Here is a 222463-nt window from a genome sequence, read left to right as displayed (position 1 = left end):
TGCCACATTTCACCGACCCACCGCAGGAGGGGTGTCGAATTTCTGTTTTCACATAACTCCCTGCATTCACACCGCTTCTTTTGGTGGTTGCGGGTGTCGCGTCAAGGGCCGAGCGTCGCCACCGGCCTTCGGGTGTCTTCATGTGTGACCACGGGGCAGTCGACGATCAAGGGCTTGCTTTCGGAGATGGGGTTTCGACGATGCCGTATATGCGTCCCGGACGAGACTCGTGATCACCTGTCTGTGAAATTCGCGGTGTTGCTCCGCGTCCGGACGAACGGCAGCGGCGGTTGCCGGCGGCCGGGCGGTGGACGTAAACGCGTTGCGGACCTCGGTCCCGGACCGCGGTCTGCGCTGTTGGGCCTGGACGAGCCGAACGAGCGCGGGGATGTGAGGTCGCCGTTGCGGTGGACGACCAAGCCGCCCCGCACGCCCGGCGGCCGAGCCGACCCGTCAGGGGTACCGGATCGGTGCCGACACCGTCGCGGCCCGCTGCGGCAGGAGGGCTTCCGGCTGCAGGCCAACACCAAGAGGCACGAGGGCGGTCAGCATGCCGGCCGACCCGGGACATTGAAAGGAGTTTTACCTCGAGGAAAGGGAGCCGGCAGGAGGGGGCATGCACGCTGAAATCCGGCGTCACGGCTCGTCCTCGATGCGGCTGAACTCCGGCCCGTGGATGTGTCCGCTCCCGTCGGGCAGTGGTGTGCGCATCAGGGCGCGGGCGGGTTCCTCCAGAGCGAATATCTGGCGCGACGCGGTGCCGTCCTCCACGTCCTGAGCCAGACACCGCGCATGCGCAGAGGGCGGAGATATCCTGAGAACGTGAGGGGTACGGGCTCCGGAACCGGTGCAGGAGCGATGTCATGGGCTTGTTTCCGGCTGAGATCAAGGTCAACGTCGAGGGCGATGTGCCCGGTGCGCTGTCGGCTCTCGGGAGTTCACAGGGTGCGCTGACCTCACGCCGGATCTGGTTCGCCGAAGACCGGCAAGGGGCCGCCGAGGGGCGGGTCCCGCTATTGGACAACGGCGTGATCGTGCGCTTCAGACTGGGCGGCGCATCCGAGGATCTGACGGTGAAGCTGCGTCCGTGCGACCAGGAGCAGCTGGTCGGCCGGTTCTCCGACGCCTTCGAAGCGGGACCCTTCACCTATCGGATCGAGGAGGACTGGTCGAGGGACGGCCGCGTGCTGGCAGCCTCTCTGGTACGCGACTGCCCTCCTGGGACACTGGGCGAGGCGGTGAAGGAGGGAGCCGATGCCGCCGCGGCGATGGACGCGGTGCAGGACCAGTTTCTGCATGCCTGTGCGCCCTCCGTTCCGCCCGACGGGTTGGTCGCGCTGGGGCCGGTCCTGTCGACGAAGTTCGAGGACGTCCCGCTCGACGACCTGAAGACCGACCTGGAGGTGTGGTCGGTGACCGGCCTGGAGTTCCTGGAGGTCTCGATCCGGGTGAAACCCAAGGACGAGGACGACTGGGAGACGTTCACGGCACGGGCCGAGCGCAAGCAGCGGAAGCTACAAGAGGCGGTACGGGAACGTGGGGTGCCCCTCTCCGAGCACTCCGGGAACAAGACCCGCCGCGTACTCACCGCCTTGGTGACGGCCGCCGGCCGGCTCGGCTGACCGGCCCCCTCCCACGCGACGTCCGTCACGCGGCCGGCACCTGGGGGTCCCGGACTGGTTTGTCGACTGTGTTGTTCGGCCCGCCCACCGAGCTCAGGACGCTTTGCGCCTGGTTGTCGACGAACTTGGTGAACAACTGCTGGGCGTAGCCGAAGATGATGGCCCAGGCGATGATCTGCGCCGACGAGTTGAGTGCCTGCAGGCCCGGCACGAACTCCCCGCGGATGAGGAGCAACCCCAGCACCGCGGTCAGCGCGCCCGTCGGTAGCTTGAGCAGGGCCAGTGCGACCGGCACGTTGTACGGAGTGGACGTGCCCTTGATCCGCCTCAGGGACGCGGCGGCCGCCACGGCGGCGGCGATGACGCCGACGAATTCCACGACCGCATAGTCCCAGGGCGAGGCGACCTGGGACTGCAGGGCGTCGACGTTGCCTTGCTGACTCTGTTCGGAGGTGTCGCTCCCGGTGGGGCAGACCACCCCTACTCCCTCCGGGCTGAAACACAGCGGCACCGTGCCCGGGGCGAGCGCACCGAAGACGCCCACGAGGCCGGCGATTACGGTCAGAGCGATCGCGACCCCGTAGACGACATAGGTGAAGCTGCGCACCCGCAGTCTCTCCCGCAGATGCGCCTGACGGGCGACGGCCACGCTGTCGACCACGACCTCGCGCTGTGCCGCCTGCAGAGGCGTCCCGCTGCGGACCGACAGGGCGATCTCCTCGACCTGTACCCTCCGTGCGTCGTTGACCGGGAGGTGTTCCCGGACGAAGGCCACCAGGCCCGGCATCATGGAGGTGATCTCGTCTGTCGACGAGACTCGCAACAGGAGGTTGTGGGCCACATCGAAGTGGGTCTGCGCGACGGCCAAATGAGCCGCGGGCAGCCGTCGGCGATGGTTGTGGCTGAGCGTGTTCCGTGCCGCCCTCAGCTCTTCGTGGGCCTGGTCGGCCAGAGCCTGCTCCTCCCGGCCGATCTGCCCCCGCTCGGTCTTGACCCGAAACTGCGCCTCGAGCTCGCCGATGCGCGAGTTCAGGTTCTCGCGCAGTTCCCACAACCCCTTCTCGGGCGTGCTCGTCCACCGGGCGCCGCGGAACCTCATCGGTCCCGCGCCCGTCGCTGGTCCTGCGCCGTCGTCGCCGTTCTTCATTCGAAGTCCCACCGGTCCGGGGCGTTCAGCAGACGACGTCAAGGCCGTCGGCCCGGAGCGTCGGCTGCGACGAACCGTGCCGGAGTGTCGGGCGTTGGAGAAGGGCGCCTTCGGCCGACGGTGCTCGTCCAGCTGTTCGCTCGATGAAAAGGAGTTTTCCACCGTTGTTCACGCTAGACGACGGTGACCGCCCTTGTTGACTGCCATGTCGGCATTTTATGGAAAGACGCCATTGGGCCGGTCCTTCGTGCGGTGACGCGATCGTCGATCGAGCCGCCTCGGGGTGGGCGGGATACTTGACGACGTCGTGCGCCTGGTCGTGGACGTTGACGACGGAGAGATCCGTCGGCCCGTCCGGCCAGTAGGCGACGAGGGGTACCCGATGGCCACTGGGTCGGGCCGGGCGCCAGGCGTTGAGCCGATCCGCCCCTGTCCGGATGACCAGGCCTGCCGGACAGCAGCCGCCTGTACACGCTGGGAGCGCGAGGTGCCGCGGGACGACGCTGGTGCGCATCTTCTCGTTGGACACCCAGTCGGCGTCCTCCCCATGGCCGGGCTGCCAGACCTGCTCGCCGGTCCGGGGCACGCCGCTGTGGTGGAGGGCGACGACCTCCCATTGGTCGTTGTAACCGGGGTTCGATTTCCCAGGCTCGGTGTCGGTGCGGCAGCGTGAGGAGCGAGGCGGCCCGTCTGGGCACCCGGGCACCCGGGCACGCGGTGCGGGGCGTGCGGCCCGGTTGCGGAGCACTCGGGGTCCGGTAGCCTGGAGTTGGGAGATTATTTCCTATTTCGGAGGTAGATCATGTTTCTCCGATTGCTACGCATTCGTACGCCTCGTCGGCTCGTTCTTCTCGGTACCGGCCGTCTGATCCGGGGCTACAGCGGCGGCTTCTACGACGGCCACGGCTACCAGTCCTGACACCGTTCCCCACCGGACCCGGGAGGAGGCGCGGTGGCGGACGAGGCCGAAGCCCTGACAGCCCTGGCGAAGATCCTGGCACCGCATTGCCGCGTGACCCGGTTGTCCGGTGGAGCGCTGATCGCGGACTGGAAGCGGACACGTTTCCTCGGCATGACACCGGCGGACGTGCGGGTGCTGACCGAGGGGAACGCCCAGGAACGCGCTGAAGTCGTCACCGGTCTCGTCCGGGCCGGCTGCGCGACGGGACGGCGGCGGGAGCACATGGACGCCGATGTCCGGCTCTGGTTGCTCGGTACCCACCTGCTGATCCGGACCATGGGATTCGGACGGGTGCTCCGACTGCTGTCGGTGGCCGCCCCGGAATACGCCCGAACGGACAGTCCTCCGGCGGAGCAGGTGGGACGGCTGAAACAAGCGGTGCAGTCACGGAGCCGCAGAAGTTGCCTGGTCAATGGGGACTGCAAGTCCGAGGCCCTGACGGCCTTCGCGCTGCTGCGGCGGCGCGGCTGGGAGGCGGTCCTGCACGTCGGTGTACGCGAACACCCCTTCGCCATGCACACCTGGGTCTCCTCGGCCGGTCTGTGCATCCCGGACGCCGACCCGCGCGGGCATGCGTTCACCCCCGTGCTGTCGATCGGGCGCGGAGGGCCGTGACATGGATGCGCTCCGTCTCGAGTGGGCCGACGGCGCGCCGAAGCTCTGGACCGCCGCGTCGATGGAGCGCGAGGGACTCGTGACGACGGTCTGCTCTGAGGAGGGCACCGCGGCCGTCGTCGGCTTCGTCGGCCCGGCCCGGGACCGGGCGGCGGGCGCCCGCCATCTCCTGGACGCCCTCGGCCGTGGGGGAGTCGCCGCGCCGCTGCCGGCCGGCGACTACGCGGCCGTTCTGGTGTACCGCGACCGCGTTCTCGTGACCCGGGACGAGCAGGCACGCGTCCCGCTGTTCTTCCGGGAGTCGGGTGGCCGCGTGAGCGCCGTGAGCACCTCGGTCCGCCAGCTGGGGAGCGGCTCGGCGCTGGAACCCCGCTACTTCTGCCGATATCTCACCGGCAACATGGCGCAACCGCACGCGGACCTCACTCCCTTCGCGGGAGTCCACCGTGTCCTCGGCGGTGAGGTGCTGGAACTTTCGGTCACCGGGCGGATACGCGGCCGGGGGCCAATTCGCGTCCGCCGGGCCCACGACCCGCCCGTGCCCGCAGCCGACGGGTCGCACTGCCATGGGGCAGCCGAGGAGCTGCGCCGGGTGCTGAAGGAGGCCGTCCGGCGCCGCCTGGGCACCATGACGGCATGCCATGTCTCCGGCGGCCTCGATTCCACCAGCGTGGCGCTGCTCGCGGCACAGCTGCTGGCCGGGGAAGGGGACGGCAGCGGGAACCTCTTGCTGCTCGCCGGGCGTTTCACAGCGGGGGAGCTGGCCGGGGAGCAGCCGTACCTCGACGCGGCGGTGGAGGGGATCCGCCGTCTCGCCCCCGCGGCACGCCCGGTGATCGTCGACGCCGACGACGTTGCCGATTTCGACGACTTCGAGCACTACGCGGGAGACGCGGACGAACCCCATGCACACGCCTTCCGCGCCCCGTTCTGGGCCAGGCTCCACGCCGCTGCCGCCGAACTGGGCTGTGACACCGTCCTGACCGGTTGCGGCGCCGATCCGATCGTGGACGCCAACCCGTTCCACCTGCACCGGCTCGCCCGCACGGGGAAATTGCGGGAGCTGGCCAGGCAGTCACGCGCCTGGGCCGAGGGAGGCGAGCGAGGGCTGCGGGAGACCGTCCACGCCTACGTCGTACGGCCGGCCCTTCCACTGACGGCCGAACGGATGGGGGCCCTCGCCCGCAGCGCAACCGTGCTCGGCGGACTCGGCTCTTTCAACCGTCCCCCCTGGCTACGAGCCGCGTTCGCGCGGGCGCACGGCTATCGGGAGGCCAGCATCGCGGAGAGCCGCTTCGTCTACGGGCGCAGGCCGGAGCGGTCGCTCTACGAAGCGGCCAACTACCTCGCCGCTCCCGACCTGCTGTCCTGGCAGCGCGCGGGAGAGGACGGGTTCTTCCTCTCGCACCCTTTCCTCGACCCGGAGGTAATCGCCACGATGCGATGCCTCCCCATCGCAGACCTGTTTGACCCCGGCCGTCCGAAGGCGGTTCTGCGCGAGGCCATGGCGGACCTGCTGCCGGCCCGGATCAGCCGCAGGACGGTCAAGGTCCCCTTCGACGGTCTCTACACCCGCGGTATGCGGACCCACGGCGGTGCACTCATCGACCTGTGCCGCTCCGCCCGGCATCCGCTGGTCGCGGAGATGTTCGACGTCCCGATGCTGTGCCGGGCGGTGCGGGAGGCCCGCTTCGGGCTCGGGGACGCGTACGCCTGGGACCGGGTGAACAGTTCGCTGGCGCTGGTGGCCTGGCTCGAGCGTCTGGAAGGGCGCTCCAGCGGTGTCGGAGCGGCCCGGCCCGTCAGCGCCGGCTCTTGATGTCCCACAGTGACCGTTCGATCGGGCCCGTGATGACGTCGACGAGACCGTAGCGGTTCACCAGCTCGCGCTGCTCCGCTCCGGTGGGGGTGTGTTCCTCCTCGCCCTTGCGTGCGATGATCGTCGCCACGTTCGCGCCGTGCGTGCCGAACCTCCAGTAGACGGTCACGTACCGGGGGTCCCGGGTGCGCTCGTCGATCGCGTTGTTCTCGTGCACCCTGGCGCGGTAGATGATGGAGTCCAGGCCCTGCTTCTGCTCCTCCTTCACCCAGGCGGGGACCCCCTTCCCGCTCCAGGAGTATGCCTTGAACTCGAGCGGTGGCTCCAAGCCGAGCCGGTCCTTGCGGGCGAGGCTCGCCGTGGCGTAGAACGCCAGCTGGTCGTACGGGGTGTCGACGGGCAGTTGCACCATCACTCGGGTGGCGAACGTGTCGCTCGACTCGATCCACTGCCCGGGGGGCATCCACGGCCGTGCCTCGACCAATTCGCCGGGCTGATGGATCTTCCTGCGGGAGAGCGGATTCATTTCCTGGGATTTGCTCCACTGCTCCGCATCGGCTCGCCATTGCCGGCGGAGCCGGTCTTTCGAACTCAACGGCACCCGTTCCCCCATGGCGTGGAATACCGTGCCGATCACGTAGAAACCGACGTTACCTTGGTTCTTCAGAGTGATGTCGACCGGTATGGAGAATTCCTTCCGGTCCTGACTCAGCACAGGATCTCCCAGGGACAGTCCGATGAGAGGCCTGGTCTCACGCTGGTAGGGCTGGTAAAGGTTCTGGTAGCCGAAATTGGCGACCGCGATGGCCGAGGAGACGACGAGCGCCGCGGCCACCCGCTTGGGAGCGGGGATCTTGACCGCCGTCCGCCACACCGCGAAGACGGCCCACGCCGAACCCACCGTGAGCGCGCCGAACACCACGAGGTAGAACGCGGATTCGGCCCTCGCCGTCGCGGCCACGAGCAGGGCGTTCGTCAGCAGGGCCGCGAACGCGCCGATCAGCGCGACCACGCCGGAGTAGGGGAAACTGCGCCACCACCAGTGGTCCACGACGGCGGCGGAGCCCAGGAACGTGGTGAAGGCGACCGCGAGAAGCACGGCACCCGTGAGACGTCCCGGGAAGGTCAGGGCGTGGACGAAGTCCTCGAGGCCGAACCACCCCATGACCAGCGTCGTCGTGAGGAGGACCAGCAGGATCACCGCCATTGCCACGCGGGACCACGGGGTTCTCGGTGGGGGTCGCCGCACTTTCGGGTGCGAGCTGGACTGATGCCTGGGTGGAGTCCTCATCTGATCACCTCCTGGGGCCACCGGCCGGCTCTCGCCGGTTTTCACCACCGAGTGCGCGCCCGGCCAGACGATCTTGCGCGGTGAGCGGCCCCTCGTTCCGCCGCGGCCGTCGACAGCCGCGGCGAGTCGCCGGGAATTCCCACGTCCGGAGGCACACGTGTGGTGCCTCCGTGTCCATGAGCCTCACCCGGGACTCCGACCGACCGGTGGACGGGCGCACGCGGGTCATCTCAGTCCCAGCCAGTCACGATGAGCCGGATCCGCGCGTCCTCCCCGAGGGTGGGGCGGCGGTGGCGGGCAGCGCGATGTGGTTCACCCGAACGCCGGCTCCCGCGGCCGTCGTCGACCGAATGGAGCCCTGCTCATGCGGGCGAGGTGTACTTCGACATCCTGTGACCCTGGTGCTACGTCGGGAAGGTGAGGCTGACGACCGCGCTCGCCGGACGCGACGATGTGGGCGTCGTCTGGCGCAGCCTGGAGCTCGACCCGGAGGGCAGCCCGACGGCCGCGGAAGTGATCGCCCAGTACCAGAGCCGCCCGGAAGCGGCAGATACAGTCGCTCGGCAGTTGCCGCTCGATCTTGGACATCTTGGGTCTCGTCTCCGCAGGCACCCTTGGACCGCACCACCAGGAGGAACCAGTGTCATACCCGCAACCGCTCACCCCCGAGGAGAAGCTCGCCGACGCGAAGAAGCTGTTGAGCCTGCCGCGTATCGTCGTGATCTGCGGCTCCACCCGCTTCATGACCGAGATGACCGAGGCCGATCTGCGGGAGACCAAAGCCGGAAGGATTGTCGTCAAACCGGGCTGTGACATGAAGTCGCCGCACGCACTTTGGTCCGATCCTGTCGAGGCCGAGGCGCTGAAGGTTCGACTCGACGATCTGCACCGGGCGAAGATCCGGCTCGCTGATGAGGTGCTCGTGGTCGGCGACTACATCGGAGACAGCACCCGAGCCGAAATCGCCTACGCCCGGTCGCTGGGCAAGCCCGTGCGGTTCACGCACCCCGAAGTCGACCCTGACGCCTGACCGACCGCTGCCACCTCGACAACCACGGCCTGCAGCCCGCCGCCTGACCGCCTTGCGGTGGCTTCGGCCGCCGCCCGCCCCACACCCTCCGCAGGCATCCCTTGCAATTGATCATCTAGGCGCCAGGGGGGGGCGCGGGCACTGAGCCCCAGGTCAATGCCGTGCCGCTGAACGTTGCGTTACCGAAGTCGACGGTGCCGCTGTCGGAGCTCGCGCTCTGAAAGGTAACCGTGCCGCCGCTGAACACCGCACCCTTGAAGGCATGTCGAGTCCGGCAGGATAGATGACCAAAGAGACCCTCGAGCAGCGCGGTGGAGACGTCGGGCATCTTGGTCAACTGCTTGTGCGGACCGGCTCGTGCGGCTCGCGGGCCGTCACCTGATCGGTGGCCACCTCGAAGCAGCTCCTTGAGCTTCCAGCTGTCCGTGGTTCCCGCCTGACAACCCCTCCCCGGAAGGCTCTCCGAAGCCGGGTCGGCGGGAAGCGCCCATGTGCTTCCTTCTCGACCGCCGCCTCGGCTGGCCCCCGTCAACCAGCCCGACGCCGAGCTGCTCCCGGGCCTGCCTTCGCCGAGACTCCCTTGGTACGGCCTCTGGGACGTGGGCAGGCGGTTGCGGTGCCTGGTTCTCGGGCGGGGGAGGGGCATTGGGCCGCTGTTGTGGCCGGCAAAGCGGCCAGGGGAGCGGTGTCGGTGCTTCGGTCAGCCCCGGTCGCAGCCGGTGCCGTCGTTGTCGCGGTCGAGGTGGCTGCCGTAGCCGGGATCGCCGCGGTGGACGGGGGCGGCGCCGGCGGCTCGGGCGGCGGCGCAGTTCTCGTAGTAGACGCTGCCGCCGCCGCTGCCGCCGCTGCTGTCGTTGCTGTCGTTGCTGCCGGTGCCGGTGCCGGTGCCGGTGCCGGTGTCGTCGGCGGGCTCGGCGGTGACCGTCTTCGTGACCTCGACTTCCACGGTCTCTGTCACCGTCGGTGCCGGCTCGGGCGCTGCGGCGGGGCTCACGGTCGCTGTGACGGTGACGGTGACGGTCGGCTGGGGCGTGGCCGCGGCCGGCTTCGTGTCGTTCTTGGGCTGGCTGTCGCTGGCGCCGGCTCCGATGCCGAGGAAGAAGGCGAGACCGAGCGCGGGCAGGACGTAGCGTTTGCGTGCCCACTTCGGCACGGGCCGTCCCGCAGGTGGCGGTGTGTACGGGTTGGTCATGTCGCCCCCTGGTTGGTCGTTGAAGCGTTGACGATAGCGGCTACGTGAAGAAAACGTGAAGTTTTGGGGGAATCGCCGGTTCGTGGCAGCGGGATGTCCGGCTCGACGCACCGCGGGCACCGTGGCCGGACCCCCGGCCAGTGCCCTAATCGTGTTGACCGCTCCCGGCAGGCAGTGCTGAAGTCGGCACGTGGACAGCATCACCGCCAACCGGCGGCTCTGGAACCGGATCAGCGACGCCTACCAGCACGAGCACGACCCGCAAATCGGAGCCACTCCCCGGCTGTGGGGCATGTACTCCATCCCCGACGCGCACCTGCGCGCCCTGGGTGACGTCACCGGCAAGCGCGTCCTCGAACTCGGCTGTGGCGCCGGCCAGTGGTCCAGGGCGCTCGCCGCCGAGGGTGCCACCGTGGTCGGGCTCGACCTGTCCGAAGCCCAACTCGCCGCAGCGACTCGCGCGATGGGAGCGGCCCGCTACTCGCTGGTGCAGGGCGTCGCCGAACAACTCCCCTTCGCTGCCGACAGCTTCGACGTGGTGTTCTGCGACTTCGGTGGGCTCAGCTGGGCGCCCCCGCACTTGGCCGTCCCGCAGGCCGCACGCGTCCTGGGCCGAGGCGGGCGCCTGGTGTTCAACGTCGCCAGCCCATGGTTCGAAGCTTGCTACGACGAAGCCGCCGGCCGCGTGACCACGACACTGCAGCAGGACTACTTCGGGCTGAACACCATCGCCGAAGACGATGGCGCGACCAGCTATCAGCTCACCTACGGCGACTGGGTCAAGGTCCTGCGCGGCGCGGGTCTCATCATCGACGACCTCATCGAGGCGCGGCCCGAACCCGGAACACCCAACGGCTACAACGAAACCGACCCGCCGGACTGGGCACACCGTTGGCCGGCGGAACTGCTCTGGGTAACCCACAAACCGTAAGTTCCGCTGCGCCGAGACGTGAAGGCATCCCTCGCCGGACAGGCCCTGGGGCCTGTCTCTTCGACCGGCGAGCATCGGTCGTTGACCTGCGCGGTCGGCTGATCGAGCTTCGAAGAGGTCGCCGTCCACCTCAGCGCCTGCCAACGGGCGGGCGTGGTGGAGGGATCCGGCATGGCCTGCCGGGCGGCGCTCAGGACGTCACCAAGGTCGCGAGGACGCCGACCAACTGATCGACTGCCCGTCACCGCCTCTGTGTGTGTGTGGGGGGGGGAGGGCTTCCAGCGCCGTCGGACAGGCCTACGACGCCCTGGGCATGTGGGACGGGCCTGGCGAGCAATGTCTGCGGGGTGTCGCTCCCTCAGTGCAGTCACCTGTGCCAGGAGGAACGCCCCCGACATCGTCGACGCCGCACTCCTCGGCTTCCTCTCGGACCGGATCGGCAGACCCGAGCCCGTCCGCCGCAAGGGGTGACGGCATCCACGGCGACCAGGCGGGCGTGGGCCCCTGCCGGCGCCTCACGGTCGGTGGATCGTCGCGGAGCCGGCGGCGGAGTCACCGTGTCCGCTCAGCTGTCCTGTGCTGCCAGTACCGCGACCGCGGGGATCGCCGCGAAGGCTTTGTGCATGTGCCGGGTGAGCGCCGCACGGTCCTGCCGCACGGCGTTCGAGGAGGTCCACGTCTCCAGCGCGCGATGCCAGGCGGCCAGCATGAGGTCGAGGAGCAGACGCAGTTCGGTGCGGCCGGGGGACTGCCCGGCCAGGCCGTCCGCCACGATCCGAACGACCTCCGCGGAGACCTCCGAGCAGTGGCGCAGGCTGTGTGCGGTCAGCGCGGGGGTGCGGTCGGCCAGGCTTCGGCTGGCGAGGAAGCGCTGCTCCCAACCGTCCGCCATCTGCTCCAGCGCCGCGAACAGCGCGTCCTTGTAGGAGCCGAAGAGGTGCTCGCCGGTCAGAGGACGCTTCTCGATGTGCTCGAGGTAGGCGGCCCACAGTTCTTTCTCCGGGGCCAGGGCCACGTCTTCCTTCGAGGTGAACATGCGGAAGAACGTGCGCTTGGAGACTTCCACCGCCTCGACGATCTCGTCCAGGGTGACCGCGGCGAAGTCCCGGGCGGTGAACAGCTCAAGGGCCGTATCGACCAGGGCTTGACGGGTCCGCAGCTTCTTGCGCTCTCGCAGCGGCAGTTCTTTCGTGTCTCTCTGCACAGGTCGAAGCCTACCAACCGCCTTTGCCACTTGTGGGCTTAGGCCACTCAGTGGCACTATCGCTCGCCATGAAGGCACTGACAATTGATCACTCAGCCCCCGGACACCTCGCGCTCACCACGGTCGCGGACCCGGAACCCGCTGCCCACCAGGCCCTGGTACAGGTCCATTCCTTCTCCCTCAATGCCGGCGAGGTCCACCATGTGGTCCCCGAGGGCGAAGGCGGCACAGTGCCTGGCTGGGACGCCGCGGGCGTGGTGGTCCAGGCAGCCGCCGACGGCTCCGGTCCCGCAGCCGGCACCCCCGTCGTCACCGTGGGACCGGACGGCGCCTGGGCCGAACTGCGTGCTGTGGACACCGATCTGATCGGCACCGTGCCCGAAGGCGCCGACCTCGGCCCGATCAGCACGCTGCCGGTCGCGGCGGGCACGGCACTGCGCGCCCTGCACCGCATCGGCCCGATCCTGGGACGGCGCATCCTGGTGACCGGCGCGGGCGGCGGCGTGGGCCGCTTCACCCTGCAGCTCGCGGCCCGGGGCGGAGCACACGTCACGGCGGTGACCAGCGACCCGGCGAAGACGGACGCACTGCGCGCACTCGGCGCCCACGAGATCGTCACCGACCTGGCCGCGCTCCAGCACATCGAACCGCTGCACGGCGTGGTCGAGCTGGTCGGTGGCGCACACATGGTCGCCGCGCACGGCGCCCTGGCTGAACACGGCGTGCTGGTGGCCGCAGGTCACATATCCGGCGACGGCGAGCAGTTCCCCTACGGAGCCCTCTTCGGCGACGCCCACCGCCACAACCGTCAGATCGCCACCTACTTCCTGCTGGACGACTCCGCAGGACTGGGCGCGGACCTCACCTGGCTCGCCGCGCTCACCGCCCGCGGTGAGCTGGACCCGCAAGTCGCCCTGCGTACCGACTGGACGCAGGTGGCGCGGGCAGCCGCCGAACTGGCCGCCCGCCGCGTGCCGGGCAAAGCCGTCATCGACGTCCGCTGAAGGCGCTGGCGGCCTGGACCGCTACGGGCATGTTCCCACGTCGCCGCGCAGTCCCTTGCCCGCTCCCGTTGCATTCGCGTTTCCCTTGCCTGTCCTCTGGTGCCCTCCCGCCGTCCCGTCGTCCGCATCCGGTCGGCGGCCGCCGGTCCCCGGTCGTCCCCTCACGGCCGGGTGTCGGCTCCGGCCGCGGAGGGAGCCGGACCACGGGCTTGCCTGCCCGGGACAGCGACGCCGGTGCTTCGTCCGTCTCCTGGAGGGAGGCTGACAGGACACAGGCCCTGTGCTCGGTCATCCGCAGGGTGTCGTACGGCACGGCGTTGACCCCATGCTGAGGCAGACGGGGGATCCGCTCACCGTAGCGCTGCACGGTGACGCGGTCGCCGCGCGATCCGGCGTGCTACGTGTGCCGACGCAGTGGTCGGCGTTCGCCGTCCAGGGGGCAGCGCCCGCTCGGCGGCTACGTCACCGCGATCAGCGTCGCGTAGACCACGACGTTGCTCAGGTAGCCGGTGCGCTTGGTGTAGCCGCCGCCGCAGGTGATCAACCGGAGCTCGGGCCGGCCGGAACTGCCGTAGACCTTCTTGCTGGGGAACTTCTTCTTGTCGTGAAGCTCGACGGCGCGGACGGCGAACACCGCTGTCCGCCGGTCCGCTCGGCTGATCTCGATGGTGGCGCCCTTGGGCAGGGCGCCGAGGTTGTAGAAGACACCGGGGTCGCCGGTGGGTGTGTCCACATGCCCGGTGGCGATGGCGGTTCCTGCCGAGCCGGGGGGCGTGCCGTCGCCGTACCAGCCGGCGAGGCCGGGTTGGCCGGGTGGTGGAGTCTGTAGCGCCCCTGCGGAATCGAGGCCCACTCGTGTCATCGGGGCGTTCACCCCGATGGCGGCGATCCGCAGCCGGACCGGATCCGCGGGGCGCAGCGGAGGGACCGTGGAGCGTGTGGGGTCTGCAGAGGTCGAGAAGGCCTGGGCCGCCGATGGCTGCGGTGGCTTCTCGTCGTACACCCCGCTGATCAGGGGCACCGCAACCGCTGCCATTGCGCAGGCCAGAAGGCGCACTGCCGGGACGAACGGATCTCGGGAAGCGCTGGTGGGGTGTTCGGGTGCCATCGCGGTTGTGCCTTTGCTTCACGGCGGGTGCGTTCTGGCGGGTGGTGTGGGCCTTGCGGTGGGCGGGGCTCGCGGCCACCGGATCCGTTGGACGCCGGCCGGCAGAGTCGCACCGTCAGGTTCGGTTCTCCTTCGGGCGGCGGTACAACCAGACCACACCCCCGGCGGCGGCCGTGGCGAGCAGCCCACCGCCCAGGGCGAGCCCCGTACCCGTGTCCGAGGCCGGTCCGAAACCGGCGTCGACCGAGCCCCTCGGAGGGCGGCCGGTGACCTGGTAGGTCTCCGTGACCTTGGTCCGTGGCGGACACTTCAGGGTGACGGTGTCGCTGCCCGGCCTGGTTCCTTCCGGGATTCGGAACTGGCCAGTGAGTACCCCCCTCTGTTCGCCTTCGAAGAGGTGGAACTCTCCTCCCACCTCCGACCAGCCCTTGCCGTAGTCCACGTCCGGGTCGCAGGCCCGCGTACTGACCGTGACCGTGGAACCCGGGTAGGCATTCCACGGGTCGATACGGGCATCTGAGTCATCAGCGGCGGCAGCGGCCGGGATCTGCAGGCTGAGGGCACCGAGAACCAGGCCGATACCTGCTCCCACGCTTGTGTAACGCATGCGAATCCTCCAATGGAACAGTGTCCGGCTTGTCTGCGCGGCACTTCTTCTGTGTTCCGCTCACGAGACAACCGACAGGCCGTCACTTCCGCAACCTGACGAAACGCCGGACGTGTCACCCGGTCAGGTGCCATGGCCTTCCCTGTCGATCGCTTACGCAGGTCACCGACGCGAAGATCATCAATACTCGTCACCCAGCACCCCGTCCCCATACCGGTGAAAGGCGACCGGGCGGACCTGCACGGCACGCGTGCTGACGTCACCGCCTGCGGACGCGCATGCAGACGAGGGACCGGACCGTGCCCGGCATCGCTCGCCCCCTCGTTGCCCCATCCGAGCTCGTCGCCCCCGGCGCACCTGCCCAGCCGACCCGCCCGTATCCCGGCGGGGCGCCTCGGGCGTGACGTTCGCGCCCAGGAGCTCGAAGGCTGTTCTCGGGGCCCTTGCCGGCGGGCCGACGCCTGGAGATCTGTACGTCAGGCGACAGGGTCGTGCGCTGGTCGCATGCCGGCATCGCCGGGGTGGAGCCGGTGGCGAGGGAGTCGAAGCCACCCTGCACGTCGTCGGCCTCAAGTGACAGGTGTAACGCGGGGGATACCCGGACCTCTTGACTCCGCAACGCGGGGAGTGGATCGTACCCGGACACCGTCCTTACGTGTACACACCAACCGGACCGGAGGCGCCCGTGTGCGACTTGCACGATCCCAATGAGCACAGCCCTGAAGCCGCCGTCGCGTCCGGTCTCAGCCGGCGTCAGATCGTGCAGTTGCTGGGCGCCGCGGGGATCGCCACCACGGCGGTGACCGCGACGGCCGACCCGGCGGTGGCGGCCACCGCCGACAGCACCGTCGGCGTCACCGAGGCCGAGGCCGCGGCGTACACACCCCCCGCGGGCCTCGCCGAGGACTCCGCGGCCAAGCGGACCGCGCTCGCCTGGATCGAGCAGAACGCCTCGCGGATCACGGACCTCAACGACGAAATCTGGGAACACGCCGAACTGAGCCTGCGGGAGTGGAACTCCTCCCTCGCCCAGGCCGACTTCCTGCGCAAGGCCGGTTTCGACATCGAGTTCGGAACGGCGGGCTTCCCGACCGCCTTCACCGCGACCTTCCGGCGGGGCAAGGGCGGCCCGGTCATCGGGTTCAGCGGCGAGTACGACGCCCTGCCCGGCCTGTCGCAAAAGGCCGGCGCCGGGGAACACGACCCGAGGGAGTACGTCCACGACCCCTTCGCTCCGGGATACGGCCCTGGCCACGGCTGCGGACACTGCGCGCTCGGGACCGCTGCCGCCGCCGCTGCCGCCGCCGTCGCGGAGGCGGCCCGGCGCCACCGCCTCGACGTGACCGTCAAGTTCTTCGGCTCCACCGCCGAGGAACAGCTCATCGGCAAGACGTACGCGGTCAGTCAGGGCGTGTACGACGGCCTGGACGCGTTCCTCGACTGGCACCCCTCGACCGGCAACGCGACCGGGTGGGGCACGTCCAACGCGATGACCGCCGTCACCTTCACCTTCCTCGGTGTCGCGGGCCACGGCGGCACCCCGCTCGGCAACAAGAGCGCGCTGGACGCGGCCGTCATGATGGCGTCCATGTCGGAGTTCCTGCGCGAGGAGAGCATGGGCCCGTCCGCCCGGCTGCACTGGGTGATCAACAACGGCGGCGACATACCGAACGTCACCCCGGAGATCGCGCAGATCTCGTACTACGTCCGTGAGGGCAGCGTCGAGCGGGTCGACTCCCTGCTCGAGAAGGTGATCGCCGTCTCCGAGGCCGCCGCCCGGGCCAGCCGCACCTCCGTACAGCACAAGATCACGTCTGCTTGCTGGAACCAGCTCCCCTCCAAGGCGTTCGCCGAGCTGATGTACGACAACATGCGACAGATCGGCCCGCCGGAGTTCTCCGCCGAGGCACAGCGGCTGGCCAAGGAGCTGCAGAAGTCGCTGGGGCTGCCGGAGTCGGGCCTGCACGACAAGATCAGCGAGCTGGCCCCGCCCAACCCGGTCTTCCTCGGTGGCGGGTCCACCGATGTCGCCGACATCAGCTGGCAGGTGCCCACCGTCTCCATGGGTGCGGCGCTGGCGCCGATCGGGACCAAGATGCACACCTGGTCCACCGCCTCGTGCGCGGCTTCGGCCCCCGGACACGCCGCGGTACGTGCGGCGGCCACATACCTGGCGGCCACGGCCGTCGACCTGCTGGTGAAGCCGGAGCTGCTGCGGGGCCTCAAGGAGGAGTTCGACAAGCGACGTGGAGGAGTGGAGTGGCGAACGGCACTCCCGGAGGGCTATGAGCCGCCGATGTACGAGCCGCCCGCCTGGTTCCTGAAGCGGACCGGTCAGAGCTGGCCGCCGAAGAACATCACGTGGCCGCCTCGGCAGATCGTCAGCAAGGAGAAGCTCTCCTCACTCGGCCCTGCTCTCCAGCCCCAGACCTGACAGGGGAGAGACCGCCCCGGTCGAACGGCTCGGATCGGTGAACTGTCCGCCCGGACGGGAGCCAGCCGCCGGTCGCTGCGCTACTACGAGGAGCAGGGCCTGCTCGTCAGCTCCCGTTCGCCCAGCGGACAGCGCCACTACGAGGACGAGCACGTCCAGCGGGTGCGCCTCGTGCAGGCATTCCTGGCAGCAGGCATGTCCAGCGGCACCATCGCCGAGATGGCGCCCTGCATGTCCGAGCCGACCGAGGGCAGGGCGCGGCAGGCACTGGACATCATGGGCCGCGAGCGGGCCCGGCTGTCCGAGGCCATCGACGGCCTAGCCGCTGCCAGGGCCGCGTTGGATCGCCTCATCGAGGACAACCACGCGTACCTGGCACGGTCGGCGGACGACCATCCGTGAATCGGGGACGTTCGGATCAGCGCGCGGACCAGAGGTCGATGCCTGCGACGTGGAGTCCGGCCAGGCAGATGGTCGCGGTCTCAGCCTTTCTCAGAGTTCGTAACAGGATCATGAGTGAGCCTTCATGAGCCGCTTCGGGCGTCGACCGACGGACGGTTGACGGAGCGGGACGGTTGGCCCAATCTTGGTCGGCTCGGGACCGTTGAGAGGGCAACAGGCATGGCTGATCGCGGAAACGTCTACGTCGACATGGTCGGCGACCTGTTCCACCCGGGGCACGTCGGGCTGCTCAGGGCAGCGCGGGACTTCGGGGAGCGGCTGATCGTCGGGGTGCTCTCGGACGAGGTCGTGGCCAGGTACAAGCGCAGGCCCATCATGACGCTGGCGGAGCGGGTCGCGGTGATCGAGGCGTGCCGGTACGTCGACGTGGTACTTCCGGACGCGCCTTATCGTGTGACGAACGGGTTCCTGGACCTGCACGGCATCGACGTGGTCGTGCACGGGGACGACCTCTCGGCGGACGCGGTCGAAGAAGTCTTCGGTCCCGTGGCCGATGCGGGGAAGCTGCGGCTCGTGCGGTACACGGCCGGCGTCTCCACGACTGAACTCATCCGGCGGTGTCGCGCGGCGGACCCGTCGTGAGGGGGCACGGTGACCTCCAGCCAGCACACTGGGGACAACCCGACCACAGGAACTCTGGTTGGCCGGATGGTTCCCGGAACGTGCCGTTCTTAGCGTTGCCTCATGTCGATCATGCAGAGTCGGATCAGTCGTCGGACAGTGACCGTGCTCGCTGTCGCCCTTCTGCTGCTATGCGTTCCGGCAGGATCCGGAGCGGGGGCTACCGATCGCCTCCCCCCACTGCAGCGCGATGCTGACGCCCTGCGGGACGACGGCGTCACAGGCGTATCGGTGAGGCTGGAGACGCCCGACGGAGTGCGGACCGTTCGCAGCGGGGTCAGTGATCTCAGCACCGGGCAGCCAGTGGTCACGGACGGCTACCTGAGGATCGGCAGCGCCACAAAGACATTCGTCGCGGTCGTACTGCTCCAGCTCGTCGGTGAAGGCCGCCTGTCACTGGACGACACGGTGGACACCTGGCTGCCCGGCCTGGTCCGCGGCCATGGCAATGACGGGCACCGCGTCACGTTGCGCCAGTTGCTCCAGCACACCAGCGGGCTGCCCGACTACATCGGCGACGTCGTGCCTGATCTCAGCGCCGCCGGATACCGCGCGAACCGCTGGACCACCTACACGTCCCGGCAGCGTGTGGCCCTCGCGATGAAGCACCAGCCGTCCTTCGTGCCTGGTGCCGGCTGGGAGTACTCCAACACCAACTATGTTCTCCTCGGCATGGTCATCAAGGCGGTCACGGGCCATTCATGGGAGTACGAGGTCCGGGCCAGGATTGTCCGGCCGCTGCGGCTCACCCGCACGCTCACACCCGGCAACTGGCCGTTCCTGCCCGGCCCGCATGCCCAGGACTATCAGCAGTTCGAGCCGGGTGGAGTCATGACCGACACCACCGTTGCCTACCTGCCCTTCGACGCCGATGCCGACGGCTCGATGATCAGTACAGCCGCGGACACCAACAGGTTCCTCACGGCGCTGGTGCAAGGCAGGCTTCTGGCCCCCGCCCAGCTGGCTGAGATGCAGCGCACCGTCGAAGTCCCCGCCGACCGCGGCTTTCCACCGGGCACGCGCGACGGGCTTGGCCTGTTCTGGACGCCGCTGTCCTGCGGCGGCGGCTACTGGGGGCACAGCGGGGACGGATTCGGATACCTGGTGTGGCCTGCAACGACTCCGGACGGCCGGATTACCGTCACGGTCTCCTTGCACAGTCGACCGGGCGATGAAAGCAGCGCCACTCGGCAGATGCAAGACGTTACGGCTCTCGTCGACCGCGCACTGTGCTCCGATCGTCGACATCTCCGTGAACAGCACCCGCCAACCGTGCTGAACGAAGTCGCTGCGACCAGCCCGCACAGTCCGCCCTATCTGGCGGCCAAGCCGGACAGCCGCATTCCGAGAAAGCCCCGAACGTGACCGCCCGTAAGAGGGTTCCCAGGACGTGAACACGGCCTCCGTCTGATCCTGTGCTCCGACCAAAGAGGCACTTGATCAGCACGAAGGCCGTGGCGGGGCCCTGCTCACGGCCCCAGCCGGTTCTGCCGCACATCGAAGCAGACCAGCCCCATGAACTGTGCGGCAGTCGCCGCGCAGGCCGACGCCTCCTCGGCCATGCTCCACCGCATGCGGCGGGCGGCCCCGACCTGCACCCCGGCCTGCTCTGAATGTGATCTCCGCAGGTGAGGTGGCCCAGCAGGCACGAGGCCCGCAGCACGTCCTGGTCGTCCACACCGAGTTGTGGTCACGCGGGTAGCCAGCATTCTGCGCCGTGGGCGCTGCCCCGTACGGGGATGCCGCGGCGCTGCCCACAGCCGAGCCACGGCATCCCCGTCCCCAGCCCCGCGCAGAACCAGGCGGCAGTTGCCGCCGGTACGACGATTGCACCCACACGGGTGGCGCACTCGCCGAACGCCTGAGAGCGCCCCCGCGGGGGCCGTTATCAACGGTGCATGCTCAACGCTGTGCTGCGCGGCCTGGCCGCTGCTTCCCTCGCCGTCCTGCCCCTGACCGTCTCCGCCCCCGTCATGCGGCGGAAGCGCTGCCCCTGCCCGAGGCGATCGCTGCTCTGCCGGTGGCGGAGGCGTCCCTGGAGGGCTACGACCGGGACGCTTTCCGTCACCGGAACAGGGGCGACGACCGACGGACGGCTGCAACACGCGTGCCGAGGTCCTGACCGCCGAGGCGGTGGAGCCGCCAGGGGTGGGGCCGGGATGCCGGCTGACGGGCGGTGGCTGGTGATCCTATGACGACCAGGTATGGGTGACGTCGGCTTCCGGTCTGGACATCGACCACATGGGACCGCTCGCCGAGGCATGGGACAGCGGCGCCTCCACCTGGTCGGCGCAGCGCCGTGAGGCATACGAACGACCAGGGCGCACCGGCGAGTCTGGTCGCGGTCACCGCGTGCACCCGCGGTCGAACCGGTCGAAGGCCGGCCAGGACCCTGCCCATTGGCTGCCGTCGGCTACCGCGGTGCACTGCCGGTACGTCGCCGAGTGGGTGGGCACGGAAGCTCCGCTGGACTCTGTCGGCGGACGAGGCCGAAGTGACGGCTCTCACGGAGGTGGCGTCCGGCTGCCCGGAGCAGACCGTGACGTACGAGCCAGTCCCGTAATCGGCGGGACGACGCAGTGCACGCGAACAAGGAGAGACTCATGACCAAAACACCACGGACACGAGGGCGGATTGCCAGGGTCACGGCCGCGCTCACGGCCGCCTGCGGTTTGCTGTTGGTGACCGCGACGCCTGCGAGTGCCGAAGTGAAGTCCACGTGTGGCACCTACATCTGCGTGGCCACGGCTTACCAGGGCCGCGACTACGTCCAGGACATCACCGTCACCACGAGGGACGGTCTGCCGGGGACGCTGCGTGCGTTCGTCGGTGACTACCGGGGGAGCAAGGCGAACGTGTCGCGGTGGCGGTTCGTCGTCAACCGGGAAATCAGGGCGTACCCGAGGCTGGCCGTCTGTGGCGGCCTCGATCGCGGTGGCCGGGTCATCGAGAACCACTGCGTGATGATCCCCTGAAGCCCGTACGTGCCCCTCGTCCTCCACACCACGGGCCCCGGGGGATCTGCCCTGACGTCCCCCGGGGCCCGCTGGATGGAGTCGGTAAGGGCATTGGTGAAGCGGTTGCGAAGGGGGCGGGCCGGGCCGTGAAGGCCCGGGTCACCGTGGTGTCGGTGAACGCCGGGTCGTCCAGGGCGGCTTTGTGGGGTGCGGACGCGCCGCTTTCGTGGGTGCGCAGGAGGGCGGTGCCGACCACGACGGCGTGGGCGCGGCGCGTAGGGCGGTGGCGGTGTCGGCCGGGGTGGTGATGCCGCCTACGGCGATCACGGGCAGCGCCACTGTGTGCCGTGCGCCGCTTACCAGATCGGGCAGTTCGTTGGGGGCAAGGGGAAAGTCGGGGGTGAGGGTGGCGGAGTGGCCGCCGGCGGCGGGGGCCTGGACGATCAGCAGGTCTGCGCCGGTTTCCGCTGCATGCCGGCCCGGTCCCAGGCTCGCTCGCACTGACGGGAGGGCCCTGGCCCAGCAGGCCCGCTATGTGCGTCCACTCGCCGTCTCCCGGCCCTTGGTCGGGTCGCGCTGCTGTTTCAGCTGGAGATGCGTCTCCAGGGACTCCCGGCCGATGCCCGTACGTTGGCACGCGGCGATCAGCATGGCCACCATGTTCATCGTGTCCGCCGCGTCCGTGGCCCGGTCGCGTCATGCGCTTCCCGGTGTGCGCCTGGTCGGGATCGGTGTACCGCGGCACCTCCTGGGAGTTCGCGACCGCCTCGGAGAGCAGCTGGTGAAGCGCCCGCCGCAGCGGCTCGGGCATGAGTGTCCTTCATGGCCGCACGGTAGAGGGGTCCGCCTCATCCGCGCCCTCTACGAACGCCTGGACCGCTGGATGCCGCGCTCACGCAGACCGTGTGATGCTCCCGCTTCCGGCTCCGGGTGCCGCCACGGCGCGGCCGGACCACCGCAGACGAAGAGGATCCGGTGGGACCGGTGTGCGCGCAGCCGCATGCCGCGCGTGCACAGCCGTCCCGTCTGCACTCCTTGATGGACATCGCAGTACGGAGACCCGCTGCCCGTGCAGGCCAGGTCGGCAGTCGGCCCCGACCGGTCCATGCCTGCCCGTGCCTCTGTTCGATGTCGATTACCTCGCCGTCGAACACGCGGAAATCTATATCGGTCACAGTAGACATTGGGGTGGTGTCGTGGTTATGGTTTCTCTCGTAGCCGAGATCAACAGGGCCCGGCAGAGACGAACTGCCGGGCAGCAGTACACGCAGTTGCAGTTCGCAGGACGGTGCGGTGACGGAGTCTCGAAGCCAGGGATGTTGCAAGACGGCGACGGGACTGGTGACCGGACCGGGTGGCCCGCAGTGATCAGGGGCCACCGTGAGCAGTACCGCAGTGGCAGTACCCGTTTGGAAAGAGGTTGATCCCGAGGGAAGAACGGAGGAGCCGAGCGCCATCAGGATCGCCCGGGCGGAAGTGTTCGACCCGGGTGCCGCAGGACATCGATAGTGAGGTGGTCTCCGGTCACGCATCCGCGATCCCCGCGCCCCCGACAGCATCTCGGTCGGGCCCGCGGAAACAGAAGGCTGGCGCAGCATCATGGCCGGCAGATGGTGTAGCAGTTCCTTCGGGGCCCGGGTGCCGATACGGCGCCCGGGCCCCTCCACGCGTTCCACGCAGAGAGCGCGATGGCCGCAGACGACACTTACGGCCGTCTCGATGACGACGAATACCCCGCCTGCACCATGGGCCGGGCCACCGACATGCTCGGCACCACCCGGGGCTTCCTGCGCGCCATCGGAGAAGTTCACGAGAACGTGAGGCACCTGACCCGGAGCCTTCACCGGGCACCGGGAGCGGGTCGTCTGAGGGGGGCTGGCATGGACTGGTCGATGGGTCTGCTCGGGTTTGCCGCCGGGCTGTTGATCTCTGTGGCCACGGCGCCCGTGGGCGTTTCCGGGGCGGTCTTTCTGCTGCCTGTCCAGTTCAGCGTGCTGGGTGTGCCGAGCCCTGCGGTGACACCGACGAACCTGCTCTACAACGTCGTGGCCGGCCCCGGCGCCCTCTTGCGATACTGGCGGGCCGGTCGTCTCGGGGGGCCGCTGACCCGCCTGCTGATCACCGGGACCCTGCCCGGCGTCGTCCTCGGTGCCCTGATCCGCGTCTTCGCGGTACCCGGCCCGCGCGTCTTCCGGCTGCTCGTCGCAGTGTTCCTGCTGCCGCTCGGGGTGTGGTTGGGGCTGCGAACCGTACGTCCCGCACCGGCCCATGCCCCGCGTCCGCTCTCGCCACGTACCACGAAAGTGCTGGCTCTGGCTGTCGGTGTCGTCGGCGGCATCTACGGGATCGGCGGCGGATCCCTGCTCGGCCCGATCCTCGTTGGCCGCGGAACACCAGTCGTCGCCGTCGCACCCGCAGCTCTGGCCGCCACCTTCGTGACCTCCGTCGTCGGTGCGGCCGCCTATGCACTGCTCTCCCTGACCGCCACGGGCGATGTAGCCCCCGCCTGGTTCCTGGGCCTGTCTTGCGGGGCCGGCGGACTTCTCGGCGGATACCTTGGCGCACGCCTTCAGCCCCGCTTGCCCGAAACCGCCCTGCGCTTCCTGCTCGCCGCCCTGGCGACCGGCGTCGGTGCCCTCTACGTGGTACAGGTGCTGGGCTGACGCCGGCTCTGGCGTCCCGACGTGCTGTCGAAGCTCGTGAACATTCTTCTCCGGCGCCGGCCGCTCAGCGCCTTCCAAACCCGTGGCGAGTGTTGTCCGTTCTCACGGAGAGGGCCACTGAGTGGCACCTCGGCAACCGTTTCGGCTCGGCGGCGGTCCTCTCTGTCAGGTCCCGCTGGGGCCTTCGGACGCGAGGGTGGAGGAGTGCCTTGGGGGTACGCAGGGCAGCGAAAGGTGTCGGCGACTTCCTGATCGACACGGTGGGAGAAGTCGTCGCGGAGGTGATCCTCAGTCTGCTCGCCTGCGCCGTGCTCGGCTGCCTGGTTCTGATCGTCTACCTGAGCTGGTCCGTAAGTCCACGCTTCACCGTCGCGGGGGCCGGGCTGCTCAGCTGCTTGTTCGCCCACGGCGCCTGGCAGACCTTCCGTACGCCTGCGAAGGGCCGGCGTCGGGGCCTTGCCGCCGTGACCGCTGCCGGCTTCACCGGTGCCGCCGCGACGGCTCTGCTCCTGCTGCTCTACGCCTCAGGCTGCGACTGCCTGTGAGGCCGGTCGACGCCGCATCTGCCCGTGGCGCGGCTGGTCGGTTCCGATCGCGCATCCGAAGGCTGATCAGCGCGGTGGCGGCGAAGACGGCGGCCTCGTAGATCATGGCGTGCCGAAACGCGGCGCCCGGGCCGGCGGCGGGTGCGAGGTAGACGAGCCCCGCCGCAGCCACCCCGATCGACCCGCCCAGCTGCTGAGCCGTGGGCAACAGCCCGGACACAGAACCGGCCGCGGAGCCGTCCACCCTCGCCAGCACCAGAGCGAACACCGAGGCGGTGAACGAGCCGAACGCGGCGCCGCCGAGAGCCAGGACCGGCAACGCCGCCCATCGCCCGGCGGCCGTGCCGATGAGCGGCGCGAGAGCCAGGGCCGTCCCCGCCAAGACCAGCGCCGAGACCGTGAGCACGGCTGACCCGTGTCGGCGGGCCAGCGCGGGTGCGCCACGGCTGCCCAGCACGGCCGCGGCCGCGAAGGGAGCCGACGTCAGCGCGGCCGCGAGGGCGGGGTACCCGATGGCCGACTGCAGATGCAGGAACAGCAGATACGTGAAGGACGGCACCCCGGAGTTGAACACGAACACCAGCAGCACCCCCGCACGCGCCCTTTGGTCGCGGAACAGCGACGGATGCACCAGGGGATCCGGCCGGTGCGGGAGAGTCAGCGCGAAGCAGCCGAGAACGGCCACGGACACGGCCAGTGTGGCCCATGTCCACCAGGGCCAGCCGGCCTCCTCTCCCAGAGCGAGCGGCAGAACCAGCGCGCCGAAGCCCACGGTGGTCAGCAACACGCCCACCCCGTCCACGCGCTGCCCGGCCGCGCCTCGCGTGCGAGGCAGTACGGTCGCGCCCGCGAGCGAGACGAGTGCCACCGGCACCGTGACCAGGAACACCGAGCGCCAGCCGAGACCGAAGAGGTCGGCGCCGACGAGAAGTCCGCCCATCAGCGGCCCGGCCAGCGACGCCACTCCCATCGTGGCACCGAACAGGCCGAGAGCCCGCGGGCGCCGGGCGGCGGGGACGGCGACCTGGATGATCGACAGAACCTGCGGGGCGACCAAGCCGCTGCCCGCGCCCTGGACCAGCCGGGCGGCGATGAGGAACGTGGCATCGGGAGCACACGCGGCGGCTACTGATCCGGCCATGAAGACGACGGTGCCCAGCACGAACAGCCGGTGGTAGCCGTACCGGTCACCGAGGCGCGCGGCCGTGATGAGCAAGCAGGCGTAGGTCAGGGTGTACCCGGCCAGAATCAGCTGCACGGCACCTGAGCCGGCACCCAGGTCGGTCCTTATCGCCGGGGCGGCGATCTGGGCGACGGTGACGTTGAGCAACTGCACGAATGTCGCGCTCAGTACGACCGGCAGTACGAGCCGCCCGCCGCCACCGGCCGCGAGCCGTCTCCCGCTGAGAGACGGGGAACCCTTCATGGGCCGATGCCGGCTCACGAGGCGAGGGCCGCGGCGAGTTCGCCCGGACGGGCCGCGAACGGGCTGTGGCTGCCGGGCAGGGTATGCACGGTGAACGGGTTACCGGGGAAGGCCCGATCGGCTTCCGTGATCATGAGGTCCTGCGCGGCCGGTGCCAGCGCCCGGTCCTCGGCGCAGCGCAGGAAAGTTCGTGGAATTCGTCCCCACCGAGCTGCGGTCAGGGTGACTGGGGTCGTCGGGATCGCCAGGGGCAGGTCAGGGCTCAGCGCGGACCGCCACCGGTCAAAGCGGTCCAGGGGGGTGTCGTGGTAGTGGGTTTCCCGCAGTTCGTCGAGGTAGGCGGGATCTGATGAGAGGGGATTGATCCGTACGGCGCCCAGGGCCTCGGGGTCGCCGAGGTTCAGGTTCCGGCCCAGCGCGGTGGCGTTCTCGGGTGAGCCCAGGTAGTCGAAGAACCGCGGCCGCCCGCCCGGGACGAAAGCGGACAGGTAGACGATCCGGTCCACCAGCTCAGGCGCCCGCTCCGCGGCCAGGGACGCGGGACCGCCGCCCGCGCTGTGCGCGACGAGCACGACAGTGCGATGGTGACGCACCTGGTGCAGGACGCTCAGTACTGCCTCGGCGCAGTCGTCCATCGTCAGGGTGGCGAGCTGTGACTTCTCGGTCAGCAGGCCCGGCTGGCCGGGCAGCAGGTATCCGGTGGGCAGGGGTGCGTCGAAGCCGTGCCCCGGCATGTCGACGGCCACGCTCGCAGCGCCCAGTCCGGCCAGCGCGCGTTGCGTCGCTGCCCACTGTCCCGAGCTGTGCCAGGCGCCGTGCACGAAAACGAAGACGGTGTCGGTCAGAGATGCGTACTTCATGGCTCCATTCCAGACAGGGACCACAGCGCCATCCATTGATAGATCTAGTAAGTGGCATGGCAATATCTTTGAGGTATTGCCAGCAGCCGATGGGACCGATGGGATGGGGGCGGATCATGGAAGCGCGACACCTGCGGTACGCGGTTGCTCTCGCCGAACACGAACACTTCGGCCGGGCGGCCGGCGAGCTGGGCATCGCGCAACCGCCGCTGTCCAAGCAGATCGCCGACCTGGAGCGCGAGGTCGGGGCCCGCCTGTTCGACCGCACACGTCAGGGGGTTTTCCCCACCGCCGCCGGCGAGGCGTTCCTCGCTCGGGCGCGCCGGGCGCTCGACGAGATCGCAGCGGCTGCGGTCGACGCGGGCCGGGCCGCGCGCGGCGAGACGGGACGGTTGCGCCTCGGCTTCATCGCCTCGGCACTGCTCGACCCGCTGCCGGGCGTCCTGTGCCGGTTCCGCCGTGAACGGCCCGACGTGAGACTGGAACTGCACGAGATGGCAACCAGCCGCAGCAGCCCGGCTCTCGTCGCCGGGGAGCTGGACGTGGCCCTCACTCTCGGCCCACCACGGGGTGCCGGAGCCGAGCATCTCGTGTCCGTCCCGGTCGGACGCGACCACGTGATCGCTGTGGTGAGTACGGTGCATCCGTTCGCGGGGCAACACTCGGTAAGTGCGGATCAGTTGGGGCAGCAGCCGCTGATCGTGTCGGCAGGCGAGGACGAGCCCGCCGTGGTCGCCGGACTGCGTACCCTGCTGGGCACGGACTCACCGGCTCTCGGCGGCGCGACCGTCGCGAGGGACGTGCACACGATCATCGGCCTCGCCGCCTCGGGCGTGGGCGTCGGCTTGGGGCCCTCCCGCATGAGGGCGGTCCCGCGTCCGGGAGTGCGGTTCTGTGAAGTGACCCCGCGCACGCCCCTGCCCGATCTCGTTCTGTCCTTCATGGCCCGCGATCACTCCCCGGTGCTGCGCGCCTTCCTCGACACCATCCGGAAGAACTGCCCCGACGTCGGTGCCGCGCTCAACGACCGGCTCCGACCCCACACTTGATTCGGGCCGGTCATCCCTTCTCGTGCACGTGTCCGGCCGTCCGGCACGGGACGGCCTCGGCGTGAGGCGCACGGCGTACGGCGTACGTGAGCGAGTCTCAGAACGTCGCGTCGGCCCGCGTGCCCGGCACCGTCACCGCTCGCCGCAGTCACCGAAGAGGCTGAGCGCAGACCTGGCGGGGCATCCAGGCGTCGAGGCTTGCTCCGGGGACGTCCGCAAGGTCCCCGGATCGGCGTGACCGCGTACAGCAGTGACAGGAATGGGCTGCTGTCGTGGCGGTAGCTGCCGGTGAGCGTTGTTCCGGCGGTCGATGGCGTGGTTCGCCCAGCATGCGAACACCGGTCCGCAGCACGCGGCCCCTTACTGGTGCCGCGGCATCCGACGTTTGCCCCATGGCCCAGGCGTCGGCCCCACTGCTTGGGGCATGCTTCGCGCGATACGAGCTGCTGAGTACGATCCTGGGGTCTCAGGAGCTTTCCATGAAGCGCGCGCCCGGCCCGGGCGTGCGGCAGACGTCTTCCGGGGTGAGGTGGCTGTGCCCCGCAGCGCACTCGAGGACGACCTTGACCGGCTCGTCGCAGGAGCTCGCATTGTCGACGGGCCGGTGCCGGACGATGACCGACGGGCCCTGAGGGTCGGCGAGGTACGTGTCGCCCCATTCCAGGAGCGCCACGAGCGTGGGCCGCAACGCCAGGCCCTGCTCGGTGAGCTCGTAGGCGAAGCGCTGCCGGTCCCCGGGCTCCTGATAGGGCACTCGGCGCATCACTCCCGCGGTCACCAAGGTCTCGAGCCGAGTCGCCAGGAGATTTCTGGCGATCCCGAGGCGGGAGTGGAACTCCCCGAACCGGCGCGCGCCGTCCAGCGCTTCACGAACGATCAGTAGCGACCAGCGCTCTCCCACCACTGAGAGGGCGCGCGCCACCGAGCAGTTCACCGGGTCGATTCGCCGCGTCTCCATGGGACGAGTGTACCCATCTGGGTTTACAAGCGGTACTCAGCCCTCATAGGCTTCGGCCTGAGTTGAAGAATTAAACTCATAAAGGAGATCGGCCATGCCCATGCTCGACGTGTACATTCCCGACGGCGCGCTCCAGCCGGATGCCGAGGCGGCGCTGCTGAACCGCATCACCGAGATCCTCGTCCGCAACGAGGGCTTCGACCCCGCCGACCCCGTGAGCCGTTCCGTCTCCTGGCTCTGGCTGCACCGACCGGCCGGCGTCTACGTCGGCGGAGAACCCGCGGACGCACCTCGCTACAAGGTCGTCCCGTCCGTCCCCGAGGGCCAGCTCGACGAGCAGAAGCGCACGAGCGTCATCGCCGAGGTCACCGAGGCAATCCTCGACGCGGAGAACGGCGCCTGGCCGCGTGACGCCAGCCGGATCTGGGTATTCCCCACCGAGATCCCCGAGGGTCACTGGGGCGGCTGGGGCCAGATCAGGCCGCTCGCGACGATCCTCGCCCGACTCACTGGCGGCGACACCAAGCGGGCCCGTGCGCTCGCGCGTGAGCGGATCGCTGCCACCCGAGCCGAACACGCCCGCCTGCCCTGATGAGCGGCGAACGACATGGGGATCGATGCGGCCGGTGACACAGTCGTCAGGACCGCTCGTCCTGCACGTTGATCCGCCCACTGTGCTGGTCCAAGTGATCCAGGAACCGGCGTGCCTCGGTGAGCCGGGCCGGTGAAGCGTCCTGCCAACGGCCGTCGGCCGAATGCGCCGTCGCCGCGTCGCCGGCAGTCGCGGAGAATCTTGCTTGCGTGGGAGGAGGCCCGATCCGATCTCCATGCCGCGAGGGAGGCCGATCGGTGCCTGACCAGAGCTCTCAACCGGTCCGGCTGAGACGCTCTTCCGGCACCGCCTCCTGCATACGCCCTGCCCGACGGGTGAGGCCACGAACGCTGACAGCCAGCGCCCAGAACAGGAGAGGAAAAGCGGCGATCCGTTCCATGCCCCCCATCCCGAGACCGAGGTAGTGGTGGGAAAGAAACAGCCCGAAGGCCGTGATCGATGCGACTCCGAGCAGGCTGGTGCCCCACCGCAGGGGGGCCGGAACTCCTTCTGTCAGGCCGACCCCCGCTACGACGAGACCGGTATTGCCCGCTGCCATGATGAAGAGGGCACCCAGGAGATGCTGGTTCTCATTGACGTCCGCAGGGGCCAGCCCAGCCAACACAAAACCCATGCCAGCACTGGCGAGCAGAAGCCGGGCCACAACGGCGGCCCCGCTTCTGCGCCAAAGGACACCACCGGTCAGTGCGACGCCAACAACCAGCAGCACTCCCAGGACGACGAACGAAACATTCATCAGACCGTGTTCGGGGGAACAGACATACCGCGGCTCAGGGTCTGGCTGCAGAGCGCAGTGAGCGTTGCCTAAGTCGCTGATGTTGTACCGCGCCCAGCTGTACGGTCTCGCCCAAGCCGACTCGGCGATCCCGTGGACGGCGAAGAACTGCACCACACCCGCGATCCATGCCGAGTACCCGATCCGAACTCTCACCTGTCCACCTTCCGGCGCGCGAATCCCGTGCGGACAGACGATCATGCGGCGCTGGAGTCAGGCACTCCGACAAGCCCCCTGGAACAGGGTGGGGCAGACCCTACTGCGGCCGGGCACAGGACGTTCACCGAACGAGACTCACGACCCCACGAACCGAGTCACCTCACAGGTAGCGCCACACAGACGATACGGTCACCTACACCGGCGCTGAACTGCGGAAAGTGCGTCATGCCGTCCGCAGCCTCCGGCGCCTGGTGATGCCGAGGTTGCCGAGCTCGGCCGGCCGTGAGCCGCTGTGCGGACATCGAGAACGGGGTGCCACCCCGGCCACCTGCGGCTGCTGCCCTGACGGAGCTTGCGGCGCTGTGCCGGATCAGGCAACGTTTGAAAGTGACCTCGGCGAATCTTTGCCACCGCCATGCCCTGCGCGGACAGCAGCACCATCTGGGCCCGTCGCCAGGTCACCACCGAGCCGGTGGCGCGGCGGATGACCCGCAGTAGCCGCCGTCCTTCGTCGTCGTCGATCTCCCGCACCCGGACACGTTCCGCCATCGGAGCCCCCGGGTCCGTCAGCTGTGACTGGTGTCGATGACGCAGAAGCGGTTGCCCTCGGGATCGGCGAGCACGACGAAGTCGGCGTCGTCCGGATAAAAGTCCCAGTCGACGCGTTGAGCGCCCAGGGAAATCAGTCGCGCCACTTCGGCTTCCTGATCGGCGGCATTGCCGGCATAGAGGTCGAGGTGGATTCTCGGGTGTTCCTGCACGGGCGCCGTACTGAGGTCGAGGGCGAGTGCTGCACCGGAGCCGTTGGCCGGCACCAGTACCGCCCAGTCGTCCTTCACCTCACCATCGCGAGGGACGTAGCCCAGCGCCCGACTCCAGAACTCCGCGGCCCGCCGCACATCAGCAGTCCCCATCACGATCGTTCCGATGCTCAGCATCCGCCGATCATGGCAGACACCGACAGCCCCACGTCGCGAACCACGCCCCAACTACGAGGCGAACGTTGCCTGATACCGCGCTAGCCAGCGCCTCCGTCATGGTGTACCCATCAGGCGCGCGGTCAGGACGTGCTCTGGCTGTCTCCGGTGAGACACGGGCGTCGAGCGCGTTCACTTCTCCACAGGCCGACGCAGGAGCGCCGAGGCGCTGTCCGCGTGTGACCTCTGCGGGAGTGAGGGGCTGGCTGACCATGACCCCTATTCTAATACCGGTATAGTAAGGCGGTATAGTTATTGGCACCGTGAGGAGAGCAGCACGTGATCGAGATCCTGAACCCCACCCTGCTGGCCCGAGCAAAGGGCACAGGCGCCCTGGTCGCAGACATCTTGCAGACGCTGAAGGGCCGTAGCGTGATCGGCACGAACCTTCTGGACATCGACCGGTGGGCCAAGACCATGATCGCCGAGGCTGGAGCGCAATCCTGTTACGTCGACTACGCGCCATCCTTCGGACGCGGGCCGTTCGGCCACTACATCTGCACGGCCGTCAACGATGCCGTGCTGCACGGACGGCCCTACGACTACACGCTCGCCGACGGTGATCTGCTCACACTCGACCTTGCCGTCTCCCGAGGCGGAGTCGCTGCAGACGCCGCCATCAGCTTCATCGTGGGCGACGCGCAGCCCTCGGAGAGTGTTGCGATGATCAGTGCAACCGAACGCGCACTAGCCGCGGGGATCGCCGTCGCAGGCCCCGGAGCTCGCATCGGCGACATCTCCCATGCCATCGGCACGGTCCTCAGCCAGGCCGGATACGCGATCAACACTGAGTTCGGAGGGCATGGCATCGGATCAACCATGCACCAGGACCCGCACGTTGCGAACACCGGACGGCCCGGCCGGGGATACAAGCTGCGCCCCGGGCTGCTGCTGGCACTGGAGCCGTGGGTCATGGCGAACACCGCCGAACTCGTCACCGACGCCGACGGATGGACACTCCGAAGCGCGACGGGCTGCCGGACGGCACACAGTGAGCACACGATCGCCATCACCGAGGACGGAGCCGAAATCCTCACGTTGCCGTCACGGGCGTAAGACCGAAACCCCTGGTCCTCTGCCCGTTGCGGGCCTGGCGGGCAGACGATCTACCGCATCCAGCTGCGCTGCGGCGACACCGGCGGAGGCAAAGCCGCCCAGTAGGACTCCGTCAGGTCTGCCCGCCAGGCCTGTACGGGCCTGATGAGCGCAGTCGTTGGACCGTCGTGGCCAAGACGCTGGCCAAGCATCCCTGGCTTCTCGTGAGCTGGATACCGCTCGCCGCGCTGGCGGTCGTCGGCCAGAAGGTCGTGCCACAACCGTGGAGTGCGGGCGTTTCTCCCGCTGTCCTTGTGGTCGCGCTGCTGCTCTTCTCCCGGGTGTCGGCGTGAAGCTACGGGACGGTCCCACCCGATCACGACAAGAAGGCGCCGTCGGGGATGCAGCACAGTGACCCTCACTCCCGGTGCTGCATCCCTTCGCAGCTACCTTGGAGCCGACAGCACCAACCCGAGCCGACCTCGTCCGAACCCGGATGCTGCGCCCGCCCGGTGAACCGCCCACTGAAGGGAAACCGCCCCACCGTGTTCCAGCAGACCCCTGTCTACGACCGCCTGGTCGCCGAACGCGGCGACGTCCCCGTCCAGGTCCGTGGTGAAGCCGACCGGATACACCGCGACCTGGCACAGGTCCTGCGCCAGACCTCCACCACCTCCCAGCCGAGCGCACCACAGAGCCTCTTCGAGCCCAAGGCCCCTCCCGCCCTGTAGCCGTCGCGTAGGCCCCGGCGCCTACGGTGGCGGCAAAGACCACCACGCAGTCGCGACGGGGCCGCCGACGGGCCCAGCAGTCCAGGGAAGTTCGCGGCGGCTGGCGGCGTGTCCGCCGTGTCCGACGGCGGCCGGGACGGCCCGAGATGCTGTCCCGGCCGGGTGGAGATGCATCTTCATCTGGCCGCGAGTGTCGTCCAGACCCCCGGAGGGTGCTCGTCGGGCTTCAGCCACAACTGCGGCTGAGACTGCCGGTACTGCTCGTCGGCCTCCGGCTGCCAGGGGAAGCGGCCGTCGGCGTCTGGCCAGACTGCGTGGAGGACGGGGAAGGGCGGCCGTCGGTAGAAGGCGATCGCGCGCCCGAAGAACTCCCGATACCAGCGGAGGTCAGCGGGCTTCAGGATGACGGGCCGGTCCTCGATGATGCCGTGGTACTCCGTGTCACACCCCAGCACGGTCCCGGCCACAGCATGGTGGCCGAGGGCGTTGAGCAGCGCGTGCATCTTCCAGCCGTGCTCCTCAACCTGCTCGAGCGGGGCTGCACGACAACGACACTACTACCACCGGTGTGGTCACCCTCACACTTCTCCGCATCGTGCGGCGGAGCACCGTTGGCGATTGTCCGCCAGTACATCGAGCAGCAACAACGCCTGCTCTGACGTGCACGTCAGAGCAGCTTTCAGATGCATTCATCCCCGGCCTGAACGCCGGGGGCTTCTGCAAGAGTCCCGGTGACCCGGTGCGCTCTCGCTGCGGTAAAGGCACGATCACCACCCGGGCCGCGGCTGATGCCGATCCGCTCCTATGACCGAGGTGTGCTGTCCGAGCGCCACGTGGTGAGCCGAGGGTGCCCCGGCAGTTCGGCGCGGCCGGTGGCCCACAAGAGGGTGAGCCAGGGATCCGCGCCGCCCGGAGCCTCCGGAAACAGACGGGCGAGCACTCGCGAGCAGAGGGCGGAGGGCGGGGTCCAGGCAAGCCCGAAGCCTTCCGCCACATCGTGCATGTGCACCAGCATTTCCTGCACCCCCAGCGCCGCGAACCCTTCGGGGTCCGACACCCCGGCGGCGTGGTGGGCGCGGACCCGGGGCGGCGTCGTACGCACCATGGCGACCAGCAGCGCGCCGCACGCCTCCAGCACCTGCACCAGGCCGGCCGGACCCGCATCACGCTCCGCGTAGACGAAGACCACGGGCGCGTCCGGCCTCTTCTGGCTCAACGCGAAAGGTACATGGGTGTCCAGCGGCGGGCTCTGCGGCCCCATCTGCACGGCGTAGTACAACAGGTCGTTGGCGAGGTGCTCGACGGTCTCCCAGCAGTCCCACTCCAGCGAACCCGCCTTACCGCCCCACCCCTCCGGGGGTGCGTCCCGAAGGATGCCCACGGCCAGCCGCACCGCAAGGTCGACGTCGTCCGCGGTGACGGGAGACAAGACTGATCCGGTTTCGACTGATCCAGACATGACAGCACCGTATCGCGAGGGAAGAGGGCAATCACCTCCATGAAATGCTGCTTCACCATCCAACGCAGGGTCGGCTCCGACAGAAAGACATCCCGGTCGACCGGGCCGTAAGCGGTGTTGAACGTGTCGGGCCAGTACGACCAGCGGCGGATTCCCATGCCGCTGTTGAACCGGTAGTTCAACTGCCGGCGGACCCACTGCCAGGGAAGCAGTCGAGCTGCCGGCGGCCTGGGCGGCCGAGGCGGCAACCCGAAGAGCGGCTCCACCTGGGCGAGCACGCCTTCTGACTCCAACACGGCTCGAGAAGCCGACCGGCGTCGCGTTTCTCCGCGCAGCGGCCTCAACGCCCCGGGAGTGTTTCGCCCATGCTGCAGACGATCGGCCCCCCGCTGGCGCGAAGGGCATCGCGCATGAGCGTGAACCGCCCGACCTGCTCTTACGCGCAACGGTGGGGGAGTACCAGTCGTACTTCAGTAGTCGACGGGCCACGAGGCGAGTGCCGCGGCGTCCTGCGTCTACGTGACCCCGCACCCGAAGCTGTTCCAGCTGCTCCACCCCAGCGGAGGGCTGAGCGCGGGACTGCCGGGTGCGGGCCGAGGCGGAGCAGTCGTCCGCCTGATCATCTGGGCACCAGAGGCTCCTTCGGTAGGCAAAGAGGGAGAGGTTGAGGTTCGAAATTTCGAGCGCCAGTCGGAAACTCAGCAGGCCCAACGGATCTTAGAGGTGTGGCTGAACATGTCAACACTGACCGCAAACAGGATCTGCTGGGCGATCGTCAATGCCGCGAAGGTGAAGCGGGGTTGCCGCCCGGGCGCTGAACCGCACCGATTCGACCACCAGCCCCTCGAAAGTTTCGGTCAATCAGGCGAATTTTGCGAGAGGGGTTGACGGGGTGTGTGGGCCTCCTATCGTCCAGATTGCTCGACAAGCCGTTCTGTATTCGATATCCCGAACGAGTGGACGCCGGTCCGTACCGCACGAAGCCGAGGGGATCTCCACGTGAAGTTGTCATGGCGACATCAACCAGTCGCTCGTCGCCGGGTGTGCCCGTCTCGCGGTCGTACGGCCTGGTGAGCGGAAAGAAGGCCTAGCACCCTTCCTCTGGGAGCGCTCCCAAGGGCAATTCCACAGCACCGCCCTCCCGCAGTGCGTCACATGCTCGGAACGAGAGCGTGACGCATCCCCGATCAGGAGAACGAGGTTCAGTCATGCGCCGCAGACTCCGCGTCTTAGCCGCAGCGCTCTCCGCTCTGCCGCTGGCGTTCGCCGCCGCACCGTCCGCCCACGCGGCCGATCCGACCACCATGACCAGTGGGTTCTACGTGGACCCCGACTCCAGCGCGAAGAGGTGGGTGGCCGCCAACCCCGGCGACGGCCGGGCCGCCGCGGTCAACGCCTCGATCGCCAACACGCCGATGGCCCGCTGGTTCGGTTCCTGGAGCGGCGCCATCGGCACCGCCACGGGTGCCTACGTCGGGGCGGCGGACCACCTCGACAAGCTGCCCCTCCTCGTCGCCTACAACATGTACAACCGTGACTACTGCGGCGGCCACTCCGCCGGTGGAGCCGCTTCGCCATCCGCCTACGCCAGCTGGATCGCCCAGTTCGCCGGCGGGATCGCCGGCCGCCCGGCCGTCGTCATCCTCGAACCGGACTCCCTCGGGGACTACGGCTGCATGTCCCAGGCGCAGATCGACGAACGCGAGGCCATGCTCACCGGCGCCCTCGCCCAGTTCAACCGTCAGGCCCCCAATACCTGGGTCTACATGGACGCCGGAAACCCGCGCTGGGCCGACGCGGCGACCATGGCCCGGCGCCTCCACGAAGCCGGCCTCCGTCAGGCCCACGGCTTCTCGCTCAACGTCTCCAACTACTTCACCACCGCTGAGAACACCGCCTATGGCAACGCCGTCAACAGCGAACTCAGCGCTCGTTACGGTTACACCAAGCCGTTCGTCGTGGACACCAGCCGCAACGGCAACGGCTCCGACGGACAGTGGTGCAACCCCTCGGGCCGCCGCATCGGTACGCCCACCCGGACGGGCGGTGGCGCCGAGATGCTTTTGTGGATCAAGACCCCGGGCGAGTCGGACGGCAACTGCGGCGTCGGTGCCGGCTCCACGGCCGGACAGTTCCTTCCCGAGGTCGCCTACAAAATGGTCTACGGCTACTGATCGAGGACTCCCACCGCCCGCCGGGCAGGCCGCGCCGCCGGCCGTCGTCGGTGAACTCCTCCAACTCCGCCTCGCCATCGCGGGCACCGGACGATACACCGCCACAGCGACGTGGCCGGTGATCCCGCGCAGGTGAGATCGGGGCCGGGCAAGGAGAAGGCTGCACGTCACCCGGCGGCCGACCGGGTGCCGTCCGTGCCGGCTGAGACCGTCCCGGTCCCATGACCCGCGGTGTCCGGTGATCCTGTGCTGCCCCGGGTCCTGGCCGCCCCGTCCGTCGGCCGAGTGGGAGCGGACGACACGTTCCCTGCGTTTCCGTCAATTCCGTGATTTCTACCTAGGAGGCACAGTCATGGGCTCGTACGCCCTTCCCAGATCCGCTGTCCGCCGGAAGTTCCGCGGCCTGCTGCTGGCGCTGGTCGTCGGCGTCCTCGGTGCGGTCACCGCACTGGTTACCCCGCCGACCGCACACGCCGCCGAGAGCACGCTCGGCGCCGCAGCGGCGCAGAGCGGCCGCTACTTCGGTACCGCCATCGCCTCGGGCAGGCTGGGCGACTCGACGTACACGACGATCGCGGGCCGTGAGTTCAACATGGTGACGGCCGAGAACGAGATGAAGATCGACGCCACCGAACCGCAGCGGGGCCAGTTCAGCTTCACCGCCGCCGACCGCGTCTACAACTGGGCGGTGCAGAACGGCAAGCAGGTGCGCGGCCACACCCTCGCCTGGCACTCCCAGCAGCCCGGCTGGATGCAGAGCCTCAGCGGCAGCGCACTGCGCCAAGCGATGATCGACCACATCAACGGGGTGATGGCCCACTACAAGGGCAAGATCGCCCAGTGGGACGTCGTGAACGAAGCCTTCGCGGACGGCAGTTCGGGCGCTCGGCGCGACTCCAACCTGCAGCGCACCGGCAACGACTGGATCGAGGTCGCCTTCCGCACCGCCCGCGCCGCCGACCCTGCCGCCAAGCTCTGCTACAACGACTACAACGTCGAGAACTGGACCTGGGCCAAGACCCAGGCCATGTACGCCATGGTCCGGGACTTCAAGCAGCGTGGCGTGCCGATCGACTGCGTCGGTTTCCAGTCGCACTTCAACAGCGGCAGCCCCTACGACAGCAACTTCCGCACCACCCTGCAGAACTTCGCCGCCCTCGGCGTCGACGTGGCCATCACCGAACTCGACATCCAGGGCGCCTCGTCCACGACCTACGCCAACGTGGTCAACGACTGCCTGGCTGTCGCGCGCTGCCTCGGCGTCACCGTCTGGGGCGTGCGTGACAGCGACTCCTGGCGGTCGGGGGACACGCCGTTGCTGTTCAACAACGACGGCAGCAAGAAGCCCGCATACAGCGCCGTCCTCAACGCACTCAACGGCGGCTCCACCACACCGCCCGCGGACGGCGGACAGATCAAGGGAGTCGGTTCGGGCCGCTGCCTGGACGTGCCCAGCGCCAGCACAACCGACGGCACCCAGCTCCAGCTGTGGGACTGCAACAACGGCACCAACCAGCAGTGGACGTACACCGCCGCCGGAGAGCTCAGGGTCTACGGCAACAAGTGCCTGGACGCCGCCGGCACCGGCAACGGCACCAAGGTCCAGATCTACAGCTGCTGGGGCGGCGACAACCAGAAATGGCGCCTCAACTCCGACGGATCCATCGTCGGCGTCCAGTCCGGCCTCTGCCTCGACGCCGTCGGGGCCGGCACCGCCAACGGCACCCTGATCCAGCTCTACTCCTGCTCGAACGGCGGCAACCAGCGCTGGACCCGCACCTGATGGAACCTGCCACGAACGAAAGGGTGAGTCGATGACGGCCTACGGTGCGGCTTCCCCCGCCCCTCCACGAAAACATCGCTGGTGGTCCCGCGTTGCCGCCGTGGTGGCGGCGACCCTCGCGGCCGGCCTGCTCGCCGGGGTGAATCCGGCGCCCGCCGAGGCGGCGACGGTGGACACCAATGCCTGGTACGTCCTGGTCAATCGCAACAGCGGCAAGGCGCTGGACGTCCCTGGCACGTCCACGGCCGACGGTGCGCGGGTCAGCCAGTGGACGCGCAACGACGGAGCCAACCAGCAGTGGCAGTTCGTGGACTCCGGCGGCGGCTTCTATCGCCTCAAGGCCCGGCATTCGGGCAAGGTTCTCGATGTGTCCGGCGCCTCGACCGCGGATGGTGCCGCGATCCAGCAGTGGGCCGATCACAATGGGGCAAACCAGCAGTTCCGCCTGGCCGACTCGGACGCGGGCCACGTCCGGCTGATCAACCGCGCCAGCAGCAAGGCGGTGGAGGTGCAGGGCGCCTCCACCGCCGACGGCGGCACCGTCGTCCAGTACACCGACTGGGGCGGCGCCAACCAGCAATGGCAGATGATCAAGCTGTCGTCCGGCGGTGGCGGATGCGGCAGCACTCCGACTCTGACAAGCGGTACGTACACGATTCAGAGCGGTGGCAAGAACCGCAGCTTCATCCTGAGGGTCCCCGCCAACTACGACAACAGCCACCCCTACCGGCTGATCTTCGCGTTCCACTGGCGGGGCGGAACCGCCGGCGACGTCGCCTCTGGCGGCACCAGCGGAAGCGCCTGGTCCTACTACGGTCAGCAGGAACAGTCGAGCAACAGTGCGATCCTCGTCGCCCCTCAGGGCCTCGGCAACGGCTGGGCCAATTCGGGTGGTGAGGACATCACCTTCGTCGACGACATGATCCAGCGCATCGAGGGCGGTCTCTGTGTCAACCCGGCACAGCGCTTCGCCACAGGATTCAGCTGGGGCGGCGGCATGAGCTACGCACTCGCATGCAGCCGGGCGAACGTCTTCAGGGCCGTCGCGGTCATGTCCGGCGCTCAGATCAGCGGGTGCAGTGGCGGCACCCAGCCCATCGCCTACTTCGGACTGCACGGCATCAGCGACTCCGTCCTCGACATCACCCAAGGACGGTCTCTGCGCGACAAGTTCGTCAGTAACAACGGCTGCACTCCCCAGAGCCCGCGCGAACCCGCTCCGGGCAGCCGAACGCACATCACCACCGCCTACTCGGGCTGCCGTGCCGGATACCCGGTCCAATGGGCGGCGTTCGACGGAGATCACATACCCGGTCCGGTCGACGGCTCCTCGGGCGAAAGCGGCGTGGCCACCTGGACCAAGGCAGAGATCTGGAAGTTCTTCGCACAGTTCCAGTGACACACGCCCGCACCGCGGAGTGGAGCCAGGATGATGCCGGCTCCACTCCGTCGTTGTCTGTCGAGCTGGGCTTCGTCCAACGACGCCGTTCGCGTCCGGTAGATCACTCCGGCAGGGCTGACGACGCAGGACAGGCCGCCGCCGGTGGACGGGCCCGCCGGGGCGATGCGGCTTGCATCGCCCCGGCGTCGGCGCGTCTGCCTCCAGGTCAGAGGTCGAACTCGTGCGGTGGCAGGTCGAGGGCGAAGCAGGCGTCGCGGACGACGGCTCGCTCGTCCTTGTCGAAGTCGCCGTCCGCACCGCCGATGACGATGCCGATCTGGATGACGGCACGTGCCTCGGCGGGCTTCTTCTTCGCCTTGGCGACCTCCTGGAGAACACTCACCTTGCCGAAGGCGAAGTCGACGGTCAGCTTGTTCAGGTTGTCCTCGAAGCGGCGGCGCAGGTCGTCGGCGGGGAAGTTCTGCAGCACGTCGTTGGTGGCGATGAGCTGGGCAACGCGCTGACGCTCGGAGGGATCGACCGTCCCGTCGGCGGCGGCGACCAGGGCGCACATCGCCATGCTCGCGTCCCGGAAGGCGCCGCTCTTGAGGTCGTTCTTCTTCGCCACGAGCTGCGTCTGCATCTGCGACGCGGACTCCTTGAAGCGGTCCCACAGGGCCATGAACTCTCCAAACGGGTCAAGGGCTGCCCGGTCGAAACGGGTCGGGGCAACACGAACTTCTACATCTGTGTAGAGACTACCGGGAGGGGCAGGTGGCTCAGCCCTCCACCCCTCGCTCGGGCGTCCGTGCTCAGTCCTCGCCCTCGCCCTCGAAGAAGTCGCCGATCTCGTCGACGACCTCCGCGGCGACCATGCCACCGACAACGCCGACGGCGAGTCCGGCCGCGCCGGCCGCGATCGCCGTACCCGTACCGGGGCCGGAGCGGTGATGGTCGTCGTGGTGATCGCCGTGTCCGTGGTGTCCGTGGTCGGCGTACGGGGCGCCATGCCCGTACGCGGCCGGGGAGCCGTATGTCGTCCGGTGCTCGACGAGCTGCCGGACCCAGCCGTCGACGTCGGCCGTCCAGTCGCGGGCGTCATGGTGGCCGACGGCGAAGCGGGTCAGCGCGTCGTGGCCGGGGGAGAAGAGGCCGTCGCGCTTGTCGGCTTCCAGGATCACCTCCAGTCCGCCGGGGCCTGCCAGGAAGGTCACCTCGATCTCGTTGACCTGGTGGGCGTACTGCGGGCCCGGCGTGAGCTCGATCTCCTGGTAGAAGGGCAACTGCTGCCCCGTGCCACCGATGTGCCCGTACTCGAGGTCGGCCGACTTGAAACCGAAACCGAGCTGTCCGAACGCTTCCAGGACGGCCTCCTGGGCGGGCAGGGCCGTGACGGTGAGCTGGTCGAGGTCGCCCTTGTCCTTGGCGCCGGCGACCGCGAGTTCGGTGCGCACGCCGAGCACGATGCCCAGTGGCTGACCGTGCAGCTCGGTGACGGGCGTTTCCCAGGGCAGCGTGACGCTGAACGGCACGCTGCGCGGTTCCTCCGCGCCGAGCCGGAAGCCGCCGCCCACGGTGAACCTGTCGAAGACGACGACGCCCTCGCTCTCCCCCTGCTCGTGCTCGGCCTCCACCCGGGCCACGAGTTCGAGCGTGATGTGCTCGATGTCGAAGTCGGCCTGACCGCCCCTGAGGTGCACCTGCCCGGTGAGCGTGCCACCGGGCAGCGCGGGAGCCGGGTCGAGGACCGTGTCGACCGTGGGGGCTCCCACTCCGAGCGAGCCGAGAAGTCGCTTGAACACCATCGTGGCGTCCACTCCTTTACGTGCGTGTGGTTCGTGAGGGTGGTGCCGTCGGCTGCGAGGGGGGGCCGACGGCACCGCGGTCGTCCGCCGACCGGTCACTCGGCCGCTTCCAGAGCGGCGAGTGCCCGCGACCGGCGGACGACCTTCGATTCGGCCAGGTCCGAGATGGTCTTGACTCCCCTGCGTGCCGTCTCCCCGGGTGCGTGACCCAGACCTGCTCGGGCCTGTTTCTACAAACGGGTAGAAGAATAGAGTGGGTCCGGCAGACGGGGAGCGTGCCCCGGGCCGCTTCGCCGGGAAAGGCCGAAAGATGCTCCTGAACCGGCCAGAGGCTGCTCACGACGCGTCTCGCCTTCGGTGCTTGGCTGGTGCGACAGCGCGCCAGGCCAGTGCCGGTCGGTGCCGTGGCGGGAACCCGGTTTCGGCCAGAATCGTTTTCCGTCTGCACGTCCAGAAAAAAGGAGCCAGCGCTTGTCCGCCAGACCGACGGACCCCTCGGGGCACGGTCCCCGACCATTCCGCCCAGTCCTCCCTGAGCACGGCACACGGCGGGGTGGTGTCGGATGAGTGCCGTGGAAGCCTGGCTGGGCGTGCTGGCCGTGTTCGTGCTGACCGCGGGAACCGGCTATTTCGTCGCCCAGGAGTTCGCCTACGTCTCGGCCGACCGGCTCGCTCTCGCCCGTGAAGCCGAAGCGGGGGACAAGAAGGCCGCCCGCGCTCTGAAGGTGCTGGAGCGACTGTCGTTCATGCTCTCGGGCGCCCAGCTCGGTATCACGGTCACCGGTCTGGTCGTCGGTTTCATCGCCGAGCCGTCCGTCTCCGCGCTGCTGCGGCCGGTGCTGTCCGGCGTCGGCATCCCCGACGGCGCCATCACCGGAATCTCCGTCGTGCTCGCCTTCGTCCTCGCCACGGTCGTGCAGATGGTGCTGGGCGAGCTGGCCCCGAAGAACCTCGCCATCGCCGTTCCGGAACGGCTGGCCAAGGCTCTGGCCGGCTCCACCCTGGGCTACCTGAAGGTCGTCGGCCCCGTGGTCCGGGTCTTCGACGGTGCGGCGAACAAGCTGCTGCGCGGGGTCGGCATCGAACCGGTCGAGGAACTGCATCACGGCGCCACGCTGGAAGAGCTCGGTCACCTGATCGGCGAGTCCCACGAGCAGGGGCAGCTGCCCCGGGGGACGGCCGAGCTGCTCGACCACGCCCTGGAGTTCTCGGAGCGAACGCTGCACGAGGTGATGGTGCCGCGGGCCGACGCGGTCTTCGTCCGCAAGGACGCCACGACGGCCGAGGCCATCAGCCTCATCGGCCGGCACGGTCACTCGAACTACCCGGTGCTCGGTGACCACCCGGACGACGTCGCGGGCGTACTGGGTGTACGGGAGCTGATGAGGCTGCCCACCGAGAGGATCACTGTCACCACGGCGGGGGCAGCCGCCCGGCGTCCGTTGCTGCTGCCGGACACGTTGCCGCTGCCGGACGCCGTGGAGCGGATGCGCGACCACGACGACGAGTTCGCCGTGGTCCTTGACGAGCACGGAGGCGTGGCCGGCGTCGTCACCTACGAGGACATCGCCGAGGAACTCGTGGGCGACATCGCCGACGAGTCCGACACCGTCACCGAGGTGGCCGTCGCGGACGGCGTCGGCTGGCTGGTGGACGCAGGGCGCCGCCTGGACGAGGTGGCCGAGGTGACGGGCGTCGAGCTGCCCGAGGAGGACGACTACGACACCGTGGCCGGCCTCGTCGTCGACCGGCTCGGCCGCTTCCCGGCGATCGGGGACCGCCTCACCGTGGAGCTGCCCGCGGGCGGCAGCGCCGTGATCGACGTACGCACTCTGGACCGGCACGTGCCGGAGCGGATCCGCATCGAGCGGCTGGCCGAGAAGACGGAGGAGCAGGCATGAGTTTCCCGATGGCGCTCTTCGTCACCGTCCTGCTGCTCATCGGCAGCGGCTTCTTCGTCGCGGCCGAATTCGCGCTGGTCGCCGCCAAACGGCACCGTGTGGAGAAGGCGGTGGCCGACGGGCAGCGCGGCGCCAAGGCGGCACTGGCGGGCATGCGCGAGCTCTCGCTGATGCTGGCCGGCGCCCAGCTCGGCATCACCGTGTGCACACTGGGCCTGGGTTCGGTGTCCAAGCCCGCGATCTCCCACGAGCTGGACCCGCTGCTGCACAAGCTGGGGCTGCCCAGCGCGCTCAGCTACGGCGTGGCCTTCGCCGTGGCGATGGTCGTGGTGGTGTTCCTGCACATGATCCTCGGCGAGATGGCACCCAAGTCCTGGGCCATCGCCCACCCCGAGCGTTCTGCCATGCTGCTGTCCCCGCCCTTCCGTGCGATCGCGACCGCCGTGCGGCCGCTGATCTGGGTCCTCAACAGGATCAGCAACGCCCTGGTCCGCCTGTGCCGGGTCACCCCACGCGACGAACTGGCCTCCGTCCACAACCGCGAGCAGCTCACCCACCTGGTGGAGGAATCCGAACGACTCGGCCTGATCAGCGAAGCCGACTCCGACCTGCTGACCCGCTCACTGACCGAGCCGGAGACCCCGGTGCGCGACCTGATGATCCCGGCCGCCGACATCGTGGCGGTCGACGCCGACGCCGACACGGAACAGATCCTGCGCCTGGCCACCGCCAACGACCGCACCCGGCTGCTGGTCCGTCAGGAGGGCGCCGTTCTCGGCTCGGTGCACGTCCGCGACGTGCTGGTTGCCCGGGCGCAGGGGCGTGCCACCAGCGCCCGCGCGCTGGCACGCCCCGTGCCGGAACTGGCCGAGGACGCCACGGTCGCCGAAGCGATCGAGGTCTTGCGCCGGCGCCGGGCTTCGCTCGCCGTCGTCCGTGACGGCGCGGGCGGGCTCGCCGGCATCGTGAGCCTCGACGATCTGCTGGCCCGCTATCTCCAGCCCCAGGCCGCATAACCGGCCGATCCGCTTTGCCCGGGCGCCCCGCCTTCTGGCGGGGCGCCCGCGCTTGCACGGACGCGCCGCCCTCCCACGACGGCCGGGCCGTCCGCACGCCGTGATCTACAGTGCTGTAGAAAAGCCTCCTGGAGCGTGATCGCTCACCGCCTCGGCCCCTCGACCGCGAGCAGGCCGAGCCGACTGTCGCGCCATGTGAAGGAGACAAGGCAGCAGATGCCGCACCAGCAGACCCCCGGCCGCCGCGCGCTCCTGGCCCGGCGGTGCACCGCCATCGTCCAGGCCCGCTGGTTCGCGGTCACCGTCTTCGCCCTCATCCTCGCCAACGCCGCGCTGCTGGGCGTCGAGACCTATTCCGGGATCGTCACCGGCTGGCACCAATGGTTACGCGTGGCCGAACACGCCTGCCTTGCCGCCTTCACCGTGGAGATCCTGCTGCGTCTGGCCGCACACGCCGACCGCCCCCGGGAATTCTTCAAGGACCCGTGGAACCTCTTCGACCTGGCCGTGGTCCTGTGCGCGTTCCTGCCCGTCGTACGGGAGAACACGACCGTCCTGCGCCTGCTGCGCCTGGCCCGCGTACTGCGGACCGCCCGCTTCCTGCCCCAACTGCGCATCGTGCTCGTGGCGGTGGCCCGCAGCCTGCCCGGCACCCTGAGCTTTCTGCTCGTCGGCGCCCTGCTGCTGTACGTGTACGCGATGGTGGGCTGGGTCTTCTTCGGCAACCACGACCCCGAACACTACGGGTCGATCGGCCGTGCCGTGCTCACCCTCTTCCTGCTGATGACTCTGGACGGCATCGGCGACGCCGTCCATGCGGGCCTGGACATCTCCCGCTGGAGCCTCCTCTACTACGGCTCCTACGTGCTCCTCGCCTCCTTCGTCCTCGTCAACGTCCTCATCGGTGTCGTCATCACGTCCCTCGACGAGGCGCGGGAGATGGACAGACCGGAGTCGTCGGAGCGGCAGGACGCGGCCCGCCCGGAGGGTCCCGGCTTGGCCCGCCGCATCGCGGCCGCCCGGCGGGCCCTGGACGAGCTCGAACACGAACTGGCCCAGATGGCGCCGCAACCGGCCGACGAGCTGGAGCGGCTGGTTCCGGAGGCACGAAGACGCGAGTGAGGCGCATGCGAACTCCCCGTAGTCATTCGCGTACTGTGAGCGTGTGACGGGAGTGGAAGCAGCGACGCGTGCCTCGGCCAGGCCGGGCCGTATCGGGCTGCTTCTGGGGCTCGTCCTGCTCGTCACCGCTCATCTCGCCGGTGCCGTCCACATGTCCTCCTTCGCGGGACCGCACGTGGCCGTCGAAGTCACCACGTGTTCCCAGCCGGAGGCGGACGACGGGCACGGACTCGGACCCGCTCCCGGCCACCATCACCATGCCGATGCCCATATCGACCACACGGTCGACCGTCCCCGGACCGCTGCGGACGATGGGATCGCCGGACCCTGCATCGGCGGCCCGGGGGAGGGCCTGCCCAGTGCTGCGGACACGGCACCCGCGCCTGCTGACCAGGAACGCCCCGGCGCTGCCGCCGGCACCGCGGACGGCCACGGCACCCTCGCGCTCCACTGCGTCTGGCGCCTGTAGGCGCTGCCCGCACACCCCCGCCAGGACCGCGTACATGCGTGGTGGCCGGGGTGTGTCCGCGCGCCCGAAAACCCAAGACGACCGCACCCCGACGACATCTCGCGGGGTGCGTAGGAGCCGTACGCCCATGCACTTCCTGCTCGAACCTGTCGGGGCCCATGCGCCCGCCCCTCGCATCGCCCGTCGGCCTGCCCAACTCGTGGGCAACACACCCGTCCTGTGGATCGACGAACCCTTCGCCCCTCCGGGTCGGGGCTTCTTCGCCAAGCTGGAAGGCGCCAATCCCGGTGGCATCAAGGACCGTCCCGGCCTGCACATGGTCCGCGAGGCGCGCCGGCGCGGCGACCTCGCTCCCGGTGCGCCGATCGTGGAATCGTCCAGCGGGACCCTCGGCCTGGGGCTGGCTCTGGCCGGCCTGACCTACGGACATCCGGTGACGGTGGTCACCGATCCCGGCATGGAGGAGTCGATGGTCCGGCTCCTGACCGCGCTCGGCGCACAGGTCGAACAGGTCACCCGTCCCCACCCGGAGGGCGGCTGGCAGCTGGCCCGTCGAGCCCGGGTCGTCGAGCTGCTCGACCGTACCCCGGGGGCGTACTGCCCTGACCAGTACCGCAACCCGGACAATGCAGGGGCCTACGGTCCGCTCGCTGCCGAACTCATCATCCAACTCGGGCGCATCGACGTGCTCGTGTGCGCGGTGGGCACGGGTGGACACTCGGCGGGCATCGCCACGGGCCTGCGCGGGGCCTTCCCCGGCCTGCGGGTGATCGGGGTGGACGCGGTCGGCTCGACGATCTTCGGTCAGCCGGCCGGCCCGCGGCTGATGCGAGGGCTGGGCTCCAGCATCCACCCGGAGAACGTCGACTACGCCGCCTTCGCGGAGACCCACTGGGTGGGCCCCGCCGAGGCGGTGTGGGCCTGCCGGCACCTCGCGCAGCGGCACTGCGCATCCGGTGGCTGGAGTGTCGGGGCCGTCGCGCTGGTGGCCGGGTGGGTGGCCCGGACGTCTCCGGCCGGGACCCGGATCGCCGCGGTCTTCCCCGACGGGCCGCACCGCTATCTGGAGACCGTCTACAGCGACGATTGGTGCCGCGAGCATCAGCTTCTGGATCACCCGCCCCTGCTGGAACCGGACGAGATGGCCGAGCCGGACGAGCGCACGGTCACCCGCTGGACGCGGTGCGGCCGGGTGCGTGACCCGCTGGGACGCGACGTGGCGAAGGCAGGTGTCCGATGAAGGGGCTGCGGGCCCAGGTGGCTTCGTTCGACCGGCCGGCGCGGTTGCTGATGGTCAACCAGTTCGCCATCAATCTCGGCTTCTACATGCTGATGCCGTACTTGGCCGACCACCTGGCCCACGGTCTCGGCCTGGCGGCCTGGGCGGTGGGACTGGTACTGGGCGTGCGCAACCTGTCCCAGCAGGGCATGTTCCTGGTCGGCGGCACGCTCGCCGACCGCTACGGCTGCAAGCCGATGATCCTGGCCGGGTGCGCGCTGCGGACCGTCGCCTTCGGCCTGCTGGCGGTGGCGGGCAGCCTTCCGGTGCTCGTCGTGGCGTCGGCCCTGACGGGGCTGGCGGGGGCACTGTTCAATCCGGCCGTCCGTGCCTGTCTGGCCGCCGAGGCGGGTGAGGAGCGGCGGGTCGAAGCCTTCGCCGCCTTCAACGTCTTCTACCAGTCGGGCATCCTGGTCGGCCCGCTCGCCGGACTCGCTCTGCTGGCCTGGAACTTCAGCGTGGTGTGTGCGGCCGCAGCGTTGATCTTCGGAGTGCTGGCCGTCCTCCAGTGGCGTGCGCTGCCGGCTCGTGCGCCGGCCGACCGCGGCGGTGAACCCGCCTGGCGGGCGGTCGCGGCCGACTGGCGCACCATCGCGGCCAACCGCCCCTTCCTCCTCTTCGCCGCCGCGATGAGCGGCTCGTACGTCCTGGCCTTCCAGGTCTATCTCGCGCTGCCGCTGCGGGCCCGCGAACTCTTCGGCGACCGGACAGGGCTGGTCACCGGTGCGGTCTTCGCCGTCTCGGCGCTGGCCGCGTTGTCGGGGCAGCTGAAGCTGACCGCGTGGGCCAAGCGGAGTCTGTCCGGGCCGCAGGCGATCGTGTACGGGCTGGTGGTGATGGGCGCCGCGTTCCTGCCGCTGCTGCACACATCTCAGCACCGGCTGGTCGGGATCGGTGCACTCACGTTATGTGCGGCACTGCTGGCCTGGGGCGGGGCGCTGCTCTACCCGTTCGAGATGGACACCGTGGTCCGGCTCTCCGGGGACCGGCTCGTCGCGACGTACTACGGCGCCTACAACACGGCCTCCGGCATCGCGATCTCCGCCGGCAATCTCGCCGTCGGGGCCCTGTTCGACACCGGCGTGCGCTGGCTGCCCTGGGCGGCGCTGACTGCCACGGGGCTGGCCTGCGCGGCACTGGTGACCCGGCTGCACCGCGCCGGTCACCTCGCCGCCGGGCCGGTGGCCGTGCCGGGATGAGGCGGGGGGCGTGGCGTTGCGCGCAGGGGTTTCGGGCCGACCCGGTCGATGGCGTCGAGCTGGGCGTGCGGGAGGGCGGTCATGCTGTCGATGATGGTGGCCGGCCCGGGGCGCACGCAGGTCAGCTCGAGCTGGGTAGTCCAGCGGCGCGCTGTCGCTGACAGGTAGGGAATCAGCGCAGCGACCTGCTCGCTGTACCGCAATATCCTGAGGACATGGCCAGTGATGAGTATGGCTGTCCCGTTTGCGGCCGCTCGTCGAGCAGATCGTGCGCCGGCACAAGACCCCGGGCGTGTTCGTGCCCCCCGTGGCGTCCCGGCCCGTGCAAGAATCCCGAGTGCCAGGCGTACGAAGCGGAAGAGGCGGAGTCGCAGCTCGTCCACGGCGGAAAGCGGACCGGCGGTCGACACGGCCGAGCAGCGGGACGCCTGACGCTCTTCCCGCGAGCCCGAAAAAAACTTTCGCGAGCGTGTAGAGAAGCGCGGGCCGGCTCCGACGTCCCCTGTGGGAGCCGCCCACCACGGGCGGCCCGAGCCGAAGGAGCGGACTCATGAAGTACCTGGTGATGGTGCAGGGCACGCAGGCGGACTACGAGGCCCAGGCGGGCAAGCCCGCCGCAGGTCTCCCGGCCTGGAGCGACAAGGATATGCAGGCGATGTTCCAGCACATGGGGGCGATCAACAACGACCTCGCCGAGACAGGCGAGTTCATCGATGCCCAGGGGCTGGCCGAGCCTGCCAGGACCCGCCTCGTCAGCGCCGGAGCGGACGGCAAGCCCGTGATCACCGACGGGCCGTACGGCGAGACCAAGGAAGTGATCGCCGGATACTGGCTCCTGGAGTGCGAGAGCCTGGAGCGGGTCACGGAGATCGCCGCGCGGGTCACCCAGTGCCCCGTTCCCGAGGGCGCGAACACGTACCCCGTCGTCATCCGGCCGCTCGGCGAAGTGTGAGCAGGGGAGACGTTTGAGACGTACGAGCGAGGTCGACGACCTGCTGCGCCTGCACGCGCCGCAGGTCCTCGGCGCGCTCGTACGCCGGTACGGGCACTTCGACGCCGCTGAGGACGCCGTACAGGAGGCGCTGCTGGCAGCGGCCGGGCAGTGGCCCGAGTCGGGGGTTCCGGACAATCCGCGGGGCTGGCTGATCAGGGTCGCCTCGCGGCGGCTCACGGACGCGCTGCGCAGTGATCAGGCGCGGCGGTCGCGTGAGGAGAAGGCGGCGGCGCTCACCCCGCGCGACGCCTTCACCGCGCCGCCGCCCGGGCCCGATCGTGCGCCCGCCGAGGACGACACGCTGACCCTGCTCTTCCTCTGCTGCCACCCCGATCTGCCCCCGCCCGCCCAGATCGCGCTGACGCTGCGGGCCGTCGGCGGTCTGACGACGGCTGAGATCGCCCGCGCGTATCTGGTGCCGGAGGCGACGATGGCCCAGCGGATCAGCCGGGCCAAGCAGCGGGTGAAGGGCACGCGTTTCGGCCGCCCCGATCGCTGGGAGGAGCGGCTGCCCGCCGTCCTCCACACGCTCTACCTGATCTTCAACGAGGGGTACACGGCCACCTCCGGAGCCTCCCTCCAGCGGGCCGAACTGGCGGGCGAGGCCATCCGGCTGGCCCGTACGGTGCACCGCCTGTTGCCCGGCGACTGTGAGGTCACCGGCCTGCTCGCCCTGATGCTCCTCACCGACGCCCGCCGCGCCGCGCGGACCGGGGCGGACGGGGAACTGATCCCCCTCGACGAGCAGGACCGCGGGCTTTGGGACAAGGCGGCGATCGAGGAAGGCGTGGCCCTGGTGACCGGGGCTCTTTCCCAACGCCGTCCCGGCCCCTACCAGTTGAGGGCCGCGATCGCCGCCGTCCACGACGAGGCGGACTCGCCCGACAGCACCGACTGGCCCGAGATCCTCGGCCTCTACGACGTCCTCGTCCACCTTGTCCCCAGCCCTGTCGAACGCCTCAACCGTGCCGTGGCCATCGCCATGGTCCACGGACCGAAGGCTGGTCTGGCCGAACTGGACGCGCTCGCACCGCAGTTGACCACAGGCCACCGCCTGGACTCGGTCCGCGCCCACCTCCTGGAACGCGCCGGCGACCCCGAGGCCGCCCGAGCCGCCTACGAGTCAGCCGCCGCCAAGACCCTGAGCCTCCCCGAACAGCGCTACCTCCGGGCCCGTGCGGCCCGCCTCGGCGACATCACTTAGCGTCCCCCGGCGTTCAGGCCGGGGATGAATGCATCTGAAAGCTGCTCTGACGTGCACGTCAGAGCGGTCGTTGTTGCTGCTCGACGTACTGGCGGACAATCGCCAACGGTGCTCCGCCGCACGATGCGGGAAAGTATGAGGGCGACCACGCCGATGGTAGTAGTGTCGTTGTCGTGCAGCTCCGCTACAACTACCGGGCCTACCCGGACGCCGCACAGCGCCGTGCGCTGGCCCGTGCGTTCGGATGCGCTCGCGTGGTGTGGAACGACTGCCTGCGTGCCCGGAAACAAGCGCACGCCGCGGGGCTGCCGTACGTGACGTCGGCGGAGTTGTCCCGGCTGCGTATCACCCAGGCCAAGCGCACCGAGGAACGAGCCTGGCTGGCCGAGGTGTCGGCGGTCGTCCTGCAGCAGTCCCTGCGGGATCTGGATGCCGCCTACAAGAACTTCTTCGACAGCCTCAAGGGGAAACGGGCCGGCCGTAAGGTCGGCCCGCCCCGGTTCAAGTCGAAGAAGGACACCCGGCAGTCGATCCGTCTCAACACCAACGCATTCTCTCTGACCGACGACGGCCGGGTGTACGTGGCGAAGGTCGGCAGCCTCAGAGTGAAGTGGTCGCGTCGGCTTCCGGCAGCGCCCACGTCCCTGACCGTGGTCCAAGACAGCCGTGGCTGCTACTTCCTCAGCTTCGTCGTGGACACCGCACCGGACATCCTCGCTCCGGTGGAGGCGGAGACCGGTCTTGACCTCGGCCTGTCCACGTTCGCGGTCCTGTCCGACGGGCGGAAGATCGACAGCCCGCGCTTCCTGCGCCGGGCGGAGAAGAAACTCAGGCGCCTTCAGCGGGAGCTGTCGCGTAAGCAGAAGGGCTCGAGTAACCGGGCCAAGGCTCGCATCAAGGTCGCACGCCAGCACGCCAAGGTTGCCGACCGGCGTAGGGACTGGCACCACAAGGCATCCACACAGATCATTCGCGACAACCAAGCGGTGTTCGTGGAAGACCTCGCGGTGTCCGGTCTCGGGCGCACCCGGCTCGCCAAGTCCGTGCACGATGCGGGATGGGCCGCGTTCGTCGGCATGGTGGAGTACAAGGCGGCTCTGTACGGCCGCACCTTCGCCAAGGTGCACCGCGCGTTCCCCTCCTCCCAGATCTGTTCGGCGTGCGGATTCCGGGACGGGCCCAAGCCCCTGCACATCCGGGAATGGACGTGCGGCGCATGCGGCACCGTGCACGACCGCGACCACAACGCGGCCCGCAACGTCCTCTTCGAGGGACGCCGAATCGTCGCCGCCGGACGGGCGGAGACGCTAAACGCCTGTGGAGCGCCGGTAAGACGGGCAGCCGTGCCCGCACAGCGCGGTGAAGCAGGAAGCCCCCGGAAGGGTCAGACGACCCAGGCCGGAATCCCTGGACTTTAGGCCAGGGAGCACGTCAATTCGGTGCGGCGGTGGACCCCCGGACCACAAGACGGGGGGACAGCTTGACCTGCGTGGTGGGCCGGGTTCTGTCTCCGATGCGTTCCAGCAGCAGGCGTGCGGCATTGCTTCCCATGGCATGACCTGCTTGATCGACGCTGGTCAGGGAGATGGGACGCAGTGCGGCGAAGGTGGTGTTGTCGTAGCCGACGAGGGAGATGTCCCCGGGAACCGACAGTCCTGCCTCGCCCAGTGCCTCGAGCACACCCATGGCGACGAAGTCCGCACCGGCGAAGACCGCGGTGGGGCGGGGTCCACGGGTGAGCAGCTGCTGGGCTCCGCGATACCCGCCGTCCTGCGTGTAGCTGGTCGAGACGATATCCGTCCGGTCGGCCAGTCCGTGTCGGCGCATGGCCTGGCGGTAGCCCTCCGCACGCATCGCGTTGGGCATCTCCGCGATCCGGGGCGGGTCCCTTTCAAGGTGCTCGATGTGGGCGATCCGACGGTGCCCGAGGCCGACGAGATGATCGACGACCAGAGCCGCTCCGGCCAGATCGTCGTCGACCACCGTGTCGTAGAGGGCGGAGTGCCCATGGCGGCCGACGACCACGGTGGGTACGAGGCTCCCCAGGCGTTCGAGGTGGGAGCGCGGGGAGACGGGAGCGACGAGGATCAGGCCGTCCATGCCACGGTCGACCATGGCCTCGGTGACACGGGCTTCGGCGGCCTCGCCGTTGCAGCCGGGCCCCATGAGGACTTGGTAGTCCGTGTCCTGGAACCAGTCGGTGACGCCGTCGACGATGTCGGGGAAGAACGGATTGCGGATGTCGGGGAGCATCACGCCGATCGTGTACGTCTGTCCGCGCAGGCCGCGGGCCGCCGCGTAGGGACGGTAGCCCAGCTCCGCGATCGCGCGCTGCACCTTCTCGCGCATCGCGGGACTCGCACCGTAGGCGTTGCGCAGCACTTTCGATACAGCGGTCGTCGAGACCTGGGCATGGCGCGCGACATCGACGATCGTCACGCGCCGGGGCGGTGCGGGCTGCTCCATCCGGCGGCCTCCGGCTCTGGGAAACGTTGCCGCAGAGTGTAGGGCCGGAACCAGTGTTCAGTAATCCTGCCGGCGTCGCCGCCGCTGCTCCGGAGCTGCCGCGTGTCACAAAGGTGCAGCGTGCGGAACATCTTGACGTCACGGTGGGTGGACTCTAGGGTCAGCGCAACTTGTGGGAAACGTTGCCCATCAGCTTCGCCCCCGTCGCTTTGGCCCCTGCGTAGCCCGTCCATCGCGTTCCATCCAGTAATCCGCGACAGATCCACCTGGCACACCACCGCACTCCCCGATCCGGGCATCAAATTGAAACGATTCATTCGAATGGGTTCGTCAGTGATGATTGCTTCGTCCGATCGCTCCGAGAAGCCGACCGTGTCCGTCCGGGCGCGCCGGTCGCGGGCGGGCACGACCTGGTGGTTTCTGCTGCCGGCCATGCTGCTGTTCGCCTTCGTCGTGCTGGTGCCGAGCGTGCGCGGTGTCTACTACGCCTTCACCGACTGGGACGGTCTCGATCCCAGCTTCTCCTTCGTCGGACTGGGCAACTTCGGGGATCTGGCAGACGACCGGGACGCAGTCCAGGCGATGGGCCACACCCTGCTTGTCGCGGCCGCGATCACGGTGATCCAGAACTTCTTCGGGCTGCTGCTCGCCCTCGGGGTGAACAGCGCGATCCGTTCTCGGAATCTGCTGCGCGTCTTCCTGTTCGCCCCTGCCGTGATCACGCCGATCGTCACCGCATACCTGTGGCGCAACCTCCTCGGCCCGGACGGCGCGCTCAACAGTCTGCTCGCCGCCGCCGGACTCGGCTCCTGGCAGCAGGACTGGCTGGGGGACCCCGACCTCGCACTGTGGGCAGTGGTGGGTGTGACGGTCTGGCAGTACGCCGGCTACTCAATGGTGATTTTCCTGGCCGGCCTTCAGTCCGTGCCCGCCGAGATCCACGAGGCCGCTGCGATCGACGGAGCCGGACCGGTACGACGGTTCTGGTCGGTCACCCGTCCCCTGCTCGCGCCCGCCGTCACCATCAACCTGATGCTGTCGGTCATCGGCGGTCTGAAGCTCTTCGACCAGGTGTACGCCCTGACCGGCGGCGGCCCCGGGCACGCCACCGACACGATCTCCACGCTGATCTACAAAGACGCCTTCACTCTGGGCGAGTTCGGATACAGCATCGCTCTCGCCGTCGTCCTCACCTTCGTCGTCGCTGTCGTCTCGACCGGCCAGTACCTGGTGCTGTCCCGCAGCGAAAGGGCCGCGTCGTGAACCGCTACCGTCCCCGCACGCTCGCCCTGGAACTCGTCATGGCCGCCGCGGCGCTCGTGCCGGCGTTCCCGGTCTACGTCCTGGTCAACCTGTCCCTCCGCGCCCCCTCGGACACCTCGTCGCCGATCTCGCCCACCACGTCGCCCACCTTCGAGAACTTCGTACAGGCATGGCAGCAGGGCGCGCTCGGCGGCGCGCTGGCCAACAGCCTTCTGGTCACCGCGGTCAGCGTTGCGATCGTGCTGGGGGTCTCCTCGCTCGCCGCCTATCCACTGGCTCGGATCACCGCTCGCTGGTCCCGCGTCACCTACCTGCTGATCATGCTGGGCCTCGTTCTGCCCTTCCAGCTGGCGTCACTGCCGCTCTACCACACGATGCGCGACCTGAACCTGCTCGGCAGCCCCTGGGCCCTCGTCCTGTTCCACTCCGGCCTGCAGGTCCCCTTCACCGTCTTCCTCTACACCGGGTTCCTGCGTGCCCTGCCGCAAGACTTCGAGGACGCCGCCCTCATCGACGGCTGCACGCCCTTGCAGCGCTTCCGCCATGTCGTCCTGCCCCTGCTCAAGCCGATCACCGTGACCGCGCTCGTCCTCAACACCGTCGCCGTCTGGAACGACTTCTTCACGCCCCTGCTGTACCTCAGCGGCAGTGATCAACAGACCCTGCCGGTCGCCATCGCCGGCTTCGTCGGCCAGTACGTGACCGACTGGAACCTCATCTTCGCCGCACTGGTGACCAGCATCGTGCCGGTCCTGGCCGTCTACCTCGCCTTGCAACGTCACATCATCAACGGCTTCGCCGGCGGACTGCGCGGGTGACAGGCGCCCGCCGACCGCTGCGCGCGCCGCAGCCCCACCGCCCCTGGCCATGCCCCGCCCCAGCCCACCGGGCCTCCATCTCGCGGGAGACATCATGAAGACCCTACGAGCCGTCCTCGCCACCACCGCCTGCGCCGCGCTGCTCGCCGCCTGCGGTGGGGGCACCGAAGCCGGCGGCGGCAAGGACGGCGAGGAGACCCTCACCCTGGCCTCCGTCGACCAGGGCTCGGTCGAAGACGTCGTGGAAGCCTTCGAGAAGGCCAACCCCGGGGTTGACGTCCGTTACACGACCAGCAGCGCCGACCAGTACCAGCAGCAGATCCGCACCCAGCTCTCCTCCGGCACCGCGCCGGACGTGATGTCGGTGTGGCCGGGCGACGGCAACCCGGCCGCCACGCACGTCCTGGCCGAGCCGGGATACCTGCGCGACCTCTCCGACCGGCCCTGGGCGGTGAAGCTGCCGTCCGCCACCCGGAGCGTCGCCCAGTACGACGGCAAGACCTACACCGCGGTCTTCGGGCAGAACGGCATCGGCGCCGTCTACAACGAGCAGGCCCTGCAGAAGTCCGGCCTCACCGCGCCCACCACCTGGAGCGAACTCCTCACCTTCTGCAAGGACGCCGCGGCGCGGAAGACCCCCGCTTTCGCGCTCGGAATCCAGGACAACTGGGTCACGCAGATCGTGCAGTACGCCCTTGTCGCCACGACCGTCTACGGGCCTGAGCGGACCTTCGACACCAAGATGCGGGCCGGACAGGCCACCTTCGCCGACTCGCCCTGGCGCACCGCGATGGACAAGTACCTGACCATGGAACGCACCGGCTGCTTCCAGAAGAATCCGCTGGGCACCACCTACGAGGCCAGCCAGCAACTGGCCGCCACCGGGCGCACACTGGGCATCGTCCAGGGGAACTGGGTCATCGCCCTGCTCAAGCAGAAGAACCCCCAGGCCACCTTCACCCTCAAGCCCCTCCCCGCCGACGACCGTCCCGCCGATGCCTTGATTCCCGCCGCGGCCGGAGCCGGATACGGCGTCAACGCCAAGGCGAGGAACGAAGACCTCGCCCTGAAGTTCGTCGACTTCGTCATGTCCCCCGCAGGCATGAAGCTCTACGCGAAGAAGCAGGGCGGCCTGCCCACACTCCCCGACACCGGCTACGAGGCCGACCCGTCGCTGGCCGAACTGTCCCGCTTCATCAGCGACGACCGGACCGTGCCCTTCATGGACCAGCTCTGGCCCAACGCCAAGGTGCAGCAGACCATGCTCAGCGGCCTGCAGGAGATCCTCAGCGGCCAGTCCACACCCGAGGATGTCCTGAAGGCCATGGACGCCGACTACACCTCCGGCTCCTGACCACCCCGGCGCCCCGTCGTCGCACCCCACAGTCGCCGTCACCCCGCCCGGGGCCCGACGGTCCCCTCTCACCCATCCCGTACAGCGAGGAGCTTTCAAGATGTCCGCAGAGCCGCGCGACTTTCTCAGCCGCAGACACGTCGTGGGAGTCATGGTCGCCGGGACCGCAGGCCTGACGCTGCCCATCGTGGCCGCCGGGCCCGCCGGCGCCACCCCAGCCCGGGGAGAGAAAGTGACCGCCACGGTCGGCCACCTCGGCGTCAACGGCCGCCTCGACCAACCCCTCGGCGTCGACGACACCGCCCCCCGGCTCAGCTGGCGGGTGACCACGGCACAGCACGGATGGCAGCAGGCCGCCTACCAGATCCGGGCCGCCGGCACTGCTCGCGACCTCGCCCACGGACGCCACTTGTGGGACTCGGGACGGGTCCGTTCCGACGCCCAGACCGACATCCCCTGGCGTGGGCGCGACCTCGGCTCCCGACAGCAGGTGCACTGGCAGGTCCGCGTCTGGGACCGGCAGGGCAACGCCACGGCCTGGAGCACTCCCGCCATGTGGGAGATGGGCCTGCTCAAGCGCAGCGACTGGGGCACAGCCCAGTGGATCGAGCACCCCGCCCGCAGCATCAGCGACCCCCTACCGATCTTCGCCCGCACCTTCACCGTCACCCACCCCCGTACGAAGATCGTCAAAGCCCGGCTCTACCTGTCCGGCGTCGGGCTGCACATCGCCCGCCTCAACGGCCGGCCAGTCACCGACGAGGTCCTCGCCCCGGGCAACTCCAACTACCAACTGTCCACCGAGTACCGCGCCTACGACGTCACGCGTCTCGTCCGCGCCGGCACCAACGTCATAGGCGTCGAACTGGGGCACGGAACCGCCCTGGTCACCCGTTCCGTCACCAACCCCACCACCGGCCGGACCGCCCCGTACAGCTGGTGGCAGAGCCAGACCAAGGGCAGCGGCACCCTCGCCGCCCCGGCCGCCGTCGGCGACACAACCGTCAAGCTGAGCGCCACGACCGGCTACCACGTGGGCGGCACGCTCAACATCGACACCGGTGACGGCGGCGAGAGGCTGGAACCGCGCACCATCACCGCCATCGGCACCCCCGGGACGGAAGGCACCGGCATCAGTTTCCATCCCGCCCTGAAGAAGGCCCACGGTGCCGGCGCCCCGGTCACCGGCTCGGGCAACTCCCTGGCCGGCACCGACCCGAGCGCCGGCGCTGCCGTCACCCCCCGCATGATCGCCCGGCTGGAAGTCACCAGGGCCGACGGCAGCGTCGAGACCGTCGTCAGCGACCGCTCCTGGAAGACGGCGCTCGGCCCCACCGTGACGAACAACTGGTACTCGGGCACCGACTACGACGCCCGCCGTGAGCAGGCCGACTGGACGGCTCCCGGCGCCGACCACGGCCACAACGCCAGGCGCCGGGACGGCTCACCCGTCGGCTGGACCGCCGCCGGTATCGCCCCGCCGCCCAACCTGACCACCGAACTGGTGTGGCGCGCCGGCGAACCGGTCAAGATCGCCGACCGATTCCGGCCCGTCTCCGTCACCGAGCCGAAACCGGGCGTCTGGGTGTTCGACTTCGGGCAGAACATCGCCGGCTGGCCCCGGCTCACCCTGGACGGCAAGATCCCCGCGGGCACGACCGTCACCATGCGGCCCGCCGAGTCCCTCAACGCGGACGGCACCGTCAACCAGAACTCCATCATGGGCGGCGGCGGAAGCCGCGGCACCGACGTCTTCGCCGCCTACACCACGCACGGCGACACCCGGGGCGAGAGCTGGCACCCGGAGCTCAACTACTTCGGCATGCAGTGGGTGCAGGTCACAGGCCTGCCCGAGGGCTACCGGCCCACGGCAGAGACGATCACCGGACTGCAACTGCATGCCGCCACCCCCGCCGCCGGCCGCGTCGACACCTCCAACGACCGGATCAACCGGATCCACACGATGTCCCGGTACTCGATCATGAGCAACCTCATGTCGACGTTCACCGACTGCCCCGGCCGCGAGAAGCTCGCCTACCCAGCCGACTACCTGCAGCCCTTCCACTCCCTGCACCGCCACTTCGGCTACGCGGCCTACCTGCGCACCATGCAACGCCACCTCGCCGAAGGCCAGTCCAGATCGGGCGACAACATCGGCAACGTCGCACTCAAGGCACCCGTCTACGACTGGGGCTACACCGGCCGCTTCGGTGACGAGATCAACTGGGGCAACGGCATCGTTCTCACCCCCTGGTTCCTCTACGAGACCTACGGCGACACCCAGACCATGGCCCGCTACTACCCTCAGATGCAGGCATTCCTGAACTACATCCGGACACGGAAGGCCGGCACCGGGGCAGAAGCCCACATCGTCGACGCCGCCCTGGGCGACTGGATCGCCGCCGAGACCACCTCCGGCCGCATCACCGGCACTTGGGGCTACCACCAGGTGGCCGACCGCATGGCAAAGATGGCCACCCTCCTCGGACGCCGTGCCGACGCCGCCGAGTACCGTGCCCTCGCCGACAACATCAAGACCGCGTTCAACGACGCCTTCTACAACGAGACCCTGGGCCGCTACACCAGCCAGGGCCGACAGGGAACGGACGGAGCGACGCAGGCCGCCCAGGCACTGGCCCTGGACGAAGGACTCGTCCCGGACAGCCAACGCGCCCGTGTTCTGGACGCTCTGGTCGAACTGATCGAAGGCTTCCGGCCCTTCGGTGGTGGAGCGCACTTCAGCGGCGGCACCATCGGCCTGGCACCCATCGTGCGCGCTCTCATGGACGGCCGCCGCGATGACGTCATCTGGAAGGTACTGCAGGAGGACACCCAGCCCAGCTACGGCTACTTCATGGCGCCCACGACCGCCAATCCAAAGGGCCTGACCACCATCCCGGAAGAGTGGGACATCCGGAACTCCAAGAACCACATGATCCTCCTCCAGATCGAAGAGTGGTTCCACGGGGGCTTGGCCGGCATCCGCCAGGCCCCCGGCTCCACGGGATACCGCACGCTGGTCGTCGACCCGCGGTTCGTCGGCGACCTCACCCACATCGACGGCGCCTACCAGACCCCCTACGGCGACGCCGTATCGCAGTGGACCTTGAAGGACGGAACCCTCCGACTGACCGTCCAGATCCCGCCGAACACCACCGCCGAGGTGTACCTCCCCAAGGGCAGCCGTTCCGCCCAGGAGGTGCCCCGGGACGCTCACTACCAGCGCTCCGAGGGAGACCGCTCCGTGTACAAGATCGCCTCCGGGCTGTACCGCTTCACCGTGCATGGCGTGCGCCCAGCGGTGTAGTCACCGGTCAACGCCCTCTGTCCCGACGGCGCGTTCGCAGACCCTCTCGCCTGCGGACGCGCCACCCCGGCAGCATCAGGCGAGCAGCAGTGATTCGGGGGCAGCTTCGGACAACGTGACGTTCCCTGCGCTCACGTCCCCTCCGGTAAACCAGCCCGAGTGAGGTGTGTTGATCAGCTGTGAAGCGGCCGAGCGCTCAGCGCCGCTTCCCGGTCTCGGGGGAGGTGATGCCGTGGCTGGCGCGGCGCATGGCCTCGTACAGTGCGGCGTCCTCCGGAGGCTCGGGGAGCGGGCCGCGGGCCGGGGCCTGGAAGGACTGGATCATCCACGCGACGAGGCGACGCCAGGCATCGGGGGCGGCGTCGCCGGTGGCGCTGAGGACGCCGGAGTTGGCCATCAGCAGCAGGACGAGGTCTCGGCTGGTGAAGTCCTCGCGCAGCCGTCCGCTGTCCTTGGCGCGGGCGATGAGTTCGAGGAAGCCCTGGTACGCCTGGGCGCGTAGTTCCTCGAGGGCCTGGGCGGCGGGGAAGGTCATGGTCAGGATGTCGGCGAAGCCGCGGTCGGCGGCCTGCATCGCACAGACTTCCTGGATGTAGCCGGTGAAGCCACTCCAGGGGTCGGGGTCGGCGAGAGCCTCGGCCGTGGCCTGCGCGTATCCCTGCATGCGATCGGCGAAGACAGCGACGACCAGTTCCTCCTTGGTGGGGAAATGACGGAAAAGGGTGGCGATCCCTACCTCCGCCTCCCGGGCGACCGAGGCCATCGACGCGTTCAGCCCGTCGCGCCCGAAGACCGTGCGCGCGGCGGCGATGATGCGGCCCCGGTTGCGCTCCGCGTCGCTGCGCTTGGTCGGGGCTGCGGTGTCGGGCGTTCTGGAGGTGCCGTCGGTGTGCTGGTCTCGGGGGGTCATGCCGATCAGGCTAGCAAACCGGAAAGCCTTATCCGATTCCCGTGCTACGCTCGATCGTGAACCGGATAGGGCTTTCCGGATTCGGAAACGGATAGCCCTTTCCGCTCCGTCTCTCGAAAGGCTTCTGCCATGCCCACCATCGCCATCGTCGGTGCCGGCCCCCAACTCGGTCTCGCCATTGCCCGCACGTTCGGAACCCGCGGCTACGACGTCGCACTGATCTCCCGTGACCGGGCCAAGCTCGAGGGCCTGGCCGGGGAACTGGCCGCCGAAGGCATCACCGCGGCCGCATTCCCTGCCGACGTCCTTGACCGCGACGCGCTCGCCCAGGCACTCAAGGGCGCCGCCGCCCGCTTCGGCGGAATCGACGTCCTGGAGTACTCCCCGGTCGGCACGATCGGCTCCACCACCCTGACCACCCCGAGCGCGACCGAGCCGGCTCATGTGCAGCAGGAGATGGAGTTCCAGCTCTACGGTGCGATCGCCGCCACCCGCGCGGTGCTGCCCGCCATGCGCGAGGCCGGGGCGGGCACCCTGCTGTTCACCACGGGGGCCGGCTCCATCGACCCCGTACCGCAGGTCGGCAACGTCAACGCCGCCGCGGCGGCGTTGCGCAACTGGGCCGTCAACCTGCACAAGGAGCTGGACGGCTCCGGCGTCCAGGCCGCCCATGTCGGCATCGACGTGTCCATCGGCATGTCGGTCGTCCCCGGTTTCCCGACCGCCGAGCCGGAGGAGATCTCCCCGGTCTACTGGGAGCTGCACACCACGCGCCGCGACCGGGCCGAGGTCGTCTTCAGCCGCTGACATCGCGCCCGGCCCCCCGGCCGCCTTCCGTGCCGTTCGTGGCCACGCCGCGCGTCTTCGTCGCGGCCTGGCCATAGGGCCGGCGGAGACGTCGTTCCCCCGGTGACGGAGGTGACGTCGAGTCGAGGCCCGTGAATCCAGGGGCGCGGGACACGGGCCCTGGCTCCGCCGGCACGCCTCAGGAGGCCGCGGTGCCGTACACCTCGACTGCGCGGAAACGGCCTTGAGCCCGATGGCCGTGGGAGTCGTAGCAGGTGGCGTCCGGCAAGTGAGACAGGACTTGTCGGGTACCTGGCGGAGGTGAAAACTGACCGGCATGATCGAGCACGCGTACCTGAGCCGTCGACTCCATGTCGACCTGGCCTACGCGTGTTCCGCGTTGTGTAGCCCCGTGGCCACCTGATTCCGCGACCCACCCTTCCGACGCCTTGGGGCGTCGGTTCTCTCTCGTCGGCGGCCCGGTACGACGCTCTTCCGTTTCCGCGACCGGCCGGGGCCGTCCTCTTCCTCCGCCGGCGCCTTCTGGCGCCGCCTGTCGACAGGACTTCGACTCGATGCCTTCCGTCCGCCTCTCCCATGCCGGTGTGTTCGCCGCAGCCTTATCGCTCGCGTTCACCGCCGCGCTGTCACCTGCCCAGGCACAGACAACCGGCTTCGGACCGCTCCCGCCGCACAACCCGTACGCCGGGCCGGACGGAACCGCGACCATGCACGGCGACACCGGTTCCTCCGACGCCACGCCCTTGCCGGGACCCGGGCCGGGCCCGCTGGCCTCGAAGCGGATCGCGCTGCAGTCGGCGTGCCCGACCATCCTCGTGGGTGCCGACGGGTACCCGGTCGCTCTGTGCACGCCGATCCTGACCCGCGTCCCTACGGTGCACCTGCTGGACCCGGGGACGGGCGCGTCACTGGCCGGCTTGCCCATCGCCAAGGGATCGCTGCTGGGAGGGGTCTACGCCTACCTGGACCACGAGGACCGGCTCGTCGTGGTGGACGGCGACCGGAACCTGCTGCGTATCGCGCACCGCAAGAAGGCCGGCGGCGGCTGGGAGCTGTACGTCGAACGCACGCTGTCCTTGGCTTCGGGCGTCCCGGAGGGCGACTCGGTCACCGGCCTGGCGCCCGACTGGCAGGGCAGGGTCTGGTTCGCCACCGGGGGCGGTGTCGTCGGCACCGCGAACGAGGCGACGGGCACGGTCCGTTCCCTCACGCTGCCTGCGGGCGAACGCGTCGACAACTCCATCTCCACCTCGCCCGAGGGGACGGCTGTCGCCACGTCGCACGCGACCTACCTGTTGACCGCGGGAAGGGACGGTACCCCGACTGTTTCCTGGCGCCGGACCTACGACCGAGGCGCGGCCCGACGGCCCGGACAGCTGAGCTGGGGCACAGGATCCACCCCGACCTTCTTCGGCCCCACCACCGGCACCGACTTCGTCACCATCGTCGACAACGCCTCACCCACCGTGAACCTTCTCGTCTACCGTACGGACACCGGAGCCCAGGTTTGCTCCACGCCCGTTCTGGCGGCCGGGGGCAGCGGGAGTGAGAACTCGCCGATAGGTGCCGGCCGTTCCGTCTTCGTGGCGAGCACGTACGGCTACCCCTACCCGGCGGTGCCCGAGGGCGCAGGGGAGAGCGTGCCTGCGTCGGCCGACTTCACCGGCGGCCTGTCCCGTGTCGACGTACGCGCCGACGGCACTGGCTGCGACCTGACGTGGGACACCACGATTCGGTCAGCAGCCGTTCCCCGCCTGTCCACCGCCGACGGCCTCATCCATACCGTCGTGCGCGGCTCCGTTCTTCCGGGCAGTGACGGTACCTCCCTCCTGGACCCCTACTACTACGTCCGGATCGATCCCGACACGGGCGCCATCGTGCGCAGGCACTATCTGGGGGCCTCCTCCCTGTACGACACGCTGCAGATGGTCGGTTCCATCGCACCCGGTGGTGTCCTGTACCAGGGCACGATCACCGGTGTGGTGCGGATCGCGGAGAGGTGAGCGCCCGGCCGGGTTCGCGCCCCGAGGCCGATCGCTGCCCCGGCCTCTGACACACCCCGCGGTCGTACGTAGTCGCCGTCGGGCGCCTCCCGTGAGGAGCCCGACGGGTCAGTCCGGCCAGTCCAGTGAGAAGCCGCGTGAGGGACGGCTGACCGTTCCTCCGCCGAAGCGGCTGAGCGGTCGTGGATCGTGGACGGCACTCTTGCCGGTTCCCTTGGTGCTTTTCTGACCCCCCGTCGAACAGGCAGCCCCGTGAAGGCCCGGGGCCTAAGGCGTCACGGGTTCCAGCCGCAGCCGTCGGGTCGGCCAGGGCGGTGGCTCGGCCGGACCGAACCAGACCCGGACGTCCTCCCCGGTGCGGACGGGCAGCGGGGGGAAGTCGTTCTCAGCGTGCTCGGTGCGGTGCAGCGCATGGCCCGGCTTCAGGTACCGGGCGGCGTACGCATCGAAGGCGGCCGAGTCGGCGGGGTGACACACGGTCGCGAACACTTCACCGGCGCCGGACGGAGGCGTGAAGCCCGGACCGCGCAGCAGCAGGACGTTGTCGCTGTCGACCATGGTGGCGTTGGCCGCATCGCGGTGCTCCCGCCAGACCGGGCCGGTGTAGAACGCCTCCAGCGCGCGCCGACGGTGCGCCATGTCGGGGAACGCGCGCAACCAGACGAAGCGGTCCGGGTCGTCCAGGTCGCGGAAGCGGCCTCCGACGGTGATGCCGACTGCCTGCTGACCGGTCACGAACTCGCGCTCGAACAGCTCGATCAGCGTCTCCCGGGCTCCGGGATGGAGGGTGTACTGCCGGAGTTCGACGATGCTCATGCGTCGACCTGCGCTCTGCGGGCGAGATCCGTGACCCAGTTGAGTTCCCAGGAGCGGCCATCGTCGGGGGAGAGGCCCTGTTCCCAGCGGGCAGTGTGCGGGCCGAGGCGGTACCGGGCGAAGTGCACTCGGATCGGCCGGTCGTGGTAGGTGTCCTCTCCGTGGAAATCACCGCGGTCGCCGGGGAAGGCGCCGACCACCGGCGGATCCAGTCGGCCCTTCCGGCTGTCGGACCAGTGGAGAGACCATCGTTCCGTCTCCCGGTCGAACAGCCGCAGGGTCATGCCCTGACGGGGAAGGGTGGGAAAGGTGATCTCGTCGGTGTTGCCGGCACCCCCGAAAGGCGGCCGGACCACCGCGTGGAGGAAATCGAAGTCGTCCATGCGCCGCAGGCTAGGGTCGATCCACTGACATCTTCTGTCAGTGGATACTGAGCGGCATGCGTGCGAGTCGGCTGGTCACCCTGCTTCTGCTGCTCCAGAACCGGGGTCGGATGACGGCCCGGCAGCTGGCCGAGGAATTGGAGGTCTCCGTACGGACCGTTTACCGAGACGTAGAGGCGCTCGGCGCCGCCGGTGTCCCGCTGTACGGTGACGCCGGACACGCGGGCGGCTACCGGCTGGTCGAGGGCTACCGGACCCGGCTCACCGGACTGACCGCAGACGAGGCGCAGGCCGCGTTCCTCGCCGCACTCCCCGGCGCCGCCGCCGACCTCGGCCTCGGCGAGGCGCTCGCCACCGCCCGGCTCAAGCTGCGGGCCGCTCTTCCTGAGGAACTGCGCGAGCACGCCGAGCGGGTCCAGGAGAGCTTCCTGCTCGACGCCCCCGGCTGGTACGGCGACGTCGACCGTACGCCTCACCTGACCGGGGCCGCCGCCGCGGTGTGGGCACGGCGGGCGGTGGTACTGCGGTACCGGCGCTGGCGGGCGCCGGAGGAGATCGAGCGGCGGGTGGAGCCGTATGGGCTCGTACTCAAGGCCGGCCGCTGGTACCTGGTCGCGAACGGGCCGAGCGGGATCCGCACGTACCGGATCGACCAGATCCTCGAACTCCGGCTCCTTGAAGACGAGTTTGCCGTCCAGGACGGGTTCGACCTGGCCAAGCACTGGAACAGCTCTCTGGCCGACTTCCGAGCGCGACTGCATACCGGGGAGGCCCTGCTACGGCTCACCCCGGAGGGTGCCCGCCGCCTCGGCGTCTCGCCCACCGGTGACGGATGGACGGAGGCCCGGGTGCCCATCGAGTCGATCGATCACGCTTACGGAGAGTTCCTGCGGCTGGGTGCCGACGTCGAGGTCATGGCACCGGCTGAACTCCGTGACCGCATCGCCGAGACGGTGCGGACCCTGGCCACCCGCTACGAAGGGTGGCCACGGGGAGAGCGTTCGTCGGATCGGGGCACCGACCGACCGCACCCTGCCCCCTGTTCCCACGCACGTGTGTAGGACCTCGTAGGCATCTTCACCCGAGCAGTGCAGCCTTCTTGACGGCGATCGCCTGTGCCGGGTCGCGGCGTATCCGGTCGGCTTCACCGCGGCGTTCCGGTCAGGGCAGCGGGGACGGGTACCTCCTGGTCCAGCCGCCGTCGAAGAGCGCGGTGACGAGGCGGGCGTCGTCGTCGGGGAGCGGGCGTCGTCGGCAATGGCACGCAGCCATTCTTCTCCGCCGACCCGAAGGCGCATTTTGATCGATCATTCCTCAGCTCTTGACTCCGGCTTAATGCCCAAGCAACATCCTCACGCACCTTGTGAGAATAATTCTCACTGTATGAGAAGGGCGTGGCTATGAAGGTCGGAATTCTGGGGCTCGGTGAGGCCGGCACCCTGTACGCGGCGGGGTTCGCCGAGCATGGCTGGCAGGTGAGCGGTTTCGATCCGGCGGACATACCCGCCCCGCCGCACGTCGAGCGGGCGACCACGGTGGCCGAGGCCGTGCGCGGCTGCGACCTGGTGCTGGGGCTGACCGGGGCCAAGGCGGCCCTGGAGGTCGCCCGGCAGGCGGCTCCGCACCTCGGGGCGACCACGGTGTACGCCGACATGAACGCCGGCGCCCCCGAACTGAAGCGGCAGATCGCCGAGGCAGTTGGCGCCGCCTCGAAGGCGGTGTTCGCCGATGTGTCCGTCCTCGGCTCGGTTCCCAAGCACCGGCACCGCACCGCCCTCGTGGCCAGTGGCCAGGGCGCCGCGGTGATCGCCGACTGGTTCGGCTCGCTGGGCGCCCCCGTGGAGGACCTCGGGGCCGAACCGGGAGCGGCATCCTCACGCAAGCTGCTGCGCAGCCTCTTCATGAAGGGCCTGGGAGCCATCATCGTCGAGGCGGTGGACGCCGGGCGTGCGGCCGGGGACGAGCAGTGGGTCCGGGAACAGATCGCCGCCGAGCTCGCCGACGGTGAACAGACGGTGGAGCGCCTCTACGCGGGGACGTACAAGCACGCCGAACGGCGCGCACGCGAGGTGTCGGCGGCCGCCGAACTCGTACGGGACCTCGGCCTCGACACGGGACTGGCCCGGGCCATCGGCGACCTCCACGCCCTGGCGGGTCGTCCCGAGGGACTGAAGGACACCGCGCGTGTGACGCCTGAGCTGATCGCCGCGTACGAGGGACTGGTGACGGCGAACATCGGTGACGCCACGGAGCGGCTCGGGCTGCTGGACTCGGGCATCAGCGCGCTGTGGCCTGGTGCGCGGGCCGTGGGCCGGGCGCTGACCGTGTGGACCCGTGCCGGGGACAACAAGGCGTTGCAGCAGGCCGTCAGGTTGGCCGAGCCCGGTGACATCATGGTGGTCAACGGCGAGGGGGACACCTCCCGTGCGCTGGTCGGTGAGCTGATCGCCGAGCGTGCCCGGGCGCGGGGCGTGGTGGGTATGGTGCTGGACGGTGCCGCCCGTGACGTCGAGGTTCTCCGGGAGATGGGTTTCCCCGTGTGGGCGCGTGCGGTGACACCCGCGGGCCCGTACAAGTTCGGGCCGGGAAGGATCGGCGTGCCGATCGCGGTCGGCGGTGTCGTGTGCCGGCCCGGTGACCTGGTGGTGGCCGACGGCGACGGCGTCGCGGTCGTCCCGGCAGATCAGGCGGTCACCGTCCTGGCTGCCGCCCGCGAGGTCGAGGCCGAAGAAGAACGACGACGTGCGAGCATCCGCGCCGCGGCCGCCGCCGTGCCAGGAGGAACATCGTGATCGCCGTTTGGGCACTGGGCTGCTACATCGCGGCCATCATCGTGTGGAACGCCGCCCTGAAACGCAACATCGGCGAGGCCCTGATCGTCGGCTTCCTGGTCACCGGCCTCTTCGCCGGCAGCGACATCGGGCACGTCATGTGGGACGGATTCGCCGAGGCCATGCAGGAGGAGGTCACCTTCGCCGCGCTGGCGTTCGTCTTCATGAGCTACCTGCTCGCCCGCACGCCGGTACTCGACCACCTGCTGGGCATCCTGAACTCCCTGCTGGGACGGTTGCGCGGCGGCCCCGTCTACACCTCCACCGTCGCCGCGGGTGTCTTCGGCGCCATCGCCCACGTCGGAGCCGCGGTGACCGCGGCGGTCGGCTCGGTGACGATTCCCTGGATGAAGCGCTCCAAGGTGAGCGGCGAACTCGCCGCCACCGTCGCGGCGGGTGGCGCCGGCATGGGCGTGACGTTCCCCTTCAGCTCCACGATGTTCATCCTGATGGGCACGGCCGGGGTGGCCTCCATGGCCACCACCGACGACATCGTCCTGCCCTTGTTCCTCGGCGGCCTGTGGTGTCTGGGCTACCGCCTGGTGGCCGCCTTCATCATGGTGCGCCGCCACAAGATCGAGCCGATGGACCGGGCCGACCTGATGCCCCTGCGCACCAGTCTGAGCGTCGGCTGGACGAGTCTGTTCCTGTTCGCCGCGATCCTGGTGCCGCTTTTGCTGACCCGTGGACCCACGGGCGGTGCACTGGACGGCTGGGTGGGCGTCAACATGTCGGACGCCATCAGCCTGATCACCTGGATACCCGTCCTGCTGATCGCCACGGTGCTGATCCTCGGCCGGCGCCACCTGCCGCGCTCGGGCCGTCAGTGGTGGGACATCCTCGGCGGTGCCGCCCCGCAGTTCGGGGTCATCGGGGTGACGATCGTGGCCGCCTTCTCCGCCTCCAACGTCCTCGGAGCGCTCGGGCTGCCCCAGCAACTCACCGACCTGCTGGCCGGAGTCGACGCCCCGCTGTGGATCATGGCGCTGATCGTGGGCGTGCTGGTGGTCGGCGTGGCCATCCCGCTCACCGCCAGCGCCACCATGGCGGCCATCGGCCCCGTCGCGGTCTCCTCACTGGTCGGCGCCGGTGTGCCGCCGACCACCGCCTGCGTCGCGGTGCTCATCTTCGCCTCGACCGAGGGTGCCTCACCGCCGTCGGGCGCCCCCATCTATGTCGCCAGCGGCATCGCCGGCATCGACCCGGCCCGCACCTTCGTACCGCTGGTCGCCTACTACTGCATCCCCATCCTGCTGATCGGCGCCGCCGTGGCCACCGGCGTCCTGCCCGTCTGAACCGGAGGCCGCACCATGGTTCACCGTCTGCTGGAACTTCTCTTCCGCCTCAGCGTCGTCGTCTTCCTCGTCGGAGGCGTCGTCATCGTCGCCGGCCAGGCCGTCGCCATCGCCGCCGGGAACGCGTCCTGGGTGGAACAGGTGGCGACCGCCGCCGAGCCGCCCACCTGCATCGCCGCGAGCATCTGCGGCATCCTCTCCTTCGTCCTGTCGTACCGCTCGATCCCGCCGTCGGACGAAGGGGACGGCATACGGGCCGGCGACCGTGCCGACACGGCCGCCGTCGCGAAGTGAGTCCGCGGCTCCTGGATGGATCTTGTGCGATCCACATCCTGCTCGCATGCTGATAAGTCTTATCGAGATTCCGTGTGCCGAGCAGACCATTCAGGAGCCCGTCCATGACCAGCGCGCCCGCCTCCACCATGCGTTCCCTCGACCGGGCCTTCGACGTCCTCGGCGTGCTGGAGGACACCCGTCAGCCGCTGCGCCTGAGCGAGGTCGCCCGGCGTGCGGACCTGCACGTGGCCACGACCCAGCGCATCCTCAACGTCCTCCTCGAACGGGGCTGGGCGGCGAAGGAGGACATCGGCTACGTCGCCGGTCCCGCCGCCCTGTCCACCGCCCACGCCTTCCTCGTCAACAACCGCCTGAGCCAGGTCGCGCTCCCCGTACTCCAGGAGCTGGCCGCGAGCACCGGACTGACCGCGAGTCTGTACGTCCGCGTGGGCCTCGCCCGCGTCCTGATCGCCCGCGTCCAGGGACGGAACCCCCTGCGCTACCAGCTCCCCATCGGTGAGAAGCTCCCCCTGCACCTCGGCGCCGGCAAGGCCCTGGCCGCGTGGCTGCCCGAGACCGAAATGCACACGCTGATCGAGCAGCGCACCCCGTTCACCCGGATCTCCGGCGAGCAGGTCACCGCCGAGGACCTCGCCGCAGACCTGCACCGGATCAAGCAGGACGGCTACGCCCTCTCCCTGAGCGAGCGCGTACTGGACGTCACCGCCGTGAGCGCGCCCGTCCACCGCGCCGAGCACCTGCTCGGCGCCCTCAGTGTCACGGGCCCCAGCGGCGAGATCACCGAAACCGACCACCCCCGCCTCATCGGCGAGGTACGCCGGGCCGCCGACGCCGTCGCCGCCCGCTGCCCCTGACAGAAAGCCACCCCGTGTCACTGCCGACCTACCAGCAACTCACCGAACGCACCGACGCGCCCGCCGGATCCAGCTGGCATCTGTTCACCGGTCAGCCCGAGCGAGGCATGGCCAACTTCGCAGGACCCCGCCAACTCCTGCGCGCGGCCCAGAACATCGTCCAGGGCCGCGCGGTCAACCTGGACTACGCACTCGACGCCTTCGACCCGCCCATGTCCAAGGCCCGCGGCATTCCCCAGCACCGCATCACCGCCAAGCACGACCAGGCCCGCGACGACGTCCTGGACGACTTCCACCTGCAGGCCACCACCCAGATCGACGGTCTGCGTCACCGCCGCGCCTCCGGCCACGGCTTCTACAACGGCGTGCCCGACCACGAGATCACTCCGCGCAGCCCCCGCCTGGGAGTGCAACTGTGGGCCCAGACGCCCCTGGCCGGACGCGGCCTGCTGATCGACGTCGACGGCCTGCTGCGCGACCGCCACACACCCCTGGCACACGCCGACGGCCCCGCGCTCACCACCGATCTGCTGGACGAGGCACTCGACGCACAGGGCTGCCGCGTCGAGCCCGGCGACCTCGTCATGGTCCACACCGGCTGGGCACACTGGTACCTGACCACCAGCCCCCAGCAGCGCGCCGAGACCCGTGCCGCACGTCGTGCCACCGGCTTCGCGCAGAGCCGCGACTTCGCCGCCTGGTGCTGGGACCACCGCATCGCCCTCATGGCGACCGACACCTTCGCCGTCGAGGTGCTCCCCGTCGTGCCCGACAGCGACTTCCACGACACCGCTCCCGAGGACAACGGCATGATGCACCAGGAGCTGATCGCCATGCTGGGACTGCCGCTGGGCGAACTGTGGAATCTCACCGCCCTGACGCTGGACTGCCGCGCCGACGGCCGCTGGACCAGCCTGGTCACCGTCAAACCCCTCAACCTGACCGGAGGCGTCGGCTCCCCAGCCAACGCAGTCGCACTTCGCTGAGGCGAAGCAGCCTTCACGGCCCACCGTCAAGACTCGCTCTGCTCGCGAGCTCGTCCGGGCACGCAGGTCACCATCACCGACGTCGGCGAACCCCCTCCCCGGCGACAGCACCGGCCCGCGCCTGCGTCAGTACGTCGACGACGTCGAACGCGTACGCGGCGCAGGCAGGTCGCGGAGCAGGCGTCGAGCAGCTGGTCGGAGCCGGTCGGTGCGGTGGGCCAGGGCCTGCGCGAAGGGGCCACGTCGCCGACGGCGAGGTTGAGGCCCTTGGCGCCGGTGGGCGCGACGATGTGCGCGGCGTCACCGGCGAGGAAGAGGCGGCCGTGCCGCATGGGCTCGGGTACGTAGGAGCGGCGTCCCGTGATCACGACAGGAGTGTCATGACACCGTAACCGCGCTTCCCAGGGGGTCGCCGCACCGTTCAGGATGGTGATCGACAAGGCAGAGACCAGCCGGAATGACCAGTCCGGCCCGGCCACATCACCATCAGCAGGGGGAGTCCCACCATGCTTCGCACGCACCGCCGCAAGTCCGTCCTCGCCGCCGCGGCCCTGGTGGCCACGACGATGCTGCTGACCGCCTGTCAGGGAGAGGACACGCAGGACGGCGGCAAGTCGACCGGGGCCACGGCCTCGGACTCGGCCGCCAAGGGGAAGTCCGACGACGGCGGGAGCGGCGCCGGCACCGGCAGCGAGTCCCCGTCGGGCGGGAAGGGCTCGAAGAGCGGCATGGTGTCGGGCAAGTGGGTCGGCACGGTCTCCTACCTCGCCCCCGGCAAGTACACCGTCACGGACGCGAACGACGCGGAGCAGGCGTTCTTCACCTCCGAGGACACCGACATCGAGGGCGCGGGCAAGATCTGCGGTGACGCGGACGGCCAGGCCGCCACGCCGTGCACCGAGGAGGAGCTCGAAGCCGCGGCCAAGAAGGGGTTCGGAGCGACGGTCGACGTCAAGAACGGAGTGGCAGTCAGCATCATCGAGGACCACACCGACAGCGGCACCGGTACCGGCGGCGGCAACGGTATGGGCGAGGGCGAGAGGTCAGGGCTCTTCTCCGGCACGCTCGGGTACATGGCCCCGGGCAAGTACTCCCTCAGCCGCGACGGCGACGAGCGTGCGTTCTTCACCGCCACCGACACCGTCATCAACGGCGCCGGCTGGATCTGCGGTGACGCGGAGACCGTCACGCCTTGCACCGAGGAAGACCTCGAAGCCGCGGCCAAGAAGGGCAGCGTCGCTGTCGCCGTCCAGGTCGCGGACGGGGTCGCCGTCACTATCGACGAGGAGCACAACTGATCGCGGACCCGAGCGGGGCAACGGGTCGACGTGCTCTCCACGACGCTCCGCGACGGCACCTTCCACGAACTCCGAATTCCACGTCCCGCCCGACGGGAACGCGGCCCGTCCTTCCCGTTCACAGATCCGGTGCCGTCCCTGATCACTTTCGGTTTTTCCGGGCGGAGCACCGTCAGGCCGCAGCCCGCGCGAACCGGGCTCCCTGAACCGGTTCCAACAGAGCCCCCGGGCTGGCTCGAGGTTTCGTCCGTTCCTTGCCGAAGCGCCCCGCCTCGGCGTTACCGTGAAGACACGCCAGCAACGCCCAGGAGTCCTCGATGAGTCAGCGGCCGGCCCCCGCGCCTGACCGTCAGCCCCTCGATGAGAATGCCGTCGCGTCGGTCCAGACCGCGTCATGATTGCGATCAGCGTCTACCCCGAGCTGGGCACCCCCGTGCCTGGCACCCTGCTGTGCGACACGTCGACGACATCGACACGGTGCGCGTCATCTACTACGTGACCGCCCTTCGACAGATCACGATCGTGGAGGCGTAGAGGTCTTTCGAGCACCTGTGCAGCGCCCCGGACCACTGACTGGTCCGGGGCGCTGCCTGCATGCGCTGCATGGTGCGGCCGGGGGCGTGGCGGGCGGTGCCGCATGAGTGCCGGACGCACCGGGGAGTGTTCGCGCGCCGAGCCGGTGCCTGGGCGGCACGCGGGTGCTGCTCGGCCTGCAGGCCCGCGCTGCGCTGGGTCAGCTGCTGGTAGCCCGCCGTGCTATCGAGCTTGGGTTCGTCTTCCGCAGGGCGTCGAGGCGGGGCCTCGGGTTACAGGGCGTCGGCGTCTTGGAGGTGTGGGGTCGCGCTGTCCGGCACGCCCAGCGCGCTGAACTCTCCCCGGGACGGCGGGGCGTCGGCCACGGACGCCCGGTGGCAGGGCTGCAGATGAGGCGTCGGGTTGTCAGGTGGCCGTGCCGGTCGGGCGCGGCGCGGGTGCGTGTGGTGGGTGGGGCGGTCGGTCGGTCGGGGTGATGGTGTGCTGGTCGGGAACGACCGTGGTGGGGCCTATGGCGGTGTGGGAGTGGATGCGGTACCCGGGCCGAGGGTGATGCGGCTGCCGGTCTGGACACGGTCGCCGATGAGGGCGCCGAAGCGTGGGGTGCGGCAGCGGTAGAGGCTGTCGGGCAGCCGAAGGATCGTGTCGCGGTTGGGGCGGGTCATATCGGTGGTGAGGTGGATCGCTGCGGCCATGACGTCGGCTGAGAGGTGGGCGTGATCGCCTACGAGGGTCCGGTTGAGGCCGATGCGGTGGCCTAGAACGGTGCCGGCACCGAGGTAGGTGTTGGTGACTTCGCAGTTGAAGCCGACCCTCACGCCGGGGGAGAGGAATGTGTGGCCGCGGACGGTGGTGAACTCCCAGACGCGCACATCGGCGCTGATGATGACGTCCTCGCAGTCGAGCAGGGTGGTGGTGACCACGCCGACGGTCCACATCATGCGGGTGAGCGGCCGGTGGTCGTAGTGCTTTCTTCCGAGGCGTACTGCGTCGAGAGACCGATCCGCTCGCGACCCGGCGTTCCTAGGGTGATTCACATGAGCGACGCGGCGCAGAAGACCTCCCACGACCGGGCTCTGGACGTCGTCCGGGGTTACGTGGACCATGACCCCGTCGCGGTTCACGAGGCGCTGGAGGGTCTGTACGCGGGCGGCTCGTTGGAGGTGTACGCCATCTTGAACGGCCTGTTGCGCTCCACCATCAGCATCATGGAGCTGACCGGCAGGCCGTGGCGGCTGGACGACCTGGTGCGGCGGGCAGACGAGATCGCCGTCTCGGCCCCACCGCACTACGAGTTCGCCGTGGCGGAGGCGACACGGGCGTGGGCCCGCGGAGACGAGTCAGCGATGCGCGCGGCCTCGTGCCGGGACCTCACCGGGGCCGTGCACATCACGGCGGTCGGCGTCACCGTTCTGGGGCTGGCGGTGTGGGGCCGGACCGGTTTCCTCGATGTGCTCGCGGAGTTCCACGAGGCCGCACGCGCCATCGCCGACGAGTGGGTCTACGACGTCTCCGAGCGCTCGTAACTCCGCGCCCCCTGACTCTCGCCGGCTTCGTCGTCGATGCCACCTCTCTGCGGAGCCGGCGAGAACCCCCACCCAGGACACACATGAACTTCCAGACCCCGCTGTCGGCTCTGTTCCCCGGAACCTCGGGCCGACTCCTCACCGCCCTCGTCGGCCATCACATCGCCCAGGCGGACAGAGCGCTGCCCCTCGAGGAGTTGTCCAGGAACGCGGCGGTGACGTCGACGCAGTTGGAAGCGGCGCTCTTTCGCCTTGGTCTGCTCGGCATCATCGAGCCCAGGCGCAAGGGGGAAGCCGTACATCTCGTCACCGGCCATGTAGCCTGGGGCGCCCTGCGCCAGCTGGTAGACCTACGCGACGCCGTTGCCGACATGGTCCGTCGGGAGGCACAGGCGCGCCTCCGACCGGCACCGCACTACCTGGCCCTGACCGGCGCCGTCATCGAGGGAACGGCCACACATCCCGCAGACCTGTTGGAGCTGATCGTCGTCCCTCCGCCGACTGCCCAGGCCGACTGGCACGACGGCGTAGCCTCCCTCGTCTCCCACCTGTCCCGGGCACTCGGCAACGTCGTGGTCCACTGCACCGCTCAGGACACCGACGAGGCGGAGGCCAAGGGCGGAGCCAATGCCGTGCGCGTGTTCCTCCCGTGAGAGCGAACGCCCTGGAGACGGGCTTTCATCGTTCGCCGGCCCCGGTCACCCGCCGCACCAGATCCGCCCAAGTGGCCTGGAGGCGCACGGTGGTGATCTGGTCGTCGGTGCGCAGGTGGTCGAGGGCATCCAGGTCGACAAAGGCGAGGAGAGCGTGGGCGAGCATGGGGTGGTCGCCCACCACTCCCGCCTCCCGCAGCAGCGAGGTGACGTGCTGGCGGAAGGCCCGGCCGTAGTGCGAGGTCTGGCGGCGCTCGCTGGAGACCAGGCGCCCCAGTAACGGGCCCAGGTCCGTCTCGTCGGCGACTCGCGCGACCAGGGCGTGCCCGAACGCGATCAGCCGGTCACTCGCGGGCGCCCCGGGCCCCAGCGGCGGCGGACCGAGGGTGTACGCCTCGTAAAACTCCGCCTCGACGTCGTCCAAGAGAGCCAGCAACAGGCCATCGCGGTCACCGAACCGACGAAACAGCGTGCCCTTGCCCACCCCGGCCACCTGCGCGACCTCGTGCATCGTCACATGCTCGGCACCCCGCTCGGCCACCAGCCAGGCGGCCGCCTCCAGGAGCCGGGCACGGTTGCGCGCGGCGTCGGCCCGCTCACCCGTGAGGTTCTCCGGCGGATCGGTCACCGACCACCCCGCGGCACGACCTCGACGTACACGCTTCCGTCCTCGACCCGCACCGGATACACCGGCACAGGCTGGGTCGCCGGCGGGTCCAGGGGCTTCCCGCTGCGCAGGTCGAAGCGGGAACCGTGCAGCCAGCACTCGACCGTGCACCCCTCCGCCTCGCCCTCGGAGAGCGACACAGCGCTGTGCGAGCACACGTCGTGGATCGCGAACACCTCGTCCCCGGTCAGCACGAGCGAAACGGGTACACCCTCCACCTCGAACCGCCGGGGCACGCCCTCTTCCAGCACGTCGAACCGGCAGAGGTAGTAACGGCTGTTGGACATCGAACTCCTCGAAAGCATTCAGTACCAGGGGTGACCAGGCTGTTCCTCAAGCTAGTGACCGGGACCGCTGTCGTTACCGGCCTCCAGTCGGAATTGCGCTCAGCACATGGTCCTAGGGCACGACGAAGGTGGACGGCGCCGGCCTGCGCGCCACCGTCCGGAACGTCGTCCAGGAGGCCCTGTCCCGGCGTTCCTTCGACGCCCGCCGGGTCAGCGAACGGCTGACGCCGCTGGCTCGAGGTGGACGCGGTGCCGGACTGGGGCACCACGGTGACCATGGAAGTCCCCCTCACACCACCCGACACGCCTCGCCAGGACCCGCTGAGCGAGCTGGGAGCGCGCGAGTTGGAGGTGCTGACGCAACTGGCCCGCGGGCGCCGCAACCGGGAAGTCGCCCAGCAGCTGCACATCAGCGAGCCGACGGTGAAGTTCCACCTGGTCAAGATCTTCGACGTGCGGGTTGGGGTTCGTAAAAGGTTCCGTCGCGGAGCATCCCGAAGAGCACGTCGGTTCGTCGTCTTGCGAGGCAGAGGAGAGCTTGGGTGTGGTGCTTGCCCTGGCTGATCTTCTTGTCGTAGTAGGCCCTGGAGACCGGGTCGGCCAGGGCCGCGAACGCGGTGAGGAAGAAAGCCCGTTTGAGCTGCTTGTTTCCTTTCCGGGACGGTTGCTCGCCACTGATTGACGAGCCCGAGCTGCGGGTTGCTGGGGCAAGGCCGGCGTATGCGGCGAGGCGGGCGCCGGACGGAAACGAACGGCCGTCGCCGACATCGATGAGGATCCTGGCTCCGGTCCTGACGCCGATCCCCGGCATGGACGTCAGGACCCTGGAAAGAGGGTGGTTCTCCAGCAGTTCCTCGATCCGTGCGGCGAGGAGTTTCCGCTGGTCAAGCACTGCCTGGAGTGAGCTGGCAAGGCTGGGGACGATCAGTGCTGCCGCGTCCGTGCCCGGAACGACGACGGTCTGCTCGTCTAGCGCGGTGAAGATGTCATCGACGAGACGCTCGGCCATCCGCGGTGCCTTCGGACGGGTCAGCGGCACGAGCCGGCGCCGCCCGGCCTTGCGTATCTGGGCGGGGGACCCGAACTGGTCGAGGAGCTTGAGCACGGCCGGGTGCTGCACTCGCGGCCCCAGGACGCGTTCCAGCGACGGATGGATCTGCGTCAGCAGGCCGCGCAGGCGGTTGCTGATGCGGGTGGCTTCGCCGGCCAGATCGTCGTCGAAGCCGACGATCATCTCCAGCTCGGCGAGGGTTTCGTCCTCAAGATCGACCGATCGGCTGCCGGTGTCCGTCCGGAGGTGGATTGGCGCGAGCTGCGCACGGGGGCGCCGGGCCGCCGCTCCCCGCTCAGCGGCCTCACCCCGGCCGCCGAGGGGCGGGACACGGTACTGATGGCCGGGGTCGGGCGGGTCGCCGGCGGTGGTGAGGGAGGCCGCACGGCCGGGCACGCCCGGCGCAGGGTGCCGATCCGGTTCGCCCCGGTCTCGATGGCGGTCGCCCCCGGGCCTGTGCCGGGTGTTGTCAGGCGTTCGCGGCCGCCTCCAGGGGACTCAGGGTGGCGGCCCGGCGGGCGGGGACGGCGGCTGCGAGGACGCCGATCGCCAGGGAGAGCAGGCACACCAGGAGCAGTGTTCCCCAGGGCAGGACCAGGGTGTACTGGTCGATGGCGCCGTTGGCGAGGGAGCCGACCGCCCAGGCGCTGAACAGGCCGCCCGATAGGCCGAGGAGGGTTCCGAAGCCGGCGACGGTCAGGGCCTCCAGGCGGATCATGCGGCGGACGTCGGCGCGGTCCAGGCCGAGGGCGCGCAGTGCGCCGATCTCGCGGGTGCGTTCAGCGACCGACATGGCCAGCGTGTTCACGATGCCGAGCGCGCTGATGACGACACCGATGCCGAGCATGCCGTACATCACGTCCAGCAGATCGCCCATGGTGCCGGCGGCCTCGTGGACGAGCTGTTCGCGGTCCTGCACCGTGAGGAGGGGGTTGTTGCCCGCGGCGGTGCGCAGCCGGGTCTCCAGTGCGGCCGTTGCCGGGTCGTCGGTGCGCAGCAGAACGCGCTGGACGGAGTCGGGCAGGAAGCTGTTCGCCGCGACCTCGCTGCGGCTGCCGAGCGCGTCGCGGGCGACGGGGTTGTCCTTGTAGACGCCCACGACCTGGTACGCGGCGAAGTCCCCCGCGCGGCCCAGCCGGACGTTCAGCAGGCCGCCGGCGGTCACGCCGCTCTCGTGGGCGAGGGTGGTGGAGATGGCGATCCGGCCCGGGGCCAGGTCCTCGGCCGAGCCGGAGATGAAGTCGAGCTTCATGGTGTCGCGCACGGTGGCGGGGTCGACGCCGGAGATCTGGCGGACGCCGCTGCCGGTGAACAGGGTCGAGTCGGTGATCGGGTGAGCGGCGCGTACGCCGGGGATGTCGGACAGCCGTCTCACGGCGCCGGGGTCGATGCCCGTCATGGTAGAGCGGGTGCTGACGACGTAGTCGGCGCCGAGCCCGGCCGCGGCCTGGCGGTCGAGGGCCTGTCCGGTGGAGTGTCCGATGACTGCGAGGCCGGTGACGAGGCCGGTGCTGATCAGCAGGGTGGCGGCGGTGGCCGCGGTGCGGCGCGGGTCGCGCAGGGCGTTCTCGCGGGCGAGGCGGCCGGAGACGCCGAGGCGCCCGGTCAGCCGCCCCGTCAGCCGGATCACCGGGGCGGCGAGCAGCGGCGCCAGCATGATCAGTGCGGCGGTGAACAGGCCGCAGCCGATCATCGCGTCGCGCAGGTTCTCCTCAGAGGCGTCCTGCGCGTCGCTGAGCGAAATCAGCCACCCGGTACCGAGGGTGAGGAAAACGAGGCCCACCGCGTCGCGTAGCCGGAACCGCTGTGCCGGAGGCGGCTGTTCGGCTGTGCGCATCGCCTCCATGGGCGAGATCCTGGCGGCCAGGCGGGAGGGCAGCCACGCGGCGAGCACGGTGACGCCGACGCCCACGGCGAGCGCCGCGGCGACCGAGCGCGTGCCGATCACCAGGGGGCCGGTGGGCAGGGCGCTGTCGCCGCCGAGGACCTGGGGGAGCACCGCCGCAATGCCCAGGCCGAGCAGGAAGCCGGCCGCCGAGGCGGCCAGGCCGACCAGCAGGGCCTCCAGGAGGACGGAGCGGGACACCTGGCGGCGCGAGGCGCCGATCGCCCGGAGCAGCGCGGTCTCGCGGGTGCGCCGTTTCACGAGCATGGTGAAGGTGTTGACGATGAGGAACGAACCGATGAAGAGGGAGATCCCGGCGAAGACCATCGGCACCTTCTCGTAGCCGCGGGTCAGGGTGTCGACGAGGATGGCCTGCTGGGTGGCCTGGGCCTGGCCCGTGGTGGCCTCGGCGCGGTCGGCGGGCAGCACGGCCGTGACCCGGTCGGCTAGTTCGGACGCGGTGGTGCCGGCGGCGGCGGTCAGGTCGATGCCGGTGTAGTGGCCAGGGGCCGAGAACAGCTTCTGCGCGGTGGTCTTGTGGAAGAGGACGAGGGTGCCGCCGGCGGTGACGCGGGTGTCGTCGGTGGTGACGATGCCCACCAGCCGCTTGGTCATGACCGGGCCGTCCGTGGCCAGGGTGACCGTGTCGCCGATGCGGAAGCCGCCCGCGGCGGCGGTGCCGCGGTCCACGGCGATCTCGCCGCCGGTCGCGGGGGCGCGGCCCTCGGTCAGCGGGTAACGGCTGTCCTTGCCGTCTCTGCCGGGGACGTACGCGCCGGCCAGGTGGGACCAGGTCCGGTCGGCCCGCAGGGGGCTGCCGTCCGCCGCGTTCAGGGTGGCCGAGCCGTCGGCCGACGGGCGTACGGCGGCGACGCCGGGCACCCGGGTCAGTTCCGTGACGAGCGCGTCGTCGAGCACGCCGGCCCGCGACCCGTCGTGCGTACCGGGTTCGGGGGCCTTACCGGTCACGGTGACGTCGATCCCGGCGAAGGTCTTCGACGCGGCGGCGCGATGGGCGGCGGCGGTGGAGTCCGCGAAGACGAGGGTGCCGCTGACGAACGCGGCGCCGAGGCAGACGGCGAGGACGGTCATGGCCAGCCGGGCCCTGTGGGCCAGGAGGTTGCGCAGGGCTGTTCTCAACATGGGGTTTGAGGGCTTTCCGAGAGATTCCGAGGAAGTCGGGGACGTCCCCGGGCGGTACGGGGCGGGCGGCGGGGTGCGGCTCAGCCGCCGTGGGAGCGGGAGCCCAGGCTCTTCATCAGGTCGAGGACGCGGTCCGGGGCGGGGTGGGTCATCTCCTCGACGAGGCGCCCGTCGGAGAGGAACACGACGCGGTCGGCGTACCCGGCGGCCACGGGGTCGTGGGTGACCATGACCACGGTCTGGCCCAGCTCGCGCACCGAGTCGCGCAGGAAGCCGAGGACTTCGGCGCCGGCGCGGGAGTCGAGGTTGCCGGTGGGCTCGTCGCCGAAGACGATCGCCGGTCGGGAGGCCAGGGCGCGGGCGACGGCGACGCGCTGCTGCTGACCGCCGGACAGCTGGGCGGGCCGGTGACCCAGGCGCTCGGAGAGGCCGACCATGGAGACGACCCGGTCCAGCCACGCGGGGTCGGGTCGGCGTCCGGCGATGTCCAGAGGCAGGGTGATGTTCTCCAGCGCGTTCAGCGTCGGCAGCAGGTTGAACGCCTGGAAGACGAACCCGATCCGGTCCCGGCGCAGCTGCGTGAGCTCCCGGTCCCCGAGACGGGCGAGTTCGGTGGTGCCGACGCGTACCGACCCGGACGTGGGGGAGTCGAGTCCGGCGGCGCAGTGCATCAGCGTGGACTTGCCGCAGCCCGACGGGCCCATGATCGCGGTGAACTCGCCCTCCCGGAAGGCGATGCTGACCCGGTCCAGGGCGACCACCCGGGTGTCGCCGCTGCCGTAGATCTTCGTCAGGTCGGTGGCGGCGGCCGCAATGCCGGTCGTCGGGTGCGGCGGCAGAAGGTCGGCGGTCATGGGGCTCCTCTTCTCGTACGGAAAGACGCACGTGAAGGGTGTCCGGGGAACGTATCGGGGTCTGGGCCGCCGTGTATCGGTGGTCGCTCGGGCGTGCGGCAAAGGTGTTGCGGGCCGGGTACGGAAAAGGGCCTCCCTGCGGTGTCCGCGCGTCGAGAGCGCGGGCAGCGAGGAGGCCCGGTAGGAGCGCCGCCCCTACCGGCGTTCGCCCAGCGCGAGGACCCTACGGGCGAGCGCGGCGACGGTCAGGAGCATCCCGCCGAGGAAAAGCCCGATCGCGCCGAGCACTGCGGCGGGCTGTCCCGTCTCGCCCGCCGCGGTGTTCGCGGTGAGTGCGCCGATGACGAGCAGCAGGGACATGACGGCGGTGAGGGCACCGACGCCCAGGGCGGTGGTGCGGAAGAACGGGCTCATGGTGGCCTCCTCGGAGTGGGTCCCGCACCGGGCACGGCATGTGACGCGGTGCCTTCGAAGGGTGACGGAGCAACGTATCGGGCCCTGAGCCGCCGTGTATCAGTGCCCGCTCCACCGCGTACTGACCCCAGGCCCGTTCGTCACGCGGGCAGCCGCAGGGTGGCGACGGCCCCTCCGTTTGCGGTGTTGGCCAGCAGCAGTTCGGCACCGAGGACCCGGGCCTGGCCGAAGGCGATGGTAAGCCCCAGGCCGTGACCCGAGCCGCGTGCCCGGGCTCCTGTGTGGAAGCGGCGCGGGCCGTGGAGCAGCAGGTCGTCCGGGAAGCCGGGACCGTGGTCACGGACCACGACCGTCTGTCCATCGACGGTGACCTGGACTGGGCCGCATCCGTGGCGGTGGGCGTTGACGACGAGGTTGACGACGATCCGTTCCAGGCGGCGCGGATCGGTCTCCACCGCCCGCGCGGTGCCGTCAGCGGCCTCCTCGGCCTCGGACCGGTCGATGACCTCGGTGGCGAGGCCGGTGCGGGCGACTGCCTCGGCGACCACGGCGCCCAGCGGCACCCGGACGCGGACCGGTTCCTCCGCGCCGGCGTCCAGGCGGGAGATCTCCAGGAGATCCTCGACGAGGTCGCGCAGGTCGCGCACCCTTGTCCGCAGCAGGCCCTCTGTCTCGCCGGGCGGCAGGAGGTCGACGGCGGCGAGCAGTCCGCCGACGGGAGTGCGCAGCTCGTGGGCCACGTCCGCGGTGAACCGGCGCTCGGTGCGCAGCCGCAGCGCGAGGCTGTCGGCCATCCGGTCGACGGTCGCGGCGATGTCCGCGACCTCGTCACGGCCCTTCGTGGGTCCCGTGCGGGCGTCCAGGTCCCCGGCGGAGATCCGCGCCGCGGTCGCGGCGACCCGGCCCAGTCGCCGGGACACGAGTCCCGCGCCGTAGACGGCCAGGGGAACGGCGGCCGCGAGCGCGACGAGCGAGGCGACTGCCATGACCGCGTCGAGGCGCGACAGGTTGGCCCGGTCCGGGCCCAGATTGATCTGGACGCCGAGGACCGGACTGCCGGGGCCGCCGGTGCGCTGGGCCGCCCAGACACTCGGCCCGACGTTGCCCTCGACGTGCCCGTCATAGATGTGGTGCCGCTCGCCGTCGGCCGGGGCCCGCAGCGCGGCGGGCAGACCGTCGGGGTCGAGGTCGGCGCCGTCGGTGAGGACGCCGGTACGGCGGTAGACGTCCATGGCCGCGTACAGCGTGTTCATCGCCCGCGCCTCGCCCCGGCCGCGGATGTCCTGGGCGGTCCACAGATGCACCAGGACACCGACCGCCGTCACCACGAGCAGGGCCGTGACCGCGGCGAGCGCGGCGATCTTCCGCCGCAGCGAGGTACGGCCCGCCCACGGCCCGCGGAGGGGACGCACGGTCACCGCCGGAACTTGTATCCGAAGCCCCGGACCGTCTCGATCCGGTCGCGGCCCACCTTTCGGCGCAGCCGCTGCACGCACAGGTCGACGACGCGGCTGTCCCCGTCCCAGCCGTACTCCCACACGTTCCGCAGGAGCGTGTGCCGCTCCAGCACGATGCCGGGGTGGGCGGCGAACTCCAGCAGGAGCTTGAGTTCCGTCGGGGTGAGCGCCACCGGCTCGCCGGAGAGGAAGACCTCCATGCCAGCGGTGTCGATCCGCAGGTCCCCGAACTCCAGCACGTCCCCGGCGGTCGGCTGGCTTCCGGCCTGAGCTTCTCGCTCGGCAGTCACGGGCGCGTACGTGGCACGCCGCAGCAGCGAGCGCATGCGGGCCACCAGGACGTACGTCTCCACCGGTTTGACGACGTAGTCGTCCGCTCCGGCCTCAAGGCCCGCGACCACATCCAGCCCGTCGCCGCGGGCGGACATCATCAGGACCGGCACCAGGCTGGTCTCCCGTACCTTGCGGCACAGCCCGATCCCGTCGAGGCCGGGCAGCATCACGTCGAGGATCAGCAGGTCCAAGTCGTCCTCACGGAAGGCTTCGAGCCCGGCGAGGCCGTCGGCGACGGCCCGCACCTCGTAGCCGTAACGCTCCAGGGCGACGGCGAAGGACCGGCGCATCAGGTCGTCGTCCTCGACGAGGAGCACACGCGCGGTGGACGCGGGGGAATCGGGCGAGGGCAAGAAGACTCCTGTTCAGCCGTTGGACGGGCGGACGGACCGGCTGCACGACCCGACGTGCGGGGAACCACGCCGCAATCGGAACGATACGACAGACAGCGGACGGACTGGGCCCAGCGCACGGACACCTCAGAACCCTGGAACCGCTCTTCTCGACCGGGAAAACCCCAGGTCGCGCGCCTGCCGACTGTGAGGCGACGGCGCGTAGGTGACTCGCCGGGCACTCCGTTTCGATGTCGGCCCGAGCCCTCTCCGAAACGCCGCGGAAACAAAGGTTCCCCGGGCTGCCCGCACGGGGCCGGTGCGGCGCGAGGCTTCGGTTGACGAGTAAAACGCGTGAGGCGGCTTCGATTACCGTCTCGCGACGACGGGCCAGAGCGGCCTGGTCCGTCTCTTCCCCCAACACGATCCGGCACATCCTGGGAACCGCGAAGTTCCAGTAGATCGGTCCCATGATGGTGCACACCAGATCCCTAGCGGCTCGCCGGCGGGTGTCCTCGGGGAGGCGGGAGGCCATGCCACCGTCCACGAGACCGTGGATCTTCCCCGGAACTCGGCGCGGCGCTCCGGCTCGCTCTCGTCGAGTTCATCGGCCTTCGATCGCCGGGATGACGGCACGGGAGGTCCCGGGCATCCATACGCTGGGAGGCGGCCTCGCCCGCACCATGGGGCCGGTACGGGAGCGGGTACCGGGCGGACGTGCGGCGAGCATCACCCGCGGGGTCAAAGCGGAGGCCGGCGAGCAGCAGGCCGTCAGTCGACCTGTCCCTCGTAGTGGAGTACGGGGTGGCCATCACCGATATCGTCGGAGAGGTCCGCGCGCTTGGTGATCGGCGCGGGGAAGGGGTGGCGCTGAACTGTCTCGGCGACGCACTGCTGCAGATGCAGCGGTGTGAGGAGGCGATCGCGCTTTAACGCAGGCCGTCGGGATCTACCGCGAGCTCGATGAGCGGGTGGAGAAGGCGCGGCGCTTACCGATCTCAGCGGCGCCCTGCGGAAGGTGGGGCGGTTCGAGGAGACGATCGATGTCCTCACGCAGGCTGCTGGGATCTTCCGCGAGCTCGGTGACCGGCACGGGGAAGGGGTGGCGCTGACCAGTCTCGGCCCCGCCCTGCGAGAGGCGCGGCGGTTCTGCTGGCTACGTGCTACGTGGCGCCTTTTTCGCAGAACCCGAGGCATGTCGGCGTGGCCTCCGTCAGCGGGCAGTGAAGCTTACCGGCGGTAGCCGCTCCTTGCATCGGTCGCTCTTGCCGCCACATGGTTGACCTCGAATCCTTAGCACCGGGGGCGGAATCGGTTGCGGCCGAAGTCGCCGGGTTCCGCCCCAAGGCGTCTGACTCCTGTGCGCTCGTCACGACGAGTTCCACTCTAGCGGCCTCGACGGGAGCGCCCTGGACGAGATCCTCTCCATGCCGATGGAGACGGCGGAGCGCCTGGCGCTGCTGACGCTCGAGGAGGCCTACGACGTGCTGCGCCTGGTGGTGACGGTCGCGAAGGAGGGCGGGCCGCTGTCGCGGGAAGCGGTCCGGCTGGCGAAAGGGATCGCTGCCCGTATCCCGTCCGAGAACTGACGCCGGTGGGTCGGCCGGGCCCGGGCGTTGCGGGCCGTGGCTGAAGTCCGCAGGGGCATACCGGTGAGCCGGTCCCCGAGCCAGGCGGGTCTGCTACGTAATGGCCACCCTCGGTCTCGTGCGCGGCCAGGCGGTCCTGCGGTTACGCCCCCGTACCGGTGACGGAGCCACCAGCCTGACTGTCCCGGACAGGCCGCTGAGCAGGCCGGACAGGACGGCAACCGTCCGGGACAGATGACTGACGTTGTTCGTGCGGTGCTGCTCCATCAGGCTCTGAAGCGCCACCCGGCCAGTGTCTTCCATGTGTGGACCCCTTCGCTGCGGCAGCTGGCCGGCTCGTTCCTGAACCACTACCGGAGGGCTTCTTGTTGAACAGCAAAAGAGCAATTGCCGCGTTGGCCGGCGTGGCCATAGTCGGACTGGCGGTGCCCGCCACCGCCGCCCAGCAGGCCCGGGAGGGGGTGCCCGCCGCCGAGGAACCTCTGAAGCCGATCCCCAATCGGTTCATGACGTGGAACACGAACGGGCAGGACCTTGGTACGCCGAAGGCCATCGCAGAACAGATCAAGACCTTCCGGCCACAGGTGGTCGCGTTGCAGGAGTCGTGCTTGAACGAGGTGCGTGAGGCCGTTCGGCAACTCAACGAAGCGGGGTTCAGATACGAGTACCGAAGCGGGCTGTCCGCCCTGAACATCGGATGCCCAGGCCGACTGGGCACGGCGATCATCTACGCCAAGGGCACTACGATCAGGGCGCACAACAAGAAGGGCTACAGCGACGACGAGGGATGGTCGGAGGCGCGTGGCATGCAATCCTTCACCACGAAGCTCGACGGCCAGTGGGTCCGGGTGTTCAACACGCACCTCAGCGCACCGGGCCACGAAGACCTGAGAAAGCTGCAGGCCACAGAACTGGCTGCCGCCGCGCGGCCGCACCCTCGTGCACTAATTCTCGGTGACTTCAACACCCGACCGTACGTCACACGAGTCATGCACCCGATCTGGCAGGCCGGGTTCAAGGACGTCGACCGGTTCTGCGGTCCGGTCGAGGACCCTCGGTGCAACAAGACCCTTCCGAAGACCGGGCCTGGGTACCCCACCAAGGCTGCCAAGTTCGACTACATCCTCGGCCGAGGTGTGAACTTCCGTAGCTGCAGGCTGCATACGCCCACCGAAGATCACCGCATCGTGATCAGCGATCTCACCGTGGTCGACGTTCCTCGGCCGGTGTGCACCGTGACCTGATGGAAGCGGACGGGGCAGGGTGGACGGGTGCTCCTGACCGCCCCGGGAGTGGGGTGGAAACGGTCCCGGTGGTGGCCGGCCGCTCTACGGTGATCGAGACCCAGATGAGCACATTCGACGACGCGCGGATTGTCATCTGCGGGCACGCCCGACTGGTCAGCGCTGCGCCGCCCTGGTGTCACGTCGTATCTCCCCGCCAACGTCGTCTCGCCGGAGACGACAACGGGCCCGGCTGTATGCCGGGCCCGTCGATCAGTAGCGGGGACAGGATTTGAACCTGCGACCTCTGGGTTATGAGCCCAGCGAGCTACCGAGCTGCTCCACCCCGCGTCGGTGAAGCCACTCTACACAGTGGTTCTCGCGGGGCGGCGTGCATTTTCCGGTGTCAGCTGCGACGGACGATGTTCTCGGCCTGGGGGCCCTTCTGCCCCTGGGTCACGTCGAAGGTGACCTGCTCGCCTTCCCCGGCGCACCTGATCGGGTTCGACGTCCTCGACTCGGCCGACGGCCCGCTCCTGGACGAGCCGTACCGAGCACGGCGTGCCCGGCTGGAGGCGCTGTTCGCCGATGGGGTGCTGGCGCGCCGTTCGTCCTGTGCCCGGCGACCACCGACCGGGCGATGGCCGAGCCCGCTCGCCCGCGCTGCGACGGCCGCGCTCGCCGGACTGCTGGCGCCGGCTGAAGGCGAGCACCCGTGGACGGGACGCACGTTCACCGCCGGGGGCGCAACCAGAGCCTCCACAACGCGAACGCCTTGGCGTTGATGACCGAACCGATGGTGATCACGATCGTGGTCGTGTCCATCCCCTGCCTTCCCCTGATGCCGGGTGCGCTCCCGGACCGAGTCTTGTGCAGAGGAGAGGCCGAGAGGCCAGCGAGATCTCCGGCTCGCTCGGCACCGCCCCCTCCATCAACTCCTCCGCCACCACCGCCATGGCCCAGGCGTCCCACGGCTCCGCCCCCGATATCGCCGGACAGAACACCCTGGAGCACACCCAGGACGGCGACAGTCCGAAGGCCGCCGCACGCTCCTGGACCGCGCTCACCGACGCGGCGACCGTGCTGCCCTGACCTCCAGCCCCGGCAGAAAGGTGCCGCGGGTCTGCCCCTGCTTGGTGCTGGTGCGGAAGGCGGTGCTTTGGGCCACGTCGGCTCCTAGGAAAAGGGATGCTGGGTGCGCTGTGCCCACTGTGGCACCGGGACTGACATGGCGGGCGGGAATACGAGACCTCCACCCGAACCGGATAGGTGGTTCTGGCATCAGATGATGCAGCGGGGGGGGTGCCCCTATCTCTTTGGTCAAGGGAAACGGGGGTGCGTTGGGTCGGCGAGCCGGGCAGCATGGCGGCGTGGCTGATCTGCTGTGGGATGACGTGAGTTCCTTCTTCGATCCGGGCTTGATGGGCTCGTTGCCGGACGTGCGTGTCCCGAATGCCTCGATTGAGGACTGGCAGGCCATCCTCGACCTGGTCGCGGAGAAGGGCTGGAAGTGTCAGTACTCCGAAGGAGAGACGGTGCTTCCGGTGCCTCGGGTGGAGGCCGTGCTGTCCCGCCCGGCGGATGCCGAGTTGGCTGCACTGGCCCTCCTCCAGAACGAAGTTGCCGTCCTGGACCGCGATGGGATTTTTCTGCACGCGGATGACGGAGGCCGGCAGGTTGGGCGTACGGACGTAAGGGACGGTGCCGATGCCTGCGTGGTCGGGGTCGGCGAAGTCCCACACTGACTGAACACCGCCGCGGCGCCGGAACCCCTCCCGTGCACGCATTCCGCGGGCTGTCTGGGAGCTCAGCTGAGGTTCGTAGCCCAGGACGATGCCGTTGGCGCCGTTGATGCGTACATCGAGGCGCGTGTGCCCGTCGGCGGTCTGCGATTCGATGTCGGCATGGAAGCCGTGATCTTCGGAGTCCTTCGCGACGCGCTCCTTGCGGGCGAGGTGCTCATCAGACTCATGACTGATGGGCTTCTCCCCAGGTTTCCGGTAGTGAGAGGCAAGCCATACGCCGTCACGCTGGACGAGGTACATGGGGACGCGCCGACCGCGGAGGTCCCAGCAGTCGGGGCAGATGAGCCCGCGCCTTTCGACGGGGACACGACGCTTTCGCATACGCAGGAGCACGTTCAGAAGATCCTGGCCCTGCGGAACGCCGAGGTCGGGACGGGCCAGGTCAAGGTTGCGGTCGGCCGATTCGTAGTAGACGGGGTTACGGAAGAGGTCTTCGTCGCTGTCGCTCTGAACTCGTCGTCCATTGGTGGTCTCGCCCCCCAAGCCGCCACGAGTAGGACTTACAACGCTACGGAAGGGGTCTGACAGTCGGGGCTGAACTGCAGGAATAGCGTGCATTGAGAGAGAGGAGGCCCCGGCGGGTCGGGCCCGCAGCTCGCAGGGCTTCCACCGCCGGCCGGCACCGGTCGACCGTAGGAAGGCGGGCAGTAAAGATCACCTGATCTGCGACGGAGCAAGGACAGCTCCGGGCTTGACCCAGGTGTCACCGGGTGATCGTCGGTGTCAGAGCTCAGCCAGCTGATGCTCGTACGCCGCCCTCGCCTTGGTAGTCCGGGGCTCGCTCTTGTGGCCGTTAGGGGCTACGTCTCACGGCCACGGTGTTACGCCCACTCCATTCCCAGCTCTGGTGGGTCCCCCCGCCTCCGATTTGCGAGTTCCGGCTCTTTGCGCCGGCCGGGCCGCTGCGATCACGAGACGGGTGTCGGCATCTACGATGACCTGCACGTTCGCGGAGAAGCGGTAGTTGCGGCTGGAAGCGCCGACCTTGCGGTCGCGGACCGGGACCAGAGTGCCGTCCACGATCCACAACCGCTCCGCGGCGTCGGCCGGACGCGAGACGGGCTCGATGGCCAGCAGCGGCCCGAGACGTTGGATCACCCGGCACACGGTGGACGAGGACACTCCGAACAGCGGTCCCAGTTGCCGCATGGTCAGGTTCGTCCGGTAGTAGACGGCGACCAGCAGCACCCGCTCGGCCAGCGGCAGGCTCCACGGCCGGCCCTGCATCGTGCCGTTGCCGCCGCGCTCCCGCACTGCCTTGAGTAACCGCGAAAACTGCGTCACCCGCAGCCCCGTGAACGTCTCCACCCACACTCGCTCGGCCCTCAAGACCCCAGCCATACAAGGGAGATGCCCAGTTCGCAGCCTTGTGCAACACCCTTTAGGGTCCGCGGATTCGAGGATGATGTTGGGCAGGCACAGATCCCCGTGGCAGACGACCAGGTCGCCGCCATCATCGACGCCGACGGCATCGAGACACTCAGCCCCATCAGCAGACACCGCAAGGCCGGTGACACCCAGCACATCACCATAGCCTGACACCGGTCCCTGCCCGCAACAGCGGACACCGCAGCCTTCGCGCCCCGGCCCGATGGCTGCGGTGTCCAGGAACGGTGCCGCTCGGACGGGCGCCGGTGGCCCTTGGATGCGCCCGCGCACCAAGGCGCCGAGACCGACCGCCGTATCGGCGCCGCCGCGCAGCCCGTCGGCGCGATGAGCGCTTCCTCGCTTCCCCCGCGCCGTTGCACCGCTAGCGGCGTGCCCGCGAGTGTGATGGCCCCGGCACCACCCGCCTCGGCCCCGCCACGAAAGGGCCCGCCCCATGCCGCTGCACGCCAACGGCCACGCCATAGCCGACCGGGACTTCACCGAACTGTCCCGGGGGGCAGCCACCCTCCCCGCCCTCACCCACGAGCCCGACCACCTGGCCGGCTGTCGCGACTTCCACTGCCGCTGCGGCTGCGACCCGGACCAGACCTGCCAGGACTGTCACCGGCCCCGCGCTGCGCGTCGCGCATACAATCACCGTCATTTCACTGCAGCAGGATCACAGGTACGCGACCCATCCGACCCCACCAGGAGAGTGGGCGGACGACCAGGTCCTCTGCACAGACGCCGGGGGTAGCAGTGCCGCACAGCTTTACCGACTCCGTCATCAGCATGCTGGGGGAGGGCGGAGCACACTGTGCGCCTCCTGCGAATAGGCGTGCACTTGAAGACGAGTTGGGGGTACGGCTGCCTGACGACTACAAGGAAATCGTCGGCAAGTACGCTCCGGTGCAACTGAACGTGCATCTCTACCTCCACCACCCCTCCACGCGCCGGTGGAACCTGCGGGCTTGGATGACGGAGACGATCCAAGCGTTCTCCCGCAGTGATCTGCAGGACCTCGAGCGCCGCGGCTTCCCCGGTGCGTCCTTCGGCGCTCCCTCCGGCCTCATTCCGCTGCTCGACACCGACCGCGGTGAGAACCTCTTCGGTCTGGCCGACGCAGGCACGGGCGCGTGGGGGCTCTTCTCCTGCGACGGTAACGAGGCGCTCTACTAGGAGTACGGCATGTCGTTCTCCGAGTGGATGTACCGGTACCTGGTCGGAGAAGACATGTTCGGACCGGGCAGCGGCGTCTTCTATGCCGGGCCGATCGTTTTCGAGAGCATGCCGATGAGTGAGACGGAACCCCTGACCAGCTGGGAAGGCCCCGAACGCTGCATGTGACCAGCCCCATGCAGCGCCACCACCAAGACAGTCGCTTCAGGACTACGAACTGCAGTGCGTGCAGCGAGCGTGCCGGGCACAGCCACTCGTTCACCGGCCGGGGGATCAGCAGGGTCAGGCTGGCGGCTCGCTGGTGAAAGTGCTCATGTTGGTGCAGTCATCGGGGTCACCGACCCATGCATACAGCCGCAGATCGTCACGGCTGCCGCTGATGTCGAAACCGTCCCCATAACTGTCGGGGTCGATGTCATAGTCGCTGATCTCATCGAAAGACAGCGAAACGTCGAACTCATAGTCACCGCCGTCGCTGAGTTCCCACCGGCCGCTGCCTCTTCTCTGGTCCAAGGGCCCGGTCGCCTCATCGAGGCCGGCAGGCCACGCCACCGCCGTGAAGGAGCCATCGCCCCGCAGGGTTACCGAACTTCCCCACGGGTTCCGGTAGGTGCCGACCAGGTTCTCAGCCGTCAGGCCACCGGGCCGGCCGTCCTCCCCTGGACACGCCCCATAGCGAGCGAAGCATCCAGTCACGGTGGATGCAACAACCACCATCAGCGCACAAGCCAACGCCCAACGTCCCCGCCGCATGATGCCCCCTACACGCGTTCCTCCACGGATTGTTCCACGGCAGATCACTCCCTGATCTGGGGGTCTCCCGGACCGGCGAGAGGTACCGCGTCCGGCGCTGCCAGCGCGGCTTGACTCGTCGTCTCCGCCCCCGCCCCGTCTCACACCCAGGCCGTGGCCCCTGCCCCCGCCAGCCGGGGCGGGGGTACAGCCTGCGCACCGCGCTGAACGCAGACACCACCGGACCCGATCCGTTGCCCAGTAGGACGACCGCCCCCGCCCCCTGACCCATCTCACTCTGACGCAGCTGCACGCCCTGAACCGGCCCGCCGCCTCGCACCGCGCCGTGGCCCGCGAAGCTCTCAAGGCCGCCGATGCCGCCCTCACCCACCAGCCCGCCCCGGTCACCACCCGCGCCGGCCACACCCACCCCGCCTGGGACCAGCGGCCGATGGGCGACCTCTCCCGCGACGAGCTCGCCGCCCAACTCGCTTCTGTCCGCCTGCAGATCCGCAGCGCGCAGGAGGCCCGGGCCCCGCTGTCGGAGACCGCGCGGCGCGTCATCGCCGACCTCACCCACGAGTCCCAGCTCCGCCGCGCCCTGCCCTGGCGCGATCGCGCACATGAGGACTACCAGCGCGAGCAGGCCGGTGCGACCTCGCTGGCCGCTCGAGCCGGCACCGTCCAGGCCCGGCGCACGGCCACGCCCCGCCGGCAGCAGATGGCCCGGGCGGCGCTGGCCCGCGCCGACGCCGTCACCGACAAGATCGCCGCCGAACTCCGGCTGCGCGAGCGCCTGCCCGACCATCCTCCGTACCGGCCCAGCCACCGGGGCGAGATACCCGACTGGGTCGCTGACCGGCACGCCATGGCCCACCCCGGCACCCCGGACCACTGGGTCGCGCACCTCGCCGAACGCCACCGCATCCTGGCCCGCTCACTCGCCGATCGCGGACATGTTCTCGCCACCGCCCCGCCCGCCTGGGCCCGCCCGCTCGGCCCGCCGCCGCCCACCGGTGAAGTTCGCCGCGGCCGAGCAGGCGGCAGCTGCGGCCGGGCGGCGCTACGTGGTGGTGACGGGCTGGCGTCGTCACATGGTGACCGGGCTGGATGCCCTGTCCGCCCGGCGCCGCGCCATGAGTGACCGGCTCGGCTTGGAGGGCGAACTGCTGGAGTTGGTTGCCGAGCGTCCCCGGCGGTTCGTCGAGCTGGTGGAGGGCACTTCGCTGCCGGCGGTGGCCCGCGCACACGCTGTCCATCTGCTCTGGCACCGGCGCCTGGCGGTGGATCTGTCCCAACCCACTGTGTGACGCCGCATGGAGCGTGATGCGGACACTCAGCGAACTCCATGGAGCAGAGCATGTGCGACTCGTTACCTGGTTCCACTGACCTCGACTCCGCGGCGAAGCGAGGCGAAGCGCCGCTTGCCCGATGGGGGACCGGCGTGACCGAACGCGACGTCATACTCAACGAGCTTGCCCAGGGGCTCCGCCCGATGTCACAGGGCATCGCATGGTTCGACGCTCTCGCCCCAGAGGAGCAGTCCGAGGCCCTGCTGTTTCTGCGCCACCACTGTGTCCAGGCACGTGCCGTGGCCGAGGACGGGCCGGAGGGCATCCGCCGTGCCGGTCTGCGCCCGACGCACACGCCGGCGGTGCTGATCACGCGTGGTCGGATAGACGATCAACTGGGGAAGATCGCCTCTCTGACTCCCCGCGACGAACGCCGGAAGGCCTTCCGGCTGCTGGTCGCGGTGCTAGCAATCGCCGACGGAAGACGCCGCGAGCGCTACTGCTCGAACGGTTGCAGTCACTGGTGGCACAGGCTGTCCGCCGCTGACTGATCCCTCCGTCGGCATCAGCGCCCAGTTGGGCTCCCGTATCAGGCGCGTACGTAGCCCAACGGACCGGCAGCAGCGTTGGAGTCACTACCGCGGCAGCTCGGCCAGTTCACGTGAGGGTCACGTGCATCCCGCCCGCGGTCAGAACTTCGATCACCAGGGCGACCAGGTCATATTGCTCACCCTCTGGCGCCAGGACGCGGGGCAGGTGCTCGCGTGCAGTCGCAGCGTCTCGCCAGACCAAGGTCGCGGCAGCGGTATAGCCGAAGTTGCCGCGCAGACAGTCCGCGAGGGCGTCCAAACAGCCGCCGAAGTAGCCGCCCGGCCCGTTGACGGCCTCGCCGAGTGCCAGGTAGAGGCCCGGCTCGTCCGTGATGTGCCGGCCATCCAGCTCGTACGCGTGTCCGGCACGGTTTTGGTGCTTGAGCCGACAGCCCCGCTCCCGGACGAGATCGAGCCAGGCCCCACGCTGGCGGGTCTCGAGCCCGGCCCAAGCACCAGGGGCGTCCGGCGGGCCGGCAAGCCAGCGCTCCCATACTGGCCGGGCGTATCCCGGTACGGGTGCGAGGTATCCGTCGAGTTCCAGATCAATCAGCTCCGTCCCGCGGGAGGACGGCTGCCACGTACGGACTTTGGGTCGCAGCAGTCGATCGGTGAGCGGTTCGCCCCGGTCGTCCCGTATCTCAAGCCAGACCTCCTCCAGGTCCAGTGTGTGCCGGGTGCCCGTAGCCAGTGCCCGCCGTAGCCGATCACTCGGGACAAGCCCCCGCAGGACGAGAGGAGGTTCCTCTTGCTCGGGCGGCAGGACGCGGGCGAACTCCCGGCAGGAACCCAGCCACCGGTACCCGTCGTGCAGCCGGACAGGCCCTCGGTGCCCCTCGGGCGGGCCCACGTAGTCGTCCAGACCGGTGAGCACAAGACCGTCCGTTCCCGGGTACTGCCCGAGACTCTCCGCGTCCTCCAGCAGCCAGGCATCGAGCGTTCTGTCCTCCGGCACCAGCCACACCCTGCTACCGACCCAGCCGCGCGGGACCTCAGCTCCATCCGGAGCCCAGCCGAACAGCTCGTACGTCCCGCGCAGGGGTTCCCGGAAAAATCCCTCCACCTCGGCGCAGACGCCCCAGACGTGGCCGCTTCCTGTGTCCGTCAGCGCGTACCGTCCCTGCCCGCGATGGCCCCTGTCCATATGCACGGTGGGAATCATGCCCAGACCAGGGGTAGTCCGTGAAGCTCGTTTCGAGATCGGTCACGGTGAACCGTTCCGGGTCGGATGGAGGCTGAGCGCTCGATCTGGCGGATGGCGCCATCTGAAGCGCTCAGTCACAGTACAACAGGCCTTCACCCGCCCCATCCCCAAGTCCGCCGGCGCCCAGATGCGCTACCTCGTCAAACAGCTCAAAGGCACCCGCGCCGTGGCCGACCTGCTCGCCGTCTCGCAGCGCACCGTCGAGCGCTACGTGAAGGACCAGATCCGCCGTCCCCGCGCCGACCTCGCGCAGCGTCTTGAGGACGCCGTACGCCAGCGCTGGCAGCCCCGCATCCGCGCCCAAGCCGGCAAGCAGGCCGCCATCAGCACCGGTCTGGTCCTCAAGGCCCGGGCCCGCTTCGGCTTCACCGCAGCCTCCGGCACCACCGACGACGCCCGCATCCGCCACCTCACCCTCGCCCTGCCCCCGCAGCACGCCGCCTGCCTCTTCGACGCCCAGGATCAAGGCGCCGGCGTTCAGCAGCTGCGCGCCCTCGCGGGCCGAAGCGCTCGGCGAGGTCTACTTCCGCGACGGCGGCCGCCGCGCCGCGGGCTTGGAGGTCGAGTTCACGGATGTCGAGGCACGTGGAGTTCGACCTGTAGCCGAGACATGCCCGGCCCGGACCCGCGACGGCCGATGGTGAGCGACGATGGGAGGGTCCGGTCAGTTGCACGATGAATTTTCCTCTGCAGGCGAGGAAGGGCGCCGCGCTGCGGCGAACCGCACCAGCGCGGCGAGGGAGACGAGGGAGACGACCAGAGCGAGCGGCGAGCTTGGCGCTGCCACCGGGCAGCAGAGCGTAATCGTTGGGCATGGCGGCGCCCGCGAGGGTGATCAGCCGTAGCTGGGCCGCCGACAGGGTCTTCTCCAGGTCGGTCAGCGCGTGGTGGGCGGAGGTCTTGCAGTTGGCCGCGGTGCCCCAGCGCCCATCGAAGTAGGAGCTGAACCGCTTGAGACCGCCGGAACCGTTGTAGTGGTCCTTCAGGGCGTCGACGATGTTCTTGCCGCCGCGCACGGCTTGAGCCAGCAGGTAACCGTCCGCGTCCTCGATGAGGTCGTTGAAGCCAAACGTGGAGGCGACACCGGGCACGGCGAGCCGGTCGTGGGCGAACTGCTTCGGGTCGGCGTACCGCTGTTCCGAGTTACGCCAGTCGACCCAGAACGTCATGAGGTCTCCGGCCCATCCGCCCACGTCGCCCCCGTTGGCGTCGGACTCGGTGACAGGCTGGTCCTTCAGCAGGTGCGCGTTGGCGGTGGCCATCATGTGGGGCGCACCGAGCTGGTAGCCCGTGATGGGGTCGGTGAAGAATTTCTCGACGATCATGGCGCCAGCCGGATCCTTGCCATCGCCGCCGTCCGGGCTGGGGATGTGGCCACTTACGGTACCGGCGGCACCGTACCGCCCGACTACAAACTCCCGGGAATCAGGCCTGTTGTTCTTGGCCCACCGATGCGGACCTTGACCTTGACGCAACGGCAGGGTTTCTACTGAAGGCATGCGAATCGGAGAGATCGCCGCGCTCGTCGGGCTCACCACCCGGGCAATCCGGCACTACCACCACGTCGCACTGCTTCCGGAACCGGAGCGGCGTCCCAACGGTTACCGGGCCTACAGCATCCGCGACGCCGTCTTGCTCGCCAGGGTGCGCCGGCTCACCGAACTCGGTCTCAGCCTCGATGAAGTGCGCGACGCTCTCGCCGACGATGACGGACGCGAACTGGCCGAGGTATTGAAGGACCTCGACGCCGACCTGGCCCGCCAGGAAGCCGACATCCAAGAGCGCCGCCGTCGCCTCGGTGCACTGCTCGCCGAGCCGCCCGGCGCGACAGGACCCGTCTCTCCCGGCCTTGCCGCCCTGCTGGTTCAGGCGCCCCGGACGGACTCGCCGAGCGCGGCGAAGGATCGCGAGTACCTCACGCTGGTGGACGGCATGGTGGACGGCTCCGGTAACCAAGAGATGTTGGCGCTGCTCGGCACGCTGGTCACCGATCCTGCGGTCGTCGAACTGTATGAGCGTCTCGACGCGCTCGCCGAAGCGCCTGCCGACGATCCGCGGGTCGCACCCCTGGCAGCTGACCTGATGGCAGCCGTCCCCGACGAGCTGTTCGGCGCAATCCCCGCGGACGGGGTGGTCCTGACCGGGTTCAAGGAGGCGCTGCTCGGGGAGTACGCCCCCGCGCAGGCGGAAGTAGTGAGCCGACTCATGGACGCGTTCATGGAGAGGGGCCGGGGATGAGCGGCGGGATCCGGGGCGTACAGGCGGCCCGGGCCGCGGTGGCGGGCGTGCTGCCGGGGGAACTGGCCCTGGTGGTCTGCCTGGTGGCCGGGGTCCGGCTGCCGGGGTGGGTGCTGGCGGGCGCCGAGGCGCTGGTGCTCGCGGTGCTGCTGCTGGAGGCTTGCGTGCTGCGCTCGCTGTACAACGCCGCCCGCGCCCGCGGTGCGGACCGCCGGGCGGCGCGGCGGGCCGCAGTACAGGAGACGGTGCCGGTGACGATCCGCCGCCTGGTCCTCCACGAACTGCGCGCCCTCGCCTCCCTGGGCCGTTGGGCCCGGCGCGGCACCCATGGGGTGCGCCCCGGGGATCTCGCCGCCGCGTACACCGGACCCCAGACCGCGATGATGTACGGGCTGCTCTTCGTGGGGGTCATCGAAACGGTGGGGCTGGCCTTCCTCATCCCTTGGCCCGTCGTCCACCGGGTGATCCTCGTACTCGACCTGTACAGCGTCGCCCTCGTACTGGGCCTGCACGCCGCCTGCGTCACTCGGCCGCACGTCGTGCACGCCGACGGCTCTGTGCGGATCCGCTACGGGGCCCTCTTCGACCTCGCCGTACCGGCGGACGCGGTCGCCTCGGTCCAAGTCGACCGGCGCTACCCCGAAGGCCGCCTGATCACCCTCTCCGAACACGGGGTCCTCGACCTGATCGTGGGCAGCCAGACCTCCGTGACCCTGAGACTGAACCGGCCACTGCCCTTCACCCGCCCGCTCGGCGCGACGGAGAAGGCCCACACCATCCGCTTCCACGCCGACGACCCGCGCGCACTGGTCAGCGCACTCCGCCAGACCACCTGACCCCACAGGCTCAGTTCGACCCTGGCGAGCACCGCAGACGAGCCCGAGCAGACCCCGGACATGGCTCCGGAAAGCCGCTCCACGAGGTGGTACTGGTCGTCCTCGCACGTCCTCGCCAGCGCTCTGATCTGGTACCGGCGACTCCTGTGATCAACCATGCTGCACAGCCACGGCGGCGAACAAAACAGCCGCCGCACCGAGAACGAGCAGGTGAACGGACCCGGCAGTCCACAATCGCAGGCCCATCAACCCGCCACCCGCCACAACCGCTGCACAACCGCTGATCCATGCCCCGCGCCGCCCAGCACGGGCAGTGCGAATGCCGGGAGATCCGAAGTCATCACCCGAGAACATCACATGCATTCCGAGCCAGACGATAAGCATGGTCGACACCGGCAGAAGCGCGATCGCGAGCCCAAGATCCAACCACACCGAAGGACGCTGCATGCGTGTCAGCGTGCCGCCCCACCCGGAAGCGCACCTGAGTATGGGTACTCATCTTGCACGCCGCGACCGCGACCGGGCCGCGGTCGCCGCGCTGGCGCTCACCGCCTACGACTGCCGTGCCGCTCGAAACAATGTGGCGAGCACGTCCCGCCCGCCAGCGCTGAGCGGGCGAATGCGCCAGACATCCACCATCTCCCAGCCGGGCGTGCCACGGAACGCCTTCGAGCCCAAGACCCCTCCCGGCGCCCTGTAGCCGTCGCGTAGGCGCCCGCGGCTTCGGTGTCGGCAAGGCCACCAAGCAGGCGGTACCGGCTCGCTGAGCGCACGTCGGCAACCGTTTTGGGTCGGTCGGGGTCCTCTCTGTCAGGTCCCGCCCGGGGCCGTCGGAGGCGAGGGTCAAGGGAGCGCTGTGGGGGTTCGCAGGGCAGCGAGAGGCGTGGGTGACTTCCTGATCGACATGGTGGGAGAAGCCGTCGCCGAGGTGATCCTCACCCTGGTCGCGTGCGTCCTGCTGGGCCGTCTGGTTGTGATCGCCTACCTGAGCTGGTCTGCGAGTCCACCCTTGACCATCGCGGGTGCCGGGCTGCTCTGCTGCTTGTTGGCCCACGGCGCCTGGCAGACCTTCCGTAGACCTGAGAAGGGCCGCCGTCGGGGCTTTGCCGCCGTGACAGCCGCCGGCTTCACCACAGTCGCTGCGACGGCGCTGTTCCTGCTGCTCTATGCCACGGGCTGCGACTGCCTGTGAGGCCGTTCGGTTCCACCGGCAGTGATCACCTGGCGGGATCACTGCTGCTGGCGTGTGGCGAACAGGCCTCGACCCCCGGGCCGGTGACGGGTCCGGGGGTCGCTCGCGTATCCGCGGGGGTCGGATGTGCATGCATGCGCGCGATGCCAGGTGCAACGACGCCGCGCCGTGCCGGTCACTGTGCGCCCACCGCTGCGCCGGGGGGCCTTCCGGCGCGGCGAGGGCGGTGTCGGCGAAGGCCCGCACGCGTTCAACGCTTGCCTGGTGGTTGTCAGTAGGCCCCGATAGACCAGAAGACGCCTACCTCTTCGTCGTTCACCGCGATCACGCCCAGGTCCTCGAAGATGTCGAGGCCGGCGATGTAGGCGGTGGTGTGGAAACGGTGGGTTTCGGTGCCCTGGAGTCCTGAAGCGAGGAAGTCGGGGGCCGGGGTGGAGGCGGCGGCTGTCGCGTTGGTCCAGTAGTGCGCGCTGGGCCCGTACCGGTCGAGCAGCAACCGGGCGTCCGCCAGCAGGGCGTCCCGGTCCGGGCGGGAGCGGACAGGGGCCTGCTCCGACTGCCATTCCTCCGCCATGACGGCCAGCGCGGCCACTGCCGCCTGGGCGTCCAGGGGGTGCAGGTGGGCGGGCATGTCGGCCGGGGCCGGCGGGTCGAAGGGGTAGGCGGGCACGGTCTGGCGGGCGGGGTCGGGGCAGTCCATGTCCAGCCGGAGCCAGCCGCGGGGATCGGTGACCGTCCGGTGCAACACGGCATGGACATCGTGCGTCCAGTCCTCGTGCCGCCGCGGGCCGGTGGCGACGAAGATGCACTGGTCGTCCAGCAGCCGCAGCGCCGCCGCGTTCCAGGGGCTGCGGCGGGAGCGGAATTCCATGAGCAGGCCGCCGATCTCACGGGCGAAGGCGTCCTTTGGCTCGCGCGGGATGCTCCGGAGCCGGCCGAGGGCCCAGTGGACGAGCTCGCCTGCTCCTTCCGCCGCGAGCCCGGGCGGCTCGCCCGGAAGCACGTCCGACGGCTCCCACGTCCCCCCCAGCGCCTCGAGGTGGGCGTCCAGCAGGTCCAGGGCCGTCCGTTCGGCAGGCAGAAGCATTCCGCCACCCTAGGCCGCAGCCGTCACAGGTGCCGGTCCGACGTGAACGGCGGGGAGGACCAGCCGTGTCAGCAGCTCCACGACCCCCCGGCGCAGCGTCACTCGACCGGATCCAGAGGGTCGTAGGGTGGCTCGCCGAGCGCGTGAGCGAGACGGTTGACTACTTCGACGACAGTGAGGTCCCATCCGGTCAGGCGCTGTCCGCTCCAGTTGATCCCTACCCGGATGTCTTCCCCGGCCAGATCCGGCAAGGCCGCGCTCCGCCAGTGATCCAGCGGCATCGCAACCGCACGAAATTGAGGACCCCAGAGCTGAGTTGCGCGCTGCGCACGGGTCTGCGACGACCAGTAGGGAAAGGCTGGCTGCCCGGAACTCGAGACCGGCATGGGACTGCCCTCGCCGTCCCGGACCCACCAGACGGTACGAACCAGAGCGATCTCCCGGAAGAAGGCCGCTGCCTGAGCCCCGCTCGTGCTCACCTGAATCCTCCAAGATCATCCAGACCTTCCACACCCAGTAACCTCGCCCACCACGCGGCCACGGCTGACGCCGAACGTGCCTCGCCGCACAAGGAAGGGTGCCGTGCCCGGTGTGCATACTGCTGACCATGATGTTCTCGCCCACGGCCCGCCTCTACGCACGGACCGCGGTGCTCGGAGCGGGCATGGCGACCGCGGCAGCCTGTCTCGGTTTCTCGCTGTGGGGCGAGTGGGCAGCCGCGCTGGGGACGGTCCTGGCCGTCCTGTACGTGGGTGGTGTGGTGGTGGTCGAACGCCGGCGTGCGGCGGCGTCCCTGTCGGCCGCCGCTGCCCGGGGCACGGAGCAGGGGCTGTCCGACGCGGTCGTCGCGGGCATCGCCGTGTACGAGGCTGCGGTCTTCCCGCTCACGCCCGGCGGTGTCAGCGAGGCCGAACACCAGGCCCGCCGGACCGTCGCCTACCGGCTCGCCGCCCACGAAAACCTCCCCAACACGGTCCGCGTTGCGGCGGCCGCTGCCCTGGAAGCCATCGACGCGGGCGCGGACCGCGACTACGCCCGGGCCGCGGTGGTCGCGCTCGCTCTCACCGCCTACGACTGCCGCGCTGCGCGCGCAGCGTGGCGAGTCCGTCCGCCCGGCGGCGCTGAGCACGCCCGCTCACCGGCCCGTGAACCAGATCCTGGCCCAAGCCCGCCGCGGAGGGCTTCAGCCTCGCAGGGTGGGCAGCTCGCCGGGCTTCACGTCGACTCTCTCGATGCCGGTGGCCCCGGCCTCCTCCAGTTCGTCCCGCCGCCGGTCGGTGGAGACCTCGTCGTAGGCGACGGCAGAGGCGCGGGGGGTGCCGTCCGCATCGGTCCAGGTGAAGCCGTAGCTGCGCATGGTGATCGTCATACCGGCATCATTGCTGGTGGCACTGACACTGGGCCCGGGTGCGACCAGCCCCGAACCGGCATACACCTGGGATTGTGACCCTCGCCCCGCCCCTCCAGCCGATGCTCGCCGAGGCCCGCTCCGAGCTGCCGTCCGAGCGGGCGCTGCCGGGCGGGCTGGCCTACGAGCAGAAACCCGACGGCTACCGGGCGCTGCTCTTCGCCGGTCCCGGCCGCGCGTACCTGCAGTCCCGTAACGGCGCCGACCTCAACGGCGCCTTCCCCGAGATCACCGCTGCTGGCCGCGCCCTGCACGAACCGCTGGTCCTGGACGGGGAGCTGGTCGTCGCCACGGAGGGCCGTCTCGACTTCGGTGGGAGGGCCGGGCCCGGCGTCGTGGCGCCGGCGCGAGGCAGGCTGCCCGGACCGCCCCGGCGCACCTGATCGTGTTCGACGTCCTCGAGACCGCCGACGGCCCGCTCCTCGACGAGCCCTACCAGGCGCGGCGGGCCCGGCTGGAGGCGCTCTTCGCCGAGGGGGTGCTGGCCGCGCCGTTCGTCCTGTGCCCAGCCACCACCGACCGGGCGAGGGCCGAGGACTGGCTCGACCCGGCGTGGGGCGCTGCCGGTATCGAGGGTGTCGTCGTGAAAGGCCTGTCGCAGAGGTATCAGCCGGGCCGCCGGGGGTGGATCAAGGTGCGGGCCCGCGCCAGCGCGGAGGCGGTCGTCGCTTCGGTGACGGGCCGGGTGGCGGCGCCGTCGACGCTGCTGTTGGGCCGCTACGACGAGGCTGGCCGGCTGCGGTTCATCGCGCGGACGGCACCCCTGTCGGCGACGGCACGGGGGGAGGTCGGCAGCCTCCTCTCCCCGGGCGGCGCCGAGCATCCGTGGCAGCACCGCCGCTTCGCCGTAGGCTGGGGCTCACGCGAGATGATCGACCACCGGCCGGTGGCGCCCGACGTGGTGGTCGAGTTCGCCGGTGACACCGCGGTGGACGAGGGCCGCTACCGGCATCCCGTCCGCTACCTGCGCGTGCGCGACGACATTGGCCCAGAGCAGCTGCCGCCCCCAGGGGCCTAACCCGGCGCCACGCCCGCCGTCGCAGGCTGACTGCTCTCTGGCCAGGGTGGTTTGCCGCAGGCCAGGTTGGGACGAGGCGGGGATGGCGAGTGATCTGGCGGAGCCGTCAGCTTCAGAGTTGGCAGAGGTCATGCGCGCTGCGCTCATCCGTGCCCGGGGGGATCCGGACGGTGATCCGGCGGTTGCCGTTGATGTGCTGAACGCCTTGGTAGCGGGTGTGTGCGGTCCGGTCGATTCGGTGGCGGCCGGACAGATGGTCTTCGACTCGCAAGCTCTGGGGGCGGTGTACCTGTTTTGCGCTTCAGAGAACAAGGCCCTTGATCGACATCACCCGGCACGGCCCTCTGCCCACCGGGGTCTGTCTCTTGCCGATCATCTCGCCTTCGTGCATCCCCTGCTGCCCGGATTCCACCGGCAGCAGCAGGAGGTACTCCAACTCCTGGAGCAGGAGTTTCCGCCCCACAACTGATCCCGCAAGCAAGCGGAGCAGCACGTCCAGAGCCCAGGCGCGCTCACCGTGTGCAGTCGCTGGGAGCCAGCCGTCAGATCCCGGCACTGGCTGAAGAGGACAGCTCCTCCGAAGGTTCGACGTAGCGTTCACGATGGGTAACAGACAGAGGTAAAGCCGTCACGAGGAGCGACATGATGATGCAGAACGACACCGAGCACCCCCTGCGCGAGGCCGGCTACGCCGCTTACGTCGACCACCTGAAGAACTGCGCCGAATGCGGGCCCACGCGCTGCCCGGTCGGTGAGACGTTATGCACCGACTACCTCACCCGTGTCCGGATGATGACCCGAACCGCTCTCCCGTGACACCGGGGCGAGTACCCGCAGCGACGGAGCGCCGGGTCGTGTTCGCCCCGCCACGCCCTGCCTGCCGCCGAGGCGGCAGCAGAAGCCGAAGCGGTCGTTCACCCTGCGCCCGGGCGCAGGGTGAACGAGGAGCAAGCCCGCCCTGTGGCCCCGGGCACGGCCGCGATACTGGCCGCCATGACCAGGACTCCCGAGGTGCCGGCGGCCCCGTTTTCCCGGATCAAGGTCCGTACCGGGGCTCTCGTCTTCTGCGGCGACGACGTCGCCCTGATCCGCCGGGACCGGGACGGCTCCGTCCACTACACCCCGCCCGGCGGCAACGTCGAGGACGGGGAGGACTTCCGCCAGGCCCTCGCGCGCGAGCTCGCCGAGGAACTCGACCTCGACATCGACCGGGCCGACGGCGGCGACCTGCTGTGGGTCGTCGACCAGCGGGTCACCCGCCCGGGCCCTCCCCGCCGCCGCGCAAGCTCCACCTGATCTACCGCCTCCACATCACGCCCGACGTCCGCGCAGGCCTCGCCGAGCAGGAACCGGACGAACTGCCCGACGGCAGCCACGAGGCCGGGATCATCGAGTGGGTCGACTACCGCACCACCGCCGACCTGCCCCTCTTCCCGCCCATCGGACCCGCCCTGGCGGCCCTGCCCGACCCCCGCGCCACCGTCGGCGACGCCGCCCTGGAAGCCGTCACCGACGACAACTACACCTGGCTGTAGGGCTCCTGACAGGCGCCCGGCCATCCCGGTCGACGAGGCCGAGGCCCCCGCCCCCTGCACGATCCGGGCTCGGTCCCGGTGAATGCGGGTCGCCGTGGCGACGGCGGACGCTGCCGCACACGCAGCAGCCCGCTTGCGCACCGTAGGTTCGGCATGCCCCCTGGCTCCCACAGTCGTTCCCCGCACACGGACCACGAGCCCCGGCGGTCCCCCCGTCCCGCCCGTCTGGCGGGAGGCCGGCCGCTTCCCTGCTCCGGTGAGCCGCACCTGGTGGCAGCCTCCGTGCATGCCGGACACAGACGCCACACGGCAGAAGGAGACGGAGGGCAGGGGCGAGGCCCCCCAAACTGGTCCTCCCGCACCGTGCTTGTACTCGCTGACGACGCGTTACACCGATCAGTTCCTCGGCGGACAGGACGGCCCGGACCTGCTGTCCGACGATGCGGTCGCCGCGCTGCACTTCGCTCTCACGGTCAGCAGTTCCAGCCCGCTGGCCGTCACCTGCAGTGCCACTGCCGAGCGGCCGCACCTGGACACGACTGCCACTGCACGCCCTGCACGCGGACGCGGAAAACGCCCTGCGGCAGGACGTGAAACCCGCCATGTACGCCGTCGCGCTCGATCCCCGCACGGATCCCAGGCGCCCTCGTGCGGCCCTGCGCCGTCTCATCGAGCACGCCGCGCCCTCGACCAGGCCCAGCGCACCCTTCACGAAGGCATCTGGGACATCGCCGCTGCACGCCGCGCCCAGCACGACCCCGCAAGGGGGCCCTGGAACGGCTACGACGACCAACGGGCCACCACCGATCTCACCCCCCTCCTCACCACCGGCGAAGCCCGCATAGCCCACTTGCGCCGGCGCCATCTCGACGCCACCCACCAAGCCCTGACCGACCTGATCCCACAGCTCACCGACACCCCACCAGACGGCCACCGGCACCACGCCATGCGCAATCACCTGGCCCCCCGGACCTGCTGCGCCAGGACCTCAACACCCTGGCCTCGCACATCGACACGTGACGCCGCAACTGCACCGAACTCCGCACCCGCCTGAACACCAGCCCCCACTACGGCCAGGACCCCGTCACCGCCCACGACCTGGCCACCGCCGAAAACACCCTGCGGAGCCTCGAACGACGCTACGCCGCCACCCAGACCGAATTCGCCCTGTCCGTCACCCTCGGCCGCACCTTCGACCACGTCCGTAACCCCCCGTCCCCAGACACAACCGCCACCCAGCACTCCACCGACCCTGCACCACGCCCCTCCCGCCGCACCGCCCCCTCCACACCGACAGGCCACGACCAGACCCACCGCCGCGGCGCTACGCCCAGGCCCTGCCGCTCACGGCGGCCGGACGGCAGGCGCCTGACCGGACTGCCGCGGCAGGCCTGAAGCCCAGAAGGGACGGCCCACGCCGACCGCGCTGCGCCGCGACGGCTGATCACCCGACTCACCAACCGCCGGCCCACCCCCATTGAGCACATCCTGCACTGGTCCACCTGGCGCCGATGCAGCTAGCGGTGGGTCCTTCGCGGGCGCGGGGTTCGCGGAGAATAGATGCATGCAGGAGCAGTCAGAAGTCTTCGCTGGTCGCGCCATGGACCACCCGGCGTGGTGCTCTCCCGCGCGCTGCACTGCGCCAGCCCGCTACGCCGTCGATGAGTGGGCGTACGAGGAGTTCGTGGGATCGGATGCGTATCGCGGCAGTGGATACGAGCATGTCTCCGAGCCGTGGGAGATCCCTCCCTATGCCGGCTTCCATCCGCTCCTCGAACAGTTCGTTTACGAGACCACACTGACTGCGCAGCTCACCCAGTTCGCGGCGACGCCCTGGCTCAACGATGCCTACGTCAGCGTGTATGCAGGCCAGGAGCGGCTCTTGTTCATCAGCGAAGTATGGGTACAGAAAATCTTGGGAGGGGTCACGTCACGACTGCAGGGCCTTGAAAGGAACAGCGCCATCAAAAACAAGAGCGACTAGTACTCCGGTGTGGTTTGTGCTCGGGCGGCTCTGTCGGTGCTTCCTCGTACGGTGCTGTGCATGGGGTATGAACTGCACATCACGCGGCGTGACGACTGGTGGGATGAGGAGGGCTCTGAGATCAGTCGGCAGGAATGGGAGTCCGTTGTTGCCGCCGATCCCGATCTCGTCATGCAGCCCATCCCTGATGGCTGGCCTGCCGATGCCTTTTCCTCGGCTTTGATGACGACGTGGTCGGAACGGGACGACGGGATCGAGGCGCTGCACTGGGACCGGGGCCTGGTCAGCGCCAAGCACCCGAGCGAAGTGCTGATCGCCAAGATGTGCGAGCTGGCCAGGCTCTTGAGGCTCGGGTGCAAGGCGACGACGGGGAGTGCTATGGCAGTTGAGCGCGGCCACCGCGAGATGATCAAGGGTTGACAGAGCTGGCCGAGCTCGCGGGGCGGCCATCCCGGCCGGCTGTGCCGCCTTTGTTCTGCAACCGTCCTGTGCCACCGTTATGTGGTGGCTACCCTGGCAGCATGTCTGTCACCACCATGACCCTGCGCGTCCCAAACGAGCTCGCCCCCTCGATCCGGGCTGCCGCGGCCGAGGCCGGCCTCTCCGTGAACGCCTATGTGGTGCGTGCTGCCCGCCGGGCGGCGACGCTGGATGCTGCGAAGCAGCTCGCCGCGCTCGGCTTGGGCGACGATCTTGCGGGTGAGGGCGACACACTGTGAACCGTGGTGAGATCTGGGCACTGCCGGACGGCCGCAACGTTCTCCTCATCAGCCTGACCGGCCTCGAAGAGGCCTACGGCGCGGTCCTCGCCATCGTGCTCCACGACAGCGGCCGCTACCCCGACACCGCCATGTCCGTCGTCATCGCCGACCCGCTCCCGTGCACCGCCGTCGCCGTCAACATCGTCCAGCTGCGCACGGACCGCTTCGACGGCGCGAAGCTCCTCGGACCGGTCGACGCCGCGGTCATGGCCCGCGTGGACGCTGCCCTGCGAGCTGTCCAGGACCTGTAGCCGCCTACACCAAGCGGGGCGGCGGCACGCGGGGCCTGCGGGGTGAGGTGACCAAGCCACCAGCGACAGAGGTCGCGTTCGGTCGCGGGTTCGGTCGCGGGGCCTGCTGGCGCCGGCGGAGCGGCTGGCTGCGACGATGCGCGGGTGAGCTATGACCTTGCGGTGTGGGACGGTGACCGTCCACTCGACCATCATCAAGCGGGTGCGGTCTACGACGATCTCTACGAGCGCTACCTGGAGTCGGACGCGGTCGTCGCACCGCCGGTGCCGCGCATCACGGCCTATGTGGAGGCGCTCCTCGCGCGGTACCCGGACGACGCCGGCCACGGTGTCGTGTGGGCGTCGGCACCTGTCATGGAGGAGGCGTCGGGTCCGATTGTGTGCCTGGCCATGTCGTACGGCAGGGCTGACGAAGTGTCCGAGTACGCCGCTGCGCTGGCTCGTGCACACGGGTTTGTCTGCTTCGATCCGCAGGTTGAATGCCTGCGGCCGTGATCTGCTGCCGCCGCTACTGGGTGACGGCTTTCGGCGCTGTGATCGCCACGCGGTGATCATCAAGCCGTACGTGTCTCAGGGCCAGCCGGCACGGAGTTCTTCGGCCTTGCCGTGGCCGCCCACCGCGATGCTGAGGCCTACCCCGACCCGGACTCGTTCCGTCTGGACCAGCGCATACGGGTTCGCCGTCGGCATGACCCTCGCCGCGATCAGGTCGTCACGGCCACCGGCGTCCAGTGACGAGACTGCGAGTCGAAGGCGCTGGACGCGGCGAGTGCCGGAAAGCGGATCCTGGCCGGGGGCCGCGGGCTGCCGGCGCTGGCGCGCACCGGAACTCGACGATGACGACGACGGCGAGCACTGACAACCGACGGGCCTCGCGTCGCCTCACGGAATCTCAGGCTTGGCCTGTAGTCGGGACTCGGCGAGGGCGAGGGCGGCGATGGCCCCGAGGAGGATCACTGTGCCCGCCACTGTGGCGACGGTGAGTTGTTCGTCTAGGAACAGCACGGCCAGAACGGCGGCGCTGACCGGCTCGAGCAGCATCAGCACCGACGCGGTAGCGGCCCTGAGGACGGCGACGCCGGCGAAGTACAGCGGGTAGGCGAGCGCGGTGGTGATGGCGGCGATGTACAGCATCCACAGCGCCGCCTCGGCGAGGTTACCGCCCTGCGGGAGAAGGCCCTCGTGGCGGGCGAGCGGCAGCATCACGGCGGCGCCGATGAGAAAGGAGAACAGGGTGAGGGTGAAGGCGTCCTCGCCGGTGCCGTGGCGTCCGGTCCACCGGCCCAGCAGGTTGGAGACGGCGTAGCCGGCGGCGGACAGCAGCGCCATCGCCACGCCCTTGGGGTGGACGACGCCGGGCTGGTTGCCCAGCACGAGCACAGTCAGTCCCGCCAGTGCGGCGGAGACGGCGAGTACTCCGGCGCGGCCGATGCGCTCGCCGAGGAACAGGCGCCCGCCGGCGGCTGTGAACACCGGGGCGGCACCGAGCGTGACGATGGTGCCCACCGCCAGGCCGGTGTCCCGCACGGCGGCGAAGTAGGCGGTCTGGAAGACGGCCAGCCCCGCTCCGGTGCCCACCAACAGCAGTATCCGCCGCCCGGCAGGCTGCGGCGCACGCTATTTCCTCCGGGACGGGCGTAGGGTCCAGGCGGGCAGCAGCAGCACCGCTCCGGCCAGGAAGCGCCAGAACGAGATGGCCATGGGCCCCAGGTCGCTGGTCCGGTAGATGACCTCCACGGCCGCGCCGGTGGTTCCCCACGCGATTCCGGCGAAGGCGAGGAAGGCGAAGCCGCGCCGTACCGAGAGCGAGCCGCCCAGCGAGCGGTCCCCGCCCCGGCCCAGTGCATCGGCGGTAAGGGCGAGGTCCTGTGAGGTCTTCATCTCCTCACCGTGCGCCCCTTCACCTGATACGCAAAATGCATCCGACCGACTATCGATACGCTGAGCGTATGGATTCACGCGGAGGAATCGGTGCAGGGCTGGAGCTGAAGCACCTGCGCTGCCTGGTCGCCATCATCGACACCGGCAGCTTCACCGACGCGGCCCTGGAGCTGGGCGTCTCCCAGGCCGCGGTCTCCCGCACCCTCCTCGCCCTGGAAAAGACCCTGGGGGTGCGACTGCTGCACCGCACCAGCCGCACGGTCGAGCCCACCATGGCGGGTGTGCAGGTCCTCGCCCGAGCCCGTGTACTGCTGGCCGGAGCGGACGAAATCGTCGCCGAGGCCGCCTTGGGCCACAGCCGCCTGCACATCGGTCACGCCTGGTCGGCCTTCGGACGGCACACCACCGAGTTCCAGCGCCGATGGCACCACGACCACCCCGACATCGAGCTCCGGCTCGTGCGCCACAACTCCTCCACCGGAGGGCTTGCTGAAGGACTGTGTGACCTCGCGGTCATCCGCAGCGCCCTCGACCTCACACCCTGGGCACATGCCTTCGTCGGCCACGAGGACCGATACCTCGCCCTCGCCTCCGACGACCCCTGGGCCCGCCGCCGCAGCATCCGCCTGGCCGAAGTCGCCACCCGCACCCTCGCCCTCGACCGCCGCACCGGCACCACCACCCTGAATCTGTGGCCCGAAAACGAACGGCCCGCCGCCGAGCACGTCCACGACATCGATGACTGGCTCGCCGCCATCGCCTCCGGCCGCTGCGTCGGCGTCACCCCCCAGGCCACCGCAGCCCAGTACCGCCCCTCCGGCATCACCTACCGCCCCCTGCGCGACGCCGAACCCGTCCCCGTCCACCTCATCTGGCGCCGACGGGACCCCCACCCCGCCACCCGCGCCGCTGTCACCCTCGCCATCGGCCTCTACCGCACAGACCACCAGGCCCCGACGCGCTCTGGCAGATGAGCGGCGACTACGGCGGGCCGCCCCACCGCTGCACGCGGCTACGTCTTCCTCGGCACCGCCACCGCGGCAGCCCTCGTGATCTGGCTCCGTAGCTCAGTACGGCTGCTGCCCCGCCCCATCCCACGCCCCGGAGCGGTTGTCCATGCCCTGAACTGGTCCCTCTGGCGCAGACGGCACCAAGCCACAGCCCGACGCTGCCACTACCGACGAAGGACCAGCTCAGGCAACGATTTCTCACTGGAGTACTAGCCGCCGCAGCCCAAGCAGCCCGGGACGGATGCCGGACGGAGCCGGGCGAGGGTGAGGGGGGAGGTCTTCCCCGTGGGGTGCCTGCGGCCGGCGGTCCGCGCCCATGCGACGAGCCCGTTCTCGCGAGCCGACCGGAACCAAATGCGGGCGGCAGATTCGGGAGCCGCGCGCAAGCGGGAACCGTGCGCAGTGGGCAGAGCGCAGGGGCGGGCCCGATCAGTTGGCCGACGTGTTCCGTGTCATCTCGGCTGCCTCGGTGATGGCGCGTTGTCTGAGATCGCCGAACAGCTGCATCGTGACGGCGGCCAGGACGTCGTCCCCGCCGACAGTGCGCCCGTCCCCGCGGCGGGTGGACAGGGCGGGGAGGGGGTCCTTGAGCAGCGGGGCCGGGGCTGGCTCGTCCGGCACCACCAGGCTGACCGTCCCGAACCGCTTGACCCCGCCCTCGCGGACGACCGTGGCCGCGTCCCGGGCCAGGGCCGTCAGGAACACGCTCGCGATTCCGTCCAGGTCGCGGACCATCGCCGGGACCGCCCTCACCCCCCGGCTCCCCAGCAGCCTTCTCACCCCGGCCTCGAACCGATGGGCGCCGGCCACACCACTCGGTGTACGCGCCCCGCGGCGCTCACGAAGAGACACGAGCGCACCATCGGCGTTGCGCATCTCGCCCATCAGGCCGTGGAAGGTCGGGCTGTGCAGGTACCACGCCGATCCCACCTCCACCTCGACGTTCCGGTCGATCGCCGAGATGAGGTCCTGGGGAATCAGCCTCTTCCTGGCTTCCTCGGCCGCCGCGCTTCTCGCGCCGTCGATGATCTCCGTCAGCACGGTCCGCGTCACCGACGCGGCGGCCCACGCAGCCGACCGCGAGACGTGCAACGAGGTCACGTCCCTGAACACCGCTTTGACGAGGGGAGGCTTGAACGGGAGGTCGGTCACGACGGAAGCGGTCTGCGGACCGCTGCGCTCGGTGCGCAGGGGGTGTGTGGTCATCGAAGATGTGCTTTCTGCTGTCGGGGGTGTCAGTGGCCCATGCCGTACCGGGCGGCGAGACCACGAAGCGCTGCGGAGGGCGCCGAGCCGGCCCAGGGCCTGCCGGGCGGGGCCGCCGGCACACAGAGGTGCAGGCGGCCCCGCCCGGATTCTCGGCGTTCCGGCGACCGGGCGTGCGGCAGGGGGCCCAACCCGGGCGACGCGCTGTGGTGCGGCGCCGCGCTGGTCAGGCGACCTGGTACCTGCCGACTTCCAGGAAGTGGCGCAGTGCTTCGGGTGTGTTGTCGTCCAGGACGGCGTTGGCTGCCGCGCGCAGGGCCGGGCTGATGGACGGATCGGCGAGGATGCGGGCGATGGCGACGCGGTCGTCCTCGGCCTGGGCGATGCGGTAGCCGGTCTCCAGCCAGGTGCGCATCGCCTCGGGGTCGTTGGCGTCCAGGAGGGCGTTGGCTTCTCGTGTCACACGCCGGCCGCTGTCCGGGTCGGCGAGGATCCGGGCTATGGCCACTCTCAGGTCGTCGGCGTCCGGCCCGTCCGCGGACGAGGGCACCGCGGGCACCGTCCCCGCGGTCGGTGCCGCCGTGGCGGCGAAGGACGGGGTGGCGAGCAGGAGGGCCGGGGCAAGGATGCCCGCGGCGATGCCAGGCGCTACGCGATGCAGTCGCAAGGGGAATGCTCCTCTTCGTCTGTGTCGGAGATGAGTTGAGGACGCCTCAGGGCGTTCACTTCGCCTGATGCTGCCACCTGGGTCTGACAGTGGCAGTCGCCCCGCTGCGGTCGCAGGGCACCGTCGCCGCGGACGTGGCCGGTGTTCCATGGCGGCGCGCCCTCGAGGAGGGCGGCCTTGAGCGCGGCTCGTGGCCGTCGGGGCATGATCGGGGCGAGACGATTCCTGGGGGCGGTCGTGGTGTGGTCCGCGCGTGTGGCGATGCGCGACGGGGTTCGGCTTGTCTGCCGGGACCAGGGCGGGCCGGGGGAGCCGGCCGTGCTGCTGCACGGCTTGGCCGGTCATGCGGATGAGTGGGAGAACGACGGCATGACAAGCGCGTCGTGCCCATCCTCTCCGCCGCGGTGGCCAGCCGCTGCGGGACTGCTGCCGCGGCGGGGCTGTCAGACAGCACTTGCGCCTGCGCGACTGGGATGTGGCCGGGCTGGACGAGGGACAAGGACGGTCAGGACGAGTGATCCGTCAGGCGTCGGCCGGGCGGTCTTCCGTCGGCGATATCGGGTGCGGAATTAGGTGTGGGTGGGGTCGATACGCCATCGGTCGCTGACTTGGTAGATCGCCTGTGTGCCACCGATGGCGTGGCTGATGGCCTGGGCGTAGTCCGGCAGTTGGGGGACGGGGGGATGCGGTCAGCTCGGTGATGAGGCGGTAAGCGGTAAAGGCTTCTTGGTCGCACAGGTGGCAGGCCGCGGCGAATGCCTCGGGTAGGGCAAGGCCGTGCTCCCGGGCGAGGATCAGGGGCAGGGTCTGGGGCGGGAAGCCGGACTCGTGGCGCTCTTTGGGGAAGGAGTACACGTCGTTGACCCATCCCGACAGCAGCGCCGTGCTGTGGATCAGCTGTCGGACCTGCTCGGTGTCATGGGCCTCGGCGGGCAGATCGAGGCCGGCGCAGGGTTCGATGAGGGCGGCGACGGCGTGGCTGAAGACGCTGTGGGAGCGCATGGCCTTGTACTCGGCGAGCCTGACGGTGCGGCCCCTGGTGGTGGTGTCCCAGAGCATGCCCAGGAAGGCCTGGTGGAGCCGGGTGGCGCAGCGGGCGGCCTGGGCGGGGGTCGTCAGTTCGTGGATGCGGCGGGTGAGGTCGGCCAGCGCCGGCGTGAAGGGAGAGGGGGGGGCGCGGGAGGCGTGGTGCGGGTGTCCAGGACGTAGGTGAAGGAGGCAAGGTGGGGTGCCAGCGTGGTGACCGTGGCCTGGGGGGCCTCGACATGGAGGTCGTCGAAGGCGCAGAGCCACAGGCACAGGTCTGCGGCGAGGTCCAGGAGATCCTGCTGCGCGTCGGGGAAGAAGCACCCCATACCGCTGCTCACGCGAAAGGCCTTCAGGCGGCTGATCTCGTGCTCGTCGTCGGTGAGGCGGTAGTCGTCCAGCCAGGCACTGGCGTGGTAGTCGGCCTTGGGGCCCAGGGCGTTGGAACGGCTGGGGAACAGATGCCAGAACGTGGGGCGGGCCTGCCCCGGCGCGCTGGAGCCGGCGGTGGAGGTACTCATGGTTGTCCTTCTGTCGGGGGCCTGCGTCATCGTCGTCCCGACGGCCGGGCGCCGCCGCCGCGTACCCGGGCAAGCGAGCGCACGGACCGCTTCGGCTAGTGGGAGGCCGGCACAGCGCCGGAGCTACCCCGGTCTTCGTCTGCGACAGAACACCCGAACACCGAAGCGAAAATCTTCAGGTCATGGTGGGCCTGGGGTGTGGGCTGTGCGCGCACGAGGCTCTGAGCTGCAAGATCCATGTGCTTGTCGATGGTCTGCACCGCCCAGCTGCGCCCACCGCATGCTTCGATCAGCGCGACCGATTGCCTGATCTGCGCATCGCTGAGCGGCGCGTCCGAGCCATAGAGTCCGGCGAGGCGGTCCCGGTCGGATCCACTCGTGCGCAGTGCCGCCAGGAGCATGGGGGTCTGCTTGCGGCGGCGGATGTCCGTCCCGTGCACACCGTCGACCCACGCGGTGACGGGCCACAGGTCCTCCAGATCGTCCTGGAGCTGGCTCGCGACGCCCAGGTGATGGCCGTAGGCGGACAGGGCCTCGACCTGGCTGCCCGTGGCGTCCGCGCACAGACCCCCCAGTTCGCAGGCATAGCTCATGACGCGGCATGTCTTGGCCTCGACGACGGCCAAAGACTCCTCCAGTGAGACATCCGTGCGCCCCTCGAAGTTCATGTCCAGGACCTGCCCGGCACACATCACCTGAACGGTTCTGCCCATCCGTGCGATGGCCGCCTGGATCTTCCGGCCGCTCTGTTCGGACAGCAGCTCGAAGGCGAGGGCCAGCAGGGCGTTGCCGGTCTGCAGGGCCGCCGCCGGGCCGAGGGCCTTCCACAGGGTCGGGCGGCCGCGGCGGTGGCTGTCGCGATCCATGATGTCGTCGTGGATGAGCGTGTGATTGCTCATCAGGCTCCAGGCCGCGGCGGCCTCCGCCGCACGGTCCCACGCGTTGCCGTTCACACCTGAGCACAGCAGCACCAGGGCCGGCATCCGCAGGCGGGACAACGAGCCCTCGGGGGCTGCGCCGCCCAGGCCGGCCCACCCGTAGTGGAACTCCGCGAAGCCACGCAGCGGATCCGGAAGCCGACTGACGCCGGCCCTGAGTACGGGGTCGAGCATCGATCGAGCAACGCCGAGGATCTCTTCAGCCGTACGACCTGAAGCAGCAGAACTCATCACCATGGGTGCCTCTCCACTCGACGGGCACTCTATGTAGTCAGTGGAAGACGCAACGTGCTCATTCGGAGGTGTCAGATCGTCTTCGCGAAGTGTGGTGCTGTTGGCCGGCTTTGTTCACGAGAACCGACAGCACCTGTACGCGAGATCGGGCGGCACTCGAGGCGCCGGAGAATTCGAACGGTTTCTTCGGGCAGCGTGGGCCCCGACGGAGTCAGCCCGCCGAAGGAGTTCCGCGCGGGCTCCGTGGCCGGATGCCACGGAGCCGGAAGGCTAGGTGGAACTACACCTGCGCCGCCTTCGCTCAGCCCTCGTCGGTCAGACGCGTGGACCGAGGAACAGGCCACCGCTCGCGTCGATGATCTGACCAGTGACCCAGCGGGCGGCGTCGGAAGCGAGGAAGGCGACCACGTCGGCTACGTCGTCGGGCGCGCCCAGCCGGTTGAGTGCTGTCATGCCAGTTATCTGCTCGGTGAGGACCGGCACGTCGAAGACGGCTGCGTTGCTCGCCGTCCTGGTGGCCCCAGGAGCGACCGCGTTCACCGTTATCCCCCGTGGACCGAGTTGGCTGGCGAGGGTTTTGGTCATCGTCTCGATCGCGCCCTTCGTCATGGCGAAGGATGTCTGAGCCGAGTTGGCCATCCGGGTTGCCACTGACGAGATCGAGATGATCCGGGCACCCTCGCGCAACAGAGGCAGCGCACGCTCGATGATGAAGTATGGTGCTCGCACGTTCACCGCGAACAAGTGGTCGAACTCCGCCCGGGTGGTCACGCCGAGCGCGCCGGCCGGTGCGGCCGCTGCGTTGTTGACGACGATGTCGAGCGGCCGACCGTCCAAGCCGGCCTCCACGCCGGCGAAGAGTGTCTCGACGTCGCCGTCCACGCCCAGTTCGGCTCGGACGGCAAAGCCGGTCCCACCGGCGCGTTCCATCGCGGCGAGCACCGCCGCAGCCCCGCTCTCATCCGTGCCGAAGTGCACGATGACCGTGGCTCCTTCGGCCGCCAGCCGAGCCGCGATGGCCTGCCCGATGCCCCGCGAAGCGCCCGTCACCAGAGCCGTTCTGCCCATCAGATCGCTCACGCCTTCACCCCATCTCGTTAGTCACTAACATGATGGTAGTGTCTAACATATGAGTGAGCGGCAACCAAACCTGCGGGAACGACGGCGCTCCGAGACGCGGCGCCTGATCCAGGCGCACGCGGTGCGGCTGTTCACCGACCACGGCTACGACGCGGTGACGGTGGCCGACGTGGCCGGGGCTGCCGGCGTCTCGTCAATGACCGTGTACCGACACTTTCCCACTAAGGAGGACCTCGTCCTCATTGACCAGCCCGCCCAGCTCATCGCCGAGCACGTTGCCGCGTCGTCCGCAACGCAACCCCTGGTGCGCCGTATCGGCAGCGCCCTCATCGACGCGGCCACCGCCTCGACCGGCGGCAACGGGGACGAACAGGCGGCGACCGAACGGTTCCTGCTGGACTGCCTCCGGCTCATGGTCTCAACGCCTGCGCTGCGGGCCCGGCATCTGGACAGCCAGTACGCGCTACAACAGGCCATCGTCGAAGCTCTCGGGAAGGACGCGACCGATCCCGACGCCGCGTTCCGCGCCCAAGCCGCTACCAGCGCCTGCCTGGCCGCGATGCACACGGCGCTGACGCGCTGGGTCGAAGACGACGGACGCACCAGACTGCCCGACCTGATCGCACGGGCACTCACCGCCTCCTTCGGTGATGACGCCGTCGCCACCCACTGGAAGGACTGAAGCGCCCGGATCGGGCGCTGTCACCTCCCTTGACCATCGAACACAGCGCGGTGTCAGTGCCTCCCGAAGTGCTGAACAATCGCTGTCGACACTCGTGAACAAAGCCAGGCCCGCGCCGCCGTTGACGTCGAGGTAGCCTTGGCCCCCGCTCAGTTCGTTGAGCAGGGTAATGGAGGTGCCGTAGGTGAGGACGGCTCCGGAGCGCGCGGCCCTGTCCGCCACTGCCGGCGCCTGGGGCGCGGCTGTCGCGGCCGTCGCGACGGACAGGGCGGCGGTGACAATGCCGTCACTGTGGAACCCCGGGGCCGTAGCGCGTGGAGGCCGCGCCTTGGGACCGGGACATCACCCCACGCGCCGTCATCACACTCCTCCGCCGGAGCACGGCGATAAGATGAGCGGCTCTTCATGGTGGACGCTGCCTCGTCGGCGTCCACCCGCGCGGGCTTCTTGCTGCCGAGCACCCCAGAGCCATCAGGCCCAGCAGGGCGAGACCTACCCTGGCGCCGGGTTCTGGTGGACTACCTCACCGACTACGAGAAGCGCTACGACCTGTCCGTCCAGACAAGAGCAATTGTCAGACATGGCCTGGTAGCGGAGGTCGTTCTGCCGCCATCTCAGTAGGCGAACTCAGGAGCTTGATAGGGAGCCCACCAACTCGTCAGACCGCAGATTCCCAGGGCGGCCGCGGTGACGGCGGCCAGGGCGGCGAGCCATGGGCGGTGGAACCGGCGCAAGGTGAGCATCCAGAAGGCGAGCGGCACCAGGGCGCCCCCCGCGGCGACGAGCGGCAGGTCCATGTAGAGCACGCTGAGGTCACGGTGGCTCCCATCGAATCCACCCTCCACATTGACCCTCGCCAGCGGTGCCCAGGCCAGCAGCGCCGCTGCGGCACCCAGACCGGCGACGAGGAAACCAGCAAGACCCTTGATCTCTTCCTTCACAGCAGGTCAGACGCGGCAGCACTGCGCGCAGTTCCCGCACACTCGTCCATGCAGGCTCACTGACCGACGACGCCTACCGGACCGTCGCCGACGGTGGCGCCCTGATACCGCGCCTACCTGGCCGGTTGGAGAGGCCGCGCCCCGCACGGCCGTCACCCTCCCCGTCCGGCACGCGGACGTGGGCGTGATTCGGGGCGGGGGTGGCGGCCGCGGTGGGCCCATCAGGCCCGGCGCCGGTGATCAGGACCGGCGCGGTGAGAACGCTGGGCTGTGTTCATCAGCACGGTTGGGCATGCGCAGAGAGGTTTCGGCGGGCTCCGGCTCGACGCAGCCTCGCCGTGTCCGTCAGGCCTGGGTGAGCTGGTCGAGGAACTGGCCGACCAGCTTCAGGCCGGTGCGCAGGGTCTCGGTGTCGTCGGCGAACCCGATGCGGACGGTGTGCTCGATATCGAAGGCGGCGCCGGGGGTGAACATGACGCCGGTCTCCTGAAGGAGGCGGGTGCAGAATTCGTAGGAGCCGATCGGGGCGTGATAGCGCAGGAGCGCGGTGGTGCCCGAGGCCGGTTTGACGTAGGTGATGTCGTTTCGGCTGCTGACCCATTCGTTGAGGATGGCGAGGTTGGTGCGGGTGATGTGGTGGGAGCGGGCGAGGACGGCGTCCTTGTTCTCCAGGGCGACGCAGGCCAGGAGGTCGTCGACGCGTCCGACGCTGATGGTGGTGTAGTCGCGGTGGGTGGCGACTGCCCGCAGCAGCGTGGTGGGGCCGACGATCCAGCCCAGGCGCAGGCCGGCCAGGGAGAAGGGCTTGGACATGCTGCCGGTGGAGATGCCGCGCTCGTAGAGATCGGCGATCGAGGCGGTGAACCCGTCACCGTCCTGGTCGACGCCGCGGTAGACCTCGTCGCACAGCACCCAGGCCCCGACCTGGTCGGCGGTCTTGGCGATGCGGCTCAGGCCCGCTTCGTCGATGAGGGCGCCGGTGGGGTTGTTGGGGTTGTTGACGGCGATGAGCTTGGTGTCAGGAGTGACCAGGTGATCAAGCTCGTCGAGGTCGGGCAGCCACCCGTTCTCCTCGCGCAGCGTCAGGAGGTCGACGCGGGCGCCGTAGCTGTCGGGGATGGAGAAGTGCTGCTGGTAGGTGGGGACGACGGCGACGACGTGGTCGCCCGGGTCGACGAGGGTGGCATGGACGAGGGCGTTGGCTCCGACCGCCCCGTGGGTGATCAGGATGTTGTCCGGGTCCTGGTTCGTGTACAGGCCTGCGACCAGGCCACGCAGGCGCGGGCTGCCCGGGATCGGCCCGTAGGTGAGAGGGGTGGCGTCCAGCTCCGCCAGCACCTGCTCGCGTCGGCCGGACAGGCCCAGCAGTTCGCCGGTGGTCAGGGAGCGGACGCAGGTCTCGGCGAGGTTGTAGCGGCAGGTCTTCTCGTAGTCGTTCATCCACTGCTCGACGGCGAACGGGCGGATCTTCACTGGGGCTGTCCCTTCGTCATGGGGTTGTCGTTGTGCAGGGCGGCCCAGGCGACGGCCGCGTCCTCGATGCCCAGTCCCACGGACCGGAAGTACACCGGCCGTTCGCCGCTCGGGCCCTGGGCGCGGACGGCCACGAGGCCGGCCAGGTCGCCGCGCACGGCGGCGGGGTCCCAGCCGTCGGCGGCGGCGCGGGTCAGGTCGGCGGCGACCTGCACGGTGGTGAGCGCGTCGACGTAGACGTCGAGTGCCTTGACGGCAGCGGGCGGGATCTCGCGGGCGCCGGGGGCGTTGGTCGAGATCGAGGTGACGACCGTGCCGGCGGGCAGGGTGCGGGGGTCGATCACGTCGTCGGCGGCCGAGGTGCACAGCATCACCAGGTCTGCGCCCGTCACCGCGTCCTCAAGGTTCGCCGCGGCCTGGACGCCCTCGTCGGCCTCGTCGACGCCCTTCGGGGAGAAGGCGCGGACGGTCATGTCGGGGCGCAGGTGGCGCAGGTAGCGGGCGTGCGCACGGCCGATGCGCCCGTATCCGATGACGGCCGCGGTGCGGGCGCCGGGCGGCAGGAGCAGGTCGGCGGCGAGCACGGTGGTGGCCGCGGTGCGTTCGACAGTCAGCTCGGAGGCGTCCAGAAGCGCGAGCGGCTGCCCGGTGGACAGGCTCACGAGCATCGTCCACGCCGTGACCACGGCGGGACCGGCAGGGTCGGGCAGGTACGGGGAGACCTTGACCGAGTACACGTCGGCATGGGGCAGGACAGCCGGGTAGTGGATGACGTCACCACCACCGGGCAGGTCGACCGTGAACTGGCCCGGAGACGATGCCGTGCGGAGGGAAGGGGCCCCGAAGGAGTCGCGGAGAGCGGCGAGAACGGCCTGCTCGGAGACGCGAGGAGAGCTGATCACATGCATAGTGAGCAATATATTGCTCACCCATCCCGGTGAGCAACTTTTTGCGCACTATACTTCTCAGTATGAGTCGTGAGAGCGCCCCGGACGGAGACGGCCAGGCCACGCAGGAGTTCGTCACCCGCATCGGCAGACGCATCCGCACGCTGCGCAAAAAGCGCGGGTGGGGCGTCCAGCAACTCGCCGACGCCGCCAGGCTCAGCCGGCGCATGCTCACCGACATCGAACTCGGCCAGGCCAACCCCAGCCTCGCCACCGTCGACCGTGTCGCCCGTGCCCTCGACACCGACTTCGCCACCCTTGCCCTGCCCGAGAAGGACGCTCCCGGCACGGAAGCCGAAGGCACGCTCGTATGGGAGGCCCAGGACGGCAGCACCGCCCTCCTGCTGGGTGCCACCGAGAACCCGCGCGCCGAACTATGGCGCTGGACCCTCGCCCCAGGCAGCCGTTACGACGCCGAACCCGACCGGCCTGGAGCACAGGAGATCCACCACGTCCTCGCCGGCCGCCTCACCCTCGTGCTGGAAACCGGACCGCAGGTGGTGGGGCCGGGGCAGAGCGCCACCATCTACAGCGACCAGCAGTACGCCTACCTCAACGAGCACACCGAACCGACCGTCTTCATGCGGGTCGTAACCGGTGCTTGATCTTCCAGCGCTGGGCGGCGAGGGAGTCGGTGACGGCCTCGTCGGCGGGCGTGGACCGTGACTTGAGGGCGACCACGGCGGCATCGCAGTCCGCGGGCAGAGCGGTGGTGTCGTCCGGTGCACTGAAGACCAGGGCGGTGCGCAGGCCGGCACGCCGGAAGGCCGCGGCGACATCGGTGCCGCCGGTGAAGTCGTCGGCTATGCAGCCGATGCGCAGGGTCATGGTCGGGGTCTCTCCTCGGGCATGCGGGTGAAGCGTGGGCCGGGGCGGGCCGGTCGGAGTGGGTCCGCCCCGGAGCGGTGGGTCAGTTCTGGCTGGCGCCGATGGCCTTGATGACGGCGGCGGTGAACTCGGTGGTGGAGGCGGAGCCGCCGAGGTCGCGTGTGGAGGTGCCGGCGGCGATCGCATCGGCCACCCCCTTCTCGGTGATCTTTGCGACGGCGGCGAGCTTCTCGTCGCCGTGCTTGGCGCCGAGCCACTCGAAGAGCATGGCGCCGGAGAGAATCATGGCGACCGGGTTGGCGACGTTCTGTCCGGCGATATCGGGGGCGGAGCCGTGGGACGCCTGGGCCATGGCGGTGGTGGCGGAGGAGTTGATGGAGGGGGCGGTGCCGAGCGAGCCGGAGATCTCGCCGGCCAGGTCGGAGAGGATGTCGCCGAACATGTTCTCGGTGACGATGACGTCGAAGTCTTGGGCGCGGCGCACCAGGTGGACGGTCATGGCGTCGATGTGAAAGTCGTCTACGGCGACGTCCGGGTAGTCCTTGGCGACTTCCGAACGCGGAGACGGCCGCGTGGCCCTGGGCGCGAAGGGCGATGATGACGTCCGTTGTCAGCTGCTGGTTCTGGGTGAGCCCGAGGGTCTCGTAGAGGGCGAGTTCATCCCTGAGCGCAGGGTCGACGCGGTCGGAGAACGGGGGGTCTGTTCATGGGCGGGCCTGCCTCCTTTCCTGAAGGTGGCTGTGTGAGGGCCGTAGGGGCCGCCCGGCAGTGCCCGACCCGGGGGCCGGGTTGCAGGTCTTCGCGTCGCGGAGCCCGCTGGGGCTGCCGGGCGGCTCTTACGGGGTGACGGCTCGGTGCCGAGCGGGTGGGCGCCGGCGGGTGATGCCGGACTGTCCTGGTCAGGCGCCGGCGCCGCCGTCGACCGGCAGGATCGCGCCGGTCACGTACGAGGCGCGGTCGCTGAGCAGCCACGCGGCCGCCTCGGCGATCTGCCGGGGCTCGCCCATCTGACCGAGCGGGATCGACTTGATCATCTGCTCGACGATGCCGGGGGTCGCCGCCTCCCAGGTGGCGATCATCTCGGTGAAGGTGCCGCCGGGGGTGATGCCGTTGACCCGGATACGGTCACCGGCCCAGTTCACCGCGGCGGTCTCGGTGAGGCTGTTGAGCGCGCGCTTCATGGCGCCGTAGGCGGGCAGGGCCGGGTTCGCGCGGCGGCTGCCGATGCTGGAGGTGTTGACGATCGCCCCGCCGCCGTTCTTGCGCATGAGAGCGGCCTGGGCGTTCATGGCGGTCCAGTGCGCGCGGAAGTTCACGGCGAACTGCTCGTCGATGTCCTCGTCGCTGGTGGTGTGGACCGGGCCGAACTGCTGCTGGGGGACCGCGCCGTTGTTGAAGGCGCCATCCAGCCGTCCGTGCAGCTTTTCGACCTGGTCGACGGCGGCGCGGATGCTCGCGCTGTCGGCGAGGTCCAGGGTGACGGCGTCGGCGGTACCGCCGTCGGCGCGGATCTCCTTCACGATGGTCTCCAGGGCGTCGGTGCTGCGGGCGGCGAGCACGACGGCGGCGCCCTCGGAGGCGAAGAGCCGGGCCGCGGCCGCCCCGATGCCGCGGCTGGCGCCGGTGATGAAGATGATCTTGCCGGTGAGCAGGCCGACGGGTGCGATCTCAGTGGTGTTCGTGTTGTTCGTCATGGCAACAGCGTCCGTCCGGCCGCCGGCCGGATACAGGCACAACCCGTACTACGATCCGCCGCCGGGCGGCGCGCACACTGGCCGTATGGACAAACAGGAACTCGGGGCATTCCTCCGCAGCCGCCGCGAGCGGCTCCGCCCCCAGGACGTAGGCCTACCCTCCGGCCCGCGACGCCGCACACCAGGCCTGCGTCGCGAGGAAGTGGCGGTCCTCGCGCACATCTCCACCGAGTACTACATCCGCCTCGAACAGGGCCGGGCGCCACGCCCCTCAGGCGACGTCCTGGCCGCGATCGCCGGCGCCCTACGGCTCACCGACGCCGAGTCCGACCACCTCCACATCCTCGCCGGCACCGCGCCGAACCGCACCGGACTACACCGGCGCGACGTCCGCCCCAGCATCCTCGCGCTCCTCGAACGAATGCCGCAGACAGCTGGCTTCGTGATGTCCGCCGCGTGCGAGGTCCTCGCCTGGAACGACCTCGCGGCCGCGCTCATGGAGGACTTCGCCCCGCTCGCCCCCGCGGACCGCAACCTCGCACGCCGGGCCTTTCCCGGATCGCAGTACGCCGATGAGACGCTCTACGGGATCTCCGACGCCGCCGACTTCCGGCTGGGCATCGTGACGCAGCTCCACACCGCCCTCGCCCGCTACCCCACCGATCGCGCGGTGACCGGCCTCGTCGACGAACTCCGCGACACCAGCTCCGACTTCGCCCGGCTCTGGGAACGCCACGACGTACAGCCCACACCGACGCTCACCAAGACCTTCCGCCACCCGACCGTCGGAGACGTCACCGTCGACTGCGACACCCTCACCCTTACCGACCGCGCCCAGCACCTCGTGCTCTACAGCGCACCGCCAGGATCACCCGGCGCCGAGACGCTGGCTCTTCTGAACGTCCTCGGCACCCAGGCAAGGAGCATCATGTGATGCTGGGGAGGCTCCGGACGGGACTGCGCTCGGTGTTGTTGTCAGTGCGCCGGTCCGACTCAGTGCGGAGTTCGTGGATGACCTGGGCATAGACGGCGACGCGCTCGCGAAGCCGGCCGTTGTCCTCCCGAAGGGCCTGGGCGGCGGCTTCGGCGTCGATGGCGCGGGCGGGCAGAGGCTGGAACGCAGGTGGGATGCCATTCGCTTCGGATTTTCGGCGGACGAATTCCTCTTTGAGATCAACGTGCTTGTGCGTGAGGACCGAGCGCTTGACACCTGCCTCGGCGGCGAGTTGCAGTGTGGTGAGCGCCCCGGTGGACCGGGTTGGACGGCCGTCGAGGAGCCGTTGGATCGCTGCGGTAACGGCGTCGCGTTCGGCGTCGTGGTCAGTGGCCATCGTGGGGTTCTCCGGTCGAGTTGTGAGCGTTAACGATGCGTTCCAGGCGGTCGAGCTCGTGCTGTTCGCGGGCGTGCCGGAAGGCGGGAGCCAGTGGGTCGTCGACGAGCGGTCATAGCTGCTCGATCTGAACGAGGACGTGTTCGATGTCGCATCGGTCCGTGCGATGTTGACGCAGTTCGGAGCGCAGACCGCCGACACCGCGACGCCGGTCAGGGGGAGACGTAGTCGCCCCAGCCGAAAGTGAGAACGTACGCCCGGCGTACTGCCTCCCTGCCTTCCTCTGCGGTGCGCAGGAGGGCCAGCATGAGGACGAACCACGCCGCGAAGCATCCCGTGATGATCACAGCCCAGCGGGGCCCCGAGAAACAGCCGACAACGACCACGGCGATGACCGTCACCGCCAGGCCGATGTGCGCCCCGCCGACATCCGTCTTACCGTCTGCCATGGCACCCCTTCGACGAGCATTTTCGAACCGATGATGCAGGCTTGGTCAACGCCGTTTGACCGTGCTCAGGACGCATCGTCAACTAGTGCGAAGCCTTCCGGGAACTGTTCCAGGAAGGCGCGGCGAGCCGGGTCGGTCTCGGCGGCCGCCATCTCCCCGACCAGCTCCACCAGCTCCTGCCGCTGAGCATCGGACAGCGAGGTGACCCGGTGGGCGACGCCCTCCAGCACCTTGACCGCGTCGTCCGGGTCCATCTGCTCGTCCTCACTGCCCTCGATGAACCACAGGACATCCACCAGTGCCTCGCCCAAGGCGCGAGTCAGGGACGGGTAAGACGTCACGTTGGCCTCCCAGCAGGTCCACGGCAAGATCCGTCATCCCACCACACACCACGGACACCACCCACAGGACCCTCCACGCGTCCGTGGACAGCGCAAAGCCGACCCGCGATACCGGCCGCCTGCCTGGACACCGTGAACAGGGAGTCGACTTGAGCGCGCTGCGCGCTTTCACCGCCCGGCACGCGGCGCACTGGGCTCAGGTGTGAACTAGTGAGGCGTGGATGCGGTCGATGGCCCGCAGTACCTCGTCGCGGTTCTTGGCGTGCTGCATCCATGCGGGCAGGCGGGCCACCACGGTCATCTTCCGGCCGTGGTCGTGCCAGGGAATCCCCTCACGTAGCGACGCCTGCACGAAGCGCCTGATCAGGTCGAGGTGTTCCAGGTTGTAGGCCCATACCCATCCGTGCCGGGTCTCGGTCTGCAGCCACAAGGGGAGGCCGAAGTACGGGTCGGTGGCCGGCGTGTGCCGGTCACGGTGCAGGGCCACACCTCGACCGCTCCATTGCTTCGCCGTCCCGCAGCTGCGGCAGACCAGACGCCTCGCAGCGAAGAGACCACGGTCGTGCCTTCCTTCCGGGGCCGGGTCCGAGGCAGTTACGACGTGCGCAACCCTCGCGCAGCCGGGACAGCGCACGAGGACCGAGACGAGGAAGTCGAACTTCGTGCTGCGCGGATCCCGGAACCGATGGCGCGTGGAGAGCGGACTCATCGCACCAGTATGCGAGCCAGGCACCGAGGCTCCCACGGGATAAAACGCCGGCTGGCACCCGGCCCTCGATGCCGCAGCGGAGAGGATGCCGCCCATGGCTGATGGGGTTGCGGCGACCGCACTGTGGGCGCTCGTGGAAGAAGCAGAGATCGAGGCGCTCGTGGGAGGCCCGTCCGACATGCAGCGCTTCGCCGTCGGCGGGGCGACCGTGGTGCTGGGCCCGTCAGGGAGCGTGATCATCACGACGGCGGGTGACGCGCTGGGGGACAACGGTGTGTGGAGCGCGGGGGAAGTCCGTCTGGTCGGTGAGGCGCCCGCGCCGGTGACCAAGCGGCTGCTGGGCGACCTGGAGGCGTGGGGCGCCGACGAGTCGTCGCTGCCGATCCACCTGGCCGTCCGCGTGGCCGAGGGACTGCTGTATCTGGGCACGGGCCGACGCCGGCGCGCGCACATCATGCAACCGCCGGACGGCGGTGAGCCCGCACTCACGAGCTGTGGGCTGCGGCTCGACACACGACTGAGCAGGCCCATCCTGGACCGGGTCCGCCCCGCCGCGCCTGCACCAAACCTGCCGGATCTGGGGTGGCTGGACCACGTCAACGGGGACCGGGCCGCAGCGCTCGAGCAGTTCGTCACCGGCTGGTACCCGGCCGCCGACCAGCCCCAGCCCCAGCCCCGGCACCCGTCATCCGCGCCGGCCGGGTCACGGTCGCTGCCCGGCCGCCTGCAGCAGCTCTACCTGCTGGCCGAACAACGGCCCGTCTGCTCGGACACCACAACCACATCCTGCCCTGGCACGAAGTCTCCACCGCCTTCCTCGGAGAGCTGCTGGTCTTCGGCGCAGAGAACCAGGGAGGCTTCTACTGGTGCCTGCCCTGGACCCTGGACGAGCCGGAAGACGACCCGACCGTCTGGTTCCGCGAGTTCGACGAGACGCCGATAGCCGAACAGGAGCCGCTCAGCGGCTTCCTCCTCCAGTTCTCCCTCTTCGAAGCCGCCATGAGCGCCCACTACCTCGGCCACGCCCACAGCCTCAGCGACCGACAAGTAGCCCAGCTCACCGCACCCCTGCAGCACGTTCCCCTGCGGCCCTTCTGGCCCCGCACCCGCACCCGCTTCTACGTCGCACCAGGACTCGTCCTGTACGTCGCCGATTCCCTGGACGACGGCAAGTTCGACCTGTGGGCCGGCGCCACACACCGCAGCGCTCTGCAGGCCCTCCCGGAATCCGACGTCAAGTGGAACCGCTTCGACGGCTGACAACCGCGCCGCTGCGCCGGCAACCAGCGTTCCAGACACCCCGGCCCCGGCGGCCTCCGGCTCGCTGAACCGGAGGCGAGACGGCTACCTACCGGCCCGGGCGGCTGTCCCTGGCGCGGGAATGCCTGTAGGCCTGCAGGTCCGTCCGGCGTACTGAGCCCTCCGTGTTCGGTCTGTCAGACCGGCTCGAAGCCCGGCTGGATTGGGCCGATCTCTCCCGCGGTGGCCAGTTCTTCGAGGTCCTCCGGCTCCAGGTACTCCAGGGCATCGGGGTCGATGCCGTGGTACCGGTCCACGTTGAGCAGTTGCCGCACGAACGCGAGGACGAACGCCGAGAACGACCCGTCGAAGGTCTCGCAGCCCTCTTCATGGGCCATCGTGACGACCTTCCACCGGTCCGGGTCCGGGTCGCAGGGCAGAAAGAAGTGCTCGTCCCCGCTCTGGTCGTATCCCACGAGATCAGCCCTCCGGGCTCCGGGTGGAAGGGATACGGGACATGCTCGGCATCCCCGCTGCCAAGGGCCCGGGCGCGACGTTCGGCGAACGTCGCGTGCGTTACGCGCATACGCTCCAGCAGCGGGCTCGACCCCCGCGGATGAAAGACAGCGAGTTCGCCGCAGATCAGCCCGCTGCCGTACTCATCAAGGAACGCCTTGAAGTCGCCGGGCAGGGCCGCACCGACGTACTCCTCGACCTCGTCCCAGCCACCCGGGACCGCACGCTTGGCGACGGGCTCGCCCAGCAGGGCCCGCAACTCATCCAACGAGGACATACACCTCTCCCAGACCGATCAGCGAGGAACTGCGCGCCAACCTAGCCGCGCACTACGACGTCGCGCGGCGCGGCCCTCGTCAGACGGGACACCCTGCGGAAGCAGGCGCACCGCGCGGAACCCGCGAAACGGCGGGGCGAAACCTGCTGCCCAACGGCATTGCGGGTAGCTCATAGTGGAGCCACACATCACCGAGCACTCTGGAGCATGCGGCCGTGACGACCGTGCACACCGAACCTTCTACCGAACGGGTCCCCGGGAGGGCCTGGACCGTCCGCATCGTCGGCCACGGCCGAACTGCCGCCTCCGTCACCTGCAGCACTGCGGCCTGCCGGATGCCGGCCCGCTCCGATGACCTCACGGCGCTGCGGGCGTTCGCCGCCCGGCACGCCGCCGCCCACGCCAAGGCGGCCACCGTCCGCCCCAACGCCTGGTGCCACTGCGGCTCCCAGCACTGCGGCGCCCACCCCGACACCAAGACCCACTGCGCCGGCGCCGTCCTGCTCATCCTGCGCCACGACCCCGTCATGCGCCGCGTGTGGAGCGTCGAAGAAGTCTGCGAAACCTGCGCCCCGCTCATCCCCAACGCCACCGTCCTTGCCCGCGCCGAGCGACCGCGCCGCACCCCCAACCGCCCCACCGTTCAGGCACCGGCTCCTGTGCGGCCGGTCGTCGCCGGAGGCTTCTCCTCACCCACCGCTCCCGGTGCCGGCGAACCCGCGCCCGTCCGCCGCTCCCGGCGCAGCTCCCAGCGCTCCTGGTCCCGGAGGTCCGGCCAGGGCCGCTGAGGCATAAGACCCGTTCCGGTGACTGCGCCGCTGCTCGAACCATGCCTGCTGGTCGTAGGTGCTGGTGGGTATCGTGCACCAGCGCGAGAATCAGGGGGACCGATGGCGGGCCGAGCTGACGTAGAGGCGTTGCAGCGGATTCTGCACAGCCAGTGGGGTGCGGACGAGCAGGTGGACTGGGCGGCAGCCGAAGCCGCCCTGGGCACTGCTCTTCCGTCCGACTACCGGGGCTTCATGGCGGTCTACGGTGGCGGCGGCATTGATGAGCTGAGCATTCTCCCGCCTCTGCCGACCGGAAACGGCTGGCAGGGATCGATCACCGGTGACATTGCGGGGTTCCGGGAGCTGTGGGCCATGGAGGGCGGAGTACCCGGGATCCAGCTGGGTGCTGACCGAGTCCTGCCCTGGGCCAGCGGATGCAACGCGAACGAACTCGGCTGGCTGATGACCGGACCGGACCCCGACCAGTGGCCAGTGGTCGTCTGGAGACGGCACGACAGTCCCCACTGGGCCCTGTTCGACTGCGGCATGGCCGCATTCCTCAGACGCCTCATGACAGCTGACTTCGACGAGTGCCCCCTCAGCGACCTGTCGCTGTGGGGACACGTGGGCACCTTCGTCCACCACGAGGAACAGCAACGCCGGTTCCATGCGGGCCTGGATCCGATGACCGGCGAACCGAGTCCCTACGCCGGCATGTTCGACTGAGCGCCAGCACCGGCTCAGGAGAGGCGCGAACCGCCTCGTCCCAGTTACGGTGCCCCGCGGCCAGGACGTGGCGCAGTTCAGCGCGGTGGCGGGGGCCGGCCGGGAGATCCAGCCGGTCGAGGAGAGCGAGTGCGGCCGCAGGTTCCAGGTCGCCGTAGACGTCGTGGAAACCCCCCGCAGAGCACGGAACAGGGCGGGGTGCAGGGCGGGCAGTTGTAGAGCTGTGCGGTACGTGTGTTCCTTCACCGGCCACGGCACCGGGCCCGAGCACTCCAGAACCCGCGGGGTTGGTGCGGTCCGAGTCCAGCCGGAGCCAGCCGCGGGGATCGGTGACCGTCCGGTGCAGCACGGCGTGGCCAGATCCGGCAAAGCCGCGCTCCGCCAGTGATCCAGCGGCATCGCAACAGCACGAAATTGAGGACCCCAGAGCTGAGCTGCGCGCTGCGCACGGGTCTGCGACCACCAGGCAACCGTTGGACGCGGGACCCTTCTGCTCGCCGAAGCGGCTTGAGACGATCACAGATCTGGAGTCTGGCGAGACCCGATCACTCATCGAGCACTGGACCGGCCGGCAGGTCCTGGGGTTGGAGCTTCCCACCCGCCCCACAGCGAGAAACCGAGACACGCCGCCGCTACCGCCGTACCCGGCCGGGCCCGGGGGGTCGAAGGGGTAGGCGGGCACGGTCTGGCGGTCACGCGCTCGGCGAGCCACCTTACGACCGCGTGGATTCGGTCGTCGTGCGTCCAGTCCTCGTGCCGCCGCGGGCCGGTGGCGACGAACGTGTACTGGTCGTACAACAGCCGCAGCGCTGCCGCGTTCCAGGGGCTGCGGCGGGAACGGAACCCTGGCCTTGCTCATCGACACGCGACGCCGCACCTGCACCGAACTGCGCACCCGCCTGGACAGGGGCCCGCGCTACGGCCAGGATTCCGCCACCGCCCACGACCTGGCCGCCGCCGAAGAAGACCTGCGGACCCTCGAGCGGCGCTACGCCGACACCCAGACCGAATTCGCCCTGTCCGTCACCCTCGGCCGCACCTTCGACCAGGTCCGCAACCCCCCACCCCCCGACGCAACCGCCGCCCAGCACTCCGCCGGCGCCGCACCACGCCCCTCCCGCCGCACCGCCCCCACCGCACCGACAGGCCACGACCAGGCCACCGCTACGGCGCTACGCCCGGGCCCTGCCGCTCACGGCAGGACGACAGGCGGCTGACCGAACTGCCGCGGCAGGCTTGCGGCCCATGCAGGCCCTCCCACCAACGGCGCGCAGCATGCGGCCAGGAGGCCCGATGCCGAAGGCCCGGCACGCCCGTGCGGCCGCGGCGCCGTCCACGCAGCTGTGGTCTCAGCAAAACCCGCTGCTTGCCGTCCTCAAGGTGTCCTACCGTTCCACGCATGACTCCGATCAGCCTCGAGAACCCGCTGACCTCAGAAGACGCCCAAGAGCTGCTTGCCATGCTCTCTGCCCGCGTTGAGGTGAAGCGAGGCATGAGCGAGTGGGAACTCGACCACGTCGAGGAGCGCTGGGGGTTCCGCTTCGCGCCGGAGCATCGAACCCTGCTTGGGGCAGGGCTTCCTACGGGGAGCCGTAGTTGGCCCGATTGGCGGGACGGCGACCCGGAGGACCTGGCGGAGCGGTTGGCCTGGCCGGTGCACGGGGTGCTGTTCGACGTGGAGCACAACGGTTTCTGGCATCCGGACTGGGAGCTGCGGCCGACGGGCACTCAGGATGCCGTGGAAGTGGCTCGCATGTACTTGGCCAAGGTTCCGGTCATGGTGCCGATCCACTCCCACCGATACCTGTTGGCCGATGCTGACCGCTCCGGTACCCCTGTGCTGTCGATGTACCAGACGGACATCATTCCTTACGGCACTGACCTGGTCGACTACTTCCATCACGAGTTCGGTCGCCCTGTGCCAACACCTGAGGATCATGAGTACGCCCCGATCCCGTTCTGGTCCTCCTTCCTGGACTGAGCGGCGCCGACGCCAGGGGCCTAGCCCGGCGTCACGTCCGCACGCAACGCGGACCCGTGTTCCGGCCACCGGGCTCCACCCCGGCTCGAACGCTCCGCCGCTTGCCCCGCAACCGTCCTGTGCCACCGTTATGTGGTGGCTACCCTGGCAGCATGTCTGTCACCACCATGACCCTGCGTGTCCTGGACGAGCTCGCCCCGTCGATCCGGGCGGCCGCGGCCGAGGCCGGCCTCAGCGTGAACGCCTATGTGGTGCGTGCCGGCCGGAGTGATGGCGGTGGCGTGATGTTGGCCCCCGCTGATGTCCAGGCGGAGGAGGACATCGAAGCCGTCGTTGCTGCTGATGTGCAGGCTGGTCCAGCAGGCCTTCGTTCGGCCTTGTCTGGGCACCGCAGTGCCGCTTCCTCGTGATCGGGAGCTCTTCCGGCCCGGGTGAAGCCGGTGTTCATGCCCTCATCAGCGGCCGTCGATGCCTCAGGATCCGGTGGCATCGACGGCCGGATCATCATCGACGGCAGGGAGGACGCCATGCCGGACGCGAAGGGCGGGGGGCCGTTGCGGAGCCGGGACGGGGCACCCGCGATGTAGGGGGCGGTGGCCCGCAATCCCTGACGGCGCGCGGTGTCGGGCGGCCGGGTCAGATCACGCGGAACAGATCCGCGGCGGCGTGGACGTCGGTGAGGTCCTCGACGGAACGGAGGTTGTCGCACAGCGCCGCGAGGACCGAGCCCGCCGCCGCAACGCGCGGGGCGCCGATGCCCACCCCGAAGACCCGGAAGCCCAGCCGGCGCTTGGCCTCGTTCCAGTGCCGCATCCACGCCTCGGTGACGCCGCAGTCGTCGTCGGTGAGGATCACGATGTCGCCCCGGGTGCGGGCGGCGTCGTTGAACTCCTCCTCGAGCAGTTCGCCTGCCGCCGACAGGGGCCGCTGGTAGCTGGTGCCGCCGCCGAGGAAGGTCTCCGCGAAGTCGAGGGTGCGGGCGAGGTCCGCGGGCCGGCCGGCCGGGAAGCGGAAGACCCGGAGCCGGTCGGCGGCGGAGAACACGATGCCGACGAAGTCGCGCCCCGCGTGGCGGGCCTGGTCCAGCAGGGCCAGCGCGCACGCCTTCGCCCATGCCTCCCGGGTGATGCCGCCGGGCCCCGCCTCGTACATGGAGTGCGAGGTGTCCACGCACGCGATGACGGCGCCCCGGCCAGTGGCCTGCTCGCCCTGACTGTCGTAGAGCATCAGCTCCCCGGCGGCGTAGCGCGCGGCGAACACCGCCCGCAGTCCGGGCAGTCCGAGATTCGCCAGTTCGGACGGGATGACCCGGGAGAGGTCGTCGCCGAGCGTGACCCCGATCAGCTCGCCGGTGGCGTTCTCCACCTTGCGGGCCCGTTCGCCGTCGGCCATCTGCCGGAAACGGCCGATCAGTTCGGCCCACTGGGCGAGCCGTCCGGTGCGCAGCCGCTCGGCCAGCCGGGCGCGCTCGTCGAAGGGCATCCGCTCCAGCTCGCCGGAACCGACGCCCCAGGCCCGCATCAGCGCGGCCTCCTCCCGGGCGGCCGCCGCCGACTTCGCCACCGCACCGCGCGCGGCGGCACGGACGCCGGGCACGGTCACCGCGAGCGACCGGGCGGCGTCAAAAGCGGCCCGTTCCGCGGCGGCCTTCGCGTACTGGACCGCGCGTCGTACGGCGTCGGCCGCCGGTCCCAGCACGGTGCCGTCCTCGTCGGCCTCCTCGGCGGCGTGCCGGAGCGCCTCGGCCACGGCGTCCGCCGCGTCCCCGGCCTCCCGCCGGGCCCGCTCCGCCCGCTCGTCCTGGTCCCGGGCGGGCCGGGAGTCCTCCAGCATCCGGCGCAGTGCGGTGCCCTGAGCGAGCACAGCCATGGCGGCGGCGTAGGGATCGCCGACCGTCTCCCGGTGCAGCTCGGCGAAGTCCGGCGACTCCAGGAGCGCGGTGATGATGCGGTGGTTGACCAGCCGGGAGGGTGCCATCTGGCGCGGCTCGCGTAGGCGCGGAGCGGCCTTGTACGCGGCCAGGAAGGCGTCGGTGAGGAGGTCGGCGGTGTGCGGGTGGCGCTCGCCCAGTTCGGCGGCCAACTCACGCAACGCCGTCGACTGTTCGTAGGTGTCGCGCCAGGCGATGCGGTCGAAACGGTCGGCGGACACGGCCCCCGTGTGCCGTACGGATGCGGCGGCCGGCCGGGCCAGCCATACCCCGGCCAGGTCCGTCAGCACGCCGAGCCGGCTCGCCGCCCCGCCCGCGTCCACATCGGTGCCGTCGTTCACGCTGCTGTCCTGACCCGTGCTCAGAGCTGGGCCTGCACGGTGCTCGCGTCCACGCCGAGAGCCTCGGTGAGCACCCGGGCGCGCACGGCGCGCTGACGGCCGGTGACCCGGTCGATGGCGCTGGTGGAGCGCCCCGCGCCCACCGCCTCCGCGCGCAGTCTCTCCAGCCGCTTGCCCGCCATCGCCAGCTGGTTGTGCGCCTTCTTGATGACCCACTCGCTCAGCGCCTCGCGGGACTGCCCCGCCATCGCGTCGAGCTGGGTCTCCAGCTCCTCGATGGTGTCGGCGAGGTCGAGGGCCTCCTTGGCGTCCGGGTTGACCAGGTGCAGCACCTCGCGCTCGACGGTCGGGCGTTCGGCGGGGGAGTCCCACAGCACGTGGGTCAGCACCGACAGATCGCTCTCGCCGACCGAGGGGCGCCCGTCGAGGTACGCGGACGCCTGGAGCAGCCCCACCGCCTGCCGCCAGCGGCGGTCGGAGGCGATCAGCTCCTTGCGGCGCAGGGCGGCCCGCAGCGTGCACACCGCGTCCACGATCCCGTCGGGCACCTCCACGGCGGGGACGGCCTCGGCCACGGCGTGCCGCAGGGCGGCCAGGTCCACGGTGGTCCGCCTCGGCGCGGCCGGACGGCTGACGGCGGAGCGGACCAGAGCGGCGAAGTTCGAGGGGTTCTCCAGGTACTTGACCTCGATCCGCACCAGCAGCCGGTCGTAGATCGCGGCCGAGTCCTGACCGTCGGGCAGTTCGTTGCTCGCCGTGATCGCGCCGATGAGGGGGCAGCGGACGGGGGCGCCGCCGCTCTCGGGGTGGTAGATCCGCTCGTTGAGGTAGCCCAGCGTCTCGTTCAGCGCCGCAGTGGAACACTTGAAGATCTCGTCGATGAACGCGACGTGCGCCGTGGTCGCGCGCCCTTCGTAGACCTGGCGGTACTCCCCGCGTGCCAGCGCGGCCACGTCGATGGGCCCGAACATCCTCGTCGGTGCGGTGAACTTGGACAGCAGGATCTCCCAGTAGGACGCCCCCACGATCCGGCCGGTCAGCTCCCGGGCCAGCTCGGACTTGGCCGTTCCCGGCGGGCCGAGCACCAGCGAGTGCTGACCGGCCAGCAGCGTCACCAGCAGCGTCCGGACGACGTCGGCCCGCTCGTAGAAACGGTCCGACAACTCGTCGCCGATCGCCCGGAGCTGCTCGGCAGTGTCCGGTGCCTCCTGCGGGTCCTGTGGGCCCATGGCCGACTCCTCCTGTGGCGGTCCTGGCGGGCTGGCGGTGACCCGAGCCTATCCCGCACAGACGTCCGCATCGTCGCCCCGCCTCCAACCGGTAGGCAGCTTGACTCGCGCACCTCCTCGGCGACACCACCGTGGCGCCATCGACCAGACTGTCCGCCATCAATCGCCGGTGGCCATCCGCGTCAACCAGGTCGGATAGGTGCCCGGCGAGAAGACGTTCGCCCATGTCATGGGGGGCCGGGACACACTGGCCGACGCAGAGTTCGAGGTCCTGGATGAGCGCGCCGACACGGCCGGGCACGGCGGCAGGCCCTGCGCCGCGTGAGGCCCAGCGAAGCGACGCCGCGCACGCCGCACGTCCTGCGGTTTTGGCTGAGCACTCGGGCAACCTCTGCCACCTGGTCGGCGAGGTCACGGCAGCCTGGGCACAGAGCGGACTGCGGGTGCTGTTCCTCGAGGAAGCCGAGGGCTACTGGTGCTGGACCATGAGCGGCGTGAGGCGTAGCCGGAGGCGCAGCAAGAAGGAGACCGAGCCGGCCGCCCCGGCCGGGGCCGACCACCAGCATGCTGTGGGGCTCGCCGGACGGCCCCGGCGTCCTGATACGCCACACATACCTGGGGGTCCGCCCCCCTCGCGGGAGAGCGACCGCGGCTGGCCCCGCACGGACCGCAGTCCGCTCGCGGCCGCGGTGGCCGGCGCCCTCGACGCCTACGACGTGATCATCCTCCTGCCGAAGACCGGGTAGGGCTGCCCGGACCGGGAGAACGCGACGGCGCACGTGGTGCTCGGCGAGATCAACGTCTTCCCGGACGCCGACTACAGGACCGCCCTCCCCGGACCCGGGGCAGAAGAGAAGGGCGCTGGCAGGAGGTGGAGTTCCCGCTGGTCAGTTTCTCGGTCGGTGGGGTCCTCGGTGTCCGGGTTCCGTTGGGACGGTTCACGCATCCGTTCCCGTGTGCTGTCTGCTGATCGTCTGGGGTAGCGGGCAGGAACCGTATTCCGCTTTCCGGGGCGGGAGTGCTGGGTGAGCTCTGAGCCCTCTGTGTCGTCTGCCAGGTCGCCTGCCTCGTGTTGGCCGGGACGGTTCGGGCCGCTGCTCCGGAGAGGCGTAGAGCATGGCGACGATTCGCTGTTGGGGGTTGAGGACGCGTCCGGCTTTTCCTGAGCAGGTACTGCACGTCTTCTGCGTCGTGGATGGCTGCCGTGGCGGCCGTCGCCTGGATGGCGGTGTGACCCTGGGATGTGGAGATCGTTTGCCATGCATGATCAAACCAGCCACGTTTGCCGTCTCAGGCGCCCTGCTCGTTGGTGCCCTCTTCATGTCAGCGACACCTGTTCAGGCAGCTGATGCCGATCCCGAGCCTGCTCGGGCGGCTGTTCCCCTTCCGACGGCACCGGTGAGCACCTGCCCGAGCGGCCTCCTGGGCATCCTTCTTGGCTGCCCCCGATAGAGGGAGCAGGTAGGGGGAGCAGGGGGTAGACCGATGGAGGCGGGCCCGCGGCCGGTGTGGCTGCGGGCCCGTGGGCCTGCCGTGGCCGGTCCCGTGGTTGGCCGGGTGTGGGGTTGGTCAGGAGCCAGGCAGACCGTCGTAGGGGCGTCCGCTCGTGAAACGTTTGTGAACGGCCCCAGGGCCGCGTGCGAGGACGGCGGTCATGTCACAGGGCGGCGCGTGCCTTCAACGGCTCCCACCAGTCGCGGTTGTCGCGGTACCAGGCGAACGTCTCCGCCAGCCCCTCGGTGAAGTCCTTGCGCGGACGGTAGCCCAGCTCGGTGGAGATCTTGGTGCAGTCCACCGAGTAGCGCAGGTCGTGCCCGAGCCGGTCGGGCACGTGCTCCACGCTCTCCCAGCCCGCCCCGGCCAGTGCCAGCAGCAGCGTGGTCAGCTCCTTGTTGCTCAGCTCGGTGCCGCCGCCGATGTTGTACACCTCACCGGGCCGGCCCCCCGTGCGCACGAGCTCCAGGCCCTGCACGTGATCGTCGATGTGCAGCCAGTCCCGCACGTTCAGACCCTCCCCGTACAGCGGCACCTTGTGCCCGTCGAGCAGGTTGGTGATGAACAGCGGGATGACCTTCTCCGGGAAGTGGTGATGGCCGTAGTTGTTGGAGCAGCGGGTGACGCGCACGTCCAGACCGAAGGTGCGGTGGTAGGACAGCGCCATCAGGTCGGAGGACGCCTTCGACGCCGCGTAGGGCGAGTTCGGCCGCAGCGGGGAGCTCTCCGGCCAGGAGCCCTCCGCGAGCGACCCGTACACCTCGTCGGTGGACACGTGCAGGAACCGGGCCGTGCCGCCGGGCCGGCGCAGCGCCGCGTCCAGCAGGGTCTGGGTGCCCAGCACGTTGGTGGTGACGAACTCGGCCGCACCCGCGATGGAGCGGTCCACGTGGGACTCGGCGGCGAAGTGCACGATCTGGTCGTGCCCGGCCACCAGCTCGGCGACCAGGTCCCGGTCGCAGATGTCGCCCCGCACGAACCGGAAGCCGGGGTGGTGGCGGACCGGATCGAGGTTGGCCGGGTTGCCGGCGTAGGTGAGCTTGTCGAGCACGGTGATGCTCACGTCGCCCGGTCCGCCGGTGCCCAGCAGCCGGCGGACGTAGTGCGAACCGATGAATCCCGCGCCGCCGGTGACGAGAATGCGTGTGAGGGTCATGACGAGATCTGTACCTTGCTGTGGTCGCCGAGGATGAGCCGGTGCGCGGCGGGCGCCCGCGGCGCGGGCGTCACCTCCACGTTGCGTCCGATGATCGACGCTTCCACGTGGCGGGCGCCGCGCACGGAGGAATTGTCCAGGACGTTGGAGAACTCGATCTCGCTGTCCGTGACGTCGCAGTCGTTGGAGATCGACGTGAAGGGCCGACGTAGGAGGAGCAGATCACCGTGCCCGCGCCGATGACCGCAGGGGCGACGATCCGCGAGGCGGTGACCTTGGCGCCCTCCGCGATCCGTACCCGTCCGATGATCTCGCTCGCCTCGTCGACGTCACCCTCGATGCGCGGCTCCGCGGACTCCAGCACTGACCGGTTGACCTCGAGCATGTCGGTGACGTTCCCGGTGTCCTTCCAGTATCCGGACACGGTCGTGGACCGCACGTCGAGCCCGTGGTCGATCAGCCGCTGCAGGGCGTGCATGATCTCCAGCTCGCCCCGCCAGGACGGCTTGACGGAGCGCACGGCCTCGTGCACCGCGGGCGTGAACGGGTAGACCCGACCTGGGCCAGGTCGCTCTTGGGCGTGGCCGGCTTCTCCTCCAGGCCGATCACATCGTTGTCCGGGCCGAGCTCGGCCACGCCGAAGGCCCGCGGGTCGGAGACCTTGGTGAGCAGGATCTGCGCGTCGGGGCGCTGCGCGCGGAAGTCGTCGACGATGGAGGAGATGCCGCCGACGATGAAGTTGTCCCCGATATACATCACGAAGTCGTCGTCGCCGAGGAACTCCTGGGCGATCAGCACGGCGTGGGCGAGCCCGAGCGGGGCTTCCTGCGGGAGGTAGGTGACCGTCAGACCGAACTTCGAACCGTCGCCGACGGCCTGCCTGATCTCGGCGGCGGTGTCCCCGACGACGATCCCGGCCCCGTTGCGCCGGCGTCTGCGATCGCCTCCAGGCCGTAGAAGAGCACGGGCTTGTCGGCCACGGGCACCAGTTGCTTGGCTGATGTGTGGGTGAGGGGGCGCAGGCGGGTTCCGGCCCCGCCGGAGAGTACGAGAGCCTTCATGGCACCGACCCCAGGAGCGCACGCTGGAGCGGGAGTGGGGGATCGCACGCGCCCTCAGCCCCCCAGCCCTGCTCGAGACGCGGCCCCGATGCTTCCGGGCATGGCAGACGACCCATGACGTCAGCACCATCGGCGAGCACACCGCGCCGGGGCACATCGACCAGAATCCGGTCGTCGCCGACGGCGTGGAGGCCAACGCGGCCTTCTTCCAGCAGATCTTCGACGCGTTCCCCGACGTCAGGGTCGTCGCCCACGACGTCCTCGTCGACGGGGACCGGACCGCCGGCCGTTTCGAGTACTCCGGCACCCACCAGGGCACCTTCTTCGGCGTTCCGGCGACCGGGCGCCGGCTGGCCTTCCAGTCCATCGACGTCTGGCGCGTCGAGGACGGCCTGCTGGCCGAGCACTGGGACCAGCCCGACATGGGCGGCATGTTCCACCAGCTGGGCGTCGACTTCTACGCCCTCCAGAAGGCCTGACCCACCCGCCGAGGTCAGCTCGCCCCGCCCTGGCCGGCGCTGCCGATCGGGCCGACCCGGACGGGGGAGCCGGCGCCGTCGGTCACGGGCAGGGTGGCCGCGCCCGGCCAGTCAAGGGTGACCGACTTCGTCTCGTCGGGCGGGGTCACCACGAGTGCGGTGACACGGACGCCGGAGCCGCCCGTGTCGTTGACCGGGTAGCTGACGGTGAAGGACACCGACTTGCCGTCCTTGAGAATCATCCGGCCGGCCTCCTGGCCGGTGCGCTCGGCGGACAGATCGCCCGCGTTGGTCTTCAGGTCGACGCCCGCGTACCCGGTCAGGGCACAGTCCCGGCCGCCGCCGTTGGTGAACGTGATGGCGACCGAGCCCTCGGTGTCGCCGTCGATGGTGCTGTCCGACGCGGTGACGTCCAGTTCGTCGGTGCGGCACGCGCCGGCCTCGGCGCCCGCGCCGGTCCCGGCGGACGTGTCCCGCCCGCCGGAGCTGCCGTCCGTGCTCTGCCCGCCGGAGGCGTTCCCGGAGCCGTCCTTCCCGCCGTCCTGCCCGGCACCGCCCGAGCCCGAGCCGCCCGCCGAGGAAGCCGGTGAGGACGCGGACGGGCCGTCGCTCTGTGCCGTGCCGTCGTCGCCGTTGCAGGCCGTGAGCGACAGACCCGCGGCAACGGCCAGGGCGGCGAAGGTGAGCTTGCGAACGCGCATCGTCTTTTCCCTCAGTCTCGGTGACAGGTACCGCCCGCCTGGCCCCGGGGGGACGAGCGAGCGTCTGTGACCACCAGGACCGCTGCGCACCGGCGAAGCGTTCCGCCCAACGGCCCGCCAGGACACCCCTGTTACAAACAACGAGACCCCGCGCACGGGAACGGTGTGCCCCGGCACGCCGGGAGGCACCGTCTCCGGGCCCCGCCGCCCCGCATCGCGCCACCGGCCGCGCCCGCTCGCGCAACGCCGCCCGCTGGGACGAACCCGTGACCCGGCAGATCTTGACCGCACCGGCTGTCACCGGCTCCCGGTCAGGCCATGCTCGTCCTCGAATCCGGCGACGACAGCGACGGCCCCTGCGCGCCCGGCCCGCTGGCCGAGGCCCTGACCGAGATCGAGGAAGCCGTCGTCCCCCTCGCCGCGGGCCGCGATGCCCGTGTGCTCACCGAGGTGCTGTGGAGCGCCTGGCACGGCATGGCCACCCTCATCAACGCCGGCCGCCTCGACGCGGAGCCGACCGGGGCACGCCTGGCGATGCTGACCGACCAGCTCACCGGCCCCGCCGCCCAGCCGGCCTGAACCGGCCAGGCCACGGGGGAGCGCAGGCACAGCCGGCGGCTCAGACTGTACTCTTCACCTGCTCCGGCTCCCCGGCAGGCGGCTGCTGCTGCCCGGCCGGCTCCTTGAGCCGCTTGCCCAGCAGCACGAACAGCAGGATGAGCCCGACCGTCAGCAGGATGTGCCCCAGGCCCGCGACCAGCGACAGGGCCTCCGGCATCTCATGGCCGAGCACCGTCAGACAACCGTGCACGCCCATCATGCCCACGGACACCGCGATACCGGCGTTGTAGAACCAGAAGAAGTTCGTGAACAGCTTCGACGGGGACAGCCCGAACTGCTTGTCGAGCCCCAGAACGATCAGGAAACCGAACATGCCCAGCGTCAGCAGGTGCGTGTGCATCACCGACAGCTGCGTGTCCCCGGTGAAGTCCTTGATCTTGGTGAACTCCCGGTAGAACAGCCCCGAGACCACCCCGATGATCATGTAGACATGCGCTGCGTGAAACGACTTTCGCATCGCGGTGCTCGCTCCCTGCGGTCGATTACGGTGCCGACACCGCTCATTCAAGCACCCCCGAACGACTCCAACTGCCCTTAACGCAGGGCGCCTCGAGCGCTCGTCCAGCGTGACCACGACCCTGATCAGGCAAGCACGCCTCAACCGTAATCACGCACCAGCTCGTAGGGAACGAACCGAGAACCACTTGAGAACCCCCTTCGCCTGCACCGACGCGGCCGACCGGGAAGGAGACGCCGACTTGGCAACTCTTGGCAAGGCCGGCGACCCGAGTGCGGCCGGTGCCGCCCTGCCGAGGCGGGGGCGGCTGGAACGCACCGGCTCCGAGCGGCCGTGGCATGTCCGCCGTGCCGCCTTCCGGCTGCTCGCCGCGCACGACACAGTCGTGGCACGCGGGCGGCGGCCGGGCTCCTGCGAGACCCGCCACACCGGAACGCACTCGATATGCACGGCGACCGTACGCGATCCGTACGGTTTCCGAGGTAGCGTGGGAGTCGGAGGTGCTCGATGTCCGAGTTGTTCGACGCGGTCGACGCGCTGGTCGCGTCCCGCTCCGCGCTGCCGGCCGCGGAGGAGCGCAAGCGGCTGAGGGTCGCGCACGGCTTGACTCTGGACGAAGTCGCCGCCGCGCTGAAGGTGCGCCGGGCGACGGTGTCCGGCTGGGAGTCGGTCAAGAAGACGACCGAGCCGCGCGGCCCGGAACGTGAGGCGTACGCGCGGCTGCTGAACAAGCTCGCGGCGCTCTATCCCGCGCCCACTGACGCTTCACCCGCGATGCCGTCCACCGACCCGGCCCCCGAGGCCTCGGCCACGGCCGCACGCGACAGCATCCCGGCCGCCCCCGCCCCCGCCCCCGTCTCTGCGGACCCTGTCGAGCCTGCGGAGCAGGCCGCACCGCGCCCAGGGAGCAGCGCCGGTGCGCGGAAGGGGGCCCGGGCCGGCCGGCAGGCGGACAGTACCGGGCGGCGGTTCGAGAACGGGCCGCTGGCGGTCGTCGACGTCGAGGACGGGCAGGTGCTGGCGTACTGCACCGGCGGCCTGGTCCTCGAGGTGCCCGCCAAGAGCCTCCCGGCCCTGATGGAGTGGACGCTGAAGGAGGCGCGGCTCGGACAGCCGAGGCTGTCCGCCGCCGGGAAGGACGCCGACCCGCTGCTCGTGCTCACCGAGGCCGCGCTGGAGCGCTACGGCCTTCCTGTCGCCCTCACCAAGCAGGAGCGGCTCGCCGGCCGGATCCCGGAGAACCACAAGGTCATCAAGCAACTGGTCCGCGCGGAGTGGAAGCTGACGAAGCGCGGGTTCGGGCCGTGGGCGCGGATCTACCGCCCGGCCACCGGCTCGTCACGGGCCTGCGTCCAGCTGTGCATCCCGTCCTGGCACGCGCTCGACGCGCGTCACTGGGGGAAGGCCGGGCAGCTTCCGCCCGCGGAACTCGCCCGCGTACTGGGCGTGTACGCCTCGCGGGTGATGACGCCGCGCGGCTCGACCGCCGTGACCGGCCTGGAGCTGATGACCGCGCTGCACCCGGCGACCCGCGCGTCCGAGCCGGACGCCGACGGCAAGCGGCACTCCGAGCACAATCCCGGCTCGCTGGGCAAGGACCCGGTCGACCCGGCGCCGTGCGAGGCCCCCGACGGGCATCCGCTACTGGCGGACCTGCCGCGTTTCCACGTCCGCGGCCCCGGCGAGAAGCTCTTCGAGGAGGCGTACGACTGGGCGCGGCCGATGACCGACGACGAATGCACTCTGCGGCACCTGGTCGGCATCGACGTCAACATGGCCTTCGCCGCCGGCGCCAACGGCCTGGTCGTCGGCCTCGGCGCCCCCACCCACGTCACGAACCCTGTCTTCGATCCGAAGCTGCCGGGCTCCTGGCTGGTCGACCTGTCCCACGTCGACCTGTCCCGGGTGAAGGCCGGCAAGGACAGGTGGGCGGAGCTGGACGCCTCGCTGTTGCCCTCCCCGTTCACGCCGAAGGGCGAGCGCCCGACCGGCCCGGCCTGGTACGCGACGCCCACCGTCGCGTACGCGGTGGAGCTCGGCTACGAGGTACGCCCGACCGAGGCGTACGTCCGGTACGACAACGGCCGCTACCTGGACGGCTGGTACAGCCGCCTGCGGGACGCCTACCTCGCCACGATGGCCGACCTCGGCGTCGGCGCCGACCTGTCACCGGCCGACTTCCTCGCGGCGATGGACGGCTGCAAGGAACGCGACCCGGAGCTGGCGATCGTCGTCTCCGCGATCAAGGCGACGGTCAAAGGCGGCCTGGGCAAGCTCCGCGAACGCCCCCGGGGCGAGGGCTGGCGGCCGGGCGAGCCGTGGCGGGCGCTGTCCCGCCCGACGTGGCGCCCGGACATCCGCGCGGCGGTCATCTCCCGCACACGGATCAACCTGCACCGAAAGATCGTCAAGCACGCGGCGTTCACCGGCCAGTACCCGGTCGCGATCCTGTCCGACTGCGTCGTCTACGCCTCGAACGGGCCGAGCCCGCTGGACTTCGTGCCCTACCGGGACGGCAAGCCGCTGCCCGGCGGCTTCAAACTCGGCGTCAACCCCGGCCTGGTCAAGCACGAGGGCACCCAGAGCGTCCTGTGGGGCGAGGAGGTCCGCGAGCGGTTCAACGCCCCCGACCTCAACCTCGCCCGCTACATCAAGGACGGCACCGTCACCGACGCCGACAGCGGAGAGTAGGAGCCGGCGATGAGCCTGTTCGGGAACGGCCTGGACGCCGCCGTGCAGAAGGCCTTCACCCGCCCCGCGCCCAAGAGCGCGGGCGCGCAGATGCGGTACCTGGTCAAACAGCTCAAGGGCACCAAAGCGGTGGCCCAGACGCTGCGAATCTCCCAGCGCACCGTCGAACGCTACGTGAGAAACCAGATCAAGAAGCCCCGACCGGACCTCGCCGCACGCCTGGAACGCGAGGTGAAGAAGCGCTGGCAGCCCCAGGTCCGGGCCAGGGCCCGGCAGCAGGCGGCCACCACCGGCGGCATCGTCATCGACACCCGCGCCCGCATGGGCTACACCGCGCCGATCGGGTCGACGGACCAGGACCGCATCCGTCACCTGACCGTCGCCCTGCCCCCGCGGTACGCGGCCCGCCTCTTCGATGCCCAGGAGGCAGGCGCCGGCGACCGCGAGCTCAAGGAGATCGCCGCCGAAGCACTCAAGGAGGTCTACTTCCAGGACAGCGGCCGCCGCGCCGGCTCCCTGGAGGAGGTCCGGTTCACGGACATCGAGCACCTGGAGTTCGACCTGTAGCGCTTCCCGCCCGTGGCAGGGCCCCCGCAGGACAAGTCCTGAGTTCTCGCACATCCGGGCCACCCCCTTGGCGCCGTCGAAAGATCACCTGGCGAATCCGTGGTCGTCGGGCGGGCCGGAGGCCGACTGCGCCGCTCCGAAGCGGCGGTCGCGGCGGGTGTAGGCGTCGACGGCCTGCCACAGATGGGTGCGGTCGACGTCGGGCCAGAGGGTGTCGAGGAAGACGAGTTCGGCGTAGGTCGCCTGCCAGGGAAGGAAGTTGGAGGTGCGCATCTCACCGCCGGTGCGGATGAGGAGGTCCACCTCCGGCAGGTCGGGCTGGTGCAGGTGGGCGGCCAGATGCCGGGGGGTGATGGCGTCGGGGTCCATCGTTCCCGCGGCCACTTGACGGGCCAGGACGCGGGCGGCCTGCGTGAGTTCGTCGCGGCCGCCGTAGTTGACGCACATGTTCAGGGTCAGGGCGGTCCGGTCACGCGTGGCGTGCTCGGTCCGGCGCAGTGAGCGCACCAGGTCCGGGGGCAGCCCGTCAGGGGTGCCGGACCAGCGCAGGCGTACGTCGCGTTGCCAGACTTCCTCGGTTTCCCTGTCGAGGCTGGCCTGGAAGAGGTGCAGGATGGCTTCGATCTCGGCGGTGGGGCGTGTCCAGTTCTCGGTGGACAGGGCGTACAGGCTCAGGCAGGGCAGGCCGATCTCCAGGGCCCCGTACACGGCTTCCCGCACGGCGGTCTGGCCGGCCTCGTGGCCGGCGGTGCGCGGCCGGCCGCGGTGGGTGGCCCATCGTCCGTTGCCGTCCATGATGACCGCCACGTGCCGGGGGAGCAGGTGAGCGGGCAGCCGGGGCGGCCGGGCACCGCTGGGGTGCGGCACCGGCGGCAGCAGAGGCGGCGTTGCAGGAGCAGTGGGGCCGCTTTCCGCGGAGCGTGGCAGCGGGACGGCGGCAGATGACGTCCGGCCGGCGGTGCGGGTGCGGGTGTGGTGGCGCCAGGTTCCGGACACGCGGAGCCGGCCGCGCGCCAGCGTGAAGTGGAAGCGGACCGGGTGGGCGCGGATGCGGCCTGTCAGGAGCGCGTGGGGCTTCTGGTCGATGCGGTCGAGTTCGAGCCGGTGGAGGTCGGCGATGGTCCGCAGCGCGGCGGCCATGGGCGGATGCCCGGTGCCGGCGGTCGCGGTCTGCTCCAGCCACTGACGGGCCTGGGCGGTCATGGCGTGGACCATGTCGGCAAACCTGCCGCCCGCCCGGCCTTGCGCGAGGTCCTCGGTGACGATGCCGTACTCGTCGAGTACAGCGGCCGGCAGCTTGACCAAGCCCTCCGCGGCGTCTTCGCGCAGGTCGCGCAGCACGTCCAGGAGGTTGAGCGCGTCGGTCCACACCCGCAGTGCCTGGGCGTCGCCGGAAGTGAAGGTCAGCCCGGGGGCGGTGAGCAGGGTCATCAGGCGCCTCACCCCGAAGGGAAAGGTCAGCGTGCGCCAGTAGGCCAGCCAGTCGTCCCAGGTGGCCAGCGTGGTCGTGCCCTTGGCGTCCTGGCGGTAGACGGCGTTGGTCGCCCCGACTCCGTCGCTGGGCAGGTCCCAGGCCCATACCGCGTGCACGATGGCCGAACGCAGCGGATCTTCGCTGTGGCCCCGCCGCAGATCGGCTTCCAGCAGTTCGCTGCACCGGCTGACGCGCTCGAACCTGTCCTGCTGATCAAGCTGCTGGGTGTCGGAGATGTTGTCGAGGTACCGGCCGTACCCGTACATGGCCCACAGCACGGGCCGCAGACGGGTGGGGAAGAGCTTGGGAAGAGCCGCTTCCACCGGGCCTGAGCGGTGCATCAGGCGGCGGCAGATCTCGTAACCGGCGATGACCTTGGCGTCGTGGATGCCGGCCTGACGGTAGATGCCGGCGCGCACCGGGTGCAGCAGGCGCAGGGCCATCAGGTGGGCGGAGGGCTTGGAGATGCGCGGGCCCAGGAGCGTCCGCACAAGGGTGCGTCGGCTGGTACGCGCGGTGAAGGCCGCCAGCCCGGCAACGGTCAGACCGGCCGACCAGCACAGACCCAGCAGAAGCTGACGCCAGGGGAAGAAGGTGAGATCGGCCGCGGAGACAGAAGCCTGCATCGCCCCGTAGGCGGGCAGCCACTTCAGCATCGGACTGTCGGCGGCAGGGTTGGCAACGGGGTTCTGCAGTGTCAGGTCGATCAGGCTGACCATGATGACGACGAACATCCCCGCCAGCTCGCTGCGCAGCATCGCCGCCAGCAGGATGCCCACGCCCCCGTAGGTCAGGGCCCCGACCATGAACGCGCCGGCCATGACGTCGAGGCGCTCGGGCCGGTAGAAGACGCACACCCACGCCGTGGCGTAGCCGGCCGTCAGCGCCGCGGTGAGCAGCAGTACGCCGCTGCGGGCCAGCAGCAGACACAGGCGCGGATATCCGGCGAGCACCAGGCGGTGGTCGAACTCCGCCGAGCGGCTGGCGGCCAGGAACATCATGAAACCGACGATCAACGCGATGGAATGCAACGCCCCCGACAGCTGCGTCACCGTGTTGGCATCAAGGTTCACCGGCCGGCCCGCCGCGCGCAGGAAGAACCGCACCGGATCACTCGGCAGCACCCGGTAGGCGAGGGTGAGCCACAGCGGGATGAAGAAGACCACCAAGGCCAGCGCCAACCGGTTACGGGCCTGCTCCAGCACAGCATGACGCACCGCCGTGCCCATGCACTGCCACCACCACCTCATGCGGCACCCCCCGCAACAGCGCCGTGGTCGACGGCCAGGACGCCGTCCTGGAGGCGGTGCAGCACATCGAGGCGTTCCCGGTCATGGGCGAGGTGGGAGACCACCACGACCGTACGGCCCCGCTCGCACAGGGCCCTGGCGAGCTCCCAGAAGCATAAATACGTCTCCCAGTCGAAGCCCTGGTACGGCTCGTCCAGCAGCAGCACCTCCGGATCGTGCATCAGCCCCACCGCGAGGTTCAGCTTCTGCCGCGTCCCGCCGCTCAGCGTGTGCAGGCGGCTGCGAGGACTCTCGTCGAACCGCAACTGCTCCAGCAGCTCCCACACCCGCTCGCAGTCATCGAGCCGGTAGGCGGCCTGGAAGAACCGCACATGCTCCCGAACCGTCAACGCCGGGTGCAGCACGGTGTCCTGCGGGCAGTAGCCGATCCGGCCGCGGCACTGGACCGTGCCGCTGTCGGCCGCCGCCTGACCCACCAGGATGCGCAGCAGCGTGCTCTTGCCCGCGCCGTTCGCACCGACGATGCCCAGCAGACAGCCCCGCGGCACATCCAAACTCACCCCCCGCAGCACCGGGCGCCGGCCATAAGCCTTGCGCACGTCATGAAGACGCAGAACGGCACCCGTGGGCCCCGAAGTTGAGAAGTTCACATCATCAGCAACGAGGAAGCTCAGAGATGGTAGCGGGAGTGAAATCCTACCGGGCCGGCGGAAAACAGACCGGTGGGAACCTGCTCTTTCGCGGCAGGACGGACGTGCTCCGGCCGGCCCGTCCCCTGACGGCTCACTCGGCGTCACCGTGCTGCGGGCGTGAGCCGCGAGGAACGTGCCGGCAGCGCGGGCGATCTCGGCTGTCAGTGAGGCAGGCCCAGGCCGTTCAGGGAAGTCCCGGCGGCCCACTGCCGCAGCAGGCGGCCGTCGATCAGGTGGACGCCGCCCTGGCGGGAGGCCCAGAGCACATCCGTGCGGCTGTACGAGCCCCGGCTGACCACTACGCGGATCAGGCTGTCGCCGCCGGGGCGGCCCGTCTCCCTCAGGGTGGGGGCAGGGCCGACCAGTGTGTCCTCGTGTGCCGACGCCTCGTCCGGCGGGCGGAACCCCACGTCGAGATGGCGGCCGCCGCGGTCGCGTGCGTACAGCCGAGGGCGGCCCGCGTCCGGCACGGAGATGACGTGCCAGCCGTCGCGCTGCAGCATCCGTTCGGCGGCCACCGCCAGGCCGTGCTCATCCAGTGCCGTCAGCTCGGCCGGGGTGTAGATGCCGCCGCGCCGGCGAACCGCCGCACGGCGCCAGCGCGACCCCACCACCGTGGCGGCCGCGAGCAGGAGCACGCCCAGCACCAGGCCCCCCGCGCCGAGCGCGCGGTACAGCCAGGCGAGGGCTACCACAAGGCCGGCGACGGCGAGAGCGAGGCCGGTGAACGCGGGCAGCACGTCCCGTAGTTCCGGGCCGTAACGCCCCTGCGCCCGCAGCTCGGCGACCGCACGCTGTCTCTGTGACCGGTGTGACACGGGCACGCGAGAGCGCCTCCAGCGGCCAGGTATCGCCGGGCGGCGCCGCCTCGTGACGCGTACCGCCAGTTTGCGCACCAATTCTTTCCCCTCCCTCCTGCATAGAGATACCCGCTCGCGCGAGCCTGCCGCCAGCCGGGACGGACGCCGGACACGGCTTGGCCGGACGAATGGGGGTGAACAGCCCGCCGAGGACGGCCTCGTGCCGGCCGGGGGAGCGGTGGGCGGGTTCGCTGTCCTCCGCGTCCGGCGGGTCCGGCCGTTCGGCGCGAGGCGGCCGGCCGGGGAGGGCGGGGCAGCAGAACGGGGGCGTGCCGGCGTACGTTCGCCTCCTGATGCACCGGCATCGCGCTGTCCATGGCCCGCGACGAGGATGCCGAAGCGGCCCACCGGCTCCTGGCTCTCGTTCTTGACGCTGTGTACGCGGGACCGCGCCGAAGCCCGTGACACCGCTCCTGCTTCGCGCGCCGCAGGTGGCAGGCGGCCTGCCCCGTGACCGGCGACGGAGGCGGGGCGGGACCGGAACCGCCTCGCCCCGCCCGCTCTCAGACGACGTGCACCGGGTGGCGGACGACTGCGTCGAAGAGGTAGCCCTGCGTGTTGGCGGCGGTGGCGTCCGGCTGGGTCCGTCCGGTGCTGTCGGTGGCCCGGGCCAGCAGGGTGCGGGGGCCGGGGGCCGACGGCCGCCACCGGGTGGACCAGCGGACCCAGCCGTCCCGGCGCGGCCTGTCGTGCAGCCGGGCCTCGCCCCAGGTGGTGCCGCCGTCGGTACTGACCTCGACCCGGACGATGCCGCCGGTCCCGGACCAGGAACGCCCGGTGAGCCGGTGCGTGGTGCCCGCGGGCAGATTCGCCCCCCGGTCCAGCTCGAAGGCGCTCTTGACGGTCTGCCGGGTCAGCGGGGCGCTGCCGCCGGCCGGGTGGGCGTCCCCGAAGAGCCGGTAGAAGTCGGTGTTCCAGGGCGAGTAGAGCGGCTGCGCCGCCACCTCGATGTCACCGATCCACTTGATGGAGGCGATGCCGATCCAGGACGGCACCAGGAGCCGTACGGGGTGCCCGTGGTCCGGCGGCAGCGGTTCGCCGTTCATCTCGTGGACGAGCAGGACGTCGTCGAGGGCCTTGGACAGCGGCAGCGGACGGCGGACCCGGCCGAGGTCGGTGCCGTCGGCGGTGGCGTAGGGGGCATCGAGACCGCGTGGCATGACGTCCACGGCGCGCCGGTCCAGGCCGGCCCGCCCGAGGACGTCGGCGAGGCGGACACCGCGCCAGCGGGCGGCGCCGATCGCGCCGAGCGTCCAGGCGGTGCCGCTGACGGACTGGCCCTGCTGGGTGGTGAACAGGCTGCGTCCGTTGCCCGCGCACTCCACGAACGCGCTGTGCGAGACGGACGGGAACGTCTTCAGGTCGTCGAGGGAGAACTCGACCGGGCGGCGGTGGCGGAGGCCGTCGCCCCAGACGGTGAGCGACCAGTCGGCGGCGTCGAGGACAGGCGTCGTGGTGTGGTTACGGACGAAGAAGCGCTCGTTGGGGGTGTGGTAGCCGGTACCGGCGAGGGCGGCGAACCGGGTCTCGGCGTTGGTGCCGCGGACGGTGAACCACGCCTCGGGCAGGGGCTTGACGATCCCGGCCGCGGTGACGGCCCGGTCGGCGGCCCGCGCGAGGGGGCCCGGCGCCGCGCCGGCGGCACCGGCCAGTCCGGCAGCCGCGAGGAGCCGGAGCATGTCGCGGCGGGCGACGCCGTCGGCGCGGGCCTCGCCGGCCAGCCACTGGCGGAGTCTGCGGCGGTCGTGAGCGGTTTCGGAGATACGCATGGCGGCCTGCCTTTCGCCCGGAGCACGGCCCCTGCCGGAGGAAGGACGGTGCGTCGGGAACGCGGAGAACGAGGTGGAAGGCCCCGGGCGGGGAGGTGCCCCGGGGCGATGCTCGGCACCGGCGCGGTGCGCCCACCCGGCGGGTGGACGGGGACCGCGCGGCGCGGATCACTCGGTGGGGATCAACAACAGCCGTGGAGGACGAGCACACAGGACCGCGGGGCGGTGGTGCGGCGTCGGCTGAGGATCATGGCGCCATGCTACGGAAGGGGCGGCGCGCGCGGGCCGGAACCGGCGTACTCGCCGGGCGCCGTGCACCGTGTCCCCGTAGGTGCCCGGTGGCGCGCCGGCAGGAGCGCAGCGCCGCCGGCTTCGTCTCCCCGGCTTCTACGCCGGGTGACAGACCATGCCGGCTCTCGGAGTGTCGAAGAGCTTCGTGCGCCGCAGCTCCAGTTCCCCGGCTCGCAGTGCTTTCCGCTGCCGGTGTGCACCCACCGGCCCAGCGTGAAGGGCAGGGGGCTTCGAACAGTCCTGACCGGGATCGGAGAGAATCCCGGCATGGTGATGGCACGGCACTGGTACTCCTCGTCCCCCGTCGTGGACGGGCACCCGCTCCTGGACGAGCCGGGCTTCTGGCCGGCCCACTTGGCGGACATGTCCGAGGGGTACCCGCCGGAGGCCTTCGGATCGGACGCGGGCGACGCGGACGCCATGCTGGACACCCTCCACGATCCGTCGGCGTGGCCCGTGTTCACGGTGCCGCTGGCCGGCGGCTTCGCGATCGTCGTGCACTACAACAGCGGCGAGGAGTTCACGACCACGGACTACTTCCTCACCCATCCCGACTGGAGCCAGGATCTCGTCCTGGCCGGCGACGGCCAGGACCGCATCGGCCCCGGGCTGTGCTGGCCCGAACTCGCCGCCCTGCTGGAGGCACCGTCCGGTGCGGCAGGCGTCACCGACCCTCACGCCCGTCTCCTGCTTCTTCTGCCTGTTCTCGGCGACGCGGCGGTTCCGGAGGAGGCCGTGACGGCAGTGGTCGAGGCCTTGGCCGCCCAGGGTGCGCCCGAGCCGAGCGAGGCGTTGGCCGGACAACTGCTCCAGGGACACCCCATGTGGGGCGCGGAGGAATGGTGGTTCGACGATGACGAGCAGAGCTGGCTCTGCGAGGGCGATCACAGCCCCCGCAAAGTCCCTCTCGGCGACCACCTGCCCCCGCACCAGCGAGCCGCCCTCGAAGCCTGCCTCACTCCCCGCCGACCATAAGGACAACGGGCATGATCATGCCGGCACACCGCGAGGTGACTCCCGAAGTCGTCGGCGAACGACTCCCGTTCTCGCGTGCTGCGCCGGGTGAAGGCACACCTTCCCGTGCGGCGAGGTCCGCGTCCACGAGCACCGTGCCGGCCCGCACTCGCCGGTCCGTCCGTGGGTACCGCGTCCCGCGGTCCCTGGACCCCGACGCCGAGGGCCGGCCTTGGGAGTGCGTCTGGGATTCTTCTCCTCATGACCACACCACCAGACGGATTGCCCATCTACCGGGTCTTGACCGGGCAGGACGATGCCACGTTCTGCCAGCGTGTGAGCGAAATGATCGGTCTGGGCTACGAACTGCACGAAGGCCCGGCCGTCACCTTCAACGGTGAGAGCGTCATCGTCGCCCAGGCGCTGGTCTGGCCGGCACGGTCGTAGGTCCTTGTGACACGGGAAGGGCCCGCACGGTTCCGGGCCGTGGGGAGCGCGGCGATGAACGACAAGCTGTGCGCGGCGCCGCACCACGTGTGGGGCGACGGGAACCGAGCCCGGCGCCCGAACAGCAGGGCGCGGGGCGGTGGTGACACCGGGCAGCATCAGATACTCCTCGGCCTGGTCGACGCCGCGGCCGTGGCCCGCGCGGAGGCCGCTCCACGGGCCGTCCGGGACCTGTAGCCGACGCAGCCGGATCCTGCGGTCATTGCGCCCTTGCTGCGACTGCCGGACGGCGGATGACGGGCGGCCGTGGCCCGCGCCCCGATCCCCGAGACGGGAGCACACGCCTGGCGTCATGCCCGCTGCACCCGTCTGAGCCCAGGAGGAGAAGAAGGCCGCTTCGGCTCCTGAGCTCCTGCGTTCTGAGTGGCACAGTTGACCACGTCCCCTTCCCTCGGGCAGAAGGAGCGTGTCCGGTGAACTCGATCGTGCAACCGGACGGAATCGGAGGCGAGCGGCCGGCTCGCGTGGCCGCCGTACGTCGCGAACTCACCCGGCACGGGCCGCCGCGGAGTCCCGACGGCGGCCCGGACTTCGCCACCGTCACGCTGCCGGAGCGCGACGGTGATCAGATACGTGACCTCCTGGTGGAAGAGCAGGTCGGCACGGTGGTCGAGATCGGGCTCGCCTATGCCGGCTCGGCGCTGGCGATCGGCGAGGCGCTGCTGCGCACCGGTGCACGCAACCCGCGGCATGTGGTGATCGACCCGTTCCAGTACACGGCATACGACGGTGTCGGGTGGGAGCTGCTGCGCGGCGCGGGTCTGGACGACATCGTCGAGCTGGTGACCGAGCCGTCGCAGCGCTTCCTTGCCCGGCTGGCCGACGTGGGTTTCACCGCGGACGCGGCGTTCGTCGACGGCAGTCACCACTTCCACAACGTGTTCGTGGACCTCCACTTCCTGGGCGAGATCGTCCGGCCTGGCGGCATCGTGCTGCTCGACGATGTCTGGTGGCCATCGGTCGGTGCTGCCGTGGCGTACTTCGAGACCAATCTGGGGTGGCGTCCGATACCGGGCGCTCTGGCGGACGGGACCACCGACCCGGCCGGCGGCCGGCCGCGGACCGGCGCCTACCGGCTGCCGGACCCGCGCCCGGCGCCCAGCTTCAAGGAGTTCCGACCGTTCTGCTGATCCGGTCGGGGTTCGCGAGGCCCGCCCGAATCGGATCGCCCGCAGATGACCTGAGCCCGGCGAACCGTCCGGGCTGTGTGACAGGGATGCCTCGGGCGGCCAGGAGCACGGGGTTGTGCCAAGGGGTGCGCCTGTCGGTTGCGCTGGATGTTGCGCCAAGGGTTGTGCCGACTGTTGCGCGCCCCGCAGAAGCGTCCCCGCGTCCGTGCAGGTCACCACGCGGTTTCGCCGTGGTCGGGCTGCTGACATCCCCGTAGCGACCCCTTTGCCCGTGCCCTGGCTGGAGTTGAGGATGAGGGAGGGCGGGACGGGCGGCGCGGACGCCGCGGGGATCGGGACGCGCTCAGCCGGTTGCGCGTCGGCCGGGGCCGTCGCGCCCCGTGCCGCAACGGGACCCCGGCAGGTGCACGGTGCCGCCCCCGCGCCGCCCGACGCCGCTGAGCCGAGCCGGCGCCGGATTCCCCGACGGAGGGCGACCGGTACGTCGCGTTCCTGAGAGCGAGCGGCGTCGACGGAGACACCTGGGTTCACCTGGCGCCGCATGTAGGCACGTCATCGCTTCACGCGGCTGCGCACGGCGAGGACGGCAAGCCCGAGCAGGGCCGGTTCGACGAGGCGGGCCGTCATCTCGACGTACGTCCCGGTAGTGGTCAGGTCCTGTCCGGAGGCCCGGAAGATCACCGAGTTGGCCACCACCCTCAAGGACTTCTCGAATCGCTCGGCCGACAGACGCTTCGTGTACGGCCCTTCCGGGTTGACGGGTGTGGGCTTCTGGGTCGTCAGGGTGATGCGTCGGCCGTCGGTGGTCCCCGCACTGATCGGGTCGGGGTCGGTTCGCGGCAGCCCCCACACCATCATCGCGAGCACGGTGGCCGTCATCGCCAGGACCAGCCAGGCCAGGGCACGCACGGCGCGCAAACCGTATCCGGACAGTGCCCAGTACAGCCGCAGCAGTGTCCGTTCACCGCGGGGCGCCGCGGTGTCGTGGCGGCGCATCTCCATCTCACCGTAGTAGAAGTCGGCCGCGCCCGGTTCGTTCCGGCCGTCCTCGAGAGCCTTGCGGAGCTGCCGGTAGACCGGCGCGAGCGCGGCGGGTCCATGCGTCTCCACGCGCCGTGGCGCGGGTGTCCAGCCGTCGCCGTACCGGGTCGCCCGCCAGTGGTGCTCCTCGGCAAGGGTCCGGCGGCGCGTCCAGCGCAGCCCGGCGGGTGGTGACGCCAGGACGCAGCGGCCCTCGAGCCGCAGCTGGTCCAGGTGGACCGTCTCCACGAAAAGACAGCCGGTCAGGTCGACGTCGGCCAGCACCAGGTGCGCGGCGTCCACGCCCTTGACCGAGGTGACACGGACCCGGTCGCCGGTGAGCCCCGGTTCGGCGATCTCCTCGCCCTCCGGCGAGACGAACGGGCGGAGCCGGCCGACGACGGTCACGGGGAACTCCACCACGGCATCGCTCAGGTCCACCTCGGCGTGCCGCAGCCGCAGCGCGGCGGTGGACGCCCACCGCGTCCGCCGGCAGCGGATCTCCCGCGCGGCGGCCTCCAGCGTCGACGCGGCCTCGAACAGGGCGTCGGAGAAGTCCACCGTCCCCGGGCAGACCAGCGGGCCGATCCGGGCAGTGCGCCGGAACACCGCCCTCCGGAAATCGGCACCGTCTTCCAGCCGGGCCCCGGAGAACGACAGGTCACCACCGATCGCGGCCCCGTCGAACGTGGCCTTCGCTGTGAAGTGAGCCTCGGCGAACGGCATGTCCCCGCCGACATCCGCGCCGTTGAAGCAGGCCCTGCTCCGGTGGAAATGCGTACCGTCGAAACAGGCCCGGCCGGTGATCCGGACCTTCTCGAAGTCGGCACCTTCCTCGAAGACCGCGCCGTCGAAGGCGGCCTCCCCGTCGACGACCGCCCCGTTGAAAGAGGCGACGCCGCACACCCGAACACCCGAGAAGTAGGCATTCGCGCACGTCATCCCCTTGAACATCGCACTGCCGCCGACCTCGCGGACACAGAACCGCAGCGTGCCTCGGATCCGTGTCTCGTAGAACCAGGCGTCGGCACCCACTTCGGTGTCATCGAGCCACACGTCTCCCGCCACCTGCGCCGCAGCGAGGCTGAAATCGCCGCCGGTACGCGCCTCGCGGACGTACACACCCCCGTCGAACACGGCCGACACGAAGGAGCAGAAGCCGCCGAAGTCGATCGCCTCGAACTCCGCGTCTCCGGTGAACCGCACCTCGTCGAACGACGCGTCCCCCACCCGCGCCCGCCCGCTGCCCGGATCCCTGAGCGGTGCGAGGAGTTCGTCGAGCAGGCTCTGGGTGAAGGGTGTGCCCCGGTGGTCGAGGTCGGCTCCGGGTGTCAGCGAGGTCAAGTGGGCGGCCCGTTCGGCGCTGTCCAGATGCGCCAGGCAGGCCGTGGCCGAGCCCACCCTGCGCCCCCGGCAGCGTTCCCCGGCGTCGAGGTGTGCGCACTGCGGCCACGCGGGGGCGTCGGTCCCGGTCATCCCAGCTCCCGTCTCATACCGCCACGACCGTGACGTCCCTGCGGTCACGCCCCTTCGGCCGGTCGACCAGCGCCTCGACCACCCAGCGTCCGGGGGTGGCTTCCAGTTCCGCCCGGTAGCGGTCGGGCTCGTACTGCCGGAAGACGACGGGCTGTTTGTCGGGACGGCCCGAACGCCACATGAACGTCTGCAGATTGCGCCGCGGCAGGTCGTGCCCCAGCAGCTCGATCACGAACGGACGGCCGGCGGCGACCGGGTCCTGGGGGAAGTGCAGGGCGATGCCCTCCCCACTGGCGAGTGTGCCGCCGGGCGGGCGTCCCGCGCGGATCGCGAGCATCGCGTCCCGGAGCGCGGGACCGCTCGCCAGGTCCGCGTTCCGGAAGCCGGTCCACAGCATGGGGCTCGCCCCGGTCCAGTCCGCGACGGCCGACCGGCGCGGCACCGTCCCGTCGCCGGGCCCTGGCAGGCCGTCGGTGATCCGCGACCCGTCCGAGGAGAGCACGAGCGTCTCGGGGCTCGGGAAGTCGACGCTGCCCAGGCAGTGCACGGTGTACGGGAGGGAGCCGACGCGCCGGTGCTCGTCGCAGCCCGAGCGGAACTCCTCCTGGAAGGCCAGCGCCTCGCGGACGGCGTCGCCCGGCAGCCCGGGAACCGGGTAGCGGCTGTCGGTGATCTGCCGCTCGCGGCTCTTTCCCTCGACCCGTACGGCGGGGTACGCCACCGGCAGCATCTGGGCGACCGCCGGCAGGTTGACCGCCCAGTCGCGCAGCGCCTCGTTCAGCCGGGAGGCCACGTCCGCGCCGGGGCCCGCGTCGCCGGGGACCGCATGACCGGCCAGCAGCCGGGCGGCCTGGACCAGCCCCTGCTGCGGGGTGCCGAGGGTGACCAGAGTCCGGGCGGTCTCCCGGCCGTCCTCGCACTCGAGGTAGTGCCGCCCGATCAGACCGCCCGTCGCATGGCAGACCAGAATGACGCGCGGATCATCAGGCCGGTCCGGGTAGTACGCGTCGACCTCCGCATGCCACCGGTCGAGTTCGCGCGCCACGCGCGTCTTCAACTGCCGGGCCACCAGCCGGTGGGACAGCCGCCAGTCGTAACCGAACGGCACGAACTGCGCGTCGAGCGGGTCGCCGAGGGCGGTACGGATATCGGGATAGCCCATGCAGGACAGCAGCCCGGGCACGGAGTCCGGGACCTGCAGCAGCGCGTCGGCGTCCAGCCGGAAGGGGCCCTCGGGCGGCGCGTCCCCCAGCCCCGGCGGGAGGGCCACCTCGGTGAGCGCCGCCGGCGCCGCGCCGATCAGCTGTTCACCGCATCGCGCCCAGACATCCTGGCCGTCCCGGCACAGTCGCGTGCCCAGGAACCCCGGGACGAAGACCACCAGATCGTGTTTCATTCACTCTCCCCGTGTCCCGGCGCCGAAGAACGCGTGCGGCAGCCGGATCAGATCGCAGCGGTCCATCCCCTGCAACGCCACCACCAGACCCTCCGGGTCCATCGCGGCACGGACGGCGTGCACGTCGTACCCGCGCGGGGGAATCCCCGGCCCGTCCAGCCATGCCCGGGACCAGACGTCCCATGCGCGTGACACCGTCTGCGGCATGCAAAGCAGCAGCACCGGCCGCTCCACGGGGCCGGCGAACACCAGGGACGTCACGTCGGGAAAGTCCCCCGGCAACCGCTCCGGGGGGTGGATGCTCCGGTCGCCGGAGCAGTCCTTGATGTACACGCTGCCGTGGTCCGCCCAGGCCAGCATGGGCATCGAGACGTCGTCCTCGTCGTCGTACAGCTCTCCGAGGGCGAGGCAGGAGGGGCCGGCCGAGAGCAGGACGCGCTGTTCGACGCCCTGCTCGCCGTCGGTCCAGACCCGCAGTTGGTCACTGAGATCACCGGCCATCCACTGCGTGCCGTCCCGCAGGACCCTCGTGTCGATCCCGCAGAACCCGCGGTCCGCCAGGATCGCGCGCACCGCGACCCCGGCGGACGAGACATCGGCCGGGACCTCGTGGCGTACCAGCCGTCGGCCGTCCGCCACGCTCAGCCGCAGCGTGCCGGCGGCGGGGTCGCCGACCAGACTCAGCGCGCGGGCCGGCTGGCCGGCGTCCCCGCCGAGCGGGATGTCCCGGTGGGTGATGACCGACAGGCTGTCGTCGAGCCGCCACAGCCGTACGGTCCGGCCGGCCGCGGCGGCCACCGTCCAGCCGTCCGCTGCCCGCACCGAGGCCACCGCCGTCACCGTGCGCCCGTCATGGGCGAGCTCCGTAGCCGGAAGGGCGGCCGGATCCCCCTGCTCCGGCCGGGAAACCCGGATCCGGTCGTGCCAGGCCCGGCACAGCAGCGGCGGACCGTCCGGTGCGCCGGCCAGGGCAAGGACCGGGCGCTCGTTGCTCGGCCGTCGCTGGATCCCGTAGCCGGACTCCAGCGCGGGGACCACGTCCACCACCCGGATGTACGGGCCGTCGGCGACCGCGAGCAGTCCCTGACCGCCCGGCTCGAAGGCCATGGCGCCCTCACGGGGGGCGTTCAGAACGAGCGTGGCCTCGCGTCCGGACCGCCCGACGGACCAGAGCCGGACGGCCACTTCCTCGTATCCGGCGAGCAACAGCTCATCGCCGTACCGCCCGAAGGCCAGGCCGCGCGCGTTCGAGGCGTACGTCGCCACCCTTTCCAGGACCGGCTCGGGGCCGGACACGGCCTCGCACCGCCAGACGTACACGGCGGTCCCGTCGGCCACGGCGAGGAACCCCTCCCGGGACGAGACCGCGGAGGCCGCGGCGGACATCGCGGGTGCCGCCAGGGTCACGCCGGGAGCGGTCCGGCAGGCGCGCAGACCGTCGATGCCGTCGCGGGTGTGGCCCAGTTCGAACAGCTCCACCCGCTCGGCGCCCGCCGTCAGGACGAACATCCGCCCGCCCAGGGTGAGGGCCGCGAGCTGCCGCACATCAGCCGTGCGGACCTCCTTAAGCTGCGTGTCCAGGTGCCTGCCGCTCTTCCAGAACCACACCCACACCCGGTCTCCGTCGGCCGCCAGGGCCACGCTCCGGCCCTCCACCTCGGCCACCGACAGGGCGCGCACACTCCCGCCCCACCGGTACTCCTGATCGGGCATCCGGGCACCCGCGCGCCAGAAGTACACGGCCTGATCGTCCCGGGCGACGGTGATCCAGCGGGCTCCCGCGTCCACCTCGCGGACCTCGCTGAGCGGGCGTCCACGCTCCCCGCCGGTCCGGGGGAGCCGACGGGTCAGCAGCCGGGCGCCCGACTCCGGGTGCAGGACCTGGATCTCCCCGGGCCCGCCGGCGGTCAGGGTGCCGGCGTGGGTCAGCCCCGCCGCCCCGGTCCCGGCCCGCCAACTCAGCGCCCGCGCGCCGCCCGAGGGCGCCGCGCGCCGCCATTCCGGGGGGTCCGGCGGCACATCGGTCCAGTACTCCTGCCAGGGCAGGAAGCCGCCGGCGCGTCGTAGCGTCCGGTACGTCGCGTCGCGGTGGCTGACGAAGGCGGTGGCGCTGAGCAGGGCCTTGCGCTCCAACAGGACCGACGCCGACAGCGGGCCGGACGTGCGGGGGAACGAGTCCGCGACCCTGCCGTACAACGCGGCGCCGTCACAGTCCCGGGCCAGGCCCGCCGCGAGCGGCAGCATGACATCGGGGTTCGTACGCAGCAGGAAGCCCACGTCCTCGAAGAGCTCCCGCAGGGCGTCCAGCCCCACCTGGGCGGCGTGGGCGCCCAGGTATTCGAGGGTGTACTCGTCGTCGTCACCCCAGTCGCCGCCGGCGCGGGCGCGCAGCGCATCGAGCACCCTGCGGTGTGCCTCCCGGACGGTCAGTCCCGCGTCGGAGAGGAAGAACTCCCCGTAACTCGGATGGGCCAGCTGATGGCGGATCCCCCCGACCGCCTGCCGCGCGCCGTCCTTCTGGGTGGCGACGATGCCGCCGTCGGCGCTCCGGCACACCTGCCGAAGGTCGTTCAGCGTGAGCTCCGGTGAGCCGGTCTCGCGCAGCGCATTGGCGAGCGTCAGCCAGGCCTCGTCCGGGGCCAGCCCGGGGCCCTGGACCACCGCCAGCGCCCGCAGCACCTCGTGGGCCCGCCGGGCGCCGGGCTGCTCACTCAGATGGAGCGTCTCCTCCGCCAGGCGGGTGCGCAGGTCCGTGCCGCCGTCACGCAGCCACGCCACCAGCTCGGCCTCGGCGGCGACCGTGGTCCGCCGGGCGAGCCCTTCCGCGGCCAGCCGGGCCACCAGGAACGAGCCGTGACTTTGCGCCGCGACGATATCCGCCGTCCAGTCGCGGTCCTCCTGCCGCGCGTCACCCCGGTACGGGGACTGCTCGGTGTCCAGTACGGACAGCACCATGCCGGCGATGCTCGCGCGCGCCTCCTCGTCGTCCCCGAGGACCACGGGGTCGACGCTGAGTTCCAGGGTGTCCAGGAGTGACTCCTCCGCCGCGGGGGCGGTGGTACGCCGGCGGGGCTGGGTCCGGGTACCGACGATCACCCGGACACCGGGTGTGCTGGCCAGGGGGCTCAGGACGTGCCGGGCGATCGCGTAAGCCTGGTCCGGGAGGGCCTCGTCGAGCGCGTCGAACAGCAGGTTCACCGAACCCGCCCGGCCGACCAGCTCCTCGAACGCGACGGTGAACTTCTCCGACGTCACCGGCTCCTCCGGCAGCGGTGGCGCCCCGTCGATGGCCGCCAGCACCTCCCGCAGATGCGCGGCCAGCGAATGGGCGGACTGCCCCCGGCAGCTCAGCGCCGCGTGGATGGTCCCCGCCCGGGGCAGCGCCGCGGGGTCGAGGTCCGGGCCGAGGGCCTCCCGCCAGCTCGGCAGGGAGGTGAGGGCCAGTCGGCCGAGCAGCGTCGTCTTCCCCGTGCCCGCCAGGCCCGTTACCGCGAGCAGCCCCTTCGGATGGGTGTCCATCCAGCGCACGATCCGGCTCAGCGCTTCCCGCCGACCCGCGAAGTGGCGGCTGAGATGGCTGTTCTCCTCGAGAACGAACTGCTCGGCCTCGATCCAGGGCTTCCGCCGCGTCAGCACGGCCGGCGTGTACACCGGCCGGTCGGACTGATGGTAGTGCGGGTTGTCGAGGAAGTTGTTGGGGAGCGCCCGGACCTCCCTGCAGTCCGGCCGCTGCGCGGGTTCGTCCAGACCGTCGTCGGCGGCCCGCGCGTCCACGGCACGGCAGAGATACGGCAGCGGCAGGTACAGCGCGGACGGCTCGAACGGGCGGGCCTGGTCGTCCGCCACGAAGTCCGGCTTCGCCAGCGCTTCCTCCAGCCATGTCACCCAGCGGCCCGCCGGCACCTGCGCGTCCGCCCCCGAGGTGCCGATGACGGCGAAGCCCCTGCGCCGGCTCTCTCGCGCCCGGATCACCACGGAGTCCCGCTCCAGCTCCACGGCGTGCCGCACCGCCTCGCCCAGGGAGTTGTAGCTCTGCGAGGAGCAGGCGTCGATGATCAGCAGGGTGTCCGCCTCGTACTCCGGCCGCAGCAGGAATCCCACCAGATCGAGCAGGGAAACGGCCCGGGCGGGGTCGAACTCGCCCGACTGCCACGAGTCGGCACAGGCGAGGAAGTAGCCCTCGTTGCCGCGCTGGACGCCGTGCCCCGTCCAGTAGAGGATCTTCCGCTGGGCGCCGTCGGCCAGGAATTCCTCCAACCCGGCCCGCAGCTGCCGCCGGGTCGCCCCGCCCCGGTCGGCCCGGAGGGCCTTCCCGAACCCCAGCCTCTCCTGCACCGTCTCCGTGAAGCGGTCACGAACCTCGGCCAGCTGCGGGCGGCGCAGCCTCTGCCGCTCCTCCGCGTCCGGATGGAGGTACTCCGGTACGGCGATCGTGCCCACCAGGGAAGAGGAACGCCGCTCGACCTTCAGCAACGTCAGCCGACTGCCCTCGTCGCTTCGTACCATGAGACCGACAGCACCCCCGAATGCGTCCACCACAGCTTGTTTACCACTGGAGTTGACGATGCGAGACAGGTTCACCGTGGTTGGCCGGGCGACAGGCTGTCATCTCTTCGAGGGGGACGGGACCCGGCCCATTGACGAGGAGAACGTCCACGTCAAGTACACGCCGGAGCGCGTGCAGTTCCCGCAGGAGATCGCTGCCTGGCGGCGGTCCATCGAGGCGGAGGAGGAGCGCAAGGAGGCCAGCGGTCTGCCGCACCGCTGGAACAACGCGCGTTTCGCGGTCGAGCGGGTCGTGGTCACCCGTACGCATCTGGCCGAGGAGCCCGTGGTCTCCCTCACCATGCGGGACGCCGACTACTTCGACTTCCTCACCACCTCGCTCAACCTGGACCGGCGGCAGAAGAACGGCCTCACGCTGCGCCAGCAGTACCTGGAGGGCAGCGACCCGGCCGACGCGCCCTCCTGGATGAACTGCAGCTTCGGCGTCAACGTGGCCTTGGAGACCGGCAAGGACGGCAGGATGCTGTTCTCCCGGCGCAGCGCCCAGGTCGCCGGGCCGAACAGCGGGCGCTGGAACTCCTCGGCCAACGAGGGCCTGGCCCAGCAGCACGACCTGCCCCCGGACGGCAGCCCGGTCAGCCTGCACGCGGTGGCGCGCCGCGCCATCCTCGAGGAACTCGCCGTGCACGACGGCGACAAGACCAAGGTGGAGCTGCTCGGGTTCGGGCTCGACGTCATCAACCACCAGTGGGCGGCGTTCTTCCGTGCGGTGGCGCCCGAGCTCGACGAGCCGACACTGCGCCTGCGCTGGACGCGTGGTGTCACCGACAAGTGGGAGCACGACCGGTTCGAGTTCGTGGACGCCGACCCGGAGTCGGTGCTCGGTTTCATCGCGGACGAGCCGGAGGAGCGGTGGACACCCTGCGCGCCGGCCCTCTTCTACCTCGCCCTGGTGCGCGGTGCCGTGGAGCGCGCCGGCGGTGACCCGGCCGCCCGGTTCGCCGTGGACCGGGCCGAGCGGAAGGTCATGTCGGACCGAGGTCTGTGAGCCGGGAGACCCGGGGCGGGACGTCTCAGGGGTTCCCGCCCACGTCTCCCCCCGGGGAACGTGGTCCGGGCACTGGCACCGGGCCCGACCCGGGGGATCAGTCCAGGATCGCGGTCGCCTCGACCTCGACGAGCACGTCCGGCTCGAAGAGATACTCGACGCCGATGAGGGAGGCGGGAGGCAGGGGAGTCGGGAGGCCGATCTCCTCGGCAACGGCCTCCACGCCGGCCATGAAGTCGCCGATCTTCTCCGGCGCCCACCGGGTCACGTAGAACGTCAGGCGCAGCACGTCTGCGAACGTCGCACCCGCGCCTGCCAGTCCGACGGCGGTGTTGCGCAGTGCCTGGGCGACCTGCCCGGCCAGATCACCGGGCGCGACCGGAGCCCCGTCACCCCGACGCGCGACCTGTCCGCTGACGTGGACGTGCTTCGTCCCGGTGCCCACGGCGACGTGGTGGTACGGGACCGGCTGCAGCATGCCGTGCGGTGTGAAGTGCTGAACTGTCACGGGTTCTCTCCTCCGAAGTAGGTATCTTGAAGCTATCTAGTAGAAGAAAGACACTTCAACGAGACCAGGTTTCGCCATGGATACCGCCGACGGACTCCGCATCGACGCCCCGCACCGCGAACTGCTCGACCAGATCCTCGACAAGTGGTCCCTCAGCGTCCTCAACGAGCTCTGCGAGCGCCCGTGCCGCTTCAACGAACTGCGCCGGGCCGTCCCCCGGGTCACACAGAAGTCGCTGACCGCGACGCTCCGGCGCCTCGAACGCAACGGCGTCATCGAGCGCGAGGTCGTCTCCACCCGCCCGGTGGCGGTCAGGTACCGGATCACACCGCTCGGCAAGACCCTTCGGCATCCCATCGACGTGCTGCTGGCCTGGGCCTCGCAGAACATGCCCGCCATCGAACGCGCACGCGACAATTTCGACGAGCGCGACGAAGCAACCGGCCTCTGACACGTTCCTGATCCTGGTGTCCGGGCCGGCCCAGGCAAAGGAAACGGCGAGGCGCCTCCGGGCCGTACAGCACTTGCCCGCGGGCGCGGGGAGAACGCCTGACGCGAGCGTTCCCAGTTCTCGTCAGCCCCGCCGGTCCGGTCGGCGGACTCCGGGGATCGCGCGTCCTGCCCCGCCCGCCGAGCGCTTGCGCTGGAGCGCACTCCAGGCCGTAGCGTCGTGGCGACGGCGACGGACACGGGCCGGGCGCCGGTACGGCCACGGCAGCGAGCGCAACGGGCGGCGGCTGTACGACGCGCCACCGCGCGGCACCGGCTCGGGATGCCGGTCAGCGCCATCTGTCGCTAGATGGACGAGGGGCTCTCCCTCCGCTGGGACGACGAACGAGCACGTAGGGAAGGACTGGCACACATCATGCAGAAGCGCAGCCTGAGGGACCTCGAGGTGTCGGCCATCGGCCTGGGATGCATGGGCATGTCCGCGTTCTACGGCTCCGCCGACGAGGACGAGGGCATCGCCACGATCCAGCGCGCCCTCGACCTCGGCATCACCTTCCTCGACACGGCCCAGATGTACGGCCCCCTCACCAACGAGTCACTGGTCGGCGAAGCGATCCGGGGCCACCGCGACGAGTACGTGATCGCGACCAAGTTCAACTACCGGATGGACAACGCCGTACCCGGCGACATCGGCACCGTCGGCCCGCAGGACGGCTCGGCCGAGCACGTGCGCAGCTCGGTCCACGGCTCCTTGCAGCGCCTGGGTACCGACCACATCGACCTGTACTACCAGCACCGGGTCGACCCGAAGGTGCCCATTGAGGAGACCGCCGGCGCGCTGGGCGAGTTGGTGGCCGAGGGCAAGGTGCGCTGCATCGGGCTGAGCGAGGCGAGCGCGGAGACCATCCGGCGGGCTCACGCCGTGCACCCGGTCACCGCCGTGCAGAGCGAGTACTCGCTGTGGTCGCGGGACGTGGAGGCCGAGGTGCTGCCCGCCTGCCGGGAGCTGGGGATCGGTTTCGTGCCGTACTCGCCGCTCGGGCGGGGCTTCCTCGCCGGGCGGTTCACCAGGCCGGACGAGCTGGACGCGGACGACTGGCGCCGTCAGAACCCGCGCTTCCAGGACGCCAACCTGGAAGCGAACCTGCGCTTGGCGGCCAAGGTGAAGGAGATCGCCGCCGAGAAGGAGGTGACCCCCGCCCAGCTGGCCATCGCCTGGGTACTGGCCCAGGGCGAGCACCTGGTGCCGATCCCGGGCACCAAGCGCCGCACCTACCTGGAGCAGAACGCCGGAGCGGTCGACGTCGAGCTGACCGAGGACGACCTGGCGCGCATCACCGCGGAGCTGCCGGAGGCGGCGGGGGAGCGGTACGACGAAGCGGGGATGCGGTCGGTCAACCAGTGACATCCTCTCCCGTACGGGCCATGGAGCCTTCTTCACTTGGCAGGGCCGTCTGTCACTGCAGTTGGCTGAATGCCTGGTCGGCATCGGCTACGGCTTCGGGGCGGACGTCGCGGGCGGTACGACCGTCGGCGATCTTCTGCCAGTTGGTCCGGGCGAGCACCCGCTGGACCGCGAGTACCTGGGCGGCCAGCAGCCGTGCCTGGATGCCTTCGCCGAGGGCATCCGCCAGTGCTTCCTCGTCCTCGAGCTGGTACCGCGTGAGCCGTCCTGCCAGGCTCGGTGTGGAGAAGACCAGGCGATGGAACGCCACCACCTCGGGATGATCGCTGAGGCCGGTGACGGGGTCGTAGCGATCGAGGCCGGCCCGGAAGTGCTGGTGCAGCGCCGCCACCGGCGTGATGCGGGACCCGCGGTCGCGTACGACGCGTGCGGCCTCGCCCTGGTGGTCCGCGAACCGGTACAGCACCAGGTCTTCCTTGGTGGGGAAGTACCGGAAGAGAGTGGGCTTGGAGATCTGGGCCGCGGCGGCGATGTCGTTGACCGAGACGCGGTCGAAGCCGCGCTCCAGGAACAGCGAGACAGCCGCCTCGCCGATGGCGTCGCGTGTCCGCTCCTTCTTGCGGGCCCGCAGTCCCGTCGACTCGCTCACCTGACCACCGTAACATTCATTACCGGGTTGCTTTTTTAACCGAGTAACGTTTTCATGGGCGGCATGACTCACCTGGACATTCCTCCCGTACTCGTAACCGGGGCGACGGGCCGGGTCGGCCGCGCCGTCATCGACCAACTCCTCGACACGGGCGTGCCGGTCCGCGCCCTCGCCCGTCGCTCCGAAGCGGCGGCGACGCTGCCGGCGAAGGTCGAGGTCTTCACCGGCGACCTCACCGCGCCCGATTCGCTCGACCCGGCATTGAACGGCGCCGGTGCGGTCTTCCTCGTCTGGACCGCCCCGCCCCAGACCGCCGAGGCAGTTGTCGAGCGGCTGGCAGCCCATGTGCGGCGGGTCGTCTTCCTCTCCTCCCCGCACCGGACACCACACCCCTTCTTCCAGCAGCCCAATCCCATGGCGGTGCTGCACGCCGGCATCGAGCAGCTCATCGCGGCCACCGGACTCGAATCGACGATCATCCGGCCGGGGATGCTCGCCTCGAACGCGCTGGCCTGGTGGGCGCCCGCGATCCGGGCCGGCGAGGTCGTCCGATGGCCTTACGGCACCGCCGAGACGGCACCGGTCGACGACCGCGACGTCGCAGCCGTCGCGGCACGGACGCTCTGTCAGGACGGATACGCCAGAGGCGACTACGTCCTCACAGGCGCCGAATCGCTGACCCAAGCCGCACAGGTGAACATCATCGGTGACGCCCTGGAGCGCCGGATCGCATTCGAGGAAATGACGCCGGACGAGTTCCGAAGCCTGTCGTCGGCCACGGCGCCCAGCACGATCGTCGACATGCTGCTCGCCGCGTGGAGCGCGGCGGTCGGACAGCCCGCGTACATCACCACTGCGGTGGCCGACGTCTTCGGGACGGCGCCGCGAACGTTTCGGCAATGGGCCGTCGACCACGCCAGCGCGCAGCGCGTTCACGGACGGTTCTTGACGTGCTCCCTGGCCTAAAGTCCAGGGATTCCGGCCTGGGTCGTCTGACCCTTCCGGGGGCTTCCTGCTTCACCGCGCTGTGCGGGCACGGCTGCCCGTCTTACCGGCGCTCCACAGGCGTTTAGCGTCTCCGCCCGTCCGGCGTCGACGATTCGGCGTCCCTCGAAGAGGACGTTGCGGGCCGCGTTGTGGTCGCGGTCGTGCACGGTGCCGCATGCGCCGCACTTCCATTCCCGGATGTGCAGGGGTTTGGGGCCGTCCCGGAATCCGCACGCCGAACAGACCTGGGAGGACGGGAAAGCGCGGTGCACCTTGGCGAAGGTACGGCCGTGCAGAGCCGCCTTGTACTCCAGCATGCCGACGAACGCGGCCCATCCCGCATCGTGCACGGACTTGGCGAGCCGGGTGCGCCCGAGACCGGACACCGCGAGGTTTTCCACGTACACCGCTTGGTTGTCGCGAATGATCTGTGTGGATGCCTTGTGGTGCCAGTCCCTGCGCCGGTCGGCAACTTTGGCGTGCTGGCGTGCGACCTTGATGCGAGCCTTGGCCCGGTTCTTGGATCCTTTGGCCTTACGGGACAGTTCCCGCTGAAGGCGCTTGAGTTTCTTCTCCGCCCGGCGCAGGTAGCGCGGGCTGTCGATCTTCCTGCCGTCGGACAGGACGGCGAACGTGGACAGACCGAGGTCGATACCGGCGTCGGTCTCCGCCTCGGGCAGGACGTCCGGTTCGGTGTCCACGACGAAGCTGAGGAAGTACCGGCCGGAGCTGTCTTTGGTGACGGTCAGGGACGAGGGTGTGGCCGGAATCCTGCGGGACCACTTGACCTCGAGGTTGCCGACCTTGGCCACGTACACCCGGCCGTCGTCGGTCAGAGAGAAGGCGTTGGTGTTGAGGCGGATCGACTGCCGGGTGTCCTTCTTCGACTTGAACCGGGGAGGGCCCACCTTGCGCCCCTTCCGCTTGCCCCCGAGGCTGTCGAAGAAGTTCTTGTAGGCGGCATCCAGATCCCGCAGGGACTGCTGCAGGACGACCGCCGACACCTCGGCCAGCCAGGCACGTTCCTCGGTGCGCTTGGCCTGCGTGATACGCAGCCGGGACAACTCCGCCGACGTCACGTACGGAAGCCCCGCGGCGTGCGCTTGTTTCCGGGCACGCAGGCAGTCGTTCCACACCACGCGCGCACACCCGAACGCGCGCGCCAGCGCACCACGCTGGGCGGCATCGGGATAAGCCCGGTAGTTGTAGCGGAGCTGCACCACAACGACATTACTACCACTGGTCTCATGGATGGGCAGAACGACTACAGGCGGGGCGGACACGTTGTTTCGGCGATGCATGTGCACTTGGTCTTCGTGACGAAGTACCGGCGCGGGGTGTTCGACGACGAGATGCTCGCATGCTGCGAGGAGATCATGCGCAAGGTCTGCGAGGACTTCGAGGCGGAGCTGAAGGAGTTCAATGGCGAACGCGATCACGTCCACCTGTTGGTGCACTACCCGCCCAAGGTCGCGGTCTCCAAGCTGGTCAACAGCCTCAAGGGCGTCTCCGCCTGCCGGATACGGCAGGAGTTCACCGGCCGGATCAACCGCGCCATCATGCAGGGGCACCTGTGGTCGCCCTCATACTTCTCCGCATCCTGCGGCGGAGCACCGTTGGCGATCGTCCGCCAGCACATCGAGCAGCAACAACGTCCGCTCTGACGTGCACGTCAGAGCAGCCTTGAGATGCATTCATCCCCGGCGTGAACGCCGGGGCCTTCTGCAAGAGTCCCGGTAACCTCATCGACCGCGACCTGCGCCCGGGCCGCCGTCGCTCCAGCCCGCACCCCGGGGTCCTGTGGTGCACCTCCACCCTCGCCCACACCCTCGACCTCGAGGACAAGGTCCGCCGGCTGTACGGGGAAAATTCAGGGGAGCGGACGGCCGCGCGCTGCTACGGTCGGGCGCCATGAGCTGGCTTCCCGATGACTTCGTCCACCCCGTCCTGGTACCGCTGCCGGGCGGTGCTCATCACCTGCGGCCGATCCGGGAGGCGGACACCCCGCTCGACTATCCGGCTGTGATGGGTTCGCGCGAGCGGCTGTGGACCATCTTCGGCCCGGCCTGGGGCTGGCCCGCGGCCACCATGACCTACGCGGCCGACCAGGCCGACCTGTTGCGGCACGAGAAGGAGATCGCCGCACACCAGTCCTTCAACTACGCGCTGTTCGACGCGGCGGAGACAGCGCTGCTCGGCTGCGTCTACATCGACCCACCGGAGCGGGCCGGCGCGGACGGCGAGATCTCCTGGTGGGTGGTGGACGAGCTGGTGGGCAGCAAGGTCGAGCAAGCACTCGACGCGCTGGTGCCGCAGTGGATCGCAGCCGACTGGCCGTTCGACCAGCCGCGCTTCCTCGGCCGCGAGATCTCCTGGTCGGACTGGCTCGCCCTGCCGGAGCATCCCGCCCCTCCAGCTGATCGCTGAAGGGGCACCGCCACTTCGTCCTCGATGTGCCCCGTGTCCTTTCCGGACTCGGTCGGACCGGGCACCGTCGGGCCGTGAGCTCTCCCGCACTGCTGGAGAGCAGGAGCGAGGCCAGTAGATGGTTCCCGGTGGGCTTTTCACATCGTCGTTCGTCGTGGGGTTCGGGCTGTGCCACAGAGAGCTTCGGTGAAGATCCGACTGGACCTCGGTCAGTCGATGCCTTCGACGATACGGAAGTCGCGCTCGACGCCGTCGGAGAGGGCGACCAGCGCCTCCTGATAGGCCGCACTCTCGCGCGCCGCGACGGCCTGCTCGAAGCTGTCGAACTCGATCAGGACGGTGCGCTCGGCGATTCCGGCGTCGTGCGCCACGACCCGACCGCCACGGGCGAGGACCCGACCGCCCCCGGCCTCGACGGCCGGACCGGCCAGCTTGCTGTACGCAGCCAGCTTCGCAGGGTCGGAAATGGTGCGGTAGACGCTGACCCAGTAGCTCTTGGGCATGGAACCTCCAGTGTGGGGATGAGCGCATCTGAACTTACGGGTTGGTCCAGGCCGAGCGTCGGCGGGCGAGAGCGAGACTTGTCAGTGTCGTGATCGCCATGGCGCCGATGCCGACCAGCGCCGCGGTGGTGTAGGCGCTGTCGTCGGGGAAGAGGTGGCCGGGGCCGGTGCCCGCGGCGAGGATCAGGCCGCCGACGGCGCTGCCCAGGGAGTACCCGACGCTGCGGACGACGTAGTTGAAGCTCATGGCGCTCGACGTCTCGCTCTTGGGGGTGACGGCCAGGATGACGCCGGGCATCGCGGCCGAGAAGCCGCCGACGCCGAAGCCGAGCACGCCCATCGCCGTGAACAGTTCGGCCAGGTCCGACCGGGCCGCCGCGAACAGGGCGAACCCGCCGCCGACCACGACGGCGCTGCCGGCCAGGAGCAGGGGGTCGGCGATCCGCGTCCGGACCCGCGGCGTGAGCTTGCCGGCGACGAACCCCAGCACCGAGAACGGGATGAGGACCAGCCCGGCGACGAAGGTCGTCAGCCCGAAGCCGTAGCCGGCGCCGTGCGGCGTCTGCGCGTACCGGGTGATGAGCGTGAGCAGGAGGTACATGCCGATCCCGCCGACGAACATGGCGAGATTCGCGCCGGCGACCGCCGGGTGCCGCACCGCCCGCACATCGACCAGGGGCGTCGTGCTGCGCAGCTCGATGACGGCCCAGACGCAGAGCAGCACCACCGCGACGACGGCGAGGCCCGCCGCTACGGCGAGGTGCCGGCTCCACAGATTCCGTTCGCCGGCGAGGAACAGCACCAGGACCAGCGCAGCGGCCAGGACGACCGCGCCTGCCACGTCCACGTGGGCAGAGCGGCCTTCGGGGGCTTCGGGCATGGAGCGCCAGGCGGTCAGGAGGGCGGCGGCGGTGACGACCAGGCCGAGGCCGTAGGCGGCCCGTACCCCGCCGAGCTCGGCGAGCAATGCGGCCAGCGGGTAGCCGACGCCGGCCCCGATGATCGAGACCACCGAGATCAGGGCGATCACGGCGCCGCTGCGCTCCTCGGGGAGGTGGTCCCGGGCCACGCCCATCATCAGCGCCGTCAGCCCGAGCCCGACGCCCTGGGCCGCCCTGCCGGCCAGCAGCCACGCGAACGGCAGCGGCAGCACGGTGAGCGCGCTGCCGGCGACGACGACCGCCAGCGTGGTGAGGATCGTGGCCCGCCGGTGCGGGCCGGCTCCGAGCCGGCCCAGGACCGGCGTGGCGACGGCGCCGCTGAGCAGCGCGACGGTCAGCGTCCACTGCGCGCTGCCGAGCGAGACGTGGAACGAGGTCGCCACGCTGGTGATGAGCGGCGTCCCGAGGCTGGCGACCGCCGCCACGACCAGAGCGATGAAGATCAGGGCGGGGACCAGCAGCCGCGCCTCGGAACGCCCCACCGGGAACGCCTTCACCGCGGCCCCGCCGGCCGGCTGCCCGGTCACCGGCTCGGCCCTTCGCGGTCCTGGCTTTCGAGCTCTGCCAGATGCTTCAGCGCCGGAAGGGCCGCCTCCAGCGCCTCGACCTCGTCGTCGGTGAGCTCGCCGATCAACCGCTCGAACGCGTGGATGCCCGCCTGGCGCCGCGTCCGGACATAGGAGGCGCCGGCCTCGGTCAGGCACACCAGCGTGACCCGCTTGTCGGACGCGTCGCCACGCCGCTCGACCAGGCCGGACTCCTCCATCACCCGGACCAGGGTGGTCATCGCGGGCTGGGTGACGCCCTCGGCCGCGGCCAGATCGGTGATGCGCCGCGGGCCGGTCCGGTCCAGGGTGGCCAGGGTGGCGGCGGACGTCAGGCTCATGTCCCGGGGCAGGCGTCTCGCGGCCCTGGTGGCCAGGCCGTAGAGGGCTGCCCCGATGGCGGCGGACGCGCCAGGAGTGGTGTCTTGACGACTCATGCTCGAAGCATAGCCGTTTTTATATTCATAGCTTATGGAAATGCCTCGGGTGCCTCCATGTCCGCTTCCCCGGCAGCGCCCTCCCGGCGCAGGCCGAGGTGCTCCGGCAGATCCACTGGCCCGAAGCACTTCTTGGTCGACGGGCGCGGCAGGTTCCGGCCGCGCACCGAGCGCGATGGCCGGCCGCCGTCGCGGTGGGACCTGCGACGCCAAGCGCGTCAACGTCATCACCGACATGGCCACCGCCGTCTCGGCCCTGCCCGACATCCATGCCGCCTCCGGCGGCTGCGCCCGACAAGCATCTGGTCGACGGCGGTTACCGGGACTCTTGCAGAAGCCCCCGGCGTTCACGCCGGGGATGAATGCATCTGAAAGCTGACGTGCACGTCAGAGCGGGCGTTGTTGCTGCTCGATGTACTGGCGAGTTCGTGGACAGCCACCGACTCGAGCGGCATGCCTGAAGGCGGCGCGGACGAGCCGCACGGGGAACGTACGCCGTACGTTCCCCGTGCCGTACGCGATGCGCACAGTTGGAGAGACGACCAGCAGGCGGTCTGCGCTCGGTCCCGAGCTCAGGTGTACATCTGCGAGCCGTCATCACCTCAGCCCCCGGGGCGAGGACCGGCTTTCGTGCCGGGTCCCGGGGGCGACGCCGGCGGCCATCGGGATGTCTCGAGGTCAGGTTCCGGCCTGGAGGCGCAGGCCCGCCAGCGTCAGGTCCAGCGCGGCGAGGAACTGCTCCCGGTCGTCGTGACCGGCGAACTCGTCGGCGATCTGCCGTACGAACGGGAACTCCTCGGCGTCGAGCGACCGCCACGTCTCGGCGAAGCGGCCGAGGTACTCCTCGCGGTCCACCTCACCGTCGAGCAGTTCCTGGGGGATCTCCGCACCCAGGTCGGCGGCCGTGCCGACCACGACACCCGTGATCGCCGAGACGGCGTGGAACCGCTGCCGCGGGGTGAGGTCGAGGCGCAGGGTCTGCCGGCCGAGCCGCTCGTACAGCCGCAGCGAGTTGCCCTGGACGTCGGTGTTGCGCATGAAGTACGCGGACAGCCACGGCCGGTCCACGATCGCGTCGAACAGCGCGATGGCCATCGCACGGAGGTCGGCGACGGGGTCGTCGCTGTCCGGGCGTTCCTCCACGGTGGCCAGGACGCCGCCGATCGCGTGGTCGGTGGCGCGGTCGAGGAGCTCGTCCTTGTTCTGGACGTACCAGTAGATCGTGCCGACGCCCGTGCCGAGCCGGGCGGCGAGGGCGCGGAACGTCAGCGCGGAGCCACCGGCCTCGTCGAGCACGGCCACGGCCGCGTCGAGGACGGCCTCCATGGAGTGCGAAGCGCGCCGGCGCCCCCGGGGGGACCTTTCGGCAGCGGAGCGTGCGCGTGTCGGCGGCGGTGTCATGACGTCCATCAAAGCACAGTTGCCTCCATATCGAACGAGGTTCTATGGTAGAACAACGTTCCATCATAGAACAATGTTCCATAGTCGAACGTCGTTCGATGCTCGGCGTCGTTCAGCGTTCAGAAAGGAGGCCGGTCATGACCGCCACCACTACCGACACCGGGCCCGTTTCCAGCCGTGCCTACGGATCACTGCGGGCGGCGTGGATCCCGCTGGCCGCGCTCTGCCTGGCCTTCTTCGTCGAGATGGCCGACAACACGCTGCTCTCGATCGCGCTGCCCACCATCGGCCGCGACCTCGGCAGCGGCACGACCGCCCTGCAATGGGTCACCGGCGCCTACTCGCTGACGTTCGGCGGCCTGCTGCTCACGGCGGGATCCCTGGCCGACCGCCTCGGACGCCGACGCGTCCTGCTCGTCGGCCTCGCCGCTTTCGGCCTGTTGAGCCTGACCGTCGTCGCCGTCGACTCCACCGGGCAGCTCATCGCCCTGCGGGCCGGACTCGGCATCGCCGCCGCGGCCATGGCCCCCATCACCAACTCGCTCGTCTTCCGCCTGTTCGACGACCAGGCGCTGCGGATGCGCGCGATGACGCTGATGATCGTCGTTGGCATGTCCGGGTTCATTCTCGGCCCGCTGCTCGGCGGCACCGCGCTCGCCCACGTGAGCTGGCAGTGGCTCCTGCTGATAAACGCGCCGATCGCCCTGATCGCGGCCATCGGTGTGCGGCTCGGCGTCGCGCCCGACCGGCCCCAGGACCTCACCGACGACAAGCTCGACCTGCCGGGCGCCGTCCTGAGCGTGCTCACCATCGGCCTGGCCTGCTACGCGCTGACCAGCGGCGTCGAGCACGGCTGGCTCTCCGCGGCCACGCTCGCCTCGGTCCTGGGCGCCGTGGTCGCGGGCCTCGCCTTCGTATGGCACGAGCGCCGTAGCAGGGCCCCCATGCTGGACCTCAAGATCTTCTCGAACGGCACCGTGCGCGGCGCCGCCCTCGCGCAGATCGGCACGTCCGTCGCGATGGCCGGTGTGATGTTCGGTCTGATCCTCCATTTCCAGTACGCCTACGGATGGAGTCCCGTGCGGGCCGGTCTGGCGAACCTGCCGCTCATCGTGACCATGATCGCGGCGACCCCGCTCTCGGAGTGGCTCGCCAAGAGGTTCGGCCACCGCGTCGCCTGCCTCGTCGGCGCGGCCTGCCTGTCCGTGGCGCTGGCCGGCCTCGCCTGGGGCGTCGGCCACGGATACGCCGCCATCGCGGTCTGCATGGTCGTGATGACCATCGGGCTGCGCACGGTCATGACCATCTGCGCCATCGCCCTGGTCGAGGCGGTGCCGGCCAACCGCACCTCGATCGGCACCGCGCTCAACGACACCGCCCAGGAGGTCGGCACCAGCGTCGGCACCGCCGTCGTCGGCACCCTGATCGCCGCACTCGTCACCACCCAGCTGCCCGCGGGCGTCTGGAACAGCGACCTCGTGCAGTCCTTCTTTCACGGCGAGCGCATCACCTATACCGTGCTCGCCGTGATCGTCGGCCTGATCGCGGCGGGCGGCGCGCTCACCCTCACCGACTCGCACGCCACCGAAGAGCCGGCCTGAGACAGGTGCAACCGAGGTGCTGGCGGTGACCGATGGCCGAACTCCACTCGGCCGATGAGATGAGCTCACCAGCATCGTTGGATCATTGCGGGACGGCCTTTGTCGACAGAGCCGTTGACTGGGTTTCCGTGGCGAGCCAGGCCACTCCCGCATGACGCCCGCGGCTGCTGTCGTGCTACATGAAGCCACAAGTGGTGCCACGGGCGAGGTAGTGCCGACTGAGCGGATCGGGCGCAATTCCACGTGCGGAACGGCGGATCATCAGGGTCGATGTGATGAGTCCTCGCCTCCTCCGATGCACCATGCCCCGCGGCTCGGGGCGATGTGCCCAGTACACCGCGCCGGCCGGCCCCACAGGGGTCATCTGCCATGCGAGGCAACGCCTTAGCCCACGGTGGGGGAGCGGGCCGGTCTTGCCGAGGGACCGGATGCGGCACGCGCGCACGACGTCTTCGGCGAACGGGCAGCCTTCTGGCGCCATCACATGGGGGAGGCCGATCACGATCGGCGTTCGGCCTGTGCCTGTGCCGGTGGGACGGTCGCGGAGAGGGCGCGCAGATCGTCGAAGGCGCGGGTGAGATGTGTGTCCAGGCTCTGTGAGGGGTCGTCGATCCAGGCTTGGGCCGCTTGGTGGAAGGTAGCCCAACCGGTATGGGCTGCCAGGCCGGCCAGCCGGTCGGGGACGCCGCGCTGCCGCAGCGCCTCTGTCAGCGCGTCGGTGAGCGACGCGGCCTTGGCCAGGTCGCGTCGCTCATGCCCGCCGGCCGGGAGACCACCGAGAAGGACGAGCCCGACACGGCCGGGATCGCCGCCTTCCGCATCGCAGGTGAACGAGCTTGCCTGCGCCTCGCCGCCCGGGACGTGCGCGCGAGCGTGGTCCGCCTCGCTCCCACCGTCCACGGCCCCCAGGACCACGGTTTCATCCCATGCTCATCGCCACCGCCCGAAAGACCGGCGTGTCGGCCTACGTCGGCGACGGCACCAACCGATGGCCCGCCGTACATCGGCTCGACGCGGCCGTGCTGTTCCGCCTCGCACTGGAGAAGGCACCCGCAGGCAGCCGTCCTGCACGGAGCAGCCGAAAGCGGCGTCACGCTGAAGAGCATCGCAGAGAAGATCGCCCGGGGGTCTGGATCTGCCCACGCTCTCGCTGACTCCGGCCGACGCCGCCAGGCACTTCGTGAGCCCGTTCATGGCCACCGCCTACGGCTTCGACGGACCCGTCTCCAGCGCTCACACCCAGGAACTGCTCGGCTGGTCGCCCACCCTCCGCCCGGTGATCGCCGAACGCGGACAGCCCCACGGCACCGGCCTGGGCACCCTTCCGTTGGGTCGTCTAAGGGTTGTCCCGTAAGTGATCTCGGATTCGTTGCGGACGGGAGCGGTCGGGCCGTGGCTGGCTCAGCTATCCGCCGAGGGCAAGGTTGTGCAGGCGGGCGAGGCCGAGCATGGCGTGGTGAACGCCGTTGCCTTTCAGCCGGCAGTCGCGGCGGATCTTCCAGCCCTTCATGCGGGCGAAGGCGTGCTCGACGCGAGCGCGAACTCGCTTGTGGGAGCGGTTGTGTTCTTCCTTCCACGCTGGAAGTTCCTCGCCCGCCTTCGTGCGGTGCGGGAGTACGAGTCCGGTGCCCTGGTAGCCACCGTCTAGACGAGCCCCGTGAGGTCTTCGCCCAGGACGGTAACACCCTGTCGGCTGAGCACGACTGCGGGATCAAGAACCGCGATTTCTTGTTCGTTCGCTTCGAGGACTCCAACTAGCGCGGACAGGGCTGCCGCTGGGCCCAGCATCGGCGACAACGGCGGATGTGCCGACCGCAGCGAGGGCAAGTCCGGCGACAGTGGCAGCAAGGCGAGCACGAGCGCGCATGAAGAGTTCCTTGTGTCGGAGCAGATCGGTCACCGGGGGAAACGATCTTCCAGAGAGCCGGTGTCGACATCATGGTGTGACCTGCATCACTCGCTCCCCTGTGAGGCAAGGAGGAGCCGCGACTGACAATCAGGCGTTACGGGACAACCTTTGGCCGACGGTCGCCTGGCTGCACGGCTTCCGCTGCCTTCGCATCCGTTGGAGGACCAGTTAGCCCACCTGGCTGGCGTGGCGGTGCCGGTCACCGGCCCGTGCGGTCTCTCGTGCTTCCATCACGCCAGGAGGCATACGACATGGCTGACGACCGACAGCAGAACACCCGCTTCGGGCCCCCGGCGTCCCGGCGCCGTGTGCTGGCCGCGGCTGCCCTGGCGCCCGTACTCGCCGGGATGCCCGCCCGCGCCGGCGCCCTGTCCGCAGGACCGGAGGACGGCGCGCCGGTCGAGCCCGTGATGACCGCACTGGCGGACTGGGCGGAGGTGGGCGAGGCCCTCGGGCGGACCGGTGACATGAGGCGGTTCATGTACCACACGGGCTTTCCGCGCTGGGACCTCACGGTCTTCTCCCGCGGCATCCGGGTCGACCCCACCCTCGCGCTGGGCACGCATGTGTCCTTCGTCCGTTACGCCGACCACAGCACCCTCTTGATGGGCGACACCGTGGTCACCGAGCGCGAACTGCAGCGCTTCAGCGACGTCCTGCACCGGCACGGGATCGAACAGACCGCCATCCACAAGCACCTGCTCGCCCATGAGCCGGACGTCTGGTGGATCCATGTGCACGCCCACAGCCACGATCCGGTCCCCGTCGCCCGGGGTCTGCGCGCCGCGCTGGAGCGCACCGGCACCCCGCTGGCCCAGCCCCCTTCCGTCTCGCCGCCCGCAGACCTGGACACCGCCGCGATCGACGCCGCGCTGGGTATCGAGGGCTTCGCCGACGGCAGCATCTACAGATGCACGTACGTCCGCCGCGAGACCATCACCGACGGCCATGTGATCCTGCCTCCGGGACTGGGCTCCACCAGCGCCGTCGGCTTCCAGCCGCTGGGCGGTGGACGGGCCGTGCTCAGCGGCGACCTGGCGTTGGTCGCCCACGAGGTCCAGCCCGCCCTCATGGCCCTGCGACGGGGTGGAATCGAACTCGTCGAGCTGCATCATCACAACCTGACCGACGAGCCGCGTCTGTTCTTCGTCCACTACTGGGCCGTCGGCGATGCCGTGAGCCTGGCCAAGGGCCTTCGGCCGGCCGTGGACGCCACCAACGTCGTACCCATGCCCGGAGGAGCGGCCTGACGGCCGACGACAACGAAGCGATCACTTGCCCGTCCGGCTTCGGCGAAGTCCTGGACGGCGTCCCGCCCCGGCCGACCTGACGCATCGCGGTTCCCCCCGCACGCGTCCGGTTCGGCTTGTGGGACACGACCGAGCGGGCAGTCCGCCGGACTGCTTCACGTGACGTCCGGATCGCCTGCTGGTCGGCCGTTCCCCTGCATCCGGCGCTGCAACTCGCCGTACTGCCGCTCAGCTTCTTCGCGGCGCCGGCGTACGTCCTCACGGAGCGCGGGACGGTCAGCCGCCTCGTAGGTGTCCCCGCATGCCTTCAAACGCCGTCGCATCTTCGTCAGCTCGTCCTCCACCCGCGCCGGCGCGGAAGCCATCGTCACCTCGGTGACGGGTTGGGCGGCCGCGCCGTCGACGCTACTGCTGAGCCGCTACGACCTGGCGGGCCGGCTGCGGTTCACCGCGCGGACGGCGCCCCTCGCGAGAGTCGCCTCTGCCCGCCGGTCAATGCCGCGTGACGACTCGGCCTGGCCGAGGCAGAACCTGCGTGTGACCGTCTTCTACTGCACCAAGTGCGGAACCGCGCTCACCGGGGATCTGGTGGCGCTTCCAGCTGGCTTCGCTCACGTTCAGCAGCAGCGTTTCGGATGTCGGCACGGGTTCCTCGGGCCCGTAGCTGGTGACCGCGTCACCGCCCGGGCACTGCGCCGCGGGCGGCGTCCGGTTCACGGTCTGCGCGCGGCTTGTGCGAACAGGCCCTCCGGATCGTACGCTGCGCGGGTGCGCTCGAGCCGCTCCTCGTGCGAGCCGAAGACCGCGCCGTGCAGCTCGCCCGCGTCCTCACCGAGCCCGGCGAAGTTGACGTAGGTCCCGCCGCTCGAGAACGGCTTCATAGCGTCCCATGCCGAGCGTGCCCACCCGATCGCGGCCTCGTCCAGCGCGGGGTCCCGCCAGCCCGCGTCGATGCTCACGTTGTAGCGAGCGGACCGGTGTGCGAACGCGCTGTCATCGGGGTCCACGCGCGCCACAGCGCCGCCCAGGGTGCGGATGACGATCAGGCTCTCCGGGGTAGGCCGCCGCAAGTCCCAGTCCAGCAGGGTCCGGAGGGCCTCGTCCGTCAGCTCGTCCATGAAGTGCGACTTCATGAAGTAGCGTTCCCCGTCGGGGAACCGCCAGGTGTTCGCGCTCTGCAGTGCGACGTACGGCAGGGTCCCGCTCAGGTCCATGAGGGGTGGGCCCAGTTCCCGCTGCGGAGCCAGCGCGGCGGTCGCACCGTTGCCCGGCGGGCCGCCGTACACGGCTCCGACCATCACGCACTTCGACCGCCGCAGGTCCTCGGGGATCGCGGGGTCGGCGGGGACACTCCAGAGCAGGAGCTCCGGCGTGACCGTCTCCGGCGCGCTGTACGTCGCGTCCCGCCAGGCCCGCAGCACCTGCCCGGCGCGCTCGTACGGATGCAGAACGAGTACCCCGGCCACCTCCGGGCCGAGCGGATGAAGGCCGAACTCGAAGGACGTGACGACCCCCAGGCCCCGGCCTCCGCCGCGCGCCGCCCAGAACAGGTCGGGCTCCTCCTCCCGGCTCGCCGTGCGCACCGTGCCGTCCGCGGTGACGATCTCCATCGAGCGGACGCTGTCGCAGCTCAGCCCGAACGTCCGCATCACGAACCCGAATCCGCCGCCGAGCGTGAGGCCCGCGATCCCGGTCGCCGAAATCTCCCCGCCCGGTGCGGCCAGCCCCGACAGCTGTGTCTCACGGTCCAGCTCGCCCCAAGTCACGCCCGCCTGGGCGCGCGCGGTGCGGGCCGCGGGGTCGACGTGCACGCCTTTCATGTGTGACAGGTCGATCACCAGGCCGTCGTCGCACACGGCGCTGCCCGCGACCTGGTGCCCGCCCCCGCGAATGCTCACCACCGGCCGATGCTCGCGCGCGGCCGTCACCGCCTCGACGACGTCGGCGGTTCCGGCGCACCGGGCGATCACCGCGGGCTCGCGGTCGATCAGCCCGTTCCACACGGTTCTGGCCTCGTCGTAGGCGGGGTGGCCGCGGTCGACCACTTCCCCTCGCAGCCCCGATCGGAGCCGCTCGGCCAGTGCGTGTTCGGGTGCCTTGATCTGCTCGCTCGGCATGGGATCACCTCTCCCGGCGCAACGTGCGAGCTGCTCCTCTTTCCACGCTATGCCTGATCGGACACCTCGGCATTGCGGCGAGGGGATGTCCGACATGCCGCCAGGGCCGTGCCCCGTCCCGAGAGCACGGGCCGTTCCAGTCGGCCGAGTCGTCGGTGTCCGCCGTGGCGGGGGTCGGGTACGGGTTGGTGCCCCGGCAGGGGTATGCCGGGTGCGCCGTCGTGGAAGAGCCCCGCCCCGGGGCCCCAGGTACCGGCGCCACGGCGCCTTCAGCGGCGAACAGCCCGGACGCATCGTCCGCGAGACCCGGCACGCTGAACTCGCCCACTTCCGGCAGGCCCCGTACGGCCGGTTCGACGCCATCCCGCTCTTCCTCGTCCTGCGGGTTGCAGGGCACCGTTGCCTGCAGTCGGCCTGACCCGGGCGACACCCCTCAAGGCGCGGCGGTCGTCCCGTGGCCGGGCCAGGCCAGGTGGTCGACGGCGAGGAAGCGCTCGCGGGCCAACGTCGCGGGGGTCGCCTCGGTGAACGCCTTGACGTCCCGGTGCAGGTGGGACTGGTCGGCGTAACCGGTGTCGGCCGCGACTCGGGCCGCGCCCTCGCCCTCGACCAGGCGGTGTGCGGCGTGGTCGAAGCGGACCAGCTTCACCGCGCGCTTGGGCGGCAGGCCGAGCTGCGACCGGAACCGGGACCACAACCGCTTACGGCTCCACCCGACCTCGACCGCGAGGTCGTCGACCCGGACCAGGCCACGGCCGACGACGATCCGGTGCCAGGCCCAGGCCACCTCCGGGTCCACCTGCGGCCCCGCCTCGTGCCGGCGCGCGAGCAGCGCGTCCGTCAGCGCGAAACGGTCCTGCCACGACGAGGCGTCACCGAGTCGCTCCCGGATCCGGGCCGCCTGCCGGCCCCACAGGTCGTCCAGCGGCACGGCGATGCCGTCGAGGTCGGCGGGGGAGACGCCCAGAACCGCACGTGCGGTCACCGGGGACAGACGCACCTGCACACACTCGACGTTCTCGCCCCGCGCCCGGACCGCCCCTGCGGACCCGAGCCCCGGCCCGGCCACGAGGCTGCCCCGTTGCTGCCGTCCCGGGGCACAGTCGAGGAGGGACGAACCGGCGCCGAAATCCAGGAGCAGCGTCACGGCGGGGTGGGGGACGATCCGGAGCGTGTGCAAGTCACGGACGTGGAACCCGGCCATGGCGACCCCGGTGACCCGGCTGGGCCGCCGCGGGCGCACCACCCCCCACACAGCCGCACCGTGCACGAACGTCTGCATCCCCTCATGCTAGGTGAGCAGACTGGGGAACATTCGTCCAATCCCGCGGAGCGTACCGGCCGACACAGTGGGCGCATGACTGTTTCCGACGGCGACAAATACGCGAGCAGCCGCACCCGGACCACCCTGTCGCTGCGCGACGGCGACATCCACGTGCGCGAGGACGGTGCCCGCGACGCGCCGGCACTCCTGCTCATCCACGGGTCCGCATCCTCGACCCGCTCCTGGGACCCGATGGTTCCGCTGCTGACCGGCTCCCACCGGGTCGTCCGGATCGACCTGCTCGGGCACGGCCGGTCGGCCAAACCGGCCGGCAGCAGCTACGCGCTTCCCGACCAGGCACGTCGGGCCGGCGCGGCACTGGACCGCCTCGGCGTCGAGCACGCCGTGGTCGTCGGTCACTCCAGCGGCGGCGCAGTCGCCACTGCCCTCGCGGAACTGCGGCCCGATCTGGTGACCGCGCTCGCGCTCGTCAACACCGGCCCCAGCCTGGACGCCCTGACCGCAACGGGGACCGCGGCGACGGGCCCGTCGCAGTGGCCACCGACCGACGAGCAGCTCCGCAGGTTCGCGAGTACCGGTTTCAGCCGCGAGGGCTACCGGATCCCGGAAGAGCTCCTGGACGACGTGCGGGGCATGACCCTGCACACGCTCACCACCTCAATGGGAGCCACCCGCTCCTACCTGGAGCAGCGGGCGCTGCCCGACCGGCTGGCGGACCTGGGCAAGCCCCTCCTGGTGATCTTCGGTGAGGACGACCGCAGGTGGCGCTCCTCGTCCGCCTTCGACTACCGAACCGTACCGGGCGCGAAGATCGAGTTGCTGCCCGGTCTCGGACACTCGCCTCTACTGGAGGATCCGCCGCGCACGGCCGCCCCGCTGCTGGCCTTCGCCGCCTCCCACTCCTCACGAGCTGACTGACCGAAGGGAGGGGCATCATGCGGATTCTCGTCTGCGGCGCCAGCATCGCCGGTCCGGCCGTGGCCTACTGGCTCACCCGGCACGGCTACTCCGTCACCGTCGTCGAGCGCGCGCCGTCCCTACGCAGGACCGGCGGCCACGCGGTCGACCTGTTCCGGCCCGCGATGCACATCACGGAGCAGATGGGGGTGCTCCCGCGCGTCGAGGAACTGGCCACCCGCACGCACCGCATGACGGTCTGCGCGGAGGGCTCACGACGGCCCGTCCACGCCGACCTCACCAAGATCTTCCGTGCCACCTCGGACCGGCACCTCGAGATCATGCGCGACGACCTGAGCGAGATCTACTACGACGCAACACGCGACGACGTCGAGTACGTCTTCGGCGACTCGGTCACGGCGATCTCCCCCCACGGCCAGGTGCGGTTCGAGACCGCCGCGCCCCGCCGCTTCGATCTTGTCATCGGCGCCGACGGACTGCACTCCACCGTGCGCCGCCTCGTCTTCGGCGAGGAGTCACGCTTCAGCGCCTTCACCGGGGCCCACCTGGGCGTGCTGACCCTGCCGAACGTCTCGGGCCTCGACGGCGAGCTCCGTATGCACGTCGGCGTCGGCCGAACCGCCGGCATGTACGGCGCACCGCACCTCGACGGCGCCCGGGCCCTGTTCCTGTTCCGGAGCGAGCGTGAACTCCTCTGCCACCACCGCGACGTGCCCCGGCAGAAGGAGCTGCTGCGCGGTGCATTCGCCGGACTGCACGCCGAGGTGGACCGCTGGCTGGACGAACTCGACCGCACCCCGGCGTTCTACTTCGACTCGATCACCCAGCTCCGCATGGACACCTGGTCACAGGGGAGGGTGACGCTCGTCGGCGACGCGGGCTACTGCCCCGGTCCGGCCGTCGGCGGCAGCACCAGCCTGGCCGTCCTCGGCGCGTACATCCTCGCCGGCGAGCTGGCACGGGCGGGTGGCGACCACGAACGTGCCTTCCCCGCCTACGAGCACGCGATGGCGCAGCACGTCCGCGGCAGCCGTGCCGTCGCGCTGAGCGCGGCGAAGACCCTGATCCCCACGTCCCGCCTGGGCGTGCGGGCTCTCGCGCAGGGTGCCCGCCTCATCTCCGCCCTGCCCGCGGGCCCCAGCCGCGCCCTCGTCCGTCTCACGACCAAGAGCGCACGCTTCTACAACTCCGTGACCGTCGACGACTACCCGCCGTCACCCAGCGCACCGGAACACCAGGCCGGCCTCGCGGGCGACCCCGGGCTCTAGGGGATGCGCTACTGCTCGCTGCTTCGCAGGCGGCCGGCCCTCACCGTTCCCCGCCTCGCCGGGTCGGTCCGTGCGGCGTGTGAGGGTGTCGGCGCGGGCGACCGGCTTCGTGGCCGGCAGCCAGGTGGTCGCAGGCGCCGGCCGTCGGCTGCGCGGCGGTCAGGCGCGGCCTGCACGAGCGGACCGCGTCCCGCAACGCCGCCTGGAGGGCCCGACCCCGTACGCGGGGCGGTGTCGAGGCGGCGGGCAGCAGCAGCTCCCAGGCGGCGCGGCGGCCGGTGCAGGCCCGTACCTCCATCTCGAAGAGGCAAGCTGACAACCTCGCCGAACGCTCCGCGGTCACCATCCGCGCCACCACCGGCCGCTGAGCCACCCCGCCCGGCCTGTCGGGCCGCCCCACGCCCTCTGGGGTGGCCCGGCACCGCCCATCCGCTGTCAGCCGTGCTGCCCCACTGTCCGCGCCCCGGGCGGGGCCCGGCCCACCGTCAGCGTTCCGCACGCTGAGCGTTATTCAGTGAGAGTGCGGAGGTCAGCGTCCAGCATGCGGATCAACTCGCCGACCCGTCCGCCGCCGTCCGGCGCTGCCGGGAAGCGTTTGAGCACGTCCACGACGACCGGTGTTGCGCGGTGCACCATCCGCTTGAGGTGTTCAGCACCGACGCGCCGATCGTCGTCGGCGACGATTTCGGCCGCTCTGGCTGCGTAAGCGCCGGCTCCGAGAATGTGCTTGACCTGCGTGGCCTTGGCCAGCGGATGCAGATAGGCGGCACCTGCCGCAGACATCGCTGCCCACGCTGCCTCGCGCGCAGCCGCTGTGTGCGCGCTCTTGGCTGCCTTGAGGGCGGCCGACGCTGTGTCGCGCAGCGCTTTCCCGCGCTCGCCGCCCTGGGCGAATGCCCATGCGGCAGTGATGGCCTCTCGAGGCCGCGAGTCGTCCGGCTGATCAGCCTCGAATATTTCCAGGACGGCCTGCGCGCATGCCGCAGCGAACGCGGTTACCTCACGAAGATCCTGCTTGCTCAGAACGATCTTGCTCGCTTCCCCTGTCATGCTCCCATCCTGGATGATTCGGCCGAACAGCGCGGCGGGAAGCCGGTCTTGGCCGCTTTGCTGGTTCGATTCCGGGCGCGCCCTCTCCCACCCGGCGCCTGCGCTCGGCCGTGCCGCGCCGTGCCGTGCCCGCCCCCCGGCCCGGGCCCGGCCGCGCCGTGCCGCCCGCCGCCCTGTCCTGTTCCCCGGCTTGTGTGTTGCCGTGCTCGCCCCCGGTGCCGGACGCTTCGCCTGGAGCCGTGATGCATCAGTCGTCGTGACCTCCTCCTCATCGTCTGGTTCCACCAACAAGTCTTGGTCTTATTGATCATGGAGGTCAAGACGCGCAGGAATCCGGACGTCAGGAACACTTGTGCCTACGTGTATGGGGGTTACGGTGGTGTGGTGGCTCCCGATCAGACAGCTCAGACCGACGCGGTCGGCAGCGCCATCGACTCCGTCAGCGTCCTGAGCGAGGACTCACGGCGGCGCATGTTCGCTTTCATCCGCCGTGCCGGCCACGCCGTCACCCGCGACGAGGCCGCCGCGAGTGTGGGCATATCCCGTAAGCTCGCCGCCTTCCATCTCGACAAGCTCGTCGACGCCGGCCTGCTGCACGCCCGCTATGAGACGCCCGGCGGGATCCGCAAGGTCGGCAGGCGGCCGAAGGTGTACGAACCCACCAACGCCCAGATCACCGTGAGCATCCCCGACCGGCGCCACGAACTCCTGGCGGACCTCCTCCTGGACGCTGTCCTGGCCGAGGAGGCCGACGAGAACGCCACGCAGGCGGCCATGCGGACCGCGAAGCAGCGCGGCCGGCAGCTGGGCAAAGCGGCGCGGGAGGAGACCCGGCCCGGGCGTTTGGGTCCCGAGCGGGGGCTGACCGCCTGCGAGGGGCTCCTGGAGAGATACGGCTACGAACCCGTCCGGGAAGCTCCGACCCGGCTGCGGCTGCGCAACTGCCCCTTCCATCCGCTGGCCGCAAAGGCCCCCGACCTGGTGTGCGGCATGAACCAGGCATTCCTCAGCGGCTACCTCACCGGCCTGGAGGTGGGCGGCATCCAGGCCGTCCTGGCCCCCGAGCCGGGCGAATGCTGCGTACAACTGGGCCCGAACGGCACCGATCGCGATGACCAGATGCCCCAGGACCACTGACACGCCACCGGCTACCCGCCCCCGCGGGCCACCGACGCGATGCACACCCCTGCCCGCGGCACAAGGATCGAAGGAGCACTTCGCCGATCCCCTGCGGGAGCACACGTCACTGGTGCTCGATGTCCGCTCGAGCTGGGGGAAACGCGCGTTTCTGGCGTTCCAACCGGAGCATCGCCATGTTGGCCAAACACATCCTGAAGTCCCCTGAACGATCCACTACACCGGCGGCGCGGTCCGCTCCCACCACCGCGCCGATGACGGCCGCCGCCGACGTCGGGCTGCTGCTCATCCGGCTCACCTTCGGTCTGCTGATGGCCGGACACGGGGCGCAGAAGGTCTTCGGGCTGTTCGGAGGCCCGGGTCTGACGGCGACGGGTAAGGGGTTCGCGGCCCTGGGCTACCACCCGGGCAAGCTCTTCGCGGCGGTCGGGGGCATGTCCGAGTTGCTCGGCGGCCTCGGCCTGGCGCTGGGGCTGCTGACACCCCTGGCGGCCGCTGCCCTGATCGGCGTCATGATCAACGCCATGACCACGGTCACCGGCGCCCACGGCCTGTGGGATACGGACGGCGGAGTGGAGTACAGCGTGTGCATCGCTGTCGTCGCGCTGGCCGTCGCAGCCATCGGTCCGGGCCGGCTGGCCGCCGACCGCCCCTTCCGCTGGGGAAAGGGCGGCTGGAAAGAGGCGGCCTTCGCCCTCGGCCTGGGGGGCATCGCCGCGGCGATCACCCTCAGCCTGTAACACCACAGCGCCCACCCGCCTCGTGAAGTCGCGTCCGGACTGCGCATGCCCGCAGGGACGTTGGTGGGCTCCGGGGGAGCGGCGTGTAAGGTCGGCGGTCGCGAAGGGGAGTAGCCCTGCAATACCGGTCGTCGACATACTGGAGCCCAGCGCTGGGATCCCGGTGACCGGGCCCGCACCGTGGTGCGGGTGGGCGAGACCTTCGGCCCTTTGTCGACGACGTATGCGCGTGTCGGCGGGGTCGAAGCTGCCGCCGTTCCCCTTGTTTCGCGCGGTCGTCCTCGAAGCCCCCGCCGGTGCGGGAAGGCTTGGACCGGACCTGTGATTCATTTTGTTCTCCTGATCGTCTGCGCGGTGGCGATCTACCTCTCCTGCGAGTGGTTCGTCAACGCCGTGGAGTGGCTCGGCGAGCGCCTCGACGTGGGAAAGGGCGGTCGGCACGATCCTGGCCGCTTTCGGCACCGCCCTGCCCGAGTCCGTCGTCACCCTGGTCGCGGTCACCACCGGCGCCACCGATGAGGCCAAGGACATCGGTGTGGGGGCCGCGATGGGCGGCCCGCTGGCCCTGGCGACCGTCGCCTACGGCGTGACCGGCGCGATGCTGCTGCTCAAGCGCCGGCGCGAGCGCAACGCTGTCCCGGCCATCACGGGGTTGCCGCCCTCGGGCCCGCTCACCTACCCGGATCCCGAGAACGCTCTGGGTACGGAGAAGGACATCAAGCGGCTGGCCAAGGACCAGAAGTGGTTCCTGCCGATCTTCATCGTGAAGGTCGCGCTCGGCCTGGTCGCCTTCGCGTTCAAGCCCGTGCTGGGTCTGCTCTTCTTCGCCGCGTACGCGGCCTACTTCTGGCGGGAGATCGGCGGAGGCCAGGACGAGGACGAGGAGGGCGAGGAGCTGGAGCCGCTCAAGTTCCAGCCCAAGGCCGCCTCCCCCGCCACCTGGGCCGTCGTCGCGCAGACCCTGGCCACCCTCGTGGTGATCTTCTTCGCCTCGCAGCTGTTCGTGAAGCAGCTGGATGCCATCGGCCCCATGATCGGCCTGTCCGCCTCCGTCACCGCACTGCTGCTGTCCCTGATCGCCACCGAACTGCCGGAGATCATGAACGCGGTGATCTGGGTTCGCCAGGGCAAGACCAAACTCGCCCTGGCGAACATCTCCGGCGCCATGATGATCCAGGCCACCGTCCCCTCCGGCCTGGGCCTGCTGTTCACCAAGTGGCACTTCGACGCCGCCCTGCTGTGGTCCGGGCTGATCACCATGGCCGCGATCGTCTACCTGCTGCTGACCATGCGCGCCCACAAGCTCACCCCCGCGCGCCTGTCGGTCGCGGCGGGCTTCTACGTGCTCTTCGCTCTCGGCCTGATCCCCATCCTCGGCTGAGCGACGCCGGTGGGCACCGGGCCTGGAAATGGGCCACCGGCGTCTCCTTCCCCCGCGACTCCTGGGTGCAGATCCCCGCCTGCGACCGCGGCAACGGCTCTGCGTCCACCGCGCACCACTTCAAGATCAACGAAGCGTTCACCATCGGCGGCACCACGGGCGACACGGCCAGGGCCGCCGCCTGCACCATCAAGACCGTCGAGGCCAACACCCGGGTCCGCATCGACGTTCACGCCGTCGGTCGGGGGGTGTTTGCGGCCCCGGGGCAGTGCGGGGCGGAGCCGTTGTTCGGGTGTTCGGCGGAGGCAGTCTGTCGTGCCGTCTCTTGAGGGTGTGGTTCTTGGGTGAGCGAGGTCCGTGCCGTGTACGGGCACAGCCGGGGTCGTGGCGTCGTGGGCACGGGTGTGGTCCCGCAGACGGCGTTCTGAGGCTCCGTCAGAATACTGCTGTCATAGCCATAGCCATAGCCATAGCCATAGCCATAGCCATAGCCATAGCCATAGCCGTAGCGATAGTCATAGCCGTAGCTGTCGGGCGGTCGTTGGGACCTGCTGTCGGCGGATGTGCTGGAGGTGGGCTGGTGTCAGCCATGCTGCTGGGGCGTGGGCCCGGTGATGCCGGCGCTCTCGAACGGTGAAGGCTGCCGGCGGGACAGGGCGTCGTGGTCTGGCCCGTGGGCCGGACGTGGTGGGCTTTCGGTATGTAGGTCGTTGCCGCCTGAGTGTCGAGTTCGGACGGCGCCGGGGTTGTCGGCGGGTGTGGCGAGTGCGGATCGGTTCCGTTCCGGTGTGTGTGGGCGTCGGGATTTGTTCTGATGGTTGAGCTTGCCGGGCTGTGGCTGTGCGGGCGGTGGGAGGGGTGGGCGTGGGAGGCCTTGGCGGGCGAGAGCCGTCAGCATGTCCTGGTCTGGGGGGGCCTGCCGGCCGGCCCGTGAATCGAGTGCTTTCTTGCGTCCAGGGCTGAGAACAAGGGGGGAGCTGTCGAGTCGTGACGAGCTGGGACGCCATTGTCCGTTTCCCCCTGGCAGGGGCGGTATCCGGGGCGCCGGCCTCGGCGCGTCTCGCCGCGCAGTGCATCATGCCTGGTCAGTGCGATGCCTCGGTGCTGGATCTCGTGGGACGGGGCAGTGCCGCAGCGGCCTCGTGGGCGGCTGCCTCGCCGGGACCGGCCTGGCCGGGGCCCGGCTGGGCAACGGCACGACAGGAAAGGTTCGGCCTCGGTAACACGGCTCAGCTCATCGGGTCCGCAGCGACGCGCCGTCATGACGGGGGTGAGAAGGCATCAGAACATCACTCTGAAAGCCTAATAGTATGTCAATCGCCTTTTTCGGCAGGTGACCTGAGGTGTCGTCAGGTTGTGGAAGGAGCCGAAGAATACCCCGTTCGGAGCTGAATCCCCGGCTTCTCGAAATGCCCGTCATATCGGCTCTGGGTAAGTTCGTTCACGAGCCGGCCGAATGGTCCGGCGTCTCTGTTCGACAGGAGATGGTGAGATGAAGCTTCGTTCGACCATGGTCACCGCTGGTGTGTCGGCTGCCGCGGCTCTGGCTGCGACCGGCATCACCTACGCCTCGGCCGGCACTGCTTCGGCGCCCCAGGAGGTTCCGGCCGCCGTGGCCGCCCCGACCGGCGGCGACAGCGGCAACAGCAAGGGCGACGAAGGCAAGGGCAACGAAGGCAAGGGGGACGAAGGCAAGGGCAACGAGGGCAGGGGCTACGGAGGCAAGGGCAACGACCGGGGCGACGACTACGAGGACGAGGGCCGTATCCAGATCAACGAGCGGTCCTACTCCACTCACGCCGGTGACTGCATCACCGTGGTCAGCGGTCTGGGCGCGAAGACCCTGAACATCCGCAACGACAGCCGTAAGACCGTCGAGGTCTTCCGCGGGGCCGTCTGCGACAACGGTGCTCCCATCGCCACGGTCGGACGCCACAGCTCCAGCTACGGCGTGCGCCCGGGATGCGTCGAGGGCATCGACGTCGACGAGGGTGTCGTGGCCAGCTTCCGGGTGATCAAGCGCCACCACGACGAGTACTAGGCCGCGGCCGCCCGCACAGGTGGAGCCCCGGCCCGCTGGAATCGGGCCGGGGTCCCAGTTTGGCCCATGTGTGTGGCGGTCACGTCCCCCACATCCCCTGTCGGTGTCGGACGCCGGGCGCGCGGCATCCGGTGTCCAAGCGGCCGCACCCTGCCTTCACATCCCCGCTCACCTGCGGTTTTATGCCGCCTGTGCCGCGTGTTCCCCGTCCGCTGCCCCGGCTGTCCGCCCGGTGCTTTCCGGCCCGCAAACGGGTGAGGAGTGACATGAGTATCCGCCTGGTGGAAGACGTGAGCGACGGCACCTACGTCCTGGACGGCCTCGCCGTCACGCTGACTCCGGCAATGCCCTGGCTGGGACACCAGGCCCGCTGGGAGCTGAACGGCCGCCTCAAGGAGCCCGTCGACCTGACCCGGGTCACCTGCAACGTGATCATGAAGTTCGGGCCGGTGAAGATGTTCCAGAGAACCTACAGACTGCCCGCCCTGCTCGAGACCCTGGGCGCGAGGCTCTCGGGCGACCTCACACCGGCTGCCGGACCGTGGCGGCAGACGTGGAACCTCCAGCTCCCCGAAGCGGTGCCGGTGGCCGAGCACCGCATTCTGGTGCACGCCCGCACGGACAGCGGACGGAACTTCCTCGCACTGGACATCGCCCTGAACTTCAGCCACAGATTCCGTCCGGCCCCGGTGAGCGGCCATGCAGGCTCACGTGTGCTGCACGGCTCACACAGCGCCGGCACGTGACGCGCGCCGCGCCGGTCCGCTGTCAGCACCGTGGCGACGCCTTCCCGCACGACCCCGATCCCGCCCCGGTGTTCCTCGTGTCCGTCGAGGCGGCCGGCACCGGACCCTGCACTCTGCGGCTTGTGGTGCACATCGAAGCCGGCACCGTCACCGACGCTGCCGGCGGCGAGCTGGGTGGTGGCGCGTTCCAGGGTGCGCGGGGGTCGGGTGATCCAGCAGGCCGGTGAACGCCGCGAGCGCCGCGGCGGCCAGGGTGCACGCGCCGGCCGGGGCGAGGCGGTCCGGATGGGGTGTCCGCGGTCGGTGACCATGGTCATCGGGTAGGTCACCCGCAGCGCGCCGCGCATGGTGGTGCCGGGGGAGCCCGGCATCGTCGCCGCCACGATATCCGCGCCGTCGGCGCCGGTGCGGGTGGCGGCGGTGGTCTCGTTGCGCAGGGCGGCGGCGATGTCCGGCTCGCCCGCACGGGCGGTCCCGGTGACGGTGGTGCCGGCGCAGTCGGTGAGCACCCGGCCGTCGCGCTCTACGATCACGACCCGGGCTCCGGCGTTGTCCTCGGCGTACTCCCGGGCCAGTTCCGGCAGGGCGGTCAGGTTGCCCTTCTCGGTGTTCTCCCCGGCAGCCCCGGCCGGCATCGAGGCGTCGCGTTCGACGCTCTGGGATTCGACGCTCTGGGGAGCCGGGATCAGCGCGTGTCTTCGGCAGTCCGCTGTGCTGCGTCCGTCCTGCCGCACGGCAGAGCGGGGGCACGGAGGAGCGCGGGAGCGTTGCCGCGGCCGGCTGTGTGGGGGACGATCGTTGGCTGAAGTCCTGCAGAGCCTCTCCCCGGCGCGTTACCGCGCCAGGGCTGGGTACGTTGCCCGGTCATGGACGACGACCAGCACATCGACCTCGACGAGATCGGCTTCGCCCCGGTGGACACCGCGGCGCGCCTGGCCCAGCTGACGCTGGAAGAGGCGCATGACGTGCTGCGGCTGCTGGTGACGGTGGCGCAGGAGCAGGGGCCGATGTCGAAGGAGGCGGACCGGCTGGCGAAGGCGATCGCCTTCCACATCCCGTCGGAGAACTGACCCGGCACGCAGCCTGCCGCACCGGGGCGGGACAAGCCGATGCAGTGCAGCTGGACGTCGGGCCGGCAGTGGCCGCAGGCCTTCAGGCCTTCAGGCGAGGAGCGGGCGGGCTTGGCACGGCCGACGGCACGGTGCCGTCGGCCGTGCGGCAGTCGCCGGCGTGGACCGGCAGGGGCGGGCGCCGGGCGCCGATGCCGAGTCCGGCGATCCACTGCGGCGGCCGCGGCCGCGGCCGGTTGGTCCGGCCGTCGTCCACCTGCGCCTGCCGCTGAAGCATCGCGGCGATCTTCGCGTCGATGCGCTGCACCCACAGCACGTGCCGCATCCTCAGCGTCGGGAGACGTCTCGGCCTGCCGAGGCAGAAGTGGCGCGTCACGGCCGGCTGCCCGTCGTGGCGGCCCCGACGGGCGGATCCGGCGCGCAGCGGCCGGGACACCGTCGCGGTGCCGATCCGCGACGGTGACGGCACGCACCGGCTGCCGCGGACCGAGACCCAGCAGCTGCCTGCCGCAGGGACTGCGGGTACCGCTGCACCCAGGTCAGCAGCGGCCGGCCCGGTGAGCGGTGGCCGGACTCCGATCACACGGCGTCCCACGGAAGGCACGCACCGGGCAGTCACCGGTCACCCGTACGACCATCAAGCCGCTCGATGCGCGTGGTCCTGCTGACCCATTCGGCCAGAGTGAGCTGTCTGACCAGGGCTACGCGGACTGAGCTGCTCCGACGCGGTGACACGTGGCTGTGCACGGTTCGGCCATTGCCATGCATCTGCTGGTCCCGGCCGGTGCCGTGGGCCAGGGCATCGCGCAGAAGAGACAGGTGCGGTGCCACGGCGGCAAGGCAGTCGTGCTCATTCCGGCGCGCGTCGCAGGCCGTCCGGTGACGGGTCCTGTGGGGATGGCCGGGGCTGCGCAACCCCGTGATGCCGGGGCGGACGGTGAAGGACAGATCCTCGACGGCTGCCTTGTCGGTGTGCTTCCTGGTCAGGCACTGGGCTTTATTTCCGATCATGGCGATACCTCCGTTCCGGGTTCCACCATCGCCCAGCAAGGGCCCCTGGCGCGTCATCCCCGCGCAGCGATTCACCGCTACCACGGCCGCGGTATGCAGCCCGCCGGCCTACCGCGGCGACACAACCCGTGCGCCGCCGCAGCTGCTGGTACTGCAACGGTGTTTGCAGTGGCTGGTGGCCAGGTCAGGGGCTGTGTCCGCGTCGTTCGCAGTGACTGGTACGGGCCTGGTGCCGGCGTCGTCGGCGCCAGTGTGACCGGTGCAGGATGTGCCCGAGGGGTGTGGGCCGGCGGTCGGTGAGGCGGGTGATCAGCGCCGTGTCCCGGCGAGGCTGAGGTGGATGAGCTCGGAGGATCCGTTTGTGCTTTCCCGGTATCCAGCTGCCGGAATCGCAGGACGGTCAGGCAGGCGTGCGCGGCCATGGCGGGGGTCATGTGGCGGTGCCATCCGGGGGAGCGGCGGACCCGGTAGTCGTCCAGGCCGCATTCCTGCTTGGCGCTCTGGAAGCATTCCTCGACGGCCCACCGGCTGCCCGCGATGCGGATCAGGTCATCCCGTGGGGTGCCGGCGGGGCAGTAGGCGATGTAGGGCGCCGGCGCGGACTCCCGGGGCTCCGACCTGCTGAAACGGTGCACGAACCGCCATGGTCCCCACCCATGACCACACCAGCGACCGACCTGGCCACCAGCCACGGCAAGCACCGTTGCCGTACTAGCCGGACATGTGTGACTGACCCGGTTCCGTCGCCGGACTGACCAGTCCGCACTGGTAGGCGATGACCACGAGCTGGGCCCGGTCACGAGCGCCCAGCTTGGTCATGGCCCGGTTGACGTGGGTCTTGGCGGTCAGGGGGCTGATGAACAACTCTTCGGCGATCTCGTCGTTGGAGAGGCCCAGTGCGACCAGCCTCGTGATGTCGCCTTCTCGAGCCGTCAAGCACTTCAGCCGCTCGTGCACGGCTCCCGGACGCGGATCAGGCTGCGCCAGGAACCGGGTGATCAACGCTCGCGTCGCCGACGGGGACAACAGCGCCTCGCCCCCTGCGACCGTGCGGACGGCATTGAGGAGCTCTTCGGGTCGCGCGCCCTTGCCAAGAAAGCCGCTCGCACCCGCGCGCAGTGCCTCGGCGACATGCTCGTGATCCTCGAAGGTGGTCAGAATCAGCACCTTCACATGAGCGAGGTCCTCCGACTCGCTGATGAGCCGTGTCGCTTCGAGACCGTCCATCTCGGGCATGCGGATGTCCATCAGAACCACATCCGGGTGCTGTGCGCCGGCCAGTTCCACCGCCTCCCGCCCGTCGGACGCCTCGCCCACGGTCTCCATGTCGTGCGTGGCGTCGAACAGCATCCTGAAGGCGCCCCGCAGCAGGGCCTGGTCATCGGCAAGCAGTACGCGAATTGTCATGCCCTTCCCTCCGATCCCGTGCCTGGCCGGGCCGCAGCGGCAGTTCGGCGGTCACGGTGAAACCGCCCTCAGGACGCGGTCCCGCACACAGCCTGCCTCCGATCGTGACAGCCCGCTCACGCATCCCGATCAGCCCGTGGCCGGTCCCCGAGGAGACGTGAGGCGGCCTGGCCGAGCCGTCGTCCTCGACGGTGATCGTCAGCTGTTCACGACCGTAGTGCAGGAACAGCCGGGCGGTGCCCGTCCCGGCGTGCTTGCGCACGTTGGTCAGGGACTCCTGCACGATGCGGTACGCAGCCAGGTCGACTGCCGGCTCAAGCGGTTGAGCCGCGCCGCACCGGGTGTGGCTCACCGCGAGCCCCGCGCGTTCGAACGACGCCAGAAGGGCCGGCACCTGCGCGAGACCCGGCATCGGGTCGCGTGGCTGCGCCGGATCGTCGGACTGCCGCAGCAGACCCACGGTCACCCGTAGCTCGTCCAGCACGGACCGGCTGGTGTCCCTGATGTCCTTCAGAGCCGTGAGGAGTTGTTCCGGCCGTTGCTCCACGAGATGGACGGCCACACCTGCCTGCGCATTGATCAAGGTGATGTGGTGCGCGACGATGTCGTGCAGCTCGCGTGCGATCCGCACGCGTTCGGCCTCCACGCGCTGCCGGGCCTCCTGCTCGCGGGTGCGTTCTGCGTACTCCGCCCGCTCCTCGACGGCCGCCACATAGGCGCGGCGGGAACGAACTCCGTCCCCGATAGCGGCGGGCAGAGCCGTCCACGCAACCGTCGCCACCATGTCCGGGTCCAGCAACGACTTGGAGGCGAGCATGGTGGCGGCCCCCACCAGAACGGCGGCCGAGGCAGTGGCCGCAGCCCAGGCGGTACGCCGGTCGGTGCGCACCGCAACGTTGTAGACGGACACCAGAACCGGACTGATCACCAGCGGGCTGTCCCGGAACCCGAGCACATGAAAGACGACGCCGCAGCCAACGGTGACGGCCAGTGCGCCGAACGGGTGGCGACGCCGCCACACCAGCGCGGCGCAGCCGACGGCCGCAAGCACCACGGCGGGCCACCGCAGCAAGAACTGGTCCTGGTCCGGATCGATCGACGCAGCCACAACCGACAGTACGAACAGCACAGCCGCGCCGATAGCGTCCACTGCGCGGATCCGGGCTCGCGTTGCCAGCCTCCAACCGTTGATCACCGCCATGCCACAACCGTAGGGTCGACGGCTGGATCAGGCATCGCCGCGCCCACGGTCCCCGGGCCCCGGGCGGTGCCCCCGGTTGCGTCCCGGAAAGCGATGTGCATGACCCGGACACGCCGGAAACCCGCCACGAGATGATCTGGCGGCCCGTTGACGGGTCGGAGAGGCCCACGCCCATGAGGACGGTGCCGGTGGGCGTCTTCGCCGAGCGCTGGCCAGGCTGCCCGGTCAGCTTCTCGTGCAAGCGCCAAGCTCGGACTGACCGCCTTGCGCACCTCGGCGAGGAACTCCTCCCTACGTGGGTGCGTGGGGTGGGCCGGATGGGCGACGCAGACATCGATGCCGGCAGCGGGCAGCGCGTCGACGTGCTGCCCGACCGGAAGGCGGCCACCGTGACCGCCTGGCTGCGCGAGCATCCCGGCGTCCGCGTGGTGGGCCGCGACGGCTCGGGGGGGCTTCGCCCAGGCCACCACCGACGCCGGCCCGACGATCGTGCAGACCGGCGACCGCCGGCACCTCTGGCACGGCCTGGCCGAAACAGCCCTCGAAGAGATCGGCGCGCACACCTCGTGCCGGAGCACGTTCGGCCCGCCGCTGCGCGAGGGCAAACGCGCCGCCACCACCCGATCGACGACGCCGTCGTCCACCTCACCCCACCGCACCCTGGCCCGCCCGCCGCCTGCCGCACCCGGCCCCGGCAGACAGAAAGGTCCCGTCCCCCGTATCTGGGGACGGGACCTGATGGAGCGCCGGGCAGGCCTTGCACCTGCATTTCCCCGCAGGAAGCGGGGCGTCCTTCCTTAGACGACCAACGCACAGCGGACGGCCGCCGCAGCGGCGCGCCTTGCAAGATCAATCATACCGGCAACCGCCCCCGGTGCGCACCGCCCTGACCGCGCTGAACGTCCGGCACCTCGGCCCTGCCCCTCGCTCCTGGCGACAAGTCCGACTCGCTACCTTGAGTGCATGTCAGGCAACGACAAGTCCCGCCTCATCCCGGCCGGCATCACCAAGTACGCCGCAGCCGGCCTCGCCGCCGCCGTGCTTCTCCTCACCGCGTGCGGCAGCGATTCCGAACCTGCTTCCAGCAGCCCGGACGAGGTCACGGAACCGCTGACGGAGGAACCGGCCGCCCCCGAACCCGCCGTCGAGGAGACCCAGGACACCTCCGTGCAGGACTACCTGGACGAACACGGCATCACCGACGCGATGGTGAGGCAGCTGGCGGCCGTCGCCGAGGCCAACAACTACGCAGACCCGCCGATGGGCGACGAGAGCGCCAAGCTGTTCGCCACGGTCATCGGGGACCACTGCGAGAAGGTCGCCTCCGGTGAGCTGACGTGGAACTACTACAAGGAGGACGACAAGAGCACGGGCGGCACGCAGGCCCAGGTGGACGCGTTCTACGGGTTCGCGGAGGACACCTTCTGCCCGTCGATGAAACCCGGGACGTAGGGGCGTCGCAGGCCGCCGCTCAGCCCTCCGTGCGGGCGGGGCCGTCCGCCTCTTCGCGCGGGGCGTCGTCCTGGCCGCGGCGGCGGGCCAGGAGTGCCGTGCCGGCGACGACGCATCCGATGGCCAGGATCTTGCCGGCCCCGTAGGAGCGGGACCAGTCGCTGCCGGCCGTGCCTGTGCCCAGGACCAGCCACAGCAGCAGGCCGAGCCCGCTCACCAGGAGGATCACTCCTCCGGCCGGTCCGAACCCCGCCCACCAGGGAGCGTCTGCGGCATCGGTGTCCTGGCCTCGCGCGCGGTCACTCACCTTGTGTCCCTCTCTCGTGATCATGTTCTTCGGCGGGGAAGACGCGCTCCACCGCGCAGGGGTTCCGCGATCCGCCGCCCGGACCCTGCCCCCGGCGACCGGCGACCGGCCCTCACCAAGAAGAAGAACATCCGCGTGCTGCGCGCCCCCGCGGCCCCCGCCGCCCCGCCTGGCGGCATGACCGCGCACCCCGGGGCACCGCTCACGGCCCCCGGCCAGCCGGCCCTCCGTGCGGCCGGGCATCACGCCGTAGTGCCCGGCCGCACCCGTCGCCGGGCTCGTCGGAGGGCCGTCCGCGGGCGCATGCTGAAGGGGTGGGCAGTGCGCCGATCGTCGTGCACGGCCGTTCCCTTTCGGGCGGCCGGAGGGTCACGGTGCACCGTCAGGGCGGGGACGAGGTCCTCGGTACCGCCTACAGCGACCACGACCTGGCCGTGTTCCTCGAAGGCGCCGGCATCGCCGACCCCAGGGCCGTCCTGGACGATCCGCGGTGGGTGGAGTGGCGCGACGCCCCCGCCCACAACTTCGCGGCCGCCTGAACCCCCTGGGGGGCTGCCGGGACGGACCCGCACGTCGCGCGGCCCGCCGCCGTCCCGCCCGGGCCAGGAGGCGAACCGTGCCGGCCCGGTCATCGCAAGGCCGGCGCTCACGGCATCCGGGGCAGCCGCAGTGCGCCGGGTTCCCGCCCCCCGGCCCGGTTGCCGCCGCCGGCGTACGTGTCCCCGGCCCCTCCCGCCGGCGGGCCCCGCACGGGCTGGAGGAGGACGGGCCGGCGAGGCCAAGGGTCTGGCCATGGAACCGGTGGGGGACGGTGTCCCGCAGTCGTCGGACCCTCGTGGTCAAGGCGCTGGTCGAGCATCCGTGGTTCCTCGTGAGCCGGCTGCTGCTCGCACCGTGGCGGTCGCCGTCCCGAAGGCCGTACCCCAACCGTGGAGCGCCGGTGTCCATCCCGTTTCCCTGATCGTCGCGATGCTGCTCTGCTCCCGGGCCTCTGCACGAAGCTGACGGCCGGTCACGGCCCGCGGTCACGTCCTGCTCATCCGGATCCCAGGCCGCGGAGAACGCGGGATCATGCTGCCCTGCCGCGTCTGTCGTCGACGTGGACCTCCAGGTCGGGCCAGTGTGCGGTCCACCGCGTCAGGGCGTCCGCGGTCAGTGCCCCTGGCGGTCGGAGCGGCTCGGCCGGCAGAAAGCGGACGAGCGTCCCGGTGGTCGCGTCGGCCTCGAGGGGTACCGGCTCTGTCACCGCAACACCGCGCTCATACCGCTGGGTCCAGGCCCCGTTGCGACGACGGTTGGTGTGAACCAGCCACTCGCTGAGCGCCGCCACGACGGACATGCCGCGGCGCGGATGCCCGTCCGGAAGCCGCTGGGCGTCCGGGGCGTCGAAGAACCGCAGGTCCTTCGACGCCATCACCGGCTTCTTCACGGTCCGGCCGTGATCATCAACGCGGGTGTCGGTGCCTCGTCCGTTGTCCTCGACGGACACGGAGCCGTCGCCGTGCAGGGTGATCAGACACCGGCCCTGCCCTTGGCTCGCTGCCTCGTCGGCGGCGTAGGCGACGACTTCGAGGACAAGGTGCCCCGGGCCGCCGGGAGCGAACTGCTCCGGCGCCCGGCGAATGTGAGCGAGATGGCCCAGGTCCACGTCACGGGCCCAATCGTGAGTGGTGTTGATCCAGCCGGCCCTCGATCCGTCCATCCCGCGAGTATCCGGCATTCCGTTCCGCCCCGGGACGCGGCACCCCACCGGCCCACGGCGCCCCCGCCGTGTGGCAAGCGGCTCCTGGACCGCGAGCGCCGGCTCTCGACAGACGCTGCCGCAAAGGTGATCGAAGCCGGACAGAGCGACGCCGCTGTCCAGTATCTTCGCCTTCAACCCGCTGAAGACCAGGAGCCAGCATGCCCACCGCCACGGAGACGGCCTTCACCTCCGGTGACGTCACCCACCGGCTCACCGGAGACGAGGTCCGGGCCGCCGCCGCCCGCCTGACGCCCGCCGACTCCGCCCGTCCGCACCCCAACCGGAGCTGGTACGGCCTCGTCGGCACCCACCTGTACTACGTGGTCGACCTGGTCGAGGAAGCCACCGGCGCTGCGGACGTGAAGGTCAAGACGGCTCGTCTCGCCCTCGCCGAACTCGGCTTCCCCGTCTTCGCCCTGGCGTGGAACACCCTGCTGACACAGGGTCACCCCGGCCACACCGGCTGAGTCTCCCGTCCGGTCCGAACGCCAGGAAGCACCTGATGCCCTGGCCCGGCCGTCGCCGATCCCGGCGTGAACCGGCCCTCCCGGCCGCCGACTTGGCCTGCCGGCCCCCTTGACGGTACCTGCAGCGACGCTAAGGCCTAGACCTGCACACGTCAGGTCTAGACCTGCGTGGAGGTGCCTGTGCGGGCGGGCGCCGGCCCTGCCCGCCCCGCCGAGCAGGGCGGCCTCCCCGGCCCCTGACCGGGCGCGGCAGGCCGCAGCGATGTGATCACCTGGCGCTCACCATGATTTCCTGAGGGGCGGCACCGAACGGGGGATCACACATGAGCGAAGGCAGAACCGCAGGAAGTGACGGCAAGACCACGGGGGACGACCGGCTTCCGGAGCCGGACGGGGCGAAGCTTCCGCTGTCCCCGGACGAGATCGAGCGGCACAAGGTCCTTCCCGGCTGGGAGGGCCACTACACCGCGCCGCCCGCGGACAGCACCACCGACCCGCTGAACCGGCCGCAGCTGCTCCCGGGCCCTCCCGGCCTCCTGCGCCCACCGCCCGCCGGCGGACGGCCGGTCGACCTGAACATCGCACCGGGAGTGCTCAAGAAGGCCGCCGGCCGGATCGACGACATCTACGACCACTTCTACAAGCCGGCCGCGACGCTGGAGGAACCCGCGCTGAAGGCGGTGGGCGCGCTGGAGGGCCTGGAATCGGCGCGGGCCGTCCGCCTCGCCCACCGGCAGTGGGAACGGCAGGCCGGCACGGTCACGGCATGGCTCGCGCACATCGCCGAGAGCCTGCGCCTCAGCGACGGCAGCTACACCCAGGCGGACATGGCCGTGGAGCAGACCGCCGGCCGGGTGCGGCTCCGCTCGCCGCTGGAGGACTACTGATGGCGCAGACCTTCTACCTCACCCTGCTGGCCGTGGACCTGTCGGCGCTGGACGGCCTGGCGGACCGCTGGGAGAGCATCCACCGCGACATCAAGGGCCTCGGCACACGCATGCACGACGAAGCGCTCACGCCGCTGCGCGACAAGGGCTACTGGGAAGGGGCGGCCGCCCCCTACGCCTGGAAGATGATCGACGACATCGAGCGCCGGCTGGAGAGCGCCGCGAAGGTGGCGGACGCGGCCCGACGCGTCGTCGAGGACGGCGTGGGCGATCTGAGGTCCGCCCAGAAGGACCTCAAGGACGCCGCCCGGCGGGCCACGGAGAAGGGCCTGCACATCACAGCGGACGGGACGCTGTCCCCGGACGTCATCGGCAGCGTCTGCAAGGCCGAGCTGACCGACGACGAGAAGAAGACCATCGAGGCGGCGGACCGGGAGATCGCGCAGATCCTCAAGCGGGGTGTCACGGCCGACCGCAACCTCGCCTTCAGCCTGATGGCCGACATCGGCCTGGGCCGGTGGTTCAACGACGAACCGGGACTCACCGACATCGACTCCACGAAGAAGATCAGCGAGGACGCGTACAACGCGCTGGACCTCGCCCTTCAGGGCAAGAACCCCTATCCGGGGCTCAGTTCGGACGACCCGTACTCGCTGGGCCGGGACTGGGTGACCGGCGACGGCGCCCGGCACCGCGACTACTACTACGGCGACGAGATGACCGAGCTGATCAGGTCCAGCGAGAGCATGGAGCAGCTGCGGCTGGACACGCTGGAGCAGTGGCGGTCCACCGGCCGGCCGCAGGGCAGCGTGGCGTACTCGATCTCGGAGAGCGGCAAGCTGGGGGCGTTCAAGAAGCTCCTCACCACCGACCTGCCCGCCATCGTCACCGGCGACGAGGACCATCTGGGCGAGGCGTTCACCGGCTCCTACAACCTCAACTACACGGTCAGGGGCCAGGACCCCGACGGCTCCCTGGTCGTCGAGTACACCCTGAAGAACAACACCAGCAACGCGTCGTTCCTGCACTACATCGGCTACTACGACTGGCTGGAGAAGACCAACCGCGAAGAGGGCGTCTTCTCGTCCGTGGACCAGAAGATCATCTGGACCGAGCGCATTGCGGCGAAGGAGAAGTGAGCCGGTGTCCCGAGTACGTCTGCCGGCGGCCGCCGCCGCGCTGGCACTGCTGACCTGCCTGCCGGGCTGTTCCTCGGCGCCCACCGCCGTCGACGCCTGCATGGGGAAGCAGGCGGTCGGCGCGACCTCCGGGCAGCTCGCCGGCACCTACCGGGGCGAGGGCGACGCGAAGGACGTGACGCTCACCCTGAAGGCGTCCACGACCAAGCCGGGCAGCGGCACGGTCACCGTGCACCACTGGCCGACCGGTGACTGGTACCGGAGCGAACTCGGCGAGAACTTCGACGGCTCCGGCACCTGGTCCGTCGTGCAGGGCGGCACCCCGGCCACCGAATTCGCGCACGTGTCCCTCTCCTTCACCGCGCCGCAGCGCTTCCTGGACGGCGACACCCTCGACTCCCTGTCGATCGCCGACGGCGACGGGCGCACCTACCTCTACGCGGGCGACGACCCGGACGTCTGTCCCGCTTTCCGGCTGCGGCTCCAGAGCGGCTGAACCCGCCGCACCGGGCGCCGGTGGTCCCGGCCGGGGTGGCGGCCAAGGCCCTTGCCGGCCCGTGGCTCCCGTCCCCGCCGACGGCACGTCACCAGTCGACGTGCGCCTCGATCCAGTGGTCCAGTCCCGCCGCGTCGTCCGCGGGCGGCAGCTCGGGGGCCAGGCCGAGGGGAGAGGCGGCCAGTTGCAGATGGGTGAGGTAGCCGTACGGGCCGTTGTCCGCATGGGGGCCCACGATCACGGCGTGCGTGGCGGTGCGCCAGATCCGGTGGGGCATGGGCGGGCCCGTCACCACGGCCGCGTCGCTGGTGACCGTCCGCTCCGGTGCGGCCCCGAGGCGGGCGGCGATGGCGTCCGCGGCCCGGTCGAGCACCTCGACGCACGCCTCCACCGTGGACGGGCGCCTAACGGTCCAGCCCGGGGCCCGGCCCCAGTCGTCCACGAGGTCACCCAGCCAGGGCATGTTGTCGAGGTCCTCGTCGTCCGGGTCGACTGGATGGAGCTCGCCGAACGCCAGGAAACTCCGCGCCGTCGGATCCCCGAACGGGGCAACGCCCTCGGTGCACAACGGATGCCCGAAGCCCCTGCGGTAGGAGTCCGTCAGGCATTCGTGCCCCCATCTCCAGCCGCGAGCGCGCAGAGCGGTGTCGAGCGCGTCGAAGTCGTCCGCAACCGCGGGCTGTTGCGGCAGGGCAAGGAACTCCGCCACGGCGGCCTGGGTCAGGAGGCAGTGCGCCAGTGCGTGCACGGGGGAGGGCATGGGGTCAGGTGAGGACGTGCCTGCGGGGCCTGGTCGAACCGCTGCCCGAACCGCAGCGCGCCCCGCCCTCAGCGGTAGGGCCCTCACCGGCGTTCCAGGCTGTCGTACACGTAGTCGTGACCGCAGCCGAGCTTCCATGCCCGGGAGCCGACGGACCAGGTGAGCGGCAGCCCGGCCGGCCGTTCGCCGCGGGCCGGGATGCCGCGCCGGGCGGGGGAGGGGTACCGGGCTTCTGCGTCGGGGTGGCGGAGCCCGAAGGCCGCTCGGAGGCGGGGGTGCCGCCCGGGCCGGGTGAGGCACCCCGCCGCTCAGGCGCCCTGGCCTGCGCCGTACCGGAGACCGTCGGACCGGTGACCCGGTCAGGGCCGTCGGCGGACGTCCGGCAGCGTGGACAGGGCTCCGGGCGTCGCGAGCACGGCACAGACGGAGGCCGGCCCGGCCACGAGACGTCTGCGGCGGCGGTACCAGGGGCGGCGGGGGGAGCGGGGGCGCAGGAGCGCCGGGCGGTCCGGGCGCAGGGCCCGTCCCGGCGTCCTGGCTGCTGGTGGCCTTCGGGGCCGTGCCCGCTCCGTCCGCCGCGTCGTTCACGGCGTCCGCCACCGTGGCGTCGGGCGCTCTCCGCGACGCCGCTCCTGCCCGAGTGCGGTGACCACCGCCGCGTCGAAGTAGCTGCGGGATCACCTTCCACAGCAGCGCCGTGGGCCAGGTGCCGGTCCGCGGACCGGCGGAGCGACGTGCGTACGTGCCTGCCGGCCGAGGGGGTAGTGCGGCTCTCATCAGGCCACGAGGACCTCCACGCCGAGTGTCTCCAGCTGCCCGACGACCGTGTCGTGGGGATCGGCGTCGGTGATCAGCCCGGTGATCTTCTCCCAGGGCAGCACGCGGTACGGCGAGGCCGTACCGATCTTCTCGCGGGAGGCGAGGATGTAGGTGTCCGCGGCCCGCGCGGACAGGGCGCGCTTCATCGCCGCCTCCTCGGCGTCCCCCGTGGTCAGTCCGGCCGTGGGGTGGACGCCGGTGACGCCGAGCAGGCACAGGTCGGCGGAGACGTTCTGCGCGGCCTCGACCGCGGCGGCGCCGCAGGTGACCGCCGAGTGCTTGAAGACGCGTCCCCCGAGGAGGAAGAGCTCCGCCCGCGGGTGGTCGATCAGTGCCGTGGCGATCGTCGGACTGTGGGTGATCACCGTGCAGGCGAGGTCCTTCGGGAGTGCCCGGGCCACGGCGAGGGCGGTGGTGCCGCCGTCGAGGATCACCGAACCGCCCGGCCGCACCAGCGAGGCGGCCACTGAGGCGACTTTCCGCTTGCCGTCCGGGGCCACCGCCTGCCGGGCGTCGTAGTCCACCACCGCGGGAGACGCGGGCAGCGCGCCGCCGTACACCCTCTGGCACAACCCCTCGGCGGCGAGATCGCGAAGGTCGCGCCGCACGCTGTCCTCGGAGATGCCCAGGTCGGCGGCGACGTCCTTGGCCACGATCTTTCCCGTGCGGGCGAGCAGACCGAGCAGGTGCTCGCGCCGTTCAGCAGCCAGCATTCACGTTCCTTCCTGTTCTTGCACGATTCTGCATGTATCTTAGCCGGTATGACCGACAACCCCATGCTCATCCTCATCGCAGGCCCCTACCGTTCCGGCACCGACGGCGATCCGCAGGCCATGGCCGCCAACCTCGCCCGCCTGGAAGCCGCGGCCTGGCCCGTCTTCGCAGCCGGCCACATCCCCGTGATCGGCGAGTGGATCGCCCTGCCCGTCCTCCGCTCCGCCGGCGCGGGCCCCACCGACCCCCTCGCCGACCAGGTGCTCTACCCGACCGCCGAACGGCTGCTCACCCGTTGCGACGCCGTGCTGCGCCTGCGGGGCGAATCCGCCGGTGCCGACCAGGACGTCGCCACCGCCCGCCGCCGCGGCCTGCCCGTCTACCACGACGTCGCCGAGATTCCGCACCGCACCCTGCAGGAGACCAGGTGACGGGCCGCCCGGGTGTCGACACCCCCGATCACCGCGGACGCACCGGCCTCGACCTCGCCGGACGAGACCTCGACCGCAACCCCGGCGTCCGGATACGCGACGTCGAACTCACCTCCCAGGGCTGGCACGTCCTGCGCCGCACCACCTTCGACTACCGGCGCCGCGACGGACGGTGGCAGACCCAGCAGCGCGAGACCTACGACCGCGGCAACGGCGCCGTCGTTCTGCCTTACGACACCGAACGCGGCCGCATCCTGCTCACCCGCCAGTTCCGCTACCCGGCCTACGTGAACGGCCACCCCGACGGCATGCTCATCGAGGCGGCGGCCGGACTGCTCGACGAGGACGACCCGCATGCCGCGATCCGCCGTGAGAGCGCCGAGGAACTCGGCGTCGTACTCGGCCCGCTCACCCACGTGCTCGATGCCTACATGAGCCCGGGCTCCGTCACCGAGCGCCTCCACTTCTTCGCCGCCCCCTACACCCCCGCCGACCGGACCGGCACGGGCGGAGGGGTCGCGGAGGAGGGCGAGGACATCGAAGTCCTCGAACTCCCCTTCGCCGAGGCCCTCACCATGGCCCACGACGGACGCATCACCGACGGCAAGACCATCATGCTCCTGCAATGGGCAGCCCTGCGCGGGCCCTTCGCCCGCCGGCAGAACGTCTGAAGGTCCGCCTTCGCCGGACGCGCCCAGGAAGCGGAGCGTTCGGTTTCCGGGCTGGACGGCTCGGGTGCCTCCCAGCCCGCCTCCTCGCCGCCCAGGAGCGCGGAGCCGGCGGGCAGCACCTGCGCGCGCTGGCCGCCGAACCGCTCGGCGGTCTGCTTCCGCCACGGCGGCCGCCGCGGTGCAGGCCCCGAGGCCGAGTACGTCTCGGCGGCCGGACACTTCTGCGGGGGCGGCCTGCGCCGGCTGCACGAACGCCCCGCACTCGGGCCGCCGGCACGTCACCGCCTTGCCTCCGCGGGCCCCGCCCGGCGTACGGCCGTCCCGGTCCCCGTCAGACGGGTGCCGGCCGGGACCGGTCGCCCGCGGGTTCCAGGCGGACGACGATGCCCTTCGACGTGGGCTGGTTGCTCATGTCGGCGACGCTGTCGAGCGGCACCAGGACGTTCGTCTCCGGGTAGTAGGCGGCGGCCGAACCCTTGGCCGCCGGGTAGGACACGACCTCGAAGTTCTCCGCCCGGCGCTCGGTGCCGTCCTCCCAGACGCTCACCAGGTCCACCCGGTCGCCCTGCGCGAGGCCGAGTTCGGACAGATCGGCCGGGTTGACCAGGACGACGTGGCGGCTGCCGTGGATACCGCGGTAGCGGTCGTTGTTGGTGTACGGGACGGTGTTCCACTGGTCGTGCGAGCGCAGGGTCTGCAGCAGCAGGTGCCCCCGGGGGGCCAGGGGAACCACCCGCTCGTTGCAGGTGAACCGGGCCTTGCCGGTCTCGGTCCTGAACACGCCCTCGTTGACCGGGTTGGGCAGCTGGAAGCCTCCCGGACGGGTCACCCGGGCGTTGAAGTCGTGGAAGCCCGGCACGATCCGGGAGATGCTGTCCCGGATGGTGTTGTAGTCGCCCTCGAACCTGGCCCAGGGGATGTCCCCCACACCGTCCACGGTCAGCCGGGCGAGCCGGCACAGGATGGCGACCTCGCTCAGCAGCATCCGCGAGGCCGGTTCGAGCCGCCCCTGGGAGGTGTGCACCTCGCTCATGGAGTTCTCGACGGTGACGAACTGCTCACCGTCGGCCTGGACGTCACGCTCGGTGCGCCCCAGCGTCGGCAGGATCAGGGCGGTGTCGCCGCAGACGGTGTGCGAGCGGTTGAGCTTGGTGGAGATGTGGGCGGTCAGCCGGCACGAACGCATCGCCTTCTCGGTGACCTCGCTGTCGGGCGCCGCGCGCACGAAGTTCCCGGCCAGGGCGAGGAAGACCTTGACGCGGCCCTCCAGCATCGCCTTGATCGACTTCACCGAGTCCAGGCCGTGCGGGCGCGGCGGGTCGAAGCCGAACTCCTTCTGCAGGGCGTCCAGGAAGATGTCCGGCATCTGCTCCCAGATGCCCATGGTGCGGTCGCCCTGGACGTTGCTGTGCCCGCGCACCGGGCAGGCGCCCGTGCCCGCACGCCCCAGATTGCCGCGCAGCATCAGGAAGTTGACGATCTCCCGGACGGTGGGCACCCCGTGCTTGTGCTGGGTGATGCCCATCGCCCAGCACACGATGACGCGTTCGCTGCCGAGGACCTCGTCGCGGACCTTCTCGATCTCCTCGCGGCTCAGTCCCGTCGCCGCGCGCACGTCGTCCCAGTCGACGGTGCGGGCGTGCCGGGCGAAGTCCTCGAAACCGGAGGTGTGGGCGTCGATGAAGTCGCGGTCCAGGACGGTGCCGGGACGCGCGTCCTCCGCCTCCAGCAGCAGCCGGTTCAGGGCCTGGAACAGGGCGAGGTCCCCGCCCGGCTTGATGTGCAGGAAGCGGTCGGCGATCTGGGTGCCCCGCCCCACGACCCCGCGCGGCTTCTGCGGGTTCTTGAACCGCCGCAGCCCCGCCTCCGGCAGCGGGTTGACCGCCACGATGCGGCCGCCGTTGCGCTTGGCCTCCTCCAGGGCCGACAGCTGCCGCGGGTGGTTGCTGCCCGGGTTCTGCCCCACCAGGAAGATCAGGTCCGCGTGGTGCAGGTCGTCGAGACTCACGGTGCCCTTGCCGACGCCGAGAGTCTCGTTCAGGGCGAAGCCGCTGGACTCGTGGCACATGTTGCTGCAGTCGGGCAGGTTGTTGGTGCCCAGGGCCCGGGCGAAGAGCTGGAAGACGAAAGCGGCTTCGTTGCTGGCCCGGCCGGAGGTGTAGAAGACCGCCTCGTCGGGCGAGTCCAGCCCTTGGAGTTCCTGCGCGAGGACGCCCAGGGCGTCGTTCCAGCCGATGGGCTCGTAGTGGTCCGACCCGGGCCGCTTGATCACCGGCTCGGTGAGCCGGCCCTGCTGGTTGAGCCACATGTCGGAACGGGCCGCCAGGTCGGACACACGGTGCTCGCGGAAGAAGTCGGCGGTGATCCTGCGCGTCGTGGCCTCGTCGTTGATGTGCTTGGCGCCGTTCTCGCAGTACTCGTTGCGATGGCGCCGGCCCGGGGCGGGATCCGCCCACGCGCAGCCGGGGCAGTCGATCCCGCCCACCTGGTTCATGGTGAGCAGATCGACCCCGGTCTTGCGCGGGGAGGTCTGCTCCAGGGAGTACTCCAGCGCGTGCACGACGGCGGGGACCCCGGCCGCCCACTTCTTCGGCGGTGTCACGGAGAGAGAGGTCTCCGGCTCCTGACCGGACGGGTTCTGCATCGCTTGGCCTTTCTCTTGCCGTGTGGGTGGGCGGGTCAGCCGACGGGCCACTGGGCGACACGGCTCCTGGGCGGTTCCGGGGTGTCGTGCTGGACGCGTCCGTTGCGGATGGTGCCGCGCCAGGCACCGCCCTCCTGGCCGAGCCCTTCGATGAAGTGCGTGAAGTTGACCAGTTCGGCGCGCACCAGCCGGGAGGCCGGCCCCGTGACCCCGGGGGAGCGGGTGAGGACCTTCACGGCCCCGTGCGGCCGCAGGAGCACCCGGACCGTGATCGCGGTGCCGCCGGACCCCGTGGGCCTGAACTCGACCTCGCCCTCGTGGGTGGGGTGCTGCCCCAGACCACGCCAGGCCAGGTAGGCATCGGGGTCCTGCTCCACGATCTCGACCGGGAAACGGTGGCGCAGCAGGCCGTAGCCGATGGTCCACGCGGTGACGGTGGGCCTGACCTGCTCGACGTCGCGCACCACGGCCGAGAAGCGCGGGAACGTCTTGAACTGCGTCCACTGGTTGTACGCCGTGCGGACCGGCACCGCGACCTCGACCGTCTCCTCGACGTGCCACTCACGCAGCGGACGGCGGCGTGTGACGCCGTCGCCGCCGGTGCGCCCGTCGTCCTCTTCGTGCGCCATCATGGTCCTTCTTCCGGTGTCGGAGCCGGGCGCCCGGGCACCCGTCCTCCCCTCATGCATCAGGGCACCACTTCCGGTTCCCCGATCCCGGGTTTCGAGTCACCCGACCGCACCGGCGTCCCCGGGCGGGGACCCGACCTCGAGAAGAGCGCCGCACCCCAGGCACCGGAGGGAACGCCGCCCGGGCTTCTCCCGTGGTCCGGCGGGCACCTCCAGCTTCACCCCTGGACACGGCCACCCGCCACTGACCCTGCCCCGGCAGGCGGACAGGTGGCAGGCGGCCGCGCCCCAGCAGCGCCGCTCCGCCGTCGCCGCCGCGCCCCGCTGGCCGAGGGATGCGCCCCGGCGGCGTCAGCAGCCCTGGGAGAGCACGAGGAGCTCGGCGCACGTGCATCCGGCGTGGACGAGATCGCCGCAGCGCCCGGTGATCCGGCCGTACTCCCACGACGAGACCTGGCCCGTCAGCGCCTATGGGTGTCACGACTGCGCCCCCCACGAGGCCGCTGATCACGCACAAGGAGAAAGCCTGCACCCAGGTCTGCGCGATGGTCACCGGGGACGCCGGTTCCCACGGCCTTGCTGCGCTGCGGTCACGTCATCCACTCCATCGCCTGGGCGCCGGTGGGTCCGGCCGGTCATGCGGAAGGTGGCGAGGCCAGGCCCGGTCACAGCGGACGTGAGAGCCGTGAGACCGCGCTGGAACGCCCGCTGTGCCTTGGCGCCCTTCGCCGCACGAGCGGCTGCCGGAACGGAGGGGGCGCCTCAGCGGGCTGCACACCCAGCCCCGACAGCCGCTCACGCTAATGGGCTGCCTCCACCCGCTGGAGATGGATGACGACGTCGTGCGTCTTTGCGAGCCGGATCTGCGGGGCGTCCGCGATCCCGGGGTGGCTGGCGCCGATGTTCTTGACGGTGTGTGGTGCGGCGAGCCAAGCGCGGGCCGCCGCCGGAGTGCTTCCCCAGCGCGCGGATGGCTACGGCTTTGAAGCCGTAGCGCCACAGTGCTTCGCGCACGACCGTGACAGCCTGCACCACCTCGGCCGCCGCTCCCTCGGGAGCCTCGCACTCCAGCACGGGGACACCCAGATGTCACTGCTGCGGATGTCCGCGCCTACGCCGCGACCATGATGCGGGACGCCAGCACCGGCCAACTGCGCTCGGAAGGCGCAGCAGCAATCCACGACGTCCCCGGACGTCGACAAGGGGTCACACCCGCTGAAGCCGCCCGAACGCTTTTCCTTCCGCTGACCAAGACATCGAAGGAGGCGTGTATGGCGGACCGGCCGCCCGGGTCGTCGTCCGCGTCCGGGGCGGGGGCCGGCCCGGCGGTCAGAGGTGGGAGAGCTCGTCGACTAGGTCGTCCAGGCCCAGGGAGCCCTGGGAGAGGGCGGCCATGTGCCACTGTGGGCCCGGCTCGACCACCTGCAGATCCAGAAGTTCTGGGCGGATCAGGGCTTCACCGGCCGCTTGGTCGATCGGACCGCCCAGATCCTTGGCCGCGAGCTGCACATCGTCTGTAGAGACCCTGGCCAGCGCGGCTTGCAGGTCCAACCCAAGCAGTGGGCGACCGAGGGGGAGTGTCCGCGTCGGCGAGCAGGGCCGCGAGGATCCGTGCCCGCGGTCGCTTGTCCGAACGGATACCGGACGGTCTCTGACCAGCCCGGACAGGACCGATGTGTCCGGGACACCGGCGAACCCTTGTCGCGGTTATCCGACGACCCAAAAATCCAACGGAAACGTCAGCCAGCGGACGGAGCAGGGGGAGACGGTATGAAGCCACTCAAGGCAGCAGCGAACGTCGCTGCAGGAGTTGCGGCCTGCACGCTCGTGATCTTCGGATCGCAACCGGCCCACGCGGTCACCTACAGCGTGGCTGCGTACAGCGCGAACGGCGCGAGCCACGGCGAGGGCGTGTATCGCTACTTCCAACCCGGCGGAGAGTGCGACTACGCCAGCTACCAGGCCGGCTTCAGCGGGTCGATCGCGGACGTGAAGCGGTTCGACACGTACGGGGCGGCGCTCAAGGTGACGTACCAGCGATGCACTGCGAGACCGTCGGGAACCATCCAGTGGGAGTACCAGGAAGAGATCATCGGCTACAACGGCCCGAGTGGGACATGGCCGGACCGGACCACGGTCAGCGAGACGTGGGCCGATGTCAAGGACGTGCACTTCTTCACCTGCAACTGGAACCCCTCCACCGGTACGGTCGGCACCTGTGCCCGGATGACGAAACAATGAGCTCTCTCACGTGACCCAGGACCGGGTGACGGAGTGCGGCAGGTCCCCCCTGACCTGCCGCACTGCAACTGCCCTGCGCCCGGTCCCGGTGGGCCCATGGTCGGAAGGCGTTGGACCGTCGCCGGTTGGCGCAGACCTTGTCGTACGCGACGGCAGAGGCGAGCGGGGTGCCGTCAGTGCTGCCCGTGGCAGCGCGAGCTGGCTGTGGGCGCGGCCGTTGGGGGGCGATGGTGAGCGCGGAGAGGTAGGAGCCGCGCCAGATGATCCGCACGGCTCTTCCCGGACCGGCGATGTGGCGCCTTGCCGCGGCTGCCGGACGGATTGATGGGTGGGCGGGGCCCGCATGCTCCCGAGCCGGGCGCGGGCCCCGTCCGGCCTGTTAACCACCGACTACCTCACCGGACGATGACCCCCACGGCTGACCGGTGATGAGGCCGCCGTGTGGCTGCCGGACGCGGATGACGGGCGGGAGCTCCGCACCTCGGCCCCTCGAGCCGGTGGTTAACCGTACGCATGGCGTACGAACCGAGAACATATGGCGGCCCATTCGCCTGTCCGCTGCTCCCACGCCACCCCCAGGTCCCGCAGCGCCCCCAGTTGCTCCGAGGCGTACAGACACCGGCGCGGCTTCGCCGTCGGCCGTGATCTGTTCTGCGTGAGCCCGGGGGACTGGCCGCTGCCCTTCCCCGCTTGACCCACTGCGTCAGGGCCGCCAGCCCTCGCTGGAACGCCGCCTGCTCGGCGCCTTCTTCGTACGTGTGGCCCCCGGGGCGGAAGAAGGCCCTCAGCGGGCTGCACGCCCAGCTCCGGAAACGACAGCGGGGCCGGACAGGATGTTCCTGTCCGGCCCGAGGATGACTCCCACCACGGTGAGGGGCACGGTGATCGCCGCGGCTGCGGTCGTCACATTCTGCTTGGGTCAGGCCTTTTGGGCTGGGATCAGCCACAGGGAGATGAGGGCGGAGGCCGCGGCGATGCCCGTGGCGACGAGGAAGGCGTTGTCGAATCCGGTCGCTGCGGCGGTGGGGGTGTGGGCGGCGATGCCGGCGGCTGCGGCGCTGGATACGGCGGCGGCGCCTGCGGAGGCGCCGAACTCGTGGAAGGTGCTGACGATTCCTGAGGCCACCCCGGCCTCGTGCGGGGCGACGCTGCCGAGGGCGGTGGCCGAGGCGACCACGAACAGGGCGCCCAGACCGGCCGCGGCGATACTCACACCGGTGACCATGGCGGCGGTGCCGGACCAGAGGACTGGGACGAGGAATCCGGCTGCCGCGAGGACCAGGGCCGCCGTTGCCGGCAGCCGGGCCCCGAGGCGGCCGATCACGCGGCCGACCGCAGTGGCGGCAGCCATGGTCACCAGCGCCACCGGCAGGAACAGCACCCCGGTCATCAAGGCGCCATGGCCCTGGTGGTTCTGCAGGTAGAAGGAGCCGAGGAAGAAGACACCCACCATCAGGGCCGTGGCCACCGCGATGATGAAGATGCCCGCCAGTACCGGGCGCCGGCCGAGCAGGCGAAGGTCCATCAGCGGTGCCGCCGCCCGGCGCTGCCAGGCGGTGAAAGCTGCGTAGGCGGCTGCCGAGGCGGCGAACAGGGCGAGGGTGAGGGCATCGAGCCAGCCGTGGTCGCCGGCACGGATCAGCGCGTAGATGAGAGCACCGGTGGCCGCGGCGACGAGAGCGGCGCCGGGCACGTCGAGGGAGCCGGCGGCCGCCTTGGGCAGGGTGGGCAGGATCCGGGCGAGTACGGCGAGTACGGCCAGGCCGACGGGGACGTTGATGAAGAAGACCCAGGCCCAGCCGGGCCCGGCGGTGATCAGCCCGCCCAGCAGCACGCCGAGGGCGGCGCCGCCGCCGCCGAGCGCCGACCAGATACCCAGTGCCTTGTTGCGTTCGTCGCCGTCGAACAGTCTCACCACGACCGACAGGGCCGCCGGCGAGAGCATCGCGGCGCCCGCGCCCTGGGCGATCCGGGCGGCCAGCAGCAGGGGAGCGCCGGTGGCCAGTCCGGCGGCCAGGGACGCGGCGGTGAACAGGGTGAGCCCTGCCAGGACGACGCGCTTGGCGCCGAACAGGTCGGCGGCCCGGCCGCCGAGCAGCATCAGGCTGCCGAAGGTGAGGGCGTAGCCGCTGACCACCCAGGTCAGGGCGGCGCGGTCCAGGTCCAGTTCGGCGCCCATGTGGGGCAGTGCGATGGCGACCACGGTGATGTCGAGGATGAGCATCAGCTGGGCCAGCCCCAGCAGGCCGAGGACCGGCCAGCGCCGTGGATGGGGTGCCTGCGGGGTGCGTGTGCTCGCGGTTTCCGTGTCACTCATGACGCTCACCTCTCGACGGCTAATCCGTACAGTGCTGTTCAGGTTAGACCTGCAGCCCGCCTAAGCCATACAGTTGTGTTCGACTTATTCGGGTAGGGTGTGAGGCATGGGCAGTAGAAGCACCGTCAAACGCGCCGACGCCCTGCGGAGCATCGACGCGATCGTCAAGGCCGCGGCCGAGTGCCTGGGACAGAACCCGGAGGCGAGCCTCAGCGAGATCGCGCGCGCCGCGGGCGTGGGCCGGGTGACGCTGTACGCGCACTTCGCCTCCCGGGCGGAGGTCGTCGATGCGGCGATGAGCCGCGCAGTGGACCAGGGCAATCAGGCGCTGGACGCGGTCGATCTGACCGGTGATCCGCTGCTCGCGCTGGCGCGCTATGTCGAGGCCAGCTGGCATCTGGTGGACCAGGCGCGTGCGCTGCTGGTCGCCGCCCAGAGGGAACTGCCCCCCGGTCGCATCCGCGAGCTGCACAGCGGCCCGGCCGCCCGGGTCGAGACGCTCATCGCCCGCGGCCGCTCCGAGGGGGTCTTCCGCACCGACCTGCCGATCGCGTGGCTGGTCAACGTCCTGCACTCGGTCATGCACAGCGCCGCCGACGAGATCCGCGCGGGCCGTCTCACCTCCGAGCACGCCGCCGGCCACATCACCGCCACCGCGCTGGCCGCCTTCACCCCGCCGGGCAGGCCGGTACCCGAACCCGGCACGGGCGCGTGACGCGGACGATGCCCGGCGATGTGGCGCCCTGGCTCGGCGGCCGGACGGCCAACGATGGGCGGGCGGGGCCCGCATCCGATTCCCGAGCCGGGCGCGGGCCCGATCGGCCGCTGACCGTACGTATCGCGTTCGAAGCGGGAGCGGACGTACATTCCGGTGTGCTGTACGTCGGGGTGGGCGGGTTCGCCGCCGAGGTGGTGGCGGAGGCCGCCGACACGGAGCCTCGGAGCGGCGTTCGATCAGGCCGTCGGTGTACAGGACCAGTGTGGCGCCCTCGGTGAAGGAGACGGTGGCCTGGGGGCGGGGGCCGTGTTCGGGGCGGGCGCCAAGAGGCGGGTCGGTGGCCTGGTCGAGGAAGCTCGTGGTGCCGTCGGGGGCGAGCAGTACCGGCGGTGGGTGGCCGGCGCTGCCGGCGTGGAGAAAGGTCCTGCCAACTGAAGGACTGGAGAAGGCCGGAGCCACCGACACTGACGGAGCCGACGTGAAGCCCGGCGAGCTGCCGGCCCCGCGCCGGTGAGCTAGCCCAGGGCGGCCACGTCCCGTGTACCGATCAGGCCTCGGGCCCCGGTCCGTCAGGGGGTCCGGGGCCGTTCGCGTATCCGCCGGGGGGTGGGATGTGCATGCACGCGGGTGCCAGGTTCAGCGAGCCCGCGCCGAGCCGGTCACCGTGTGCCTGCTGCCTCGCCGGGGGAGGGCTGGTGTTCGGGGGCGGCGAGGACCGTGTCGATGAAGGCCCGCACGAGCGTGGTCACCTCGGCCACGCTGACGTCCTTCGTCCAGGTGCTCCTCGGTTGAAGCGAGCCACTACGCCGACCTCGTGCACGGCTACGCCCAGGTCCCGCCGCTACCAGGCTGCGCTGGTGCGCGGGATGCAGGGCGCCGGCGGACCCGCTGGCGGTCCCGGAGAGGATCGCCGCCCACCAGGCTGAGCTGGAGCACCTCGCTCCGCCAGGAGCGGGCGGATCTCGCTGATGGCGCGGCCGATGGTGCAAGAGCCCACCTCATAGATCACGCCGAGGGCCTCGTGGGTGAGGCCGGTGCGCAGATGGACCAAGGCGGCCAGCAGTCGGTCGGTGAAGACGAGTTCGTACTTCGGCCCGGCCCCGGCCTGCCGCCGGCGCGCGCGTGGGCGCCGCTCGTGCCGCACGGACTCGCAGCGCGCTTCCCAGCGTGGCGCGAGTTCTTCGAGCAACTCGCCGAGATGTTGGCGCGACGCCGCAGAGGGCGGGATGGGCCATGGCCGCGCGGGCCTGCTTGATCTTCACAGCTCAAGAACCCGCGCGGCCGTCGTGATGTCACGGCCTGTCCTGGAGGCTGGTCAGACCCGGTCCAGGGGTCGGTGCGGACCGCTGGGAAGTTCCATTTCGATCGTGTCGCCTGGGCGCACCACGCCGCCTTCCCTCACGATGCTCATGATTCCGGCTTTGCGCACGATGTTCCCCGCCTCATCGCGGCCGACGACCTGCTTCAGCAGCCCGTCCTGGAAGTTGTCGATCTGCAGGCAGGGATTGCGGAGACCGGTGACTTCCAGGACCGCGGAGTCGCCGATGCGCAGCAATGTGCCGACCGGCAGACCGAGCAGATCGATGCCACGCGTGGTGAGGTTCTCGCCGAGGTCGCCGGGCGCCACCTTGAACCCTTCTTCGCCGACCTCGGCGAAGAGCTCTTCATGAATGAGGTGGACCTGGCGCAGATTCGGCTGGGTGGGATCCTGCGCGACGCGTGAGCGGTGCTTGACCGTCACACCGGCGTGCACGTCCCCCTCCACACCGAGCCCGGCAAGCAACCTGACGCTGTCCCGGTTCGGCTTCGTGAACGAGTACTCCCCATTGCTGCTGACCGCCGTCACTCTCCCGCTCATACCTCGGAACCCCCTCGTCGGTAACTGTGATCAGCCACGAGCCTAGCCCTGGCCCTCCAAGGCACCACAGCATCCACGATCAATCGCGGGTGGGGCCGTCGGCACCGTCGTTCCGGACGCGCAGTGTCAGGCGGCGCGTCCGTGATGCAGCGGTGTACTCAGCCGCGGACGCGCCGCCTCGTGGCCGGTCTCCGCGTCGACGAGGTGCACCTCGCGGTTCAGGTCGCGGAGACGGGGGAGGGCGAGGTCGGGATCTACTCAGCCGCCCTGCGGCTGATCGACGCGGACGGCGTCGAGGCGCTCACCATGCGCAGACCTGCTACCGAGCTCGACGCGAACCCGATGTCGCTGTACCACCACGTGCCGAACAAGGAAGCCGCTATGCGCGGCATGACAAGGATGGTCGGCGCCCAGTTCCGCACCGTCACGCCCGAGGACGCTCCTTGGCAGGAGCGTCTCCGCCTGCTCGCAACAGACCTCCGGGCCCTGGCGCACCGTCATCCCAGGTTGATGGCCTACTCGTTCAGCCGCCAGCCCGGCTTCCTCCACTCCGACGACCCGTTCCGGACCGCGCTCACCGAGTCCGTGGAGGCTGCCGGAGTTCCGCAGTCGGAAGTCTCGAAGAGCGCGGCGCTGTTGGACACGTTGATCACGGGTCTGGGAAGCCGGTTCCCCAGCGATCGCGACGGCCGGGACGCCGGTTCCGTGAGCCGGACCCTTCCAGACGCTGGCCCTTGGACTGTCCCGCAGCCGGGCGAAGTGGCCGTGCCGCCGAGCACTGCCGCCCTGAGCGTGAGGCAACACCCCTCTACCGGGGCAGCAGCGCCTGATCGCCACACGGCCACTGCCGCTCTCTCGACCCTGGCAACTGGCGCGCGCCACGGCCGGATGACGCACGCCGGATGCAGGCGCATCCGGCGTGCGTCACAAGGCGGCCGTCAACGTGAAGACGGGTCCACCGAGGAGCCGGCGAGGCTTACTTCGAGGCTCCTTCGACGCCGAGTCGCTGAGCGACCTGCTTGGCGGTGCGCAGGCCTGTCAGGACGGCGCCGTTCATGGTGCCGACCCACTCGCCTGCGGTTTCGGTGCCGGACCAGTGGATACGCCCGTGAGGCTCGGTGAGGGCGCTGCCGTAGCTCACGGATGCGTAGGGACCCGCAGCGGGGTGGGGGCCGCCGGGAGCGAATGGCTCCGTGCCCCAGCAGTGGTCCACGTAGTCGATGGGGGTGCTCGCCTGGGGACCGTACAGGTCGACCATCTGCTGGACGACTCGGCTGCGTCGGGTTTCCGGGTCGAAGTTGTCGTACACACTGGGGGTGCAGAAGACCATCAGGACGCCCGGTCCGTTGTCCGGCGACACGTCGAAGGTGATGAACGCCGTCCCGGTGTCCATCACTGCCTCACCCGAGAGCCCCTCAGTCCGCCAGAAGGGCCTGTCGTAAGCGACGAACGCCTTGCTCAGCCTGCCCATGGGCCACGTCCTCGTGAGCCCCTGGGTCTTTTCCGGCAGGGCCGGGAGGAACTCGATGTAGGAACGGTGCTCGGGGGCCGCGGTGACGATGACGTACTTGGCGCTGATGACAGCCGAGTCGGTGTGGACCGTGACGCCGTCGTCGTCCTGGGAGATCCGGCGGACACGGGTGTCCAGAACGACCCTGTCGCCGAGTTTCTCGGCGAGCCGGTTGGCGATCTCCTGAGTGGTTTCGACGAACCGGTCCTGGTTCGCTCCGGCTTCGACGTCCAGCATGTGAAGGAGCCCGCCCGCTGCACGGATGTAGCGCAGTACGTGCAGCAGGGAGACATCTCCCGGGGAGCAGCCCCACTGCACCTTGCTGACGATGGTCATCAGCGCACGGGTGCTGCTCACCACCTGCTGCCGGTCGAGCCACTCGCCGAACGAGATCGAGTCGAGCTCCTCGGCGTTGGGGGACTTCCAGGCGGCGCCGACGTCGATGGTCTCCAGCAGCTCGTCCATCGCCACCTGGACGCGGCCCAGGTCCTCGAGGTCCACGGGGTCGACCATCGGCATGGTGCCCGTCCACGTGCGACGCTGCCCGGCCATCCACAGGACATTGAGACCTTCGTGGAACTGGCCGGTCGTGGAGCACCCCAGCCGCTTCGCGAGGTCGCGGATCGCGGTGTGACGCTCGGCGACCCACGTGGCCCCGAGGTCGACCTTGACCCCGGCCACCTCACCTGAGAACGAACGGCCGCCGACCCGGTCCCGGCCTTCGAGGACCAGGACGGATACACCCATGTCTGCAAGCCGCTCCGCGGCACTCAGGCCGGCGAAGCCCGCACCGACGATCACGACATCCACCGACGCGGCTCCGGAGCCGCCCTTGATTTCCTCTGTCATGGTTTTCTCCTTCACTCGAAAGGCGTTTCCTCACAATTCGCGAGGATTTCATCAGTCTTGCTGCACTCGCCCTGAGTCATTCAGGGGGAGCGCCGGAAGGGCAGGCGGGCGCTGTCGGGCCAGGGCCTGTCGCGGACGGCGCGAGAGAACGTCCGCTTGCAGCGGCATCTGATGCTGCCGCGATGACGCCCGGCCGGCAGGAAGAAGCGAAGCTACCGCTGCCGGCCCGGGGCATCCACGATGCGACCAGCGTCGACATTCAGGCGAAAGCGACCTTGATCAGAGGCCGACGCGGTACCGGTTGTACTCGTAGTGGCCGGTCTGGTCACGGTCCCCGCCATGACGGTCCCCGTCATGACGCCAGCCGTGGGAACTGTCCCACAGGTAGCTGACGCCGTGGTCCCACCGGCAGTCGTCGCGGCGGTCCCCGCGGTGATCATGGCCACCGTCCCGGCGGTGGTCGTGGCCGAGGGTCCCGCAGTCGTCGTGGCCGCGGCCGGAGTGGTGGTGGTCGCCACGGGCCTGGCCGTGGTCGTGGGCACCCCGGCGGTGGTCGTCGCCCCGGACCTCACAGCGGTCATGGTCGCGGCCGAAGCGGCGGTCGTCGCCGCGGACTGCGTCGCGGTCGTCGGCACCACTCCGATGATGGTCGCTGACTACGACACTGACGGGCGGGCTCTTGACGTGCCCGGACAGCGGCGTGGCAGCCGAAGCAGTGCCTCCGGCGCCGAGTACGGCTCCGCCTGCGACCGCCAGGGAGGCGATGGCGACACACATGCGCTTCGCGAGGTTACTCACGGGTTTCTCCTTCGTCTCAGAACAGTCCGCCCGTCCAACGGGCGCCCAGCTCACTGATGCGATACGCGGCCGATGCAGTGGCGTCGTCCCTTCTGCATCCGTTGCCACCAAGGCAATCACACGACATTGTCACTCGACAATGTCGAAGGATTGTGTCGCTCGACACGGTCGTCGTTCTGCCCGGGGTTTCCGGTGGCCGACCTGGATGACGACGGCCTTCTCGAAGCCGGCCGCGATGTGCGCCGGCGCTGTCTTCCGCGGCGGTCAACGGCCCCTGGGTGCGTGGGCTCCAGGCCCTGGACGGCTCGTAGGGCGGCGTCGACCGGGCCGATGAGCTTCGCGCCGTCGGTCAGGGACGGGCCACGTCACCGCTCCTGACCGAACGGATCGCGTACGCATCACGTATGTTCCCCGTACGGAGCATGGGGAGGGTGGCAGGTCGCGTGCTCGGTAAGGTGCCTCACCGGCTGCGCCGCCCCCGGCCCCGCCTGATGGGCAGCCACTCCTGCGCCCGGTTGGGGCCGAGGCCGGCGAGCCGCCGAGGTCGGTCCGCCCCGCAGCTTTCCCTGTCACAGGCTGACGACGACCAGGGCGGTGTCGTCGGTGACGCCTTCGGCGGGGATGAGGTCGTTCATCACGGCGTCGGCGAGTGCTTCGGGGCTGGTGAGGTCCTGGTGGCGGGTGAGGGCGTCGGTGAGTTGGGTGAGTCCGGTGTCGATGTCCTGGTGTCGGCGTTCGATGAGGCCGTCGGTGTAGAGGAGGAGGGTGTCGCCGTCGGTGAAGGCGGTGGTGGCTTCGGGCCGGGGGCTGAGTTCGAAGGCGGCGTCCAGTGGCGGGTCGGTGGCCTGGTCCAGGAGCTCGACGCTGCCGTCGCCGCGCAGGAGGACCGGGGGAGGGTGGCCGGCGCTGGAGTAGGTGATGAGGTGGCGGCTGAAGTCGATGAAGGCGGTCACCGCGGTGGTGGATTCGGCGCCGGTCAGCGAGTGCGCGTAGCGGCCGAGGACTTCGAGGGCCTGCGCGGGGCCGGCGGCGACCCGGGAGGTGGCGGACAGGGCGCTGCGGAGCTGGCCCATGACGCCTGCGGCTTCCAGGCCGTGGCCGACGACGTCGCCGACGGCGACGGCGATCTTGTCGCCGTCGTGCAGCCGGACGAGGTCGTACCAGTCACCGCAGACGTTGAGGGAGCCGACCGCGGGCCGGTAGCGGACAGCGACCCGGTGACGGCCGACCGGGGCCGGAACGGGGAGCATCGCGCGCTGGAGCGCGAGGGCGACCTCACGCTCCTGGGCGTGTGCGCGACGCAGGCGCTCGTTGACTTCGTGCAGCTGCCGCATCCGGCTGAAGAGTTCGGCCTCGAGGTGGCGGGCGCCGTCCGGCCGGCTGGTGGCACGCAGGAGTTCGGTGACTTCCTCGACGCGGTGGATCACCAGCGCGACGTGGCCGTCGGGCGCGAAGACAGGCGCGTTGACCGGGCTCCAGTAACGCTCCTCCCACTGGCCCGGGCGCTGTGCGGATTCCACGTCGTAGCGCTGCAAGTCCATCGTGTCGATCTCGCGATTGGCCAGCACCGCCCGGAGGGACGCTTCCAGGTTGCGGGCGCCCGAGGCTGACGGGTCGTCCGGGTTGTCGGGGAAGACGTCGAAGAGGTAGCGGCCCACCATCTGCTCGCGGCTGCGTCCGGCCTGCCGCAGAAACGCGAGGTTGGCGTCGGCGAAGACCAGATCAGGAGTCAGCAGAGCAACCGCACCGGGCAGCGCTTGGAAGACTGCCGCGTAGTCGATAGCCATTGCTGAAGAATAGGGATGAAGAGTGCGAAAGGTGGTCTACCGGCGCCGTTGAGTAGTCGCCCGGCCTGGGGGCGGGGCCGGCCATCGGCTCCCCGTCTCGTGCAGCCCGGACGGGATGGCTGCTCGCCCGGCCCCCGGCAGGGCCGGGCGCCCCGGCGGCAGCGGCGTGCTTGTCCGCATCGCGCGGGCGGTGGTGTCGCCCTGGCCGCCGAGCTGTCGCGGTGGCCCGGCGACCGCGCCTGAACGACCCCGGCGCCGGCGAGCCGCGCACACCAGGCCCTGGGGCCGCCTTCCGCTTTCACTGCTCCGGCGACACGCCCTGACTCAGGCCCCGCCCCACCGCCGTTCACGAGGCGGCGTCGTGGTGCGTGAGGGGCGGGGCCGGGGGAACGCTGCACGGCACGCAGCCCGTGAATATGCCCCGTGCCTCGCGGAAGTAACTCCCGCTTTGTGGGCTTGTCGGCCTGAGGTAAGGGCACATGGTGGCCAGGAGGTTGATAACTATGGTTCCCCTGCTTCTGGTTCTTCTGCTGGCCCTGATCCTCTTCGGCGCGGGATTCGCGCTCAAGGCGCTGTGGTGGATCGCGGTGATTGTGCTCGTCGTGTGGCTGCTGGGCTTCGTCGTCCGCACCGCGGACAGCGGCGGCCGCAAGGGTCGCTGGTACCGCTGGTAGACGACAGACGCACCAGGCGCGAAGAGCGCATCACGCGTGCGAGGTGATGGGGCCCGGCCGGACACGGCCGGGCCCCACCCGTGTAACAAGACGTGTTGTGCGGGAGGTTGGGAGGGATCGGGCGTATCGGACGCGCCGCAGGGTACGTGAAGGGTGCACCGGCCCCGCAGGCCCCAGCAGTGGAACCCTGCTCCTCCTGTCTGCGGGGCCGCTGCGCACGGTTCCAGCCCGACGTACCGGCAGGACGAACCCCAGTAGCCGGCGGCGAGGTCAGGGCTGCACGGTGCGGAGCGAGACGAGCGAAGGGCGCGTAGGCCGGCAGCACGAGCCGCGGGCCGTGCTTCGTCGGGCTCGTGGTGCTGCCGCCGCCTTGTGGCCTCACCTCGTGGTGCAGCCGGATCCGGATACGTCCAAGGCGTACCCGCCATGTCCAGGTGCGGCGGTCATGGCCGACGGCTTCCAGACGAAGGCGGCACGGATGCCGCCGAGTCCATCGATCCGAGGGATCCGCTGCGCCATCCCGGACAGGGCCGACCAGGTGCGCAACCGCACGAGTCGCGGCTTCCGCGGCGGCCGTCCACCGAGGTGCGGCCCGGAAGACTACAGCCAGGCACGCGGTCGAGTGCGGCATCAACCGCCTCGGAAGGCACCGGGCAGTGGCCACGAGGTTCGACAAACCAGCCGTCCGCTACGAAGCGACTGTTCTGGTGGCAGCTATCAACGAGTGGCTGTGAGGGGGTGGTGTCGGGCGCATGACTGTGCAGATGACCACGGAACCCAAGAAAGAGAGCCACGCCAGCCAGGTCGCCCGCAGGCCCAGCCCTGGAGCACCTCAGCCACAGGTTCCACTGCGAAGACTTCGTGCGTGCGGGGTACCCATGCCTGGAAGTGCTTGTCCGGCCCTCCCTCGCGGTATTCCACCTGGTAGCTCAGGTCGTCATTGAGATAGACCTGCATGTAGTACTGATCTGCAGGCTCCAGATCAAGCCGCCGCACGACGACAAATCGCGATCCGAGACTCATGTCAGCTAGCAAGTCGTGCAGCTGCTCCTCAGAGGGGTCGTCCCAGGTCGTCCCGTTCGCCTCAACTGCTTGTAGCACTGGTGTTGCCATGCCTTTGACTCTAGTCACACACCAGGATCTCCACTTCGACGGGCTCGGCTTCCGGCACACGCTCCACTTGGTGGATCCGGGATCCGAACCGGACTCTCCACTCGTGGGGGTGGGACCAGTTCACCGGTCAGGCGGGCGTGAGGTAGTCGGTGTTGCGTGCAGCTTCGGGTGTGAGTCCGGTCCAGCGGCGGAAGGCCCGGTGTCGCCTGATCGCACGCGCGCGACGGTGTCGTCCTGCTCGAATCCGGTGACCTGCTGGCCGTAGTGCACCGGGATGCCGCGCGCTTCGACGAGCGAGGCGAGCACCCTCTCGGTGGTGGCCTGGGTGATCTGCAGGATGTAGGGGTGGGGGTGTCCAGCTCGGTGTAGTCCAGCAGTTGCGGGAGCATGCCGAAGTGCGTCCGGGGCACCGTGCGGCCGTGCGACAGCAGGATGTCGGTGAGCGTGCGGCCGTCCTCGGCACGCACGGTGGTGAGGACCTCCAGCGTGCGGGGGTGCAGGACGGCGGCACGGGAGTTCTCGCCGCGCTCGGTGAGCTGCTCGAGGACCTCCACCTTTCACCCCGGCCGAGTCCAGGAGCGCGGCGGTCAGCAGACCGACCGGGCCTGCGCCCGAGACGATGACGTCGGCGCTCACAGGTGCCCTCCGCTCACGATCGTGGGTACCGCTGCCGGGGCGGTTGCCCCCGCCGGTCGTATCGCTCCGGTCTCGCTGGTGCGCACCCTCGGTGCCGGCCTCTGCATGTCACTCCTCAGTGGGTTGAGTCGGGGGCTGCGAGCGGCTCCCGCCGCGACAGGGTCGGCGACCCGGTTCCTGCCTCACAGCCGACGGTGAGGTGGAGATCGCCGGATCAGCGCAGGAAATCCAGTACTGCCGTGCTGAGTTCCTGCGGCGCTTCTTCGGGCAGGAAGTGGCCGGCATCGGGGATGACCAGTCCGGTGACGTCCGTGGCCACCAGGCGCAGGGTCTCCTCGGGCATGGTGCCGGTGCTGTGCTGGCCGCCTATCGCCAGGACCGGGATCGTGAGCGGGCCTTCGTCGCGCCAGCGCAGGGCGTGCTCAGCGGACGTTTCGAGGGTGCGGTAGTACTCGAAGCTGGCGCGCAGCGCGGCCGGATCGCGCAGCTGGTCGACATAGACGTCGATGGCCTGCTGCGGGATGGCGCCAGGCCTGGCGGTCTTGGTCGTGAAGTTGTAGCCGAAGTAGATCGCCTCGCGGCCGGCGACCATGCGCTCGTTGATGTCCGCGAGGCGGTTGAAGGCGAAGTGCCACAGGAACTCGTTGGTGGCCGGGTCCGACATGAGCGGCGGGGACGGCGAGAGACCGGGAAGGATCGACTCGGCGCCGACGAGGCGGGTGACGCGGTCACGGTGGCTCGCGGCGAGGGCGTAGCCGACCAGCATGCCCAGGTCGTAGCCGACGACGGCGAAGCTCTCATGCCCCAGCTCGGTCATCAACTCCGCCATGTCGTCAGCGAGTGTGGCGGCGTCGTAGCCGGTGGCGGGCTTGTCACTGGCGCCCATGCCGCGCAGGTCAGGGGCGATGACGGTGAAGTGCTCGGCCAGGGCGGGCATGACCAGACGCCAGCTGTACCAGAACTGGGGCCAGCCGGGCAGGAGCAGCAGCGGCGGCCCGCCGCCGCCGACGACGGCGTGCAGGGTCAGTTCGCTGGTCTTGACGGTGTGGCTGGTGAACGTGTCGGTGAACCCGGCGGGCAGGTCCGGTACGTCGGTGACGGTGAACGGCACGATGATTCCTTCACATGACTCATTAAGTGGATGAACTATCC

General features: G+C 70.2%; 216 protein-coding genes, 1 tRNA gene and 22 pseudogenes. 127 read left to right on the top strand and 112 right to left on the bottom strand.

What is annotated here, in order from left to right; translation table 11 throughout:
* Positions 1-207 precede the first annotated feature (207 nt).
* A pseudogene (locus ACIRG6_RS06490) lies at positions 208-561 on the top strand (ISAzo13-like element transposase-related protein); the annotation flags it as partial.
* A gap of 75 nt (positions 562-636) precedes the next feature.
* Here ACIRG6_RS06490 and ACIRG6_RS06485 read toward each other — a convergent pair.
* Positions 637-771 (bottom strand): hypothetical protein, encoded by a 135-nt coding sequence (locus tag ACIRG6_RS06485; protein WP_364684489.1) that lies wholly within the window; start codon positions 769-771, stop codon positions 637-639.
* A 92-nt stretch (positions 772-863) separates the two neighbouring features.
* On the opposite strand from ACIRG6_RS06485, the gene ACIRG6_RS06480 reads away from it, so the two are divergent.
* Positions 864-1622, top strand: a complete 759-nt coding sequence (locus tag ACIRG6_RS06480) for a hypothetical protein (protein ID WP_403321177.1) — start codon at positions 864-866, stop codon at positions 1620-1622.
* Positions 1623-1647: 25 nt separating this feature from the next.
* On the opposite strand, the gene ACIRG6_RS06475 is transcribed toward ACIRG6_RS06480, so the two are convergent.
* Positions 1648-2769 carry a hypothetical protein gene (locus tag ACIRG6_RS06475; RefSeq protein ID WP_403321175.1) on the bottom strand — a complete coding sequence of 374 codons (1122 nt, stop codon included), beginning with the start codon at positions 2767-2769 and terminating at the stop codon, positions 1648-1650.
* Between the two features lie 952 nt (positions 2770-3721).
* Between ACIRG6_RS06475 and ACIRG6_RS06470 the strand changes: the two genes are divergently transcribed.
* Positions 3722-4345, top strand: a complete 624-nt coding sequence (locus ACIRG6_RS06470) for a lasso peptide biosynthesis B2 protein (RefSeq protein ID WP_403321174.1) — start codon at positions 3722-3724, stop codon at positions 4343-4345.
* Position 4346: 1 nt separating this feature from the next.
* Entirely contained in the window at positions 4347-6164 is a 1818-nt protein-coding gene (locus ACIRG6_RS06465; protein ID WP_403321172.1) for an asparagine synthase-related protein, read from the top strand.
* Here the strand turns inward: ACIRG6_RS06465 and ACIRG6_RS06460 are convergent.
* Positions 6148-7371, bottom strand: a complete 1224-nt coding sequence (locus tag ACIRG6_RS06460; protein WP_403321820.1) for a hypothetical protein — start codon at positions 7369-7371, stop codon at positions 6148-6150. The two genes, ACIRG6_RS06465 and ACIRG6_RS06460, sit on opposite strands and share 17 nt — an antisense overlap.
* A 724-nt stretch (positions 7372-8095) precedes the next feature.
* Between ACIRG6_RS06460 and ACIRG6_RS06455 the strand changes: the two genes are divergently transcribed.
* Positions 8096-8485, top strand: a complete 390-nt coding sequence (locus ACIRG6_RS06455) for a hypothetical protein (RefSeq protein WP_365021868.1) — start codon at positions 8096-8098, stop codon at positions 8483-8485.
* Positions 8486-9185: 700 nt separating this feature from the next.
* Here the strand turns inward: ACIRG6_RS06455 and ACIRG6_RS06450 are convergent.
* The gene (locus ACIRG6_RS06450; RefSeq protein ID WP_403321170.1) at positions 9186-9677 is read right to left on the bottom strand and encodes an excalibur calcium-binding domain-containing protein; all 492 of its coding nucleotides are present in this window, start codon (positions 9675-9677) and stop codon (positions 9186-9188) included.
* Between the two features lie 190 nt (positions 9678-9867).
* Between ACIRG6_RS06450 and ACIRG6_RS06445 the strand changes: the two genes are divergently transcribed.
* Complete coding sequence (locus tag ACIRG6_RS06445; RefSeq protein WP_403321167.1) at positions 9868-10608, top strand: class I SAM-dependent methyltransferase; 741 nt, start codon at positions 9868-9870, stop codon at positions 10606-10608.
* Positions 10609-11173: 565 nt separating this feature from the next.
* Here ACIRG6_RS06445 and ACIRG6_RS06440 read toward each other — a convergent pair.
* Positions 11174-11812 carry a TetR/AcrR family transcriptional regulator gene (locus tag ACIRG6_RS06440; RefSeq protein ID WP_364684508.1) on the bottom strand — a complete coding sequence of 213 codons (639 nt, stop codon included), beginning with the start codon at positions 11810-11812 and terminating at the stop codon, positions 11174-11176.
* A gap of 68 nt (positions 11813-11880) precedes the next feature.
* Between ACIRG6_RS06440 and ACIRG6_RS06435 the strand changes: the two genes are divergently transcribed.
* Positions 11881-12816 (top strand): zinc-binding dehydrogenase, encoded by a 936-nt coding sequence (locus ACIRG6_RS06435; protein ID WP_403321165.1) that lies wholly within the window; start codon positions 11881-11883, stop codon positions 12814-12816.
* Between the two features lie 457 nt (positions 12817-13273).
* Here the strand turns inward: ACIRG6_RS06435 and ACIRG6_RS06430 are convergent, their stop codons facing one another.
* Positions 13274-13852, bottom strand: a complete 579-nt coding sequence (locus tag ACIRG6_RS06430) for a class F sortase (RefSeq protein WP_364684512.1) — start codon at positions 13850-13852, stop codon at positions 13274-13276.
* Between the two features lie 187 nt (positions 13853-14039).
* The gene (locus ACIRG6_RS06425) at positions 14040-14366 is read right to left on the bottom strand and encodes a hypothetical protein (RefSeq protein ID WP_364684514.1); all 327 of its coding nucleotides are present in this window, start codon (positions 14364-14366) and stop codon (positions 14040-14042) included.
* A gap of 850 nt (positions 14367-15216) precedes the next feature.
* On the opposite strand from ACIRG6_RS06425, the gene ACIRG6_RS06420 reads away from it, so the two are divergent.
* The 6 genes and pseudogenes from ACIRG6_RS06420 (at position 15217) to ACIRG6_RS06395 (ending at position 21023) form a co-directional block, all read left to right on the top strand.
* The gene (locus tag ACIRG6_RS06420) at positions 15217-16965 is read left to right on the top strand and encodes an amidohydrolase (RefSeq protein ID WP_403321162.1); all 1749 of its coding nucleotides are present in this window, start codon (positions 15217-15219) and stop codon (positions 16963-16965) included.
* Positions 16966-16998: 33 nt separating this feature from the next.
* Positions 16999-17367 (top strand): MerR family transcriptional regulator, encoded by a 369-nt coding sequence (locus tag ACIRG6_RS06415; protein ID WP_403321819.1) that lies wholly within the window; start codon positions 16999-17001, stop codon positions 17365-17367.
* A gap of 219 nt (positions 17368-17586) precedes the next feature.
* Positions 17587-18009, top strand: a complete 423-nt coding sequence (locus ACIRG6_RS06410; RefSeq protein WP_403321161.1) for an adenylyltransferase/cytidyltransferase family protein — start codon at positions 17587-17589, stop codon at positions 18007-18009.
* 102 nt (positions 18010-18111) lie between these two features.
* Positions 18112-19413, top strand: a complete 1302-nt coding sequence (locus tag ACIRG6_RS06405) for a serine hydrolase domain-containing protein (RefSeq protein WP_403321159.1) — start codon at positions 18112-18114, stop codon at positions 19411-19413.
* A 533-nt stretch (positions 19414-19946) separates the two neighbouring features.
* Positions 19947-20611 (top strand): annotated as a pseudogene (locus tag ACIRG6_RS06400) (GmrSD restriction endonuclease domain-containing protein).
* Positions 20612-20756: 145 nt separating this feature from the next.
* On the top strand, positions 20757-21023 hold the full coding sequence (locus tag ACIRG6_RS06395; protein WP_403321158.1) for a hypothetical protein: 267 nt from the start codon (positions 20757-20759) through the stop codon (positions 21021-21023).
* Here ACIRG6_RS06395 and ACIRG6_RS06390 read toward each other — a convergent pair.
* Positions 20992-21261 (bottom strand): hypothetical protein, encoded by a 270-nt coding sequence (locus tag ACIRG6_RS06390; RefSeq protein WP_403321156.1) that lies wholly within the window; start codon positions 21259-21261, stop codon positions 20992-20994. The genes ACIRG6_RS06395 and ACIRG6_RS06390 overlap by 32 nt on opposite strands.
* Positions 21165-21506 carry a nitronate monooxygenase gene (locus ACIRG6_RS06385; protein WP_403321154.1) on the bottom strand — a complete coding sequence of 114 codons (342 nt, stop codon included), beginning with the start codon at positions 21504-21506 and terminating at the stop codon, positions 21165-21167. The genes ACIRG6_RS06390 and ACIRG6_RS06385 overlap by 97 nt, the downstream gene beginning before the upstream one ends.
* Before the next feature lie 1187 nt (positions 21507-22693).
* On the opposite strand from ACIRG6_RS06385, the pseudogene ACIRG6_RS06380 reads away from it, so the two are divergent.
* The 3 genes and pseudogenes from ACIRG6_RS06380 to ACIRG6_RS06370 all read left to right on the top strand — a co-directional run.
* Positions 22694-22810, top strand: a pseudogene (locus tag ACIRG6_RS06380) (MerR family transcriptional regulator); the annotation flags it as partial.
* 75 nt (positions 22811-22885) lie between these two features.
* Positions 22886-23668, top strand: coding sequence for a sulfite exporter TauE/SafE family protein (locus tag ACIRG6_RS06375; protein ID WP_403321816.1), 783 nt, complete (start codon positions 22886-22888; stop codon positions 23666-23668).
* A 209-nt stretch (positions 23669-23877) separates the two neighbouring features.
* Positions 23878-24213, top strand: coding sequence for a lysine transporter LysE (locus tag ACIRG6_RS06370; protein ID WP_403321152.1), 336 nt, complete (start codon positions 23878-23880; stop codon positions 24211-24213).
* Here ACIRG6_RS06370 and ACIRG6_RS06365 read toward each other — a convergent pair.
* On the bottom strand, positions 24149-25639 hold the full coding sequence (locus tag ACIRG6_RS06365; protein WP_403321150.1) for an MFS transporter: 1491 nt from the start codon (positions 25637-25639) through the stop codon (positions 24149-24151). The two genes, ACIRG6_RS06370 and ACIRG6_RS06365, sit on opposite strands and share 65 nt — an antisense overlap.
* Before the next feature lie 14 nt (positions 25640-25653).
* Complete coding sequence (locus tag ACIRG6_RS06360; RefSeq protein ID WP_364683526.1) at positions 25654-26499, bottom strand: alpha/beta hydrolase; 846 nt, start codon at positions 26497-26499, stop codon at positions 25654-25656.
* A gap of 116 nt (positions 26500-26615) precedes the next feature.
* On the opposite strand from ACIRG6_RS06360, the gene ACIRG6_RS06355 reads away from it, so the two are divergent.
* Entirely contained in the window at positions 26616-27548 is a 933-nt protein-coding gene (locus ACIRG6_RS06355) for a LysR family transcriptional regulator (RefSeq protein WP_364683524.1), read from the top strand.
* Between the two features lie 466 nt (positions 27549-28014).
* On the opposite strand, the gene ACIRG6_RS06350 is transcribed toward ACIRG6_RS06355, so the two are convergent.
* Positions 28015-28506 carry a winged helix-turn-helix transcriptional regulator gene (locus ACIRG6_RS06350; protein ID WP_403321148.1) on the bottom strand — a complete coding sequence of 164 codons (492 nt, stop codon included), beginning with the start codon at positions 28504-28506 and terminating at the stop codon, positions 28015-28017.
* Positions 28507-28600: 94 nt separating this feature from the next.
* Here ACIRG6_RS06350 and ACIRG6_RS06345 point away from each other — a divergent pair, with 94 nt between their 5' ends.
* Positions 28601-29098: a tautomerase family protein gene (locus ACIRG6_RS06345; RefSeq protein WP_403321146.1), complete on the top strand. Its 498-nt coding sequence runs from the start codon at positions 28601-28603 to the stop codon at positions 29096-29098.
* A gap of 274 nt (positions 29099-29372) precedes the next feature.
* On the opposite strand, the gene ACIRG6_RS06340 is transcribed toward ACIRG6_RS06345, so the two are convergent.
* The 3 genes and pseudogenes from ACIRG6_RS06340 to ACIRG6_RS06330 all read right to left on the bottom strand — a co-directional run bounded on the left by ACIRG6_RS06340 (position 29373) and on the right by ACIRG6_RS06330 (position 30991).
* Positions 29373-30011 (bottom strand): DUF998 domain-containing protein, encoded by a 639-nt coding sequence (locus ACIRG6_RS06340; RefSeq protein WP_403321145.1) that lies wholly within the window; start codon positions 30009-30011, stop codon positions 29373-29375.
* Positions 30012-30436: 425 nt separating this feature from the next.
* Positions 30437-30602: pseudogene (locus tag ACIRG6_RS06335) on the bottom strand (IS630 family transposase); the annotation flags it as partial.
* Positions 30603-30619: 17 nt separating this feature from the next.
* Positions 30620-30991, bottom strand: a complete 372-nt coding sequence (locus ACIRG6_RS06330; RefSeq protein WP_403321143.1) for a VOC family protein — start codon at positions 30989-30991, stop codon at positions 30620-30622.
* Between the two features lie 318 nt (positions 30992-31309).
* Between ACIRG6_RS06330 and map the strand changes: the two genes are divergently transcribed.
* The 3 genes from map to ACIRG6_RS06315 all read left to right on the top strand — a co-directional run bounded on the left by map (position 31310) and on the right by ACIRG6_RS06315 (position 32796).
* Positions 31310-32086, top strand: coding sequence for a type I methionyl aminopeptidase (gene map / locus ACIRG6_RS06325; protein WP_364683514.1), 777 nt, complete (start codon positions 31310-31312; stop codon positions 32084-32086).
* A gap of 167 nt (positions 32087-32253) precedes the next feature.
* Entirely contained in the window at positions 32254-32418 is a 165-nt protein-coding gene (locus ACIRG6_RS06320; protein ID WP_403321141.1) for a hypothetical protein, read from the top strand.
* Positions 32419-32610: 192 nt separating this feature from the next.
* Entirely contained in the window at positions 32611-32796 is a 186-nt protein-coding gene (locus ACIRG6_RS06315) for a hypothetical protein (RefSeq protein ID WP_350720089.1), read from the top strand.
* A gap of 176 nt (positions 32797-32972) precedes the next feature.
* Here the strand turns inward: ACIRG6_RS06315 and ACIRG6_RS06310 are convergent, their stop codons facing one another.
* Entirely contained in the window at positions 32973-33299 is a 327-nt protein-coding gene (locus ACIRG6_RS06310; protein WP_364683510.1) for a DUF4262 domain-containing protein, read from the bottom strand.
* 63 nt (positions 33300-33362) lie between these two features.
* Here ACIRG6_RS06310 and ACIRG6_RS06305 point away from each other — a divergent pair.
* A pseudogene (locus ACIRG6_RS06305) lies at positions 33363-33455 on the top strand (transposase); the annotation flags it as partial.
* Positions 33456-33598: 143 nt separating this feature from the next.
* Here the strand turns inward: ACIRG6_RS06305 and ACIRG6_RS06300 are convergent.
* Complete coding sequence (locus tag ACIRG6_RS06300) at positions 33599-34255, bottom strand: hypothetical protein (RefSeq protein WP_365021884.1); 657 nt, start codon at positions 34253-34255, stop codon at positions 33599-33601.
* Positions 34256-34320: 65 nt separating this feature from the next.
* A pseudogene (locus tag ACIRG6_RS06295) lies at positions 34321-34660 on the bottom strand (hypothetical protein); the annotation flags it as partial.
* Positions 34661-35463: 803 nt separating this feature from the next.
* Between ACIRG6_RS06295 and ACIRG6_RS06290 the strand changes: the two are divergent.
* The 3 genes from ACIRG6_RS06290 to ACIRG6_RS06280 all read left to right on the top strand — a co-directional run bounded on the left by ACIRG6_RS06290 (position 35464) and on the right by ACIRG6_RS06280 (position 39611).
* Positions 35464-36429 (top strand): glycoside hydrolase family 6 protein, encoded by a 966-nt coding sequence (locus tag ACIRG6_RS06290; RefSeq protein ID WP_364683508.1) that lies wholly within the window; start codon positions 35464-35466, stop codon positions 36427-36429.
* A 352-nt stretch (positions 36430-36781) separates the two neighbouring features.
* Entirely contained in the window at positions 36782-38212 is a 1431-nt protein-coding gene (locus ACIRG6_RS06285) for an endo-1,4-beta-xylanase (protein ID WP_364683506.1), read from the top strand.
* Between the two features lie 31 nt (positions 38213-38243).
* Complete coding sequence (locus ACIRG6_RS06280; protein WP_403321137.1) at positions 38244-39611, top strand: RICIN domain-containing protein; 1368 nt, start codon at positions 38244-38246, stop codon at positions 39609-39611.
* Positions 39612-39819: 208 nt separating this feature from the next.
* On the opposite strand, the gene ACIRG6_RS06275 is transcribed toward ACIRG6_RS06280, so the two are convergent.
* A complete protein-coding gene (locus ACIRG6_RS06275) occupies positions 39820-40275 on the bottom strand; it encodes a tellurite resistance TerB family protein (protein ID WP_318216516.1) in 456 nt (151 codons plus the stop codon).
* A gap of 130 nt (positions 40276-40405) precedes the next feature.
* Positions 40406-41398: a sporulation protein gene (locus ACIRG6_RS06270; protein WP_403321133.1), complete on the bottom strand. Its 993-nt coding sequence runs from the start codon at positions 41396-41398 to the stop codon at positions 40406-40408.
* Positions 41399-41961: 563 nt separating this feature from the next.
* On the opposite strand from ACIRG6_RS06270, the gene ACIRG6_RS06265 reads away from it, so the two are divergent.
* From ACIRG6_RS06265 to ACIRG6_RS06230, 8 genes are all read left to right on the top strand, one after another.
* Positions 41962-43299 carry a hemolysin family protein gene (locus ACIRG6_RS06265; RefSeq protein ID WP_364683500.1) on the top strand — a complete coding sequence of 446 codons (1338 nt, stop codon included), beginning with the start codon at positions 41962-41964 and terminating at the stop codon, positions 43297-43299.
* Entirely contained in the window at positions 43296-44315 is a 1020-nt protein-coding gene (locus ACIRG6_RS06260) for a hemolysin family protein (protein ID WP_365024224.1), read from the top strand. Before ACIRG6_RS06265 ends, ACIRG6_RS06260 begins: the two co-directional genes overlap by 4 nt.
* Before the next feature lie 216 nt (positions 44316-44531).
* Positions 44532-45437, top strand: a complete 906-nt coding sequence (locus ACIRG6_RS06255; RefSeq protein ID WP_403321131.1) for an ion transporter — start codon at positions 44532-44534, stop codon at positions 45435-45437.
* 43 nt (positions 45438-45480) lie between these two features.
* Positions 45481-45906 (top strand): hypothetical protein, encoded by a 426-nt coding sequence (locus ACIRG6_RS06250; protein WP_364683494.1) that lies wholly within the window; start codon positions 45481-45483, stop codon positions 45904-45906.
* Positions 45907-46033: 127 nt separating this feature from the next.
* Positions 46034-47146 (top strand): PLP-dependent cysteine synthase family protein, encoded by a 1113-nt coding sequence (locus ACIRG6_RS06245; RefSeq protein WP_403321129.1) that lies wholly within the window; start codon positions 46034-46036, stop codon positions 47144-47146.
* Positions 47143-48384: an MFS transporter gene (locus ACIRG6_RS06240; protein ID WP_403321127.1), complete on the top strand. Its 1242-nt coding sequence runs from the start codon at positions 47143-47145 to the stop codon at positions 48382-48384. The genes ACIRG6_RS06245 and ACIRG6_RS06240 overlap by 4 nt, the downstream gene beginning before the upstream one ends.
* A 550-nt stretch (positions 48385-48934) precedes the next feature.
* Entirely contained in the window at positions 48935-49336 is a 402-nt protein-coding gene (locus ACIRG6_RS06235) for a YciI family protein (RefSeq protein ID WP_225630957.1), read from the top strand.
* A 13-nt stretch (positions 49337-49349) separates the two neighbouring features.
* Positions 49350-50582, top strand: coding sequence for an RNA polymerase sigma factor (locus ACIRG6_RS06230; RefSeq protein ID WP_364683488.1), 1233 nt, complete (start codon positions 49350-49352; stop codon positions 50580-50582).
* A 58-nt stretch (positions 50583-50640) separates the two neighbouring features.
* Here the strand turns inward: ACIRG6_RS06230 and ACIRG6_RS06225 are convergent.
* Positions 50641-50730 (bottom strand): annotated as a pseudogene (locus ACIRG6_RS06225) (transposase); the annotation flags it as partial.
* A gap of 25 nt (positions 50731-50755) precedes the next feature.
* On the opposite strand from ACIRG6_RS06225, the gene ACIRG6_RS06220 reads away from it, so the two are divergent.
* The gene (locus tag ACIRG6_RS06220) at positions 50756-52000 is read left to right on the top strand and encodes an RNA-guided endonuclease InsQ/TnpB family protein (RefSeq protein ID WP_403321124.1); all 1245 of its coding nucleotides are present in this window, start codon (positions 50756-50758) and stop codon (positions 51998-52000) included.
* A 13-nt stretch (positions 52001-52013) separates the two neighbouring features.
* Here the strand turns inward: ACIRG6_RS06220 and ACIRG6_RS06215 are convergent, their stop codons facing one another.
* Positions 52014-53048, bottom strand: coding sequence for a LacI family DNA-binding transcriptional regulator (locus ACIRG6_RS06215; RefSeq protein ID WP_403321122.1), 1035 nt, complete (start codon positions 53046-53048; stop codon positions 52014-52016).
* Positions 53018-53482: a hypothetical protein gene (locus ACIRG6_RS06210; protein WP_403321120.1), complete on the bottom strand. Its 465-nt coding sequence runs from the start codon at positions 53480-53482 to the stop codon at positions 53018-53020. The genes ACIRG6_RS06215 and ACIRG6_RS06210 overlap by 31 nt, the downstream gene beginning before the upstream one ends.
* Between ACIRG6_RS06210 and ACIRG6_RS06205 the strand changes: the two genes are divergently transcribed.
* The 4 genes from ACIRG6_RS06205 to ACIRG6_RS06190 all read left to right on the top strand — a co-directional run bounded on the left by ACIRG6_RS06205 (position 53481) and on the right by ACIRG6_RS06190 (position 59790).
* Complete coding sequence (locus tag ACIRG6_RS06205) at positions 53481-54311, top strand: carbohydrate ABC transporter permease (RefSeq protein ID WP_403321118.1); 831 nt, start codon at positions 53481-53483, stop codon at positions 54309-54311. The two genes, ACIRG6_RS06210 and ACIRG6_RS06205, sit on opposite strands and share 2 nt — an antisense overlap.
* On the top strand, positions 54308-55129 hold the full coding sequence (locus tag ACIRG6_RS06200; protein ID WP_364683482.1) for a carbohydrate ABC transporter permease: 822 nt from the start codon (positions 54308-54310) through the stop codon (positions 55127-55129). The genes ACIRG6_RS06205 and ACIRG6_RS06200 overlap by 4 nt, the downstream gene beginning before the upstream one ends.
* Before the next feature lie 94 nt (positions 55130-55223).
* Entirely contained in the window at positions 55224-56483 is a 1260-nt protein-coding gene (locus ACIRG6_RS06195) for an ABC transporter substrate-binding protein (protein WP_403321116.1), read from the top strand.
* Between the two features lie 100 nt (positions 56484-56583).
* Complete coding sequence (locus ACIRG6_RS06190; RefSeq protein ID WP_403321115.1) at positions 56584-59790, top strand: family 78 glycoside hydrolase catalytic domain; 3207 nt, start codon at positions 56584-56586, stop codon at positions 59788-59790.
* Between the two features lie 196 nt (positions 59791-59986).
* Here the strand turns inward: ACIRG6_RS06190 and ACIRG6_RS06185 are convergent, their stop codons facing one another.
* Positions 59987-60700, bottom strand: coding sequence for a TetR/AcrR family transcriptional regulator (locus ACIRG6_RS06185; RefSeq protein WP_403321113.1), 714 nt, complete (start codon positions 60698-60700; stop codon positions 59987-59989).
* A 129-nt stretch (positions 60701-60829) separates the two neighbouring features.
* On the opposite strand from ACIRG6_RS06185, the gene ACIRG6_RS06180 reads away from it, so the two are divergent.
* Both ACIRG6_RS06180 and ACIRG6_RS06175 read left to right on the top strand, forming a co-directional pair.
* A complete protein-coding gene (locus ACIRG6_RS06180) occupies positions 60830-61507 on the top strand; it encodes an SDR family NAD(P)-dependent oxidoreductase (RefSeq protein ID WP_403321110.1) in 678 nt (225 codons plus the stop codon).
* Between the two features lie 554 nt (positions 61508-62061).
* On the top strand, positions 62062-63510 hold the full coding sequence (locus tag ACIRG6_RS06175) for a hypothetical protein (RefSeq protein WP_403321108.1): 1449 nt from the start codon (positions 62062-62064) through the stop codon (positions 63508-63510).
* A 267-nt stretch (positions 63511-63777) separates the two neighbouring features.
* Here the strand turns inward: ACIRG6_RS06175 and ACIRG6_RS06170 are convergent, their stop codons facing one another.
* Together ACIRG6_RS06170 and ACIRG6_RS06165 are read right to left on the bottom strand one after the other, a co-directional pair.
* Positions 63778-64326 (bottom strand): NIPSNAP family protein, encoded by a 549-nt coding sequence (locus tag ACIRG6_RS06170; RefSeq protein ID WP_403321106.1) that lies wholly within the window; start codon positions 64324-64326, stop codon positions 63778-63780.
* Positions 64323-64709, bottom strand: a complete 387-nt coding sequence (locus tag ACIRG6_RS06165; protein ID WP_403321104.1) for a hypothetical protein — start codon at positions 64707-64709, stop codon at positions 64323-64325. Before ACIRG6_RS06165 ends, ACIRG6_RS06170 begins: the two co-directional genes overlap by 4 nt.
* Positions 64710-64765: 56 nt before the next feature.
* Here ACIRG6_RS06165 and ACIRG6_RS06160 point away from each other — a divergent pair, with 56 nt between their 5' ends.
* From ACIRG6_RS06160 to ACIRG6_RS06135, 6 genes are all read left to right on the top strand, one after another.
* On the top strand, positions 64766-65770 hold the full coding sequence (locus tag ACIRG6_RS06160) for a helix-turn-helix transcriptional regulator (protein WP_403321102.1): 1005 nt from the start codon (positions 64766-64768) through the stop codon (positions 65768-65770).
* Between the two features lie 339 nt (positions 65771-66109).
* Entirely contained in the window at positions 66110-67501 is a 1392-nt protein-coding gene (locus tag ACIRG6_RS06155) for an RraA family protein (RefSeq protein ID WP_403321100.1), read from the top strand.
* Entirely contained in the window at positions 67498-68835 is a 1338-nt protein-coding gene (locus ACIRG6_RS06150; protein ID WP_364683466.1) for a TRAP transporter large permease subunit, read from the top strand. Before ACIRG6_RS06155 ends, ACIRG6_RS06150 begins: the two co-directional genes overlap by 4 nt.
* 15 nt (positions 68836-68850) lie before the next feature.
* On the top strand, positions 68851-69129 hold the full coding sequence (locus tag ACIRG6_RS06145; RefSeq protein ID WP_364683464.1) for a hypothetical protein: 279 nt from the start codon (positions 68851-68853) through the stop codon (positions 69127-69129).
* A gap of 104 nt (positions 69130-69233) precedes the next feature.
* The gene (locus ACIRG6_RS06140; protein ID WP_364683462.1) at positions 69234-69986 is read left to right on the top strand and encodes an IclR family transcriptional regulator; all 753 of its coding nucleotides are present in this window, start codon (positions 69234-69236) and stop codon (positions 69984-69986) included.
* Positions 69987-70000: 14 nt separating this feature from the next.
* Entirely contained in the window at positions 70001-70972 is a 972-nt protein-coding gene (locus tag ACIRG6_RS06135) for a cyclase family protein (RefSeq protein WP_364683460.1), read from the top strand.
* A gap of 152 nt (positions 70973-71124) precedes the next feature.
* Here ACIRG6_RS06135 and ACIRG6_RS06130 read toward each other — a convergent pair.
* Positions 71125-71337, bottom strand: a pseudogene (locus tag ACIRG6_RS06130) (FAD-dependent monooxygenase); the annotation flags it as partial.
* Between the two features lie 141 nt (positions 71338-71478).
* Here ACIRG6_RS06130 and ACIRG6_RS06125 point away from each other — a divergent pair.
* Complete coding sequence (locus tag ACIRG6_RS06125) at positions 71479-72270, top strand: hypothetical protein (protein ID WP_403321096.1); 792 nt, start codon at positions 71479-71481, stop codon at positions 72268-72270.
* 1043 nt (positions 72271-73313) lie between these two features.
* Here ACIRG6_RS06125 and ACIRG6_RS06120 read toward each other — a convergent pair.
* A complete protein-coding gene (locus ACIRG6_RS06120; protein WP_364683456.1) occupies positions 73314-73745 on the bottom strand; it encodes an LbetaH domain-containing protein in 432 nt (143 codons plus the stop codon).
* A gap of 96 nt (positions 73746-73841) precedes the next feature.
* On the opposite strand from ACIRG6_RS06120, the gene ACIRG6_RS06115 reads away from it, so the two are divergent.
* Both ACIRG6_RS06115 and ACIRG6_RS06110 read left to right on the top strand, forming a co-directional pair.
* Positions 73842-74330 carry a hypothetical protein gene (locus tag ACIRG6_RS06115; RefSeq protein WP_364683454.1) on the top strand — a complete coding sequence of 163 codons (489 nt, stop codon included), beginning with the start codon at positions 73842-73844 and terminating at the stop codon, positions 74328-74330.
* A gap of 83 nt (positions 74331-74413) precedes the next feature.
* Positions 74414-74983 (top strand): hypothetical protein, encoded by a 570-nt coding sequence (locus ACIRG6_RS06110; protein ID WP_403321093.1) that lies wholly within the window; start codon positions 74414-74416, stop codon positions 74981-74983.
* 25 nt (positions 74984-75008) lie between these two features.
* On the opposite strand, the gene ACIRG6_RS06105 is transcribed toward ACIRG6_RS06110, so the two are convergent.
* Entirely contained in the window at positions 75009-75611 is a 603-nt protein-coding gene (locus ACIRG6_RS06105) for a TetR/AcrR family transcriptional regulator (RefSeq protein ID WP_403321090.1), read from the bottom strand.
* Positions 75608-75937, bottom strand: coding sequence for a non-heme iron oxygenase ferredoxin subunit (locus tag ACIRG6_RS06100; RefSeq protein WP_403321087.1), 330 nt, complete (start codon positions 75935-75937; stop codon positions 75608-75610). The genes ACIRG6_RS06105 and ACIRG6_RS06100 overlap by 4 nt, the downstream gene beginning before the upstream one ends.
* 276 nt (positions 75938-76213) lie before the next feature.
* On the opposite strand from ACIRG6_RS06100, the gene ACIRG6_RS06095 reads away from it, so the two are divergent.
* Positions 76214-76501, top strand: coding sequence for a response regulator transcription factor (locus tag ACIRG6_RS06095; RefSeq protein ID WP_403321814.1), 288 nt, complete (start codon positions 76214-76216; stop codon positions 76499-76501).
* On the opposite strand, the pseudogene ACIRG6_RS06090 reads toward ACIRG6_RS06095, so the two are convergent.
* From ACIRG6_RS06090 to cseB, 6 genes and pseudogenes are all read right to left on the bottom strand, one after another.
* Positions 76392-77213 (bottom strand): annotated as a pseudogene (locus ACIRG6_RS06090) (IS110 family transposase); the annotation flags it as partial. The gene ACIRG6_RS06095 and the pseudogene ACIRG6_RS06090 sit on opposite strands and share 110 nt — an antisense overlap.
* 244 nt (positions 77214-77457) lie before the next feature.
* Entirely contained in the window at positions 77458-80016 is a 2559-nt protein-coding gene (locus ACIRG6_RS06085; RefSeq protein WP_403321085.1) for an ABC transporter permease, read from the bottom strand.
* 80 nt (positions 80017-80096) lie between these two features.
* Positions 80097-80870 carry an ABC transporter ATP-binding protein gene (locus ACIRG6_RS06080; RefSeq protein ID WP_364683444.1) on the bottom strand — a complete coding sequence of 258 codons (774 nt, stop codon included), beginning with the start codon at positions 80868-80870 and terminating at the stop codon, positions 80097-80099.
* Positions 80871-81065: 195 nt separating this feature from the next.
* Positions 81066-81284, bottom strand: coding sequence for a hypothetical protein (locus ACIRG6_RS06075; RefSeq protein WP_403321083.1), 219 nt, complete (start codon positions 81282-81284; stop codon positions 81066-81068).
* Between the two features lie 140 nt (positions 81285-81424).
* Positions 81425-82702 (bottom strand): ATP-binding protein, encoded by a 1278-nt coding sequence (locus ACIRG6_RS06070; protein ID WP_403321081.1) that lies wholly within the window; start codon positions 82700-82702, stop codon positions 81425-81427.
* Entirely contained in the window at positions 82699-83364 is a 666-nt protein-coding gene (cseB, locus tag ACIRG6_RS06065) for a two-component system response regulator CseB (protein WP_403321812.1), read from the bottom strand. Before cseB ends, ACIRG6_RS06070 begins: the two co-directional genes overlap by 4 nt.
* 846 nt (positions 83365-84210) lie before the next feature.
* On the opposite strand from cseB, the gene ACIRG6_RS06060 reads away from it, so the two are divergent.
* The 3 genes from ACIRG6_RS06060 to ACIRG6_RS06050 all read left to right on the top strand — a co-directional run bounded on the left by ACIRG6_RS06060 (position 84211) and on the right by ACIRG6_RS06050 (position 86239).
* Positions 84211-84339, top strand: coding sequence for a hypothetical protein (locus ACIRG6_RS06060; protein ID WP_403321078.1), 129 nt, complete (start codon positions 84211-84213; stop codon positions 84337-84339).
* A gap of 425 nt (positions 84340-84764) precedes the next feature.
* Positions 84765-84995, top strand: coding sequence for a DUF6417 family protein (locus tag ACIRG6_RS06055; RefSeq protein ID WP_403321809.1), 231 nt, complete (start codon positions 84765-84767; stop codon positions 84993-84995).
* 365 nt (positions 84996-85360) lie between these two features.
* Positions 85361-86239, top strand: coding sequence for an endonuclease/exonuclease/phosphatase family protein (locus ACIRG6_RS06050; protein ID WP_364683436.1), 879 nt, complete (start codon positions 85361-85363; stop codon positions 86237-86239).
* 256 nt (positions 86240-86495) lie between these two features.
* On the opposite strand, the gene ACIRG6_RS06045 is transcribed toward ACIRG6_RS06050, so the two are convergent.
* A tRNA-Met gene (locus ACIRG6_RS06045) sits at positions 86496-86569 on the bottom strand.
* Positions 86570-86624: 55 nt separating this feature from the next.
* Positions 86625-86702 (bottom strand): annotated as a pseudogene (locus tag ACIRG6_RS06040) (cold-shock protein); the annotation flags it as partial.
* 386 nt (positions 86703-87088) lie between these two features.
* Between ACIRG6_RS06040 and ACIRG6_RS06035 the strand changes: the two are divergent.
* The 3 genes and pseudogenes from ACIRG6_RS06035 (at position 87089) to ACIRG6_RS06025 (ending at position 88548) form a co-directional block, all read left to right on the top strand.
* Complete coding sequence (locus ACIRG6_RS06035) at positions 87089-87310, top strand: isocitrate/isopropylmalate family dehydrogenase (protein WP_403321075.1); 222 nt, start codon at positions 87089-87091, stop codon at positions 87308-87310.
* 278 nt (positions 87311-87588) lie between these two features.
* Positions 87589-87819 (top strand): annotated as a pseudogene (locus ACIRG6_RS06030) (hypothetical protein); the annotation flags it as partial.
* A 303-nt stretch (positions 87820-88122) separates the two neighbouring features.
* The gene (locus ACIRG6_RS06025) at positions 88123-88548 is read left to right on the top strand and encodes a hypothetical protein (protein ID WP_403321074.1); all 426 of its coding nucleotides are present in this window, start codon (positions 88123-88125) and stop codon (positions 88546-88548) included.
* 366 nt (positions 88549-88914) lie between these two features.
* Here the strand turns inward: ACIRG6_RS06025 and ACIRG6_RS06020 are convergent.
* Positions 88915-89364, bottom strand: a pseudogene (locus ACIRG6_RS06020) (helix-turn-helix domain-containing protein); the annotation flags it as partial.
* 882 nt (positions 89365-90246) lie between these two features.
* On the opposite strand from ACIRG6_RS06020, the gene ACIRG6_RS06015 reads away from it, so the two are divergent.
* Positions 90247-90570 carry a hypothetical protein gene (locus ACIRG6_RS06015; protein ID WP_403321071.1) on the top strand — a complete coding sequence of 108 codons (324 nt, stop codon included), beginning with the start codon at positions 90247-90249 and terminating at the stop codon, positions 90568-90570.
* Positions 90571-90579: 9 nt separating this feature from the next.
* Positions 90580-90738 (top strand): hypothetical protein, encoded by a 159-nt coding sequence (locus tag ACIRG6_RS06010; protein WP_403321068.1) that lies wholly within the window; start codon positions 90580-90582, stop codon positions 90736-90738.
* 114 nt (positions 90739-90852) lie between these two features.
* Here ACIRG6_RS06010 and ACIRG6_RS06005 read toward each other — a convergent pair whose 3' ends face one another.
* A complete protein-coding gene (locus tag ACIRG6_RS06005) occupies positions 90853-91323 on the bottom strand; it encodes a hypothetical protein (protein ID WP_403321066.1) in 471 nt (156 codons plus the stop codon).
* Positions 91324-91648: 325 nt separating this feature from the next.
* On the opposite strand from ACIRG6_RS06005, the gene ACIRG6_RS06000 reads away from it, so the two are divergent.
* The 3 genes from ACIRG6_RS06000 to ACIRG6_RS05990 all read left to right on the top strand — a co-directional run bounded on the left by ACIRG6_RS06000 (position 91649) and on the right by ACIRG6_RS05990 (position 93145).
* Positions 91649-92446, top strand: a complete 798-nt coding sequence (locus ACIRG6_RS06000; RefSeq protein WP_403321065.1) for a hypothetical protein — start codon at positions 91649-91651, stop codon at positions 92444-92446.
* Positions 92439-92612, top strand: coding sequence for a hypothetical protein (locus ACIRG6_RS05995; protein WP_403321063.1), 174 nt, complete (start codon positions 92439-92441; stop codon positions 92610-92612). Before ACIRG6_RS06000 ends, ACIRG6_RS05995 begins: the two co-directional genes overlap by 8 nt.
* Positions 92613-92746: 134 nt before the next feature.
* Positions 92747-93145, top strand: a complete 399-nt coding sequence (locus ACIRG6_RS05990) for a DUF5958 family protein (RefSeq protein ID WP_362497720.1) — start codon at positions 92747-92749, stop codon at positions 93143-93145.
* Between the two features lie 106 nt (positions 93146-93251).
* Here the strand turns inward: ACIRG6_RS05990 and ACIRG6_RS05985 are convergent, their stop codons facing one another.
* Positions 93252-94346 (bottom strand): barstar family protein, encoded by a 1095-nt coding sequence (locus tag ACIRG6_RS05985; protein ID WP_403321061.1) that lies wholly within the window; start codon positions 94344-94346, stop codon positions 93252-93254.
* Between the two features lie 103 nt (positions 94347-94449).
* Between ACIRG6_RS05985 and tpg (ACIRG6_RS05980) the strand changes: the two are divergent.
* The 3 genes and pseudogenes from tpg (ACIRG6_RS05980) to ACIRG6_RS05970 all read left to right on the top strand — a co-directional run bounded on the left by tpg (ACIRG6_RS05980) (position 94450) and on the right by ACIRG6_RS05970 (position 97462).
* Positions 94450-94991 (top strand): annotated as a pseudogene (gene tpg / locus ACIRG6_RS05980) (telomere-protecting terminal protein Tpg).
* A gap of 894 nt (positions 94992-95885) precedes the next feature.
* Entirely contained in the window at positions 95886-96626 is a 741-nt protein-coding gene (locus tag ACIRG6_RS05975) for a MerR family transcriptional regulator (protein ID WP_403321058.1), read from the top strand.
* Positions 96623-97462, top strand: a complete 840-nt coding sequence (locus ACIRG6_RS05970) for a hypothetical protein (protein ID WP_403321057.1) — start codon at positions 96623-96625, stop codon at positions 97460-97462. Before ACIRG6_RS05975 ends, ACIRG6_RS05970 begins: the two co-directional genes overlap by 4 nt.
* A gap of 150 nt (positions 97463-97612) precedes the next feature.
* On the opposite strand, the gene ACIRG6_RS05965 is transcribed toward ACIRG6_RS05970, so the two are convergent.
* Complete coding sequence (locus ACIRG6_RS05965; protein WP_403321055.1) at positions 97613-97909, bottom strand: hypothetical protein; 297 nt, start codon at positions 97907-97909, stop codon at positions 97613-97615.
* 436 nt (positions 97910-98345) lie between these two features.
* Here ACIRG6_RS05965 and ACIRG6_RS05960 point away from each other — a divergent pair, with 436 nt between their 5' ends.
* A complete protein-coding gene (locus ACIRG6_RS05960; protein WP_403321053.1) occupies positions 98346-98654 on the top strand; it encodes a lysine transporter LysE in 309 nt (102 codons plus the stop codon).
* 271 nt (positions 98655-98925) lie between these two features.
* Here ACIRG6_RS05960 and ACIRG6_RS05955 read toward each other — a convergent pair whose 3' ends face one another.
* From ACIRG6_RS05955 to ACIRG6_RS05945, 3 genes are all read right to left on the bottom strand, one after another.
* Positions 98926-99741, bottom strand: coding sequence for a hypothetical protein (locus ACIRG6_RS05955; protein WP_403321051.1), 816 nt, complete (start codon positions 99739-99741; stop codon positions 98926-98928).
* A 98-nt stretch (positions 99742-99839) separates the two neighbouring features.
* Positions 99840-100220, bottom strand: coding sequence for a DUF2750 domain-containing protein (locus ACIRG6_RS05950; protein ID WP_403321049.1), 381 nt, complete (start codon positions 100218-100220; stop codon positions 99840-99842).
* 704 nt (positions 100221-100924) lie between these two features.
* Positions 100925-101110: a hypothetical protein gene (locus ACIRG6_RS05945; protein ID WP_403321047.1), complete on the bottom strand. Its 186-nt coding sequence runs from the start codon at positions 101108-101110 to the stop codon at positions 100925-100927.
* A gap of 74 nt (positions 101111-101184) precedes the next feature.
* Here ACIRG6_RS05945 and ACIRG6_RS05940 point away from each other — a divergent pair, with 74 nt between their 5' ends.
* The 11 genes from ACIRG6_RS05940 to ACIRG6_RS05890 all read left to right on the top strand — a co-directional run bounded on the left by ACIRG6_RS05940 (position 101185) and on the right by ACIRG6_RS05890 (position 107193).
* Entirely contained in the window at positions 101185-101532 is a 348-nt protein-coding gene (locus ACIRG6_RS05940; RefSeq protein ID WP_403321045.1) for an ATP-dependent DNA ligase, read from the top strand.
* A 2-nt stretch (positions 101533-101534) separates the two neighbouring features.
* Positions 101535-102167, top strand: coding sequence for an ATP-dependent DNA ligase (locus tag ACIRG6_RS05935; protein ID WP_403321042.1), 633 nt, complete (start codon positions 101535-101537; stop codon positions 102165-102167).
* Positions 102168-102249: 82 nt separating this feature from the next.
* Entirely contained in the window at positions 102250-102636 is a 387-nt protein-coding gene (locus tag ACIRG6_RS05930) for a hypothetical protein (RefSeq protein ID WP_403321040.1), read from the top strand.
* A gap of 173 nt (positions 102637-102809) precedes the next feature.
* A complete protein-coding gene (locus tag ACIRG6_RS05925; RefSeq protein ID WP_403321038.1) occupies positions 102810-102983 on the top strand; it encodes a hypothetical protein in 174 nt (57 codons plus the stop codon).
* Between the two features lie 177 nt (positions 102984-103160).
* Entirely contained in the window at positions 103161-103463 is a 303-nt protein-coding gene (locus ACIRG6_RS05920; protein ID WP_403321036.1) for an NUDIX hydrolase, read from the top strand.
* The gene (locus tag ACIRG6_RS05915) at positions 103400-103702 is read left to right on the top strand and encodes a hypothetical protein (protein ID WP_403321034.1); all 303 of its coding nucleotides are present in this window, start codon (positions 103400-103402) and stop codon (positions 103700-103702) included. Before ACIRG6_RS05920 ends, ACIRG6_RS05915 begins: the two co-directional genes overlap by 64 nt.
* Positions 103703-105266: 1564 nt before the next feature.
* The gene (locus ACIRG6_RS05910) at positions 105267-105686 is read left to right on the top strand and encodes a hypothetical protein (protein ID WP_364683429.1); all 420 of its coding nucleotides are present in this window, start codon (positions 105267-105269) and stop codon (positions 105684-105686) included.
* 60 nt (positions 105687-105746) lie between these two features.
* Positions 105747-106106: a hypothetical protein gene (locus ACIRG6_RS05905; RefSeq protein WP_403321032.1), complete on the top strand. Its 360-nt coding sequence runs from the start codon at positions 105747-105749 to the stop codon at positions 106104-106106.
* Between the two features lie 101 nt (positions 106107-106207).
* Positions 106208-106405 (top strand): YlcI/YnfO family protein, encoded by a 198-nt coding sequence (locus ACIRG6_RS05900; RefSeq protein ID WP_364686117.1) that lies wholly within the window; start codon positions 106208-106210, stop codon positions 106403-106405.
* Positions 106402-106698, top strand: coding sequence for a hypothetical protein (locus ACIRG6_RS05895; RefSeq protein WP_403321030.1), 297 nt, complete (start codon positions 106402-106404; stop codon positions 106696-106698). The genes ACIRG6_RS05900 and ACIRG6_RS05895 overlap by 4 nt, the downstream gene beginning before the upstream one ends.
* 144 nt (positions 106699-106842) lie before the next feature.
* Positions 106843-107193 (top strand): hypothetical protein, encoded by a 351-nt coding sequence (locus ACIRG6_RS05890; protein ID WP_403321028.1) that lies wholly within the window; start codon positions 106843-106845, stop codon positions 107191-107193.
* Between the two features lie 387 nt (positions 107194-107580).
* Here ACIRG6_RS05890 and ACIRG6_RS05885 read toward each other — a convergent pair whose 3' ends face one another.
* Together ACIRG6_RS05885 and ACIRG6_RS05880 are read right to left on the bottom strand one after the other, a co-directional pair.
* Complete coding sequence (locus ACIRG6_RS05885; protein WP_403321807.1) at positions 107581-108288, bottom strand: DMT family transporter; 708 nt, start codon at positions 108286-108288, stop codon at positions 107581-107583.
* A gap of 27 nt (positions 108289-108315) precedes the next feature.
* The gene (locus ACIRG6_RS05880) at positions 108316-108579 is read right to left on the bottom strand and encodes an EamA family transporter (RefSeq protein WP_403321025.1); all 264 of its coding nucleotides are present in this window, start codon (positions 108577-108579) and stop codon (positions 108316-108318) included.
* Between the two features lie 68 nt (positions 108580-108647).
* Between ACIRG6_RS05880 and ACIRG6_RS05875 the strand changes: the two genes are divergently transcribed.
* The gene (locus ACIRG6_RS05875) at positions 108648-109553 is read left to right on the top strand and encodes a LysR family transcriptional regulator (RefSeq protein WP_403321023.1); all 906 of its coding nucleotides are present in this window, start codon (positions 108648-108650) and stop codon (positions 109551-109553) included.
* Positions 109554-110018: 465 nt separating this feature from the next.
* Here ACIRG6_RS05875 and ACIRG6_RS05870 read toward each other — a convergent pair whose 3' ends face one another.
* The 6 genes from ACIRG6_RS05870 to ACIRG6_RS05845 form a co-directional block, all read right to left on the bottom strand.
* The gene (locus ACIRG6_RS05870; RefSeq protein ID WP_403321021.1) at positions 110019-110795 is read right to left on the bottom strand and encodes a hypothetical protein; all 777 of its coding nucleotides are present in this window, start codon (positions 110793-110795) and stop codon (positions 110019-110021) included.
* Positions 110796-111021: 226 nt separating this feature from the next.
* Complete coding sequence (locus ACIRG6_RS05865) at positions 111022-111462, bottom strand: ALF repeat-containing protein (RefSeq protein WP_403321019.1); 441 nt, start codon at positions 111460-111462, stop codon at positions 111022-111024.
* A gap of 522 nt (positions 111463-111984) precedes the next feature.
* A complete protein-coding gene (locus tag ACIRG6_RS05860; RefSeq protein ID WP_403321805.1) occupies positions 111985-112590 on the bottom strand; it encodes a terpene synthase family protein in 606 nt (201 codons plus the stop codon).
* On the bottom strand, positions 112578-113009 hold the full coding sequence (locus ACIRG6_RS05855; RefSeq protein ID WP_403321017.1) for a hypothetical protein: 432 nt from the start codon (positions 113007-113009) through the stop codon (positions 112578-112580). The genes ACIRG6_RS05860 and ACIRG6_RS05855 overlap by 13 nt, the downstream gene beginning before the upstream one ends.
* 95 nt (positions 113010-113104) lie before the next feature.
* Complete coding sequence (locus ACIRG6_RS05850; protein WP_403321014.1) at positions 113105-114184, bottom strand: polyprenyl synthetase family protein; 1080 nt, start codon at positions 114182-114184, stop codon at positions 113105-113107.
* Between the two features lie 312 nt (positions 114185-114496).
* The gene (locus ACIRG6_RS05845) at positions 114497-115261 is read right to left on the bottom strand and encodes an SDR family NAD(P)-dependent oxidoreductase (protein WP_364686144.1); all 765 of its coding nucleotides are present in this window, start codon (positions 115259-115261) and stop codon (positions 114497-114499) included.
* A 49-nt stretch (positions 115262-115310) separates the two neighbouring features.
* On the opposite strand from ACIRG6_RS05845, the gene ACIRG6_RS05840 reads away from it, so the two are divergent.
* Positions 115311-115943: a TetR/AcrR family transcriptional regulator gene (locus tag ACIRG6_RS05840; protein ID WP_364686147.1), complete on the top strand. Its 633-nt coding sequence runs from the start codon at positions 115311-115313 to the stop codon at positions 115941-115943.
* Positions 115944-116557: 614 nt separating this feature from the next.
* Here ACIRG6_RS05840 and ACIRG6_RS05835 read toward each other — a convergent pair.
* The 3 genes from ACIRG6_RS05835 to ACIRG6_RS05825 all read right to left on the bottom strand — a co-directional run bounded on the left by ACIRG6_RS05835 (position 116558) and on the right by ACIRG6_RS05825 (position 119265).
* A complete protein-coding gene (locus ACIRG6_RS05835; RefSeq protein ID WP_403321010.1) occupies positions 116558-116884 on the bottom strand; it encodes a hypothetical protein in 327 nt (108 codons plus the stop codon).
* A gap of 345 nt (positions 116885-117229) precedes the next feature.
* Positions 117230-118357, bottom strand: a complete 1128-nt coding sequence (locus tag ACIRG6_RS05830; RefSeq protein WP_403321008.1) for an aminotransferase — start codon at positions 118355-118357, stop codon at positions 117230-117232.
* Positions 118354-119265 (bottom strand): ornithine cyclodeaminase family protein, encoded by a 912-nt coding sequence (locus tag ACIRG6_RS05825; RefSeq protein ID WP_403321005.1) that lies wholly within the window; start codon positions 119263-119265, stop codon positions 118354-118356. The genes ACIRG6_RS05830 and ACIRG6_RS05825 overlap by 4 nt, the downstream gene beginning before the upstream one ends.
* A gap of 62 nt (positions 119266-119327) precedes the next feature.
* On the opposite strand from ACIRG6_RS05825, the gene ACIRG6_RS05820 reads away from it, so the two are divergent.
* Positions 119328-119909: a helix-turn-helix domain-containing protein gene (locus tag ACIRG6_RS05820; protein ID WP_403321002.1), complete on the top strand. Its 582-nt coding sequence runs from the start codon at positions 119328-119330 to the stop codon at positions 119907-119909.
* Here ACIRG6_RS05820 and ACIRG6_RS05815 read toward each other — a convergent pair.
* The 3 genes and pseudogenes from ACIRG6_RS05815 to ACIRG6_RS05805 all read right to left on the bottom strand — a co-directional run bounded on the left by ACIRG6_RS05815 (position 119884) and on the right by ACIRG6_RS05805 (position 121826).
* Complete coding sequence (locus ACIRG6_RS05815) at positions 119884-120132, bottom strand: four-carbon acid sugar kinase family protein (protein ID WP_403321000.1); 249 nt, start codon at positions 120130-120132, stop codon at positions 119884-119886. The two genes, ACIRG6_RS05820 and ACIRG6_RS05815, sit on opposite strands and share 26 nt — an antisense overlap.
* An 82-nt stretch (positions 120133-120214) precedes the next feature.
* Positions 120215-120673: pseudogene (locus ACIRG6_RS05810) on the bottom strand (isocitrate/isopropylmalate family dehydrogenase); the annotation flags it as partial.
* A gap of 358 nt (positions 120674-121031) precedes the next feature.
* Complete coding sequence (locus ACIRG6_RS05805; protein ID WP_403320997.1) at positions 121032-121826, bottom strand: SDR family NAD(P)-dependent oxidoreductase; 795 nt, start codon at positions 121824-121826, stop codon at positions 121032-121034.
* Between the two features lie 85 nt (positions 121827-121911).
* On the opposite strand from ACIRG6_RS05805, the gene ACIRG6_RS05800 reads away from it, so the two are divergent.
* Positions 121912-122760, top strand: coding sequence for a helix-turn-helix transcriptional regulator (locus ACIRG6_RS05800; RefSeq protein WP_403320994.1), 849 nt, complete (start codon positions 121912-121914; stop codon positions 122758-122760).
* Here the strand turns inward: ACIRG6_RS05800 and ACIRG6_RS05795 are convergent.
* The 4 genes from ACIRG6_RS05795 to ACIRG6_RS05780 form a co-directional block, all read right to left on the bottom strand.
* Positions 122753-123157 (bottom strand): hypothetical protein, encoded by a 405-nt coding sequence (locus ACIRG6_RS05795; RefSeq protein ID WP_365024289.1) that lies wholly within the window; start codon positions 123155-123157, stop codon positions 122753-122755. The genes ACIRG6_RS05800 and ACIRG6_RS05795 overlap by 8 nt on opposite strands.
* A 212-nt stretch (positions 123158-123369) precedes the next feature.
* Complete coding sequence (locus ACIRG6_RS05790; RefSeq protein ID WP_364686180.1) at positions 123370-123606, bottom strand: hypothetical protein; 237 nt, start codon at positions 123604-123606, stop codon at positions 123370-123372.
* A 65-nt stretch (positions 123607-123671) separates the two neighbouring features.
* A complete protein-coding gene (locus tag ACIRG6_RS05785) occupies positions 123672-123947 on the bottom strand; it encodes a hypothetical protein (RefSeq protein WP_364686183.1) in 276 nt (91 codons plus the stop codon).
* A 196-nt stretch (positions 123948-124143) separates the two neighbouring features.
* Positions 124144-124656, bottom strand: coding sequence for a hypothetical protein (locus ACIRG6_RS05780; RefSeq protein ID WP_403320991.1), 513 nt, complete (start codon positions 124654-124656; stop codon positions 124144-124146).
* A 94-nt stretch (positions 124657-124750) separates the two neighbouring features.
* Here ACIRG6_RS05780 and ACIRG6_RS05775 point away from each other — a divergent pair, with 94 nt between their 5' ends.
* Together ACIRG6_RS05775 and ACIRG6_RS05770 are read left to right on the top strand one after the other, a co-directional pair.
* Entirely contained in the window at positions 124751-125599 is an 849-nt protein-coding gene (locus ACIRG6_RS05775) for a hypothetical protein (protein WP_403320988.1), read from the top strand.
* 56 nt (positions 125600-125655) lie between these two features.
* A complete protein-coding gene (locus ACIRG6_RS05770) occupies positions 125656-125916 on the top strand; it encodes a hypothetical protein (protein WP_403320986.1) in 261 nt (86 codons plus the stop codon).
* Between the two features lie 176 nt (positions 125917-126092).
* Here ACIRG6_RS05770 and ACIRG6_RS05765 read toward each other — a convergent pair whose 3' ends face one another.
* Positions 126093-126371: a hypothetical protein gene (locus ACIRG6_RS05765; RefSeq protein WP_403320984.1), complete on the bottom strand. Its 279-nt coding sequence runs from the start codon at positions 126369-126371 to the stop codon at positions 126093-126095.
* 532 nt (positions 126372-126903) lie between these two features.
* On the opposite strand from ACIRG6_RS05765, the gene ACIRG6_RS05760 reads away from it, so the two are divergent.
* The 5 genes from ACIRG6_RS05760 (at position 126904) to ACIRG6_RS05740 (ending at position 130575) form a co-directional block, all read left to right on the top strand.
* Positions 126904-127476 carry a hypothetical protein gene (locus ACIRG6_RS05760; RefSeq protein ID WP_403320983.1) on the top strand — a complete coding sequence of 191 codons (573 nt, stop codon included), beginning with the start codon at positions 126904-126906 and terminating at the stop codon, positions 127474-127476.
* Between the two features lie 129 nt (positions 127477-127605).
* Positions 127606-128184: an SMI1/KNR4 family protein gene (locus ACIRG6_RS05755; RefSeq protein ID WP_403320981.1), complete on the top strand. Its 579-nt coding sequence runs from the start codon at positions 127606-127608 to the stop codon at positions 128182-128184.
* Between the two features lie 851 nt (positions 128185-129035).
* The gene (locus ACIRG6_RS05750; RefSeq protein WP_403320979.1) at positions 129036-129401 is read left to right on the top strand and encodes a hypothetical protein; all 366 of its coding nucleotides are present in this window, start codon (positions 129036-129038) and stop codon (positions 129399-129401) included.
* Between the two features lie 182 nt (positions 129402-129583).
* Positions 129584-130165 carry a hypothetical protein gene (locus tag ACIRG6_RS05745; protein ID WP_403320976.1) on the top strand — a complete coding sequence of 194 codons (582 nt, stop codon included), beginning with the start codon at positions 129584-129586 and terminating at the stop codon, positions 130163-130165.
* Positions 130166-130317: 152 nt separating this feature from the next.
* Entirely contained in the window at positions 130318-130575 is a 258-nt protein-coding gene (locus tag ACIRG6_RS05740) for a toxin-antitoxin system HicB family antitoxin (RefSeq protein WP_403320975.1), read from the top strand.
* Positions 130576-130801: 226 nt separating this feature from the next.
* Here ACIRG6_RS05740 and ACIRG6_RS05735 read toward each other — a convergent pair whose 3' ends face one another.
* The gene (locus ACIRG6_RS05735; RefSeq protein ID WP_403320973.1) at positions 130802-132436 is read right to left on the bottom strand and encodes a VWA domain-containing protein; all 1635 of its coding nucleotides are present in this window, start codon (positions 132434-132436) and stop codon (positions 130802-130804) included.
* 20 nt (positions 132437-132456) lie between these two features.
* Positions 132457-133665: an AAA family ATPase gene (locus ACIRG6_RS05730; protein ID WP_403320972.1), complete on the bottom strand. Its 1209-nt coding sequence runs from the start codon at positions 133663-133665 to the stop codon at positions 132457-132459.
* A gap of 368 nt (positions 133666-134033) precedes the next feature.
* On the opposite strand from ACIRG6_RS05730, the gene ACIRG6_RS05725 reads away from it, so the two are divergent.
* Positions 134034-134411, top strand: a complete 378-nt coding sequence (locus ACIRG6_RS05725; RefSeq protein ID WP_403320969.1) for a hypothetical protein — start codon at positions 134034-134036, stop codon at positions 134409-134411.
* A gap of 911 nt (positions 134412-135322) precedes the next feature.
* On the opposite strand, the gene rfbB is transcribed toward ACIRG6_RS05725, so the two are convergent.
* Both rfbB and ACIRG6_RS05715 read right to left on the bottom strand, forming a co-directional pair.
* Positions 135323-136315 (bottom strand): dTDP-glucose 4,6-dehydratase, encoded by a 993-nt coding sequence (gene rfbB, locus ACIRG6_RS05720; protein ID WP_403320967.1) that lies wholly within the window; start codon positions 136313-136315, stop codon positions 135323-135325.
* Positions 136312-137376 (bottom strand): annotated as a pseudogene (locus ACIRG6_RS05715) (glucose-1-phosphate thymidylyltransferase). Before ACIRG6_RS05715 ends, rfbB begins: the two are co-directional and overlap by 4 nt.
* A gap of 23 nt (positions 137377-137399) precedes the next feature.
* On the opposite strand from ACIRG6_RS05715, the gene ACIRG6_RS05710 reads away from it, so the two are divergent.
* Complete coding sequence (locus tag ACIRG6_RS05710; RefSeq protein WP_403321803.1) at positions 137400-137855, top strand: ester cyclase; 456 nt, start codon at positions 137400-137402, stop codon at positions 137853-137855.
* Positions 137856-137869: 14 nt separating this feature from the next.
* Here the strand turns inward: ACIRG6_RS05710 and ACIRG6_RS05705 are convergent, their stop codons facing one another.
* On the bottom strand, positions 137870-138556 hold the full coding sequence (locus ACIRG6_RS05705) for a DUF4232 domain-containing protein (RefSeq protein ID WP_403320964.1): 687 nt from the start codon (positions 138554-138556) through the stop codon (positions 137870-137872).
* Positions 138557-138874: 318 nt separating this feature from the next.
* On the opposite strand from ACIRG6_RS05705, the gene ACIRG6_RS05700 reads away from it, so the two are divergent.
* Entirely contained in the window at positions 138875-139135 is a 261-nt protein-coding gene (locus ACIRG6_RS05700) for a hypothetical protein (protein WP_364824128.1), read from the top strand.
* A gap of 40 nt (positions 139136-139175) precedes the next feature.
* On the opposite strand, the gene ACIRG6_RS05695 is transcribed toward ACIRG6_RS05700, so the two are convergent.
* The gene (locus tag ACIRG6_RS05695) at positions 139176-139634 is read right to left on the bottom strand and encodes a DUF2871 domain-containing protein (RefSeq protein WP_364824125.1); all 459 of its coding nucleotides are present in this window, start codon (positions 139632-139634) and stop codon (positions 139176-139178) included.
* 507 nt (positions 139635-140141) lie between these two features.
* Between ACIRG6_RS05695 and tap the strand changes: the two genes are divergently transcribed.
* Both tap and tpg (ACIRG6_RS05685) read left to right on the top strand, forming a co-directional pair.
* Positions 140142-142325, top strand: coding sequence for a telomere-associated protein Tap (tap, locus tag ACIRG6_RS05690; RefSeq protein ID WP_403320962.1), 2184 nt, complete (start codon positions 140142-140144; stop codon positions 142323-142325).
* A 9-nt stretch (positions 142326-142334) separates the two neighbouring features.
* Positions 142335-142892: a telomere-protecting terminal protein Tpg gene (tpg, locus tag ACIRG6_RS05685; protein WP_364685886.1), complete on the top strand. Its 558-nt coding sequence runs from the start codon at positions 142335-142337 to the stop codon at positions 142890-142892.
* A gap of 84 nt (positions 142893-142976) precedes the next feature.
* Here tpg (ACIRG6_RS05685) and uppS read toward each other — a convergent pair whose 3' ends face one another.
* The 5 genes and pseudogenes from uppS to ACIRG6_RS05660 all read right to left on the bottom strand — a co-directional run.
* Entirely contained in the window at positions 142977-145595 is a 2619-nt protein-coding gene (gene uppS / locus ACIRG6_RS05680) for a polyprenyl diphosphate synthase (protein ID WP_403320959.1), read from the bottom strand.
* A gap of 17 nt (positions 145596-145612) precedes the next feature.
* Positions 145613-146266 (bottom strand): ABC transporter ATP-binding protein, encoded by a 654-nt coding sequence (locus ACIRG6_RS05675; protein ID WP_364685880.1) that lies wholly within the window; start codon positions 146264-146266, stop codon positions 145613-145615.
* A gap of 203 nt (positions 146267-146469) precedes the next feature.
* Positions 146470-147132 (bottom strand): hypothetical protein, encoded by a 663-nt coding sequence (locus tag ACIRG6_RS05670; protein WP_403320956.1) that lies wholly within the window; start codon positions 147130-147132, stop codon positions 146470-146472.
* A gap of 539 nt (positions 147133-147671) precedes the next feature.
* Entirely contained in the window at positions 147672-148937 is a 1266-nt protein-coding gene (locus tag ACIRG6_RS05665) for a sulfite oxidase (RefSeq protein WP_403320955.1), read from the bottom strand.
* Positions 148938-149265: 328 nt separating this feature from the next.
* A pseudogene (locus ACIRG6_RS05660) lies at positions 149266-149446 on the bottom strand (hypothetical protein); the annotation flags it as partial.
* Positions 149447-149495: 49 nt separating this feature from the next.
* Between ACIRG6_RS05660 and ACIRG6_RS05655 the strand changes: the two are divergent.
* The 4 genes from ACIRG6_RS05655 to ACIRG6_RS05640 all read left to right on the top strand — a co-directional run bounded on the left by ACIRG6_RS05655 (position 149496) and on the right by ACIRG6_RS05640 (position 151819).
* Positions 149496-150203, top strand: coding sequence for a hypothetical protein (locus ACIRG6_RS05655; protein ID WP_403320953.1), 708 nt, complete (start codon positions 149496-149498; stop codon positions 150201-150203).
* A gap of 240 nt (positions 150204-150443) precedes the next feature.
* Entirely contained in the window at positions 150444-150629 is a 186-nt protein-coding gene (locus tag ACIRG6_RS05650; protein ID WP_403320951.1) for a DUF1737 domain-containing protein, read from the top strand.
* Between the two features lie 54 nt (positions 150630-150683).
* Positions 150684-150866, top strand: a complete 183-nt coding sequence (locus ACIRG6_RS05645; RefSeq protein WP_403320948.1) for a hypothetical protein — start codon at positions 150684-150686, stop codon at positions 150864-150866.
* A gap of 236 nt (positions 150867-151102) precedes the next feature.
* Positions 151103-151819, top strand: coding sequence for a class I SAM-dependent methyltransferase (locus ACIRG6_RS05640; RefSeq protein WP_403320947.1), 717 nt, complete (start codon positions 151103-151105; stop codon positions 151817-151819).
* Positions 151820-152371: 552 nt separating this feature from the next.
* Here the strand turns inward: ACIRG6_RS05640 and ACIRG6_RS05635 are convergent.
* Genes ACIRG6_RS05635 through ACIRG6_RS05625 form a run of 3 tightly spaced genes read right to left on the bottom strand, consistent with a single transcriptional unit; the run spans position 152372 to position 160217 of the window.
* A complete protein-coding gene (locus ACIRG6_RS05635; protein ID WP_403320944.1) occupies positions 152372-154315 on the bottom strand; it encodes a pentapeptide repeat-containing protein in 1944 nt (647 codons plus the stop codon).
* Between the two features lie 13 nt (positions 154316-154328).
* The gene (locus ACIRG6_RS05630; protein ID WP_403320941.1) at positions 154329-155711 is read right to left on the bottom strand and encodes an esterase/lipase family protein; all 1383 of its coding nucleotides are present in this window, start codon (positions 155709-155711) and stop codon (positions 154329-154331) included.
* Entirely contained in the window at positions 155712-160217 is a 4506-nt protein-coding gene (locus ACIRG6_RS05625; protein ID WP_403320938.1) for a peptidase C14 caspase catalytic subunit p20, read from the bottom strand. It lies immediately after the preceding gene.
* 58 nt (positions 160218-160275) lie between these two features.
* On the opposite strand from ACIRG6_RS05625, the gene ACIRG6_RS05620 reads away from it, so the two are divergent.
* Positions 160276-161265, top strand: a complete 990-nt coding sequence (locus ACIRG6_RS05620) for a translation initiation factor 2 (RefSeq protein ID WP_364685853.1) — start codon at positions 160276-160278, stop codon at positions 161263-161265.
* 97 nt (positions 161266-161362) lie between these two features.
* Here ACIRG6_RS05620 and ACIRG6_RS05615 read toward each other — a convergent pair whose 3' ends face one another.
* Entirely contained in the window at positions 161363-161773 is a 411-nt protein-coding gene (locus ACIRG6_RS05615; RefSeq protein ID WP_364685850.1) for a RidA family protein, read from the bottom strand.
* Positions 161774-161849: 76 nt separating this feature from the next.
* Here ACIRG6_RS05615 and ACIRG6_RS05610 point away from each other — a divergent pair, with 76 nt between their 5' ends.
* Both ACIRG6_RS05610 and ACIRG6_RS05605 read left to right on the top strand, forming a co-directional pair.
* Complete coding sequence (locus ACIRG6_RS05610; protein ID WP_364685847.1) at positions 161850-162224, top strand: winged helix-turn-helix transcriptional regulator; 375 nt, start codon at positions 161850-161852, stop codon at positions 162222-162224.
* 414 nt (positions 162225-162638) lie between these two features.
* Entirely contained in the window at positions 162639-163628 is a 990-nt protein-coding gene (locus tag ACIRG6_RS05605) for an aldo/keto reductase (RefSeq protein ID WP_381696636.1), read from the top strand.
* Between the two features lie 52 nt (positions 163629-163680).
* On the opposite strand, the gene ACIRG6_RS05600 is transcribed toward ACIRG6_RS05605, so the two are convergent.
* Positions 163681-164277 (bottom strand): TetR/AcrR family transcriptional regulator, encoded by a 597-nt coding sequence (locus ACIRG6_RS05600; protein ID WP_403320933.1) that lies wholly within the window; start codon positions 164275-164277, stop codon positions 163681-163683.
* 54 nt (positions 164278-164331) lie between these two features.
* On the opposite strand from ACIRG6_RS05600, the gene ACIRG6_RS05595 reads away from it, so the two are divergent.
* Complete coding sequence (locus ACIRG6_RS05595; RefSeq protein WP_403320931.1) at positions 164332-165243, top strand: SDR family oxidoreductase; 912 nt, start codon at positions 164332-164334, stop codon at positions 165241-165243.
* Here the strand turns inward: ACIRG6_RS05595 and ACIRG6_RS05590 are convergent.
* Positions 165240-166484: an RNA-guided endonuclease InsQ/TnpB family protein gene (locus tag ACIRG6_RS05590; RefSeq protein WP_403320928.1), complete on the bottom strand. Its 1245-nt coding sequence runs from the start codon at positions 166482-166484 to the stop codon at positions 165240-165242. The two genes, ACIRG6_RS05595 and ACIRG6_RS05590, sit on opposite strands and share 4 nt — an antisense overlap.
* Positions 166485-166511: 27 nt before the next feature.
* Here ACIRG6_RS05590 and tnpA point away from each other — a divergent pair, with 27 nt between their 5' ends.
* Both tnpA and ACIRG6_RS05580 read left to right on the top strand, forming a co-directional pair.
* On the top strand, positions 166512-166928 hold the full coding sequence (gene tnpA, locus ACIRG6_RS05585; protein WP_403320925.1) for an IS200/IS605 family transposase: 417 nt from the start codon (positions 166512-166514) through the stop codon (positions 166926-166928).
* Between the two features lie 247 nt (positions 166929-167175).
* Positions 167176-167691, top strand: a complete 516-nt coding sequence (locus ACIRG6_RS05580) for a GNAT family N-acetyltransferase (protein ID WP_403320923.1) — start codon at positions 167176-167178, stop codon at positions 167689-167691.
* A 209-nt stretch (positions 167692-167900) separates the two neighbouring features.
* On the opposite strand, the gene ACIRG6_RS05575 is transcribed toward ACIRG6_RS05580, so the two are convergent.
* The 4 genes from ACIRG6_RS05575 to ACIRG6_RS05560 form a co-directional block, all read right to left on the bottom strand.
* On the bottom strand, positions 167901-168194 hold the full coding sequence (locus ACIRG6_RS05575) for a DUF1330 domain-containing protein (protein ID WP_403320920.1): 294 nt from the start codon (positions 168192-168194) through the stop codon (positions 167901-167903).
* Positions 168195-168228: 34 nt separating this feature from the next.
* A complete protein-coding gene (locus ACIRG6_RS05570; RefSeq protein ID WP_403320918.1) occupies positions 168229-169662 on the bottom strand; it encodes an MFS transporter in 1434 nt (477 codons plus the stop codon).
* Positions 169659-170021 carry a MarR family winged helix-turn-helix transcriptional regulator gene (locus tag ACIRG6_RS05565; protein WP_403321801.1) on the bottom strand — a complete coding sequence of 121 codons (363 nt, stop codon included), beginning with the start codon at positions 170019-170021 and terminating at the stop codon, positions 169659-169661. Before ACIRG6_RS05565 ends, ACIRG6_RS05570 begins: the two co-directional genes overlap by 4 nt.
* Before the next feature lie 774 nt (positions 170022-170795).
* Positions 170796-171443, bottom strand: a complete 648-nt coding sequence (locus tag ACIRG6_RS05560) for a TetR/AcrR family transcriptional regulator (protein ID WP_403320916.1) — start codon at positions 171441-171443, stop codon at positions 170796-170798.
* Positions 171444-171655: 212 nt separating this feature from the next.
* Here ACIRG6_RS05560 and ACIRG6_RS05555 point away from each other — a divergent pair, with 212 nt between their 5' ends.
* Positions 171656-173119: an MFS transporter gene (locus ACIRG6_RS05555; RefSeq protein WP_364686428.1), complete on the top strand. Its 1464-nt coding sequence runs from the start codon at positions 171656-171658 to the stop codon at positions 173117-173119.
* A 498-nt stretch (positions 173120-173617) separates the two neighbouring features.
* Here the strand turns inward: ACIRG6_RS05555 and ACIRG6_RS05550 are convergent, their stop codons facing one another.
* Positions 173618-174034: a hypothetical protein gene (locus tag ACIRG6_RS05550; RefSeq protein WP_403320914.1), complete on the bottom strand. Its 417-nt coding sequence runs from the start codon at positions 174032-174034 to the stop codon at positions 173618-173620.
* Positions 174035-174311: 277 nt separating this feature from the next.
* On the opposite strand from ACIRG6_RS05550, the gene ACIRG6_RS05545 reads away from it, so the two are divergent.
* A complete protein-coding gene (locus ACIRG6_RS05545; RefSeq protein ID WP_403320912.1) occupies positions 174312-174473 on the top strand; it encodes a hypothetical protein in 162 nt (53 codons plus the stop codon).
* Between the two features lie 51 nt (positions 174474-174524).
* On the opposite strand, the pseudogene ACIRG6_RS05540 reads toward ACIRG6_RS05545, so the two are convergent.
* Positions 174525-174764 (bottom strand): annotated as a pseudogene (locus tag ACIRG6_RS05540) (transposase); the annotation flags it as partial.
* Positions 174765-175279: 515 nt separating this feature from the next.
* Here ACIRG6_RS05540 and ACIRG6_RS05535 point away from each other — a divergent pair.
* A complete protein-coding gene (locus tag ACIRG6_RS05535; RefSeq protein ID WP_403320910.1) occupies positions 175280-176278 on the top strand; it encodes a DUF1259 domain-containing protein in 999 nt (332 codons plus the stop codon).
* A gap of 155 nt (positions 176279-176433) precedes the next feature.
* Here the strand turns inward: ACIRG6_RS05535 and ACIRG6_RS05530 are convergent, their stop codons facing one another.
* The 3 genes from ACIRG6_RS05530 to ACIRG6_RS05520 all read right to left on the bottom strand — a co-directional run bounded on the left by ACIRG6_RS05530 (position 176434) and on the right by ACIRG6_RS05520 (position 179677).
* Positions 176434-176643 carry a hypothetical protein gene (locus ACIRG6_RS05530; RefSeq protein WP_403320909.1) on the bottom strand — a complete coding sequence of 70 codons (210 nt, stop codon included), beginning with the start codon at positions 176641-176643 and terminating at the stop codon, positions 176434-176436.
* Between the two features lie 348 nt (positions 176644-176991).
* A complete protein-coding gene (locus ACIRG6_RS05525; protein ID WP_364686443.1) occupies positions 176992-178395 on the bottom strand; it encodes an FAD-binding oxidoreductase in 1404 nt (467 codons plus the stop codon).
* A gap of 433 nt (positions 178396-178828) precedes the next feature.
* Positions 178829-179677: an AraC family transcriptional regulator gene (locus ACIRG6_RS05520; RefSeq protein WP_403320907.1), complete on the bottom strand. Its 849-nt coding sequence runs from the start codon at positions 179675-179677 to the stop codon at positions 178829-178831.
* A 75-nt stretch (positions 179678-179752) separates the two neighbouring features.
* Between ACIRG6_RS05520 and ACIRG6_RS05515 the strand changes: the two genes are divergently transcribed.
* Positions 179753-180598, top strand: coding sequence for an alpha/beta fold hydrolase (locus tag ACIRG6_RS05515; protein WP_403320904.1), 846 nt, complete (start codon positions 179753-179755; stop codon positions 180596-180598).
* A 17-nt stretch (positions 180599-180615) separates the two neighbouring features.
* Positions 180616-181866 carry an FAD-dependent monooxygenase gene (locus ACIRG6_RS05510; protein ID WP_403320903.1) on the top strand — a complete coding sequence of 417 codons (1251 nt, stop codon included), beginning with the start codon at positions 180616-180618 and terminating at the stop codon, positions 181864-181866.
* A gap of 507 nt (positions 181867-182373) precedes the next feature.
* Here the strand turns inward: ACIRG6_RS05510 and ACIRG6_RS05505 are convergent.
* Positions 182374-182916 (bottom strand): putative immunity protein, encoded by a 543-nt coding sequence (locus ACIRG6_RS05505; protein ID WP_403320900.1) that lies wholly within the window; start codon positions 182914-182916, stop codon positions 182374-182376.
* Positions 182917-183300: 384 nt separating this feature from the next.
* On the opposite strand from ACIRG6_RS05505, the gene ACIRG6_RS05500 reads away from it, so the two are divergent.
* The 7 genes and pseudogenes from ACIRG6_RS05500 to ACIRG6_RS05470 all read left to right on the top strand — a co-directional run bounded on the left by ACIRG6_RS05500 (position 183301) and on the right by ACIRG6_RS05470 (position 190031).
* On the top strand, positions 183301-184053 hold the full coding sequence (locus ACIRG6_RS05500) for a helix-turn-helix transcriptional regulator (RefSeq protein WP_403320898.1): 753 nt from the start codon (positions 183301-183303) through the stop codon (positions 184051-184053).
* Positions 184054-184307: 254 nt separating this feature from the next.
* Positions 184308-184793, top strand: coding sequence for a DoxX family protein (locus ACIRG6_RS05495; RefSeq protein WP_403320895.1), 486 nt, complete (start codon positions 184308-184310; stop codon positions 184791-184793).
* A 535-nt stretch (positions 184794-185328) separates the two neighbouring features.
* Positions 185329-186174 (top strand): sodium:calcium antiporter, encoded by an 846-nt coding sequence (locus ACIRG6_RS05490; RefSeq protein ID WP_403320892.1) that lies wholly within the window; start codon positions 185329-185331, stop codon positions 186172-186174.
* Positions 186175-186200: 26 nt separating this feature from the next.
* Positions 186201-186401: pseudogene (locus ACIRG6_RS05485) on the top strand (LCP family glycopolymer transferase); the annotation flags it as partial.
* Positions 186402-187666: 1265 nt separating this feature from the next.
* The gene (locus ACIRG6_RS05480) at positions 187667-188215 is read left to right on the top strand and encodes a hypothetical protein (RefSeq protein ID WP_403320890.1); all 549 of its coding nucleotides are present in this window, start codon (positions 187667-187669) and stop codon (positions 188213-188215) included.
* A 266-nt stretch (positions 188216-188481) separates the two neighbouring features.
* Entirely contained in the window at positions 188482-188961 is a 480-nt protein-coding gene (locus ACIRG6_RS05475; protein ID WP_364683883.1) for a hypothetical protein, read from the top strand.
* An 866-nt stretch (positions 188962-189827) separates the two neighbouring features.
* Positions 189828-190031, top strand: a complete 204-nt coding sequence (locus ACIRG6_RS05470) for a DUF6417 family protein (RefSeq protein ID WP_364683887.1) — start codon at positions 189828-189830, stop codon at positions 190029-190031.
* An 82-nt stretch (positions 190032-190113) separates the two neighbouring features.
* Here the strand turns inward: ACIRG6_RS05470 and ACIRG6_RS05465 are convergent, their stop codons facing one another.
* From ACIRG6_RS05465 to ACIRG6_RS05445, 5 genes and pseudogenes are all read right to left on the bottom strand, one after another.
* Positions 190114-190347 carry a hypothetical protein gene (locus tag ACIRG6_RS05465; RefSeq protein WP_403320888.1) on the bottom strand — a complete coding sequence of 78 codons (234 nt, stop codon included), beginning with the start codon at positions 190345-190347 and terminating at the stop codon, positions 190114-190116.
* A 299-nt stretch (positions 190348-190646) separates the two neighbouring features.
* Positions 190647-191042 carry a hypothetical protein gene (locus tag ACIRG6_RS05460; RefSeq protein ID WP_403320885.1) on the bottom strand — a complete coding sequence of 132 codons (396 nt, stop codon included), beginning with the start codon at positions 191040-191042 and terminating at the stop codon, positions 190647-190649.
* Positions 191043-191365: 323 nt separating this feature from the next.
* Positions 191366-191632 (bottom strand): annotated as a pseudogene (locus tag ACIRG6_RS05455) (IS701 family transposase); the annotation flags it as partial.
* A 121-nt stretch (positions 191633-191753) separates the two neighbouring features.
* On the bottom strand, positions 191754-192449 hold the full coding sequence (locus tag ACIRG6_RS05450) for a response regulator transcription factor (protein WP_364683893.1): 696 nt from the start codon (positions 192447-192449) through the stop codon (positions 191754-191756).
* Entirely contained in the window at positions 192421-193650 is a 1230-nt protein-coding gene (locus ACIRG6_RS05445; RefSeq protein ID WP_364683895.1) for a sensor histidine kinase, read from the bottom strand. Before ACIRG6_RS05445 ends, ACIRG6_RS05450 begins: the two co-directional genes overlap by 29 nt.
* 963 nt (positions 193651-194613) lie before the next feature.
* Between ACIRG6_RS05445 and ACIRG6_RS05440 the strand changes: the two genes are divergently transcribed.
* On the top strand, positions 194614-195102 hold the full coding sequence (locus tag ACIRG6_RS05440; protein WP_403320882.1) for a hypothetical protein: 489 nt from the start codon (positions 194614-194616) through the stop codon (positions 195100-195102).
* 19 nt (positions 195103-195121) lie between these two features.
* On the opposite strand, the gene ACIRG6_RS05435 is transcribed toward ACIRG6_RS05440, so the two are convergent.
* Entirely contained in the window at positions 195122-195319 is a 198-nt protein-coding gene (locus ACIRG6_RS05435; RefSeq protein WP_403320879.1) for a hypothetical protein, read from the bottom strand.
* Positions 195320-195723: 404 nt separating this feature from the next.
* On the opposite strand from ACIRG6_RS05435, the gene ACIRG6_RS05430 reads away from it, so the two are divergent.
* A complete protein-coding gene (locus tag ACIRG6_RS05430) occupies positions 195724-195948 on the top strand; it encodes a hypothetical protein (protein ID WP_403320876.1) in 225 nt (74 codons plus the stop codon).
* 530 nt (positions 195949-196478) lie between these two features.
* Here the strand turns inward: ACIRG6_RS05430 and ACIRG6_RS05425 are convergent.
* A complete protein-coding gene (locus ACIRG6_RS05425) occupies positions 196479-197111 on the bottom strand; it encodes an ATP-binding protein (RefSeq protein ID WP_403320873.1) in 633 nt (210 codons plus the stop codon).
* A gap of 200 nt (positions 197112-197311) precedes the next feature.
* On the opposite strand from ACIRG6_RS05425, the gene ACIRG6_RS05420 reads away from it, so the two are divergent.
* The 4 genes from ACIRG6_RS05420 (at position 197312) to ACIRG6_RS05405 (ending at position 200142) form a co-directional block, all read left to right on the top strand.
* On the top strand, positions 197312-197620 hold the full coding sequence (locus tag ACIRG6_RS05420) for a hypothetical protein (RefSeq protein ID WP_225634493.1): 309 nt from the start codon (positions 197312-197314) through the stop codon (positions 197618-197620).
* 323 nt (positions 197621-197943) lie between these two features.
* The gene (locus tag ACIRG6_RS05415) at positions 197944-198507 is read left to right on the top strand and encodes a hypothetical protein (RefSeq protein WP_403320871.1); all 564 of its coding nucleotides are present in this window, start codon (positions 197944-197946) and stop codon (positions 198505-198507) included.
* Positions 198507-199646, top strand: coding sequence for a hypothetical protein (locus tag ACIRG6_RS05410; protein WP_403320868.1), 1140 nt, complete (start codon positions 198507-198509; stop codon positions 199644-199646). Before ACIRG6_RS05415 ends, ACIRG6_RS05410 begins: the two co-directional genes overlap by 1 nt.
* A 4-nt stretch (positions 199647-199650) precedes the next feature.
* On the top strand, positions 199651-200142 hold the full coding sequence (locus ACIRG6_RS05405) for a hypothetical protein (protein ID WP_403320867.1): 492 nt from the start codon (positions 199651-199653) through the stop codon (positions 200140-200142).
* An 88-nt stretch (positions 200143-200230) separates the two neighbouring features.
* Here ACIRG6_RS05405 and ACIRG6_RS05400 read toward each other — a convergent pair whose 3' ends face one another.
* Positions 200231-200902, bottom strand: a complete 672-nt coding sequence (locus ACIRG6_RS05400; RefSeq protein WP_403320864.1) for a hypothetical protein — start codon at positions 200900-200902, stop codon at positions 200231-200233.
* A 776-nt stretch (positions 200903-201678) separates the two neighbouring features.
* Positions 201679-202434: a DeoR/GlpR family DNA-binding transcription regulator gene (locus ACIRG6_RS05395; RefSeq protein WP_318219438.1), complete on the bottom strand. Its 756-nt coding sequence runs from the start codon at positions 202432-202434 to the stop codon at positions 201679-201681.
* 48 nt (positions 202435-202482) lie between these two features.
* On the opposite strand from ACIRG6_RS05395, the gene ACIRG6_RS05390 reads away from it, so the two are divergent.
* Together ACIRG6_RS05390 and ACIRG6_RS05385 are read left to right on the top strand one after the other, a co-directional pair.
* The gene (locus ACIRG6_RS05390) at positions 202483-202866 is read left to right on the top strand and encodes a DUF4406 domain-containing protein (RefSeq protein WP_403320861.1); all 384 of its coding nucleotides are present in this window, start codon (positions 202483-202485) and stop codon (positions 202864-202866) included.
* Positions 202863-203537, top strand: coding sequence for an NUDIX domain-containing protein (locus ACIRG6_RS05385; RefSeq protein WP_365021979.1), 675 nt, complete (start codon positions 202863-202865; stop codon positions 203535-203537). Before ACIRG6_RS05390 ends, ACIRG6_RS05385 begins: the two co-directional genes overlap by 4 nt.
* Positions 203538-203868: 331 nt before the next feature.
* Here the strand turns inward: ACIRG6_RS05385 and ACIRG6_RS05380 are convergent, their stop codons facing one another.
* The 3 genes from ACIRG6_RS05380 to ACIRG6_RS05370 form a co-directional block, all read right to left on the bottom strand.
* Complete coding sequence (locus ACIRG6_RS05380; protein WP_403320859.1) at positions 203869-206181, bottom strand: FdhF/YdeP family oxidoreductase; 2313 nt, start codon at positions 206179-206181, stop codon at positions 203869-203871.
* Positions 206182-206216: 35 nt separating this feature from the next.
* Positions 206217-206810 carry an SRPBCC family protein gene (locus ACIRG6_RS05375; RefSeq protein WP_403321798.1) on the bottom strand — a complete coding sequence of 198 codons (594 nt, stop codon included), beginning with the start codon at positions 206808-206810 and terminating at the stop codon, positions 206217-206219.
* 1329 nt (positions 206811-208139) lie between these two features.
* Complete coding sequence (locus tag ACIRG6_RS05370; RefSeq protein WP_403321845.1) at positions 208140-208361, bottom strand: hypothetical protein; 222 nt, start codon at positions 208359-208361, stop codon at positions 208140-208142.
* Positions 208362-208580: 219 nt separating this feature from the next.
* On the opposite strand from ACIRG6_RS05370, the gene ACIRG6_RS05365 reads away from it, so the two are divergent.
* Entirely contained in the window at positions 208581-209051 is a 471-nt protein-coding gene (locus tag ACIRG6_RS05365) for a hypothetical protein (RefSeq protein ID WP_391985620.1), read from the top strand.
* Between the two features lie 919 nt (positions 209052-209970).
* Here ACIRG6_RS05365 and ACIRG6_RS05360 read toward each other — a convergent pair.
* The gene (locus ACIRG6_RS05360; protein WP_403320856.1) at positions 209971-211368 is read right to left on the bottom strand and encodes an MFS transporter; all 1398 of its coding nucleotides are present in this window, start codon (positions 211366-211368) and stop codon (positions 209971-209973) included.
* 106 nt (positions 211369-211474) lie between these two features.
* Here ACIRG6_RS05360 and ACIRG6_RS05355 point away from each other — a divergent pair, with 106 nt between their 5' ends.
* Complete coding sequence (locus ACIRG6_RS05355) at positions 211475-212083, top strand: TetR/AcrR family transcriptional regulator (protein WP_403320853.1); 609 nt, start codon at positions 211475-211477, stop codon at positions 212081-212083.
* A 222-nt stretch (positions 212084-212305) separates the two neighbouring features.
* Here the strand turns inward: ACIRG6_RS05355 and ACIRG6_RS05350 are convergent.
* From ACIRG6_RS05350 to ACIRG6_RS05340, 3 genes and pseudogenes are all read right to left on the bottom strand, one after another.
* Positions 212306-212491, bottom strand: a pseudogene (locus ACIRG6_RS05350) (SpoIIE family protein phosphatase); the annotation flags it as partial.
* A 436-nt stretch (positions 212492-212927) separates the two neighbouring features.
* The gene (locus ACIRG6_RS05345) at positions 212928-213230 is read right to left on the bottom strand and encodes a helix-turn-helix domain-containing protein (protein ID WP_403321796.1); all 303 of its coding nucleotides are present in this window, start codon (positions 213228-213230) and stop codon (positions 212928-212930) included.
* A 171-nt stretch (positions 213231-213401) separates the two neighbouring features.
* A complete protein-coding gene (locus ACIRG6_RS05340) occupies positions 213402-213944 on the bottom strand; it encodes an MOSC domain-containing protein (RefSeq protein ID WP_364683917.1) in 543 nt (180 codons plus the stop codon).
* Positions 213945-214088: 144 nt separating this feature from the next.
* On the opposite strand from ACIRG6_RS05340, the pseudogene ACIRG6_RS05335 reads away from it, so the two are divergent.
* Positions 214089-214310 (top strand): annotated as a pseudogene (locus ACIRG6_RS05335) (hypothetical protein); the annotation flags it as partial.
* Positions 214311-214920: 610 nt separating this feature from the next.
* On the opposite strand, the gene ACIRG6_RS05330 reads toward ACIRG6_RS05335, so the two are convergent.
* The 3 genes from ACIRG6_RS05330 to ACIRG6_RS05320 all read right to left on the bottom strand — a co-directional run bounded on the left by ACIRG6_RS05330 (position 214921) and on the right by ACIRG6_RS05320 (position 218888).
* A complete protein-coding gene (locus tag ACIRG6_RS05330; protein WP_403320850.1) occupies positions 214921-216303 on the bottom strand; it encodes a flavin monoamine oxidase family protein in 1383 nt (460 codons plus the stop codon).
* Between the two features lie 279 nt (positions 216304-216582).
* Positions 216583-217101, bottom strand: a complete 519-nt coding sequence (locus tag ACIRG6_RS05325; protein WP_403320847.1) for a hypothetical protein — start codon at positions 217099-217101, stop codon at positions 216583-216585.
* 569 nt (positions 217102-217670) lie between these two features.
* Complete coding sequence (locus ACIRG6_RS05320; RefSeq protein WP_403320844.1) at positions 217671-218888, bottom strand: PP2C family protein-serine/threonine phosphatase; 1218 nt, start codon at positions 218886-218888, stop codon at positions 217671-217673.
* 503 nt (positions 218889-219391) lie between these two features.
* Here ACIRG6_RS05320 and ACIRG6_RS05315 point away from each other — a divergent pair.
* Together ACIRG6_RS05315 and ACIRG6_RS37705 are read left to right on the top strand one after the other, a co-directional pair.
* Positions 219392-219562, top strand: a complete 171-nt coding sequence (locus tag ACIRG6_RS05315; protein WP_011113206.1) for a DUF5670 family protein — start codon at positions 219392-219394, stop codon at positions 219560-219562.
* Between the two features lie 499 nt (positions 219563-220061).
* Positions 220062-220296: pseudogene (locus ACIRG6_RS37705) on the top strand (IS5 family transposase); the annotation flags it as partial.
* 499 nt (positions 220297-220795) lie between these two features.
* Here the strand turns inward: ACIRG6_RS37705 and ACIRG6_RS05310 are convergent.
* Both ACIRG6_RS05310 and ACIRG6_RS05305 read right to left on the bottom strand, forming a co-directional pair.
* Positions 220796-221311 (bottom strand): FAD-dependent oxidoreductase, encoded by a 516-nt coding sequence (locus tag ACIRG6_RS05310; RefSeq protein ID WP_403320841.1) that lies wholly within the window; start codon positions 221309-221311, stop codon positions 220796-220798.
* Positions 221312-221525: 214 nt separating this feature from the next.
* Positions 221526-222422, bottom strand: coding sequence for an alpha/beta fold hydrolase (locus tag ACIRG6_RS05305; RefSeq protein ID WP_403320838.1), 897 nt, complete (start codon positions 222420-222422; stop codon positions 221526-221528).
* Between the last annotated feature and the right edge of the window lie 41 nt (positions 222423-222463).

Source organism: Streptomyces flaveolus (assembly GCF_044765825.1).
Lineage (GTDB): Bacteria > Actinomycetota > Actinomycetes > Streptomycetales > Streptomycetaceae > Streptomyces > Streptomyces flaveolus.
The sequence above is the reverse complement of the archived record's forward strand: the minus strand, read 5'-3'. Positions and strand labels throughout refer to the sequence as shown.

Excerpts from the sequence above, each read along its gene's own strand:
- ACIRG6_RS06480 (WP_403321177.1), top strand. The coding sequence starts at position 864 with ATGGGCTTGTTTCCGGCTGAGATCAAGGTCAACGTCGAGGGCGATGTG.
- ACIRG6_RS06475 (WP_403321175.1), bottom strand. The coding sequence starts at position 2,769 with ATGAAGAACGGCGACGACGGCGCAGGACCAGCGACGGGCGCGGGACCG.
- ACIRG6_RS06465 (WP_403321172.1), top strand. The coding sequence starts at position 4,347 with ATGGATGCGCTCCGTCTCGAGTGGGCCGACGGCGCGCCGAAGCTCTGG.
- ACIRG6_RS06460 (WP_403321820.1), bottom strand. The coding sequence starts at position 7,371 with ATGGCGGTGATCCTGCTGGTCCTCCTCACGACGACGCTGGTCATGGGG.
- ACIRG6_RS06450 (WP_403321170.1), bottom strand. The coding sequence starts at position 9,677 with ATGACCAACCCGTACACACCGCCACCTGCGGGACGGCCCGTGCCGAAG.
- ACIRG6_RS06435 (WP_403321165.1), top strand. The coding sequence starts at position 11,881 with ATGAAGGCACTGACAATTGATCACTCAGCCCCCGGACACCTCGCGCTC.
- ACIRG6_RS06430 (WP_364684512.1), bottom strand. The coding sequence starts at position 13,852 with ATGGCAGCGGTTGCGGTGCCCCTGATCAGCGGGGTGTACGACGAGAAG.
- ACIRG6_RS06410 (WP_403321161.1), top strand. The coding sequence starts at position 17,587 with ATGGCTGATCGCGGAAACGTCTACGTCGACATGGTCGGCGACCTGTTC.
- ACIRG6_RS06405 (WP_403321159.1), top strand. The coding sequence starts at position 18,112 with ATGTCGATCATGCAGAGTCGGATCAGTCGTCGGACAGTGACCGTGCTC.
- ACIRG6_RS06375 (WP_403321816.1), top strand. The coding sequence starts at position 22,886 with ATGGACTGGTCGATGGGTCTGCTCGGGTTTGCCGCCGGGCTGTTGATC.
- ACIRG6_RS06365 (WP_403321150.1), bottom strand. The coding sequence starts at position 25,639 with ATGAAGGGTTCCCCGTCTCTCAGCGGGAGACGGCTCGCGGCCGGTGGC.
- ACIRG6_RS06360 (WP_364683526.1), bottom strand. The coding sequence starts at position 26,499 with ATGAAGTACGCATCTCTGACCGACACCGTCTTCGTTTTCGTGCACGGC.
- ACIRG6_RS06355 (WP_364683524.1), top strand. The coding sequence starts at position 26,616 with ATGGAAGCGCGACACCTGCGGTACGCGGTTGCTCTCGCCGAACACGAA.
- ACIRG6_RS06350 (WP_403321148.1), bottom strand. The coding sequence starts at position 28,506 with ATGGAGACGCGGCGAATCGACCCGGTGAACTGCTCGGTGGCGCGCGCC.
- ACIRG6_RS06345 (WP_403321146.1), top strand. The coding sequence starts at position 28,601 with ATGCCCATGCTCGACGTGTACATTCCCGACGGCGCGCTCCAGCCGGAT.
- ACIRG6_RS06330 (WP_403321143.1), bottom strand. The coding sequence starts at position 30,991 with ATGCTGAGCATCGGAACGATCGTGATGGGGACTGCTGATGTGCGGCGG.
- ACIRG6_RS06310 (WP_364683510.1), bottom strand. The coding sequence starts at position 33,299 with ATGCACGCGCTGCTCAACGCCCTCGGCCACCATGCTGTGGCCGGGACC.
- ACIRG6_RS06300 (WP_365021884.1), bottom strand. The coding sequence starts at position 34,255 with ATGTCTGGATCAGTCGAAACCGGATCAGTCTTGTCTCCCGTCACCGCG.
- ACIRG6_RS06290 (WP_364683508.1), top strand. The coding sequence starts at position 35,464 with ATGCGCCGCAGACTCCGCGTCTTAGCCGCAGCGCTCTCCGCTCTGCCG.
- ACIRG6_RS06285 (WP_364683506.1), top strand. The coding sequence starts at position 36,782 with ATGGGCTCGTACGCCCTTCCCAGATCCGCTGTCCGCCGGAAGTTCCGC.
- ACIRG6_RS06280 (WP_403321137.1), top strand. The coding sequence starts at position 38,244 with ATGACGGCCTACGGTGCGGCTTCCCCCGCCCCTCCACGAAAACATCGC.
- ACIRG6_RS06275 (WP_318216516.1), bottom strand. The coding sequence starts at position 40,275 with ATGGCCCTGTGGGACCGCTTCAAGGAGTCCGCGTCGCAGATGCAGACG.
- ACIRG6_RS06270 (WP_403321133.1), bottom strand. The coding sequence starts at position 41,398 with ATGGTGTTCAAGCGACTTCTCGGCTCGCTCGGAGTGGGAGCCCCCACG.
- ACIRG6_RS06265 (WP_364683500.1), top strand. The coding sequence starts at position 41,962 with ATGAGTGCCGTGGAAGCCTGGCTGGGCGTGCTGGCCGTGTTCGTGCTG.
- ACIRG6_RS06260 (WP_365024224.1), top strand. The coding sequence starts at position 43,296 with ATGAGTTTCCCGATGGCGCTCTTCGTCACCGTCCTGCTGCTCATCGGC.
- ACIRG6_RS06255 (WP_403321131.1), top strand. The coding sequence starts at position 44,532 with ATGCCGCACCAGCAGACCCCCGGCCGCCGCGCGCTCCTGGCCCGGCGG.
- ACIRG6_RS06245 (WP_403321129.1), top strand. The coding sequence starts at position 46,034 with ATGCACTTCCTGCTCGAACCTGTCGGGGCCCATGCGCCCGCCCCTCGC.
- ACIRG6_RS06240 (WP_403321127.1), top strand. The coding sequence starts at position 47,143 with ATGAAGGGGCTGCGGGCCCAGGTGGCTTCGTTCGACCGGCCGGCGCGG.
- ACIRG6_RS06235 (WP_225630957.1), top strand. The coding sequence starts at position 48,935 with ATGAAGTACCTGGTGATGGTGCAGGGCACGCAGGCGGACTACGAGGCC.
- ACIRG6_RS06215 (WP_403321122.1), bottom strand. The coding sequence starts at position 53,048 with ATGGAGCAGCCCGCACCGCCCCGGCGCGTGACGATCGTCGATGTCGCG.
- ACIRG6_RS06205 (WP_403321118.1), top strand. The coding sequence starts at position 53,481 with ATGCTGCTGTTCGCCTTCGTCGTGCTGGTGCCGAGCGTGCGCGGTGTC.
- ACIRG6_RS06210 (WP_403321120.1), bottom strand. The coding sequence starts at position 53,482 with ATGGCCGGCAGCAGAAACCACCAGGTCGTGCCCGCCCGCGACCGGCGC.
- ACIRG6_RS06195 (WP_403321116.1), top strand. The coding sequence starts at position 55,224 with ATGAAGACCCTACGAGCCGTCCTCGCCACCACCGCCTGCGCCGCGCTG.
- ACIRG6_RS06190 (WP_403321115.1), top strand. The coding sequence starts at position 56,584 with ATGTCCGCAGAGCCGCGCGACTTTCTCAGCCGCAGACACGTCGTGGGA.
- ACIRG6_RS06185 (WP_403321113.1), bottom strand. The coding sequence starts at position 60,700 with ATGACCCCCCGAGACCAGCACACCGACGGCACCTCCAGAACGCCCGAC.
- ACIRG6_RS06180 (WP_403321110.1), top strand. The coding sequence starts at position 60,830 with ATGCCCACCATCGCCATCGTCGGTGCCGGCCCCCAACTCGGTCTCGCC.
- ACIRG6_RS06175 (WP_403321108.1), top strand. The coding sequence starts at position 62,062 with ATGCCTTCCGTCCGCCTCTCCCATGCCGGTGTGTTCGCCGCAGCCTTA.
- ACIRG6_RS06170 (WP_403321106.1), bottom strand. The coding sequence starts at position 64,326 with ATGAGCATCGTCGAACTCCGGCAGTACACCCTCCATCCCGGAGCCCGG.
- ACIRG6_RS06165 (WP_403321104.1), bottom strand. The coding sequence starts at position 64,709 with ATGGACGACTTCGATTTCCTCCACGCGGTGGTCCGGCCGCCTTTCGGG.
- ACIRG6_RS06160 (WP_403321102.1), top strand. The coding sequence starts at position 64,766 with ATGCGTGCGAGTCGGCTGGTCACCCTGCTTCTGCTGCTCCAGAACCGG.
- ACIRG6_RS06155 (WP_403321100.1), top strand. The coding sequence starts at position 66,110 with ATGAAGGTCGGAATTCTGGGGCTCGGTGAGGCCGGCACCCTGTACGCG.
- ACIRG6_RS06145 (WP_364683464.1), top strand. The coding sequence starts at position 68,851 with ATGGTTCACCGTCTGCTGGAACTTCTCTTCCGCCTCAGCGTCGTCGTC.
- ACIRG6_RS06140 (WP_364683462.1), top strand. The coding sequence starts at position 69,234 with ATGACCAGCGCGCCCGCCTCCACCATGCGTTCCCTCGACCGGGCCTTC.
- ACIRG6_RS06125 (WP_403321096.1), top strand. The coding sequence starts at position 71,479 with ATGCTTCGCACGCACCGCCGCAAGTCCGTCCTCGCCGCCGCGGCCCTG.
- ACIRG6_RS06120 (WP_364683456.1), bottom strand. The coding sequence starts at position 73,745 with ATGATGTGGACCGTCGGCGTGGTCACCACCACCCTGCTCGACTGCGAG.
- ACIRG6_RS06115 (WP_364683454.1), top strand. The coding sequence starts at position 73,842 with ATGAGCGACGCGGCGCAGAAGACCTCCCACGACCGGGCTCTGGACGTC.
- ACIRG6_RS06110 (WP_403321093.1), top strand. The coding sequence starts at position 74,414 with ATGAACTTCCAGACCCCGCTGTCGGCTCTGTTCCCCGGAACCTCGGGC.
- ACIRG6_RS06100 (WP_403321087.1), bottom strand. The coding sequence starts at position 75,937 with ATGTCCAACAGCCGTTACTACCTCTGCCGGTTCGACGTGCTGGAAGAG.
- ACIRG6_RS06095 (WP_403321814.1), top strand. The coding sequence starts at position 76,214 with ATGGAAGTCCCCCTCACACCACCCGACACGCCTCGCCAGGACCCGCTG.
- ACIRG6_RS06085 (WP_403321085.1), bottom strand. The coding sequence starts at position 80,016 with ATGTTGAGAACAGCCCTGCGCAACCTCCTGGCCCACAGGGCCCGGCTG.
- ACIRG6_RS06080 (WP_364683444.1), bottom strand. The coding sequence starts at position 80,870 with ATGACCGCCGACCTTCTGCCGCCGCACCCGACGACCGGCATTGCGGCC.
- ACIRG6_RS06075 (WP_403321083.1), bottom strand. The coding sequence starts at position 81,284 with ATGAGCCCGTTCTTCCGCACCACCGCCCTGGGCGTCGGTGCCCTCACC.
- cseB (WP_403321812.1), bottom strand. The coding sequence starts at position 83,364 with ATGCGCCGGTCCTTCGCCGTCGCCCTGGAGCGTTACGGCTACGAGGTG.
- ACIRG6_RS06025 (WP_403321074.1), top strand. The coding sequence starts at position 88,123 with ATGGAAGCCGTGATCTTCGGAGTCCTTCGCGACGCGCTCCTTGCGGGC.
- ACIRG6_RS06010 (WP_403321068.1), top strand. The coding sequence starts at position 90,580 with ATGTCGTTCTCCGAGTGGATGTACCGGTACCTGGTCGGAGAAGACATG.
- ACIRG6_RS06005 (WP_403321066.1), bottom strand. The coding sequence starts at position 91,323 with ATGCGGCGGGGACGTTGGGCGTTGGCTTGTGCGCTGATGGTGGTTGTT.
- ACIRG6_RS05995 (WP_403321063.1), top strand. The coding sequence starts at position 92,439 with ATGAGTGACCGGCTCGGCTTGGAGGGCGAACTGCTGGAGTTGGTTGCC.
- ACIRG6_RS05985 (WP_403321061.1), bottom strand. The coding sequence starts at position 94,346 with ATGATTCCCACCGTGCATATGGACAGGGGCCATCGCGGGCAGGGACGG.
- ACIRG6_RS05975 (WP_403321058.1), top strand. The coding sequence starts at position 95,886 with ATGCGAATCGGAGAGATCGCCGCGCTCGTCGGGCTCACCACCCGGGCA.
- ACIRG6_RS05970 (WP_403321057.1), top strand. The coding sequence starts at position 96,623 with ATGAGCGGCGGGATCCGGGGCGTACAGGCGGCCCGGGCCGCGGTGGCG.
- ACIRG6_RS05965 (WP_403321055.1), bottom strand. The coding sequence starts at position 97,909 with ATGCAGCGTCCTTCGGTGTGGTTGGATCTTGGGCTCGCGATCGCGCTT.
- ACIRG6_RS05955 (WP_403321051.1), bottom strand. The coding sequence starts at position 99,741 with ATGCTTCTGCCTGCCGAACGGACGGCCCTGGACCTGCTGGACGCCCAC.
- ACIRG6_RS05945 (WP_403321047.1), bottom strand. The coding sequence starts at position 101,110 with ATGACGATCACCATGCGCAGCTACGGCTTCACCTGGACCGATGCGGAC.
- ACIRG6_RS05930 (WP_403321040.1), top strand. The coding sequence starts at position 102,250 with ATGGCGAGTGATCTGGCGGAGCCGTCAGCTTCAGAGTTGGCAGAGGTC.
- ACIRG6_RS05925 (WP_403321038.1), top strand. The coding sequence starts at position 102,810 with ATGATGATGCAGAACGACACCGAGCACCCCCTGCGCGAGGCCGGCTAC.
- ACIRG6_RS05920 (WP_403321036.1), top strand. The coding sequence starts at position 103,161 with ATGACCAGGACTCCCGAGGTGCCGGCGGCCCCGTTTTCCCGGATCAAG.
- ACIRG6_RS05910 (WP_364683429.1), top strand. The coding sequence starts at position 105,267 with ATGCAGGAGCAGTCAGAAGTCTTCGCTGGTCGCGCCATGGACCACCCG.
- ACIRG6_RS05905 (WP_403321032.1), top strand. The coding sequence starts at position 105,747 with ATGGGGTATGAACTGCACATCACGCGGCGTGACGACTGGTGGGATGAG.
- ACIRG6_RS05900 (WP_364686117.1), top strand. The coding sequence starts at position 106,208 with ATGTCTGTCACCACCATGACCCTGCGCGTCCCAAACGAGCTCGCCCCC.
- ACIRG6_RS05880 (WP_403321025.1), bottom strand. The coding sequence starts at position 108,579 with ATGAAGACCTCACAGGACCTCGCCCTTACCGCCGATGCACTGGGCCGG.
- ACIRG6_RS05875 (WP_403321023.1), top strand. The coding sequence starts at position 108,648 with ATGGATTCACGCGGAGGAATCGGTGCAGGGCTGGAGCTGAAGCACCTG.
- ACIRG6_RS05870 (WP_403321021.1), bottom strand. The coding sequence starts at position 110,795 with ATGACCACACACCCCCTGCGCACCGAGCGCAGCGGTCCGCAGACCGCT.
- ACIRG6_RS05855 (WP_403321017.1), bottom strand. The coding sequence starts at position 113,009 with ATGAGTACCTCCACCGCCGGCTCCAGCGCGCCGGGGCAGGCCCGCCCC.
- ACIRG6_RS05850 (WP_403321014.1), bottom strand. The coding sequence starts at position 114,184 with ATGGTGATGAGTTCTGCTGCTTCAGGTCGTACGGCTGAAGAGATCCTC.
- ACIRG6_RS05840 (WP_364686147.1), top strand. The coding sequence starts at position 115,311 with ATGAGTGAGCGGCAACCAAACCTGCGGGAACGACGGCGCTCCGAGACG.
- ACIRG6_RS05825 (WP_403321005.1), bottom strand. The coding sequence starts at position 119,265 with ATGCATGTGATCAGCTCTCCTCGCGTCTCCGAGCAGGCCGTTCTCGCC.
- ACIRG6_RS05820 (WP_403321002.1), top strand. The coding sequence starts at position 119,328 with ATGAGTCGTGAGAGCGCCCCGGACGGAGACGGCCAGGCCACGCAGGAG.
- ACIRG6_RS05815 (WP_403321000.1), bottom strand. The coding sequence starts at position 120,132 with ATGACCCTGCGCATCGGCTGCATAGCCGACGACTTCACCGGCGGCACC.
- ACIRG6_RS05805 (WP_403320997.1), bottom strand. The coding sequence starts at position 121,826 with ATGACGAACAACACGAACACCACTGAGATCGCACCCGTCGGCCTGCTC.
- ACIRG6_RS05800 (WP_403320994.1), top strand. The coding sequence starts at position 121,912 with ATGGACAAACAGGAACTCGGGGCATTCCTCCGCAGCCGCCGCGAGCGG.
- ACIRG6_RS05795 (WP_365024289.1), bottom strand. The coding sequence starts at position 123,157 with ATGGCCACTGACCACGACGCCGAACGCGACGCCGTTACCGCAGCGATC.
- ACIRG6_RS05790 (WP_364686180.1), bottom strand. The coding sequence starts at position 123,606 with ATGGCAGACGGTAAGACGGATGTCGGCGGGGCGCACATCGGCCTGGCG.
- ACIRG6_RS05780 (WP_403320991.1), bottom strand. The coding sequence starts at position 124,656 with ATGAGTCCGCTCTCCACGCGCCATCGGTTCCGGGATCCGCGCAGCACG.
- ACIRG6_RS05775 (WP_403320988.1), top strand. The coding sequence starts at position 124,751 with ATGGCTGATGGGGTTGCGGCGACCGCACTGTGGGCGCTCGTGGAAGAA.
- ACIRG6_RS05770 (WP_403320986.1), top strand. The coding sequence starts at position 125,656 with ATGAGCGCCCACTACCTCGGCCACGCCCACAGCCTCAGCGACCGACAA.
- ACIRG6_RS05745 (WP_403320976.1), top strand. The coding sequence starts at position 129,584 with ATGACTCCGATCAGCCTCGAGAACCCGCTGACCTCAGAAGACGCCCAA.
- ACIRG6_RS05740 (WP_403320975.1), top strand. The coding sequence starts at position 130,318 with ATGTCTGTCACCACCATGACCCTGCGTGTCCTGGACGAGCTCGCCCCG.
- ACIRG6_RS05730 (WP_403320972.1), bottom strand. The coding sequence starts at position 133,665 with ATGGGCCCACAGGACCCGCAGGAGGCACCGGACACTGCCGAGCAGCTC.
- rfbB (WP_403320967.1), bottom strand. The coding sequence starts at position 136,315 with ATGACCCTCACACGCATTCTCGTCACCGGCGGCGCGGGATTCATCGGT.
- ACIRG6_RS05705 (WP_403320964.1), bottom strand. The coding sequence starts at position 138,556 with ATGCGCGTTCGCAAGCTCACCTTCGCCGCCCTGGCCGTTGCCGCGGGT.
- ACIRG6_RS05700 (WP_364824128.1), top strand. The coding sequence starts at position 138,875 with ATGCTCGTCCTCGAATCCGGCGACGACAGCGACGGCCCCTGCGCGCCC.
- ACIRG6_RS05695 (WP_364824125.1), bottom strand. The coding sequence starts at position 139,634 with ATGCGAAAGTCGTTTCACGCAGCGCATGTCTACATGATCATCGGGGTG.
- tap (WP_403320962.1), top strand. The coding sequence starts at position 140,142 with ATGTCCGAGTTGTTCGACGCGGTCGACGCGCTGGTCGCGTCCCGCTCC.
- tpg (WP_364685886.1), top strand. The coding sequence starts at position 142,335 with ATGAGCCTGTTCGGGAACGGCCTGGACGCCGCCGTGCAGAAGGCCTTC.
- uppS (WP_403320959.1), bottom strand. The coding sequence starts at position 145,595 with ATGGGCACGGCGGTGCGTCATGCTGTGCTGGAGCAGGCCCGTAACCGG.
- ACIRG6_RS05665 (WP_403320955.1), bottom strand. The coding sequence starts at position 148,937 with ATGCGTATCTCCGAAACCGCTCACGACCGCCGCAGACTCCGCCAGTGG.
- ACIRG6_RS05655 (WP_403320953.1), top strand. The coding sequence starts at position 149,496 with ATGGTGATGGCACGGCACTGGTACTCCTCGTCCCCCGTCGTGGACGGG.
- ACIRG6_RS05650 (WP_403320951.1), top strand. The coding sequence starts at position 150,444 with ATGACCACACCACCAGACGGATTGCCCATCTACCGGGTCTTGACCGGG.
- ACIRG6_RS05645 (WP_403320948.1), top strand. The coding sequence starts at position 150,684 with ATGAACGACAAGCTGTGCGCGGCGCCGCACCACGTGTGGGGCGACGGG.
- ACIRG6_RS05635 (WP_403320944.1), bottom strand. The coding sequence starts at position 154,315 with ATGACCGGGACCGACGCCCCCGCGTGGCCGCAGTGCGCACACCTCGAC.
- ACIRG6_RS05630 (WP_403320941.1), bottom strand. The coding sequence starts at position 155,711 with ATGAAACACGATCTGGTGGTCTTCGTCCCGGGGTTCCTGGGCACGCGA.
- ACIRG6_RS05625 (WP_403320938.1), bottom strand. The coding sequence starts at position 160,217 with ATGGTACGAAGCGACGAGGGCAGTCGGCTGACGTTGCTGAAGGTCGAG.
- ACIRG6_RS05620 (WP_364685853.1), top strand. The coding sequence starts at position 160,276 with ATGCGAGACAGGTTCACCGTGGTTGGCCGGGCGACAGGCTGTCATCTC.
- ACIRG6_RS05610 (WP_364685847.1), top strand. The coding sequence starts at position 161,850 with ATGGATACCGCCGACGGACTCCGCATCGACGCCCCGCACCGCGAACTG.
- ACIRG6_RS05605 (WP_381696636.1), top strand. The coding sequence starts at position 162,639 with ATGCAGAAGCGCAGCCTGAGGGACCTCGAGGTGTCGGCCATCGGCCTG.
- ACIRG6_RS05595 (WP_403320931.1), top strand. The coding sequence starts at position 164,332 with ATGGGCGGCATGACTCACCTGGACATTCCTCCCGTACTCGTAACCGGG.
- tnpA (WP_403320925.1), top strand. The coding sequence starts at position 166,512 with ATGGATGGGCAGAACGACTACAGGCGGGGCGGACACGTTGTTTCGGCG.
- ACIRG6_RS05580 (WP_403320923.1), top strand. The coding sequence starts at position 167,176 with ATGAGCTGGCTTCCCGATGACTTCGTCCACCCCGTCCTGGTACCGCTG.
- ACIRG6_RS05575 (WP_403320920.1), bottom strand. The coding sequence starts at position 168,194 with ATGCCCAAGAGCTACTGGGTCAGCGTCTACCGCACCATTTCCGACCCT.
- ACIRG6_RS05565 (WP_403321801.1), bottom strand. The coding sequence starts at position 170,021 with ATGAGCCTGACGTCCGCCGCCACCCTGGCCACCCTGGACCGGACCGGC.
- ACIRG6_RS05560 (WP_403320916.1), bottom strand. The coding sequence starts at position 171,443 with ATGGAGGCCGTCCTCGACGCGGCCGTGGCCGTGCTCGACGAGGCCGGT.
- ACIRG6_RS05555 (WP_364686428.1), top strand. The coding sequence starts at position 171,656 with ATGACCGCCACCACTACCGACACCGGGCCCGTTTCCAGCCGTGCCTAC.
- ACIRG6_RS05545 (WP_403320912.1), top strand. The coding sequence starts at position 174,312 with ATGGCCACCGCCTACGGCTTCGACGGACCCGTCTCCAGCGCTCACACC.
- ACIRG6_RS05535 (WP_403320910.1), top strand. The coding sequence starts at position 175,280 with ATGGCTGACGACCGACAGCAGAACACCCGCTTCGGGCCCCCGGCGTCC.
- ACIRG6_RS05530 (WP_403320909.1), bottom strand. The coding sequence starts at position 176,643 with ATGGCTTCCGCGCCGGCGCGGGTGGAGGACGAGCTGACGAAGATGCGA.
- ACIRG6_RS05525 (WP_364686443.1), bottom strand. The coding sequence starts at position 178,395 with ATGCCGAGCGAGCAGATCAAGGCACCCGAACACGCACTGGCCGAGCGG.
- ACIRG6_RS05520 (WP_403320907.1), bottom strand. The coding sequence starts at position 179,677 with ATGCAGACGTTCGTGCACGGTGCGGCTGTGTGGGGGGTGGTGCGCCCG.
- ACIRG6_RS05515 (WP_403320904.1), top strand. The coding sequence starts at position 179,753 with ATGACTGTTTCCGACGGCGACAAATACGCGAGCAGCCGCACCCGGACC.
- ACIRG6_RS05510 (WP_403320903.1), top strand. The coding sequence starts at position 180,616 with ATGCGGATTCTCGTCTGCGGCGCCAGCATCGCCGGTCCGGCCGTGGCC.
- ACIRG6_RS05505 (WP_403320900.1), bottom strand. The coding sequence starts at position 182,916 with ATGACAGGGGAAGCGAGCAAGATCGTTCTGAGCAAGCAGGATCTTCGT.
- ACIRG6_RS05495 (WP_403320895.1), top strand. The coding sequence starts at position 184,308 with ATGACGGCCGCCGCCGACGTCGGGCTGCTGCTCATCCGGCTCACCTTC.
- ACIRG6_RS05480 (WP_403320890.1), top strand. The coding sequence starts at position 187,667 with ATGAAGCTTCGTTCGACCATGGTCACCGCTGGTGTGTCGGCTGCCGCG.
- ACIRG6_RS05475 (WP_364683883.1), top strand. The coding sequence starts at position 188,482 with ATGAGTATCCGCCTGGTGGAAGACGTGAGCGACGGCACCTACGTCCTG.
- ACIRG6_RS05470 (WP_364683887.1), top strand. The coding sequence starts at position 189,828 with ATGGACGACGACCAGCACATCGACCTCGACGAGATCGGCTTCGCCCCG.
- ACIRG6_RS05460 (WP_403320885.1), bottom strand. The coding sequence starts at position 191,042 with ATGATCGGAAATAAAGCCCAGTGCCTGACCAGGAAGCACACCGACAAG.
- ACIRG6_RS05450 (WP_364683893.1), bottom strand. The coding sequence starts at position 192,449 with ATGACAATTCGCGTACTGCTTGCCGATGACCAGGCCCTGCTGCGGGGC.
- ACIRG6_RS05445 (WP_364683895.1), bottom strand. The coding sequence starts at position 193,650 with ATGGCGGTGATCAACGGTTGGAGGCTGGCAACGCGAGCCCGGATCCGC.
- ACIRG6_RS05440 (WP_403320882.1), top strand. The coding sequence starts at position 194,614 with ATGTCAGGCAACGACAAGTCCCGCCTCATCCCGGCCGGCATCACCAAG.
- ACIRG6_RS05425 (WP_403320873.1), bottom strand. The coding sequence starts at position 197,111 with ATGGACGGATCGAGGGCCGGCTGGATCAACACCACTCACGATTGGGCC.
- ACIRG6_RS05420 (WP_225634493.1), top strand. The coding sequence starts at position 197,312 with ATGCCCACCGCCACGGAGACGGCCTTCACCTCCGGTGACGTCACCCAC.
- ACIRG6_RS05415 (WP_403320871.1), top strand. The coding sequence starts at position 197,944 with ATGAGCGAAGGCAGAACCGCAGGAAGTGACGGCAAGACCACGGGGGAC.
- ACIRG6_RS05410 (WP_403320868.1), top strand. The coding sequence starts at position 198,507 with ATGGCGCAGACCTTCTACCTCACCCTGCTGGCCGTGGACCTGTCGGCG.
- ACIRG6_RS05400 (WP_403320864.1), bottom strand. The coding sequence starts at position 200,902 with ATGCCCTCCCCCGTGCACGCACTGGCGCACTGCCTCCTGACCCAGGCC.
- ACIRG6_RS05395 (WP_318219438.1), bottom strand. The coding sequence starts at position 202,434 with ATGCTGGCTGCTGAACGGCGCGAGCACCTGCTCGGTCTGCTCGCCCGC.
- ACIRG6_RS05390 (WP_403320861.1), top strand. The coding sequence starts at position 202,483 with ATGACCGACAACCCCATGCTCATCCTCATCGCAGGCCCCTACCGTTCC.
- ACIRG6_RS05380 (WP_403320859.1), bottom strand. The coding sequence starts at position 206,181 with ATGCAGAACCCGTCCGGTCAGGAGCCGGAGACCTCTCTCTCCGTGACA.
- ACIRG6_RS05375 (WP_403321798.1), bottom strand. The coding sequence starts at position 206,810 with ATGGCGCACGAAGAGGACGACGGGCGCACCGGCGGCGACGGCGTCACA.
- ACIRG6_RS05365 (WP_391985620.1), top strand. The coding sequence starts at position 208,581 with ATGAAGCCACTCAAGGCAGCAGCGAACGTCGCTGCAGGAGTTGCGGCC.
- ACIRG6_RS05360 (WP_403320856.1), bottom strand. The coding sequence starts at position 211,368 with ATGAGTGACACGGAAACCGCGAGCACACGCACCCCGCAGGCACCCCAT.
- ACIRG6_RS05355 (WP_403320853.1), top strand. The coding sequence starts at position 211,475 with ATGGGCAGTAGAAGCACCGTCAAACGCGCCGACGCCCTGCGGAGCATC.
- ACIRG6_RS05340 (WP_364683917.1), bottom strand. The coding sequence starts at position 213,944 with ATGAGCGGGAGAGTGACGGCGGTCAGCAGCAATGGGGAGTACTCGTTC.
- ACIRG6_RS05330 (WP_403320850.1), bottom strand. The coding sequence starts at position 216,303 with ATGACAGAGGAAATCAAGGGCGGCTCCGGAGCCGCGTCGGTGGATGTC.
- ACIRG6_RS05320 (WP_403320844.1), bottom strand. The coding sequence starts at position 218,888 with ATGGCTATCGACTACGCGGCAGTCTTCCAAGCGCTGCCCGGTGCGGTT.
- ACIRG6_RS05315 (WP_011113206.1), top strand. The coding sequence starts at position 219,392 with ATGGTTCCCCTGCTTCTGGTTCTTCTGCTGGCCCTGATCCTCTTCGGC.